232 protein-coding genes and 3 tRNA genes (1 of these 235 cut by a window edge) are annotated in these 219346 nt (G+C 64.7%); 136 read left to right on the top strand and 99 right to left on the bottom strand.

Translation table 11 applies throughout. The features are described 5' to 3' along the window. From ACSQ27_RS21300 to tatC, 24 genes are all read left to right on the top strand, one after another. Positions 1-299, top strand: partial view of an MlaA family lipoprotein gene (locus ACSQ27_RS21300; RefSeq protein ID WP_436157485.1) — the final stretch only. It extends 475 nt beyond the left edge of the window; 299 of the gene's 774 nt are visible here — the last part of the coding sequence; the start codon falls outside the window, past its left edge; it ends in the stop codon at positions 297-299. A gap of 203 nt (positions 300-502) precedes the next feature. Further along, entirely contained in the window at positions 503-1147 is a 645-nt protein-coding gene (locus ACSQ27_RS21295) for an MlaC/ttg2D family ABC transporter substrate-binding protein (protein WP_436157484.1), read from the top strand. Positions 1148-1162: 15 nt separating this feature from the next. After that, the gene (locus tag ACSQ27_RS21290; protein ID WP_436157483.1) at positions 1163-1435 is read left to right on the top strand and encodes an STAS domain-containing protein; all 273 of its coding nucleotides are present in this window, start codon (positions 1163-1165) and stop codon (positions 1433-1435) included. Between the two features lie 108 nt (positions 1436-1543). Then, positions 1544-2509 (top strand): ABC transporter ATP-binding protein, encoded by a 966-nt coding sequence (locus ACSQ27_RS21285; protein ID WP_436157482.1) that lies wholly within the window; start codon positions 1544-1546, stop codon positions 2507-2509. Beyond that, positions 2506-3261 (top strand): ABC transporter permease, encoded by a 756-nt coding sequence (locus tag ACSQ27_RS21280; protein ID WP_436157481.1) that lies wholly within the window; start codon positions 2506-2508, stop codon positions 3259-3261. The genes ACSQ27_RS21285 and ACSQ27_RS21280 overlap by 4 nt, the downstream gene beginning before the upstream one ends. Positions 3262-3396: 135 nt before the next feature. After that, a complete protein-coding gene (locus ACSQ27_RS21275) occupies positions 3397-3639 on the top strand; it encodes a BolA family protein (protein ID WP_436157480.1) in 243 nt (80 codons plus the stop codon). Between the two features lie 23 nt (positions 3640-3662). After that, the gene (gene murA / locus ACSQ27_RS21270; RefSeq protein WP_436157479.1) at positions 3663-4943 is read left to right on the top strand and encodes a UDP-N-acetylglucosamine 1-carboxyvinyltransferase; all 1281 of its coding nucleotides are present in this window, start codon (positions 3663-3665) and stop codon (positions 4941-4943) included. Further along, positions 4940-5590 carry an ATP phosphoribosyltransferase gene (gene hisG / locus ACSQ27_RS21265; RefSeq protein ID WP_436157478.1) on the top strand — a complete coding sequence of 217 codons (651 nt, stop codon included), beginning with the start codon at positions 4940-4942 and terminating at the stop codon, positions 5588-5590. Before murA ends, hisG begins: the two co-directional genes overlap by 4 nt. A 3-nt stretch (positions 5591-5593) precedes the next feature. Beyond that, on the top strand, positions 5594-6907 hold the full coding sequence (gene hisD, locus ACSQ27_RS21260; RefSeq protein ID WP_436157477.1) for a histidinol dehydrogenase: 1314 nt from the start codon (positions 5594-5596) through the stop codon (positions 6905-6907). Between the two features lie 34 nt (positions 6908-6941). Further along, a complete protein-coding gene (locus tag ACSQ27_RS21255; RefSeq protein WP_436157476.1) occupies positions 6942-8339 on the top strand; it encodes a hypothetical protein in 1398 nt (465 codons plus the stop codon). A gap of 45 nt (positions 8340-8384) precedes the next feature. Then, positions 8385-8618: a CopG family transcriptional regulator gene (locus tag ACSQ27_RS21250; protein ID WP_436157475.1), complete on the top strand. Its 234-nt coding sequence runs from the start codon at positions 8385-8387 to the stop codon at positions 8616-8618. Then, on the top strand, positions 8615-9073 hold the full coding sequence (locus tag ACSQ27_RS21245; RefSeq protein WP_436157474.1) for a PIN domain-containing protein: 459 nt from the start codon (positions 8615-8617) through the stop codon (positions 9071-9073). The genes ACSQ27_RS21250 and ACSQ27_RS21245 overlap by 4 nt, the downstream gene beginning before the upstream one ends. Then, complete coding sequence (gene hisC, locus ACSQ27_RS21240) at positions 9070-10164, top strand: histidinol-phosphate transaminase (RefSeq protein WP_436157473.1); 1095 nt, start codon at positions 9070-9072, stop codon at positions 10162-10164. The genes ACSQ27_RS21245 and hisC overlap by 4 nt, the downstream gene beginning before the upstream one ends. Beyond that, positions 10161-10787, top strand: coding sequence for an imidazoleglycerol-phosphate dehydratase HisB (gene hisB / locus ACSQ27_RS21235; RefSeq protein ID WP_436157472.1), 627 nt, complete (start codon positions 10161-10163; stop codon positions 10785-10787). Before hisC ends, hisB begins: the two co-directional genes overlap by 4 nt. Positions 10788-10897: 110 nt before the next feature. After that, positions 10898-11584, top strand: a complete 687-nt coding sequence (gene hisH / locus ACSQ27_RS21230) for an imidazole glycerol phosphate synthase subunit HisH (protein WP_436157471.1) — start codon at positions 10898-10900, stop codon at positions 11582-11584. A gap of 89 nt (positions 11585-11673) precedes the next feature. Continuing rightward, a complete protein-coding gene (gene hisA / locus ACSQ27_RS21225; RefSeq protein WP_332700223.1) occupies positions 11674-12414 on the top strand; it encodes a 1-(5-phosphoribosyl)-5-[(5-phosphoribosylamino)methylideneamino]imidazole-4-carboxamide isomerase in 741 nt (246 codons plus the stop codon). Between the two features lie 187 nt (positions 12415-12601). Beyond that, the gene (gene hisF / locus ACSQ27_RS21220) at positions 12602-13405 is read left to right on the top strand and encodes an imidazole glycerol phosphate synthase subunit HisF (protein ID WP_436157470.1); all 804 of its coding nucleotides are present in this window, start codon (positions 12602-12604) and stop codon (positions 13403-13405) included. 190 nt (positions 13406-13595) lie between these two features. After that, positions 13596-14012: a phosphoribosyl-AMP cyclohydrolase gene (hisI, locus tag ACSQ27_RS21215; protein WP_436157469.1), complete on the top strand. Its 417-nt coding sequence runs from the start codon at positions 13596-13598 to the stop codon at positions 14010-14012. Then, the gene (locus ACSQ27_RS21210; protein ID WP_436157468.1) at positions 13999-14394 is read left to right on the top strand and encodes a phosphoribosyl-ATP diphosphatase; all 396 of its coding nucleotides are present in this window, start codon (positions 13999-14001) and stop codon (positions 14392-14394) included. Before hisI ends, ACSQ27_RS21210 begins: the two co-directional genes overlap by 14 nt. A 53-nt stretch (positions 14395-14447) precedes the next feature. Then, a complete protein-coding gene (locus ACSQ27_RS21205; protein ID WP_436157467.1) occupies positions 14448-14798 on the top strand; it encodes a DUF4870 family protein in 351 nt (116 codons plus the stop codon). A 23-nt stretch (positions 14799-14821) separates the two neighbouring features. Next, complete coding sequence (locus ACSQ27_RS21200) at positions 14822-15181, top strand: histidine triad nucleotide-binding protein (RefSeq protein ID WP_436157466.1); 360 nt, start codon at positions 14822-14824, stop codon at positions 15179-15181. Between the two features lie 172 nt (positions 15182-15353). After that, a complete protein-coding gene (gene tatA / locus ACSQ27_RS21195; protein ID WP_436157465.1) occupies positions 15354-15596 on the top strand; it encodes a Sec-independent protein translocase subunit TatA in 243 nt (80 codons plus the stop codon). 17 nt (positions 15597-15613) lie between these two features. Further along, positions 15614-16081, top strand: coding sequence for a Sec-independent protein translocase protein TatB (tatB, locus tag ACSQ27_RS21190; protein ID WP_436157464.1), 468 nt, complete (start codon positions 15614-15616; stop codon positions 16079-16081). Positions 16082-16148: 67 nt separating this feature from the next. Continuing rightward, the gene (gene tatC, locus ACSQ27_RS21185; RefSeq protein ID WP_436157463.1) at positions 16149-16949 is read left to right on the top strand and encodes a twin-arginine translocase subunit TatC; all 801 of its coding nucleotides are present in this window, start codon (positions 16149-16151) and stop codon (positions 16947-16949) included. Positions 16950-16965: 16 nt separating this feature from the next. Here the strand turns inward: tatC and ACSQ27_RS21180 are convergent, their stop codons facing one another. Then, on the bottom strand, positions 16966-18129 hold the full coding sequence (locus ACSQ27_RS21180; protein ID WP_436157462.1) for a S1C family serine protease: 1164 nt from the start codon (positions 18127-18129) through the stop codon (positions 16966-16968). 240 nt (positions 18130-18369) lie between these two features. Between ACSQ27_RS21180 and ACSQ27_RS21175 the strand changes: the two genes are divergently transcribed. Together ACSQ27_RS21175 and ACSQ27_RS21170 are read left to right on the top strand one after the other, a co-directional pair. Beyond that, complete coding sequence (locus tag ACSQ27_RS21175) at positions 18370-18975, top strand: chalcone isomerase family protein (RefSeq protein WP_436157461.1); 606 nt, start codon at positions 18370-18372, stop codon at positions 18973-18975. Between the two features lie 20 nt (positions 18976-18995). Further along, positions 18996-19757, top strand: a complete 762-nt coding sequence (locus ACSQ27_RS21170) for a Nif3-like dinuclear metal center hexameric protein (RefSeq protein ID WP_436157460.1) — start codon at positions 18996-18998, stop codon at positions 19755-19757. Positions 19758-19778: 21 nt separating this feature from the next. Here the strand turns inward: ACSQ27_RS21170 and ACSQ27_RS21165 are convergent, their stop codons facing one another. Continuing rightward, positions 19779-21143, bottom strand: a complete 1365-nt coding sequence (locus ACSQ27_RS21165) for a diguanylate cyclase domain-containing protein (RefSeq protein ID WP_436157459.1) — start codon at positions 21141-21143, stop codon at positions 19779-19781. Positions 21144-21361: 218 nt separating this feature from the next. On the opposite strand from ACSQ27_RS21165, the gene pdxA reads away from it, so the two are divergent. Further along, complete coding sequence (gene pdxA / locus ACSQ27_RS21160; protein ID WP_436157458.1) at positions 21362-22399, top strand: 4-hydroxythreonine-4-phosphate dehydrogenase PdxA; 1038 nt, start codon at positions 21362-21364, stop codon at positions 22397-22399. 12 nt (positions 22400-22411) lie between these two features. Here the strand turns inward: pdxA and mscL are convergent, their stop codons facing one another. Continuing rightward, positions 22412-22837, bottom strand: a complete 426-nt coding sequence (mscL, locus tag ACSQ27_RS21155; RefSeq protein ID WP_436157457.1) for a large conductance mechanosensitive channel protein MscL — start codon at positions 22835-22837, stop codon at positions 22412-22414. A gap of 250 nt (positions 22838-23087) precedes the next feature. Between mscL and petA the strand changes: the two genes are divergently transcribed. From petA to ACSQ27_RS21125, 6 genes are all read left to right on the top strand, one after another. Further along, positions 23088-23723 carry a ubiquinol-cytochrome c reductase iron-sulfur subunit gene (gene petA / locus ACSQ27_RS21150; protein ID WP_436157456.1) on the top strand — a complete coding sequence of 212 codons (636 nt, stop codon included), beginning with the start codon at positions 23088-23090 and terminating at the stop codon, positions 23721-23723. A 118-nt stretch (positions 23724-23841) separates the two neighbouring features. Beyond that, complete coding sequence (locus ACSQ27_RS21145; protein WP_436157455.1) at positions 23842-25251, top strand: cytochrome b; 1410 nt, start codon at positions 23842-23844, stop codon at positions 25249-25251. Between the two features lie 17 nt (positions 25252-25268). Beyond that, a complete protein-coding gene (locus tag ACSQ27_RS21140; protein ID WP_436157454.1) occupies positions 25269-26024 on the top strand; it encodes a cytochrome c1 in 756 nt (251 codons plus the stop codon). 88 nt (positions 26025-26112) lie between these two features. Beyond that, on the top strand, positions 26113-26724 hold the full coding sequence (locus ACSQ27_RS21135) for a glutathione S-transferase N-terminal domain-containing protein (RefSeq protein WP_007868077.1): 612 nt from the start codon (positions 26113-26115) through the stop codon (positions 26722-26724). Between the two features lie 41 nt (positions 26725-26765). Next, positions 26766-27323 carry a ClpXP protease specificity-enhancing factor gene (locus ACSQ27_RS21130; RefSeq protein WP_436157453.1) on the top strand — a complete coding sequence of 186 codons (558 nt, stop codon included), beginning with the start codon at positions 26766-26768 and terminating at the stop codon, positions 27321-27323. 11 nt (positions 27324-27334) lie between these two features. Continuing rightward, positions 27335-27410 (top strand) — tRNA-Thr (locus ACSQ27_RS21125). 122 nt (positions 27411-27532) lie between these two features. Here ACSQ27_RS21125 and ACSQ27_RS21120 read toward each other — a convergent pair. Then, entirely contained in the window at positions 27533-27850 is a 318-nt protein-coding gene (locus ACSQ27_RS21120) for a hypothetical protein (RefSeq protein WP_436157452.1), read from the bottom strand. A 50-nt stretch (positions 27851-27900) separates the two neighbouring features. Between ACSQ27_RS21120 and ACSQ27_RS21115 the strand changes: the two genes are divergently transcribed. From ACSQ27_RS21115 to ACSQ27_RS21095, 5 genes are all read left to right on the top strand, one after another. Beyond that, entirely contained in the window at positions 27901-28893 is a 993-nt protein-coding gene (locus ACSQ27_RS21115; RefSeq protein ID WP_436157451.1) for a M23 family metallopeptidase, read from the top strand. Between the two features lie 213 nt (positions 28894-29106). Then, positions 29107-31872 (top strand): preprotein translocase subunit SecA, encoded by a 2766-nt coding sequence (gene secA, locus ACSQ27_RS21110; RefSeq protein ID WP_436157450.1) that lies wholly within the window; start codon positions 29107-29109, stop codon positions 31870-31872. Positions 31873-31932: 60 nt separating this feature from the next. Continuing rightward, the gene (argJ, locus tag ACSQ27_RS21105) at positions 31933-33174 is read left to right on the top strand and encodes a bifunctional glutamate N-acetyltransferase/amino-acid acetyltransferase ArgJ (RefSeq protein ID WP_436157449.1); all 1242 of its coding nucleotides are present in this window, start codon (positions 31933-31935) and stop codon (positions 33172-33174) included. A 6-nt stretch (positions 33175-33180) separates the two neighbouring features. Continuing rightward, on the top strand, positions 33181-34155 hold the full coding sequence (locus tag ACSQ27_RS21100; protein WP_436157448.1) for an ATP-binding protein: 975 nt from the start codon (positions 33181-33183) through the stop codon (positions 34153-34155). Further along, on the top strand, positions 34152-34613 hold the full coding sequence (locus tag ACSQ27_RS21095) for an NUDIX domain-containing protein (protein ID WP_436157447.1): 462 nt from the start codon (positions 34152-34154) through the stop codon (positions 34611-34613). The genes ACSQ27_RS21100 and ACSQ27_RS21095 overlap by 4 nt, the downstream gene beginning before the upstream one ends. A gap of 7 nt (positions 34614-34620) precedes the next feature. On the opposite strand, the gene ACSQ27_RS21090 is transcribed toward ACSQ27_RS21095, so the two are convergent. Both ACSQ27_RS21090 and ACSQ27_RS21085 read right to left on the bottom strand, forming a co-directional pair. Next, the gene (locus ACSQ27_RS21090) at positions 34621-35274 is read right to left on the bottom strand and encodes a lytic transglycosylase domain-containing protein (protein ID WP_436157446.1); all 654 of its coding nucleotides are present in this window, start codon (positions 35272-35274) and stop codon (positions 34621-34623) included. Positions 35275-35305: 31 nt separating this feature from the next. Beyond that, on the bottom strand, positions 35306-37048 hold the full coding sequence (locus tag ACSQ27_RS21085; protein WP_436157445.1) for a proline--tRNA ligase: 1743 nt from the start codon (positions 37046-37048) through the stop codon (positions 35306-35308). 123 nt (positions 37049-37171) lie between these two features. On the opposite strand from ACSQ27_RS21085, the gene ACSQ27_RS21080 reads away from it, so the two are divergent. Then, entirely contained in the window at positions 37172-37873 is a 702-nt protein-coding gene (locus ACSQ27_RS21080; protein WP_436157444.1) for an RNA pyrophosphohydrolase, read from the top strand. Then, complete coding sequence (locus tag ACSQ27_RS21075; RefSeq protein ID WP_436157443.1) at positions 37870-38391, top strand: CNP1-like family protein; 522 nt, start codon at positions 37870-37872, stop codon at positions 38389-38391. Before ACSQ27_RS21080 ends, ACSQ27_RS21075 begins: the two co-directional genes overlap by 4 nt. A 33-nt stretch (positions 38392-38424) precedes the next feature. Here the strand turns inward: ACSQ27_RS21075 and proB are convergent, their stop codons facing one another. The 4 genes from proB to rplU all read right to left on the bottom strand — a co-directional run bounded on the left by proB (position 38425) and on the right by rplU (position 41478). Further along, positions 38425-39561, bottom strand: coding sequence for a glutamate 5-kinase (gene proB / locus ACSQ27_RS21070; RefSeq protein ID WP_436157442.1), 1137 nt, complete (start codon positions 39559-39561; stop codon positions 38425-38427). A gap of 115 nt (positions 39562-39676) precedes the next feature. Continuing rightward, positions 39677-40762 (bottom strand): Obg family GTPase CgtA, encoded by a 1086-nt coding sequence (cgtA, locus tag ACSQ27_RS21065; RefSeq protein WP_436157441.1) that lies wholly within the window; start codon positions 40760-40762, stop codon positions 39677-39679. Between the two features lie 119 nt (positions 40763-40881). Further along, complete coding sequence (gene rpmA, locus ACSQ27_RS21060) at positions 40882-41139, bottom strand: 50S ribosomal protein L27 (RefSeq protein WP_007868030.1); 258 nt, start codon at positions 41137-41139, stop codon at positions 40882-40884. Between the two features lie 27 nt (positions 41140-41166). Continuing rightward, positions 41167-41478: a 50S ribosomal protein L21 gene (gene rplU, locus ACSQ27_RS21055; RefSeq protein WP_122955355.1), complete on the bottom strand. Its 312-nt coding sequence runs from the start codon at positions 41476-41478 to the stop codon at positions 41167-41169. Between the two features lie 186 nt (positions 41479-41664). Here rplU and ACSQ27_RS21050 point away from each other — a divergent pair, with 186 nt between their 5' ends. The 9 genes from ACSQ27_RS21050 to ACSQ27_RS21010 all read left to right on the top strand — a co-directional run bounded on the left by ACSQ27_RS21050 (position 41665) and on the right by ACSQ27_RS21010 (position 48789). Beyond that, positions 41665-42648, top strand: a complete 984-nt coding sequence (locus ACSQ27_RS21050) for a polyprenyl synthetase family protein (RefSeq protein WP_436157440.1) — start codon at positions 41665-41667, stop codon at positions 42646-42648. Between the two features lie 15 nt (positions 42649-42663). After that, positions 42664-42740: transfer RNA gene (locus ACSQ27_RS21045), tRNA-Pro, on the top strand. Positions 42741-42869: 129 nt separating this feature from the next. Then, positions 42870-44603 (top strand): type IV-A pilus assembly ATPase PilB, encoded by a 1734-nt coding sequence (gene pilB / locus ACSQ27_RS21040; protein ID WP_436157439.1) that lies wholly within the window; start codon positions 42870-42872, stop codon positions 44601-44603. An 84-nt stretch (positions 44604-44687) separates the two neighbouring features. Then, entirely contained in the window at positions 44688-45905 is a 1218-nt protein-coding gene (locus tag ACSQ27_RS21035) for a type II secretion system F family protein (protein WP_436157438.1), read from the top strand. Beyond that, positions 45905-46756 carry a prepilin peptidase gene (locus tag ACSQ27_RS21030; protein WP_436157437.1) on the top strand — a complete coding sequence of 284 codons (852 nt, stop codon included), beginning with the start codon at positions 45905-45907 and terminating at the stop codon, positions 46754-46756. The genes ACSQ27_RS21035 and ACSQ27_RS21030 overlap by 1 nt, the downstream gene beginning before the upstream one ends. Before the next feature lie 4 nt (positions 46757-46760). Continuing rightward, positions 46761-47372, top strand: coding sequence for a dephospho-CoA kinase (gene coaE / locus ACSQ27_RS21025; RefSeq protein ID WP_436157436.1), 612 nt, complete (start codon positions 46761-46763; stop codon positions 47370-47372). 45 nt (positions 47373-47417) lie between these two features. After that, positions 47418-48173 (top strand): cell division protein ZapD, encoded by a 756-nt coding sequence (gene zapD / locus ACSQ27_RS21020; RefSeq protein ID WP_436157435.1) that lies wholly within the window; start codon positions 47418-47420, stop codon positions 48171-48173. Positions 48174-48231: 58 nt separating this feature from the next. Beyond that, positions 48232-48447 (top strand): DNA gyrase inhibitor YacG, encoded by a 216-nt coding sequence (locus tag ACSQ27_RS21015; protein ID WP_436157434.1) that lies wholly within the window; start codon positions 48232-48234, stop codon positions 48445-48447. Positions 48448-48525: 78 nt separating this feature from the next. After that, positions 48526-48789, top strand: a complete 264-nt coding sequence (locus ACSQ27_RS21010; protein ID WP_436157433.1) for a hypothetical protein — start codon at positions 48526-48528, stop codon at positions 48787-48789. 58 nt (positions 48790-48847) lie between these two features. Here the strand turns inward: ACSQ27_RS21010 and grxD are convergent, their stop codons facing one another. The 4 genes from grxD to hemA form a co-directional block, all read right to left on the bottom strand. Then, positions 48848-49177 carry a Grx4 family monothiol glutaredoxin gene (gene grxD, locus ACSQ27_RS21005; protein ID WP_436157432.1) on the bottom strand — a complete coding sequence of 110 codons (330 nt, stop codon included), beginning with the start codon at positions 49175-49177 and terminating at the stop codon, positions 48848-48850. Positions 49178-49323: 146 nt separating this feature from the next. Further along, positions 49324-50178, bottom strand: coding sequence for a peptide chain release factor N(5)-glutamine methyltransferase (prmC, locus tag ACSQ27_RS21000; protein ID WP_436157431.1), 855 nt, complete (start codon positions 50176-50178; stop codon positions 49324-49326). A gap of 8 nt (positions 50179-50186) precedes the next feature. Further along, entirely contained in the window at positions 50187-51308 is a 1122-nt protein-coding gene (gene prfA / locus ACSQ27_RS20995) for a peptide chain release factor 1 (RefSeq protein ID WP_436157430.1), read from the bottom strand. A 95-nt stretch (positions 51309-51403) separates the two neighbouring features. Beyond that, a complete protein-coding gene (gene hemA, locus ACSQ27_RS20990; protein WP_436157429.1) occupies positions 51404-52693 on the bottom strand; it encodes a glutamyl-tRNA reductase in 1290 nt (429 codons plus the stop codon). Positions 52694-52813: 120 nt separating this feature from the next. On the opposite strand from hemA, the gene ACSQ27_RS20985 reads away from it, so the two are divergent. After that, entirely contained in the window at positions 52814-53104 is a 291-nt protein-coding gene (locus ACSQ27_RS20985; protein WP_436157428.1) for a hypothetical protein, read from the top strand. A gap of 143 nt (positions 53105-53247) precedes the next feature. On the opposite strand, the gene ugpQ is transcribed toward ACSQ27_RS20985, so the two are convergent. The 5 genes from ugpQ to ugpB all read right to left on the bottom strand — a co-directional run bounded on the left by ugpQ (position 53248) and on the right by ugpB (position 58270). Next, positions 53248-54003, bottom strand: a complete 756-nt coding sequence (ugpQ, locus tag ACSQ27_RS20980; RefSeq protein WP_436157427.1) for a glycerophosphodiester phosphodiesterase — start codon at positions 54001-54003, stop codon at positions 53248-53250. A 7-nt stretch (positions 54004-54010) separates the two neighbouring features. Beyond that, positions 54011-55030 (bottom strand): sn-glycerol-3-phosphate import ATP-binding protein UgpC, encoded by a 1020-nt coding sequence (locus tag ACSQ27_RS20975; protein ID WP_436157426.1) that lies wholly within the window; start codon positions 55028-55030, stop codon positions 54011-54013. Positions 55031-55062: 32 nt separating this feature from the next. After that, positions 55063-55914: a sn-glycerol-3-phosphate ABC transporter permease UgpE gene (gene ugpE / locus ACSQ27_RS20970; protein ID WP_436157425.1), complete on the bottom strand. Its 852-nt coding sequence runs from the start codon at positions 55912-55914 to the stop codon at positions 55063-55065. Between the two features lie 30 nt (positions 55915-55944). After that, the gene (gene ugpA / locus ACSQ27_RS20965) at positions 55945-56826 is read right to left on the bottom strand and encodes a sn-glycerol-3-phosphate ABC transporter permease UgpA (protein ID WP_436157424.1); all 882 of its coding nucleotides are present in this window, start codon (positions 56824-56826) and stop codon (positions 55945-55947) included. 130 nt (positions 56827-56956) lie between these two features. Further along, the gene (gene ugpB / locus ACSQ27_RS20960) at positions 56957-58270 is read right to left on the bottom strand and encodes a sn-glycerol-3-phosphate ABC transporter substrate-binding protein UgpB (protein WP_436157423.1); all 1314 of its coding nucleotides are present in this window, start codon (positions 58268-58270) and stop codon (positions 56957-56959) included. A 232-nt stretch (positions 58271-58502) separates the two neighbouring features. Here ugpB and ACSQ27_RS20955 point away from each other — a divergent pair, with 232 nt between their 5' ends. From ACSQ27_RS20955 to ACSQ27_RS20880, 16 genes are all read left to right on the top strand, one after another. Then, on the top strand, positions 58503-62405 hold the full coding sequence (locus ACSQ27_RS20955) for a DUF3683 domain-containing protein (RefSeq protein WP_436157422.1): 3903 nt from the start codon (positions 58503-58505) through the stop codon (positions 62403-62405). 85 nt (positions 62406-62490) lie between these two features. Further along, on the top strand, positions 62491-62904 hold the full coding sequence (locus tag ACSQ27_RS20950) for a gamma-butyrobetaine hydroxylase-like domain-containing protein (RefSeq protein ID WP_436157421.1): 414 nt from the start codon (positions 62491-62493) through the stop codon (positions 62902-62904). Positions 62905-63049: 145 nt separating this feature from the next. Then, positions 63050-63781: a bifunctional demethylmenaquinone methyltransferase/2-methoxy-6-polyprenyl-1,4-benzoquinol methylase UbiE gene (gene ubiE, locus ACSQ27_RS20945; protein WP_436157420.1), complete on the top strand. Its 732-nt coding sequence runs from the start codon at positions 63050-63052 to the stop codon at positions 63779-63781. Positions 63782-63835: 54 nt separating this feature from the next. After that, positions 63836-64846, top strand: coding sequence for a Tim44 domain-containing protein (locus ACSQ27_RS20940; protein WP_436157419.1), 1011 nt, complete (start codon positions 63836-63838; stop codon positions 64844-64846). 148 nt (positions 64847-64994) lie between these two features. Further along, complete coding sequence (locus ACSQ27_RS20935) at positions 64995-65609, top strand: ubiquinone biosynthesis accessory factor UbiJ (RefSeq protein ID WP_436157418.1); 615 nt, start codon at positions 64995-64997, stop codon at positions 65607-65609. Beyond that, positions 65606-67165, top strand: a complete 1560-nt coding sequence (gene ubiB, locus ACSQ27_RS20930) for a ubiquinone biosynthesis regulatory protein kinase UbiB (RefSeq protein WP_436157417.1) — start codon at positions 65606-65608, stop codon at positions 67163-67165. Before ACSQ27_RS20935 ends, ubiB begins: the two co-directional genes overlap by 4 nt. 120 nt (positions 67166-67285) lie before the next feature. Then, positions 67286-67657, top strand: coding sequence for an FmdB family zinc ribbon protein (locus ACSQ27_RS20925; protein ID WP_436157416.1), 372 nt, complete (start codon positions 67286-67288; stop codon positions 67655-67657). Continuing rightward, positions 67657-68301: a DUF502 domain-containing protein gene (locus tag ACSQ27_RS20920; RefSeq protein ID WP_436157415.1), complete on the top strand. Its 645-nt coding sequence runs from the start codon at positions 67657-67659 to the stop codon at positions 68299-68301. Before ACSQ27_RS20925 ends, ACSQ27_RS20920 begins: the two co-directional genes overlap by 1 nt. A 44-nt stretch (positions 68302-68345) precedes the next feature. Then, positions 68346-70151 (top strand): aspartate--tRNA ligase, encoded by a 1806-nt coding sequence (gene aspS, locus ACSQ27_RS20915; protein ID WP_436157414.1) that lies wholly within the window; start codon positions 68346-68348, stop codon positions 70149-70151. A gap of 23 nt (positions 70152-70174) precedes the next feature. Further along, entirely contained in the window at positions 70175-70621 is a 447-nt protein-coding gene (gene nudB / locus ACSQ27_RS20910; protein ID WP_436157413.1) for a dihydroneopterin triphosphate diphosphatase, read from the top strand. Positions 70622-70754: 133 nt separating this feature from the next. Next, the gene (gene clsB, locus ACSQ27_RS20905; protein WP_436157412.1) at positions 70755-71984 is read left to right on the top strand and encodes a cardiolipin synthase ClsB; all 1230 of its coding nucleotides are present in this window, start codon (positions 70755-70757) and stop codon (positions 71982-71984) included. Positions 71985-72099: 115 nt separating this feature from the next. Then, positions 72100-72822 (top strand): GTP cyclohydrolase I, encoded by a 723-nt coding sequence (folE, locus tag ACSQ27_RS20900; RefSeq protein ID WP_436157411.1) that lies wholly within the window; start codon positions 72100-72102, stop codon positions 72820-72822. Between the two features lie 91 nt (positions 72823-72913). Continuing rightward, positions 72914-73336 (top strand): BLUF domain-containing protein, encoded by a 423-nt coding sequence (locus ACSQ27_RS20895; RefSeq protein WP_436157645.1) that lies wholly within the window; start codon positions 72914-72916, stop codon positions 73334-73336. A gap of 103 nt (positions 73337-73439) precedes the next feature. Next, positions 73440-74192: a DUF429 domain-containing protein gene (locus ACSQ27_RS20890; RefSeq protein ID WP_436157410.1), complete on the top strand. Its 753-nt coding sequence runs from the start codon at positions 73440-73442 to the stop codon at positions 74190-74192. 88 nt (positions 74193-74280) lie between these two features. Next, entirely contained in the window at positions 74281-74793 is a 513-nt protein-coding gene (locus tag ACSQ27_RS20885) for a thermonuclease family protein (protein WP_436157409.1), read from the top strand. Between the two features lie 157 nt (positions 74794-74950). After that, positions 74951-75457, top strand: coding sequence for a BON domain-containing protein (locus tag ACSQ27_RS20880; RefSeq protein WP_436157408.1), 507 nt, complete (start codon positions 74951-74953; stop codon positions 75455-75457). Positions 75458-75574: 117 nt separating this feature from the next. On the opposite strand, the gene ACSQ27_RS20875 is transcribed toward ACSQ27_RS20880, so the two are convergent. The 7 genes from ACSQ27_RS20875 to ACSQ27_RS20845 all read right to left on the bottom strand — a co-directional run bounded on the left by ACSQ27_RS20875 (position 75575) and on the right by ACSQ27_RS20845 (position 79601). Then, positions 75575-75889, bottom strand: coding sequence for a BON domain-containing protein (locus ACSQ27_RS20875; RefSeq protein WP_436157407.1), 315 nt, complete (start codon positions 75887-75889; stop codon positions 75575-75577). A 93-nt stretch (positions 75890-75982) separates the two neighbouring features. Then, positions 75983-76543, bottom strand: a complete 561-nt coding sequence (locus tag ACSQ27_RS20870) for a ferritin-like domain-containing protein (protein ID WP_436157406.1) — start codon at positions 76541-76543, stop codon at positions 75983-75985. Next, a complete protein-coding gene (locus ACSQ27_RS20865; protein ID WP_436157405.1) occupies positions 76540-76989 on the bottom strand; it encodes a hypothetical protein in 450 nt (149 codons plus the stop codon). Before ACSQ27_RS20865 ends, ACSQ27_RS20870 begins: the two co-directional genes overlap by 4 nt. 22 nt (positions 76990-77011) lie before the next feature. Beyond that, positions 77012-77377, bottom strand: a complete 366-nt coding sequence (locus ACSQ27_RS20860; protein ID WP_436157404.1) for a hypothetical protein — start codon at positions 77375-77377, stop codon at positions 77012-77014. A 31-nt stretch (positions 77378-77408) separates the two neighbouring features. Then, positions 77409-77792 (bottom strand): hypothetical protein, encoded by a 384-nt coding sequence (locus ACSQ27_RS20855; RefSeq protein ID WP_436157403.1) that lies wholly within the window; start codon positions 77790-77792, stop codon positions 77409-77411. Positions 77793-77916: 124 nt separating this feature from the next. Further along, on the bottom strand, positions 77917-78081 hold the full coding sequence (locus tag ACSQ27_RS20850) for a DUF1328 domain-containing protein (protein WP_007867921.1): 165 nt from the start codon (positions 78079-78081) through the stop codon (positions 77917-77919). Between the two features lie 203 nt (positions 78082-78284). Beyond that, on the bottom strand, positions 78285-79601 hold the full coding sequence (locus ACSQ27_RS20845) for a sensor histidine kinase (protein WP_436157644.1): 1317 nt from the start codon (positions 79599-79601) through the stop codon (positions 78285-78287). 156 nt (positions 79602-79757) lie between these two features. Here ACSQ27_RS20845 and ACSQ27_RS20840 point away from each other — a divergent pair, with 156 nt between their 5' ends. Next, positions 79758-80390 carry a response regulator gene (locus tag ACSQ27_RS20840; protein ID WP_007867910.1) on the top strand — a complete coding sequence of 211 codons (633 nt, stop codon included), beginning with the start codon at positions 79758-79760 and terminating at the stop codon, positions 80388-80390. A 2-nt stretch (positions 80391-80392) separates the two neighbouring features. Here ACSQ27_RS20840 and ACSQ27_RS20835 read toward each other — a convergent pair whose 3' ends face one another. Continuing rightward, positions 80393-80773: a response regulator gene (locus tag ACSQ27_RS20835; RefSeq protein ID WP_436157402.1), complete on the bottom strand. Its 381-nt coding sequence runs from the start codon at positions 80771-80773 to the stop codon at positions 80393-80395. A gap of 411 nt (positions 80774-81184) precedes the next feature. Between ACSQ27_RS20835 and ACSQ27_RS20830 the strand changes: the two genes are divergently transcribed. Continuing rightward, on the top strand, positions 81185-83200 hold the full coding sequence (locus ACSQ27_RS20830) for an AsmA family protein (RefSeq protein WP_436157401.1): 2016 nt from the start codon (positions 81185-81187) through the stop codon (positions 83198-83200). Positions 83201-83209: 9 nt separating this feature from the next. Here ACSQ27_RS20830 and ACSQ27_RS20825 read toward each other — a convergent pair whose 3' ends face one another. The 3 genes from ACSQ27_RS20825 to gpmA all read right to left on the bottom strand — a co-directional run bounded on the left by ACSQ27_RS20825 (position 83210) and on the right by gpmA (position 86455). After that, positions 83210-83965 (bottom strand): HesA/MoeB/ThiF family protein, encoded by a 756-nt coding sequence (locus ACSQ27_RS20825; RefSeq protein WP_436157400.1) that lies wholly within the window; start codon positions 83963-83965, stop codon positions 83210-83212. A gap of 121 nt (positions 83966-84086) precedes the next feature. Continuing rightward, entirely contained in the window at positions 84087-85526 is a 1440-nt protein-coding gene (locus ACSQ27_RS20820) for a S41 family peptidase (RefSeq protein ID WP_436157399.1), read from the bottom strand. A 185-nt stretch (positions 85527-85711) separates the two neighbouring features. Next, entirely contained in the window at positions 85712-86455 is a 744-nt protein-coding gene (gpmA, locus tag ACSQ27_RS20815) for a 2,3-diphosphoglycerate-dependent phosphoglycerate mutase (protein ID WP_436157398.1), read from the bottom strand. A gap of 133 nt (positions 86456-86588) precedes the next feature. Between gpmA and ACSQ27_RS20810 the strand changes: the two genes are divergently transcribed. The 4 genes from ACSQ27_RS20810 to ACSQ27_RS20795 all read left to right on the top strand — a co-directional run bounded on the left by ACSQ27_RS20810 (position 86589) and on the right by ACSQ27_RS20795 (position 89111). Then, positions 86589-86999, top strand: coding sequence for a rhodanese-like domain-containing protein (locus tag ACSQ27_RS20810; RefSeq protein ID WP_436157397.1), 411 nt, complete (start codon positions 86589-86591; stop codon positions 86997-86999). A gap of 107 nt (positions 87000-87106) precedes the next feature. Next, positions 87107-87364 carry a glutaredoxin 3 gene (gene grxC / locus ACSQ27_RS20805; protein ID WP_436157396.1) on the top strand — a complete coding sequence of 86 codons (258 nt, stop codon included), beginning with the start codon at positions 87107-87109 and terminating at the stop codon, positions 87362-87364. 216 nt (positions 87365-87580) lie between these two features. Further along, complete coding sequence (gene secB / locus ACSQ27_RS20800; protein WP_436157395.1) at positions 87581-88048, top strand: protein-export chaperone SecB; 468 nt, start codon at positions 87581-87583, stop codon at positions 88046-88048. A gap of 43 nt (positions 88049-88091) precedes the next feature. After that, positions 88092-89111 carry an NAD(P)H-dependent glycerol-3-phosphate dehydrogenase gene (locus ACSQ27_RS20795; RefSeq protein WP_436157394.1) on the top strand — a complete coding sequence of 340 codons (1020 nt, stop codon included), beginning with the start codon at positions 88092-88094 and terminating at the stop codon, positions 89109-89111. 20 nt (positions 89112-89131) lie between these two features. Here the strand turns inward: ACSQ27_RS20795 and ACSQ27_RS20790 are convergent, their stop codons facing one another. The 9 genes from ACSQ27_RS20790 to panD all read right to left on the bottom strand — a co-directional run bounded on the left by ACSQ27_RS20790 (position 89132) and on the right by panD (position 96651). After that, the gene (locus ACSQ27_RS20790; RefSeq protein WP_436157393.1) at positions 89132-89461 is read right to left on the bottom strand and encodes a cupin domain-containing protein; all 330 of its coding nucleotides are present in this window, start codon (positions 89459-89461) and stop codon (positions 89132-89134) included. A gap of 73 nt (positions 89462-89534) precedes the next feature. Next, complete coding sequence (locus ACSQ27_RS20785) at positions 89535-90014, bottom strand: N-acetyltransferase family protein (protein WP_436157392.1); 480 nt, start codon at positions 90012-90014, stop codon at positions 89535-89537. A gap of 13 nt (positions 90015-90027) precedes the next feature. Beyond that, positions 90028-90876 (bottom strand): pantoate--beta-alanine ligase, encoded by an 849-nt coding sequence (gene panC, locus ACSQ27_RS20780; RefSeq protein WP_436157643.1) that lies wholly within the window; start codon positions 90874-90876, stop codon positions 90028-90030. 37 nt (positions 90877-90913) lie between these two features. Next, positions 90914-91819, bottom strand: coding sequence for a 3-methyl-2-oxobutanoate hydroxymethyltransferase (panB, locus tag ACSQ27_RS20775; protein WP_436157391.1), 906 nt, complete (start codon positions 91817-91819; stop codon positions 90914-90916). Positions 91820-91906: 87 nt separating this feature from the next. Then, positions 91907-92926 carry a biotin synthase BioB gene (gene bioB / locus ACSQ27_RS20770; RefSeq protein ID WP_436157390.1) on the bottom strand — a complete coding sequence of 340 codons (1020 nt, stop codon included), beginning with the start codon at positions 92924-92926 and terminating at the stop codon, positions 91907-91909. Between the two features lie 68 nt (positions 92927-92994). Next, entirely contained in the window at positions 92995-94194 is a 1200-nt protein-coding gene (bioF, locus tag ACSQ27_RS20765) for an 8-amino-7-oxononanoate synthase (protein ID WP_436157642.1), read from the bottom strand. Continuing rightward, positions 94191-94883 carry a dethiobiotin synthase gene (bioD, locus tag ACSQ27_RS20760; RefSeq protein ID WP_436157389.1) on the bottom strand — a complete coding sequence of 231 codons (693 nt, stop codon included), beginning with the start codon at positions 94881-94883 and terminating at the stop codon, positions 94191-94193. The genes bioF and bioD overlap by 4 nt, the downstream gene beginning before the upstream one ends. After that, positions 94876-96207 carry an adenosylmethionine--8-amino-7-oxononanoate transaminase gene (gene bioA / locus ACSQ27_RS20755; protein WP_436157388.1) on the bottom strand — a complete coding sequence of 444 codons (1332 nt, stop codon included), beginning with the start codon at positions 96205-96207 and terminating at the stop codon, positions 94876-94878. The genes bioD and bioA overlap by 8 nt, the downstream gene beginning before the upstream one ends. 63 nt (positions 96208-96270) lie before the next feature. Then, positions 96271-96651, bottom strand: coding sequence for an aspartate 1-decarboxylase (gene panD / locus ACSQ27_RS20750; RefSeq protein ID WP_007867856.1), 381 nt, complete (start codon positions 96649-96651; stop codon positions 96271-96273). A 171-nt stretch (positions 96652-96822) separates the two neighbouring features. On the opposite strand from panD, the gene nadC reads away from it, so the two are divergent. From nadC to pabB, 3 genes are read left to right on the top strand one after another with little or no spacing between them, the layout of a single operon-like run. Further along, positions 96823-97692, top strand: coding sequence for a carboxylating nicotinate-nucleotide diphosphorylase (gene nadC, locus ACSQ27_RS20745; RefSeq protein WP_436157387.1), 870 nt, complete (start codon positions 96823-96825; stop codon positions 97690-97692). A gap of 2 nt (positions 97693-97694) precedes the next feature. Next, the gene (nadA, locus tag ACSQ27_RS20740; RefSeq protein WP_436157386.1) at positions 97695-98810 is read left to right on the top strand and encodes a quinolinate synthase NadA; all 1116 of its coding nucleotides are present in this window, start codon (positions 97695-97697) and stop codon (positions 98808-98810) included. Positions 98811-98816: 6 nt separating this feature from the next. Then, positions 98817-100565, top strand: a complete 1749-nt coding sequence (gene pabB, locus ACSQ27_RS20735) for an aminodeoxychorismate synthase component I (protein WP_436157385.1) — start codon at positions 98817-98819, stop codon at positions 100563-100565. Positions 100566-100577: 12 nt separating this feature from the next. On the opposite strand, the gene ACSQ27_RS20730 is transcribed toward pabB, so the two are convergent. The 4 genes from ACSQ27_RS20730 to ACSQ27_RS20715 are packed head-to-tail and all read right to left on the bottom strand — an operon-like array spanning position 100578 to position 103768. Then, positions 100578-100937 (bottom strand): 5-carboxymethyl-2-hydroxymuconate Delta-isomerase, encoded by a 360-nt coding sequence (locus ACSQ27_RS20730; RefSeq protein ID WP_436157384.1) that lies wholly within the window; start codon positions 100935-100937, stop codon positions 100578-100580. A 42-nt stretch (positions 100938-100979) separates the two neighbouring features. After that, positions 100980-102593, bottom strand: a complete 1614-nt coding sequence (gene nadB / locus ACSQ27_RS20725; RefSeq protein ID WP_436157383.1) for an L-aspartate oxidase — start codon at positions 102591-102593, stop codon at positions 100980-100982. A gap of 21 nt (positions 102594-102614) precedes the next feature. Further along, positions 102615-103496 (bottom strand): segregation and condensation protein A, encoded by an 882-nt coding sequence (locus tag ACSQ27_RS20720; RefSeq protein WP_436157382.1) that lies wholly within the window; start codon positions 103494-103496, stop codon positions 102615-102617. Between the two features lie 44 nt (positions 103497-103540). Continuing rightward, entirely contained in the window at positions 103541-103768 is a 228-nt protein-coding gene (locus tag ACSQ27_RS20715) for a DUF3460 family protein (protein WP_436157381.1), read from the bottom strand. Positions 103769-103907: 139 nt separating this feature from the next. Between ACSQ27_RS20715 and bamE the strand changes: the two genes are divergently transcribed. Next, the gene (gene bamE / locus ACSQ27_RS20710; protein WP_436157380.1) at positions 103908-104429 is read left to right on the top strand and encodes an outer membrane protein assembly factor BamE domain-containing protein; all 522 of its coding nucleotides are present in this window, start codon (positions 103908-103910) and stop codon (positions 104427-104429) included. On the opposite strand, the gene ACSQ27_RS20705 is transcribed toward bamE, so the two are convergent. Continuing rightward, a complete protein-coding gene (locus ACSQ27_RS20705; protein ID WP_436157379.1) occupies positions 104426-106096 on the bottom strand; it encodes a SulP family inorganic anion transporter in 1671 nt (556 codons plus the stop codon). The two genes, bamE and ACSQ27_RS20705, sit on opposite strands and share 4 nt — an antisense overlap. 208 nt (positions 106097-106304) lie before the next feature. Here ACSQ27_RS20705 and ACSQ27_RS20700 point away from each other — a divergent pair, with 208 nt between their 5' ends. After that, positions 106305-108113 (top strand): sensor domain-containing diguanylate cyclase, encoded by a 1809-nt coding sequence (locus tag ACSQ27_RS20700; protein ID WP_436157378.1) that lies wholly within the window; start codon positions 106305-106307, stop codon positions 108111-108113. A gap of 39 nt (positions 108114-108152) precedes the next feature. Here the strand turns inward: ACSQ27_RS20700 and metG are convergent, their stop codons facing one another. Further along, a complete protein-coding gene (gene metG / locus ACSQ27_RS20695) occupies positions 108153-110231 on the bottom strand; it encodes a methionine--tRNA ligase (protein ID WP_436157377.1) in 2079 nt (692 codons plus the stop codon). A gap of 155 nt (positions 110232-110386) precedes the next feature. Here metG and apbC point away from each other — a divergent pair, with 155 nt between their 5' ends. The 20 genes from apbC to ACSQ27_RS20595 all read left to right on the top strand — a co-directional run bounded on the left by apbC (position 110387) and on the right by ACSQ27_RS20595 (position 136363). Continuing rightward, positions 110387-111478 carry an iron-sulfur cluster carrier protein ApbC gene (apbC, locus tag ACSQ27_RS20690; RefSeq protein ID WP_436157376.1) on the top strand — a complete coding sequence of 364 codons (1092 nt, stop codon included), beginning with the start codon at positions 110387-110389 and terminating at the stop codon, positions 111476-111478. Positions 111479-111506: 28 nt separating this feature from the next. Continuing rightward, on the top strand, positions 111507-112448 hold the full coding sequence (locus tag ACSQ27_RS20685) for a LysR family transcriptional regulator (protein ID WP_436157375.1): 942 nt from the start codon (positions 111507-111509) through the stop codon (positions 112446-112448). 269 nt (positions 112449-112717) lie between these two features. Beyond that, positions 112718-114346: an OFA family MFS transporter gene (locus tag ACSQ27_RS20680; RefSeq protein WP_436157374.1), complete on the top strand. Its 1629-nt coding sequence runs from the start codon at positions 112718-112720 to the stop codon at positions 114344-114346. A gap of 96 nt (positions 114347-114442) precedes the next feature. Then, the gene (locus ACSQ27_RS20675; protein WP_436157373.1) at positions 114443-116260 is read left to right on the top strand and encodes an NADH-ubiquinone oxidoreductase-F iron-sulfur binding region domain-containing protein; all 1818 of its coding nucleotides are present in this window, start codon (positions 114443-114445) and stop codon (positions 116258-116260) included. Next, the gene (fdhF, locus tag ACSQ27_RS20670) at positions 116257-119127 is read left to right on the top strand and encodes a formate dehydrogenase subunit alpha (RefSeq protein WP_436157372.1); all 2871 of its coding nucleotides are present in this window, start codon (positions 116257-116259) and stop codon (positions 119125-119127) included. The genes ACSQ27_RS20675 and fdhF overlap by 4 nt, the downstream gene beginning before the upstream one ends. A 46-nt stretch (positions 119128-119173) precedes the next feature. After that, positions 119174-119761, top strand: coding sequence for a DUF3305 domain-containing protein (locus tag ACSQ27_RS20665; RefSeq protein WP_436157371.1), 588 nt, complete (start codon positions 119174-119176; stop codon positions 119759-119761). After that, the gene (locus ACSQ27_RS20660; RefSeq protein ID WP_436157370.1) at positions 119754-120446 is read left to right on the top strand and encodes a DUF3306 domain-containing protein; all 693 of its coding nucleotides are present in this window, start codon (positions 119754-119756) and stop codon (positions 120444-120446) included. Before ACSQ27_RS20665 ends, ACSQ27_RS20660 begins: the two co-directional genes overlap by 8 nt. Next, on the top strand, positions 120373-122514 hold the full coding sequence (locus ACSQ27_RS20655) for a 4Fe-4S dicluster domain-containing protein (RefSeq protein WP_436157369.1): 2142 nt from the start codon (positions 120373-120375) through the stop codon (positions 122512-122514). The genes ACSQ27_RS20660 and ACSQ27_RS20655 overlap by 74 nt, the downstream gene beginning before the upstream one ends. Before the next feature lie 29 nt (positions 122515-122543). Further along, the gene (locus ACSQ27_RS20650; protein WP_436157368.1) at positions 122544-123161 is read left to right on the top strand and encodes a TorD/DmsD family molecular chaperone; all 618 of its coding nucleotides are present in this window, start codon (positions 122544-122546) and stop codon (positions 123159-123161) included. Between the two features lie 198 nt (positions 123162-123359). Continuing rightward, positions 123360-123566, top strand: coding sequence for a formate dehydrogenase (locus tag ACSQ27_RS20645; RefSeq protein ID WP_436157367.1), 207 nt, complete (start codon positions 123360-123362; stop codon positions 123564-123566). 53 nt (positions 123567-123619) lie between these two features. Then, positions 123620-126592 carry a formate dehydrogenase subunit alpha gene (locus ACSQ27_RS20640; protein WP_436157366.1) on the top strand — a complete coding sequence of 991 codons (2973 nt, stop codon included), beginning with the start codon at positions 123620-123622 and terminating at the stop codon, positions 126590-126592. A 2-nt stretch (positions 126593-126594) separates the two neighbouring features. After that, entirely contained in the window at positions 126595-127215 is a 621-nt protein-coding gene (fdh3B, locus tag ACSQ27_RS20635) for a formate dehydrogenase FDH3 subunit beta (RefSeq protein ID WP_436157365.1), read from the top strand. Beyond that, a complete protein-coding gene (locus ACSQ27_RS20630) occupies positions 127212-127460 on the top strand; it encodes a hypothetical protein (protein WP_436157364.1) in 249 nt (82 codons plus the stop codon). The genes fdh3B and ACSQ27_RS20630 overlap by 4 nt, the downstream gene beginning before the upstream one ends. 14 nt (positions 127461-127474) lie before the next feature. After that, positions 127475-128680: a formate dehydrogenase subunit gamma gene (locus ACSQ27_RS20625; RefSeq protein ID WP_436157363.1), complete on the top strand. Its 1206-nt coding sequence runs from the start codon at positions 127475-127477 to the stop codon at positions 128678-128680. Positions 128681-128698: 18 nt separating this feature from the next. Next, on the top strand, positions 128699-129085 hold the full coding sequence (locus tag ACSQ27_RS20620) for a hypothetical protein (protein ID WP_436157362.1): 387 nt from the start codon (positions 128699-128701) through the stop codon (positions 129083-129085). Between the two features lie 64 nt (positions 129086-129149). Next, positions 129150-130133 (top strand): formate dehydrogenase accessory sulfurtransferase FdhD, encoded by a 984-nt coding sequence (locus tag ACSQ27_RS20615; protein ID WP_436157361.1) that lies wholly within the window; start codon positions 129150-129152, stop codon positions 130131-130133. Continuing rightward, entirely contained in the window at positions 130130-131665 is a 1536-nt protein-coding gene (locus ACSQ27_RS20610; RefSeq protein WP_436157360.1) for a C13 family peptidase, read from the top strand. Before ACSQ27_RS20615 ends, ACSQ27_RS20610 begins: the two co-directional genes overlap by 4 nt. A 69-nt stretch (positions 131666-131734) precedes the next feature. Beyond that, positions 131735-134296: an ABC transporter permease gene (locus ACSQ27_RS20605; RefSeq protein ID WP_436157359.1), complete on the top strand. Its 2562-nt coding sequence runs from the start codon at positions 131735-131737 to the stop codon at positions 134294-134296. Between the two features lie 695 nt (positions 134297-134991). Further along, positions 134992-135423, top strand: a complete 432-nt coding sequence (locus ACSQ27_RS20600; RefSeq protein ID WP_436157358.1) for a group II truncated hemoglobin — start codon at positions 134992-134994, stop codon at positions 135421-135423. A 76-nt stretch (positions 135424-135499) separates the two neighbouring features. After that, the gene (locus ACSQ27_RS20595; RefSeq protein WP_436157357.1) at positions 135500-136363 is read left to right on the top strand and encodes a DUF6933 domain-containing protein; all 864 of its coding nucleotides are present in this window, start codon (positions 135500-135502) and stop codon (positions 136361-136363) included. A gap of 25 nt (positions 136364-136388) precedes the next feature. Here the strand turns inward: ACSQ27_RS20595 and ACSQ27_RS20590 are convergent, their stop codons facing one another. Both ACSQ27_RS20590 and radC read right to left on the bottom strand, forming a co-directional pair. Continuing rightward, positions 136389-137045: a Smr/MutS family protein gene (locus ACSQ27_RS20590; protein ID WP_436157356.1), complete on the bottom strand. Its 657-nt coding sequence runs from the start codon at positions 137043-137045 to the stop codon at positions 136389-136391. Positions 137046-137054: 9 nt separating this feature from the next. Continuing rightward, positions 137055-137732 (bottom strand): RadC family protein, encoded by a 678-nt coding sequence (gene radC / locus ACSQ27_RS20585; protein WP_436157355.1) that lies wholly within the window; start codon positions 137730-137732, stop codon positions 137055-137057. Between the two features lie 167 nt (positions 137733-137899). Here radC and ACSQ27_RS20580 point away from each other — a divergent pair, with 167 nt between their 5' ends. The 5 genes from ACSQ27_RS20580 (at position 137900) to ACSQ27_RS20560 (ending at position 141948) form a co-directional block, all read left to right on the top strand. Continuing rightward, complete coding sequence (locus ACSQ27_RS20580) at positions 137900-138391, top strand: FKBP-type peptidyl-prolyl cis-trans isomerase (protein WP_436157354.1); 492 nt, start codon at positions 137900-137902, stop codon at positions 138389-138391. Then, entirely contained in the window at positions 138388-139389 is a 1002-nt protein-coding gene (gene ispH, locus ACSQ27_RS20575) for a 4-hydroxy-3-methylbut-2-enyl diphosphate reductase (protein ID WP_436157353.1), read from the top strand. Before ACSQ27_RS20580 ends, ispH begins: the two co-directional genes overlap by 4 nt. A gap of 13 nt (positions 139390-139402) precedes the next feature. Further along, entirely contained in the window at positions 139403-140344 is a 942-nt protein-coding gene (locus ACSQ27_RS20570) for a threonine/serine dehydratase (protein ID WP_436157352.1), read from the top strand. A 47-nt stretch (positions 140345-140391) separates the two neighbouring features. Continuing rightward, positions 140392-141732: a serine--tRNA ligase gene (gene serS / locus ACSQ27_RS20565; protein WP_436157351.1), complete on the top strand. Its 1341-nt coding sequence runs from the start codon at positions 140392-140394 to the stop codon at positions 141730-141732. 128 nt (positions 141733-141860) lie between these two features. Further along, positions 141861-141948: transfer RNA gene (locus ACSQ27_RS20560), tRNA-Ser, on the top strand. 83 nt (positions 141949-142031) lie between these two features. Here ACSQ27_RS20560 and ACSQ27_RS20555 read toward each other — a convergent pair. Beyond that, positions 142032-142391 carry an HNH endonuclease gene (locus ACSQ27_RS20555; protein ID WP_436157350.1) on the bottom strand — a complete coding sequence of 120 codons (360 nt, stop codon included), beginning with the start codon at positions 142389-142391 and terminating at the stop codon, positions 142032-142034. Between the two features lie 638 nt (positions 142392-143029). Here ACSQ27_RS20555 and ACSQ27_RS20550 point away from each other — a divergent pair. Continuing rightward, on the top strand, positions 143030-143425 hold the full coding sequence (locus ACSQ27_RS20550; RefSeq protein ID WP_436157641.1) for a YkvA family protein: 396 nt from the start codon (positions 143030-143032) through the stop codon (positions 143423-143425). Here ACSQ27_RS20550 and ACSQ27_RS20545 read toward each other — a convergent pair. Together ACSQ27_RS20545 and ACSQ27_RS20540 are read right to left on the bottom strand one after the other, a co-directional pair. Then, entirely contained in the window at positions 143410-144708 is a 1299-nt protein-coding gene (locus tag ACSQ27_RS20545; protein ID WP_436157349.1) for an O-antigen ligase family protein, read from the bottom strand. The genes ACSQ27_RS20550 and ACSQ27_RS20545 overlap by 16 nt on opposite strands. An 89-nt stretch (positions 144709-144797) precedes the next feature. Further along, a complete protein-coding gene (locus ACSQ27_RS20540) occupies positions 144798-145748 on the bottom strand; it encodes a LysR substrate-binding domain-containing protein (RefSeq protein ID WP_436157348.1) in 951 nt (316 codons plus the stop codon). Positions 145749-145876: 128 nt separating this feature from the next. Here ACSQ27_RS20540 and ACSQ27_RS20535 point away from each other — a divergent pair, with 128 nt between their 5' ends. From ACSQ27_RS20535 to ACSQ27_RS20515, 5 genes are all read left to right on the top strand, one after another. Further along, entirely contained in the window at positions 145877-146659 is a 783-nt protein-coding gene (locus ACSQ27_RS20535; protein ID WP_436157347.1) for a maleate cis-trans isomerase family protein, read from the top strand. An 82-nt stretch (positions 146660-146741) separates the two neighbouring features. After that, complete coding sequence (locus ACSQ27_RS20530; RefSeq protein ID WP_436157346.1) at positions 146742-147737, top strand: Bug family tripartite tricarboxylate transporter substrate binding protein; 996 nt, start codon at positions 146742-146744, stop codon at positions 147735-147737. A gap of 215 nt (positions 147738-147952) precedes the next feature. Further along, complete coding sequence (locus ACSQ27_RS20525) at positions 147953-148303, top strand: hypothetical protein (RefSeq protein ID WP_436157345.1); 351 nt, start codon at positions 147953-147955, stop codon at positions 148301-148303. A gap of 208 nt (positions 148304-148511) precedes the next feature. Further along, the gene (locus tag ACSQ27_RS20520) at positions 148512-148730 is read left to right on the top strand and encodes a hypothetical protein (RefSeq protein ID WP_436157344.1); all 219 of its coding nucleotides are present in this window, start codon (positions 148512-148514) and stop codon (positions 148728-148730) included. A 37-nt stretch (positions 148731-148767) separates the two neighbouring features. Next, a complete protein-coding gene (locus tag ACSQ27_RS20515) occupies positions 148768-148917 on the top strand; it encodes a hypothetical protein (RefSeq protein WP_436157343.1) in 150 nt (49 codons plus the stop codon). A 27-nt stretch (positions 148918-148944) separates the two neighbouring features. Here the strand turns inward: ACSQ27_RS20515 and ACSQ27_RS20510 are convergent, their stop codons facing one another. Further along, the gene (locus ACSQ27_RS20510; RefSeq protein ID WP_436157342.1) at positions 148945-149256 is read right to left on the bottom strand and encodes a helix-turn-helix domain-containing protein; all 312 of its coding nucleotides are present in this window, start codon (positions 149254-149256) and stop codon (positions 148945-148947) included. Positions 149257-149400: 144 nt separating this feature from the next. Between ACSQ27_RS20510 and ACSQ27_RS20505 the strand changes: the two genes are divergently transcribed. After that, positions 149401-150252: an XRE family transcriptional regulator gene (locus ACSQ27_RS20505; protein WP_436157341.1), complete on the top strand. Its 852-nt coding sequence runs from the start codon at positions 149401-149403 to the stop codon at positions 150250-150252. A gap of 114 nt (positions 150253-150366) precedes the next feature. Next, positions 150367-151731 carry a sensor histidine kinase gene (locus tag ACSQ27_RS20500; RefSeq protein WP_436157340.1) on the top strand — a complete coding sequence of 455 codons (1365 nt, stop codon included), beginning with the start codon at positions 150367-150369 and terminating at the stop codon, positions 151729-151731. Positions 151732-152442: 711 nt separating this feature from the next. On the opposite strand, the gene ACSQ27_RS20495 is transcribed toward ACSQ27_RS20500, so the two are convergent. The 12 genes from ACSQ27_RS20495 to ACSQ27_RS20440 all read right to left on the bottom strand — a co-directional run bounded on the left by ACSQ27_RS20495 (position 152443) and on the right by ACSQ27_RS20440 (position 163735). Beyond that, positions 152443-153027 carry a LuxR C-terminal-related transcriptional regulator gene (locus ACSQ27_RS20495; RefSeq protein ID WP_436157339.1) on the bottom strand — a complete coding sequence of 195 codons (585 nt, stop codon included), beginning with the start codon at positions 153025-153027 and terminating at the stop codon, positions 152443-152445. A 145-nt stretch (positions 153028-153172) separates the two neighbouring features. Further along, positions 153173-154501 (bottom strand): tryptophan--tRNA ligase, encoded by a 1329-nt coding sequence (locus tag ACSQ27_RS20490; protein ID WP_436157338.1) that lies wholly within the window; start codon positions 154499-154501, stop codon positions 153173-153175. Continuing rightward, on the bottom strand, positions 154498-155172 hold the full coding sequence (locus tag ACSQ27_RS20485; protein WP_436157337.1) for a site-2 protease family protein: 675 nt from the start codon (positions 155170-155172) through the stop codon (positions 154498-154500). The genes ACSQ27_RS20490 and ACSQ27_RS20485 overlap by 4 nt, the downstream gene beginning before the upstream one ends. Positions 155173-155307: 135 nt before the next feature. Further along, complete coding sequence (locus tag ACSQ27_RS20480; RefSeq protein ID WP_436157336.1) at positions 155308-155943, bottom strand: L-threonylcarbamoyladenylate synthase; 636 nt, start codon at positions 155941-155943, stop codon at positions 155308-155310. A 29-nt stretch (positions 155944-155972) separates the two neighbouring features. Then, positions 155973-156878 (bottom strand): DMT family transporter, encoded by a 906-nt coding sequence (locus tag ACSQ27_RS20475; protein ID WP_436157335.1) that lies wholly within the window; start codon positions 156876-156878, stop codon positions 155973-155975. Beyond that, positions 156878-157738, bottom strand: coding sequence for a 3',5'-nucleoside bisphosphate phosphatase (locus ACSQ27_RS20470; RefSeq protein WP_436157334.1), 861 nt, complete (start codon positions 157736-157738; stop codon positions 156878-156880). The genes ACSQ27_RS20475 and ACSQ27_RS20470 overlap by 1 nt, the downstream gene beginning before the upstream one ends. An 80-nt stretch (positions 157739-157818) precedes the next feature. Beyond that, complete coding sequence (locus ACSQ27_RS20465; protein WP_436157333.1) at positions 157819-158553, bottom strand: aspartate/glutamate racemase family protein; 735 nt, start codon at positions 158551-158553, stop codon at positions 157819-157821. A 13-nt stretch (positions 158554-158566) separates the two neighbouring features. Beyond that, positions 158567-159289: a GntR family transcriptional regulator gene (locus ACSQ27_RS20460; protein WP_436157332.1), complete on the bottom strand. Its 723-nt coding sequence runs from the start codon at positions 159287-159289 to the stop codon at positions 158567-158569. Next, complete coding sequence (locus ACSQ27_RS20455) at positions 159286-160167, bottom strand: ABC transporter permease (RefSeq protein ID WP_436157331.1); 882 nt, start codon at positions 160165-160167, stop codon at positions 159286-159288. Before ACSQ27_RS20455 ends, ACSQ27_RS20460 begins: the two co-directional genes overlap by 4 nt. Further along, positions 160167-161078: an ABC transporter permease gene (locus ACSQ27_RS20450; protein WP_436157330.1), complete on the bottom strand. Its 912-nt coding sequence runs from the start codon at positions 161076-161078 to the stop codon at positions 160167-160169. The genes ACSQ27_RS20455 and ACSQ27_RS20450 overlap by 1 nt, the downstream gene beginning before the upstream one ends. Before the next feature lie 118 nt (positions 161079-161196). Continuing rightward, positions 161197-162501 (bottom strand): ABC transporter substrate-binding protein, encoded by a 1305-nt coding sequence (locus ACSQ27_RS20445; protein ID WP_436157329.1) that lies wholly within the window; start codon positions 162499-162501, stop codon positions 161197-161199. Positions 162502-162691: 190 nt separating this feature from the next. Next, the gene (locus tag ACSQ27_RS20440) at positions 162692-163735 is read right to left on the bottom strand and encodes an ABC transporter ATP-binding protein (protein ID WP_436157328.1); all 1044 of its coding nucleotides are present in this window, start codon (positions 163733-163735) and stop codon (positions 162692-162694) included. Positions 163736-163940: 205 nt separating this feature from the next. On the opposite strand from ACSQ27_RS20440, the gene ACSQ27_RS20435 reads away from it, so the two are divergent. Continuing rightward, positions 163941-164609 (top strand): glutathione S-transferase, encoded by a 669-nt coding sequence (locus tag ACSQ27_RS20435; protein ID WP_436157327.1) that lies wholly within the window; start codon positions 163941-163943, stop codon positions 164607-164609. 42 nt (positions 164610-164651) lie between these two features. Here ACSQ27_RS20435 and ACSQ27_RS20430 read toward each other — a convergent pair whose 3' ends face one another. The 3 genes from ACSQ27_RS20430 to ACSQ27_RS20420 form a co-directional block, all read right to left on the bottom strand. Next, positions 164652-165224 carry a DUF2325 domain-containing protein gene (locus ACSQ27_RS20430; RefSeq protein ID WP_436157640.1) on the bottom strand — a complete coding sequence of 191 codons (573 nt, stop codon included), beginning with the start codon at positions 165222-165224 and terminating at the stop codon, positions 164652-164654. Positions 165225-165487: 263 nt separating this feature from the next. Beyond that, entirely contained in the window at positions 165488-167212 is a 1725-nt protein-coding gene (gene recJ, locus ACSQ27_RS20425) for a single-stranded-DNA-specific exonuclease RecJ (RefSeq protein ID WP_436157326.1), read from the bottom strand. Positions 167213-167274: 62 nt separating this feature from the next. Continuing rightward, on the bottom strand, positions 167275-168453 hold the full coding sequence (locus tag ACSQ27_RS20420; RefSeq protein WP_436157325.1) for a hypothetical protein: 1179 nt from the start codon (positions 168451-168453) through the stop codon (positions 167275-167277). A gap of 154 nt (positions 168454-168607) precedes the next feature. On the opposite strand from ACSQ27_RS20420, the gene ACSQ27_RS20415 reads away from it, so the two are divergent. Together ACSQ27_RS20415 and lolD are read left to right on the top strand one after the other, a co-directional pair. After that, entirely contained in the window at positions 168608-169861 is a 1254-nt protein-coding gene (locus tag ACSQ27_RS20415; RefSeq protein ID WP_436157324.1) for a lipoprotein-releasing ABC transporter permease subunit, read from the top strand. Between the two features lie 7 nt (positions 169862-169868). Continuing rightward, on the top strand, positions 169869-170630 hold the full coding sequence (gene lolD, locus ACSQ27_RS20410) for a lipoprotein-releasing ABC transporter ATP-binding protein LolD (RefSeq protein ID WP_436157323.1): 762 nt from the start codon (positions 169869-169871) through the stop codon (positions 170628-170630). Between the two features lie 124 nt (positions 170631-170754). Here lolD and ACSQ27_RS20405 read toward each other — a convergent pair whose 3' ends face one another. After that, a complete protein-coding gene (locus ACSQ27_RS20405; protein ID WP_436157322.1) occupies positions 170755-171156 on the bottom strand; it encodes a hypothetical protein in 402 nt (133 codons plus the stop codon). Positions 171157-171283: 127 nt separating this feature from the next. Next, entirely contained in the window at positions 171284-171841 is a 558-nt protein-coding gene (locus ACSQ27_RS20400) for a hypothetical protein (protein WP_436157321.1), read from the bottom strand. Between the two features lie 807 nt (positions 171842-172648). On the opposite strand from ACSQ27_RS20400, the gene ACSQ27_RS20395 reads away from it, so the two are divergent. The 4 genes from ACSQ27_RS20395 to ACSQ27_RS20380 are packed head-to-tail and all read left to right on the top strand — an operon-like array spanning position 172649 to position 175627. Beyond that, the gene (locus tag ACSQ27_RS20395; protein WP_436157320.1) at positions 172649-172924 is read left to right on the top strand and encodes a DnaJ domain-containing protein; all 276 of its coding nucleotides are present in this window, start codon (positions 172649-172651) and stop codon (positions 172922-172924) included. A 45-nt stretch (positions 172925-172969) separates the two neighbouring features. After that, positions 172970-173557, top strand: coding sequence for a hypothetical protein (locus ACSQ27_RS20390; RefSeq protein ID WP_436157319.1), 588 nt, complete (start codon positions 172970-172972; stop codon positions 173555-173557). 34 nt (positions 173558-173591) lie between these two features. Further along, complete coding sequence (locus ACSQ27_RS20385) at positions 173592-174353, top strand: hypothetical protein (protein WP_436157318.1); 762 nt, start codon at positions 173592-173594, stop codon at positions 174351-174353. 50 nt (positions 174354-174403) lie between these two features. Next, a complete protein-coding gene (locus ACSQ27_RS20380) occupies positions 174404-175627 on the top strand; it encodes a hypothetical protein (protein WP_436157317.1) in 1224 nt (407 codons plus the stop codon). Positions 175628-175879: 252 nt separating this feature from the next. On the opposite strand, the gene ACSQ27_RS20375 is transcribed toward ACSQ27_RS20380, so the two are convergent. The 9 genes from ACSQ27_RS20375 to ACSQ27_RS20335 form a co-directional block, all read right to left on the bottom strand. Then, positions 175880-176224, bottom strand: coding sequence for a hypothetical protein (locus ACSQ27_RS20375; RefSeq protein ID WP_436157316.1), 345 nt, complete (start codon positions 176222-176224; stop codon positions 175880-175882). Between the two features lie 18 nt (positions 176225-176242). Continuing rightward, the gene (locus ACSQ27_RS20370) at positions 176243-176668 is read right to left on the bottom strand and encodes a HEAT repeat domain-containing protein (protein ID WP_436157315.1); all 426 of its coding nucleotides are present in this window, start codon (positions 176666-176668) and stop codon (positions 176243-176245) included. A gap of 63 nt (positions 176669-176731) precedes the next feature. Continuing rightward, on the bottom strand, positions 176732-177031 hold the full coding sequence (locus tag ACSQ27_RS20365) for a hypothetical protein (protein ID WP_436157314.1): 300 nt from the start codon (positions 177029-177031) through the stop codon (positions 176732-176734). Beyond that, on the bottom strand, positions 177024-177401 hold the full coding sequence (locus ACSQ27_RS20360) for a VOC family protein (RefSeq protein WP_436157313.1): 378 nt from the start codon (positions 177399-177401) through the stop codon (positions 177024-177026). The genes ACSQ27_RS20365 and ACSQ27_RS20360 overlap by 8 nt, the downstream gene beginning before the upstream one ends. Before the next feature lie 79 nt (positions 177402-177480). Continuing rightward, entirely contained in the window at positions 177481-177909 is a 429-nt protein-coding gene (locus ACSQ27_RS20355; protein ID WP_436157312.1) for a hypothetical protein, read from the bottom strand. Between the two features lie 95 nt (positions 177910-178004). Then, positions 178005-178286, bottom strand: a complete 282-nt coding sequence (locus ACSQ27_RS20350; protein WP_436157311.1) for a hypothetical protein — start codon at positions 178284-178286, stop codon at positions 178005-178007. A 178-nt stretch (positions 178287-178464) separates the two neighbouring features. Then, positions 178465-178926, bottom strand: coding sequence for a tetratricopeptide repeat protein (locus ACSQ27_RS20345; RefSeq protein ID WP_436157310.1), 462 nt, complete (start codon positions 178924-178926; stop codon positions 178465-178467). 69 nt (positions 178927-178995) lie between these two features. Next, positions 178996-179349: a hypothetical protein gene (locus ACSQ27_RS20340; RefSeq protein ID WP_436157309.1), complete on the bottom strand. Its 354-nt coding sequence runs from the start codon at positions 179347-179349 to the stop codon at positions 178996-178998. Positions 179350-179354: 5 nt separating this feature from the next. Then, positions 179355-179768 carry a hypothetical protein gene (locus ACSQ27_RS20335; protein ID WP_436157308.1) on the bottom strand — a complete coding sequence of 138 codons (414 nt, stop codon included), beginning with the start codon at positions 179766-179768 and terminating at the stop codon, positions 179355-179357. Positions 179769-180142: 374 nt separating this feature from the next. Here ACSQ27_RS20335 and ACSQ27_RS20330 point away from each other — a divergent pair, with 374 nt between their 5' ends. The 4 genes from ACSQ27_RS20330 to ACSQ27_RS20315 all read left to right on the top strand — a co-directional run bounded on the left by ACSQ27_RS20330 (position 180143) and on the right by ACSQ27_RS20315 (position 182428). Further along, positions 180143-180634: a VOC family protein gene (locus ACSQ27_RS20330; RefSeq protein WP_436157307.1), complete on the top strand. Its 492-nt coding sequence runs from the start codon at positions 180143-180145 to the stop codon at positions 180632-180634. Positions 180635-180814: 180 nt separating this feature from the next. Beyond that, positions 180815-181114: a hypothetical protein gene (locus ACSQ27_RS20325; RefSeq protein WP_436157306.1), complete on the top strand. Its 300-nt coding sequence runs from the start codon at positions 180815-180817 to the stop codon at positions 181112-181114. 160 nt (positions 181115-181274) lie between these two features. After that, entirely contained in the window at positions 181275-181499 is a 225-nt protein-coding gene (locus ACSQ27_RS20320) for a glycine zipper 2TM domain-containing protein (RefSeq protein WP_436157305.1), read from the top strand. Between the two features lie 77 nt (positions 181500-181576). After that, complete coding sequence (locus ACSQ27_RS20315) at positions 181577-182428, top strand: alpha/beta fold hydrolase (protein ID WP_436157304.1); 852 nt, start codon at positions 181577-181579, stop codon at positions 182426-182428. 18 nt (positions 182429-182446) lie between these two features. Here ACSQ27_RS20315 and ACSQ27_RS20310 read toward each other — a convergent pair whose 3' ends face one another. The 3 genes from ACSQ27_RS20310 to ACSQ27_RS20300 form a co-directional block, all read right to left on the bottom strand. Beyond that, positions 182447-183151 (bottom strand): SDR family oxidoreductase, encoded by a 705-nt coding sequence (locus ACSQ27_RS20310; RefSeq protein ID WP_436157303.1) that lies wholly within the window; start codon positions 183149-183151, stop codon positions 182447-182449. A gap of 77 nt (positions 183152-183228) precedes the next feature. Next, positions 183229-184230, bottom strand: coding sequence for an NADP-dependent oxidoreductase (locus ACSQ27_RS20305; protein ID WP_436157302.1), 1002 nt, complete (start codon positions 184228-184230; stop codon positions 183229-183231). Between the two features lie 93 nt (positions 184231-184323). After that, the gene (locus ACSQ27_RS20300) at positions 184324-184938 is read right to left on the bottom strand and encodes a TetR/AcrR family transcriptional regulator (RefSeq protein ID WP_436157301.1); all 615 of its coding nucleotides are present in this window, start codon (positions 184936-184938) and stop codon (positions 184324-184326) included. Here ACSQ27_RS20300 and ACSQ27_RS20295 point away from each other — a divergent pair. After that, entirely contained in the window at positions 184930-185628 is a 699-nt protein-coding gene (locus ACSQ27_RS20295) for a nuclear transport factor 2 family protein (RefSeq protein WP_436157300.1), read from the top strand. The genes ACSQ27_RS20300 and ACSQ27_RS20295 overlap by 9 nt on opposite strands. A 66-nt stretch (positions 185629-185694) precedes the next feature. Here the strand turns inward: ACSQ27_RS20295 and ACSQ27_RS20290 are convergent, their stop codons facing one another. The 14 genes from ACSQ27_RS20290 to ACSQ27_RS20225 form a co-directional block, all read right to left on the bottom strand. After that, positions 185695-186186: a peptide chain release factor family protein gene (locus tag ACSQ27_RS20290; protein WP_436157299.1), complete on the bottom strand. Its 492-nt coding sequence runs from the start codon at positions 186184-186186 to the stop codon at positions 185695-185697. 14 nt (positions 186187-186200) lie between these two features. Further along, positions 186201-186698: a hypothetical protein gene (locus ACSQ27_RS20285; protein WP_436157298.1), complete on the bottom strand. Its 498-nt coding sequence runs from the start codon at positions 186696-186698 to the stop codon at positions 186201-186203. Next, entirely contained in the window at positions 186695-187162 is a 468-nt protein-coding gene (locus tag ACSQ27_RS20280; RefSeq protein ID WP_436157297.1) for an SRPBCC family protein, read from the bottom strand. The genes ACSQ27_RS20285 and ACSQ27_RS20280 overlap by 4 nt, the downstream gene beginning before the upstream one ends. A 69-nt stretch (positions 187163-187231) precedes the next feature. Then, positions 187232-187870 (bottom strand): hypothetical protein, encoded by a 639-nt coding sequence (locus tag ACSQ27_RS20275; RefSeq protein ID WP_436157296.1) that lies wholly within the window; start codon positions 187868-187870, stop codon positions 187232-187234. 114 nt (positions 187871-187984) lie between these two features. Then, complete coding sequence (locus tag ACSQ27_RS20270) at positions 187985-188356, bottom strand: hypothetical protein (protein WP_436157295.1); 372 nt, start codon at positions 188354-188356, stop codon at positions 187985-187987. A 138-nt stretch (positions 188357-188494) separates the two neighbouring features. Continuing rightward, the gene (locus tag ACSQ27_RS20265) at positions 188495-188980 is read right to left on the bottom strand and encodes a hypothetical protein (protein ID WP_436157294.1); all 486 of its coding nucleotides are present in this window, start codon (positions 188978-188980) and stop codon (positions 188495-188497) included. Positions 188981-189088: 108 nt separating this feature from the next. Continuing rightward, positions 189089-190189: a VWA domain-containing protein gene (locus ACSQ27_RS20260; protein WP_436157293.1), complete on the bottom strand. Its 1101-nt coding sequence runs from the start codon at positions 190187-190189 to the stop codon at positions 189089-189091. A 21-nt stretch (positions 190190-190210) separates the two neighbouring features. Continuing rightward, complete coding sequence (locus ACSQ27_RS20255; protein ID WP_436157292.1) at positions 190211-191173, bottom strand: DUF58 domain-containing protein; 963 nt, start codon at positions 191171-191173, stop codon at positions 190211-190213. Further along, positions 191154-192167: an AAA family ATPase gene (locus ACSQ27_RS20250; protein WP_436157291.1), complete on the bottom strand. Its 1014-nt coding sequence runs from the start codon at positions 192165-192167 to the stop codon at positions 191154-191156. Before ACSQ27_RS20250 ends, ACSQ27_RS20255 begins: the two co-directional genes overlap by 20 nt. A 56-nt stretch (positions 192168-192223) precedes the next feature. After that, positions 192224-193165, bottom strand: coding sequence for a S1C family serine protease (locus ACSQ27_RS20245; protein WP_436157290.1), 942 nt, complete (start codon positions 193163-193165; stop codon positions 192224-192226). Between the two features lie 340 nt (positions 193166-193505). Continuing rightward, positions 193506-194366: an ABC transporter permease gene (locus tag ACSQ27_RS20240; RefSeq protein WP_436157289.1), complete on the bottom strand. Its 861-nt coding sequence runs from the start codon at positions 194364-194366 to the stop codon at positions 193506-193508. 10 nt (positions 194367-194376) lie between these two features. Further along, on the bottom strand, positions 194377-195279 hold the full coding sequence (locus tag ACSQ27_RS20235) for an ABC transporter permease (protein WP_436157288.1): 903 nt from the start codon (positions 195277-195279) through the stop codon (positions 194377-194379). A gap of 7 nt (positions 195280-195286) precedes the next feature. Beyond that, positions 195287-196387, bottom strand: coding sequence for an ABC transporter ATP-binding protein (locus ACSQ27_RS20230; RefSeq protein ID WP_436157287.1), 1101 nt, complete (start codon positions 196385-196387; stop codon positions 195287-195289). A 156-nt stretch (positions 196388-196543) separates the two neighbouring features. Further along, positions 196544-197620 (bottom strand): extracellular solute-binding protein, encoded by a 1077-nt coding sequence (locus ACSQ27_RS20225; protein WP_436157286.1) that lies wholly within the window; start codon positions 197618-197620, stop codon positions 196544-196546. A gap of 231 nt (positions 197621-197851) precedes the next feature. On the opposite strand from ACSQ27_RS20225, the gene ACSQ27_RS20220 reads away from it, so the two are divergent. From ACSQ27_RS20220 to ACSQ27_RS20180, 9 genes are all read left to right on the top strand, one after another. Then, positions 197852-198697, top strand: coding sequence for a TatD family hydrolase (locus tag ACSQ27_RS20220; RefSeq protein ID WP_436157285.1), 846 nt, complete (start codon positions 197852-197854; stop codon positions 198695-198697). After that, a complete protein-coding gene (locus tag ACSQ27_RS20215; RefSeq protein ID WP_436157284.1) occupies positions 198694-199203 on the top strand; it encodes a DNA-deoxyinosine glycosylase in 510 nt (169 codons plus the stop codon). The genes ACSQ27_RS20220 and ACSQ27_RS20215 overlap by 4 nt, the downstream gene beginning before the upstream one ends. Then, a complete protein-coding gene (locus ACSQ27_RS20210) occupies positions 199203-199988 on the top strand; it encodes a spermidine synthase (RefSeq protein ID WP_436157283.1) in 786 nt (261 codons plus the stop codon). The genes ACSQ27_RS20215 and ACSQ27_RS20210 overlap by 1 nt, the downstream gene beginning before the upstream one ends. 267 nt (positions 199989-200255) lie before the next feature. Next, positions 200256-202058: a GspE/PulE family protein gene (locus ACSQ27_RS20205; RefSeq protein ID WP_436157282.1), complete on the top strand. Its 1803-nt coding sequence runs from the start codon at positions 200256-200258 to the stop codon at positions 202056-202058. 418 nt (positions 202059-202476) lie between these two features. Then, complete coding sequence (locus tag ACSQ27_RS20200; RefSeq protein WP_436157281.1) at positions 202477-202965, top strand: tripartite tricarboxylate transporter TctB family protein; 489 nt, start codon at positions 202477-202479, stop codon at positions 202963-202965. Positions 202966-202975: 10 nt separating this feature from the next. Beyond that, positions 202976-204487 carry a tripartite tricarboxylate transporter permease gene (locus ACSQ27_RS20195; protein ID WP_436157280.1) on the top strand — a complete coding sequence of 504 codons (1512 nt, stop codon included), beginning with the start codon at positions 202976-202978 and terminating at the stop codon, positions 204485-204487. Positions 204488-204597: 110 nt separating this feature from the next. Beyond that, the gene (locus ACSQ27_RS20190; protein WP_436157279.1) at positions 204598-205578 is read left to right on the top strand and encodes a Bug family tripartite tricarboxylate transporter substrate binding protein; all 981 of its coding nucleotides are present in this window, start codon (positions 204598-204600) and stop codon (positions 205576-205578) included. A gap of 94 nt (positions 205579-205672) precedes the next feature. Next, a complete protein-coding gene (locus ACSQ27_RS20185) occupies positions 205673-207283 on the top strand; it encodes a gamma-glutamyltransferase family protein (RefSeq protein WP_436157278.1) in 1611 nt (536 codons plus the stop codon). Beyond that, positions 207249-208220: a DMT family transporter gene (locus tag ACSQ27_RS20180; protein WP_436157277.1), complete on the top strand. Its 972-nt coding sequence runs from the start codon at positions 207249-207251 to the stop codon at positions 208218-208220. Before ACSQ27_RS20185 ends, ACSQ27_RS20180 begins: the two co-directional genes overlap by 35 nt. Before the next feature lie 97 nt (positions 208221-208317). Here ACSQ27_RS20180 and ACSQ27_RS20175 read toward each other — a convergent pair whose 3' ends face one another. Next, positions 208318-209370, bottom strand: coding sequence for a M48 family metalloprotease (locus tag ACSQ27_RS20175; protein ID WP_436157276.1), 1053 nt, complete (start codon positions 209368-209370; stop codon positions 208318-208320). A gap of 31 nt (positions 209371-209401) precedes the next feature. Beyond that, positions 209402-209977, bottom strand: coding sequence for an SH3 domain-containing protein (locus tag ACSQ27_RS20170; protein WP_436157275.1), 576 nt, complete (start codon positions 209975-209977; stop codon positions 209402-209404). 70 nt (positions 209978-210047) lie between these two features. On the opposite strand from ACSQ27_RS20170, the gene ACSQ27_RS20165 reads away from it, so the two are divergent. Both ACSQ27_RS20165 and ACSQ27_RS20160 read left to right on the top strand, forming a co-directional pair. Continuing rightward, complete coding sequence (locus tag ACSQ27_RS20165) at positions 210048-210842, top strand: SDR family oxidoreductase (RefSeq protein ID WP_436157274.1); 795 nt, start codon at positions 210048-210050, stop codon at positions 210840-210842. A 17-nt stretch (positions 210843-210859) separates the two neighbouring features. Beyond that, the gene (locus tag ACSQ27_RS20160; protein ID WP_436157273.1) at positions 210860-211234 is read left to right on the top strand and encodes a hypothetical protein; all 375 of its coding nucleotides are present in this window, start codon (positions 210860-210862) and stop codon (positions 211232-211234) included. Positions 211235-211357: 123 nt separating this feature from the next. On the opposite strand, the gene ACSQ27_RS20155 is transcribed toward ACSQ27_RS20160, so the two are convergent. The 3 genes from ACSQ27_RS20155 to ACSQ27_RS20145 form a co-directional block, all read right to left on the bottom strand. Further along, positions 211358-213358 carry an AAA family ATPase gene (locus tag ACSQ27_RS20155; protein WP_436157272.1) on the bottom strand — a complete coding sequence of 667 codons (2001 nt, stop codon included), beginning with the start codon at positions 213356-213358 and terminating at the stop codon, positions 211358-211360. Position 213359: 1 nt separating this feature from the next. Beyond that, a complete protein-coding gene (locus ACSQ27_RS20150) occupies positions 213360-213596 on the bottom strand; it encodes a hypothetical protein (protein ID WP_436157271.1) in 237 nt (78 codons plus the stop codon). 340 nt (positions 213597-213936) lie between these two features. Next, complete coding sequence (locus tag ACSQ27_RS20145) at positions 213937-214836, bottom strand: DMT family transporter (RefSeq protein ID WP_436157270.1); 900 nt, start codon at positions 214834-214836, stop codon at positions 213937-213939. Positions 214837-214973: 137 nt separating this feature from the next. Here ACSQ27_RS20145 and ACSQ27_RS20140 point away from each other — a divergent pair, with 137 nt between their 5' ends. The 3 genes from ACSQ27_RS20140 to ACSQ27_RS20130 all read left to right on the top strand — a co-directional run bounded on the left by ACSQ27_RS20140 (position 214974) and on the right by ACSQ27_RS20130 (position 218980). Next, entirely contained in the window at positions 214974-215969 is a 996-nt protein-coding gene (locus tag ACSQ27_RS20140; protein WP_436157269.1) for a quinone oxidoreductase family protein, read from the top strand. 84 nt (positions 215970-216053) lie between these two features. Next, entirely contained in the window at positions 216054-217496 is a 1443-nt protein-coding gene (locus ACSQ27_RS20135; protein ID WP_436157268.1) for a DUF1800 domain-containing protein, read from the top strand. Between the two features lie 122 nt (positions 217497-217618). Further along, the gene (locus tag ACSQ27_RS20130; RefSeq protein ID WP_436157267.1) at positions 217619-218980 is read left to right on the top strand and encodes a DUF1501 domain-containing protein; all 1362 of its coding nucleotides are present in this window, start codon (positions 217619-217621) and stop codon (positions 218978-218980) included. The last annotated feature ends 366 nt before the right edge of the window (positions 218981-219346 follow it).

Genomic DNA, 219346 nt, shown 5'->3' with positions numbered 1-219346 from the left:
CGGTGCGCGATACCGCCGGCCTGCTGGTGGACTCCCAGATGGACGCGGTCACCCAGGCCAGCAATGTCCGTGTCCGCAACACCCTGACGACGCTGCGCGTGGTCAACGTCCGTGCCAACCTGCTGGGCGCCAGTGAGGTGCTGGACCAGGCGGCGCTGGACAAATACAGTTTTACCCGTGATATCTACCAGCAGCGCCGCAACAGCCTGATCGGCAAGGGGACGGCGGAAAAGGAAGAGCGCTTTGACCTGCCTGAAGGCGCGCAGGCCACGCCCGCACCTGCGCCGGCAGCCAAGTAAGCAGGTGAAACAAGCTTGAACAGGGCCAAAACCAGGCCTTGAGAAGGTCTGGCAGCGCCAATATTTACAAGACTGCCGAATAACTTCATCCCCAGTCCGGAAACAATCCCGCAAAATACCCTCGAAACACCGGTTCTCAGCGCACCAAGCATCAACCCGATGCCCATGAAGCTGATACCCGGTTTCGACACCGAAGGAGCATCATGAAACGCAGAACCCTTGGCCACTTGTTGACCGCCACTCTTAGCCTGGCCCTGCTGGGCGCCGCGCCCTTTGTCCGCGCCCAACAGGTCGAGGCCCCTGACGCCTTGATCAAACGGGTGTCCGCAGAAGTGCTGGACAACATCAAGACCGACAAAGCCGTGAAGGCCGGCGACCTGACCAAAGTGCTGTCCCTGGTCGACAGCAAGATCATGCCCAACGTGAACTTCACGCGCATGACGGCAGCGGCTGTGGGCCGCAACTGGCGCCAGGCCACGCCCGAGCAGCAAAAGAAGCTGCAGGACGAGTTCAAGATCCTGCTGATCCGCACCTATTCCGGCGCGCTGTCGCAGGTCAGCGACCAGAGCGTCAACGTCAAGCCGCTGCGTGCGGACCCCACCGACACCGAAGTGGTGGTGCGCACCGAAGTGCTGGGCCGGGGTGATCCCGTCCAACTTGACTACCGTATGGAAAAAACCCCCACGGGCTGGAAGATCTATGACCTGAACGTGCTCGGCGTCTGGCTGGTGGAAACCTACCGCACCCAGTTCGCACAGGAAATCAGCACCAAGGGCGTGGACGGCCTGATCGCCTCGCTGGTACAGCGCAACCAGTCCAATAGCGGCGCAATCGCCAAGAAGTCCTGAGCGGACGCGCTGCCGGTGCTGACGCTCCCTCCCGTTCTTACGCATGCCGAAGCCGCAGGTTTTGCCCGCGGCCTGAAGCAGGCCGTGCTGTCCCAGCCGGCTGGGGTGGTGGCGGACGCCGGCGCGCTCAAGGAATTTGATTCCTCCGCCCTGGCCGTGCTGCTCGAGTGCCGGCGCGAAGCGCTGGCCGCCGGCAAGGATTTTTCGGTGGCGGGCCTGCCGCCCCGCCTGCGCCAGCTGGCCGGCCTGTATGGCGTGGCGGAGCTGATTCCGGCCGCCCAGGCCTGAGGCGCTTCACCGCAACGGGTCGCCACTGGCCGCCCGGGGCATCCCGCCAAGGGCATTGCACGGCGCGCCCGGTTGAAAAACAGCATCCGCCCTTAAAATGGCGGGCTCATGCCAGCGATCTCATTCCAGTCCGTCTCCAAAACCTACTCCTCCGCGCGAAATCAGACAGGTCCCGTCGTCAAGGCGCTTGACGACGTCAGTTTCGATATCCGGCAGGGCGAATTTTTTGGCTTGCTGGGCCCCAACGGCGCGGGGAAGACCTCCCTGATCAGCATACTGGCCGGCCTGTCGCGCGCCAGCAGCGGCAGCGTCAAGGTGCACGGCAGCGATGTGCTGACCGACTATGCGAACGCCAGGCGCAAGCTCGGCGTGGTGCCGCAGGAGCTGGTGTTCGACCCCTTTTTCTCGGTGCGCGAGGCGCTGCGCATCCAGTCCGGCTATTTCGGCATCAAGCACAACGACGACTGGATCGATGAACTGCTGGTCAGCCTGGGCCTGGCCGACAAAGCCAATGCCAATATGCGCCAGCTCTCGGGCGGCATGAAACGCCGCGTGCTGGTGGCGCAGGCCCTGGTACACAAGCCGCAGGTCATCGTGCTGGACGAGCCCACCGCCGGCGTTGACGTCGAACTGCGCCAGACCCTGTGGCAGTTCATCGCCAAACTCAACAAGCAGGGCAGCACCGTGTTGCTGACCACGCATTACCTCGAAGAAGCCGAGGCCCTGTGCAGCCGCATCGCCATGCTCAAGCAGGGCCGGGTGGTGGCGCTGGCGCAGACCTCCGAGCTGCTCAAGGCGGCGTCTTCCAACGTGCTGCGTTTCAAGATCGACAGCGAACTGCCCACGCACCTGGCCGTGCGGGCCCGCATCACCGGCCGCATCGTGCAGTTCCCGGCCCACAACGCGAACGAAATCGAACAATACCTGGCGGCCATCCGCGAGGCGGGCCTGGTGGCCGAAGACGTTGAAATCCGCAAAGCCGACCTGGAAGACGTCTTCCTCGACGTCATGAACAAGAAACCCGCCGGCGATAGTGCGGCCGTGGCGGTAGACCTCGCGAAAGTAGCAACATGACAGGCTGGCAAACACTGCTGTACAAGGAAACGCTGCGCTTCTGGAAGGTGGGTTTCCAGACGGTGGGCGCGCCGGTGCTGACCGCCGTGCTCTACATGCTGATCTTCGGCCACGTGCTGCAAGACCAGGTCAAGGTCTACAACCAGGTCAGCTACACCGCCTTCCTGGTGCCCGGCCTGGTAATGATGAGCGTGCTGCAGAACGCCTTCGCCAACAGCTCTTCCTCGCTGATCCAGAGCAAGATCATGGGCAGCCTGGTGTTTGTGCTGCTCACGCCGCTGTCGCACTGGCACTGGTTTTTCGCCTATGTGGGCTCTTCGGTCGCGCGCGGCCTGCTGGTGGGTATGGGCGTGTTCGCCGTCACCGTGTTTTTCGGCCAGCCGGCTTTTGTGGCGCCGCTGTGGATCGTGCTGTTCGCGGTGCTGGGTGCCGCCATGCTGGGCGCGCTGGGTGTGATCGCCGGCCTGTGGTCCGAGAAGTTCGACCAGATGGCGGCCTTCCAGAATTTCGTCATCATGCCCATGACCTTCCTGAGCGGCGTGTTTTACTCCATCCACTCGCTGCCGCCTTTCTGGCAGAAGGTCAGCCACCTGAACCCCTTCTTCTACATGATCGACGGCTTCCGCTACGGCTTTTTCGGCGTCAGCGACGTCTCTCCGTGGTTGAGCCTGGGCATCGTGGCGACGGCCCTGCTGGCCGTCAGCGCCGTCGCCGTCAACCTGCTGCGCACCGGCTACAAAATCAGACACTAAAAATATGGCCCCCACGTTCGCGCACTTCGTGTCGCTCTCTGCCCCCCGAGGGGGGCGCTGCGCCTGCGGCCTGGCAAAGCCAGTTCCGCGGCCCCTGCTTGCGAAGACACTCGTCTCGTGCCCAATAGGTAAGCTATGACAAGCGAAGAACTCCAATCCATCATCGCCGCGGGCCTGCCCTGCGAGCACCTCGAGCTGTCGGGCGACGGCCGCCACTGGTATGCCACTGTGGTCTCCAGCGCCTTTGAAGGCCAGCGCCTGATCCAGCGCCACCAGAAGGTCTACGCCACACTGGGCGGCCGCATGCAGACCGACGAGGTGCATGCGCTGTCGATGAAAACCTATACGCCGGCCGAATGGGCCAACAATCAACAATAACGGCAACGTGAACTGAACAAAACATGGACAAACTACTCATCAAGGGCGGCAAACCGCTGGCCGGTACGGTCGAAATTTCTGGCGCCAAGAATGCCGCGCTGCCCGAGCTGTGCGCCGCGCTGCTGACGGCCGACGACGTCACGCTGCGCAACGTGCCGCGCCTGCAGGACGTGGCCACCATGCTCAAGCTGATCCGCAACATGGGTGTCGAGGCCGAACGCAGCGACGACGGCACCGTGCGCATCAACGCCGGCAAGCTCAGCTCGCCCGAGGCGCCTTATGAACTGGTCAAGACCATGCGCGCCTCCGTGCTGGCCCTGGGCCCGCTGCTGGCGCGCTTCGGCGAAGCCACGGTGTCGCTGCCGGGCGGCTGCGCCATCGGCTCGCGCCCGGTGGACCAGCACATCAAGGGCCTGCAGGCCATGGGCGCCGAGATCGCCGTGGAGCACGGCTACATGCTGGCCAAGCTGCCGGCCGGCCCGAATGGCGAAAGAGGGCGCCTGAAGGGCACCAGCATCACCACCGACATGGTGACCGTCACTGGCACCGAAAACTTCCTGATGGCCGCCAGTCTGGCCGAGGGTGAAACCATCCTGGAAAACGCGGCCCAGGAACCGGAAATCGGCGACCTGGCTGAAATGCTCATCAAGATGGGCGCGAAGATCGAAGGCCACGGCACGCGCCGCATCCGCATCCAGGGCGTGGAGCGCCTGCACGGCTGCACCCACCAGGTGGTGGCCGACCGCATTGAAACCGGCACCTTTCTGTGTGCCGTGGCGGCCGCCGGTGGCGACGTGGTGCTCAAGCACGGCCGTGCCGACCACCTCGACGCCGTGATCGACAAGCTGCGCGAAGCCGGTGCCATCGTGACGGCGGGCGAGGGTTTTGTCCGTATCCAGGCCAGCGGCCGCATGAAGGCGCAATCCTTCCGCACCACCGAATACCCCGGTTTCCCGACCGACATGCAGGCCCAGTTCATGGCCCTCAACGCCATCGCGCTGGGCGGCAGCACGGTGACCGAGACGATTTTTGAGAACCGCTTCATGCACGTCAACGAGATGGTGCGCCTGGGCGCCAAGATCCAGATCGAGGGCAAGGTCGCGGTGATGGAGGGCGTTGAGAAACTTTCCGGCGCCACCGTCATGGCCACCGACCTGCGCGCCTCCGCCAGCCTGGTGATCGCCGGCCTGGTGGCCGAAGGCGAAACCCTGGTGGACCGCATCTACCATCTGGACCGCGGCTACGACCAGATGGAAGCCAAACTGCGCGGCATCGGCGCCGATATCGAACGGGTGAAAGCATGATCACCTTAGCGCTCTCCAAGGGCCGCATCTTCGACGACATCCTGCCGCTGCTGAAAACGGCCGGCATCGAGGTGCTGGACGACCCCGAAAAATCCCGTAAGCTGATCCTGGACACCAACCAGCCCGGCGTGCGCGTGGTGCTGGTGCGCGCCACCGACGTGCCCACCTATGTGCAGTACGGCGGCGCTGACATGGGTGTGGTCGGCAAGGACACCCTGCTCGAGTCCGGCAGCCAGGGCCTGTACCAGCCGCTCGATTTGCAGATCGCCAAATGCCGCATCAGCGTGGCCGTGCGCGAGGGTTTTGACTACGCCGCCGCCGTGCGCCAGGGATCGCGCCTCAAGGTCGCCACCAAGTACGTGGCGATCGCCCGCGACTTCTTCGCCACCAAGGGCGTGCACGTCGACCTGATCAAGCTCTACGGCAGCATGGAACTCGCGCCGCTCACGGGCCTGGCCGACGCCATCGTCGACCTGGTGTCCACCGGCAGCACCCTCAAGGCCAACCACCTGGTCGAAGTCGAGCGCATCATGGACATCAGCTCGCACCTGGTGGTGAACCAGACTGCGCTCAAGCTCAAGCAGGCGCCGATCCGCCAGCTTATCGATGCCCTTTCGGCCGCCACGGCCTCCTCGCGAAAATCCTGACCCATGAAGACCGCCGCACCCGCCCGCCTGTCCACCGTTTCCGCCACTTTCGAGGCTGAATTCAAGGCGCGCCTGCATTGGTCCGCCGACACCGACGCCGCCATCGAGCAGCGTGTGGCCGACATCCTGGCCGACGTGCAGCAACGCGGCGATGCGGCGGTGCTGGAATACACCGCGCGCTTTGACGGGCTGGACGCCGCCGCCATGGACCGGCTGGAACTCACGCAGGCTGAACTGAAGGCCGCGTTCGATGCGATCCCGGCGGCGCAGCGCGATGCGCTCGAAGCCGCCGCGCGCCGCGTGCGCAGCTACCACGAGGCCCAGAAGAGGGCCAGCGGCGAAAGCTGGAGCTACCGCGACGAAGACGGCACCCTGCTGGGTCAGAAGGTCACGCCGCTGGACCGCGTTGGCATCTATGTGCCCGGCGGCAAGGCCGCTTATCCCTCGTCGGTGCTGATGAATGCCATCCCGGCCCATGTGGCCGGCGTCGGCGAAATCATCATGGTCGTGCCCACGCCCAAAGGCGAGAAAAACGCCCTGGTGCTGGCCGCCGCCTATGTGGCCGGTGTCACCCGCGCTTTCACGATAGGCGGCGCGCAGGCCGTTGCCGCGCTGGCCTATGGCACGCAGACCGTGCCCAAGGTCGACAAGATCACCGGGCCCGGCAATGCCTATGTCGCCAGCGCCAAAAAGCGCGTTTTCGGCACGGTGGGCATAGACATGATCGCCGGCCCTTCGGAAATCCTGGTGCTGGCCGACGGCAGCACGCCGGCCGATTGGGTCGCCATGGACTTGTTCAGCCAGGCCGAGCACGACGAGCTCGCGCAAAGCATCCTGCTGTGCCCCGACGCCGCGTACATCGACGCCGTGCAGGCCGCCATAGACCGCCTGCTGCCCGACATGCCGCGCGCCGAGATCATCGCCAAGTCCCTGAGCGGCCGCGGTGCGCTGATCCACACGCGCAGCATGGAAGAGGCCTGCGCAATCAGCAACCGCATCGCGCCCGAACACCTGGAAGTCTCCAGCCGCGACCCGCACAAGTGGGAGCCGCTGCTCAAGCACGCAGGCGCCATCTTCCTGGGCGCCTACACCAGCGAATCCCTGGGCGACTACTGTGCCGGCCCGAACCACGTGCTGCCGACCAGCGGCACAGCGCGTTTCAGCTCACCGCTGGGCGTCTACGACTTCCAGAAACGCTCCAGCCTGATCGAAGTCAGCGAAGCCGGCGCCCAGGTGCTGGGCAAGATCGCCGCCGAACTGGCCTACGGTGAAGGCTTGCAGGCGCATGCGCGGGCGGCCGAGATGCGGCTGAAGTGAGTTTTCCACAACGGGCTGGCCGCGTCCTGAACCCATGCTGACTTTGGCCCGGCGAATCCTGGTGGCCCTGGGGCTGGCCCGGACGCAGGTGTGGCAGCCTGGGCACTATTTTTCCAGCGGCGACGAGTACCAACGCTGGCTTGAATCCGGCACTGCTCGAATCCGGGACATGGTCGACATGGAAGAGTTGCGCCTGCTGCTGGCCCACCGCAACGGCTACCTGCGCGAAGCGGCCCTGCGCCGCGCAGGTGAGCTGCACGCAACGGCCTTGTGGACCGAGGTGCTCGGGCTTTGCAACGACTGGGTAGCACCGATACGCGCGCGGGCAAAGCGAGTGTCGCTAGGCTGGCTGCGCGATGCGGATATCTCAACCCTTTTGCCGCACCTGCCGGCGCTTGCCGAATTGGCTTCAAGGCGACGCGAGGACCACGCCGCGTTCGTTGCGCAATTCGAGTCCCGGCTGATGGAAGACCAGAATCTGACCTCGCTGTTTGAAACGGCCGGCGCCAGTGATTCGCGCAAGCTCGCACGCTATTGTTTTGCGCTGCTGGAGCGATCAGCCTTTCCCCAAGCGCGCTTGATCGAACTGGGGCTGGCGAAGGCCGACGTGACCCTGCAGGGGAGGGCATTGCAGCTGATTCGCAGCCTGTCGGCCGGCGAGCAGGCCGGCTATGCGCTGTCGCTGTTGGCGAGCCGCCGGAACTACCTGCGCTGGTATGGTCTCGACATGCTGTGGCGCGCCGACCCTGCGGGGGCTCGTGAAGTCGCGCTGGGCCATCTCCTGTCGCCTTATGCCGCTCTGCGTGACAAGGCCTTCAAACTGTCGGGCTTGTCGCGGGAAGCCTTGCTGGCCTTGGCCGAGCAGCGCCTCCGGTCACCAGGCGCCGGCTCCAGCGATATCCGCGTCGGCCTGTTGCTGCTCGCCTCAGGCGGTAAAAAAGACTGTGCCGGGCTGGTGCATTCGATTTATCTCAAGCACCCGGCCCCGACGGTGCGGGGCGCCGCCTTGCTCACGCTGGCGCGCCTGTCACCCGAAGAGGCCGGACCGCTGCTCTTGCCCGCCGTGGTGAGCGAATTCTCCGCCGTGGGCCGTGCCGCCATGCTCGCCGCGCTGGCCCTGGAGTTGAAGCCTTCGCAGGCCCAATGGCGGGAATTGGCCGCACAGGCGAATTCCGCGACGGTGGCGCAACGCATGCACCGGTGGGCACATTCCATGGACAAATGGCTGGAACTGGCCGTGCTGCTGGAAATTGCCTGCTTGCACCCCCAGCACCGCCCGTTCTGCTTCGACGGCACCCGCCGCTGGACGGTGGCGTTCAATCGCTCCTGGGAAGCCCTGGATGCTGAGACCCGTGAGTGGATTTTTTCGAATCTGGCCCTCCTCGATGGCATGGGCATGAAGCTCGACGGACTGAAATTTTTCCTTGATTAATTACACGAATTTCGTGCAACACGAAATTCGTGTAAACTTTGAGCCATGAAGAACGTCACCATCACCGTCGACGATGCCGCCCTGGAGTGGGCGCGCATCGAGGCGGCGCGGCGCAATACCAGCGTCTCGCGCCTGGTGGGCGAGATGCTGGCCGAGAAGATGCAGCGCACCGACGCCTACCAGCGCGCCATGCACGACTGGCAAAACAAGGACCGGCTGTGGGTATCCGACGGCCAGCCTTATCCCAGGCGCGTCGACCTGGATGAGGCGGGCGCATGAGCGAGGCTTCGAACAACGTTTTTGTGGACGCCAGCATCCTGGTCTACAGCGAAGACGGCGCCGACCCGGCCCGGCAGCAAGCCGCGCTGGCCTGGCTGACCGTGTTGTGGCGGCGCGGCCTGGGCCGCACCAGCACGCAGGTGCTCAATGAGTTTTACCTGCTGGCCACACGCAAGATCCAGCCGCCCATGCCCGCGGGCGATGCGCGCGCCGAGGTGCGCCGCTACGAACTCTGGCAGCCCTGGCAGACCGACCACGCCACCGTCGAGTCCGCCTGGGCGGTGGAAAGCCGCTACGGCCTGGATTACCGGGACAGCCTGGTCGTTGCGGCGGCCCAGCACCTGGGTTGCCGTTACCTGCTCAGCGAAGACCTGGCGCATGAGCAGCACTACGGTGGTGTCCAGGTGATCAATCCTTTTAAAACCGGCGTTGAACTGTTGGAGCCCCTTGCATGACCCTGCCTGCCCCTCTGTTGGATAACAAGCTCAAAAAACTGATACGCCAGGACGTGCAGTCCATGCACGCCTACGCCATCCAGGACTCGGCCGGCATGGTCAAGCTTGACGCCATGGAGAATCCGCATCGCCTGCCCATGGCGCTGCAGGCCAAGCTGGGCCAGCGCCTGGGCGCGCTGGCGCTGAACCGCTATCCCGACGGCCGGGTCAACGACCTTCGCAAGGCATTGGCCGATTACGCGCGTATGCCCGAGGGCTTCGACATCATGCTGGGCAACGGCTCGGACGAACTGATTTCGCTGCTGGCCATGGCCTGCGACGTGGAGGGCGGCTCGATACTGGCGCCCCTGCCGGGCTTTGTGATGTACGGCATGAGCGCGCAGCTGCAGGGCCTGAAATTCATCGGCGTGCCGCTGACGGCCGACTTTGAGCTCGACGAAGCCGCCATGCTGGCCGCGATCCAGGAACACCAGCCTTCCATCATCTACCTGGCCTACCCCAACAACCCCACGGCCAACCTGTGGGACGACGCAGTGATCGAAAAGATCGTCGAAGCCGCGCCCGGGCTGGTCGTGATGGACGAGGCCTACCAGCCGTTCTCGAGCAAAAGTTACATCGACCGCATTGCCAGGCATGGCCACGTGCTGCTGATGCGCACCCTGAGCAAGTTCGGCCTGGCCGGCGTGCGCATAGGCTACATGATGGGCCCCAAGGCCTTGATTGCCGAGGTCGACAAGGTGCGCCCGCCCTACAACATCAGCGTGCTGAACTACGAATGCGCGCTGTTCGCGCTGGAGCACCAGGCCGAATTCGCCGCCCAGGCCGGCGAACTGGTGGCCCAGCGCGCCGTGCTGATGGACGCGCTGGCGGGTATGGCGGCCAAGGGCGTCAAAGCCTGGAAAAGCGACGCCAACATGATCCTGGTGCGGGTGCCCGATGCGGCCAAGGCCTTCGAAGGCATGAAATCCCACAAGGTGCTGGTTAAAAACGTTTCTAAAATGCATCCATTGCTGGCCAATTGTTTGCGCCTGACGGTCGGCACCGCGGACGAGAACGCGCAAATGCTGGCGGCGCTTGAAAAATCCCTATGACTACCCCCACACCTGTTTCCACCGCTCCCCTGGCGCCCAGGACGGCCGAAGTTTCGCGCAACACGGCGGAGACCCAGATCACCGTCAAGCTCAACCTGGACGGCACCGGCAAGGCCAGCCTGTCCACGGGCATAGGCTTTTTCGACCACATGCTGGACCAGATCGCCCGCCACGGGCTGATCGACCTGGACATCCAGGCCAAGGGCGACCTGCACATCGACGGCCACCACACGGTGGAAGACGTGGGCATCACGCTGGGCCAGGCCGTGGCCAAGGCCGTGGGCGACAAAAAAGGCCTGCGCCGCTACGGCCACGCCTATGTGCCGCTCGATGAGGCGCTGTCGCGCGTGGTGGTCGATTTTTCGGGCCGCCCGGGCCTTGAAATGCACGTGCCCTTCAAGAGCGGCATGATCGGCACCTTCGACAGCCAGCTGGCCTACGAGTTCTTTCAGGGTTTTGTGAACCATGCCTTCGTGACCCTGCACATCGACAACCTCAAGGGTGAAAACGCCCACCACCAGGCCGAAACCGTGTTCAAGGCCTTTGCCCGCGCGCTGCGCATGGCGCTGGAAATAGACCCGCGCGCGGTCGGTGTGATCCCCTCGACCAAGGGCTCGCTTTAAGCCATTTCCCTCAGCCGCCGCGCCGAACCCCTCCCTGTTTTTGGCATCGCCCCCTGACAATGGGCGACGGCAGCCCTTAAATTCAACAGCCAACCCTTCTTGAACCCCTGATGGCAAAACCCAAAACAGTGGCCGTGGTCGACTACGGCATGGGCAACCTGCATTCCGTCTCGCAGGCCGTGCGCCATGTGGCGGCGGGCAGCGGCTTTGAGGTGCTGGTCACCTCCAAAGCCGAAGACGTCATGAGCGCCGAGCGCATCGTGCTGCCCGGCCAGGGCGCCATTGCCGACTGCATGCGTGAACTCGCCGAGTCCGGCATGCTGGAGTCGGTGCTGCACGCAGCCGCCCACAAGCCGCTGTTCGGCGTCTGTGTGGGCATGCAGATGCTGCTGAGCCACAGCGACGAAGGCCAGCCCGGCGACGGCGGCGCCGGCACCGCCGGCCTGGGGCTGATTCCCGGCCAGGTCGTCAAGTTCGAACTGGCGGGCAGGACACAGCCGGACGGCAGCCGCTACAAGGTGCCGCAGATGGGCTGGAACCAGGTTTACCAAAATGGTGCGGGCGCGGCGCCCCATCCGGTCTGGGCCGGCGTGCCCGACGGCGCCTACTTTTACTTCGTGCACAGCTTTTATGCCCGCCCGTCGGATGCGCGCCACATCGCCGGCGAGGCCGATTACGGCGCGCGCTTTGCGGCCGCGATTGCACGCGATAATATTTTTGCCACCCAGTTCCACCCCGAGAAAAGCGCCGACCACGGGCTGGCCCTGTACCGCAATTTCCTGCACTGGAATCCCTGAATCCCTTGGGTCAGACCCGGGTATCGGGGCGCGCCGCTTTTTGTTACCCTGAGCACCCGTTTCTTTTTTTACCGTCTTTTTACCGCCACATGCTACTCATCCCCGCGATTGACCTGAAAGACGGTCACTGCGTCCGCCTCAAACAGGGCGACATGGATCAATCCACCATCTTCAGCGAAGACCCGGCCGCCATGGCGCGCAGCTGGGTCGACAAGGGCGCGCGGCGCCTGCACCTGGTGGACCTGAACGGCGCCTTCGCGGGCAAGCCCAAGAACGAGGCTGCCATCAAGCAGATCCTGGCCGAGGTGGGCAGCGAAATCGACGTGCAGCTGGGCGGCGGCATCCGCGACCTGGACACCATCGAGCGCTACCTCGACGCCGGCCTGCGCTACGTCATCATCGGCACGGCCGCCGTGAAGAACCCGGGTTTCCTGCAGGACGCCTGCACCGCCTTCGGCGGCCACATCATCGTCGGCCTGGACGCCAAGGACGGCAAGGTCGCCACCGACGGCTGGAGCAAGATGACCGGCCATGAGGTCATAGACCTGGGCAAAAAATTCCAGGACTACGGCGTCGAATCCATCATCTACACCGACATCGGCCGCGACGGCATGCTGACCGGCATCAACATCGATGCCACCGTCAAGCTGGCCCAGGCGCTGACGATTCCCGTGATCGCCTCCGGCGGCCTTTCGAACATGGCTGACATCGAAAAGTTGTGCGAAGTCGAGGAAGAGGGCGTGGAAGGGGTGATCTGCGGGCGCTCGATTTACAGCGGGGACCTTGATTTCGAAAAAGCTCAAGCGAGAGCAGACGAGTTGAATGGCTAGTCCATCATCGAGTGGGCGCAAAGTCCCGCTTTGGATCGTTTTCCTCTCGGCAGGATTTTGCATAGCGGCCGTACTGGGATATGTGGCGATTGAATACGGGTTCTCGGCCATACCAGGGTTTTTGCTCTTCTGTCTCGTGTTGGCGATAGCGCTTCCCCTTATCGTGTTGCTTTCCACCTCCTAACCCATGCTCGCCAAACGAATCATTCCCTGCCTTGACGTCACCGGCGGCCGCGTCGTGAAGGGCGTCAATTTCACCCAGCTGCGTGACGCAGGCGACCCGGTGGAAATCGCCGCGCGCTACAACGAGCAGGGTGCCGACGAACTGACCTTTCTGGACATCACCGCCACCAGCGACGGGCGCGACCTGATCCTGCCCATCATCGAGGCCGTGGCGTCGCAGGTCTTCATCCCGCTCACCGTGGGCGGCGGTGTGCGCACCGTCGAAGACGTGCGCCGCCTGCTGAATTCCGGGGCCGACAAGACCAGCTTCAATTCGGCCGCCATCGCCAACCCGCAGGTGATCGCGGACGCATCGGCCAAGTACGGCTCGCAGTGCATCGTGGTGGCGATTGACGCCAAGCGCCGCAACGCGCAAGACGAAAAACGCCTGACCCCCGCCGGCGAACCCGTGGGCCCGGGCTGGGACGTCTACAGCCACGGCGGGCGCAAGAACACCGGCCTGGACGCTGTGGCCTGGGCCACCGACATGGCGCGGCGCGGCGCCGGCGAAATTTTGCTGACCAGCATGGACCGTGACGGCACCAAGTCGGGCTTTGATTTGGCCCTGACCCGCGCGGTGAGCGACGCCGTCAGCGTGCCGGTGATCGCTTCGGGCGGCGTCGGCAACCTGGAACACCTGGCCGACGGCATTCAGACCGGTGGCGCCGACGCGGTGCTGGCCGCCAGCATCTTCCATTACGGTGAATACACCGTTCAGCAGGCCAAGCAGCACATGGCTTCGCGCGGCATCCCGGTGAGGATGACGTAACCCCCGTAGGACGCTCACTGCGTGTAGCGCCTTCCCCCCTGCTGGGGCGAAAAATGAGCAACCCCCGCAGGCTTCGCTGCGCTTCGCCTTCCCCCCTGCCGGGGCGATATCTGCGGTCCGGCAAAGCCGGTCCCGCGATATCCTTGGCCTGAACGTTTTTAAGCCTATCTAAATCCCGGACAATAGCCCCATGAACTGGTTAGATGAAGTCAGCTGGGACGACAAGGGCCTGATCCCCGTCATTGCACAGGAAGCCTCCAGCGGCGATGTGCTCATGTTCGCCTGGATGAACCGCGAGGCGCTGCAAAAAACCGCCGAGCTGGGCCAGGCGGTCTATTACAGCCGCTCGCGCGGGCGCCTCTGGCACAAGGGCGAGGAATCCGGCAATCAGCAAACGGTGCATGAAATTCGCCTGGATTGCGACAACGACGTGGTCCTGCTCAAGGTGACGCAGTTGGGCCACACGCCGGGCATTGCCTGCCACACGGGCCGCCACAGCTGCTTTTTCAGTGTGTATCAAGACGGCCGGTGGGTGGTGACCGAACCGGTCCTGAAAGACCCGACAAGCATGTACAAACAGACCCCCGGCAAACATGAGCACGAATGACTCCCTCCAGCGCCTGGCGCAAATCATCGAAAGCCGCAAAGCGGCCAACGGCGGCGACCCGGACAAAAGTTATGTGGCGCGCCTGCTGCACAAGGGCCCCGACGCCTTTTTGAAGAAAATCGGCGAGGAGGCCACCGAAACCGTGATGGCCGCCAAGGACATCGACTGCGCGCTGGCCCAGGGTGGCGCGGCGGCCGAGCTCAAGGGCAAGCTGGTCGGTGAAGTCGCCGACCTGTGGTTTCACAGCCTGATCGCGCTGGCGCACTACGACCTGAGCCCGGCCGACGTGATCGCCGAGCTGGAGCGCCGCGAAGGCACCAGCGGCATCGAGGAAAAAGCGCTGCGCAAGGCCCAGCACCGTGACGCGGCTGAAAAACCGTGAGCATGCCGGCCGCCGATTTCATTTTTGACTTCACCGTGACAGGAAGCTGACCCATGCAAACCGATCTGGCCGAATTCGAGGGCAAGAACCCCAACGACCGCGTTGTCATGCACGTGCTGTACGGCCTGCACACGCTGGCATGGTTCAGCGGCGGCGTGTTCGCGGTGATTGCCCTGATCGTCAATTACATCCGCCGCGCCGAAGAGTCCGACGCGCTCTACGTCGACCACCACAACTACATGATCCGCACCTTCTGGTGGACGCTGGGCTGGCTGGTGCTGCTGTCGCCGCTGTGGCTGCTGTTTCTGTTCCCGGGCTTTGTGGCCTACGGCGTGGTGTGGCTCTGGTACCTGTACCGCTGCGTGCGCGGCTGGATGCGCTTCAACAGCCATCGGCCCACTTAAGCCCCATTTGACCCGATAAAGCCATGAACCATTCCGACAACTGCATTTTCTGCAAGATCGCCGCGGGCACCATCCCCAGCCGCAAGGTCTATGAAGACGACGAACTGTTCGCTTTTCACGACATCAATCCCTGGGCACCGGTGCATTTCCTGCTCATCCCCAAGGAGCACATTCCGTCCATGGCGCAGGTGGGCCCCGAACACGCCGCACTGCTGGGCCGCATGATGGTGCTGGCCCCGAAACTGGCGCTGGAGCAGGGATGCAACCCGTACCCGGAAGGCGGCTACCGTATCGTGACAAATACCGGTACCGAAGGTGGGCAGGAGGTGCATCATTTGCACTTTCACGTCATAGGCGGCCCCCGCCCCTGGCTGAAAGGTTAGATCGAGGAGCAAAGGGAACCCCGGTGCCTGCAAGCACACTAACCCGGTAGGGCAATGTGTGTAATCGGCGTCCTGACAGGCCGGGCCTTTAGAATCAAGTCAGTTCCGTGCAAACCGGCAATTTCGCATTTACCTGCACTTACACATCTCAATTCCAGACTAGGAGTAAATCATGGGTGGACTTTCCATTTGGCACTGGTTGATCGTGCTGTTGATCGTGGTGATGGTTTTTGGCACCAAAAAGCTGAAAAACATGGGCAGCGACCTCGGTGGTGCCGTCAAGGGCTTCAAGGACGGCATGAAGGACGGCAACCAGCCTCCCGCCGATGTTCCCGTGCCACCTGCCAGCGTCACGACGAACGCCCAGGCCGCCGACAAGACGACCATCGACGTCGAAGCCCGTCAGAAGTCGTAATTCAGGCCTGACATTCAGTGATTGACCTCGGCATTTCCAAAATGGCGCTGATAGGCGCCGTGGCGCTGATCGTTATCGGCCCGGAAAAGCTGCCGCGCGTGGCGCGCACCGTGGGCACGCTGCTGGGCAAGGCCCAGCGTTATGTGGCCGACGTCAAGAATGAGGTCAACCGCTCCATGGAGCTGGACGAACTCAAGAAGATGAAGGAAACCGTCGAGGGCGCCGCCCGCGACGTCGAAAATTCCATCCAGACCAATGCCAGCGACTTCGAGAAGTCCTGGGCCGAGGCCACGGGCGAGTCGTCCTCAGGCGCCTTGCCGGGCATGGAAGTCTTCCCCGAGTACAAGCACCCGAAAAAGAAGTGGCGGCTCAAGCAGGGCGCGACACCCCAGTGGTACAAAGCCCGTTCCGGCGTGCGCACCCGCGCGCAGTCGGGGGCGGCCCGCGTGGCACGTTTCCGTCCGCAGCCGAGCCGCCTGCCTTGAGCCTTCCTGCCGACCTTCTGTTTTTTGCGCATCCCCCGGCGCCACCCACCCAGCGCAAACTTCCCTCATGAGCGATCCCAACACCGACAAGCCCGACGAACTCGCGGGCACTGAGCAGCCCTTTGTGCAGCACCTCATGGAGCTGCGTGACCGGATGATCAAGGCGGTGGTCGCCATCGGCATCGCCGCAGCCGTGCTGGCGTTTTTCCCCGGTGCCAGTGCCCTCTATGACCTGATGGCCGCGCCGCTGGTGGCAACCCTGCCCCAGGGCTCCAAGCTGATCGCCATCAGTGTGATCACCCCCTTTGTGGTGCCGATCAAGATTCTGTTCATGGCCGCCTTCATGATCGCGCTGCCGGTGGTGCTGTACCAGGTCTGGGCTTTCGTCGCGCCTGGCCTGTATTCGCACGAGAAAAAACTGGTCATGCCGCTGGTGATCTCCAGCACGCTGCTGTTTTTTGTCGGTGTGGCGTTTTGTTATTTCGTCGTGTTCGGGCAGGTGTTTCATTTCATCCAGAGTTTTGCGCCCAAGTCCATCATCGCCACGCCTGACATCGAGGAATACCTGAGCTTCGTGCTCGGCATGTTCCTGGCCTTCGGGTTGGCCTTTGAGGTGCCGATCGCGGTGATCCTGCTGGTGCGCATGGGCGTGCTCACCGTGGCCCAACTGCGCGAATACCGCGGCTACTTCTGGGTGGCCGCCGCCATCGGCACCGCGCTGGTCACGCCGCCGGACGCGGGCTCGATGATCATGCTGCTGGGCGTTGTCGGAGGCCTCTATGAAGTGGGCATCCTGGCCGCCCTGCTTTTCGTCAGGCACACCAAGCCGCCCGAAACCGACGGCGACGCCGAAGCCGCCAAACCTTGAAACGGCCGCCGGTAGCCTAGCGCTGCTGCTGTTGCGGCCTGGGCCGCTGGCGCTTGCCGGGCGTGACGGCGATTTCGGTCTGCTTGTCCTTGCGCAGCACCGTCAGCGGGGCCGGGGTGCCGGGCTTCAAAGCCGCCACGGCCGTCAGCAACTGGCTCACGTTGCGCACACCCTTGCCGTCCACCGCGGTGATCACGTCGCCCGGCTGTATGCCGGCCTGCGCGGCCGGGCCGTTTTGCAGCACGCCGGTGATGATGACGCCGCCGTCCCTGGCCGCCGCGGGCTTGAGGCCGAAGGTCTCGGCCAGCTCGGGGTTGAGGTCCTGCGGCTCCACGCCTATCCAGCCGCGCGTGACCTGGCCGTCCTTCACGATGCCCTCGAGCACCTGTTTGGCGGTGGACACCGGAATGGCGAAGCCTATGCCCATGGAGCCGCCCGAGCGCGAGTAGATCGCGGTGTTGATGCCCATCAGGTTGCCGTTCACGTCGACCAGCGCGCCGCCCGAGTTGCCGGGGTTGATGGCCGCGTCGGTCTGGATGAAGTTCTCAAAGGTGTTGATGCCCAGCTGGTTGCGTCCCAGCGCGCTCACGATGCCGCCGGTCACGGTCTGGCCCACGCCGAAGGGATTGCCGATGGCCATCACCGGGTCGCCTACCTGCAGCGCGTCCGAGTTGCCCAGCACGATGACGGGCAGCTTGTCCAGGTCGATCTTGAGGATGGCCAGGTCGGTGTCGGGGTCGGTGCCTATGACCTGGGCCTTGGCCTTGCGCGTGTCGTTGAGGATGACCTCGATGTCGTCGGCGCCCTCGACCACGTGGTTGTTGGTCAGGATGTAGCCGCTGGCGCTGATGATCACGCCGCTGCCCAGCCCGCCCTGTGGTTCGTTGGGACTCTGGTCGCCGAAGAAGAACTTGAACCACGGGTCTTCGGCGTGCGGGTTCCTGGCGGCGGCCTTGCTGGTGTTGATGCTGACGACGGCGGCGGAAGCGGTTCTGGCGGCGGAAGCGAAACCACCGGCAGCACCCGGGCTGCGCGGCGCGCTGCCGGCCGGCGCCTCGATCACGGAGACGCCGGGCGTGTTGCCGCGGTCCAGCCACTGCGGCTTGAGCGTGGCCACCACGAAGTAGGCCGCCAGCAGGACGGTCACCGTTTGGGAAAAAAGAAGCCAGGTACGTTTCATGAAGCGATGGGCGATGGGCGATGGGTGCGGTGCGGGATGCGGGAAACAATAGGGGTGAAGCCCCGGAGGCCTGGCCGGGCGGCCGGGTGATGAAGTTTATCGCTTTCGGGTCCCCGGCCGCTGTAAGCAAGCATGCCGCTTTGCTCCGGTACCATGTTTCCGGGCGGCCGCAGGGCCGTGCCGCTGGGGCGGGCCGGAACCGCCGCCCCGGGATCAACAACCATAACGGAGGCGACATTCATGCATCAATGTTCAAGGCGGACCTGGCTCGCGCGCGGCGCGATGGCAATGGCGGCGGGTTCGGCGGGGTTGGCGTCGCCGGTCCTGGCCGCGTCCACCACGACAAAGTTTCCGGCCAGCCTGGTGGTGCAGGGCACCGCGCTGCAGCTCAACGGCGCCGGCACACGCTTCAAGGCCATTTTCCAGGTCTACGACATGGCCATGTACACGAGCCGCAAGGTGGCATCGGCCGACGAGGCGATGAAGCTGGGCACGCCCATCCGCCTGGCGTTCGTGGCGTTGCGCGAAGTCTCCGGCACCGACCTCGGCCGGCTCTTCCTGCGCGGCATGGCCGACAACGCCAGCCGTGATGCGGTCAGCCGCCATTCGGTGTCGAGCAACCGGCTGATCGACATCTTCTCGGGCCGCAGCAAGCTGATGCCCGGCGATTCGTTCGCGATGGAATTCATGCCCGGCAAGGGAACCAGCTTTTTCATCGCCGAGCAGCCGCAGGGCGCGCCGGTCGGCGACGGGGAATTCTTCCGCATGGTGCTGGGCATCTGGCTGGGCACCGTGCCGGCCGACTTCATGCTGAAGGACGCACTGCTGGGCCTCGAGAAAAGCTGAGTGCCTGACACAATGGAGGCATGAGCACCACACGACAGGACTTGCTGCAGGCCTTCGACGCGCTTTTGCAGCCCGCGCGCTTCAAGGACTATGGGCCCAACGGCCTGCAGGTCGAGGGCCGGCCCGAAGTCCGCAAGATCGTCTCCGGCGTCACCGCCAGCCTGGCACTGATAGAGGCAGCGGTGGCCGCGCAGGCCGACGCCATTTTTGTGCACCACGGCCTGTTCTGGCGCGGGCAGGACGGCCGCGTCACGGGCTGGATGAAGCAGCGCCTGGCATTGCTGCTGGCGCACGACATCAACCTCTACGCCTATCACCTGCCGTTGGATGCGCATCCCGAACTGGGCAACAACGCGCAACTGGGCCTGCAGCTCGGGCTGGCCGCCAGCGGGCGCTTCGGCGAGCAGGACCTGGGCTTTATGGGTAGCCGCGCCGACGGCGGCCGTTTTGCCGACAGCAACGCGCTGGCGGTGCATGTGCAGCAGGTGCTGGGACGGACTGTGGTCCAGGCCGGGCCGGCGCAAAAAACCATCCGCCAGGTCGCCTGGTGCACGGGCGGCGCCCAGGGTTATTTCGAGGCGGCGATCGCTGCCGGCGCCGATGCCTTCATCACGGGTGAGATTTCCGAGCCGCAAGCGCATTACGCGCGCGAGATGGGCGTGGCCTTCATCGCCTGCGGCCACCACGCCTCCGAGCGGTATGGTGCGCCGGCGGTGGCGGGACAGGTCGCGGCGCAGCTGGGCCTGGCCCACCAGTTCATCGACATCGACAACCCGGCCTGAGCTCCGTCCGCAGCGGCCGGGTCAGGCCGGTTTGTGGCGCGGCCGGCCGGCCCGGGGTGGTTTGATGCCGGCGGCTTTCGTGCTTTTCGGGGTTTTCGTGGTGTGGGGCCGTGAAGCCGCCTTCGGTACGGCATCGCGCAGGGCGCGCCAGCTGGAGCCCAGTTCGGCATGTTCCACCGGAACGGCGTTGCGGCTTTCCGGGTCCAGCAGCGCCGCGCGGGAGCGCATCGCGCGTGCGGCTTCAGCGACCGATTGCGCTTCGTGCAGCAACTGGTCCACATCCTTGCCGGCGGCCGACAGGTGGACGATGCCGACGGCGATGTCCGGCGAGATCCGGATGTGCCGGCCGTCCAGCGAGGCCACGTCCAGGGGGCGGCGCAGGCTGGTGGCCACGCGCAGACCCAGCGTGCGTATCCAGCGCGGCGAGTGCATGGTCTCCAGCAGCACCACGAAGCAGCGGTCGTAGTAGCGGCCCGCCGGGTTCACGGTGCCGGTGTGGCGTTGCATGCGGCGCGCCAGTTGGATGTAAATGTCGTTGAGGCCTGCCTGGCCTATTTGCGGCAACAGGCGCTCGGGCTCGAACAGCAGCACGGCCATCAGGGCGCCGTCGCGCCGGGTGCGCTGGCGCCGGCGCTGCGCGCGTATGATTTTCTGCACCATGGCCACGCCGTCGTAGAGCTGCGTGATGGGGTCGCGCCGCGACACCTCGCCCTGCATCATCTGCCGGATTTGGTGGTTGCGCAGCCACAGCATCGCGGCGGTGATGAGCACGCTGAGCAGCGCCGCCAGGGCAACGCCGGCCTGCAGCAGCAGCGGCGGTCGGCTGGTATTCAGCGCCAGCCCGTAAAGGCCGATTTGCGCGGGCAGGGTCAGCAGGCAGCCGAGCGCCAGGCCCCAGGCCATCCGGTCGCCCAGCTGCGTGGCGCGCACCGACAGCCAGAGCACCACCGACAGGTTGGCGATCGCCAGCGCGCCGGAGACCGGCAGGCGCCATTCAGGCGCGAGCAGCAGGCACAGCGGCCCGCCCGCCAGGCAGACCAGGGTCATCGCCAGCAGGCTGACTTTCATCAGGTGGTCGCGCTGGTGGGCCGACAGCCACTGGCTGGCGCCGTAGCTGCCCATGGCCGCGCACAGCGGCCCGGCGAGGATTTGTGCCGTGGTCAGCGAATCTTGCGCGTCCGGCCAGATGGCGGCGGGCAGCCCGCTGAGCAGCGTCACCACCACCCAGCACAGGGCCAGGTAGGCCAGTGTCTGCGAGGCGGCGCGCGTGCGGCTGTAAAAGGTATCGGCCAAGGCCAGCAGGACCACCAGGCCGAGTGCGCCGGCGGCCGCGCTCCACAGCACCATGTCGGCGCCGGGCATCATGGGGTGGACGGCCGCATTCATGGCCGGCTCAGCGCTGCGTGCCGGGGCCTGCCGGCCGCTGCGCTGTGGTTTGCGCCAAAATACCCCAAGAATGCATCTGCCCGAACCCCTCGTGTTTTTTTGCCCGCCGCAGCGCCACGCCGCTCGCAGGCATACCCATTTTTTCGCGATTATGGTCCGTCCGGCCGCGGAATGCACCTTGCCGCTGGAATTTGCCGTAATGCGGCGAAGGGTACGTTGTGGCTAAGCCGCTGCTCATCACCATGGGTGACCCGGCCGGCATAGGCCCGGAAATCATCGCAAAAGCTTTTCGCGAGGCGCCCGCCGACCTCGCCGGCTGTGCCGTGGTGGGCGACGTGGCCACGCTGCGCCGCGCCGCTGAACTGAGCGCATCCCCGCTGGCCCTGCCGGTGGCGCAACTGGACAGCCTGGCCGGCCTGCCCGGCGTGCCGCCGCGCTGCATTCCCGTGCTGCAGCAGTGCGCACTGCCGGGCCTGGTTCCCTATGGGCAGGTCAGCGCCACGGCCGGCCAGGCCGCGGCCGATTGCATTGTCTGGGCGGCGCGCCGCGTACTGGCCGGCGAGGCCGCGGCGCTGGTGACCGCGCCCATCCACAAGGAGGCCTTGGCCGCCGCCGGTGGCTGGGCGGCCGGTTTTCCGGGTCACACCGAAATGCTGCAGGCCGAGGCGGCCGCGTTTCTGGGCAAAGCCGTGGGCGAGGTGCCGGTGCGCATGATGCTGGCCAATGACGAGCTGCGCACCGTGCTGGTCAGCATCCACATGTCGCTGAGGCAGGCCATCGAGGCGGTCACTTTCGATAATGTGCTGCAAACCCTGCGTATCACGCACAGCGCGGTGGGTGCCAGCCTGGGACACCCTCCGCGGATCGCGGTGGCCGGGCTCAACCCCCATGCCGGCGAAGGTGGGCTGTTCGGCCGTGAGGAGCAAACCATCATTGCCCCGGCCATTGCCGCCGCCCGCGCGGAAGGCCTGGATGTGAGCGGCCCCTTCGCCCCCGACACGGTGTTCATGCGGGCACGCCATGCCGCCGGCAAGCCCGGCGAGTTTGACGTGGTGGTCGCGATGTACCACGACCAGGGGTTGATCCCGGTCAAGTACCTGGGGGTGGAGCAGGGCGTCAACGTGACGCTGGGGCTGCCGCTGGTGCGCACCAGCCCCGACCACGGGACCGCCTTCGACATTGCGGGCAGCGGTCGTGCCGATGCCTCCAGCCTGCTGGCCGCCGTGCGCATGGCGCGGCGGCTTGCGGCTTGCTGACGCCTTGCCGGCCTACTTTTTCAGGCTGTCGCGGATCTCGCGCAGCAGCACGATGTCTTCTGGGGTTGCCGCCGGCGTTGGCGCGGCTTCGTGACTGCGCTTGAGCCGGTTGATCTGCTTGACCATCAGGAAAATGATGAAGGCCAGGATGACGAAGTTGACCGTCACGGTCAGGAAGTGGCCGTAGGCGAACACCGGCACGCCGGCCTTGCGCAGCGCGTCCAGCGACATGTCGGTGCCGGGCGGCACGGTGCCGAGCAGCACATACATACTGGAAAAATCCAGCTTGCCGAAGACCAGGCCCACCACCGGCATGATCAGGTCGCTCACCACGGCGTCGACGATCTTGCCGAAGGCCGCGCCGATGATCACGCCGACGGCCAGGTCGATCACGTTGCCCTTGACGGCAAATTCCTTGAATTCCTGCATCATTCCCATGAAGTCTCTCCTCTTGTTGGAAAAAACATTATCAAGGCTGGGCCTGCCGGCGCGGCCCGCGCGCGGGCCTGGCTTGAAACAAAGTATGTGCGGTCCAGGCGATGCCTAAAAAACAGGCAGACAGCAGCCCGCGGCGCGGCTTCGGGCCACCGGGATACGGCCGCTTGCCTTGAAAACCGGCATCGCGCTCCGCTACAATTGCGGGTTGACCCCACTATGCCTATTTCAAGCCAGTTCTTGAAGGACTCTCATGACCCAAGCAAGCGAAGCAAGCGTGAATGGTGTGCCGCACGGCGCTCCCGTAGACAAAGATAAAAGAAACTGGCTCGTGACCACCTGCGTGGTGGGCGGCGCAGGCGTCGCAGCCACCGCCGTTCCCTTCGTCAGCACATTCCAGCCCTCCGAAAAAGCCAAAGCCGCCGGCGCCGCCGTCGAAGTCGATATTTCCGACGTCAAGCCCGGTGAAAAAATCACGGTGGAATGGCGCGGCAAGCCGGTCTGGATCATCAAGCGCACCCCCGCGCAGCTCGCCGAACTGCCCAAGGTCGATGCCCTGCTGGCCGACCCCAAGTCCGAGCGCAAGCCCGACGAACTGACCCCTGAGTACGCCCGCAACGAAAATCGCTCCATCAAGCCCGAAACGCTGGTGGTGGTCGGCATCTGCTCGCACCTGGGTTGCTCTCCTTCCGACAAGTTCCAGCCCGGCGCCCAGCCTTCGCTGCCCGACGACTGGGCCGGCGGCTTCCTGTGCCCCTGCCACGGCTCGACCTTCGACATGGCCGGCCGCGTCTACAAGAACAAGCCCGCGCCCGACAACCTCGAGGTTCCCCCGCACATGTACCTCTCAGACACCCGCTTGCTGATTGGTGAAGACAAGAAGGCCTGAAGGCGCTTTGTTCCCCAAGCTCCTTCACAAGACCCTGTAGCCAGCGCCAGATAGCCGCCGACACCCAGACGCACCTATCCGGCGCTTGCCAAAGAACCCCACCGAACCAGGATCAGTTATGGCTGAATTCAAAGAAATTTCCCCCGATGCCCCGCTCGCCGCCAAGGCGATGAACTGGGTCGACAACCGGTTTCCCGCCAGCAAGCTCTACAAAGAGCACATGAGCGAGTACTACGCACCGAAGAACTTCAACTTCTGGTACATCTTCGGCTCGCTGGCCATGCTGGTGCTGGTCATCCAGATCGTGACCGGCATCTTCCTGACGATGAACTACAAGCCCGACGCCGCCCTGGCTTTCGGCTCGGTCGAATACATCATGCGCGACGTCCCCTGGGGCTGGCTGATCCGCTACATGCACTCGACGGGCGCTTCGGCCTTCTTCGTGGTGGTTTACCTGCACATGTTCCGCGGCCTGCTCTACGGCAGCTACCGCAAGCCGCGCGAGCTGGTCTGGATTTTCGGCTGCGCGATTTTCCTGTGCCTGATGGCCGAAGCCTTCATGGGCTACCTGCTGCCATGGGGCCAGATGAGCTACTGGGGCGCCCAGGTGATCGTCAACCTGTTCGCCGCGATTCCCTTCATCGGCCCCGACCTCGCGCTGCTGATCCGCGGCGACTACGTGGTGGGCGACGCCACGCTGAACCGCTTCTTTGCGTTCCACGTGATCGCCGTGCCGCTGGTGCTGCTGGGCCTGGTGGCCGCGCACATCATCGCGCTGCATGAAGTCGGCTCCAACAATCCCGACGGCGTCGAGATCAAGGGCCCGAACGCGCCCAAGGACGCGCAAGGCCATCCGCTGGACGGCATTCCTTTCCACCCCTATTACACGGTGCACGACATCTTCGGCGTGAGCGTCTTCCTGATGATCTTCTCGGCGATCATCTTCTTCGCGCCCGAATTCGGCGGCTACTTCCTCGAATACAACAACTTCATTCCGGCCGACCCGCTGAAGACGCCGGCGCACATCGCCCCGGTCTGGTACTTCACGCCTTACTACTCGATGCTGCGCGCTATTACCAGCGAGATGCTGTATGCGCTGGTGCTGTGCGTGGTGGCTGCTGCTGGCTTCAGCGCCTGGAAATTCCGTATGCCGGTGCTGTTCAAGGCTGTCATCCTCGGTGCCGCCGTCGTGGGTGCCGCGCTGCTGCTGTCCATCGATGCGAAGTTCTGGGGCGTGGTCGTCATGGGCGGTGCCGTGGTCATCCTGTTCTTCCTGCCCTGGCTCGACCACAGCCCGGTCAAGTCGATCCGCTATCGCCCCGAGTGGCACAAATACCTCTACGGCATTTTTGTCGTCAACTTCCTGGTGCTGGGCTACCTCGGCGTGCAGCCGCCGTCGCCTATCGGCGAGCGCGTCTCCCAGGTCGGCACGCTGTTCTACTTCGGCTTCTTCATCCTGATGCCGTGGTGGAGCCGTGTGGGCACCCCCAAGACACCGCCGGACCGTCCTGTTTTCCACGGTCACTGAGAGCTGGAGATAAAACGATGAAAAAAATTATTTTTGCGCTGATTACCGCCTTCGGCCTCATGGCCGGCGTACAGGCTTCGGAAGGCGGCATCGCCTGGGACAAAGCCCCTGACAAGACCAACGACATGGGCGCCCTGCAAAACGGCGCCAGGCTGTTCGTCAACTATTGCCTGAACTGTCACTCCGCCGCCTTCATGCGATTCAACCGCCTGAAAGACATCAGCCTGACCGACAAGGAAATCAAGGACAACCTGCTGTTCACCACTGAAAAAGTGGGCGACACCATGAAGGCCGCGATCGACCCGAAACAGGCCAAGGACTGGTTCGGCGGCAACCCCCCCGACCTCACCGTGATCGCGCGTTCGCGCGCCGGCCACAACGGCACCGGCGCCGACTACCTCTACACCTACCTGCGCACCTACTACCGCGACGAGACCAAGGCCACGGGTTGGAACAACCTGGCTTTCCCCAGCGTTGCCATGCCGCATGTGCTTTGGGAGTTGCAGGGTGAGCGCGAACCGCAGTACGACTACAAGGAAGAGCACGGCCACAAAGTGGCGATCTTCAAAGGCTGGAAGCAGGTCACCCCCGGCTCCATGACACCGCTGCAGTACGACCAGGCCATGGGTGACCTCGTGAGCTACCTGCAATGGATGGGCGAGCCGGCCCAGAACACCCGCATCCGTGTCGGTGTCTGGGTGCTGCTTTTCCTTCTCGGCTTGACTTTCGTCGCCTGGCGCCTGAATGCGGCGTTCTGGAAAGACGTCAAGTAATTTTTTCGCCGGGGCCTCGTTCCCGGCACCTTCTGGAGTGGATGCTTTTTATATGTATCCACTCCTTTGTATTTAGGAGTTCCGCACCATGATGGTCCTTTATTCAGGCACAACCTGCCCCTTCTCGCACCGTTGCCGCTTTGTGTTGTTTGAAAAAGGCATGGACTTCGAAATCCGCGACGTCGACCTGTACAACAAGCCCGAAGACATCAACGTGATGAATCCCTACGGCCAGGTGCCCATCCTGGTCGAGCGCGACCTGATCCTGTATGAGTCGAACATCATCAACGAGTACATCGACGAGCGCTTTCCGCATCCGCAACTGATGCCCGGCGACCCGGTCGACCGTGCGCGCGTCCGCCTCTTTTTGCTGAACTTCGAGAAAGAGCTGTTCGTCCACGTCAGCACGCTGGAATCGCGCGCGTCCAAGGGCAACGAAAAGGCGCTGGAAAAGGCCCGTTCCCACATCCGCGACCGCCTGACGCAGCTGGCCCCGATCTTCCTGAAGAACAAGTTCATGCTGGGCGACAATTTCTCCATGCTGGACGTGGCCATCGCGCCCTTGCTGTGGCGCCTCGATTACTACGACATCGACCTGTCGAAGAATGCCGCGCCGCTGCTCAAATATGCCGAGCGCATCTTCTCGCGCCCGGCCTATATCGAAGCACTGACGCCGTCCGAAAAGGTCATGCGGAAGTAATTCCATCGCCCGATTTCCGGACAAGCAGTTTGGCTGAATTCATGAACGCCCTGGACGCCACGTCGACGCGACCTTACCTGATAAGGGCGCTGTACGACTGGTGCACCGACAACGGCTTCACGCCCTATGTGGCCGTGTCGGTGGATGACACCGTCCAGGTGCCGCGCGAGTACGTGAAGAACAATGAAATCGTGCTCAACATCAGTTTTGACGCGACCTCGTCGCTCAAGCTGGGTAATGATTTCATCGAGTTCAAGGCCCGTTTTGCCGGCAGTGCCCGGGAAATCATGGTCCCCATCAGCCATGTGATCGCCATCTATGCCCGTGAAAACGGGCAGGGCATGGCTTTTCCCATGGTGGTGCCCGCTGCCGCCGGCCCGGTTTCCGGTGCCGAGGCGGGGAGCGATGCCGGCTTGACGGCCCCTGCGGCTGCGCCGGCTTCCGCGCCGGCACAGCACAGTCCGGTGGCGGATGGACCCGAGGGCAAGATCATGCAATTGGTCCCGGACAGCGCACCCGATGCGCAAGACGGCGGCCCCGACAACCCTGAACCTCCCAAGCCGCCGCGCGCGCGGCCTTCGCTGAAACGGGTCAAGTAAAATAGCCTTGCGCCGCTTTAGCTCAGTTGGTAGAGCAACCGCCTTGTAAGCGGTAGGTCGTCAGTTCGATTCCGACAAGCGGCACCATTTCCCCACGATTCTTGCCTTCCCCATGCAACGTGGGTACCATACGCTACCAATTTTGTAGCGAGCCACCAGGCAGGGCTTTATCTTTCATATCAGCGTGCCGTTATTGCAGAAGCTGGCTACTACTTTTTCCTTATTAGGATTTTGAGTCGGATTGAGGTAACCTTCCAACCTTTGCCTATAAGGCGGGTCTGGATCAAGGGGAGTAGTTGGCGGATTTTGGCGGCGGCCGCGTTGCCGTTGACCAGCAGACACCAGGTTTCGCCGTCGATGGGCCCGGCTTGGACCGCCGGGCGCAAGGCTTCGGGCAGCAGCGGTTCAATCGCCTTGAGCCTGTCACTGGACTCCTGGACGAGTTCGGTCAGCCGTGCCAGGGAGGGCGAATTCCCGGCGGCCTGGTACACGGAGAGCGCCTGTGGAAGGCGCCGGTCGGAAGTCATGTGGATGAGTGCGCGGCTTGGTGAGCGCAAGCTTTTAAAGAGGTAGACAAGTGCATTTGATTATCACGGATGCGTGGCTGGCGAAAAGCCGGGCCATTTATTTAAGTGGGACAAAACTGGTGCTGGCGGGCTTTGTCGCCGCGCTGGCGCTCATGCTTGTGGCCGCGGGCCTCTACCACTGGGTGTTCCTCAAGGGCGCCCGCGAAGGCTGGCCGGTCATAGGCTCGCTGGTCAAGCTGATGGTCAAGGACGAATTTGACCAGCGCGACCGTTTCATGCGTGAAAACCTCGACGTGATGGCCAAGCGGGTCGGCGAAATGCAGGCCAAGATGATGCAGCTCGAGGCGCTTGGCGAACGGGTGTCCGGCCTGGCCGGCGTCAATCCCAATGACATCAAGGTCGTGCCCGGCCGCGGCGGTGCACTGGTGGCCGGTCCCTCGCTCACCATGGAAGAGCTGCAAGCCACGCTGGCGGACCTGGACAAACTCACCGACCAGCGCGTCGACCTGATGACGGTGATGGAGTCGCGCCTGTTTGACCAGAAGATCAAGAAAATGATGGTTCCCACCCAGGAGCCGGTGGCAGGAGGCAACCTCGGCTCGCCTTTCGGCTGGCGCATAGACCCGATGAACGGACGCTCGGCCTTGCACACCGGGCTGGATTTCCCGTCCGAACCGGGCACGGCCATCCTGGCTGCCGCGGGCGGCGTTGTGGTCACGCAGGAATACCACCCGGCCTACGGCAATATGGTCGAGGTCGACCACGGCAACGAACTCGTCACGCGTTATGCCCATGCCTCGCGCGTGCTGGTCAAAAAGGGCGACCTGGTCAAGCGCGGCCAGAAGATCGCCGAAGTCGGCACCACCGGCCGCTCCACCGGGCCGCACCTGCATTTCGAGGTGCTGGTCCAGGGTGTTTTCCAGGATCCGCAGAAATTCCTGACCGCGGGGCAGAAACTGCCCGGGCCCATGGTGGCGTCGGCCGCCGCGCGGCCTTCCGCCCCCGCGCCGGTACAGCCCGCGCAGCTGCCGCGCCCCCACTAGACAGGGCGCACCTGCCATGCGCATGTGCATGGCTTTTCGCCTCCGATGGCGGTTTTCTCCCGGATAGCCGTGCGCCTCCCATGTCAGAGTTAAAATCAGAGGTTTGGGCCCAGTTGAACTCACTGATGGCGCCCACACCTAGGTTCCGTACTCAATAAGGGATTTCGGCCGCATTGCCAGCTCATGGGGAGCGGTCAAGGCGGCCTCGCATTTATGGCTTCCAACATCCTGACCAAAATTTTCGGCAGCCGCAACGACAGGCTGCTCAAAACCTACCGCAAAACCGTAGAACGCATCAATGCGCTGGAGACCCAGTACGAAACGCTAGACGACGACCAGTTGCGCGCCAAAACCGAGGAGTTCAAAACCCGGGTAGCGGCCGGCGAGGAGCTCGATGCCATTCTTCCCGAGGCTTTCGCGGTGGTGCGGGAGGGCAGCAAGCGTGTCATGAAGATGCGCCACTTCGACGTGCAGATGCTGGGCGGCATGTCGCTGCACAACGGCAAGATTTCCGAAATGCGCACGGGTGAGGGCAAGACCCTGACCGCCACGCTGCCGGTCTACCTCAATGCCCTGACCGGCAAGGGCGTGCACGTGGTCACGGTCAACGACTACCTGGCCAGCCGCGACGCGCGCTGGATGGGCAAGCTCTACAACTTCCTGGGCCTGACGGTGGGCATCAACCTGCCGAATATGTCGCGCGAGGAAAAGCAGGCTGCCTATGGTTCCGACATCACCTACGGCACCAACAACGAGTACGGCTTCGACTACCTGCGCGACAACATGGTCTACGAAGTGGCGGACCGCGTGCAGCGCGGCCTGAACTACGCCATCGTCGACGAGGTGGACTCCATCCTGATCGACGAGGCGCGCACGCCGCTCATCATCAGCGGCCAGGCCGAAGACCACACCGAGATGTACCTGGCGATGAACAAGGTCGTCCCCCTGCTGACGCGCCAGGAGGGCGAAGCCGACCCGCGCACCGGCGAAGGCGTGACCAAGCCTGGCGATTTCACCATCGACGAAAAAACCCACCAGGTGTTCCTGACCGAGCAGGGCCATGAGAACGCCGAGCGCCTGCTGTTCAACCTGGGCCTGATTCCCGAAGGCGCCACGCTGTACGACCCGGCCAACATCTCGCTGATGCATCACCTGTATGCGGCCTTGCGCGCCAACTTGCTGTACCACCGCGACCAGCACTACGTGGTGCAAGAGGGTGAAGTCGTGATCGTTGACGAGTTCACCGGCCGCCTGATGTCGGGCCGCCGCTGGAGCGACGGGCTGCACCAGGCTGTCGAGGCCAAGGAAGGCGTGCAGATCCAGGCCGAGAACCAGACCCTGGCGTCCATCACCTTCCAGAACTATTTCCGCCTTTACACCAAGCTGTCCGGCATGACCGGGACCGCCGACACCGAAGCCTACGAGTTCCAGGAAATCTACGGCCTCGAAACCACGGTGATCCCGCCCAACCGCGTGAGCCGCCGCGACGATCAGCTGGACCGCGTCTACAAGACCACGCGCGAAAAGTACGAAGCCGCCATCAAGGACATCCGCGAATGCTACGAGCGAGGCCAGCCCGTGCTGGTCGGTACGACCTCGATTGAAAACTCCGAGATCATCGACCAACTGCTGATCAAGGAAGACCTGCCGCACCAGGTGCTCAACGCCAAGCAGCATGCCCGCGAAGCCGACATCATCGCCCAGGCAGGCCGCCCGAAAATGATCACCATCGCCACCAACATGGCGGGCCGCGGCACCGACATCGTGCTGGGCGGCAACGTTGAAAAGCTGATCGAAGCGGTCGAGGCCGACGAGGCGTTGGATGCTGCCGCGAAAGAGGCGGAAATCGCCCGCCTGCGCGCGGTCTGGAAGGAAGAACACGAACAGGTCACCTCGCTGGGCGGCCTGCGCATCATCGCGACCGAACGCCATGAGTCGCGCCGTATCGACAACCAGCTGCGCGGCCGTTCGGGCCGCCAGGGCGACCCCGGCTCCTCTCGCTTCTACCTGAGCCTGGACGACCCGCTGATGCGCATCTTCGCGGGCGACCGCGTCAAGGCCATCATGGAGCGGCTCAAGATGCCCGACGGCGAGGCGATCGAGGCGGGCATCGTCACCCGCAGCATCGAGTCGGCCCAGCGCAAGGTCGAGGCGCGCAACTTCGACATCCGCAAACAGCTGCTCGAATACGACGACGTCGCCAACGACCAGCGCAAGGTGATCTACCAGCAGCGCAACGACATCATGGACGCCGCCAGCCTGCAGGCGCAGATCGCCTCGCTGCGCGAAGGCTGCTTCACCGACCTGGCGCGGCAGTACGTGCCGGCGGAAAGCGTCGAAGAACAATGGGACGTGGCAGGCCTGGAGAACGTGCTGCGCGAAGAGTGGCAGATCGAACTGCCGCTGCGCCAGGAACTGGACGCCGCCACCGCCATCACCGATGAAGAAGTGGTTGAAAAGGTCATCGCGGCCGCCAATGCCGCCTTCGCCGACAAGGTCGAAAAAATCGGCGAGGAGAACTTCACGCAGTTCGAGCGCGTGGTCCTGCTGCAAAGCATAGACAGCCATTGGCGCGAACACCTGAGCGCCCTCGACTACCTGCGCCAGGGCATACACTTGCGCGGCTACGCCCAGAAGCAGCCCAAGCAGGAATACAAGCGCGAGGCTTTCGAGCTCTTCGGCCAGCTGCTCGACAGCGTGAAGAACGAAGTCACCAAGGTCCTGATGACGGTCAAGATCCAGTCGGGCGAACAGCTCGAGCAGGCGGCCGAGGAGATGGAGAACCGCGCCGAAAACATCGCCAACGTCACCTACACGGCGCCCACCGAAACCGGCGGCGTGGAAACGACGGTGGACGAGGAATCGCAGCGCCGTGCGCCGGCCGTGCCGGTCGGTGACGTGCCCCGTGTGGGCCGCAACGATCCCTGCCCTTGCGGTTCGGGTAAAAAATACAAGAACTGCCACGGCCAGCTGAACTGAGCGCCGGCCCGAACTGAACGTTTTTCAAGCATCCCCACACTGGTTTTCCGGAGTCAACACATGCCCGTCAATCTGGTCGCCACGCCCGCCGCGGACCTCTATCCTGTTCCCGGCGTGCGCTGGGGCATCACCGAAGCGGGCATACGCAAGGCCAATCGCAAGGACCTTTCCGTGCTGCTGCTCGACGAGGGTGCGTCGGTGGGGGCGGTCTTCACGCAGAACCGCTTTTGCGCGGCGCCCGTGCAGATCTGCCGTGAGCACCTCGCCAAAAACGGCGGCCTGACGGCGGGCATACGCGCCATGGTCATCAACACCGGCAATGCCAATGCCGGCACCGGCGACGACGGCCTGAGCCGCGCGCACGCCACTTGCATCGCGCTGGCGCGCCTGCTGGACCTCGCGCCCGAACAGGTGCTGCCGTTCTCCACCGGCGTGATCATGGAGTCGCTGCCCAACGACCGCATCGCGGCGGGCCTGCCGGCCGCGCTGGCCGACGCGAAGGAAAACAACTGGGGCAACGCGGCTGAAGCCATCATGACCACCGACACGGTCGCCAAGGCTTTTTCCAAACGCATCAAGCTTTCGGGCGTCGAAGTCACCATCACCGGCATCAGCAAGGGCGCCGGCATGATACGGCCCAATATGGCCACCATGCTGGGTTTCATGGCGACCGACGCCTGCGTGGCCCAGCCGCTCATGGCGCAGCTGGCCCGGGAGCTCGCGGAGGGCTCGTTCAACCGCGTGACGGTGGACGGCGACACCTCGACCAACGATTCCTTTGTGGTCGTGGCCAGCAACAAGGCCGCTCACGCGCCCGTGACCTCGCTGGACAGCGCCGACGGCAAGGCCTTGCGCGCCGCCATGATGGACATTGCCCGGCAGCTGGCGCAGGCCATCGTGCGCGATGGCGAAGGCGCCACCAAGTTCATGACCATCCAGGTCGAAGGCGGCAAGAGCGGCGAGGAATGCCGCAAGGTGGCTTACGCGATCGCTCATTCGCCGCTGGTGAAAACCGCATTCTTCGCCAGCGACCCCAACCTGGGCCGCATTCTCGCGGCGGTCGGTTATGCGGGTATTGAAGACCTGGACCAGACGAAGATTGATTTGTACCTGGACGAAGTACTGGTGGCCAAAAACGGCGGCCGGCACCCCGGCTATGTCGAAGCCGACGGCCAGCGCGTGATGAAGCAAAGCGAGATCACGGTGCGCGTGGTGCTGGGCCGCGGCACGGCGGCCGACACCGTCTGGACCTGCGATTTTTCCTACGACTACGTCAAGATCAACGCTGACTACCGAAGCTGAGCCCGCATGAATGAGCAGTTTGAGCGCCTGATCGCCCGCGTCGAATCCCTGATGGCGCGGATCGAATCCGTGCTGCCGCAGCCGCTGGCCGCGCCGGACTGGAGCGCCTCGATCGCCTACCGCTACCGCAAGCGCAGTTCCGGCCACGGCTCACTGGAGCCGGTGCGGCACATCGGCAACATGAGCCTCGGTGACCTCAAGGAAATCGAGGACCAGAAGGAAAAAATCAAGCGCAACACCGAGCAGTTCGTGCTCGGCAAGCCTGCCAACAACGTGCTGCTGACGGGCGCGCGCGGTACCGGCAAGTCTTCGCTGATCAAGGCCTGCCTGAACGAGTACTCGCCGCGCGGCCTGCGTTTGATTGAAGTCGACAAAGCCGACCTGACCGATCTGCCCGACATCGTCGACGTGGTGTCAGGCCTGCCCGAAAAATTCATCGTCTTTTGCGACGACCTGAGTTTTGAGGAGGGCGAGCCGGGCTACAAGGCGCTCAAATCCATCCTGGATGGCTCCGTCGCCGCCGCCACGCCCAATGTGCTGATCTACGCGACCAGCAACCGACGCCACCTGCTGCCCGAGTACATGACGGAAAACCTCACCTACACCCGCAGCGAAGACGGTGAAGTGCATCCAGGGGAAGTCGTTGAAGAGAAGATTTCGCTGTCCGAGCGCTTCGGCCTCTGGGTCAGTTTTTACCCTTTCAGCCAGGACGAATACCTGACCATCGTTGCGCAGTGGCTTTCGTCTTTCGGCGTGAGCCCGGATGCGATAGCGGCGGCCAAACCGGCCTCCCTGGTCTGGGCGCTGGAGCGCGGCTCGCGCAGCGGCCGTGTGGCCTACCAGTTTGCCCGCGACTATGCCGGCCGCGACAGCGCCAGCCGGCCCGTGGCGGCACCGGCCATTGCCGCCTACGAGCGGCCGGGTGCTTCCGTCGCCGCGTCACCCGACGCCAGTGACCAGGCCCCGGACCATTCGACATGAGCGTGCTGGTCGCCGATGGTGAGCGCCCGCGTGAGGGCGGTGTGGACCGCAAGGTGGTCGATGTCGCGGTCGGCGTTTTGATCCGCCCCGATGGCGACTTCCTGCTGACATCCCGTCCTCCCGGCAAGGTCTACGAAGGCTATTGGGAATTCCCGGGCGGCAAGCTCGAGCAAGGCGAAAGCGTTGAAGCCGCGCTGCGCCGCGAGCTTCAGGAAGAAATCGGCGTGACCATAGGCGCGGTCCATCCCTGGAAGGTCGAGATGGTCGACTACCCGCATGCGCTGGTGCGCCTGAATTTCTGCAAGGTGTTCGAGTGGACGGGTGAGCTGCAGATGCACGAGGGCCAGTCTTACGCCTGGCAGTCGCTGCCGGTCAGCGTGGAACCCGTCTTGCCGGGCACGGTGCCGGTGCTGGCCTGGTTTGCCGAAGAACGGGGTTTTGCCGGCGCGACCTGTTGATCCGCCGCTAGCCTGTAAACACCCAGTTCTTGCTCGCCCCCAGCACCGCATCGGGGTAGGGCGACTTCCCGCGTGAGCCGTTGTAGCGGCCCAGGCCCAGAAAGAGGTCGCCGCGCTCCCTGTCCAGGTAGTGGCGCAGGATCACGCAGCCGAAGCGCAGGTTGGTCTGCATGTGGAACAGCTTGCCGGGGTCGCCGTCCCCGATCACGCGCGTCCAGAAGGGCATGACCTGCATGTAGCCGCGTGCGCCGACATTGCTGACCGCGAACTTGCGGAAGTTGCTTTCGACCTGGATCAGTCCCAGCACCAGCGTGGTGTCCAGCCCGGCGCGTTTGCTTTCATACCAGACGGTTTGCAAAAACTCCTTGCGGATCTGCCACTCGGGTTTTTTCTTCTTGAGGCGGTCGCTCATGGCACCCAGCCAGCGCAGGTAGGTCAGGCGGCTTTCAGTGTCCCTGAACTCAGGCACGGGCGGGGCCTGGTTGGCGATGGCCGAGCTCAGCGCGGTGCGCACCGAATCGATCAAGGGCTCTTCGATCTGCGCACCGGCGTGCGCCTGGCCCGCCAGCAGCAGCGGGCTGCAGGCGAAGGGCAAGGCCTGCAGGCAGCTTCGGCGGGAGAGGCCCTGCGCCTTGGCCGGGGCGGTACCGGATGCGGACATGGTCAATGAGCGCACGGAAACCATGGAAACGTCAAAGCGCCAGCTTTCCCTTGAGGAAGTCAAAGGCGCCGGCAACGTCTATCTTGCTGGAGGCCGCGTCGCGGCGGTGCTGGTATTCGAGTTGCCCGTCTTTCAGGCCGCGGTCGCCGATGGTGACGCGGTGCGGCACGCCTATCAGTTCCCAGTCGGCGAACATGGCACCGGGCCGCTCGCCCCGGTCGTCCAGGATCACGTCCACGCCGGCCGCGAGCAGTTCCGCGTAAAGTTTGTTGGCGGCCGCTTCGACTTCGGGAAAACGGTCGGGGCTGATGGGGCACAGCACCACGGTGAAGGGCGCAATGGCATCGGGCCAGATGATGCCGCGCTCGTCGTGGTTCTGCTCGATGGCCGCGGCCGGCAGGCGCGTGATGCCGATGCCATAGCAACCCATCTCCATGAATTGCGGCTTGCCGTTCTCGCCCAGAAAGGTGGCGTTCATGGCCCGGCTGTATTTGGTGCCGAGGTAAAAGACATGGCCGACTTCGATGCCGCGCTCGATCACCAGCGCGCCTTTGCCGTCCGGCGACGGGTCGCCCGCCACCGCGTTGCGGATGTCGGCCACCAGCTCGGGCTCGGGCAGGTCGCGGCCCCAGTTGACGCCCGTCATGTGGAAATCGGCTTCGTTCGCGCCGCACACCCAGTCGGCCATGGCGGCGACTTCGCGGTCGACCACCAGCTTGACGGGTTTCTTCAAATTCAGCGGGCCGAGGTAGCCTGGTTTGCAACCAAAGTGGTCTTCAATCTCGGGCAAGGTCGCGAAGCGGAAATCAGCCAGGCCCGGCACCTTGCCGACCTTGACTTCGTTCATCTCGTGGTCGCCGCGCAGCAGCAGCAGCCAGACCTGCGATTTCACGACTTTGCCGGTCTCGTCAAGTTCGTCGGTGGCCATCACCAGCGACTTCACGGTGGTGTTCAGCGGGATGCCCAGCAGTTCGGCCACGTCGGCGCAGGTGGCCTTGCCGGGGGTGGGTGTTTTGGTCATGGCCTGTGATGCCGGCTTGCGCGCGCCCTGGGGCGGCAGCGCCTCGGCCTTTTCCATGTTGGCGGCGTAGTCGCTGCCGGGGCAGTAGACGATGGCGTCTTCGCCGGTGGCGGCGATCACCTGGAATTCCTCGCTGAGGTCGCCGCCTATGGCGCCGCTGTCGGCGGCTACTGCGCGGTAGGTCAGGCCGAAGCGGTCAAAAATCTTGCGGTAGGCGGCCGCCATGACCTGGTAGCTGGCTTTGGCGCCAGCCTGGTCGCGGTCGAAGCTGTAGGCATCCTTCATGATGAACTCGCGCCCGCGCATCAGGCCAAAGCGCGGACGCCGCTCGTCGCGGAACTTGGTCTGGATCTGGTACAGGTTTTTCGGCAGCTGCTTGTAGCTCTTGATGTCCTGGCGCATCACGTCTGTGACGACTTCCTCGCTGGTCGGCTGGACGATGAAGTCGCGGCCGTGGCGGTCCTTGATGCGCAGCAGCTCGGGGCCCATTTTTTCAAAGCGGCCGGTCTCCTGCCAGAGTTCGGCGGGCTGGATCACCGGCATGGTCATCTCCACGGCGCCGGCACGGTTCATTTCCTCGCGCACGATGGCTTCGACCTTGCGGATCACGCGCAGGCCCATGGGCATGTAGTTGTAAACGCCGGCGCCCAGTTTCTTGATCATGCCGGCCCGCATCATGAGCTGGTGGCTGACGACTTCCGCGTCGGCAGGGGCTTCCTTGAGGGTGGAAATGAAGAACTGGGAGGCTTTCATGGGCGGTTTTCTGGGATTCCGGGTGGGAAAATTGGGGAAAAGGTGCTGCAGCCCGCCGTGCGCTTGGCGCTGGGGCCTTCGCTGTGCATAATGGACTCAGTTTAAAAAATTTGAGGTTTGATTATGCTTGACCGGGACGGCTTTAGGCCCAACGTCGGCATCATCTTGCTCAACCAGAGAAGTCAGGTATTTTGGGGCAAACGTATCCGTACCCACTCGTGGCAATTTCCGCAGGGTGGCATTGATCGGGGCGAAAATCCCGAGCAGGCCATGTACCGCGAGTTGCATGAAGAAGTGGGGCTGTTGCCGCAGCATGTGAATGTGCTGGCCCGAACCCGAGACTGGTTGCGCTATGAGGTGCCTGACCGGTTCATCCGCCGCGATGCGCGCGGACATTACAAAGGCCAGAAACAAATCTGGTTTCTCCTTCAGCTGGTCGGCCACGACTGGGACCTGAACCTGCGCGCCACCGACCATCCCGAGTTCGATGCATGGCGCTGGAACGACTACTGGGTGCCGCTGGACGTGGTGGTCGAGTTCAAGCGCGGCGTCTATGAAATGGCGCTGACCGAGCTCTCAAGGTTTGTCCCGCGCGTGGACAACCGGGCTGAGCCGCGACCCGACCATCGCAACCGCTACCTGCGCGGCGGCCTGCACCAGCGCGACCATGCGGGCCCGGCCGGCGAGGGCGGATTCCATGCCGCCGGCGAGTCTTTTCACGCCCAGATCAGGCCGGGTGCCTCTTTTGAGTTGCCGCCCGGCGCCACCTTTGAACCTGATCCGCAAACCAGCCTGGGTGCGGATCCCATTCTCCCAAAATCATGAAATTCACATCGGCCTTTCTGGCCTCGCTCTTCCTGATGGCGCTGAACGTCGCCGGCTCGGCACAGGCCCAATCCTATGTCCTGGAGGACCCCGCCGACTGGAAGGAAATCGAGACGCCGCCGCCGCCGGCGTTTGACGTCAAGAAACTGATCACGTTTGAGGTCTCGCCCAATTCCCAGCTGGTGTACGGCGTGGACCCGGCGGCCATCAGCATTTCCCAGAAGGACGGGATCGTGCGTTATGTCATGGTGGCGTCCAATGCCAGCGGCGCCCGCAATGTGATGTATGAAGGCATACGCTGCACGACCGGCGAATTCAAAACCTATGCGCGCCAATCGTCGGACGGGAAGTGGACTCACGTGAGCAATCCGGAGTGGCGTTCGCTGTTTGAGAACATGCCGTCCAAGCATGCCTTGCGCTTTGCCCGTGCCGGCGCCTGCGACAGCGCGGCGCCCGCGACCTCGGTCAACGTGCTGGTCAGCCGCTTGAAAAACCCGAATTTCCGGATGGCCGACTAACACCAGCCGGCTCGTCGGGCGCCTGCGCAGGGGCTAGCGGGTCAATACGAGGTTGGTGCGGTGGACCATTTCGGGCTCGCCCGTGTAGCCCAGCAGCCTCTCGAATTCCGAGGATGCCTTGCGGCAGATCAGCCGGGCTTCGGCGCTGGAATAGTTGGCCAGGCCGCGTGCGATCTCCGTACCCTCGGGACTGCGGATGGCAATGACGTCGCCGCGTGAAAAATCGCCCTGAACCGCCGTCATGCCGATGGGCAGCAGGCTTTTGCCCTCACCCTGCACCTTGACCACCGCGCCCGTGTCCACGGTGACCGAGCCGCGCATCTGCAGGTGATCGGCCATCCATTGCTTGCGTGCCTGCATCTTCTGGGTCTGCGCCACCAGCAGCGTGCCTATGGGCTCGCCCTGCGTCAGCCGGATCAGCGCCTGCGGTTCACGGCCCCAGGCGATCACGGTGGATGCGCCCGATCCGGCTGCGCGTTTGGCGGCCAGGATCTTGGTGATCATGCCGCCTTTGCCGATGCTGGAGCCCGCGCCGCCGGCCATGGCTTCCAGCGCCGGATCGCCGGCTTTGGCTTCGTGCACAAACTGCGCCGCCGGGTCCTTGCGCGGGTCTGCGGTGTACAGGCCTTTCTGGTCTGTGAGGATGACCAGCGCATCGGCTTCCACCAGGTTGGCGACCAGCGCGCCCAGCGTGTCGTTGTCGCCGAACTTAATCTCGTCGTTGACCACCGTGTCGTTTTCGTTGATGACGGGGACGACGCCGAGCTGCAACAGGGCCAGCAGGGTGGAGCGGGCGTTGATGTAGCGCTCGCGGTCGGCCAGGTCGGCATGTGTGAGCAGGACCTGGGCGCTGCCGATGCCGTTTTCACGCAGTTTGGTCTCGTAGACCTGGACCAGGCCCATCTGGCCTACCGCGGCGGCGGCCTGCAGCTCGTGGATGGCCTTGGGACGCACGCTCCAGTTCAGGCGCTTCATGCCCTCGGCAATGGCGCCGCTGCTCACCATGATCACCTCGCGCCCGTCCTTGACGAGGGCTGCCAGCTGTTCACACCATTGGCCGATGGCCACCGCATCCAGCCCGCGGCCCTCATTGGTGACCAGGCTGGAACCCACCTTGACCACAATGCGTCTGGCGTTGCGCAGGATGGGGGAGCCCGGTTTGTCTTGCATGTTCAGTACTTCTCAGGCTGCATTCCCGTCGGTACGGGCATCGGCAGCGGTTGTGTGGAGTGGGGCAGATGCAGCCCTGCACCTGCCTGCGGCTGGGGTGCCGAAAACAAGGATGTCAGGAGGGTTCCGGCGATTCAGGGGGCAGCGGGGCGAAGCGCGGGTCGATTTCTTCCACCGGCTGTTCGCTTTTCTGCACCTGCTTGACGTGCTGGTAGATGGTCTTGATCAGGTGTTCGCAACCTTCGCGCGTCAGGGCCGAAATCTCGAACACCGGGCCCTTGAATTTGAAACGCTTGACGAAATCCTTGACGATGGCCGCGCGCTTGTCGCTGTCCACCATGTCGAGCTTGTTCAGAACCAGCCAGCGCGGTTTCTCATAGAGCGATTCATCGTATTTCTTGAGTTCGCCCACGATGGCCTTGGCCTGTGCCACGGGGTCCACGCCTTCGTCGAATGGCGCCAGGTCCACGATGTGCAGCAGCAGGCGGGTACGCTGCAGGTGCCGCAGGAACAGATGGCCCAGGCCGGCGCCTTCGGAAGCACCCTCGATCAGGCCGGGCAGGTCAGCCACCACAAAACTTTGTTCGGGGCCTACCCGGACCACGCCCAAGTTGGGGTGAAGCGTGGTGAAGGGGTAGTCCGCGATGCGGGGGCGTGCATTGGAGACCGCCGAGATGAAAGTGGATTTGCCGGCGTTGGGCATGCCGAGCAGCCCGACGTCGGCCAGCACCTTGAGCTCCAGCTTGAGGCTTTTGCGCTCACCGGGCCAGCCCGGCGTCTTGCTGCGCGGCGCGCGGTTGGTCGAGCTTTTGAAGCGCAGGTTTCCGAAGCCGCCGTCGCCGCCCTTGGCGATCAGCACCTGTTCGCCGGGCACCAGCAACTCAAACATCACTTCGCCGGTCTCGGCATCGGTCAGGATGGTGCCCACCGGCATCTTCAGGATGATGTCGTCGCCCTTGGCGCCGAACATGTCCGAACCCATGCCGTGCTGGCCGTTGCGGGCCTCGTGGCGGCGCGAAAACCGGAAATCCACCAGGGTGTTCAGGTTGATGTCGGCGACCGCGTACACATGGCCGCCGCGCCCGCCGTCGCCGCCGTTGGGGCCGCCGAATTCCTTGTACTTCTCGTGGCTGAAGGAGACGCAGCCACTCCCGCCATCGCCTGCGGCAATGTCAATAAAGGCTTCGTCAACAAATTTCATGATGGAGTACTGCGGTTAAACCTGGGCCAGTCGGAGCCGAAGATCAAGTTTACAAACAAAAAAGCCCCGACAGGTCGGGGCTTCGTTTCAGTCGAAGTGACTTTATCGAAGTGATCAGCTTACGCCGGGGTCACATCCACGGTGTGCTTGTTCAGCGCGCCTTTGACGGAAAACGAGACCGAACCGTCAACCAGTGCAAACAGGGTGTGGTCCTTGCCGATGCCGACATTGACGCCTGGATGGAACTTGGTGCCGCGCTGGCGCACGATGATGCTGCCTGCGTTGATGACTTCGCCGCCAAATTTCTTGACGCCCAGCATTTTGGGCTGTGAGTCACGCCCGTTTCGCGTAGAGCCGCCGCCTTTTTTCTGTGCCATTTTTCGTTACTCCTGGTACGTCCCTGCTCAGCCGGCGATGGCGCCGATTTGCAGTTCCGTGTAGTTTTGCCGGTGGCCCTGGCGCTTTTGGTAGTGCTTGCGACGGCGCATTTTGAAAATGCGAACCTTGTCGTGCCTACCTTGCGAAAGGACAGTGACTGTAACAGTAGCGCCGGACACCAAGGGCGTACCAACCGTGATCGTGCTGCCGGTGCCGACAGCCAAGACCTGGTCAATAACGATCTCTTGGCCTACGTCCGCAGCAATCTGTTCTACTTTAATTTTTTCTCCAGTAGCAACCTTGTATTGTTTGCCACCGGTTTTTATGACCGCGTACATGTAAGACCTCGTAAATTGAGTTCTGCAGACGGATTTCCGCAGAGCCCAATATTCTAGCATGGCAGGCCGGAATTGGCCAGAAGGGCAGTTTTGGAGGGTGTTGAGGCCGCTTTCCAGGGGCGGACGGGCCGGAGCCGGCAGGGCAGCTTCCTATAATCGGCCCACACTTAACGTCTGGATCGCCTTTTGTCTGCCAATTCTTCAAGTACCGCCGCAGCCCTCGCACTGATTGCCGACGACATGCGCGGGATGGACGCGGTGATCGAGCGTCGCCTGAAGTCCGAAGTGCCCCTGGTCAGCCAGGTTTCGGGTTACATCGTGGCGGCCGGCGGAAAACGGTTGCGCCCGGCCCTTTTGCTGCTCATGTGCGGCGCCCTGGGGTACCGCGGCGACCAGCGTTACAACCTTGCCGCCGTCGTGGAGTTCATCCACACCGCGACCCTGCTGCATGACGACGTCGTGGACGAGTCCACCCTGCGCCGCGGCCGTGCCACCGCCAACGAGGCTTTCGGCAACCCGGCCAGCGTGCTGGTCGGTGATTTCCTGTATTCCCGGGCTTTCCAGATGATGGTGGAGGCCGGTGACATGCGCGTCATGCAAACCCTGGCCGAAGCCACCAATGTGATCGCCGAAGGGGAGGTGCTGCAGCTCATGAATATGCACGACGCGGCATTGTCCGAGGAGGGCTATCTCAGGGTGATTCGCTCCAAGACGGCCAAGCTGTTCGAGGCAAGCGCCCGCCTGGCGGCCTTGCTGGCGAAGTCGCCTCCGGCCGTCGAGGAAAGCTGCGCCGACTACGGGCAGGCGCTGGGCACGGCATTCCAGGTGATCGACGACGTGCTCGATTACGACGGTGACGTCTCGGAAATGGGGAAAAACCTGGGAGATGACCTGCGGGAAGGAAAGGCTACCCTTCCCTTGATCATCGCGATGCAGCGCGGCAGCGAGGCGGAACGGTCGACCATCCGGCAGGCCATTGAAACCGGCGGCACCGACCAGATGGCGCAGATCATCGCGATCGTGCACCAGACGGGCGCATTGCGGGCAACCCGGGATGCCGCCGCCCTGGAGGCCCAGCGTGCGCTGAATGCCTTGCGGATGTTGCCGCAAAACATTTACAGTGATGCCTTGACGCAACTGGCCTCCCAATTGCTGGAGAGGCGCTCCTGACTGGTTGTGTGACGGCGGGGTGTAGCTTAGCCTGGTAGAGCGCTACGTTCGGGACGTAGAGGCCGGAGGTTCGAATCCTCTCACCCCGACCAAGCCTGGTTTTTTCTTAAGTGTGCGTTTCTTCGCATACTTCCAACGCCGCTCGGGGCGGTGGGGGTGTTTTCGATTTACACCTGGGAATCTATAGGCGATGATACCTATTTGAGCTAAATCCCAGAACCATGGCCGCTGTCGACACTGCAATCAACCAACCGCCTTCCATGGCCCTGCCCGGCCTGGGACGGGCCCTGGTGGTGGCGGGAAAACTGGGTCAAAAGGCCGCCGAAGACATTTTCCGCAAGGCCCAAAGCGGGCGAACCAGCTTTATTGCCGAGCTGACGGGGTCCGGCGCGGTATCCGCGTTCGACCTGGCCCACACCATGTCCACGGCCTTTGCCGCGCCCTTGCTGGACCTGGAGGCCATTGACTCCCAGCGTTTGCCCAAGGGCCTGCTTGACTCCAAGATCTGTACAACCTACCGCATTGTTGTCCTGAGCAAGCGCAACAACCGCCTGATCGTGGCGACGGCGGACCCCTCCGACCAGGAGGCGGCGGAAAAAATCAAGTTCTCCACCCAGATGGGTGTGGACTGGGTGATCGCCGAATACGACAAGCTTTCCAAGCTGGTAGAGGCGTCCAACACCTCCGCGGCCGAGGCAATGGAAAGCATCATCGGTGACGATTTCGAGTTCGACGAATCCAGCACCGACGCGACGGCTGAGGACAGCGAGGCCACCGTCTCGGAGGTCGAGGATGCGCCGGTCGTCAAATTTCTGCAGAAAATGCTGCTCGATGCCTTCAGCATGCGCGCTTCCGACCTGCACTTCGAACCGTTCGAGCACACCTACCGCGTGCGTTTCCGTGTTGACGGCGAATTGCGCGAAATCGCCTCGCCACCGGTGGCCATCAAGGAAAAGCTGGCCGCGCGCATCAAGGTCATTTCAAAGCTCGACATCTCCGAAAAACGCGTGCCGCAAGACGGCAAGATGAAGCTCAAGATCGGACCGGACCGGGTTATTGACTTCCGGGTCAGTACCTTGCCCACCATGTATGGCGAAAAAATCGTCATCCGTATCCTGGACCCGAGCAGCGCCAAGCTGGGCATTGACGCCCTGGGCTATGAGGCCGTTGAAAAAGAGCGTTTGCTGTCCGCCATCCAGCGGCCCTACGGCATGGTGCTCGTGACCGGCCCCACCGGTTCGGGGAAGACCGTCTCCCTGTATACCTGCCTGAACATCCTCAACAAGCCCGGCGTCAACATCGCGACGGCCGAAGATCCTGCTGAAATCACCTTGCCGGGGGTTAACCAGGTCAGCATGAACGACAAAGCGGGCATGACCTTTTCGGTTGCGCTCAAGGCCTTCCTGCGCCAGGATCCCGACATCATCATGGTCGGTGAGATCCGGGACCTCGAAACCGCCGATATCGCGATCAAGGCCGCACAGACCGGCCACATGGTCATGTCGACGCTGCATACCAACGATGCCCCGACCACACTGACGCGTATGCGCAACATGGGCATCGCACCCTTCAACATCGCCTCCAGTGTGATCCTGATCACTGCCCAGCGGCTGGCCAGACGCCTGTGCCCCAATTGCAAAGCCCCAGCGGATATCCCGCGGGAGACCTTGCTGGATGCAGGTTTCAAGGAAGAAGATGTGGACGGATCCTGGACGCCATATCGCCCGGTGGGCTGCTCCATGTGTACGAATGGTTACAAAGGCCGCGTCGGTGTTTATCAGGTTATGCCCATTTCCGAGGAGATTCAGCGTATCGTCCTCCGCGACGGCAGCGCCCTGGAAATTGCTGCCCAGGCAGAGCTGGAGGGAGTCAAAAGCTTGCGCGTGTCGGGGCTGTCCAAGGTCAAGCTCGGCATGACTTCGCTGGAAGAAATTCTGGGCTGCACCAATGTTTAAACAGCCGCGTTCAACGGCCGCCACATGGCGGCATGAGCGTGGCGACAAGACGGTTTGAGACTGTCGATACAACGAGAAGGCATCATGGCAACAGCAGTATCCAAGGGCATCAAGGAATTTGTTTTCGAGTGGGAGGGCAAGGACCGGGGCGGCAAGCAGGTTCGCGGTGAAATCCGCGCCGCCGGCGAGAACCAGGTCAAATCCTCCCTGCGCCGCCAGGGCGTCCTGCCCACCAAAATCAAGAAGCGCCGGATGCGCTCCGGCAAGTCGATTGGGCCGAAAGATATTGCCATTTTTACCCGCCAGCTGGCCACCATGATGAAGGCCGGCGTGCCGTTGCTGCAATCCTTCGACATCGTGGGCCGCGGCAACCCCAACGCCAGCGTGACCAAGCTGCTCAATGACGTGCGAACCGACGTTGAGACCGGCACCTCCCTGAGCGCCGCGTTTCGCAAATATCCCTTGTATTTCAATGCGCTCTATTGCAACCTGGTCGAAGCCGGCGAGGCCGCCGGTATCCTGGAGTCCCTGCTGGACCGCCTGGCGACCTATATGGAGAAGACCGAAGCCATCAAGTCCAAGATCAAGTCGGCCCTGATGTACCCGATTTCGGTGGTGGTGGTCGCTTTTGTGGTGGTGGCCGTGATCATGATTTTTGTGATCCCGGCGTTCAAAACCGTGTTTTCCTCATTCGGCGCGGACCTGCCGGCGCCCACGCTGATCGTCATTGCGATCAGCGAGTTTTTTGTGTCCTACTGGTGGCTGATTTTCGGCGGCATAGGCGGCGGACTCTACTTCTTCTTCCAGGCCTGGAAGCGCAACGAGAAGATGCAGAAGTTCATGGACAGGGTCTTGCTCAAGATACCCGTGTTCGGCGCCCTGATCGAAAAATCCTGCATCGCCCGCTGGACCCGCACGCTTTCGACCATGTTCGCCGCAGGCGTGCCGCTGGTCGAGGCGCTGGATTCCGTGGGCGGCGCTTCCGGCAATTCGCTGTATGCCGATGCCACCGAGAAAATCCAGCAGGAAGTTTCCACCGGTACCAGCCTGACGGCGGCCATGAGCAATGCCAATCTGTTCCCTACCATGGTGCTGCAGATGTGCGCGATCGGCGAGGAATCCGGCTCCATCGACCACATGCTGGGTAAAGCTGCCGACTTTTATGAGGCGGAAGTCGATGAAATGGTGGCCGGCCTTTCCAGCCTGATGGAGCCCATCATCATCGTGTTCCTGGGCACGTTGATCGGCGGAATCGTGGTCTCCATGTACCTGCCTATTTTCAAGCTGGGTCAAGTCGTTTGATGGGGACCGGTCTGGGGCCGGCTTTCGAGGGCTTGCTGGCCGGTTTCATAGGCCTGCTCATCGGCAGTTTCCTTAACGTTGTTATTTACCGCCTGCCCAAGATCATGGAGCGGCAGTGGGCGCAGGAATGCGCCGAACTGACCGGGGCTGCGCAGGAACCCGCCGAAAAATTCAACTTGCTGGTACCGCGTTCGCGCTGCTCCAGCTGCGGCCACGTCATACGCTGGTATGAAAACATCCCGGTGGCCAGCTACCTGTTTCTCCGGGGCAAGTGTTCCGTGTGCGGCACCCCCTACGGTCTGCGTTACCCGATGGTGGAAGCGGTAACCGGGGCTTTGTTCTTCTTTTGCGCGTGGCGCTGGGGCTTGTCTCTGACCGCGCTGGCCTGGTGCGGTTTTTCCGCGGCGCTGCTGGCCCTGGCGGTGATCGACTGGGACACGACCTTGCTGCCCGACGACATCACCTTGCCCTTGTTATGGGCCGGCCTGATCGTCGCCGCCCTCCAATGGAATCCTCTGGTCAGCCTGGGGACGGCCTTGTGGGGCGCGGTCGCCGGCTACCTTTCCCTGTGGCTGGTGTACTGGGCTTTCAAATTGGCGACCGGCAAGGAGGGCATGGGCTACGGCGACTTCAAGCTGTTCGCCGCGCTCGGCGCCTGGTTCGGCTGGCCGGCGCTGGTGCCCATGATCCTGATGGCCTCCGTGATCGGCGCCGTCGTCGGCATCGCGATGAAGTTCTCCAGCGGATTACGTGAAGGCGGCTACGTGCCTTTCGGGCCATTCCTGGCCGGGGCGGGCTTTACCGCCATGGTCTTCGGGCCTCAATCCATCCTGCGGTTTATCGGCCTGTGATGCCATGCGCCGTGCAGCTTTGCGCATCGGACTGACGGGCGGCATAGGCAGCGGCAAAAGCACGGTCGCCGGCACCCTGGTGGCCTGCGGCGCGGTGCTGGTGGATGCCGATGCGATCTCCCGCGCGGTCACGGCGGCCGGCGGTGCTGCCGTGAAAGAAATCGCCGTGCAGTTCGGCGGCCAGATGATCACGGCCGACGGCGCCATGGACCGGGACCGGATGCGGCAGCTGGCCTTTGACGATGCATCCGCCAGGCGGCGGCTGGAGTCCATTGTTCACCCCCTGGTCAGCCGGGAGACCTTGCGGCAGTACGAGCAGGCCGCTGCGGCCGGTTGCGCCTGTGTGGTGTTTGACGTTCCCTTGCTGGTGGAGTCGGGGCGCTGGCGGCAGCAGCTGGACCAGGTGCTGGTCGTGGACTGCGGCGAAGCCACCCAGGTTAGCCGCGTGATGGCCCGCAATGGCTGGCCCCGGGAGGCGGTGGAGAAAATCATCGCCGGGCAGGCCAGCCGTGCGCAGCGGCTGTCGGCCGCCGATATATGCTTGCACAATGACGGTTTGCCGCTGGAGGCCCTGGACGCCGAGGTGCGGCGGCTTGCCGCGCGCTTCGGGCTATGATGCGCAAACAAACCTCCTCATTGAAGTCGACGAAAATATAGCGCTGTGATCCTTTACGAGTATCCTTTTCACGAACGCATACGCACGTATTTGCGACTTGAACACCTGTTCCGCCGCCTTGGCGAACTGGTGGAGCGGGAGAGCCCGACGGATCACCACTACGCCATCACGACGATCTTTGAAATCATGGACGTGGGCGCCCGCGCCGACCTCAAGACCGACGTCCTCAAGGACCTTGAGAAACAGAAACACGTCCTCAACGGTTACCGCGGCAACCCGGCCATTTCAGAGGCGGTCCTGGACGAGGTGACCGGCCAGCTCGAAAGCTGCTTTTCGGCTCTGAACAGCCTGCCCGGAAAGGCCGGCCAGTCCCTGACCGAAAACGACTGGCTCATGAGCATCCGCAGCCGCGTCGGCATCCCGGGTGGAACCTGCGAATTCGACCTGCCGGCCTATTACGCCTGGCAGCACCTGCAGACCGGTGTGCGCAAACAAGACTTGCAGCGCTGGATCACGCCCCTGGTTCCGCTCGCCGAGTCCATACGTGTGCTCTTGACCCTGCTGCGCGACTCCGGCGCGCCGCAGAAAGTGGTGGCGCCGGCCGGCCAATACCAGCAGACGCTGCCGCAGGGGCGAACTTTCCAGCTGTTGCGCCTGCGGATAGACCCCGCCCTGGGGCTGATCCCGGAAATCAGCGGTAACCGGCTGATCGTGTCCGTGCGCCTCATGCGCCACGGCGAGGACGACAGGCTGCATGCCAGCACCGACGATTCGGCGTTTGAACTGACGCTCTGTTCCTGATCCGCGGGCTCGCCAAGCACCGGCCTTCCCCCCGATTCCCTCAGACCTGTCCTGAAACATGCCTGTGACAAAAAAAGACTCCCCCTCCGTCAAGCTGGTTGTGTGCCCGGGCTGCGGCGGCGAAAGCGTTTACGCGCCCAGCAACCCGTTTCGCCCGTTTTGCAGCGAGCGCTGCAAAAACATCGACCTGGGCGCCTGGGCCAGCGAAGGCTTCCGCCTGCCAGCGGACACCCCGCCCGACGACGAGGTTTTCGGCGATCCCAAGCTGCAATAGAATTTGCCGAGGCGCGCGGTGTCAGCCGCGTTTGATAAAAGCAAAAAAAGAGAGGGAGCAAAAATGCACATCAAGTCCTTGATGAGACCCGTCCTGGCCGCGCTCGTGGCGGCCGCCCTGGGAGCAAGCCATGCCCAGGCGCAGACCCAGCCGGCACCGGAGGGCGGCAAGCCCGCCAAGTCCAAATCCAAAAAAGCGGCCAAATCCGGTAGCGCCGCTTCGGGCGGCAAAGCTAAATTCATTCAAGGATCGGGTGAAACGGCTGCCCAGCGCACTGCGCGCCTCAAGCGCGAATGCAAGGGCGCCGTGGACGCGGGCGCCTGCTCGGGCTACACGCGCTGAGCGATACCTAAAAGGAAAAGGCGCGGCGCGCAGACGCCGCGCCTTGAGCGCCGGCCGCTCAGGCGGCGGGTGTGCCCAGCACCTGCTGGAGTTCGCCGCTTTGGTACATCTCCATCATGATGTCCGAACCGCCGATGAATTCACCCTTCACATACAGCTGGGGGATGGTGGGCCAATTGCTGAATTCCTTGATGCCGTGGCGGATGTCCTCGTCCTCCAGCACGTTCACGGTGGCCGGTTTGTTCACGCCGCAGGCCTTCAGGACCTGGATGGCGCGACCGGAGAAGCCGCACATGGGGAACTGGGCCGTGCCCTTCATGAAAAGGACCACGTCGCTGGATTTGACGATTTCGGCAATGCGTTGCTGGGTGGGGTCTGTGGTGCTCATGGTGAAATCCTTTGCGAATCCGTGGGGGTAGGGGCTTGTGCCCCGCGCCAGCCCGTATCGGGGCAAGCGACTTCAGTTAGATGGAATCTGGGAAGCAGAATTCAACTGGTCGATTATCCCGCCGTTTGGCATCCCGCGTGGCCGCCTCACGCGCCCACCCACAGCCCACCCGAACAGCGCGCGATGCCGGCCAGGTCCAGCCGGCTCTGGACTTGCGCAAAGCCCGCCTGGGCCAGCAGGGCGCATACCGCCTCGGCCTGGTCGTAGCCATGCTCCAGCAGCAGCCAGCCGCCCGACAGCAAGTGGCCGGGAGCTTGCCGCACGATGTCGCGGATGTCGTCCAGCCCGTCGGTGCCGGCAGCCAGGGCGGACAGGGGTTCATAAGCCAGGGCCTCCAGATGGGGATCGGCGCTGGCGATGTATGGCGGGTTGCTAACGATCAGGTGAAAGTGTCCGCTAACTTTCTCAAGCCAGTGGCTCTGGATGAAATCCAGGGCCAGCCCCAGGCGCGAGGCGTTGCCCCGGGCCACTTCCAGCGCATCCGCGCTTGCGTCCACGGCCACCACCTTGGCTTGGCGGCCCTCGGTTTGAAGGCTATGTGCGATGGCCAGCGCAATCGCGCCGCTGCCCGTGCCCAGGTCGAGCACCGCCGGTACCGGCGGCATGCCGGAAGCGCCCAGCCGCTCAAGCGACCAGTCCGCCAGGGTTTCGGTGTCGGGCCGCGGTATCAGCACGCGGGCGTCCACCTGCAGTGTGAGGCCGAAAAACTCCTTGTGGCCGACGATGTAGGCCACAGGCTCCCCGGCGGCCCGGCGCAGGCACATGGCCCGGAAATCTTCAGCGGCCCGGTCCTGCAGGATATCGGTGTCGTGTGCCAGCAACCAGGCCCGCGCGTCGCCGGGCTTGCCCAGCGCATGCAGCAGCAGGAGCTGGGCGTCCAGCCGCTCCAGTCCCAGCGTCTGGGCGGCGGCCAGCGCTTGCGCGCAGTTTGGCGGGTTCACGGGGTACCTCAGAGCCCGCTGTTGGCGGTTTCCAGTTCGGCGAGTTGCTCGGCACCGCGCGCCACCTGCAGCGCGGTGATCACGTCGCCCAGGTCACCCTCCATGATGGCCAGCAGCTTGTACAGCGTCAGGTTGATGCGGTGGTCGGTGAGGCGCCCCTGCGGGAAGTTGTAGGTGCGGATGCGGTCGCTGCGGTCACCCGTGCCGACCAGGCCTTTACGCAGGGCCGCGTCCTTGGCGGCGCGCTCGGCACGGTCTTTTTCATGGATGCGGGCGGTCAATACCTTGAGCGCCTGGGCTTTGTTGCTGTGCTGGCTGCGGCCTTCCTGGCATTCGGCGACGATGCCGGTCGGGATGTGCGTGATGCGCACGGCCGAGTCGGTTTTGTTGATGTGCTGGCCGCCGGCGCCGCTGGCGCGGTAAGTGTCTATGCGCAGGTCGGCCGGGTTGATCTGTATCGCTACCGCTTCGTCAGGCTCGGGCATCACGGCCACGGTACAGGCGCTGGTGTGGATGCGGCCCTGGGTTTCGGTGGCCGGTACGCGCTGCACGCGGTGACCGCCCGACTCGAAACGCAGCTTGCCGTAAACGCCCACGCCCATGGCGTCGGCGGCGCCTTCGATGCGCAGTACCACCTCCTTGTAGCCGCCGAGTTCGCTGGGCGACTCGCTGATGATCTCGACCTGCCAGCGATTGCGCTCGGCAAAACGCGTGTACATGCGGAACAGGTCGCCGGCAAACAGCGCCGACTCGTCGCCGCCGGTGCCGGCGCGGATTTCGACAAAGGCCGGCCGCAGGTCGTCCGGGTCCTTGGGGATCAGCATCAGCTGCAGCGCTTCGTCGATGGCGGCGATGTCGGCCTTGGCCGCGTCAATCTCTTCCTCGGCCATGGCGGCCATCTCGGGGTCGTCCTTGGCTTCGGCCAGCATGCTTTCGGCGCCGGCCAGGTCGGCCTCGCGGCCGGTCAGCCGCGTGTACTGCTCGGCGATCACGCTGGCTTCAGCGTGCTCCCGGGTCAGCGCGCGAAAACGGTCCAGGTCGCTGACCACGTCGCTGGCGGACAGCAGCGAGTCCAGCTCGTGCAGCCGCAGAAGCTGGCGGTCCAGGGTTTGGCGAAGAAAGGGTTTCATGGAAAAAGGAGCCGGAAAAGCCGAAAGAGGTGCCGCAAGGCCGTCAACAAGGGGCCGGCTGGCGCCGGCGCGAGAAATCAGCGCAGGGGAGGGCGCTAACGCTCTTTGCCGTCGGGCTTGATTTTGGGCAGCTGGCCGCGCAAAAACAACCGGGAGACGGTCTGCGCCGTGGCTTCGCGGCTGCTGGCATCGCCGGCATGCAATTCGGCCAGTGTGCCGTGCAGCATCTTCTGGGTCAGGCCGCGGGTCAGCGCGTCCAGCACGGTGTCTATGGGCTCGCCTCGGGCGAGCAGCTTCTTGGCCCGCACGATTTCGGCGGCGCGCCATTCATCGGTCTGCGCGTTGAGCTGCTGGATCAGCGGCACGCTGCGGCGCTGGCCCAGCCAGTGCATGAAGTTCTGCACGCCGGCGTCGATGATGACCTCGGCCTGGGCCACGGCGGCCTTGCGGCTGTCCTTGCCGGTCTGCACCACGTGCGCCAGGTCGTCCACCGTGTAGAGGTAGATGTCGGGCAGGGCCTTGACTTCGGGTTCGATGTCGCGCGGCACGGCCAGGTCGACCATGAACATGGGGCGGTGCTTGCGCAGCTTGACGGCGCGCTCGACCGCGCCCAGGCCGATGATGGGCAGCGTGCTGGCGGTGCAGCTGATCACCGCGTCGAATTCGTGCAGGCGGCTGGGCAGGTCGGCCAGGCGCATGACCTCGGCGCCGAAGCGGCCGGCCAGCTTTTCGCCGCGCTCCAGCGTGCGGTTGGCAATCGCCATGGCTTTGGGGTTTTTGGCGGCGAAGTGGGTGGCCGCGAGGTCTATCATCTCGCCGGCGCCGACAAACAGCACCTTGATGTCGCTCAAATTCTCAAACAGCTGGCCGGCCAGGCGCACGCTGGCCGCCGCCATGCTGATGCTGTGCGCGCCGATTTCGGTGCTGCTGCGCACCTCCTTGGCCACGGCAAAGGAGCGCTGGAACAGCTGGTGCAGCGTGGTGCCCATGGCGCCGGCGTCTTCGGCGGCGCGCACCGCGTCTTTCATCTGGCCCAGGATTTGCGGTTCGCCCAGAACCATGGAGTCCAGGCCGCTGGCCACGCGAAAGGCGTGGCGGGCGACCTGGTCACCCTGCAGCGTATAGGCATGCGAGCGCAGCAGGGCCGGCGAGACGCCGCCGTTGTGCGCCAGCCACTCCAGCGTGTGGTCCAGGTCGGTGTTGTCGCCGGCGCAGTAGATTTCGGTGCGGTTACAGGTAGAGAGAAGGGTCGCCTCGGGCTGGCGCGCCAGCGAGGCGCGCAGGCCGCGCAAGGTGGGCTCGACCTGGTCCAGGGCGTAGGCAAATCGCCCGCGCAAATCGAGCGGTGCGGTGTTATGGTTTAGCCCAAGGGCCCAGACTGACATCCTCCGATTATAAAATTGAAGCGGCCAGCCCGGCTGGAAGCCCTGACAATTGCCTTGATAGCCCTTTTTTCAGGCTTTTTGGGATGCTTCCCGGCGATTCTTCAACCGTCCCCCAAGCGCATGACCTTTTACCTGCTGGCCAATCACCTGTTCAATCTTGTCCTGCCGGCCGCCGCGGTCGCCGTGCTGTTGGTGCTGTCCAGCCGTGTCTTTGGCGGAGTTTTTAGGCCTAAAAACCCCGTGGCCGCCAGCTGGTGGGCGCAGGCGGCGATTGTTTTTGCCGTGAATGTGCTGGTACTGGTCGGCGGCCTGGTGTTTTTCGGCCATGACGGGAAGATGCTGACCTATGCCGCGATGGTGGTTGTTGCCGCAACCTGCCAGTGGGTGCTTCTGGGTGCCTGGAAAGCCTGAGGGACTTCATAAATCCAATTCCCGGGCGCATGGCGGCGTTGCGCGGAATCCTCATGCACCGCAAGTGCATTCCGGTTCCTGCGCTCCGGGCGCCTTGCCCTGCATCCCGGCAATTGAATTTCTAAAGCCCCTCAAATATCCGGCTACAAGTCGGGCTTGAAGACGTTCACGGCGTCTGTGATGATGCCGTCGGTGCCCAGCGCCAGCAGCCTCTGCACATTGGCCTCGTCGTTCACCGTGTAGCTCAGCAGCCTGAAACCGGCTTTCTTGGCCTGTGCCACCGTGTCGGCATTCCACAGTTTGTGGTTGCAGACAATCGCCACACAGCCCAGCCCGGCCGCGGTTTCCAGCCAGCTGGCGGGCAGTTCGTCGAGCAGCAGGCCGCGCGGCAATTGGGGCTGCGCGGCGCGGGCGGCTTCCAGCGACAGCGGCTGGAAGGACGTCAGCAGCGGTGGAGTCGCCGTGCCCTGCCAGAGCCGGGCCGCCTCGTTGGCCACGACGGTGCCGGTGCGGCTCTCGATACCCGGCGTGGGCTTGATCTCGATGTTCAGGAAATAACCCTTGTCCAGGCAAAAGCGGGCGATGTGCTCAAAGCTGGCCAGGCCTTCGGCGGCAAAGGCCGGCGAATGCCAGCCGCCCGCGTCCAGCTTTGCCAGCGCCTCCCAGCTCAGTTCGCCGGCGACGCCTTTGCCGTTGCTGGTGCGCTCCAGCGTGGCATCGTGCAGCAAAAACGGGATGCCGTCGGCGCTGAGTTTCACGTCGCACTCAAACATGCGGTAGCCATGGCTGGCGCCCAGCATGAAAGAGGCCAGGGTGTTTTCAGGCGCCAGCTTGCCGGCGCCGCGGTGTGCCACCCAGCGGGGATAGGGCCAGTTGGCTGCGGTCACGGGATTCGTCATGGCGGAATTACAGCCGTTTGCCCGTTTCGGCGTCAAACCAGTGCAGACGGTCCGCGCGCGGCGTGACGTGGATGGTCGCGCCGATCTCTGGCGCTATTGACAGGCTTTCGTCGGTGCGCACGATGATGGCTTCGCTGCCCATGCGGCAGTACAGCAGGCGCTCGGCGCCCAGCATTTCAATCGTGTCGACCTGCACCGCCCAGCCGGAGGTGCCCACCTGCAGGTGCTCGGGCCGTATGCCCAGGATGGCGCCGGGCTTGCCGCCGAAGTCGGCGTTCGGCGCCTGCTTGAGCAGGTTCATGGGCGGTGAGCCCATAAAACTGGCCACAAAGGTGGTGGCGGGGCGGTTGTAGACCTCTTCAGGCGTGCCGAACTGCTCCATGCGGCCGGCGTTCATCACCATCATGCGCTGCGCCAGCGTCATGGCTTCGACCTGGTCGTGCGTGACGAAGAGCGAGGTGATGCCGAGTTCGCGGTGCAGCTTCTGGATTTCCAGGCGCGTCTGCACGCGCAGCTTGGCGTCCAGGTTGGACAGCGGCTCGTCGAACAGGAATACCTGCGGCTGGCGCACGATGGCGCGGCCCATGGCCACGCGCTGGCGCTGGCCGCCCGAGAGGGCGCGAGGCTTGCGGTCCAGCAGGTGGCCCAGTTCGAGGATCTTCGCGGCCTTGTCGACGCGCGTCTTGATCTCGTCCTTGGGCACCTTGGCGATCTTCAGGCCGTAGGCCATGTTGTCGAACACGCTCATGTGCGGGTAGAGCGCGTAGTTCTGGAACACCATGGCGATATCGCGCTCGGACGGCTCCAGTTCGTTGACGACCTTGCCGCCGATGGAGATTTGCCCGTCGCTGACTTCCTCGAGGCCGGCCACCATGCGCAGCAGGGTGGATTTGCCGCAGCCCGAGGGCCCGACGATGACGATGAATTCGTGATCCTTGATTTCGGCGTTCACGCCGTGCAGTACCTGCAGCGCGTCCTTGCCGGTGCCGTAACGCTTGACGATGTTGTTGAATGAAAGGGATGCCATAGTTGTGTTCCGTCTTGTCTTGCGTGTTTCTTTTATTTCTCGGTATCGACCAGGCCCTTGACGAACCATTTCTGCATCAGCACCACCACCAGGGCGGGCGGCAGCATCGCCAAAATGGCGGTCGCCATGACCACGTTCCATTCGTTCTGGCCGTCGCCGCCGGCGATCATGCGCTTGATGCCCACGACGACCGGGTACATGTCTTCGCTGGTCGTGGCCAACAGCGGCCAGAGGTACTGGTTCCAGCCGTAGATGAACTGGATCACGAAGAGCGCGGCGATCGAAGTCTTGGACAGCGGCAGCAGCACGTCGAAGAAAAAGCGCATGGGGCTGGCGCCGTCCATGCGCGAGGCCTCGGTCAGCTCTTCGGGTACCGTCAGGAAGAACTGGCGGAACAGAAAGGTCGCCGTGGCCGAAGCGATCAGCGGCACGGTGAGGCCCGCATAGGTGTTGAGCATGTTCAGGTCCGACAGCACCTTGTAGGTCGGCAGTATGCGCACCTCGACCGGCAGCATCAGCGTGATGAAGATGGCCCAGAAGCAGGTCTTCTTGAAGGGAAAGCGGAAGTACACGATGGCAAAGGCCGACAGCAGCGAGATGGTGATCTTGCCGATGGCGATCACCATCGCCGTGACGAAGCTGACCCACATCATGTGCGCCACCGGCGCGTTGGAGCCGGCCGCAGATTCGCGCCCGAACAGCGCAGCCTTGTAGCTGTCGAGCATGTTCGTGCCCGGCAGCATTGGCATGGGCGCCTGCACGATTTCCTGCGCCGTGTGGGTCGAGGCCACGAAGGCCAGGTAGAGAGGGAAGGCGACGATGAAGACGCCCAGCATCACCACCACGTGGGCGAGGATGCCTTGTGTTCCGCGTTTTTCAACCATGGTGGCCCCCCGTTTTATTGTTTGGTTTCATCAGTACTGGACCTTTTTCTCGACATAGCGGAACTGGATGACCGTCAGCGCGACCACGATCACCATCAGGACGACGGATTGCGCGGCCGAGCCGCCCAGGTCCATGGCCTTGAAGCCGTCGTAATACACCTTGTAGACCAGGATGGCCGTGTCCTTGCCCGGCCCGCCCTGGGTGGCGGCGTCGACGATCGCGAAGGTGTCGAAGAAGGCGTAGACCACGTTGATGACCAGCAGGAAGAAGGTGGTGGGCGACAGCAGCGGGAACTGGATGGTCCAGAAGCGGCGCCACGGCCGGGCACCGTCGATCGCGGCGGCTTCGATCAGCGACTTGGGGATCGACTGCAGTCCCGCCAGGAAGAACAGGAAGTTGTAGGAGATCTGCTTCCAGACCGACGCCATCACGATCAGCGTCATGGCGTGGCCGGAGTCCAGCAGGTGGTTCCAGTTGATGCCTATCTTGCCCAGGGCATAGGCCACCACACCCAGCGAGGGCGAAAACATGAAGACCCACAGCACGGCGGCCACTGCGGGCGCGACGGCGTAGGGCAACACCAGCATGGTCTTGTAGAACATGCCGCCGCGCGTGATGCGGTCGGCGAAAACCGCCAGCACCAGCGACAGGCTGATGCCGATGCCGGCCACCATCACCGAGAAAAACGCGGTGGTCTTGAAGGATTCCACATAGCTCGGGTCGTCCAGCAGCTGCCTGAAATTGGCCAGGCCGACGAACTCGATGGAGGTGCCGAAGGGGTCCTGCTGCTGCAGCGACTGCAGCAGGGCCTGCGCCGCCGGCCAGAAGAAGAACACCAAAATAACCGCCATTTGCGGCAGCAGCAGCAGCCAGGGCAGCCAGCTGGATCGAAAGACAACGCGTTTTTCCATAGGGCCTTCAGTGGGCGGTAGCTTGGGGGCGCTTAAACATAAAACCCGCCTGGCTTTCTTTTGTCAAGAAGAGCGTGTCAGGCGGGCCGAGTGTAGCCCGGCTGGCGGGCTTGCTCCGTCGCTTGCGTGATCAGCCTTTGTTGGCTTTCTGGAAGCGCTCAAGCTGCTCGTTGCCGCGCTTGACGATGGAGTCCAGGGCTTCCTTGGCCGTCTTCTTGCCGTTCCAGACCTGTTCGAGTTCCTCGTCCTCGATTGCACGCACCTGCACGTAGTTGCCCAGGCGAATGCCGCGGCTCTTGTCGGTCACCTTGCGGATCATCTGCGTCACGGCGACATCGGTGCCCGGGTTCTGCGTGTAGAAGCCCGACTTTTCGGTCAGCTGGTAAGCGGCGGTGGTCACCGGCAGGTAGCCCGTGCGCTTGTGGCTGGCCGACTGCACTTCAGGCGTGGAGATGAAGCTGAAGAACTTGGCAACACCCTTGTATTCGGCGGGCTTCTTGCCCGACATGACCCAGAGGCTGGCGCCGCCGATCACGGTGTTCTGTGGCGCACCGGGGACGTCCTGGTAGTAAGGCAGCGGAGCCAGGCCGTAGGCGAACTTGGCGTTCTTGGCCACGTTGCCGTAGAAGCCCGAAGAGGTGTTGATCATGGCGCACTCGCCCGACACAAAGCTGGCTTCCGGCACGTTGCCGCGGCCTTTGTAGACAAAAAGGCCTTGCTTGGCCATGTTGGCCAGGTTTTCGATGTGGCGCACGTGCAGCGGCGAGTTGATCTTCATGCGCGCGTCGAGCCCGGCCAGGCCGTTGCTCTTGGTCGCGAACTCGACGTTGTGCCAGGCCGAGAAGCTTTCCAGCTGCGTCCAGCCCTGCCATGCGGTCGTGAAGGGGCACTTGTGGCCCGATGCCTTGAGCTTGGCGGCGGCGTTGACCACCTCGGGCCAGGTCACGGGCGCCTTGTCGGTGGGCAGACCGGCAGCCTTGAAGGCGTCCTTGTTGAAGTAAAAGATGGTGGTCGAGCTGTTGAAGGGGAAGCTCAGCATCTGGCCGTTGGGCGCCGTGTAATAACCGGCCACAGCACCAATGTAGGCGTTGGGATCGAACTTCTCGCCCGCGTCTTTCATGACCTGGCCGACTGGAATGACGGCGCCCTTGCTGGCCATCATGGTGGCGGTGCCGACTTCGAACACTTGCAGGATGTGGGGCGCGTTGCCGGCGCGGAAGGCCGCGATGGAAGCGGTCATGGATTCGTCGTAGGTGCCCTTGAAGGTAGGCACCACCTTGTATTCCTTCTGGCTTTCGTTGAACTGCTTGGCCAGGTCATTGACCCATTCGCCGTTGACGGCCGTCATGGAGTGCCACCACTGGATCTCGGTCTGCGCCTGGCCGGCCAAAGGCAGGCAAAGGCCTAGGGCCGCAAAAGCGAACGCGGAAAGACGGTTTTTCATCAAAACTCCTGGGAATTGGGCGCGCACAAGGGGCGCCAAGTTAAACGGGACAGTCTAGAAACTGTTTATGACACGTGGATTTAAGCGATTTCGAGAGCCTCCGACAAGCGGGATTTCCATAAGACAACTTAGGACTCTTCCCCCAGGCGGTGTGGTACGGCTTCGGATGTTGCGCTGCGGTAATATAGGGCAACAGCGCTGGACACGGGTCTGAGGCCGCTGGCTTTTCACGATGAACGCCCCTACCACACTCCAAGAACTCCACGTCTTTGCCGGTGACGCAAAGGCCGGCGAAGCCCGCATCCGCGAGATTCCCTACAACTACACCTCGTTTTCCGACCGCGAGGTGGTCATCCGCCTGCTCGGCGAACGGGCCTGGGACCTGCTGAACCGCCTTCGCGACGAGCGCCGCACCGGCCGCTCCGCGCGCATGCTCTACGAAGTGCTGGGCGACGTTTGGGTGGTGCAGCGCAACCCCTACCTGCAGGATGACCTGCTCGACAACCCCAAGCGGCGCAAGCTGCTGGTCGACGCCCTGCACCACCGCCTGACCGAGGTGGAGAAACGCCGCACGCCGGACGCGGACCCGCAGCGCGACGCCATCGTCGGCGAACTGCTGGACGCCGCCCGCGGCGCCGTCGCCCGCTTCTATACCTCCTTCAGCGAGATGTACGACCTGCGCCGCCTGACGGAACGCAAGCTGCGCAAGCTGACCCTCAAGGACAACATCAAGTTCGACGGCCTCTCGCGCGTCTCGCACGTCACCGACGCGACCGACTGGCGCGTCGAATACCCCTTTGTGGTCCTCACGCCCGACACCGAAGTTGAAATGGCCGGCCTGGTCAAGGCCTGCATCGAACTGGGCCTGACCATCGTCCCGCGCGGCGGCGGCACCGGCTACACCGGCGGGGCGATCCCGCTGACCTGGAAGTCGGCCGTCATCAACACCGAAAAACTCGAAGCCATGACCGAGGTCGAAATGGTCTCGCTGCCCGGCCTTGAACAGCCGGTCGCCACCATCTGGACCGAAGCCGGCGTGGTCACCCAGCGCGTGGCCGACGCGGCCGAGCGCGGCGGCTTTGTGTTCGCGGTCGATCCGACCTCGGCCGAAGCCTCTTGCATAGGCGGCAACATCGCGATGAACGCGGGCGGTAAAAAAGCCGTGCTGTGGGGCACTGCGCTGGATAACCTCGCCTCCTGGCGCATGGTCACGCCCCAGGCTCAGTGGCTGGAAGTCACGCGCGTGGGCCACAACCTCGGCAAGATCCATGACGCCGAGATGGCCAGCTTCGAGCTGCAATACTTCGAGGCCGACGGCAAAACCCCCATTCGCACCGAGCGGCTGGATATTCCCGGAAAAACCTTCCGCAAGGAAGGCCTGGGCAAAGACGTTACCGACAAGTTCCTGAGCGGCCTGCCTGGTATCCAGAAGGAAGGCTGCGACGGCCTCATCACCAGCGCACGCTGGATCGTGCACCGTATGCCGGCGCACACGCGCACCGTGTGCCTGGAGTTCTTCGGCAATGCCAAGGACGCAGTGCCCAGCATCGTCGAGATCAAGGACTTCATGTTCGCCGAGCAAAAGCGCGGCGGCGCCATCCTGGCGGGGCTTGAGCATCTGGATGATCGCTACCTGAAGGCGGTCGGCTACGCCACCAAATCGAAAAAGCATGGCGGCTTGCCGAAGATGGTGCTGTTTGGCGACATTGCCGGTGACGATGCCGATGTCGTGGCGCGTGCCACGTCGGAAGTCGTGCGCATCGCCAACTCGCGCCACGGCGAAGGTTTTATCGCCATCAGCCCCGACGCCCGCAAGAAATTCTGGTTGGACCGCAAGCGTACCGCCGCGATCTCCAAGCATACAAACGCCTTCAAGATCAATGAAGACGTGGTGATCCCGCTGCCCCGTATGGCGGAGTACACCGATGGGATCGAGCAGATCAATATCGAGCTCAGCCTGGCCAACAAGATCAAGCTGTGCGACGAACTCGAGGCTTTTTTCCTCAAGGGCAACCTGCCCCTGGGCAAATCCGACGATGCCAACGACATTCCATCGGCAGAGCTGCTGGAAGACCGTGTGGCCCAGGCGCTTGCGCTGGTGGCCGAAGTGCGGGCTCGCTGGTCCGGCTGGCTGGCAGGCGTGGCCACTTTGTTCCCGCAACTGCAAGACCATTCGCTGCGCGCCAGCTGGAAAACCGATATTCGCGCCCAGCTCCAGGCGATCTTCGCGGGTGGCGCGTTTTCGCCGATTCTGGAGGAGTGCACCGCCATCCACAAGCGCGTACTCAAGGGCCGTGTCTGGGCGGCGCTGCACATGCACGCCGGCGACGGCAACGTGCACACCAACCTGCCCGTCAACAGCGACGACTACGAGATGCTGCAGACCGCGCATGAGGCCGTGGCGCGCATCATGGTGCTGGCCCGCTCGCTGGATGGCGTGATTTCCGGCGAGCACGGCATCGGCATCACCAAGCTGGAATTCCTGACCGACGAGGAGCTGCGGCCCTTCACCGAATACAAGCAGAAGGTCGACCCGGAAGGGCGCTTCAACAAGGGCAAGCTGCTGCGAAACCAGGGACACCTTGGCAAAGAAGGGCAAAGTCTTCAAGCCGATTTGACCAACGCCTACACGCCCAGCTTCGGCCTCATGGGGCACGAGTCGCTGATCATGCAGCAGTCCGACATAGGCGCCATCGCCGACAGCGTGAAGGACTGCCTGCGCTGCGGCAAATGCAAGCCGGTCTGCGCCACCCACGTGCCGCGCGCCAACCTGCTGTACAGCCCGCGCAACAAGATCCTGGCGACCTCGCTGCTGGTGGAAGCCTTCCTGTACGAAGAGCAGACCCGGCGCGGCGTGAGCATCAAGCACTGGGAAGAGTTCGAAGACGTGGCCGACCACTGCACGGTCTGCCACAAGTGCCTGACCCCTTGCCCGGTGGACATCGACTTCGGCGAAGTCTCGATGAACATGCGCAACCTGCTGCGCAAGATGGGGCAAAAGTCCTTCCGGCCCGGCAACGCCGCCGCCATGATCTTCCTGAACGCGACCAGCCCGCAGACCATCAAGTTCATGCGCGGCGCCATGGTCGACGTGGGCTTCAAGGCCCAGCGCCTGGCCAACGACCTGCTGCGCCGGCTGGCGCGCAAGCAGACGGCGCTGCCGCCGGCCACGGTCGGCAAGGCGCCCGTGAAAGAGCAGGTGATCCACTTCATCAACAAGAAGATGCCGGGCGGCCTGCCCAAAAAGACCGCGCGCGCGCTGCTGGACATCGAGGACAAGGACTACGTCCCGATCATCCGCAACCCGAAAAGCACCACGTCGGAAACCGAGGCCGTGTTCTATTTCCCCGGCTGCGGCTCCGAGCGCCTGTTCAGCCAGGTCGGCCTGGCGACGCAGGCCATGCTGTGGCATGCGGGCGTGCAGACCGTGTTGCCGCCGGGCTATTTGTGCTGCGGCTATCCGCAGCGCGGCAGCGGCCAGTTCGACAAGGCCGAAAAAATCATCACCGACAACCGGGTGCTGTTCCACCGCGTGGCCAACACGCTGAACTACCTGGATATCAAGACCGTGGTGGTCAGCTGCGGCACCTGCTACGACCAGTTGCAGGGCTATGAGTTCGAGAAGATATTCCCGGGCTGCCGCATCATCGACATCCACGAGTACCTGCTGGAAAAAGGCATCACCCTGCGCACCGACCAAGCCGGTGCGGGCTACCTTTACCACGACCCCTGCCACAGCCCCATGAAGCTGCAGGAGCCCATGAAGACCGTCAAGGCCCTGATGGGCGACAACGTGCTCAAGAACGACCGCTGCTGCGGCGAATCCGGCACGCTGGGCGTCACCCGCCCCGACATCTCGACGCAGATCCGCTTTCGCAAGGAAGAAGAGCTGCGCAAGGGTGAAGCCGCCCTGCGGGCGTCCGGCGCCGTCGCCGAAAGCGGCAGCGTCAAGATCCTCACCAGCTGCCCGAGCTGCCTGCAAGGGCTTTCGCGCTACGGCGACGACCTGCAGAACGGCCTGCTCGAGGCCGACTACATCGTCGTGGAAATGGCCAACCAGATCCTGGGCAAGGAATGGCTGCCGACCTATGTGGAAGCGGTCAACCACGGCGGCATCGAGCGGGTGCTGGTCTAGGCCGGCTTCGGCGTCAATGGGCTTATTGCCAAAACCATGATGGCCGGATGCGTCCGGCCATTTCCTCTCAGAAAGCGATCACTCCATGGCAGGCCTTCAACCCGGCTCCCCGACGCCCACGGCGCTGACGGTCCACAGCCAGTCGCGCGTCCTTGAAATCGCTTTTTCCGACGGCGCCGAGTTCCGGATTCCGTTTGAACTCATGCGCATCTACTCGCCGTCGGCCGAGGTCCAGGGCCACGGCCCGGGCCAGGAAATCCTGCAGACCGGCAAGCGCGAGGTGAACCTGGTCGAGCTCGAGCCCATCGGCAACTACGCGGTCAAGCCGGTGTTTTCCGACGGCCACGAGAGCGGGATTTTTTCCTGGGACTACCTCTACCACCTGGGCGCCGAGCAGAGCCGCCTCTGGGACGACTACCAGCGGCGCCTGCAGGCGGCCGGCGTGGACCGCGACGCGCCCATGCCGCAAGCCGGCGGCCACGACTGCGCAAGCCACTGACCACGCAGGCCGCGCGAGCGCGGCGAAAGCCGGCTTTGCGGCACTGTTGTTTTTCCAGCATAAAAGCCGGCAATAAGGCCGCAATGCCCCGCGTCATCCCAGGGTTGTCGCGGTCATTCCGGGCATTGCCCTCTAGCATTGATGCATGAGCAGTACCCATTTCGGTTTTGAATCCGTCGACGAGCAGGACAAGGCGCGCCGCGTGCGCGGCGTTTTCGATTCCGTGGCGCCCAAATACGACGTGATGAACGACCTGATGTCCATGGGCCTGCACCGCGCCTGGAAGGCCTACACGGTGCTGGTGGCCAATGTCAAAGAGGGTTCCCAAGTGCTGGACATCGCCGGCGGCACCGGCGACCTGGCGCTGGCCTTTGCCCCCAAGGTGGGCAGCACCGGGCGTGTGGTGCACACCGACATCAACGAGGCCATGCTGCGCGAAGGCCGCAACCGCCTGCTGGACGCCGGCGTGAACCTGCCGACGCTGGTCTGCGACGCGGAGCACCTGCCTTTCCCCGATGCGAGCTTTGACGTGGTGACCGTGGCTTTCGGCCTGCGCAACATGACGCACAAGGAAGACGCGCTGCGCGAGATGAACCGCGTGCTCAAGCCCGGCGGCAAGCTGCTGGTGCTCGAATTCTCCAAAGTGGCCAAGCCGCTGGAAAAAATTTACGACTGGTATTCCTTCAAGGTCCTGCCCCGGCTGGGCAAGCTGGTGGCCAACGACGACTCAAGTTACCAGTACCTCGCCGAGTCCATCCGCATGCATCCGGGCCAGGAAGAACTTAAAGCCCTGATGCGCAAAGGTGGTTTCGGCCATGTGGACTATCACAACATGTCGGGCGGTGTGGTGGCATTGCATGTTGGAATCAAGTGCTGAGGCATTGAACCGCTGAATTGAAATTGAAGTGTTGAGTGTGATTTAGGAGACGATATGAAAACGAAAATCTGGTCCGCAATTCTTTCCGCCGTGCTGGTCACGGCCATGGCCCTGGCCGGCACGTCGGCCGAGGCCAAGCGCCTGGGTGGCGGCAAGTCGTTCGGCAAACAGTCGTCCAACGTCACGCAACGCGAGGCGGCGCCGGGTGGCGCCAGTTCGGCCACCAATTCCGCCGCCAAACCGGCAACGCCCGCCGCAACGCCCGCGCAGGCGCCCAAGCGCCCCTGGGGCGCCATGCTCGGCGGCCTGGCCGCGGGCCTGGGCCTGGCCTGGCTGGCTTCGTCGCTGGGCCTGGGTGGCGCCTTCGGTCAGATCATCATGTTCGCCCTGCTGGCGCTGGTGGTCATGGTGGTGATCGGTTTTGTCATGCGCAGGCTCAAGGGCGGGGCCGCCGCCGCATCCGGCGCGGCGTCCGGCCAGGCGCCGTTCGCCTTCCAGGGTGCAGGCAATGCCACCACCCCCAAGAACTACAGCCCCGAGAACGTGGGCAACGATGCCTCCGCGCGCCCCTGGGAGCGCAGCAGCATGGCTTTCGACGCCAACAAATACGACGCGGCTGCACCTGCCGCGGGCGGCTCCATGATCGGCTCGGCCCTGCTGGGTTCGCAGTCCTGGGGCGTGCCGGCCGGCTTTGACGCCGAAGGCTTCCTCAAGGCCAGCAAGGCCAACTTCGTGACGCTGCAGGATGCCTGGGACCGCTCCGACATCCAGAGCCTGCGCGCCATGATGACCGACGACATGCTTGAGCAGATCAAGACCCAGCTCGCCGACCGCGAATCGCACACCGGCGGCCAGGTCAACAAGACCGAAGTCGTGATGCTGGACGCCCAACTGCTCGGTATCGAGGAGCTCAGCGACGTCTACATGGCCAGCGTGGAGTTCTCCGGCATGATCCGCGAAGACGCCTCCGCAGGCGCCAGCCCCTTCCGTGAAGTCTGGAACATGACCAAGCCGCGCAGCGGCGGCAGCGGCTGGTTAGTCGCTGGCGTTCAGGCATTGCAATAAGCCCCCACGCTTTTCACTTCGTGTACTGCGCTGCCCCCCGAGGGGGCGCTGCGCCTGCGGCCCGGCAAAGCCGGTTCCGCGGCCCCGGCTGGCAGATAAATAGGCTACTTGCCTTGTCAGGCGTTTTATCCTGCAAAATCGGGGGCGTATGAATACCTCGCCCACGTCACCTTTTTCATTTCTGGAATCCATTGCCACCCGCTTTCAGCCGCCCGCCTGGGTGGTCGATGAGGGGCAGCAACGGCTGGTGCTCTTTCTGAACCACGTCCTGATGCAGGAGAAGCAGGCGCAAGACCGCCTGCTGCGGCAAAAGGGGCGGGTGGTGCACCTGCGCTGGGGCCTGTTTTCGATCGATCTGGTGGTCACGCCGGCGGGCCTGGTGGACCGGGCGGCGCCCGGCGCCACGCCGGACCTCACGCTGGCCGTTGCCACCGAATCACCCCTGACGGTCATGCAATCCGTGCTGTCCGGCAAGCCGCCGCCAGTGAAGATCGAAGGCGACGTGCAACTGGCCGCGGAACTGGGCTGGCTGGCGGAGAACCTGCGCTGGGATGCCGAAGAAGACCTGTCGCGCCTGATCGGCGACGCACCCGCCCATGCGGTGGCCGATGCCGGGCGCCGCCTGTTTGAAGGGCTCAAGCAGTTCCTGGCCAGGACGCCGCTGTCCCCGGCCCCCGTGTCATCCGGCGTCGCCACCCCGGCGGCCCCCGCAAGCCCCGCGGCGGCAGGCGAGGGCGCCCCGGCCGCGAAGGCTGCTGCGTGACCCGGCTTTTCCGCGGCATCTTCATCGTCTGGACCGTGCTGCGGTTCGGGCTGGACGAGCTGGTGCTCTCCAGTTTCGAGCGTCCCTGGATACGCCTGCTGACGCGCATTGTTTCGGTCGGCCGCAACCTGAAGGCGCCGCGCGGCGAGCGCCTGCGCGAAGCGCTCGAAAGCCTGGGTCCCATCTTCGTCAAGTTCGGCCAGGTGATGTCCACCCGCCGCGACCTGCTGCCGCCCGACATCGCCGACGAACTGGCCCGCCTGCAGGACCGGGTGCCGCCCTTTGAATCCGCCGTGGCCGTGGCCATCATCGAAAAAGCCTTCGGCCGGCCGCTGGACCGGATTTTTGCGAGCTTTGAGCAAACGCCGGTGGCCAGCGCCTCGATCGCCCAGGTGCACTTCGCCACCCTGCCGAACGGCCGCGAAGTGGCCGTCAAGGTGCTGCGGCCCAATATGCTGCCCGCCATCGAAAAAGACCTGGCGCTGATGCACATGATGGCCGGCTGGATAGAAAGTGCTTCGGCCGACGGCAAGCGCCTCAAGCCCCGCGAGGTGGTCGGCGAATTCGACAAATACCTGCACGACGAGCTCGACCTGCTGCGCGAGGCGGCCAATGCGGCCCAACTGCGCCGCAACATGCAGGACCTTGACCTGGTCATGATCCCCGAGATGGTCTGGGATTTCTGCATGCCCGACGTGATGGTCATGGAGCGCATGAAAGGCGTTCCCATCAGCCAGGCCCAGCGCCTGCGCGATGCCGGTGTGGACATGAAAAAACTGGCGCGCGACGGCGTCACCATCTTTTTCACCCAGGTGTTCCGTGACGGCTTCTTCCATGCCGACATGCACCCGGGCAATATCCAGGTCAGTCTGGCACCCGAAACCTTCGGCCGTTACATCTCGCTGGACTTCGGGATCGTGGGCACGCTGACCGAGGTCGACAAGGAATACCTGGCGCAGAACTTCAGCGCCTTTTTCCAGCGCGACTACAAACGGGTGGCCGAGCTGCACCTCGAGTCCGGCTGGGTGCCCCCCGAAACGCGGGTCGACGAACTGGAGGCCGCCATCCGCGCCTGCTGCGAACCCTATTTCGACCGGCCTTTGCGGGAAATCTCGCTGGGACTGGTGCTGATGCGGCTGTTCCAGACCTCGCGGCGCTTTCATGTTGAAATCCAGCCCCAGCTGGTGCTGCTGCAGAAAACCCTGCTCAACATCGAAGGCCTGGGGCGGGAGCTGGACCCCGACCTGGACCTCTGGAGCACCGCCAAGCCTTTTCTCGAAAAATGGATGCTGGAACAGGTGGGCCCCGAGAAACTGCTGGCACAGCTCAAGGCCGAGGCGCCGGCCTATGCCAAGCTGCTGCCGGGCCTGCCGCGCCTGCTGTCGCAATACCTCAAATCCCCGCCCGGGCTGCACCGCCGGGAGATCGAGGAACTGCTGTACGAGCAAAAACGCACCAACAAGCTGCTGCAAAGCGTGATTTACGGCGGCCTGGGCTTTGTTTTGGCGCTGGTCACCATGCAACTGGTGCAGGTGCTGCGGTTCCGCTTGTTCTGAGCTTGACGGGGCCCCCAACGGCCTATAATTGAAGGCTTTGCATCTGGGTGCCTTTTTCAGGCAATCCAGGCAAATTTCCCCGGGTATTCCTCGGAACACCCCCTCAAAGCCTTAAGCACTATGCCAATCTACGCCTATAAATGCGAGTCCTGTGGGCATGCCAAGGACGTTCTGCAAAAAATCTCCGATGCGCCGCTGACGGTGTGTCCGCAATGCGGCGCGCCCGCGTTCAAAAAGCAGGTCACGGCCGCGGGTTTCCAGCTCAAGGGCTCGGGCTGGTACGTGACAGACTTCCGCGGCGGCAACAGCACGGCCGGCGCGCCCGCGCCCAAGGCTGACGGCGGCGAAGCGGGCAAGGGCAGCGGCGCCGACAGCAAGCCGGCCGATTCCGGTGCAGCCGCGCCGGCCAGCAGCGCCGCGGCCCCGGCTCCCGCGCCGGCTGCGCCCGCCAAGGCCCCGGCCGGCGATTCTTCCTCCAAATCGTCTTCGTGATGGCCTCAATCCGCCGATGGCTTCTGGCCGGACTGCTGGTGCTGGTTCCCCTGGCGATCACGCTGTGGGTGCTCGACTGGATCGTCGGCACGCTGGACCAGACCCTGCTCATCCTGCCCGGTTCCTGGCACCCCGACAAGCTGCTGGGTTTCCATATCCCGGGCTTCGGCGTGCTGCTCATGCTGCTGATCGTGCTGCTGATGGGCGCCTTTGCGAGCAATTTCTTCGGCAAAAAGCTGGTGCGCTGGGGCAATTCCTTCCTGAGCCGCATTCCCATCGTGCGCTCCATCTATTCCAGTGTGAAGCAGGTTTCCGACACGGTGTTCTCGGAAAACGGCAACGCTTTCCGCAAGGCCCTGCTGGTGCAATGGCCGCGTGAAGGCGTCTGGACGATCGGCTTTCTCACCGGCACGCCCGGCGGCGACGTGGTCAACCACCTGCAGGGCGACTACCTGAGCGTTTACGTCCCGACCACGCCCAACCCCACCGGCGGCTACTTCGTGATGCTGAAAAAAAGCGACTGCATCGAACTCAAGATGAGCGTCGATGAAGCCCTGACCTATGTGATTTCCATGGGTGTCGTGGTGCCCGCAGCAAAACCTGCGCCGCTGCCCGCGACCCTGCCCCTGACCCCTCCCCTTTAAACGGCGAAAACTGCCCCAAAGGCGCTGAAAGTTCGAGTATTTTTATGGCCATCGTTTCCCAAATGCGTTCCAACTATTGCGGTCTGGTGACCGAGAGCCTCATGGGCCAGACCGTGAGCCTGTGCGGCTGGGTGAATCGCCGACGCGACCACGGCGGCGTGATCTTCATCGACCTGCGCGACCGCGAAGGCTACGTGCAAGTGGTCTGCGACCCGGACCGCGCCGACATGTTCAAGACCGCCGAAGGCGTGCGCAACGAATTCTGCGTGCGGGTCTTGGGCGTGGTGCGGGCCCGCCCTGAAGGCACGACCAACGACAACCTCAAGAGCGGCAAGGTCGAGGTGCTGTGCCACGAGCTGATCGTGCTGAACCCGAGCGTGACGCCACCCTTCCAGCTCGACGACGACAACCTGTCGGAGACGACGCGCCTCACGCACCGCGTGCTGGACCTGCGCCGCCCCTACATGCAGAACAACCTGATGCTGCGCTACCGCGTGTCCATGGAAACACGCAAATTCCTCGACGCCAACGGCTTCATCGATATCGAAACCCCGATGCTGACCAAGAGCACGCCCGAGGGCGCGCGCGACTACCTGGTGCCCAGCCGCGTCAACGAAGGCATGTTCTTCGCGCTGCCGCAAAGCCCGCAGCTGTTCAAGCAGCTGCTCATGGTGGCCGGCTTCGACCGCTACTACCAGATCACCAAATGCTTCCGCGACGAAGACCTGCGCGCCGACCGCCAGCCCGAATTCACGCAGATCGATATCGAAACCTCCTTCATGGGCGAGCAGGACATCCGCGACCTGTTCCAGGGCATGATCAGCAACATCTTCAAGACCGTGCTGGCCACCGACCTGGGCGAGTTCCCCGTCATGGCCTATGCCGACGCCATGCACCGCTTCGGCTCCGACAAGCCCGACCTGCGCGTGAACCTGGAATTCACCGAGCTGACCGACGTCATGGCCGACGTGGACTTCAAGGTCTTCAGCGCACCGGCGACGGCCGTGGGCGGCCGCGTGGTGGCCCTGCGCGTGCCAGGCGGCTCCGAGATGAGCCGCGGCGAGATCGACGGCTACACCGAGTTCGTGAAGATCTACGGCGCCAAGGGCTTGGCGTGGATCAAGGTCAACGACGTCAGCAAGGGTCGCGATGGCCTGCAAAGCCCCATCGTCAAGAACCTGCATGACGCGGCCATCGCTGAAATCTTGAAGCGCACCGGCGCGCAGAACAACGACATCCTGTTCTTCGGCGCCGACAAGGCCAAGATCGTCAACGACAGCATTGGCGCGCTGCGCCTGAAGGTCGGCCACAGCGACTTCGGCAAGAAGACCGGCCTTTTCACCAAGGGCTGGAAGCCGCTGTGGGTGGTGGACTTCCCGATGTTCGAATTCGACGAGGACGGCCAGCGCTGGAGCGCCGTGCACCACCCCTTCACCGCGCCCAAGGACGGGCACGAGGACTGGATGGACACCGACCCGGGCCGCTGCATCGCCAAGGCTTACGACATGGTGCTCAACGGCTGGGAACTGGGCGGCGGTTCGGTCCGTATCCACCGCGCCGAAGTGCAGAGCAAGGTGTTCAGCGCGCTGAAGATCGGCCCTGAGGAAGCGCAGCAGAAGTTCGGTTTCCTGCTGGACGCGCTGCAGTACGGCGCGCCGCCGCACGGCGGCCTGGCTTTCGGCCTGGACCGCATCGTCACCATGATGACGGGCGCCGAGTCGATCCGCGACGTGATTGCTTTCCCGAAAACCCAGCGCGCGCAGGACCTGCTCACGCACGCGCCCAGCCCGGTGGACGAAAAACAATTGCGCGAACTGCACATCCGCCTGCGCAATCCTCAGCCCGTCTGAAGTGCCAACCGGGAGGGGATGCCTTGAAGCCGTTCAAGATCCCCGAATCGGTGCTGGTGGTCATCCACACACCGCAACGCGAGGTGCTGCTGATAGAGCGCGCCGACAATCCCGGCTTCTGGCAAAGCGTCACGGGGTCCAAAGACACGGTCGATGAAGCCCTGCTGGAAACGGCGATGCGCGAAGTGTTCGAGGAAACCGGCATTGCAGCCGCAGCCGGGCAATTCCGCGACTGGGGCTTGTCCAATGTGTACGAGATCTATCCGGTTTGGCGGCACAGGTACGCAGCCGGTGTCACCCGCAACACCGAGCATGTCTTCAGCCTGTGCGTACCGGAGGCCTGCGAGGTGAGGCTCAACCCCCAGGAGCACACCGCCTGGCGTTGGCTGCCGCACCACGAGGCCGCCGACCTGTGCTTTTCACCCTCCAACGCCGAAGCGGTGCTGCTGCTGCCCACATTCATGGCGTGAGCCGCGCGGCGCGCCAAGCGCAACACTTGTGAGTCGGCGTTTCACGGGATTGGCAAATACCGGCTGCTCGGTTTAAATGAGCTGGACTCCACGCCCACCTCCGCCCACTCGCAAGGGACGACCGCCACCGGCCATGCTGTACCCATTTCACAAGACCGGCGAGCTGCAGCTGCTGCAAGGCGGGCGGGAATATTTTCCCGCCTTGGTTCGGGCGCTGGACTCGGCGCAGACCTGGATACAGCTGGAAACCTACATTTTCGATTTCCACGGCGCCGGGGCCGAGGTGGCCGAAGCGCTGGTGCGCGCGGCCGGCCGCGGTGTGACGGTGCAGGTGCTGGTGGACGGCATAGGCACCAACCCCTTGCCGCCGCAGTGGCGGGAAAAATTCGCGCAGGCCAAAGTCGAGTGGTTTGTGTACTCGCCCCTGGGGACGGGGCTGCGCGGCCTGGGCCTGCTGGTTCCCGAGCGCTGGCGCAGGCTGCACCGCAAGCTCTGCGTGGTGGACCAGCACACGGTTTTCTGCGGCGGCATCAATGTGCTCGACGATTTTTACGACCCCAACCACGGTGAGCTCCAGGCGCCGCGCGTCGACTTCGCCGTGTCCGCCACCGGGCTGCTGGCGCTGGAAGCCGCCGATGCCATGGCACTGCTGTGGTGGCGCGTGCAGGCGGGCTATAGCGCGCGGCAGCGGCACATGAACGCGGCGTGGGAAACATTCAAGGCGGCGGGCTACGGCGGGCGCACCCGCGCCGAGCCGCCCGCCACGGGCCACGGGGCCGGCCCCACCGGCCTCCGGGCGGCGCTGGTGCTGCGCGACAACCTGCGCAACCGCAGCAGCATAGAGCGCTCCTACCGCAAGGCCATCGGCAAGGCGCACCGCGAGATCATCATCGCCAACGCCTACTTCCTGCCGGGCGGCAAGCTGCGGCGCGCCCTGATCGGTGCCGCGCGGCGCGGCGTGCGCGTGACGCTGCTGCTGCAGGGGCGCTACGAATACTTCATGCAGTACCACGCGGCCCGGCCCGTCTACGGTGCCCTGCTCGAGGCTGGCGTGGAAATCCATGAATACGAGGCCGGCTTCCTGCATGCCAAGGTTGCCGTGGTGGACGGGCACTGGGCCACGGTGGGTTCGTCCAACCTCGATCCGCTGAGCTTGCTGTTGGCCCGCGAAGCCAATGTGGTGGTCGAGGACAAGGCCTTTGCCGAAGGCCTGGCGGCCATCCTGCGCGAAGCCATGCTGACCCAGGGGCGGCGCATGGAGCCGTCCGCCCACAGCCACCGCCCGCTGGGCCAGCGCCTGCGGGGCTGGGTGGCTTATGCGCTGGTGCGGCTGGCGCTGCTGGTGGCCGGCCAGCGCTATTGAAGCCGATAAGCTACCAAATTGATAGCTGCTTGTGCCCACACGGAAAGGGCAAGATGCCAAAGACCCTGTCAAATTCCGGACAAGACGGCACCGGGGCGGGCTGGTAATATCTGGCATGCTTATGAAATCCGACACGCCCCCCCAGGACGCGACCGACGAGGGTACGCCTGTCTCCGTCAAGATCCGTGAACGGCTGGCCTTGGCGCGCAAGCGCTTTCACGCCAATGACAACATCGCCCACTTCATCCAGCCCGGAGAACTCGAAAAGCTGCTGGACGAGGTCGAGGTCAAGATGCAGGGCGTGCTCGACAGCCTGGTGATAGACACCGCCGGCGACCACAACACCCACAACACGGCGCGCCGCGTGGCCAAGATGTACCTCAACGAGGTCTTCAAGGGCCGCTATGTGCAGCCGCCCACCATCACCGAATTCCCCAATGCCGAGCACCTCAATGAGCTGATGATCGTCGGGCCCATCACGGTGCGCAGCGCCTGCTCCCACCACTTCTGCCCGGTCATCGGCAAGATCTGGATAGGCGTGCTGCCCAATGAACACACCAACGTGATCGGCCTCTCAAAATACGCGCGCCTGGCCGAATGGGTCATGGGCCGCCCGCAAATCCAGGAAGAAGCCGTGGTGCAGCTGGCCGACCTCATCATGGAAAAAACCCAGCCCGACGGCCTGGCCATCGTGATGGAAGCCAGCCATTACTGCATGGCCTGGCGCGGCGTGAAAGACATGGACAGCAAGATGATCAACTCGGTGATGCGCGGCGTGTTCCTCAAGGACTCGACCTTGCGCCGCGAATTCCTCGCACTGATTCCGCAGAAGGGCTAAATATGACGTTCCCCCACATTTGCGGCTTCGCCGCTTCATTGCCCCCTGAGGGGGCCCATGCCCGCCTAGGGGCGGCCCGTCGGGAGGCATGATGTTGGTACGTTTACTTTATGCAAGCCGCGCGGTCGACACCAGCCCCGAAGCCATCGAGGGCATCCTGTCGCAGTCGCGCCAGCACAACCCGGCCACCGGCATCACCGGCATCCTCTGCTACGGCGGCGGCATCTTCCTGCAGGCCATCGAAGGCGGGCGCATGGCGGTCAGCGACCTGTTCGGCCACATCCAGCACGACGCCCGCCACAAGGACGTGGTGCTGCTGCACTTCGAGGAAATCTCCGAGCGGCGTTTCGGCGGCTGGACCATGGGGCAGGTCAACCTCTCCAAGCTCAACCATTCCATCCTGCTGAAGTATTCCGAGAAAGCCGAGCTCGACCCCTATTCCGTCTCCGGCAAGGTTTCGTATGCCTTGCTCGAAGATCTGATGGCCACCGCCTCCATCTGCGGGCGCGTTTGAGCCTGGCGGCAGCGCCGGTGAGGGGGCGCGCGTGGTGCCGGTGATCGGCCTGCTTCTGGGCTGCGATTTTTCGAGCAGCCCGAGCCGCCGAAAACCCATCGTGATGGCCACCGGCTCCGCAGCCGGCGGCCGCGTGTTGCTCGCGGGCCTGGAGCGCATCGAGTCGCTGGACGGCTTCGAGCAATGGCTGCGCCGCGAACCCGCCTGGCTGGGCGCCTTCGATTTCCCTTTCGGCCTGCCGCGCGAACTGGTCGAGCAGCTCGGCTGGCCCGGCCAATGGCCGGAGCTGATGCTGCACTATGCGGCCCTGAGCCGGCCCGACATCCGCACCGCCTTTGCCGCCTTTTGCGACGCGCGTCCCGCCGGGCGGAAATTTGCCCACCGCGCGGCCGACGGGCCGGCCGGTTCCAGCCCGTCGATGAAATGGGTCAACCCGCCGGTCGCCTACATGCTGCACGCCGGCGTGCCCCGGCTGCTGGCGGCCGGGGTGCACCTGCCCGGCCTGCACGAGGGTGACCCGAGCCGCGTCGCGCTGGAGGGCTACCCCGGCCTGCTGGCGCGCGAGGTGCTGGGCAGCCGCTCCTACAAAAGCGACGACAAGGCCAAACAGACGCCGGAACGGCTGATCGCGCGCAAGGACCTGATCACCGCGCTGGAAAACGGGCAAACCCGGCTGGGCCTGCGCCTCAAGGTCAGCCATGCCCAGCGCGATGCGCTGGCCGACGACGCCAGCGGCGACAGCCTGGACGCCGTGCTGTGCCTGATGCAGGCGGCCTGGGCCTTGCAGCAGGGCGCACCGCGCTACGGCTTGCCGCTCGAGATGGACCCGCTCGAAGGCTGGATCGTCACGGCCTGAGCCCTGCGCGAAAGCGGGCGGCAGGGCTGTGTGTTTGTCCAGTATATTCAGGGTCCTTCCCTCTGCGCTTCACGGCTTCTCCGGACAAATGCCTTCCCTTTCACGCACCCTCGCCATGGCCGCATTGCTGGGCGCCTGGCTTCCGGCCCAGGCCGCCAAGCCCTCGGTGCCGGCCTGGTCCGGTGTGGTCAGCTATGTGGTTGACGGCGACACCGTCAGGGTACGGCCGCCCGGCGGCGGTAAGCCCGTCAGCGTTCGCATCAATGGCATCGACGCGCCGGAAATCTGCCAGGCCGGCGGCACCACATCCCGCGACGCGCTGATGCGCAAGCTGCTGGGCCAGCGCGTGGCGGTGCACGGCCGGCGCCATGACGACTATGGCCGCCTGCTGGCGAAGATCACGTTCAAGGGTGAGGACGCGGGCGGGTGGATGGTGGCGCAGGGCCTGGCCTGGTCTTACCGCAGCCGCGGCAGCGCCGGCCCTTATGCCGCGCAGCAGCGGCGCGCCAGGGGCGCGGGGCTGGGGATTTTTTCACCGTCGCACGCCGTGCCGCCTGTGTATCCCGCGCAGTTTCGCAAGCGGCACGGAAGCTGCCGCTAGCCGCGCGCTGTCCCTTGTCCTACGGCTGTTTCAGCCGGCACCGATGTGCGGGAGCGGGCCCGCTGGCTAGAGTGAATGTGCGCGGACTTTGCTTCGCCACTCCCCTGCATCCGACCGGTCAAGCCGGGCCGGCGCACATTCCCAACAAGGAGCCATCATGATTCCCAAGATTCCCAACCCCTCGCGTGCGGGCCATGCCCTTCGTCCCCTGGCTGTCCTCGGTGCGCTGTCCGTCGCGCTGGCTTTGTCGGCCTGCAACAAGCAGGACGATGGAAAAACCGCCGGCCAGCAGCTTGATTCGGCGATTGCGAAAACCGAAGAGGCGGCCGCCCAGGCCAAGGCCAAAGCGGCAAGCGAAATGGCCAGCGCCGGCACCGCGATGAAAAACGCGACCCAAAGCGCCGAAGCCTCCGGCAAGGACATGGCCGCCAAAGCCGGTGAAAAAATCGACGACCTCACGATCACCACCACCGTCACCGCCGGGTTCGCCAAGGACCCCGACCTGAGCGTGCTCAAGATCAACGTGGACACCCGCAACGGCGCCGTGACCCTCAATGGCTCCGCACCCACGGCGGCCGCCCGCGACAAGGCCGGCACCCTGGCCAAGGAGGTCAAAGGCGTCAACTCGGTGGACAACAAACTCGTGGTGAAAGCCGCAGGCTAGGCGCGGGAGCCGGCTTGAGGGCCGGCCTTGTCCGCCGGACACAAAAAAAGCAGGCATGGGAAATCCATGCCTGCCTTTCTGCAGCCGCCTCGCGGGCGGCCGGCCTTGCAAAAACGTTTACGGACGAACGACGATGTCGTTGCGCACGGCCTTGACGTTCTTCACGTTGCGGGCAATGTTTTCAGCCTGGGCTTTTTCCGCACTGGATTTGGCGAAGCCGGACAGCTGGACCGTTCCGTTAAGCGTTTCCACCTTGATGGAGGAAGCAGCCACGGTTTTGTCTTCGATGAACTTGGCCTTCACGGAAGTCGTGATGGCGGCGTCATCGACATACTCACCAGCGGTCGACTGGCCACGCCCAACAGCGCAGCCGCTGCCGATGATGGTGATGCCTGCCAGGGCGGCGAATGCAATTGCGCGAGCGTATTTCATATTGTTTTCCTCTTGAGTTGATGTCATTGGTTTGGTGCAAGTTTAAAAAAGCCTGCCGGTGGGCGGCACCACGCCCACCGGCCTGCGGTAACGCTATTTCTCCAGCCAGTCCTTGAGTTCGTCGGCATGTTCTTCCTCGTCGGCAAGAACGTCTTCGAGCATGCGCCGCGTCGTGGGGTCCTTGTCGCCGATCAGCGCGATCATCTGGCGGTAGGTCTCCACCGCGATGCGCTCGGCGACCAGGTTGACGCGCACCATGGTCTTCAGGTCGTTGGATTCGTCGTAGTCCGCGTGGCTGCGCTGCAGCAGCGTTCCGGGCGAGAAATCGGGTTCACCGCCCAGCTGCACGATGCGCCTGGCGATGCGGTCCGCATGCCCGGATTCTTCATTGGCGTGCACCAGGAATTCGTCGGCGATGGGAGGCGACGACACGCCGCTGGCCATGAAGTAGTGGCGCTTGTAGCGCAGCACGCAGACCAGCTCCGTCGCGAGCGCGTCATTGAGCAGCTTGACGATGGCGTCGCGGTGCGGCCCGTAGGCCGGCGTGATGGCGCCGTCGGCCAGGCTGTTGCGGGCCGCCTCCAGGCCGGTCTCGTCCAGCACCAGTTCGCCGGAAGCCGCTGTGGGGAGTTTGGAAATGACGGAGGCGTTCATGGGCGTGTCCTTTGTGTCTGTTCGCTGCTTTGCTCGGGGCTGGAGAGCATGGACAGCAAGGCGCCGGAGATCTCCGACGACTTGAGCGCCGCCAGCAGCACGCTGCCCAGGGACACCAGCCGCCAGGGCTTGAATGCCACGGCCGCGGCGCCCGCCACGGCGGCGATGCCCAGCAGCTGAAAGGGTTTTTCCCTGGCGTACTTGCCGAGCACCGGCTGCGCCAGGCTGAACGCGGCGCTCACGGGGTGGTGCTGCCACCAGGCGCCCAGTGCATGTTTGATGAAGCCCCAGCTTCCGCTCCCGGCGTGTTCCGGGCCTTCTTCACCGTGCCGCCCGGACTGCTCCTGCTCATCGTGGGACAGCTTGTCGCGGCTCATGTGCCGGACGATGGCCTTGCGGCTGCTGGCCAGTCTTTCCTGCGGTGTGGGCTGGGTGAGCGATGTCATGGCGCGGTCTTCGGTACGGTGGTCACGCGGCCATGCGCAAGGCGCGGGCGTCGCTGTCGATCTGCGCCTTCAGCTCGGGAAAGCGCTCCGTGGCGAAAGGCTTGCGCGCCCGCAGCATGGCCACCACAAGAATCGCCAGCGCGACGCCAGGCACCACCACCAGCGCCCAGTGGAACTGGTTGTGCAGCATCCCCAGCATCACGGCCGTGCCGGCCAGGCCGAGGAACACGGCGGCCGCCACCACGGCCACGGCCCAGGCCACCACGCGCGTCACCAATTCGGAGCCGGCCTCGGAAGCCTCTTCCTGGAACAGTGCCGCGTAGGCCGACAAATGGTCCACGACCAGGTCGGGCCGCTGCACGATGGTGGAGAAAAGTGGGTGGAGCATGGGGCTGGATGGTGTTGATCGCGACAGTGGCTCAATAACGGTCGTGGTTGCGATGGCGTGCCGAGGAAATCAGCAGCGCGACACCTGCACCCACCGCCGCGGCGATCAGCACGGAGCGCAGCGGCTGGTCGGCGACGTAGCGCGAGGTGGCACCCGCGGCATTGGACAGCGAGCGCTGTGCGCGCTCCTTGGCTTCGGCGGCGAGGTCCAGGCTCTGGCGGGCCAGGTGCTGGGCCTTGGAGGCCAGCATGTCGACCACGGGGTCGACGCTGCCGCGCAGGTCGCGCACCTTGTGTTCGGCCTTGTCGAGCGCTTCGTTGGCATAGCTGCGGGTGGTGCCCACGGCCTTCTCGGCGGTCTGCAGCAATTCATCGGTGGTTTGTCGTGCGGTGTTGGCGGCGGTCTGGGTGTTCATGGCAGGTCCTTGGCGGTTGAGTGAAGTGAAGGGGGAGGGGTTGAAAAGAAGAGGGGAAAACAAAAGCCGGGTCACCGGGTGACACGGCTCATGCGGGGAAGCTCCGGTGAAAAACGCGGAGCCGTCAGTTCTTGCGCAGAAGGCTGATGACAAAACTCACAACGGCCATCACGGCGAAGATGAAGAACAGGATCTTGGCGATCTCGACCGCGCCGGCTGCGATGCCGCCGAAACCGAAGACGGCGGCGATCAGCGCGATGACGAGGAAAACGACGGAATAGTGCAGCATCTTGGGCTCCTTGGCTGTGGGTGTGCGGCCTGTGTTTCGTTTGAAACGGCCTTGAGCCAAGCTTAGTGAGCGCCCCTGCTTTGCCTCATCGGCTGCCAGCGTGTGCCTGTGTCAGTTCGAATGGCCATGCCCTGTAGGAGGGGGCCGACATTTTGTTACGCGGCTTGCGCGCACTGCATGCGCGCCGCCGCGTCAAGCACGGGTCAAAGCGTCTTCGGCAGCACGGCGGAAATCTTGGTGCCTTCGCCTTCGGCGCTGGTGACCGTCAGGCGCCCGCCGGCGGCTTCCACACGGTGCCGCATGCCGGCCAGGCCGTGGCTGCCGGCACTCACGCTGCCGACCTTGAAGCCCTTGCCGTTGTCCTTGACCTCGACGGTGATGTAGCTGTCGAAGTTGTGCAGGCTGATCTCGGCCTGTTTGGCTTCCGCGTATTTGCCGATGTTGGTCAGCGACTCCTGCACCAGGCGGTAGACCGTCAGTTGCGCGGAGCCGCCGAGTTCGACGGCTTCCAGGTCGGTGGCGATGGACAGGCCCGAGCGTTCCTCGAACTCGCGCGCCAGGATCTCCAGCGATGCCACCAGACCCAGGTGCGACAGCGAGGACGGCCGCAGGTCTTCCACGATGCGGCGTTTGAGCGCGATGCCGCTGTTGAGCGTGTTGGTCAGGTGCGTCAGCCGTTCCGCGGCTTCCGGCAGGTTGCCCGCCAGGCGCGACTTCAAACGGGCCACGTCGAGTTTGGCCGCCGTCAGCAGCGCGCCCAGTTCATCGTGCAGTTCGCGCGCCAGGTGGCCGCGCTCGTCCTCACGCACGTTCTGCAGGTGGGTGGCCAGCTCGGCCAGGTTGGCGGTCCGCTCCCTGACCTGCACCTCCAGGAAGTCGCGCTCGCGCTGCAGCGACTCCTGTTCGCGGCGGCCGGAGGCCAGCAAGGCCTTGGTCTGCAGCAGGTACATGTAGAAGGCCAGCAGGCCCGCCAGCGCCATGGTGGCCACGCCGATGCGCGACAGCTGCAGCGTCTGCCGGATCTGCTCCTGCCCCTGTTCCATTTTGCTGACGCTGGTGGCGGCCAGCTTGGCGGACTGTTCGCGGATGGCCTCCATGTGCTCTTTGCCGACGTCGGTGGTCAGCACGAACTTCCAGGCGTCTTCGTTGCCCTCCTTGCGCATGCGCACGCTCAGGTCCATTTCGGCCAGCTTGCGCGAGACATGCCGCGACATCAGGCCGAATTCGGCGAGCTGTTCCCGGTAGGGCGTGAACAGCTGGCGCAGCGAGTCCAGGTTATGGTCGATATCGGCCAGGGCGGCGTTGTAGGGCTCCAGGTAGCGCGCGTCTCCCGTCAGCAGGTAGCCCCGCTGGCCGGTTTCCGCGTCCAGCATGTGCTGCAGAAGTTTGTTGATGGCGCCGCGGGTCAGCTGGGCCTCCTCAATGCTGGCGGCCGCCTCGGTAGACTTGCGAAAACTCGCCTCATTGATGAAGATGAGGAAGGCGGCAGCCAGCACTGCCAAGGGCAGGCTGATGGCCATTCTGGGTATCGCAAATGGTTTCACGGCAAACTCCGTTTGGTACTTCGGTGAAGAATTCGTCAATAATGGATGCTGAAAATTAAAGCAGGTGCCGTTTCCGGCATCTCTTTTTTACGGCACCGCCGGCTTGTGCAGGCTTTATAGGAAGACAGCGACATGATCAAAATTGGAATTGTGGACGACCACGCCATTGTGCGTTCGGGGCTCAAGCAGTTTTTCTCGGACCAGGTCGACTTGCGCGTCGTCGGCGAGGCCGGCAGCGGCCGCGAGGCCATTGACCTGGTTCGCAACGTCGAACTCGACATCCTCGTCATGGATTTGTCCATGCCCGGGCAAAGCGGCATTGATGCACTGGCCATGATCCGCGCGAAGGCGCCCGACGTCGGCATTCTGATCCTGAGCGGGTATCCCGAGGAGCACTACGCGGTCAACCTGATTCGCCAGGGCGCCAGCGGCTACCTCAACAAGGAGTGCGATCCCTCCGAAATCGTCGACGCCATCCGCGTGATCTCGCTGGGAAAACGCTACATCACCCCGGCGGTGGCCGAGTTGCTGGCTCAGCAGCTGAACCGGCCCAACGACGTGGCCTCGCACGAGCAGCTGTCCGAGCGGGAGTTCCAGGTGTTCCTGAAACTGGCCAAGGGCGAAACGGCGGGCGACATTGCCAAGGCGCTGTCGCTGAGCGTGAAGACGGTGAGCACCTACCGCACGCGCGTGATGGAAAAAATGAGTCTTTCCTCCAACAGCGACCTGACTTACTACGCCCTCAAGAACAAGCTGATCGACTGAGTTCAATCGATGGCGGCGCTCTGCTGGATGCAATAGTCCACCAGGGCGTCGATCTCGTTGGATTTGTCGAACACCGCGTCGACACCCAGCTGGGTGCAACGCTGGCGGATGTCGGCCGTGGCGTAGTTGCTCAGGACCACGACTTTCTGCCGCGAAGGGCGATCCCTGCAGGCGGCCAGCACACCCAGGCCGCTTCCCTGTTTGAGAAACAGGTCAACAATCGCCAGATCCCAGTCCCCGCTGTTTTCCGTCAGCCAGGCCTTGCCTTCGTTCTCGGTTTCTGCGGTTCCCACGGCATCAATGCGTGCCAACTCCTCAAGTGTCCCGATCAGGTTTTCACGAATCGTGGGATTGTCTTCTACGATGTACGTTTTCAGTCTCACTGCTCAGGTCCAGGTAGGAGGCGGGTGTGCTCTCGAAGTATTACGAAAGTGCAAAGAATTCGAGAGTCCCTTGTTTCCTAATGTATCTTTTCATCAGGGCCCATTCTGCCAGCGGCCAAGGCCAGCACTTGTAGGAGGTCTCCTACGCTCTGATCTGCACACGCAGCAGGGGCTCGTTTGGGAGCTGTAGGCACATGCCCACAATGTGTCGTCGCGCCTGCCGACTGTTCCACCGCATGATTCCGGTCGATAGTAAGGCCATAGAAAAACAGAGCCCTGCGCCGTTCCCGACGCGGACATCACACCCACCAACGCAGGGAGGCAACGCATGTCCGGCAGTGTTTCCAACGTCTTTCCCGGCCACTGCATGGCAAGCCTCACGCCTTCCTTTTGATGCAGGCTTGAGCCTCCATGCCACTCATGAACGACACACAGCCCCACCCGGTCCTTTGGCGAAGATGGCTTGCCGGTATTGCCGCGGTGCTGGCCATCCTTGTCCTGGTGCTGGTGTTTTTCCCCTGGGATGTGCTGCGCGGCCCCATCAACCGCCATGTCTCCGACCAGCTGGGCCGGCGCTTTGAAATCACACGGCACCTGTCGGTGCACCTGGGGCGCACCGTCACGGTCAGGGCCGACGGCGTGGAGTTCGCCAACCCCGAATGGGCCAGCAAGCCTTACCTGGTCAAGGCGCAGGCCGCCGAATTCGACATCAAGCTGCTGCCGCTGCTGCTGGGCAAGGTCGTGTTGCCACGCATCGCGCTGACGGCGCCGGAGATCGGCCTGCAGATGGAGCCCGACGGGCGCAGGACCTGGGCGCTGTCGCGCGACACCTCCGATGAAGGCTCCGTCCCGCGCATCGATGCCCTGCTGATCGATGGCGGCAGCGTCGATTACCAGGCGGCGGCGCAGGGTGCGAACATCCATGTGGATTTCTCGCTCGCCCAGGAAGCCGCCGGACAGCTGCCGCTGAGCTACAAGGCGAAGGGCAAATGGCAAAACGAGGCTTTTAGCGCCAGCGGCCGCACCGGCGGCGTGCTGCAGCTGAGCAAGGATATCGAAGCGCCTTTCCCCATCGAGGTGAACGCGGTGGCCGGCAAGACCAGCCTGAAGGCCAAGGGGACCATTGCCAACCTCGCGGAGCTCGCGGGGGTGGATGCCAGCTTCGACCTGCAGGGCCGCAACCTGGAAGAGCTCTATAAATTGCTGGGTGTGGTGCTGCCGTCCACGCCCCCTTACAAGCTGCGCGGCAAGCTGGCCAAGCACGGCAAGGTCTGGGCCGCCAGCCAGATCCAGGGCACCCTGGGTAGCTCGGACCTCAGCGGCGCGCTCAGTTTCGACCAATCCGCGGCGGTGCCGCTGCTGACCGGCAAGGTGCAGTCCAAGCTGCTGGACTTCGCCGACCTGGCGCCGGTGATCGGCTTGCCTCCGCCTGCCGGGCCCACGCCCGTAAAAGCGGCGGCGGCCAAGGCCGGGGATGAACCCGTCCCGGCGAAAAGAAACACGGCCGGCGTTGCATCGCGCAAAGTCCTGCCCGTCGCGACGCTGGACGTCACCCGGCTCAAGGCCATGAATGCCGACGTCGTGTATTCCGCGTCCGACATCCGGCACGTGGAGGTCCTGCCGCTCGACAAAGGCAGCGTCCACGTCAAGCTGAACGCCGGCGTGCTGCAGCTGGAGCCGATCTCCCTGGGCATCGCGGGCGGCACGGTGGCCGGCAGCATACGCATCGATGCCAACGTGGTGCCCGCGAGCTTCGCGACGCGGCTGGACCTGCGCGCGGTGCAGCTCAACCAGCTTTTTCCCGCGGTGGAAACCAGCAAAAGCAGCCTCGGCAAAATCAGCGGCCAGTTCGACCTCAAGGGGCGGGGCAATTCGCTGGCGCAAATGCTGGGGACGTCTTCCGGCGATGTGGCCGTACTGATGGGCAAAGGCCAGATCAGCAACATCCTGCTTGAATTCATGGGCCTGGACGGCGGCGAAATCATCAAGTTCCTGGTGCGCGGCGACCGCAACGTGCAGCTGCGCTGCGCGGCCGCAGCGTTTGAGGTCAAGCAAGGCCTGATGAGCACCAAAACCATCGTGCTGGACACCACGGACACGGTGATCAACGGGCGCGGCACCATCAGCCTGGCCGATGAAACGCTGGACCTGATCCTGGACCCGGCGCCCAAGGACCGCAGCATCCTGAGCTTCAGGTCTCCCTTGAGGATAGGGGGCACTTTCGCGGCGCCGTCCGCGGGGCCGGACAAGAGCGCGCTGGCCGGCCGGGCCGGCATCGCGCTGGCGCTGGGTGTGATCAATCCCCTGCTGGCCTTGGCCGCCACCATCGAAACCGGGCCCGGCCAGGATGAAAATTGCGTGGCGATCCTGAAACAGGCCGCCGCCTCCAGCGCCGGCTCGCGCATGCCCGTGCCTGCCGTCAAATAAGGGCTGCGCTCAGTTGTGAACGCCGCCGCAAACCGCGCAGGCGGTGTTGCGCGACAGCTTCATTTCGCTCCACTCCATGCGTTTGCCTTCCAGCATCAGCAGGCGCCCGGTCAGCGGCTCGCCCACGCCGCAGAGCAGCTTCAGCGCCTCGGCGGCCTGCGTGCTGCCGATGATGCCGACCAGCGGCGCGAACACGCCCATGGTGGCGCACAGCGCTTCTTCCATCAGCTCCGATTCGGGGAATACACAGGCATAACAAGGCGATCGCGCATCGCGCGCGTCGAAGACCGCGACCTGGCCGTCGAAGCGGATGGCCGCGCCCGAGACCAGCGGCTTGCGCTGTTTCACGCAGGCACGGTTGATCGCATGGCGGGTGGCGAAGTTGTCGGTGCAGTCCAGCACCAGGTCGGCCTCGCCGACCAGGCGGTCGAGCAGCGCGCCCTCGGCCCGCTGCGTGACCGGCGTGACTACGACGTCGGGGTTGATCGCCGCGATGGCCTGCCGCGCGGACTCGGCCTTGAATTCGCCGACGCGGCCCAGGGTGTGGGCGACCTGCCGCTGCAGGTTGGTGGCATCGACCCGGTCATGGTCGGCAGTGGTGAGGTGGCCGACACCGGCGCTGCCCAGGTAAAGCGCCACCGGCGAGCCCAGGCCGCCGGCCCCGACGATCAGCACATGCGCCTTGAGGAGCTTGTCCTGGCCTTCGATGCCGATTTCGTCGAGCAGGATGTGCCGGGAATAGCGGAGCAGCTGGTCGTCGGTCATGGGATGAAGAGGCTACCCTGAGGGCAGGGCGGCCTGGTGGAAGAAGGAGCGGGAGCGCGAGAAACGAAACCGGGAAAGGCCGGCATTTCCAGCGCGATCCCGTCACTATGCCGTCACGGCCTTAGTTTTCTTTTTTCTCGTTTTTCGGTTCCACAACAGCCGTTTTGCTGACCAGCACAGGGCGGCCCTTGAGCTGGTTGATCGCCTGGGCCAGCTGGAAGTCCTTGTCGCTGCCCAGCTCGGGCGGGCGGCGCTGTTCCGGCGTCTTCTTGGCTTCTTCCTCGAGGCGTTTCATGGCTGCTTCGCGGGCCTTTTCACGGTTGGCATCCTTGACTTCGGCGCCCTGGCCGCTGTTGAGGTGTTTTTCCAGGTCGGCTTCGCGGGTGCGCAGGGCGGCAAACGGGCTGCCTTCGGCGGTGTCGTCCACCATCACGTCGGGCACGATGCCGCGCGCCTGGATGGATTTGCCGCTGGGGGTGTAGTAGCGGGCCGTGGTGAGTTTCAGGCCGGTGTCGGGGCCCAGCGGACGCACGGTCTGCACGGAGCCCTTGCCGAAGGTCTGGTTGCCCATGATGGTGGCACGCTTGTAGTCTTGCAGCGCACCGGCCACGATTTCGCTGGCCGAGGCTGAGCCTTCGTTGACCAGCACCACCAGCGGCACGGTCTTGAGCGCCGCGGGCAGGCGCTTGAGCGGGTCGGAGCCGTTGCGGCGCTGGTAGAACTCGGGCGAGGCCTTGTAGGTGAACTTGCTTTCGGCCAGCTGGCCGTTGGTGGACACCACGGTGACGTTTTCCGGCAGGAAGGCGGCCGACACCGCGACGGCGGCATCCAGCAGGCCGCCCGGGTCGTTGCGCAGGTCAAGCACCAGGCCCTTGAGGTTGGGTTCCTGCTTGTAGATCTGCTCGAGCTTGGTCACGAAGTCGTCGACCGTGCGTTCCTGGAACTGGCTCAGGCGTATCCAGGCGTAGCCGGGCTCCACCACCTTGCTGCGCACCGACTGGGTGCGGATTTCTTCCCGCGTGATGGTCACCGGGAAGGTGCGGTTTTCGTCCTTGCGGAAGATCGTCAGCAGCACCTTGGTCTTGGGTTCGCCGCGCATTTTCTTGACGGCTTCATTGAGCGTCAGGCCCTTGACGGCGGTGTCGTCGATGCGCGTGATCAGGTCGTTGGGCTTGAGGCCGGCGCGGTCGGCGGGCGAGCCTTCGATCGGCGAGACCACCTTAACCAGGCCGTCTTCCTGGCTGATCTCGATGCCGACGCCGACAAAGCGGCCGGTCGTGCCTTCACGGAATTCCTTGAAGGACTTCTTGTCGAAATAGACCGAGTGGGGATCCAGGCTGGCGACCATGCCGGAAATCGCGTCGGTGATGAGTTTTTTCTCGTCCACCGGCTCCACGTAATCGCTCTTGACCATGCCGAAAACGGCGGCCAGCTGCTGCAGCTCCTCGAGCGGCAGCGGGGCGATGCCCGCGCGGGCCACCGCCTGCAATTGCACCGTGGTGAGGGCCCCCGCCACGGCGCCGATTGAAATCCAGCCTGCTATCTTGAGCTTCTGACCCATAAAAATACCTTCGTTAGCCTGTTGGGGAACCCTTGTTCCCCCTGTGGGAAGCAATATACACCTTGGAGAAAGGCCGGGAGCCTCAGTTCCGCCCCCGGCGCGGCGCGGCGCGAAAAAAGACGCGAAACAGGCGGCTATTTACAGGACTTTTACAAAAATCGGGGCGGGCCGGCCTTCCGGAGGAATCAGGCCTTGCCCTGCGCGCCCACGGCCGCCGCCGCCTTGGCCGCGGCCTCGCTGTCGCCCAGGTAGTAGTGGCGCAGCGGTTTGAGTGCTGCGTCCAGTTCGTAGACCAGCGGAATGCCGTTGGGGATGTTGAGCCCCACGATGTCGCCGTCGGAGATGTTGTCCAGGTATTTCACCAGCGCGCGTATGGAATTGCCGTGGGCCGCCACCACGATGCGCTTGCCGGCCTTGATGGCCGGCGCCATCGATTCATTCCAGAAAGGCAGCACGCGGTCCACGGTGTCCTTGAGGCATTCGGTCAGCGGCACCTGGCCGGGCTGCAGCTTGGCATAGCGCGGGTCGTCGCGCTCGCTGCGCGGGTCGTTCGCCTCGAGGGGCGGCGGCGGTGTGTCGTAGCTGCGGCGCCAGACCAGCACCTGCTCGTCGCCGAATTTTTTCGCGGTTTCAGCCTTGTTCAGCCCCTGCAGGGCACCGTAATGCCGCTCGTTGAGGCGCCAGCTGTGCACCACGGGCAGCCAGGTGCGGTCCATTTCGTCCAGCGTGTGCCAGAGCGTGCGGGTCGCGCGCTTGAGCACGCTGGTGTAAGCCAGGTCGAAGTCATAACCTTCGTGTTTGAGCAGCTTGCCGGCGTTTTTGGCCTGCTCAATGCCGGTTTCCGTGAGGTCCACGTCGGTCCAGCCGGTAAAGCGATTTTCAAGGTTCCAGGTCGATTCGCCGTGGCGTATGAGCACGAGTTTGTACATGGTGGAAGGGATGAAGAGTGAAAAAAGGGGGAGAAAACAGGAAAAAAGGGGAATAGGGAGGGTGGCCGGCGGGGCCTTTTCTCCCTCCATTCTAAAATCACGGGTTAGCCGAAAAATACACAAAGGGTATACCGTGAAATTTCTGATCGATAACTGGATGCTGATTTCGATAGCGCTCGCCTCGGGCGGCATGCTGGTTTGGCCCATGGTTTCCGGCGCCATGAATGCCGGCGCGCTGACCGCCAGCGGCGCGGTGCAGCTGATCAACCGCGAAAAAGCGGTGGTCGTGGACGTCAGCGAAGCCGACGAATTCGCCGCCGGCCACGTCACGGGCGCCAAAAACGTGCCTTTCAGCGAGCTGGAAGACAAATTGCCCGCCACGGTCAAGAACAAGGGCCTTCCCCTGATCCTGGTATGCGCCACCGGCGCGCGCGCCGGCCGTGCCGTCGCCGTCGCCAAAAAGCTCGGCTATGAGCAGGCCCAATCGCTGGGCGGCGGGCTCAAAGCCTGGAAAGAAGCTAACCTTCCCCTCGAAAAGGCCTGAGTCAGGGTTGGCCAGGCCAGGGCGGGCATGAAACCTGCCTTACCCGGCCGGCCCCGCTTCATCCACTTTCCACCGCTGCGCTCACGCCGGCGCGACACGGAGAAACCATGCAAACCGTCAAGATCTACACCACCGGCACCTGCCCCTACTGCATCCAGGCCAAACAGCTGCTCAAGCAGCGCGGCGTCACCGAACTCGATGAAATCCGCGTCGACATGGTGCCCGGCGAACGCCAGAAGATGATGGACATCACGGGACGGCGCACGGTGCCGCAGATCTTTATCGGCGAGACCCACGTCGGCGGTTGCGACGACCTGATGGCCCTGGACGGCCGAGGCGGCCTGATGCCGCTTCTGAATAGATAAACACCCCCGTCCAGGCTCACTGCGTGTAGCCTGTTCCCCCCTCGAGGGGGCGGCGCCAGCGGCCCGGCAAAGCCGGTTCCGCGGCCCCTGCTGGTTTTACTTGCTGGCTATACAAAGTGTGCGACGGTGGGGGTTACACACCGGCTCCCTATAATCATCCGCTGGTTGCCGGCCTGCCGGCGCATCGATTCCCCTCCCAGCACCCGAAAGAACACCATGGCTGAAGCCAATCTTGACCCCGTATTCCAGATCCAGCGCGTTTACCTCAAGGACGTGTCGCTGGAGCAGCCTAATTCGCCCGAAATCCTGCTGAACCAGGAGCAACCCAGCGTGGACATCCAGCTGGGCGTGGGTGCCACCCCCATCGCCGAAGGCCTGTTCGAAGTCGCCGTGACGGCCACCGTGCAGACCAGGATCGCCGACAAGACCGTGTTCCTGGTGGAAGCCAAGCAGGCCGGCATCTTCGAAATCCGCAACGTGCCGCCCGAGCAGCTGGGTTCCATCCTGGGCATCGCCTGCCCGCAAATCGTTTATCCCTACCTGCGCGGCAACGTGGCCGACGTGATCCAGCGCGGCGGTTTCCCGCCCGTGCACATGGCGGAAATCAACTTCCAGGCCATGTACGAACAGCAGCAGGCCGAAGCCGCGGCCGCCGCACCGGCCGCTTCCCAGATCATCGTGTGATGGCCCGCCGGGATGAATCTCCCGGCTGCCTCATGATGTCCTCATGAAAATACTGGTCATTGGCGCGGGTGCCTGGGGCACGGCGCTGGCCGTCAGCAGCGCTTCGCGCCACCAGGTCACCCTGTGGGCGCGCGATGCGGCGCAACTCGCCGGCCTGCGGTCCGCGCGCACCAATGCCCGCTACCTGCCCGGCATTGCCTTGCCTGCTGCCCTGGCGCTGCAGGGCGGCGATACGCCGCTGGCCCAGGCCCTGGCCGGGCAAGACCTCATCATCCTGGCTACGCCGGTCTCGGCGGCGCGCGGCATGCTGCAAAGCCTGCGGCACGCCGGCGCACCCGTGGCCTGGCTCAGCAAGGGCTTTGAGGCGCCGGTGGCTGCCGCTGCTTCTTCGCCTTCGCCGTTCGGGTTGATGGTCCACGAAATCCGCGCCCAGGCTGCCCCCGATTTAAGGGCCGGCGTGCTCAGCGGCCCCAGCTTTGCGCTCGAAGTCGCGCGCGGCCAGCCCACGGCGCTGGTGGCCGCCAGCGAGCACGCCGAGGTGCGCGATGCGCTGGTCGCCGCTTTCCATGGTGCCACCCTGCGCGTCTACGCCAATGACGACGTCGTGGGAGTGGAAGTCGGCGGTGCCGTCAAGAACGTGCTGGCCATCGCCACAGGCCTGTGCGACGGCCTGCAACTGGGCCTGAATGCCCGTGCCGCCCTTATCACGCGCGGCCTGGCTGAAATGACGCGCCTGGGCGTGGCGCTGGGCGCCCGCGCCGAAACCTTCACCGGCTTGTCGGGCCTGGGCGACCTGGTGCTCACGGCCACCGGCGACCTGAGCCGCAACCGCAAGGTCGGCCTGCTGCTGGCTCAGGGCCAGACGCTGGCGCAGGCGGTGGCTTCGCTGGGGCATGTCGCAGAAGGTGTGTACTGCGCCCGCACTGTGGTGCAGCGCGCGGCCGGTCTAGGTGTCGAGATGCCGATTGCCCAGAGCGTGGTGGCCTTGCTGGACGGCAAGCTCCAGCCCGCCGAAGCGGTGGCGATGCTGATGGGCCGCGGGCCTACGGCCGAGCTGGCCTGAATCCCTGCACCGTGCCGGCACTATTTGCACAAATGCAGCGTCACCAGCAGTGAGGCATCCCGCACCGCCGTCAGGCCATGTGGTACGCCGCCCGCCAGCCAGAGCAACTGGCCGGCTTTCATGGGCTGGGTCTGGCCGCCCGCCGTGAAGGCCACTTCCCCCTCCAGGCACTGCACGGTGATTTCGCCCTTGACCTGATGCGAAGGCACGGTCTTGCCGGCCGGCACGATGAGGCGCATGACTTCCAGCTCTTCGCTTTTGAACAGCGCGAGTGTCCTGGCTTCCGAAAGTTTCCCCGCCAGCGGCTGGACGTTGATCAGTTGCCCGGAAGCGGCGTGGGGAATGGCCATGGTGGAACTCCTGCAGATGCCTGGGGACTTTATACCCCAAGGCCGGTGTCGTCCGTCCCCGCGTTTGACCTGATCAGGCCGCCACCATCGCCCCGGGAGTCGCCTTGTTGTAGTACAGGAAAACCTCGTCGCGCACCCAGTCCAAAGATTCGTACAAGGCCTGCGCCTGGTGGTTGGTCCTGGCGGTGCTGAGGTCCAGCCGCGCGAAGCCGTTCTGTCGGGCATGGCCGTCGGCCGCCTGCATCAGCGCGCGGCCGGCACCGGTCTGGCGTGCTGGGGGTGCCACATAGAGGTCGTAGAGCGTGAAAATCGGCTGGGCGATCACCGAGCAGAAGCTGGGGTAGAGCTGGCAAAACCCCACCAGCGATTGCGCAGCATCCGCGGCCTGGGCGACCAGGATCACCGACTCCTGGTTCCGCATGCGGTCGCCGATGAACTGCAAGGCCAGTCCGGCGTCGGCGGGCTGCTCGTAAAACTGCCGGTAGGCGTCGAACAGCGCGGCGACGGCCGGCAGGTCGGGCAGGGTCGCGAGGCGGATGGATACTGCGCTCATGCCGGCGTTGCCGCTAGATTTCCAGGTTGTCGATCAGCCGCGTGCTGCCCAGCTTGGCCGCACCCAGCACCACCAGCGGCTCGCCGGCCAGCGGGCCTTGCGGCGCCAGCAGGTCGGCGCGGCGGCGCACGGTGAGGTAGTCGGGCTTCCAGCCGCGGCGTGCCAGTGCCTGCATGGCCTGGGCTTCCAGCGCGGGCAGGTCGGGCGTGCCACTAGCGCGGGCAGCCTCGCCCAGCGCACGTATGGCCTTGGAGAGCTCCACGGCCTCGGCGCGCTCGGTCGCGCTCAGGTAGCCGTTGCGTGAGGACAGCGCCAGGCCGTCTTCGGCACGCTGGGTCTCGCCGGCCAGGATCTCGATGGGCAGCGCGAACTGCTGCACCATGCGGCGCACCACCATGACCTGCTGGTAGTCCTTCTTGCCGAAAGCGGCCACGCCCGTGGGCATGCCGGCGAATACGCAGCTGAACAGCTTGAGCACCACGGTACTCACGCCGATGAAAAAGCCGGGCCGGAAGTGGCCTTCCAGGATGTCGCTCAAGTCGGTGGCCGGGTGCACCTTGTAAGTCTGTGGCTCGGGGTACAGGTGTTTTTCCAGCGGCGCGAACAGCACGTTGCAGCCGGCGGCCTTCAGGCGCTCGGCGTCGGCGTCCAGGGTGCGCGGGTAGCTGTCGAAGTCTTCATGCGGCGCGAACTGCAGGCGGTTCACGAAGATGCTGGAGACGGTGACATCACCCAGCGGCTTGGCCTGCTTGACGAGGGCGATGTGGCCGTCATGCAGGTTGCCCATGGTGGGCACAAAGGCCGGGCGCTTGTAGGGGCTCAGGGCTTCGCGCAGCTCGGGGATGGTGTGGACGATCTGCATCATGTCTCCAGAAAAGAGGGGCGCAAGGGAGCGGGGCTCACCACGCGTGGGTGGCGTTCACCGGAAAGCTGCCGTCCTTGACGGCGTGCACATAGGCTTCCATGGCGCCGCGCACGCTGGCGCTTTTGTTGTCCGGGCCTTCCATGAAGTTGCGCACGAACTTCGGCATCTTGCCCAGGTTCATGCCCAGCATGTCGTGCAGCACCAGCACCTGGCCGGCCGTGCCGCTGCCCGCGCCTATGCCTATGGTGGCGCAGTGGGCGAGTTCTTTTGTCAGCTCGGCCGACAGGGCCGCGGGCACCATCTCCAGCACCATCATGGCGGCGCCGGCATCCTGCAACTCGCGGGCCTGCTGCTTGAGCGTGGCGGCGGCTTCCTCGCCCTTGCCCTGCACGCGGTAGCCGCCCAGCGCATGCACGGTCTGCGGCGTCAGGCCCAGGTGGGCGCAGACGGGAATGCCGCGCTCGACCAGGAAGCGCACGGTCTCGGCCGTCCAGCCTCCGCCTTCCAGCTTGACCATGTGGGCGCCGGCCTGCATGAGTACCACGGCGCTGCGCAAGGCCTGCTCCGGGGACTCGTGGTAGCTGCCGAAGGGCAGGTCGCCGATCAGCCAGGCCGTGGCCTGCGAGCGGCGCAGGCCGTTGGCCACGCATTCGGTGTGGTGGCGCATGGTCTCAAGCGTCACGCCGACGGTGCTGGTCAAGCCCTGGCAGACCATGCCCAGCGAATCGCCCACCAGGATGCATTCCACGCCCGCCGCATCGGCCACGGCCGCGAAGGTCGCGTCGTAGGCCGTCAGCATGGTGATTTTTTCGCCCTGCGCATGCATTTCGCGCAGGCGCGGCAGGCTCAGCGGCTTGCGCGCCGACGGCGTTGACGAAGGCGGCAGCGTGCCGTAAGGCGTTGCGCTGGTGTTGGCGGTGGTATTGGAAGCAGACGTCATGGGGCAGGTCCGGAATTTAGCGAGAGTCTAACCAGCTTCACCGTGCTTTTTTAGGCGCGGTTTAGAGAGCCCAGACAAGGCAGTGTCTTAACGAACTTCAGGCGCCGAGCGGCTCATGCCCAGGCGTTCCAGCAGCTTCACGTCGGCCTCGGTGTCGGGGTTGCCGGTGGTCAGCAGCTTGTCGCCGTAGAAGATCGAATTGGCGCCGGCCAGGAAACACAGGGCCTGCACGCCGTCACCCATCTGCTGGCGGCCGGCCGACAGGCGCACGCGCGCGGTCGGCATGGTGATGCGGGCCACGGCAATCGTGCGCACGAACTCAAACGGGTCCAGGTCGGCCTGGTTGGCCAGCGGCGTGCCTTCGACCTTCACCAGGTTGTTGATGGGCACGGACTCGGGGTAAGGCGTGAGATTGGCGAGCTCGGCCACCAGGCCGGCGCGCTGGCGGCGCGTCTCGCCCATGCCGACGATGCCGCCGCAGCAGACCTTGACGCCGGCGCTGCGCACGCGCGCCAGCGTGTCCAGGCGGTCCTGGTAGTCGCGTGTGGTGATGATGTCGCCGTAAAAATCAGGCGCGCTGTCCAGGTTGTGGTTGTAGTAGTCCAGGCCCGCGCTCTGCAGGGTTTGCGCATGGCCGTCTTCCAACATGCCCAGCGTGGCGCAGGTTTCCAGGCCCAGGGCTTTCACGGTGCGCACCAGCTCGGCGACTTTTTCGATGTCGCGGTCTTTGGGCGAACGCCAGGCCGCGCCCATGCAAAAACGTGTGGCGCCGGCGGCTTGCGCACGCTGCGCGGCGGCCAGCACCTCGGCGGGCTCCATGAGCTTGCTGGCCTCCACGCCGGTGTCGTAGCGCGCGGCCTGCGGGCAGTAGCCGCAGTCTTCGGCGCAGCCGCCGGTCTTGACCGACAGCAGGGTGGCGAACTCGACGCGTGTCGGATCGAAGTTTTCGCGGTGCACCGTCTGCGCGCGGTGCATCAGCTCAGGGAAGGGCAGGTTGAACAGCGCTTCGATCGCGTCAACGCTCCAGCGTGGGTCGCCGGCGGGGGCTGGCGCGGCTTTGGCGCGGGGGCGGTGCAGGGTGACGGTTTGTTCTGCGGTGTGGGACATGTGTTCTTCCTTCCGAAGCGTGGGTTTTGGAGTCTAGCTGAAGAGATGGGGGCAATGAGGTGTAACGATCAAGCGGCCTGCCGCGCCAGCGCGCCCAGGGCTTCAATCAACTGGTCGACGTCGGCTTCACTGTGCGCGGCCGACAGCGCGATGCGCAGCCGGGCCGTGCCCTCGGCCACGGTGGGCGGGCGAATCGCCGGCACCCAGATGCCGCGCATGCGCAAGCCATCCATCACGGCCAGAGCCTGGTCATTGGGACCTATCAGCAGCGGCTGGATCGCGGTTTGCGAGGCCGACAGCTGCCAGCCGCTGTCTTCAAGGCTCGCTGCCAGGCCGCTGCGCAGGCGCGCGATGAGGCGCTGCAGATGCGCGCGCCGCCACTCGTCCTGCTCAATCACTTGCAGGCTGGCGCGCAGGGCGCTCGCCAGCAGCGCGGGCGCGGCCGTGGCAAATATATAACTGCGGGTTTTCTGCAGCAGCCATTCGACCAGCGCTTCGTCGCCCGCCACAAAAGCGCCGGCCACACCGGCGGCCTTGCCCAGCGTGGCCATGTAGAGCACGCGGCGCGAGGCTTGCGCGCCATAGAGGCCGGCGGCGGCCAGGCTGCCGCGGCCCTGCGGGCCCAGCACGCCGAAGCCGTGGGCGTCGTCCAGCAGCAGCAGGGCGTCGTGGCGCTCGCACAGCGCCAGCAGCGCCGGGATGTCGGCGCTGTCGCCGTCCATGCTGAAGACGGCGTCGCTGATCACCAGCTTGCGCGGCGCGGTGCTGCGAGAAAGTTCGTTTTCGAGCGCGCCAAGGTCGGCATGCTCGTAGCGGTGAATTTGCGCGCGTGACAGCCGCGCGCCGTCGATCAGGCAGGCGTGGTTGAGCGCGTCCGAAAAAATCGCGTCGCCGGCACCCACCAGCGCCGGCACGATGCCGATGTTGGTGGCGTAGCCCGCGTAAAAATACAAGGCGCGCGGCAGGCCCACAAAAGCCGCGAGTTCGCGCTCCAGCGCCGCGTTGGCCGCGCTGTGGCCGCTGACCAGCGGCGAGGCGCCGGCCCCCACGCCATAAGCCTGCGCGCCTTCGCAGGCCGCCTGCACCAGGGCCGGGTGGGTGGCCAGGCCCAGGTAGTCGTTGCTGCAAAAGGCCAGCATGCTCTGGCCGTCCACCACCAGGCGCGCACCGCTCTCGGGCACGACCTCGCGGCGCCGGCGGCGCAGGTGCGCGCCGTCCAGTTCAGCCAGGCGGGCCGGGAATTCATCGAGCCAGGAAGCGGTCGTCATTGCCATGCGGGGGGAAGCTCAAAGATGACCGCGCGCGGGTCGGGCGCGGCCTGGTGGGGAATGGTGGCCAGCAGCGGCGCCTGCAGCTTCTGCCGCAGGAAGGCGATGTTGTCCTCTTGCGCCAGCATGGCGGCATCGACGTGGTTGGCGACCCAGCCCGCCAGCGTGAGGCCGCGCGCGCGTATGGCATCGGCCGTGAGCAGCGCGTGGTTCAGGCAGCCGAGCCGCAGGCCCACCACCAGCACCACGGGCAGGCCCAGCGCCTGGGCCAGGTCGGCGCCGGTCTCGGTGTCCGACAGCGGCACCTGGAAACCGCCCGCGCCTTCGACGACCACGGCGTCGGCCAGCTGCGCGAGCCTGCGCTGGCAGTCCACAAGTTTCGCGATGCGGATGGGCCGGCCAGCACGCGCTGCCGCGATGTGGGGTGATACTGGATCGGGCAGCAATACCGGGTTGTCAAGCTCGGGGGGCACACGGCAACTCGAGGCGGCGCGCAGCGCGACCACGTCTTCATTGACGTCTTCGCCATTGACCTGGACCGTGCCCGCCGCCACGGGCTTCATGCCCACGACGCGCACATGGTGGCGCGCCAGCGCATGCAGCAGCCCGGCGCTGGCCAGGGTCTTGCCCACGCCGGTGTCGGTGCCGGTCACGAATAGCGAAATTGGCCTGCGCGCGGCTTCAGCCATGGTCACCTTCTTCGGCCAGCGTGGCCTCCAGCGCCGCCAGCGCGCCGCGCGCCAGGTGCTGGGCGGCCTGCGCATCCATCACGTAAGGCGGCATGGCGTAAATCGTCTGGCCTATCGGGCGCAGCAGCACGCCGTTCGCCATGGCGTGCTGTGTGTAGCGGCGCGCGAAGTGGGGCCTGCTGCCAGGCTCCACGTCCCACGCCCAGATCATGCCCAGCCTGCGCGCATGCCGGATGGCCCGGTGTTGCGTCAGCGGCGCGAAGGCCGCATCCAGCACCTGCGCCGTTTCGGCGTTGCGCGCCAGCACATCGGTCTGCTCGAACAGCTCCAGCGTGGCCAGCGCGGCGCGGCAGGCCAGCGGGTTGCCGGTATACGAATGCGAATGCAGGAATCCGCGCGCGACCTCGTCGTCGTAAAAGGCTTCGTAGACCGCGTCGGTGGTCAGCACGGCCGACAGCGGCAGCGTGCCGCCGGTCAACCCTTTGGACAGGCAAATGAAGTCCGGCCGTATGCCGGCCTGCTGGTGCGCGAACATCGTGCCGGTGCGGCCGAAGCCGGTGGCGATCTCGTCGGCGATCAGGTGCACCTCGTAGCGGTCGCACAGCGCGCGGGCTTCGCGCAGGTAGGCTGCGTCGTGCATGGCCATGCCGGCGGCACATTGCACCAGGGGCTCGACGATGAGCGCGGCGGTCTCCGCGTGGTGCTGTTCCAGCCAGGCCTGCAGGCTGCTGGCGGCGCGGCGTGCTACGTCCGCCGCGCTTTCGCCGGCCTGGGCGCCGCGCGCGTCGGGGCTGGGCACGGTGGCAGCCAGGCGCACCAGCGGCGCATAGGCTTCGCGGAAGATCGCGATGTCGGTCACCGCCAGCGCACCCACGGTTTCGCCGTGGTAGCCGCCGGCCAGGCCTATGAAGCGGCTTTTTTCGGGCCGGCCGCTGTTGCGCCAGTAGTGGGCGCTCATCTTGAGCGCGATCTCGGTGGCGCTGGCGCCGTCGCTGCCGTAGAAGGCATGGCCCAGGCCGGTCAGCGCGCCCAGGCGCTCTGAGAGTTCCACCACCGGGGCGTGCGTGAAGCCGGCCAGCATCACGTGGTCCAGCGTGTCGAGCTGCTCACGCAGCGCCGCCTTGATGTGCGGATGGCCGTGGCCGAACAGGTTGACCCACCAGGAGCTCACGCCGTCCAGGTAGCGCCTGCCTTCAAAGTCGTGCAGCCACACGCCTTCGGCGCGCGCGATGGGCACGGGCGGCTGGGCCTCATGCAGCTTCATCTGGGTGCAGGGGTGCCACACATGGCGCAGGCTGCGCCGGATCATCGCTGCGTTGTCCATGAAGCCTTGTGTAAAGAGAGGGGAAAAGGCTGCGACCTCGGGCGTTTCCGAGGCCGCAAGGGCTCAGGGCTGCTGCACCGGGATGGTGGAGCGCTCTTCCTTGATGCGGTTGTCCGGGTTCACGAACACCAGCTTGGGGCTGAAGCCCGCGACGTGCTCTTCATGCACCTGGGCGAACGCGGCGATGATGACCAGGTCGCCCACGGCGGCGCGGCGCGCTGCGGAGCCGTTGACCGAGATGATGCGGCTGCCGCGTTCGGCGCGTATCGCATAGGTGATGAAGCGCTCCCCGTTGTTGATGTTCCAGATGTGGACCTGCTCGTTCTCGGCCAGGTTGGCGGCATCCAGCAGGTCTTCGTCGATGGCGCAGGAGCCTTCGTAGTTGAGTTCGCAATGCGTCACCGCAGCGCGGTGGATCTTGGATTTGAGCAGGGTTCTGAACATGGTGGGGGTCGATGAAAATGGGGCAAGAGGCAAAGCGCCACTGTGGAGCGCTTGAACGGGCGGATCGCGGTATACAGGCGCCTGGCCGGTCGCTGTAACATTTGCGACAGTTTTCGGCTCTATTTAATAGTTTAGTGCACGGTATGGCGTGCTCCCAATCTTAGATTGCTCATGAAAAAGTCATTTGATTTCACGGCCCAGGCGCTTGCCGCCCTGGCCCAGGCCGACGCGGCCCGCGCCCTCGCGGAAGACATAGGCGCGGGCGACCTGACGGCCGGCCTGATCGATCCGGCCCGCCAGGCGCGCGCGCAGGTTGTGGCACGCGAAAGCGCCGTCGTCTGTGGCGCCGCCTGGGTTGAGGCCACGGTGCGGCAGCTGGACCCGCAGGCCCAGCTGACCTGGCACGTGAAGGACGGCGAGCGCTGCGAAGCCGGCCAGGTGGTGTTCGAGGTGCGCGGCCAGGCCCGGGCCCTGCTGTCGGCCGAACGCACAGCGCTGAATTTTCTGCAACTGCTGAGCGCCGTGGCAACCAAAACGGCGGTTTACGCCGACATCGTCAAAGGCACAAAGACCGTCATCGTGGACACGCGAAAAACCCTGCCGGGCCTGCGCCTGGCGCAGAAATACGCGGTGGTCGCCGGCGGCGGCAGCAACCACCGGGTCGGTTTGTACGACGCGGTGCTGATCAAGGAAAACCACATCGCGGCGGCCGGCGGCATCGCCCAGGTGCTGGAGCGCGCGGCCGAGGTTGCCGCGCAGGCCGATTTTGTGCAGATCGAGGTCGAGAACCTCGACGAACTGGCCCAGGCCCTGAACGCCGGCGCACGCATGATCCTGCTGGACAACATGAGCCTGCCCGACCTGAAAGAGGCCGTGCGCATCAACGCCGGGCGTGCCGTGCTGGAGATTTCCGGCGGCGTCACGCTGGACGGCCTGCGCGCCCTGGCCGAAACCGGTGTGGACCGCATTTCCATCGGTACGCTCACCAAGGATGTCCGGGCGATTGATTTTTCCATGCGCTTTGATGCGCAGGTAGCCTGAGCATGCACGCGACCCTGCCGATTCGCGTCGAGTACGAGCAGCCCGAAGCTGCGGGCGCCTGCAGCACGCACCAGGCCTGGGCCCGCGTGCCGGCCGAGCCCACGCAGGCCGAGCGCGCGGCACTCAAAAGCCGCATCCGCGAGTTGCTCAAGGCGCGCAACGCCGTCATGGTCTCGCACTACTATGTGCACCCCGACCTGCAGGACTTGGCCGAAGAAACCGGCGGCCTGGTGTCGGACTCGCTGGAGATGGCGCGCTTCGGCCGTGACCATGCGGCGCAAACCCTGGTGGTCTCCGGCGTGCGTTTCATGGGCGAGACGGCCAAAATCCTGTCGCCCGAAAAACGCGTGCTCATGCCCGACCTCGACGCGACCTGTTCGCTGGACCTGGGCTGCCCGGTCGATGAATTCAGCGCCTTCTGCGACGCTCACCCGGACCGCACCGTGGTGGTCTACGCCAACACCAGTGCCGCCGTGAAGGCGCGCGCCGACTGGGTGGTCACCTCCAGCTGCGCGCTCGACATCGTGCGTGCGCTCAAGGCGCAGGGCCAGAAAATCCTCTGGGCGCCGGATCGTCACCTGGGCGGCTACATCCAGCGCGAGACCGGCGCCGACATGGTCTTCTGGAACGGCGCCTGCATCGTGCACGACGAGTTCAAGGCCTTTGAGCTGCAGGCGCTGAAAGCCGAACACCCCGGCGCGCGCGTGCTGGTGCACCCCGAATCGCCCGCCGACGTGGTGGCGCTGGCCGACGCTGTGGGTTCCACCTCCGGCATCCTGAAAGCCGCGCGCGAGATGGACGCCACGGAATTTATCGTCGCCACCGACAACGGCATGCTGCACAAGCTGCGCACGCTGAACCCCGGCAAGACCTTTATCGAAGCGCCCACCGCCGGCAACAGCGCCACCTGCAAAAGCTGTGCGCACTGCCCCTGGATGGCCATGAACGGCCTGGCCGGGCTGGCGCAGGTGCTGGAGACCGGCGAGAATGAGATCACCGTGGATGCGGCGCTCGGCCTGCGTGCCCGTTTGCCGATAGACCGCATGCTGGCGTTCACCGAGGCCCTCAAAGCGGGCCGGCCGGTGACAGGCCTGGTGCCGCATATCGGCGCGGCTTGACCTGACGTGACAGGCAGCCTCTCCGCCCTTATCGACTTCGCCGATCCCCAGCAGCCCGACGGGCGGCGCCTGCGCCAGGCCTTCGGCGCGCCGCGCGAAGTACTGGTGGCTCACCGGCCCGAAGAGGTGCGCGCCGTGCTCGATGCCGCGCAGGCTGGGGCGCAGCGCGGCGCCTGGTGCGTGGGCTACCTGCGTTACGAGGCCGCACCCGCTTTTGATGCCGCGCTGGTGGTGTACCCCGCAGAAGGACCGCTGGCCTGGTTTGCGGTGCATGAGCAGGCGCTGCCCTGGCCGCAGCCGACACAAGAGGCCTCGCCGCAGCTGCAATGGCAGGAAGCGATGGCACGCCCGGCCTTTGATGCCGCCCTCGCCGAAATGCAGCGCGCGATTGCCGCCGGCGAGTATTACCAGGTCAATTTCACGGCGCAGATGCGGGCTGTGTTGAACGGCGATACGGGCAGCGCGCTGGCGCTGTTCCAGGCCTTGCAGCGCGCCCAGCCGGGCGGTTATGCGGCTTTTCTGGACACGGGCGAGGAGCAACTGTTGTCGGTTTCGCCCGAACTGTTTTTTGATTGGCGCGAAGGCGTGCTGCTCACGCGGCCCATGAAGGGCACGGCGCCGCGCGGCATGAATCCCGAAGACGATGCCGCACAGGCTGAGGCGCTGCGCAGTTCAGCGAAAGAGCGCGCCGAGAATGTGATGATCGTGGACCTGCTGCGCAACGACCTGTCGCGCATCGCCGAGCCTTTCAGCGTACGTGTGCCGCGCCTGTTCCACACCGAGGCCTTGCCCGCGGTGTGGCAGATGACGTCCGACGTGGAGGCGCGCACGCGAGCCGGTTGCGGGCTGGCCGATGTGTTTGCCGCGCTGTTCCCCTGCGGCTCGGTCACCGGCGCGCCCAAGGTGCGGGCCATGCGGGCGATCCGCGAACTGGAACGCGGGCCGCGCGGTGTGTACTGCGGCGCCATCGGTGTGCTGCGGCCCGGCGGCGCGGCGACTTTTAACGTGCCCATCCGCACCGTGAGCCTGCGTGGCCAGGAAGCCCGTTGCGGTATCGGGAGCGGCATTACCTCGGGTTCCGTGGCGGAAGGTGAATGGCAGGAGTGGCGCCACAAGCGGGCGTTCCTGGAGCGCGCCAGCATGCCTTTTGAGATTCTCGAAACCCTGGCCCTGGAAACAGGAGAGTTGCGCCACGTCGATCACCATCTGGCTCGCATGGCGGTTTCTGCTGCCCACTTTGGTCGGCTATGGGATGCGGCGCAAGCCCACGCGAGTCTGCAGGCGTTGGTGCAGGCGCACCCGCAAGGCCTCTGGCGTGTCCGCCTGCTGCTGGCCGACGACGGAAAATTCAGTGCCCAGGCCTATGCCATGGAGGCGTCGCCGCCCCAGGTGCGCCTGCAATTGGCAGGGCGTCCGCTGGACGCGGCCCACGGTGAATTTGTGCGCTTCAAGACGACGAACCGCGCCCACTACGACGCCTTCACGCCGAGCGCACCTGGCGTGTTTGACAGCGTGCTGTGGAACGCGCGGGGCGAGATTACCGAATGCACACGCGGCAACATCGCGATGCGGGTGAACGGCCGCTGGGTCACGCCGCCGCTGGCCTGCGGGCTGCTGCCGGGCGTGGGCCGCGCGCTGGCCTTGCAGGAGGGCCGGCTGAGCGAAGCTGTCGTGCGGATGGACGAATTGGCAAGGGTCGAGGCCTGGGCCTTTGTGAACAGCCTCAGGGGCTGGATAGACGCGACCCTCGTCTGAACCCGCTTTGCCTTAAAGCTTTTCCTTGACGTAGGACGCGCGGTCCATGTCCACCATCTCCACGCTCAGCTGCACCGTCAAGCCGGCGGGCCGCGGGCTCAGGCGGCGCAGTACATCGGCGATGCGCGCACCCAGGTCTTTCTTGGCTTCAGGCGTACGGCCCGACAGCAGGCGCAACTGCGCATGCACAAACGCGCGTGAGGCCGGTGCGGTGCCGATCTCAAAATCGTCCAGCGCCACCACGCGGGTTTTCAGGTCGGATTCGTCCTGGATTTCAGGGCTGGCGGTAAGGGCCTGGTTCAGGGCCTTCAGCACTTCGGCCTTGGGGAAGCCGGCGAGGTTGCTGGAGTATTCAACGATCAGGTGAGGCATGTAAATTCCAGAGAGGGAAGTGGCAAAAAAAATCGGGAAGGATCAGCTTCCGGGCGGCACCAGCACGGTGGGAACCGCCTGCTCGGCGATGCCGGGGTAGTCGCGGCTGAAGTGCAGGCCGCGGCTTTCATGCCGGCCATGGGCCGAGCGCACGATCAGGTCGGCCACCTGCACCAGGTTGCGCAATTCCAGCAGGTCGCGCGTGACGCGGAAATTGGCGTAAAACTCCTGGATCTCGGCATCGAGCAGGGCGATGCGGTGCGCCGCGCGCTCCAGCCGTTTGGTGGTGCGCACAATGCCCACGTAATTCCACATGAAGCGGCGCAGCTCGTCCCAGTTGTGCGAGATCACCACGGCCTCGTCGGCGTCGGTGACCTGGCTTTCGTCCCAGGCGGGCAGGGCCGGCGTTTCGGCGGTGGCTTCGGCTTCAATCGCGGTCGCCGCTGCGCGCGCCAGCACCACACATTCGACCAGCGAGTTGCTGGCCAGGCGGTTCGCGCCGTGCAGGCCGGTGCAGGCGGTTTCGCCGATCGCATACAGGCCCGCCACGTCGCTGCGGCCCTGCAGGTCGGTCAGCACGCCGCCGCAGGTGTAGTGGGCAGCCGGCACCACCGGGATCGGCTGGCGCGTGATGTCTATGCCGAGTTCGAGGCAGCGCTTGAGGATGTTGGGGAAATGTTCCTGTAAAAACGCCGGGCTCTGGTGAGAGATGTCCAGGTAGACGCAGTCCAGGCCGTGCTTTTTCATCTCAAAGTCGATGGCGCGGGCGACCACGTCGCGCGGCGCCAGTTCGGCGCGTTCGTCATGCGCCGGCATGAAGCGCCCGCCGCCGGCCGAGGGCGGCAGCAGCAGCTTGCCGCCTTCGCCGCGCACGGCCTCGGTGATCAAAAACGATTTGGCCTCGGGGTGGTAGAGGCAGGTCGGGTGGAACTGGATGAACTCCATATTGCCCACGCGGCAGCCCGCGCGCCAGGCGGCGGCAATGCCGTCGCCGGTAGCGGTGTCGGGGTTGGTCGAATACAGGTAGACCTTGCCCGCGCCGCCTGTCGCCAGGATGGTCTGGCCGGCGCTGAAGGTCAGCACCTGGCCGCCGGCGGTATCCAGCACATAGGCGCCGTGGCAGCGCTTGCCTGGGCGCTTGAGCTGCCGGTCGGTGACCAGGTCCACCAGCATGTGGTGCTCGAACAGCGTGATGCCGGGTGTGGCGCGCACCCGCTCTATCAGCGTGCGCTGCACGGCTGCGCCGGTGGCGTCGGCCGCGTGCACGATGCGGCGCTGGCTGTGGCCGCCTTCACGGGTCAGGTGCAGCTCGCCCGGGTGCTCGCCGTCTTCCGAAAACGCCACGCCCAGCTGGCGCAGCCAGGCGATAGCCTCGGGCGCGCCCTGGACCACGGCCTGCGTGGCCGGCAGGTCGCACAGGCCGGCGCCGGCGACCAGGGTGTCTGCTACGTGCTGCGCCAGTGTGTCGCCCTCGGCCAGCACCGCGGCCATGCCGCCCTGGGCCCAGGCGCTGGAGCCGTCGTTGAGTTCGCGTTTGGTGACCACCGCCACGCGCCGCCCGGGTGCCAGCAGCAGCGCGGCGGCCAGGCCGGCCAGGCCGCTGCCGATGATGAGGACGTCAAAGGCGTGCTGCGGCGGGGCCGGCAAGCGTGTCATTGAAAGATGAAGGGTTGGGGCCTAAGCAGGCGTGTAGGCGAGGCGGACGTAAATTGGCGCGAAAGCCTCGGCCTGCGTGACTTCCAGCAGGCCTTCCTTGGACAGCTCAAGCAGCGCGATAAAGGTCACCACCAGCACCGGCATGCCGCGCGCGGCGTCGAACAGCTCTTCGAACTCCAGGAACTTGCGGCCCTGCAGCTTGCGCAGCACGATGCTCATGTGCTCGCGCACCGAGAGTTCTTCGCGGCTGATCACGTGGTGCTGGATCAGGCGGGCGCGTTTGACGATGTCGCGCCAGGCTTCCTGCAGGTCGACCACGTTGACGTCGGGAAAGCGCGGCTGCAGCGACTGCTCGACATAGACCTGCGCGCGCAGGAAATCGCGGCCGAACTGCGGCACCTCGTTGAGCTTGTGGGCGGCCAGCTTGATCTGCTCGTACTCGAGCAGGCGGCGCACCAGCTCGGCGCGCGGGTCTTCAGGCTCCTGGCCCTCGGCCACCTTCTTGGGCGGCAGCAGCATGCGCGACTTGATCTCGATCAGCATGGCCGCCATCAGCAGGTATTCGGCCGCCAGTTCGAGGTTGGTGGCGCGTATCTCATCGACATAGGTCAGGTACTGGCGCGTGACCGCCGCCATCGGGATGTCGAGAATGTTGAAGTTCTGCTTGCGGATCAGGTAGAGCAGCAAGTCCAGCGGGCCCTCGAAGGCCTCGAGGAAGACCTGCAGCGCATCCGGCGGGATGTACAGGTCGTGCGGCATCGCGAACAGCGGCTCGCCATAGAGGCGTGCCAGCGCGACCTGGTCTATCACCGCGGGCATGTCCGTGCCCGTTGCCTCAGGCTGCGCCTGGCCGGCGGGCGGCGGCAGTTCCTGGGGAGCGGGGGGGAAATGGGGCTGGGACATGAAAAAAGCAGCGGCTGCGGTCGTCGCGAAGGGCTGTGGCGCCCTTATTTGCCGTTGGGGTGGCTGCTGGTGCCGTAGACGTAGGGCTGCTGGGGCACGCGGGCCTCGCCGTATTCGGCCTGTTCGGTCCGGTCCAGGTTCTTGTCCCACAACAGGGCGCGCCCGGCGCGCTGTTCGGCCTCCAGCGTGGGCTTTTGGGCCTTGAGCTGGGCTATGAATTGCGTCGTGTCGGAGGTGTAGTCGGAGCGGCGGAAGATGTTGAGGAGGGCCATAGGGTCTAAACTGCCTGAAACGTATAGTGGGCTGATTTTACCGGGGTCTGCCATGCCTTCCTTGTTTTCGCCCTTTTCGCCCTCGTTACCAGCCCAAAAGGGCTTTGCCCCCGTTTTTTCGAAAAGGATGCTTGCCTGTATGGGTCTGCTGTCATTTGTCCTGGGCCTGGTGGGCTGCGACCCGCAGCGCATCGCCGAACTCGAAGAGGGCGTTGCCACCGAGGCCGACGTCCGCGCCCGCTTCGGCGAGCCCGAAAAAATCTGGAGCGCGGCCGACATGGCCGAGACGCCCCTGCCGGGCGCGGCCGCTGCGCCGGGTGCCCGCACCTTCGAATACAACCGCCAGCCGCAGGGCCAGGTCAACTACATGATCACCCTAGGCGCCGACGGCAAGATGAGCGCGCTCCGGCAGGTGCTGACGCCGCAGAACTTTGAGAAAGTGCTGCCCGGCATGCGCATGGAGCAGGTGCGCAAGATGCTGGGCAAGCCCATGAAGGTCACGCCCTACGCGCTCAAGCAGGAAACCCACTACGACTGGCGCTACCTGAACCCACCATCGACGGCGCGCATCTTCACCGTGGTGTTTGACGCCGACCTCAAGGTCAAGGGCACGGCGTCCACCGACGAGGAAAGCATCAGCCCCAGCGGCGGCACGCGCTAAACCGTCTCGATCTTTGCCAGGAAGCCGGAGCGCTCCATCACCGCCAGCGGCTGGGCGTTGAGCCCGGCGATCACCAGCCGGCCGCCGCGCAGCACGATGGCCTTGTGCAGTTGCTCGAGCACGTCCAGGCCCGAGGTGTCCAGCGACTGCAGCGACTGCACGTCGAGCCGCACGACCAGGCCCTTGGGTGCGCTTTCCACGACGTTGAGGATGGGGTCGAGTTTGGCCACCGCGCCGAAGAACAGCGAACCGTAGAGCTGGAAGCTGGCGGTGTCTGCGTCGCGCGAGACCTCGACCACCTGGAACAGGCTGCTCATGCGTTTGACGAAGAGCACGCAGGCCAGGATCAGCCCGACCTGCAGCGCCACCGTGAGGTCGAACACCACGGTCAGGAAAAACGTGCCCAGCATGATGAGCCGGTAGTGGCTGCTGGCCTGGGGCAGGCGGGCGAACTCGCGCCATTCACCCATGTTCCAGGCCACGTAAAGCAGGATGCCCGAGAGCACGGCCAGCGGCACGTGCACCGCCAGCGGCGCGGCCGCCAGCACGATCAGCGCCAGCGTGAACGCATGCACCAGGCCCGAGACCGGCGACGTGGCGCCGGAGCGCACATTGGTCACGGTGCGGGCAATTGTGCCGGTGGCCGGCATGCCGCCGAAAAAGGGCACGACGAAGTTGGCTATGCCCTGGGCCATCAGCTCCTGATTGGGGTCGTGGCGCGGCAGGCCCGAGACCTGGTCGGCCACGCGCGCGCACAGCAGCGACTCCACCGCGCCCAGCATCGCGATGGTGATGGTGGGCGCCACCAGCAGGCGCACGGTTTCCCACGAAAAATCAGGCAGCGCGAAGGAGGGCAGGGCGCGCGGGATGCCGCCGAAGCGCGTGCCTATGGTTTCGACCGGCAGCGACAGCGCGTAGCTGAAGGCCGTCAGCGTCACCAGCGCCACGATGGGGCCGGGCATGCGCGAGGCCATGCGTGTGGCGCGCTTGAGCTGCACACCCTCGACCGCCTGCACCATGCGGATCAGGCGCATGGTGAAGCCGCCGGCGCCGCGCGCCTGCGTGTCGAACAGCCGGGGCCAGATGAACAGGCCCAGCAGGCAGATGAGGCCCAGGCCCAGCGCATAAGGGTTGAAGCTGTCCAGGTGGCCGCCCAGGACCTTGATCTGCGAAAAAAAGTCGGCCGGCATCTTGGGCACCACCAGGCCCAGCAAGTCCTTGACCTGCGACAGCGCGATCAGCACCGCGATGCCGTTGGTGAAACCCACGACGATGCTGACCGGCACGTAGCGCACCAGCGTGCCCAGCTTGAGCAGGCCCAGCAGGAACAGCAGCACGCCGGCGCAGGCGGTGGCGATCAGCAGGTTGGCCAGGCCGTAGCGTTCGAGGATGCCGTAGACAATCACGATAAAGGCCCCGGCCGGGCCGCCGATCTGCACCGCCGAGCCGCCCAGCGCCGCGATCAGCGCGCCGGCGATGATGGCGGTCCAGATACCGGCTTCGGGCTTGAGGCCGGAGGCGATCGCAAAAGCCATGGCCAGCGGCAAGGCCACAATACCGACGGTGAGGCCGGCGCCGGCGTCCTTCAAAAACCGTTCCCGCGTGTAGCCCGCCAGCGCCGAGAACAGGCGAGGGCGAAAGGGCGCGAGGTAGGCGGACCAGTGCATGGGTCCCCGATTGTGGCGCTGCGGGCGGGTGGACGAAGTGTCCTTCGCGTGACTTTTTTCCATTGTTCGCAATGTAAAGATTAGTTACATTAAAGGTGCAAATTAGGCTTAATGGATTACTTTTTGGTGACTTCACTGCCCTAAAGATCGCCAGCTAGGTCAGGATACGCCTCGGCATGTTCGGCATGTTTTTCTTGGGGGGAAGTGATTGCCTTTTGTTGTTTCTTCGTTGCTGCTGCCGCGCCTGCCATCTCTTGCCGCTTTGCTGGCTGCTTTGCTGCTGGCCCACGCCATGGCGCTGGCGCAAGAAGTTCCTGTTTCCCCGGCAGCGGAGGCCGCCCCTGTTGAAATTTCCACCGCAACCCTCGCGGCTGGGGTGCCAGGCCCTTTCAAGGCCGGGCGCGGCGTCATGGGCGAGGGCCAGGTGCTGGTCGACAGCGCCGGAACCCTGACCTTCGAGCAGGTGCGCAGCAAGTTTGATGCCGGTGAAGGGCTGCCCGTCCAGTCCCGGGACATCATGCCCACCGGCGGCGGGGCGGCACTCTGGTATCGGCTGGCCTTGCCGGCGGTCGCCGCGCCCACGCCGCTCATGCTCACGGTTCCCCATCCCAATATGGACAGCGTGGACCTGTACCGGCCTGCGACTGCGGCTTCCGGCGCCGCCGCCTGGCAAGTCGAGCGTTCGGGCGATGCGGTGCCTGTTGCGGCCTGGCCGGTGCGCCATTTGACGCCGGCCTTCGAACTCCTGCTGCAGCCCGGCGAAATCCAGCCCACCTACCTGCGCGTAGCGCACAACTATCCCATCAGCGTGCCCTGGCAGCTGTCCGACCCCGACAGCTTCCACGAACAGTCCAAGGAGGCGCACCTGCTGCTTGGGGTGTACATCGGCCTGGTGCTGCTGATCGCGATGATGAGTGCGCTGCACGCCGTGTCCTGGCGCGACGGCATTCATCTTTTTTTCGCCGGTTATGTGCTGGTGGTGGCCGCGGGCCAGCTGGCGCTGACCGGGCTGGCCGGCGAATTCCTCTGGCCCGGCAGCGCCTGGTGGAACGACAGCGCGCCTGTGGCGATGACGCTGGCCACGGCCGCGCTGCTGCACCTCTTTTTGCGTCAGATGGTGGTCGACCGCGACGCGCCCTGGCTGTCGCGCGGCCTGCTGATGATGACGCTGCTAGGCGCGGGCATCCTGTCGGCTTTCCTGGTGATGGGCAACAAGTCCTCCTTCAACCTGGCCACGCCTTATTACCTGGGCAGCATGGCCGTCTACCTCAGCGTGGCCGGCTGGTATGTCTGGCGCCGGCCCATGGTCGGGATATGGGTGCTGGCCGCCATGGCCTGCCTGACGGTGGGTTCGGTGTTTCCCATCCTGCGCACCCAGGGCCTGCTGCCGCTGGGGGTCGCCACGCAATACGGCGCGCAGATAGGCGCGGCCTTCGAGATTTTGCTGCTGGTGGTGGCGCTGTACCTGCGCAGCCGCGAAAAGCGCGACAACCAGGCCCGCGTCGGCGCGCTGACGCGCGTGGACCCCTTGACCGGGCTGGGCAACCACCGCGTGCTGCTGCAGCGGCTGGACGCGCTGCTGGTGCGCCAGCGGCGCGACCCGGGTGCCGGTGCGGTGCTGCGCGTGCGGCTGGGCAATGCCATCGACATCCGCCAGGACTACGGCATGGAAGCGGCGCAAAGTGCGGTGGTGCAGGCCGGGGCTTGCGTGGCGGGCGTGGCCAGCGACGGTGACACCGTGGCGCGGCACCGCGACGGCGATTTCCTGCTGATCCTGCAGGGCCACCTCACGCGCGACGAACTCACGCAGATCGCGCAGCGCCTGATCGCGCGCGGCCTGGCCGACAGCCCCAGCCTGCCGCCCGGCACCATGATGCAGTTCAGGATCGCCGTGGCCGAGGCGCCGTTCAACCAACCCGATGCCGAGCAGTTGCTGCACGCCATGGGCGACGTGCTGAGGGAGCTGTCGGGCCGTTCCGGCACCGGCTTGCGCTTTATCAGCGCGGCGGCTGGCTGAGGCCGGGCGGCGCTGAGAGCGCTCGCCGCTGTCAGCGGCTTAGTGGATGCGCATGCCGGGGCTTGCGCCCGGCAGCGGTTCCAGCACATAAATGCCCGGCTGGGCTTTTTCATCGGCATGGCTGGCGGCCAGCACCATGCCTTCGCTGATGCCGAACTTCATTTTTCGCGGCGCCAGGTTGGCGACCAGCACCGTGAGCTTGCCGACCAGGTCTTCGGGTTTGTAGGCCGAGGCGATGCCGCTGAACACATTGCGCATGCGGCCCTCGCCGGCATCCAGCGTCAGGCGCAGCAGCTTGGTCGAACCTTCCACCGCTTCGCAGCTGACGATCTTTGCGATACGAAGATCGACTTTGGCGAAGTCATCAATCGTGATGGCGGGGGCGATCGCCTCGCCGCCCGGCAGGTCCGTGGGCGCGGCCGGTGCGGCTTCGGCCTGGGCCGGTGGCTCAAACAGCGCATCGAGCTGCTTGACGTCGACACGCTGCATCAGGTGTTTGTAGTCGCCGATCCCATGGCCCTTGCCCAGCGTGGCGCCGGCATCGGCAAAACCCAGCGGGCCGACCTTGAGGAAAGCTTCGACCTGCGCGGCCAGCGCGGGCAGCACCGGCTTGAGGTAAATCGTCAGCAGGCGGAAGGCTTCGATGCAGACCGTGCAGACGTCCTGCAGGCGCGCGTCCATGCCGTCCTGCTTGGCGAGTTCCCAAGGTTTGTTCTGGTCCACGTAGGCATTCACGCGGTCCGTCAGCAGCATGGTTTCGCGCAAGGCCTTGGCGAACTCGCGGCTTTCGTAGAGCGGCGTGATCACGTCCTTGGCCGCGCGCAGCGCATCCAGCAGCGCCGCGCCGTCGGCCGACACCTCGCCGAGCTGGCCCGCAAAACGCTTGCTGATGAAGCCCGCGGCGCGGCTCGCGATGTTGATGTACTTGCCCACCAGGTCGCTGTTGACGCGCGCCATGAAGTCGTCGGCGTTGAAGTCGATGTCCTCGTTGCGCGCATTGAGCTTGGCGGCCAGGTAGTAGCGCAGCCACTCGGGGTTCATGCCCAGGCTCAGGTACTTGAGCGGATCCAGGCCGGTGCCGCGGCTCTTGCTCATTTTCTCGCCGTTGTTCACCGTCAGGAAGCCGTGCACGAACACGTTGTCGGGCGTCTTGCGGCCGCTGAAGTGCAGCATGGCCGGCCAGAACAGGGTGTGGAAGGTGACGATGTCCTTGCCGATGAAGTGGTACTGCTCCAGGCCGGGCGTGGCCATGTAGGTGTCGTAGTTTTCGCCGCGTTTTTCGAGCAGGTTCTTGAGGGAGGCCAGGTAGCCGACCGGCGCGTCCAGCCAGACGTAGAAATACTTGCCCGGCGCGTCGGGGATTTCAATGCCGAAGTAGGGCGCGTCGCGGCTGATGTCCCAGTCGCCCAGGCCTTCGCTTTTTGTGCCGTCGGCGTTCTCGCGCACCGAGAACCACTCCTTGACCTTGTTGGCCACTTCAGGCTGCAGCTTGCCGTCCTGCGTCCATTTTTCGAGGAACTCCACGCAGCGCGGGTCGGACAGCGTGAAGAAAAAATGCTCCGAGCTCTTGAGCACCGGCTTGGCACCCGACAGGGCCGAGTAGGGGTTGATCAGGTCGGTGGGCGCGTAGACCGCGCCGCAGACCTCGCAGTTGTCGCCGTACTGGTCCTTGGAATGGCAGTTGGGGCACTCGCCCTTGATGAAGCGGTCCGGCAGGAACATGTTCTTCTCGGCGTCGAAGAACTGCTCTATGGTCTTGGTGGCGATCAGCCCGGCCTTTTTGAGGTCCAGGTAAATCTGCTGCGCGAGCTGGTGGTTTTCCGGGCCGTCGGTGGAATGCCAGTTGTCGAAGCTGATGTGGAAGCCGTCCAGGTAGGGCTTGCGGCCCGCGGCGATGTCGGCCACGAACTGCTGCGGCGTCTTGCCGGCCTTTTCGGCGGCGATCATGATGGGCGCGCCGTGGGCGTCGTCGGCGCCCACAAAATTCACCGCATGGCCCTGCATGCGCTGGAAGCGCACCCAGATGTCGGCCTGGATGTATTCCATGATGTGGCCGATATGGAAATTGCCGTTGGCGTAGGGCAGGGCGGTGGTGACGAACAGGCGGCGCTGGGACATGGTTATCTTTGTAGGCTTAATGAGGGCTAACCGGTGATTTTAAGTCGCTCAGGGGCCATGTCGCCCCGCCAAGCCCCCATGACCCCAGTGGGCGCCGCCACGGCGTTAGACTTCAGGCCACCCCCGCCACGTCAGATTCAACGGAGTATTTCCCCATGTCCCTGGACACACAGGCAGTCCTGAATGCCGCGCAGACCGTACTGGACCCGAATACCGGCAAGGATTTTGTCAGCACCAAGGCCTTGAAAAACCTGCAGCTCAGCGGCAGCGACGTGTCCTTTGATGTCGAGCTGGGCTACCCGGCCAAAAGCCAGGTCGCCGGCCTGCGCAAAAGCCTGATCGCCGCTGTCAAGGGCGTGCCGGGCGTCGGCAACGTCTCGGTTAACGTCACGGTGAAGATCGCCAGCCACAGCGTGCAGCGCGGCGTGCAGCTGCTGCCCAACGTCAAGAACATCATCGCGGTCGCTTCCGGCAAGGGCGGCGTCGGCAAAAGCACCACCGCCGTCAACCTGGCGCTGGCGCTGGCGGCCGAGGGCGCCAGCGTCGGCCTGCTCGACGCCGACATCTACGGCCCCAGCCAGCCCATGATGATGGGCATAGAAGGCCGGCCCGAGAGCGTGGACGGCAAGAACATGGAGCCCATGGAGAACTACGGCATCCAGGTGATGTCCATCGGTTTCCTGGTCGCCCAGGACGAGGCCATGATCTGGCGCGGCCCCATGGCCACCCAGGCGCTGGAGCAGCTGCTGCGCCAGACCAACTGGAAAGACCTGGACTACCTGATCGTCGACATGCCGCCCGGCACCGGCGACATCCAGCTCACGCTGTCGCAGCGTGTGCCCATGACGGGCGCCGTCATCGTCACCACGCCGCAGGACATCGCGCTGCTGGACGCGAAGAAGGGCATCAAGATGTTCGAGAAGGTCGGCGTGCCCATCCTCGGCATCGTCGAGAACATGGCGGTGCACATCTGCAGCAACTGCGGCCATGCCGAGCACATCTTCGGCGAGGGCGGCGGCAAGAAGATGGCGGCCGACTACAAGATGGACTACCTGGGCGCGCTGCCGCTGGACATGCAGATCCGCCTGCAGGCCGATAACGGCCGGCCCACCGTGGTGGCCGACCCGGACGGCGAGGTCGCCGGCATCTACAAAGCCGTGGCGCGCAAGATGGCCGTCACCGTGGCGGCCAAGTCCAAGGACTTCTCCGCCAAGTTCCCGACCATCACCATCAGCAAGAACACCTGAAGCGCACCAGGCGGCGAGGCGCACCCCCATGAACCTGCTGGCATCCCTGCGCTACCTGGCCGCGCTCGACGAGCACAAACATTTCGGCCGCGCGGCGCAGGCCTGCCACATCACGCAGCCGGCGCTGTCCAATGCGCTGCGCGCGCTGGAGCGCGAGTTCGGCACCGTCATCGTGCGGCGCGGGCGCAACTTCGAAGGTCTCACACCCGAAGGCGAGCGTGTGCTGCTCAGCGCCCAGCGCATGTTGCATGAGCGCGAGCTGCTGCAGCAGGAACTCGACAGCGGCATCGGCAAGCCGCAGGGCAGCCTGAGCATAGGCGCCGTGCCCACCGCCATGCCGGTCGCCGCGCGGTTTTGCGCGCTGTTGCAGGCGCGCTACCCCGGCATCTCGCCGACGGTGCGCTCCATGAGCTCCAACGAGCTGGAGGCCGGCCTGGAAAGCCTGTCCCTGGACATGGGCCTGGGCTACACCGACCGGTTGCGCGCCAACGGGCCCAGCCTGCGCCAGATCAAGCAGTACACCGAGCACTACTTTTTCGTCCGCCGCGCCGCCAAGGCGAGCAAAGACCTGATGCAGATAGGCCCCAAGATCACCTGGGCCGAGGCCGCGAAATATCCCCTGTGCCTGCTCACCCGCGAGATGCACAACCGCACCATCGTCGACAAGGCTTTCCAGGAAGCCGGCGAGGCCTGCGAACCCGTGATCCAGACCAACTCCATCCTCACGCTGGCGCTGTCGGTGGCCGAGGGCAATGTCTGCACCGTGATGCCCGGCGCGCTGGTCGGCGCGGTGCGCGGCTACCGCGAACTCGAAGCCCTGCCCCTGGTCAGCCCCGAGGTGCGCACCAGCATAGGCTTCATGGCCCAGGGCGGCGACCCCTCCCGCACCCTCGAAGCGGCACTGGCCCTGGCCCAGGACGCAGGCTGGCTGCGCCATGCAGCAGCCCACAGCGGCCTGCTGAGCATTTAAGCCCCCACGGTCGCTCACTGCGTGTAGCTCCCTGCCCCCCGAGGGGGCCGCTGCGCCTGCGGCCCGGCAAAGCCGGTTCCGCGGCCCCGGCTTGGTTTGGACACACCTACTGGGGTATACGGGGATCGCGCCCGTGGGGGCGTACTTACCCTGCATTTAGTTTTTGAATCAACATATGTCTCGATTCAATTTGACCGTGTTGCCGTGTGGCCGCGACACTTCGCGCACCTCGATGAGGGCGAACTACACCAATAACACGGAGACAAGACATGTCAGGATTCCTCGACAAAGAGCGCATCATTGCCGGCCCCGGCTTCAACCGCTGGCTGGTTCCCCCCGCCGCACTGGCGATTCACCTTTGCATAGGCATGGCCTACGGTTTTTCGGTGTTCTGGCTGCCGCTGTCCAGGGCGCTGGGCATCAAGGAGTCCATCAAGTGCGGCCCTGAAGTCGGCTTTATCGCCGAGCTCTTCACCACCAGCTGCGACTGGAAGATCTCCACGCTGGGCTGGATGTACACCCTGTTCTTCGTGCTGCTGGGCATTTCGGCGGCCACCTGGGGCGGCTGGCTCGAACGCGCCGGCCCGCGCAAGGCCGGCGTGGTGTCGGCCGTCTGCTGGTGCGGCGGCATGCTGATCTCGGCGCTGGGCATTTACCTGCACCAGTTCTGGCTCATGATCCTCGGCTCGGGCGTCATCGGCGGCATAGGCCTGGGGCTGGGCTACATCTCGCCGGTCTCCACGCTGATCAAATGGTTCCCGGACCGCCGCGGCATGGCCACCGGCATGGCCATCATGGGCTTCGGCGGCGGCGCGATGATAGGTTCGCCGCTGGCGGCCGACCTGATGAAGTACTTCGCGACGCCCACCAGCGTGGGTGTGATGGAAACCTTCGTCGTCATGGCGCTGGGCTATTTCGTCTTCATGATGGCCGGCGCTTTCGGCTACCGCGTGCCTGAAACCGGCTGGAAGCCCGAAGGCTGGACGCCGCCGCCCGCCAGCAACAACACCATGATCACCCAGCGCCACGTGCACGTGAAAAAAGTCTGGGGCATTCCCCAGTTCTGGCTGATCTGGATGGTGCTGTGCATGAACGTGAGCGCCGGCATCGGCGTGATCGGCATGGCCTCGCCCATGCTGCAGGAAGTCTTCGGCGGCTCGCTGATCGGCGTCGCCAAGAAATTCGGCGAACTCGACAAGACCCAGCTGGCCGCCATTGCCGGCGTCGCCGCGGGCTTTACCGCGCTGCTGAGCCTGTTCAACATCGGCGGCCGTTTCTTCTGGGCCAGCCTGTCCGACAAGCTGGGCCGCAAGATGACCTACGTGGTGTTCTTTGTGCTGGGCGGCGTGCTGTATTTCAGCGTGCCGGGCAGCGCGGCGGCCGGCAGCATTTTGCTGTTCGTCGGTGCCTTCTGCATCATTTTGAGCATGTACGGCGGCGGTTTTGCCACCGTGCCGGCCTACCTCGCCGACATCTTCGGTACCCAGATGGTGGGCGCCATCCACGGCCGCCTGCTGACGGCCTGGGCCACGGCCGGCATTCTGGGCCCGGTGGTGGTGAACTACATGCGCGAATACCAGCTCGGCCTTGGCATCCCGCGTGAACAGGTCTATAACCAGACCATGTACATCCTGGTGGGCATGCTGGTGATAGGCCTCATCTGCAACCTGCTGGTGCGCCCGCTGAACCCCAAGTGGTTCATGACGGACAGCGAACTCGCGGAAGAAAAACGCCTGGCGCACGAAAAAGCCGTGGCCTCCGAAGTGCACCGCGCAAACGGGGGCAATGGCGGCACGGTCAGCCCCGCGGTAGTGGTGCTGGCCTGGCTCGCGGTGGGCATTCCCCTGGCCTGGGGCATCTACCGCACGCTGCAAAGCGTGGCCAAGTTTTTTGCCTGAGCATTCCTTTCATTCCTTTATCGATTGATCGACGATTTTTAGTTTCAAGCCAAGCCGTCCCCGCGCCCCCGCGCGGGGACGTCGGCCCAGCCAACAATGAACCATCCTGGTCGCAGTCCCGAAGTCAAAGCCGTCGCCGTCGCCACGGTCGACGAAATGCGCGAGCGCATACGCCGCAAGAGCAAACTCAAGGGGCGCCAGGCGGACGACCAATCCCTGGACGAGGTGCGAGCGCTGTTAGGCGCGCGGCCCCAGGCCGGCCACAGGCGCGACCTGCTGATCGAGCACCTGCACACGCTCAATGACGCCTACCGCTGCCTGCACGACAGGCACCTGGTGGCGCTGGCCAAGGAGATGAACATCCCGATGGCCGAGGTCTACGAGGTCGCCACGTTTTATCACCACTTCGAGGTGGTGCGCGGCGACGGCCAGGCCCCGGGCCTGACGGTGCGGGTCTGCGACGGCCTGGCCTGCGAGCTGGCCGGCGCGCAGGATTTGCTGGCGCGCCTGCCGGCGCTGCTGGGCAATCAGGACGTGCGTGTGATCGCTGCGCCCTGCATAGGCCGCTGCGAGCAGGCGCCCGCCGTGGCGGTGCACCAGCAGGCTGTGCCCTTCGCGACGCTCGAGGTCGTGGTTGCCGCGGTCGGGCAGGCGCCGGCGTCAGCAAGCGTTGCGCAGGCTACCGTTCCTTTTGCCGCCGCCGATTTCGCTGAACACAGCGTGACCGGTACCGGCGCGGTGGACGCCATGCCTGGGTACACCGGCTACGCGCTGTACCGCGCGAACGGCGGTTATGCGCTGGCCGCCGCCGTGGTCAACGGCGAGGAAGACGCTGAACGCATCATCAAGGCCATGGAGGATTCGGGCCTGCGCGGCCTGGGCGGTGCGGGTTTTCCGGCCGGCCGCAAATGGCGCATCGTGCGCGAGCAGCCGGCACCGCGCCTGATGGCGGTCAATATCGACGAGGGCGAACCCGGCACCTTCAAGGACCGGACCTACCTGGAGCGCGACCCGCACCGCTTCCTCGAGGGCCTGCTCATCGCGGCCCAGGTGGTGGGTGTGGAGGCCTGCTACATCTACCTGCGCGACGAATACCATGACTGCCGCGCCATTCTGCAGGCCGAGCTGGACAAACTGCGCGCGGACCCGCCCTGCGAGCTGCCGCTGATCGAGCTGCGGCGCGGCGCGGGCGCCTATATCTGCGGCGAAGAGTCCGCGATGATCGAAAGCATAGAAGGCAAACGAGGCGAACCGCGCATGCGCCCGCCCTACATCGCGCAGGTGGGCCTGTTCGGCCGGCCCACGCTGGAGCACAACTTCGAGACCCTGTACTGGGTGCGCGACATCGTCGAAAAAGGCCCGCAGTGGTTTAGCGGCTTCGGCCGCAACGGCCGCAAGGGCCTGCGCAGCTTCAGCGTAAGCGGCCGCGTGAAACACCCCGGCGTCAAGCTGGCGCCGGCCGGCATCACTGTGCGGGAGTTGATTGACGAATACTGCGGCGGCATGGCCGAGGGCCACGACTTCTACGCCTACCTGCCCGGCGGCGCCTCGGGCGGCATCCTGCCGGCCTCCCTGGGCGACATTCCGCTGGACTTCGACACGCTGCAGCCTTATGGTTGTTTCATTGGTTCGGCCGCCGTCATGGTGCTGGGCCACCAGGACCGCGCGCGCGACGCCGCCCTCAACATGATGAAGTTTTTCGAGCATGAAAGCTGCGGCCAGTGCACGCCCTGCCGCGTCGGCACGGCCAAAGCCGCGAAGCTCATGCAGGCCGAGCGCTGGGACGGCGACACGCTGGAAGACCTCAACCTCGTGATGACCGACGCTTCCATCTGCGGCCTGGGCCAGGCCGCGCCCAACCCGGTGCGCAGTATCCAGAAATATTTCCCGCACGAGATTGGAGCCACGGCATGAACGCGCCCGCCAAACTGGTTGAAGTGACGCCGCAAACCGTCGAGTTCAAGCTCGACGGCAAGACCGTGCACGCCTACGAAGGCGAGACCATCTTCAAGGCCGCCGCGCGCCACGGCGTGGACATTCCCCACCTCTGCTACAAGGACGGCCTGCGGCCCGACGGCAACTGCCGCGCCTGCGTGGTCGAGGTCAAGGGTGAGCGCACGCTGGCGCCCAGCTGCTGCCGCAACGCCACGGCCGGCATGGAGGTGCAGGCGCAGAGCGAGCGCGCGCTCAAGAGCCAGAAGATGGTGCTGGAGATGCTGCTGTCGGACATGCCTGGCGCAGGCTACAAATGGAATGAAAAAGACGAGTCGCTGCAGCACGGCGAACTCAGCGAATGGGCGGCCCGCATGGAGGTGCAGGTGCGCCCCGAATTCAAGGCCCTGCGCCGCGAGCAGCCAAAGGCCGATATCTCGCATCCCGCCATGGCGGTGAACCTCGACGCCTGCATCCAGTGCAACCGCTGCGTGCGCGCCTGCCGCGAAGAGCAGGTCAACGACGTGATCGGCTACGCCATGCGCGGCTCGCACAGCGAAATCGTGTTCGACCTTAACGACCCCATGGGCGACAGCACCTGTGTGGCCTGCGGCGAATGTGTGCAGGCCTGCCCCACGGGCGCGCTCATGCCCAAATCGCAGGTCGGCTCGCAAGTGGTCGATAAAAAGGTCGACTCGGTCTGTCCCTTCTGCGGCGTCGGCTGCCTGCTGACCTACAACGTCAAGGACAACAAGATCGTCAGCGTGGACGGGCGCGACGGCCCGGCCAACCATTCACGGCTTTGCGTCAAGGGCCGTTTCGGCTTCGACTATGCCCACAGTCCGCAGCGCCTGACAGTGCCGCTGATCCGCAAGGCCGGCGTCGCCAAGGACCCCGAGGCGCTGCAGCACCTTAACCGCGACAGCGCCGACTGGTCCGAGGTGTTCCGCGAAGCGAGCTGGGAAGAGGCGCTGGCACTTTCCGCCGGAAGCCTCAGGGGCCTGCGCGACACGCACGGCAAAAAAGCGCTGGCCGGTTTCGGCTCGGCCAAGGGCAGCAACGAAGAGGCTTATTTGTTCCAGAAGCTGGTGCGCACCGGCTTCGGCTCCAATAACGTGGATCACTGCACGCGGCTGTGCCATGCCTCCAGTGTCGCGGCCCTGCTCGAAGGTGTGGGCTCGGGCGCGGTGAGCAACCAGGTCAACGACGTGGAGCACTCCGACCTGATCTTCGTGATCGGCTCCAACCCCACCGCCAACCACCCGGTGGCCGCCACCTGGATGAAAAACGCGGCGAAGAACGGCGCCAAAATCGTGCTGGCTGACCCGCGCATCACCGACATCGGCAAACACGCCTGGCGCACCCTGCAGTTCAAGGCCGACACCGACGTGGCCATGCTCAACGCGCTGATCCACACCGTGATCGACGAAGGCCTGGCCGACCAGGACTTCATCAGCAAACGCGCGAGCAACTACGAGGCGCTGAAAGAAAACGTCAAGGGCTACAGCCCCGAGGCCATGGAGCCCATCTGCGGCATTCCGGCGCAAACCCTGCGCGAGGTGGCGCGTGAATTCGCCAAGGCCAAGGGCGCGATGATCCTCTGGGGCATGGGCATCAGCCAGCACGTGCACGGCACCGACAACGCGCGCTGCCTGATCGCGCTGGTCACGGTGACCGGCCAGATCGGCAAGCCCGGCTCCGGCCTGCACCCGCTGCGCGGCCAGAACAACGTGCAGGGCGCCAGCGACGCGGGCCTGATCCCCATGATGTTCCCCAACTACCAGCGCGTGGACAACGCCGGCGCGCACGCCTGGTTCGAGAAATTCTGGGACACCCCGCTGGACGAAAAGCCCGGCTACACCGTGGTCGAGATCATGCACAAGGCGCTTGCGCCCGACAGCGACCCGCACAAGATACGCGGCATGTACATCATGGGCGAGAACCCGGCCATGAGCGACCCCGACCTCAACCACGCGCGCCACGCGCTGGCCAGCCTGCAGCACCTGGTGGTGCAGGACATCTTCATGACCGAAACCGCCTGGCTCGCCGACGTCGTGCTGCCGGCCACCGCCTGGCCCGAAAAAACCGGCACCGTCAGCAACACCGACCGCATGGTGCAACTGGGCAAGCAGGCGGTCACGCCGCCCGGCGAGGCCAAACCCGACCTCTGGATCATCCAGCAGATCGCCCAGCGCATGGGGCTCAACTGGAACTATGCGGGCGAGCATTCGGGCGTCGCGGCCGTCTACGAAGAAATGCGCCAGGCCATGCACGCGGCCATCTCGGGCATCACCTGGGAGCGCCTGGAGCGCGAGTCCAGCGTGACCTATCCTTGCCTCACCGAAGACGACCCCGGCGCGCCCACCGTCTTCATAGACCGCTTCGCCACCAACGACGGCCGGGTGCACCTGGTGCCCGCCGACATCATCCCGGCCGACGAGCGGCCTGACGCGGACTACCCCTTTGTGCTGATCACCGGGCGGCAGCTCGAGCACTGGCACACCGGCAGCATGACGCGCCGCGCCACCGTGCTCGATGCGATCGAACCCATGGCCACGGCCTCGCTGTGCGGCGACGACCTGGCGGAGCTTGGATTGCAGGCCGGCGACGTGATCACCGTGCAGTCGCGCCGCGGCCAGGTCGCCATCCACGTGCGGCGCGACGACGGCACGCCGCACGGCGCCATCTTCATCCCCTTTGCCTATTACGAGGCGGCCGCCAACCTGATGACCAACGCCGCGCTGGACCCCTTCGGCAAGATCCCGGAGTTCAAGTACTGCGCGGTCGCGATACGCCGCGGCGGCCAGGTGTCGGCCACCCAGGGTTATGGCGAAGGGGTTGCCCGCTAGAGGGTCTTTGCCGGCTTCGGGGCATACCCCGCCGTACACTGCGGGCATGCCTGACTTCCAGCTGCGCTCTCCCGAAACAGACGCCGCCGTGCCCCGGCCCTGCACGGCGGTGGCCGTCGTCATGCGCCGCGAGCGCATAGACAACCGCTGGCAGCCCTGGCGCTGGGTGCTGGCCGACGTCGTGCCCCATGAAGACGGTTTCGGCGCCGCGCCGCGGCTGCTGCTGAAAGACGAACGTGAAGAGCGCTGGCTGCACCCGGGCTTCGGGGTCGAGCTGTTCACCGACGACGCCGAAGGTTATTACCTCAACGCCAGTACCGCGCAGCCCTGCTTCTGGGTGGTGTGGCGCATGGAAGAAGAAGCGCGGCTGGCCGATGAGCCCGTTGCCATTCCCCAGACCGTCACCCTGAGCTACCACGATGCCGGCCGCTGGCTGGACGCGCAGGAAACCGTGGAGCAGGTGCCCGCGCCGCCCGAGGTCGTGCAGTGGCTGCAGGCATTCGTCGACAAACATCACGTGCTGGAGCCCAAGCGCCGGCAGCGGCCGCAAAGCTTCAAGCCGCTGAGCGACCGCTTCGGCAACCCGGCCAGCGTGAGCACCGGCAAAAAAACCGGCGGGGGCGGCCATGGCTGAGGACGCCGGTTTCCTGGGCCGCTGGGCACGCCGCAAAGAGGACGCGCGCCAGGGCAAGGCTTTGGAGGAGCCGGCCGCTGCCGTTCCAGCCACCCCGGTCGACCCCGCTGCACCCCCAACTGTGGCGCAGACCGCAAGCCCGGCGCCTGACCCTGCCGCTACGCCCGATGCAGCGCCTCCCAAAGTGCTGACACTCGACGACGCCCGGCTGCTGACCAAAGATTCCGATTTCAAGCCCTTCATGGCCGGCGGCGTGAGTCCCGAGGTGCGTAATGCGGCCATGAAAAAGCTCTTCGCGGATCCGCACTTCAACGTGATGGACGGCCTGGACACGTATATCGACGATTACTCCAAATTTGAGCCGATTCCCGAGTCCATGCTGCGGCAGATGGTCAGCGCGAAGTTTTTGAAACTGTTTGGCGACGAGGATGAGGACAAGAAAGATGGCGCGCAGGACGACGCGGTCCCGCCGCGGGAAAGCGCCAATAACCCCACGGCTGAAACCGTGGCACAGTCCTCCTATGAAAACCCGGACATAGCTCCCGCTGAGCCGTCCGGTCCGCCAGAGACCAGCCAACCCGTGCCTCCCGTGGCCGGTAGCCAACAAGACCATGCCCACACTGATTTGCGACTGCAACCAGACCATGCCGCTCCAGCCCCAGGCGCTGGGCGCGGCGCTCAATGAGAGCCTGACGCTGCATTCGGCGCTGTGCCGGCGCGAGGCCGGTGCCTTCCAGAAGGCCGTGCAATCGGGCGACGACGTGGTGGTCGCCTGCACCCAGGAAAAGCGCCTGTTCGCTGAGGTCGGTGCGCAGACCCAAGGTGCCACGTCGGTCGTGAAGTTCGTCAATATCCGCGAGACCGGCGGCTGGAGCAAGGATGCCGCCGCAGCAGGCCCCAAGATCGCGGCGCTGCTGGCCGCGGCCCAGCTGCCCGACGCCGAGCCCGTGGCCACCGTCACTTACAAGAGCGCCGGCCGCCTGCTGATCGTCGGCGCGCTGGACCAGGCCGAGCAGGTGGCGGCGCTGCTGGCCGACACGCTGGAGGTGACGATCTTTGCGCAGGGCGTTTCCGCTTCGGCGCAAGCCGGCATTTCAGCCAGCCTTCCCGCGCAGGAGCGCAAATACCCCGTGGTCAGCGGCGAGCGGCTCGCGCTCAGCGGCTGGCTGGGCGCTTTCAAGGCCAGCTGGGACAAGACCAATCCGATTGACCTGGACCTGTGCACGCGCTGCAATGCCTGCGTGGCCGTGTGCCCCGAAGGCGCGATCGACCTGAGCTACCAGGTGGACGCCGGCAAGTGCACATCCCACCGTGACTGCGTGGCCGTCTGCAAGGTGGCGGGTGCGATCGACTTCAACCGCGAGCCGCAAACGCTTACCGAAGCGTTTGACCTGGTGCTCGACCTGGGCGCCACGCCGCTGATCACCTTGCATGCGCCGCCGCAAGGCTACTTTGCCCTCAACGCCTCAGCCGGCCTGGCCTCGCCCGGCCTGCTGGCCACCGTGGTCAAGCTGCGCGACATGGTGGGCGAGTTCGAGAAGCCCAAGTTTTTTGCCTACAAACAAAAGCTCTGCGCCCACAGCCGCAACGAGACCGTGGGCTGCAATGCCTGCATAGACATCTGCTCGGCCGGCGCCGTCAGCAGCGAGAAAAAGCGCCAGCAGATCGTCGTCAACCCCAACCTCTGCGTGGGCTGCGGCGCCTGCACCACGGTGTGCCCGACGGGTGCGCTCACTTACGCCTATCCGCGCGCGAGCGAACAGGGCGTGCGCTTCAAGACCTTGCTGTCGACTTATGCCAAGGCTGGCGGCACGCAGCCCGTGCTGCTCTTGCACAGCCAGGAAGGCGGCCAGCAGGCCGTCGAGGCCCTGGGCCGCGCCGCGCGCCTGCAAAAAACCGTGCGCGGCGTGCCCGCCAACGTGATCCCGCAGGCGCTCTGGCACACGGCCAGCCTGGGCCTGGACCTCTGGCTCAGTGCCGTCGCTTTCGGTGCCGCGCAGGTCGCCGTGCTGGTGACGGATGAGGAAGCGCCGGCTTACCTCGAAGGCCTCACGCAGCAGATGCGCGTGGCGCAAACACTCATGAACGGCCTGGGCTATGCGGGTGTTCACTTTCACTTGCTGCGCGCCCAAGCCGGCGACATTGCCGGCCTGGACGCCGGCCTGCAGGCGCTGGCCCGCAACCGGCCCGCCGTGCCCGCGGCCCCCGCGCGTTTTGCCGTTGCGCAGGAAAAGCGCAGCACGCTGGACATGGCGCTGGACCACCTGATGGCGCAGGCGCCCGCAGCCCTGCCTGAAGCGATCGCGCTGCCGGCCCAGGGCTCGCCCTTCGGCAGCCTGGTGGTCAATGCCGACAGCTGCACGCTGTGCCTGAGCTGCGTGAGCGCCTGCCCGGCCAGCGCGCTGCAGGACAACCCGGATCGCCCGCAGCTCAAGTTCATCGAGAAAAACTGCGTGCAGTGCGGCTTGTGCGCCACCACCTGCCCCGAGGACGCGATCACCTTGCAACCACGCCTGCTGCTGACGCCGCAGCGCAAGGAGGCGAGGGTGCTCAACGAAAGCGCGCCTTATCACTGCATACGCTGCGCCAAGCCCTTCGGCACGCTCAAGGCCATCGAGTCCATGCTTGGCAAGCTGGCCGGCCACGCGATGTTCCAGGGCGCCGCGGCCGACCGCCTCAAGATGTGCGGCGACTGCCGCGTCATCGACCTGTATTCCGCCGAGAACGAAGTCAAGATCACCGACATCCGCTGAGTGCCTGATCACCAGAACAAGACGCCGCCATGACACCCGCCTCCCTGACCGCCTCCACCCTGGACGAAGAAACTGCGCGCGCCGAGGTCTACGGCCTGCTGGCCGCGCTGTACTACGCCGCGCCATCGGCCGAGCTTTATGAAAACCTGCGTGTCGCCGTGACGGCCGCGCCCGCCGAGGGCGCGCTGCTGGAAAGCCCCTGGGGCGAGCTGGTGGCCGCGGCGCGCGCGCAAAGCCTGGAGGCCGTGGCCCAGGAGCACGATGCGCTGTTCGGCGGCGTGGGCAGGCCCGAGCTATACCTCTTTGGTTCTCATTACCTCAGCGGCTTCCTCAACGAAAAACCGCTGGCCGCACTGCGCACCGAGCTTGCGGCGCTGGGCCTGGCGCGCGACGAGGCCATGCCCGAAACCGAAGACCACGTGGCCTACCTCTGCGAAGTCATGCGCTACCTGATCGCCGGCGACGACGTGGCTGTGGCCAACCTCACGCGGCAGCGCGAGTTTTTCGCGCGGCACCTGCAGCCCTGGCTGCCCTTGATGTGCGAGGCCATTGCGCAACACCCCAAGGCGCGCTTTTACGCGGCGCTGGCGGCTTTCACGCAAGCCTTCATCAGCGTCGAGGCGCAGGGCTTCGACATGCTGGCTTGAGGGGCGGGCGAAGTTTTCTCAAATTGAGACCGCCTGCGGCAGGCCGCGCCGCGCGGGCGCTCGGTGATCGTAAGAGGGCCTATCGTTTTCCCTAGCCCTACCGATTGAGTGGGACAAGCCATTGTGGCGCGGCCCCCTCTGACGTACAGTACTATGCAAACGGTTGCATACCGAGCAAGCCTTCCCCTGGAGAACACCATGCAGGACAGCCAGCCAAAACCCTCGCGACGGGGATTCTTTTTCGGCGCCGCCGCCACCGGTGCGGCCGCAGCGGCCGTCGTGGCCCTGCCCGGTGCGCCTGCCCTCCAGGCCGAACTCCCCGTGCCCAAGCCCGCTCCTGAAAAAGGCGGCGGCTACAGCCTCTCGGAACACGTCAAGCGCTACTACAAGACCACCCGCGTCTAGCTCATCCGCCCTTCCGCGCCCGGCCCCGCTTTCACTTTTCCACGGAGAGCTTCATGCTGCTCACGAAAAAATCTTCCGAAGTCCATCCCGCGCACCGCGCCGGTTCCGCGCGTTTTGTGCAGAGCCTGTCGCGGGGCCTGTCCAATGCATTGCCCACCATGGACCGCCGCGCTTTCCTGCGCCGCTCCGGCCTGGGCGTCGGCGTCGGCCTGGCCGCGACGCAGCTGACCCTGGTCAAAAAAGCCGAGGCCGCCGCGCCCGGCGCCACGGCCGACGGCACCGGCAAGATCGAGGTCAAGCGCACGGTCTGCGGCCATTGCTCGGTCGGCTGCGCGGTTGATGCCGTGGTGGAAAACGGCGTCTGGGTGCGCCAGGAGCCGGTGTTCGATTCGCCCATCAACCTGGGCGCGCACTGCGCCAAGGGCGCCGCATTGCGCGAGCACGGCCACGGCGAATACCGCCTGCGCTACCCGATGAAGCTGGTCAACGGCAAGTACGAGCGCATCAGCTGGGACACGGCCCTCAATGAAATCAGCGCCAGGCTGCTGGAGTTGCGCAAGGACAGCGGCCCCGATTCGGTGTACTGGGTGGGCTCCTCCAAGCACAGCAACGAGCAGGCCTACCTGATGCGCAAGTTCGTGAGCTTCTGGGGCAGCAACAACTGCGACCACCAGGCCCGCATCTGCCACTCGACCACGGTGGCCGGCGTCGCCAACACCTGGGGCTACGGCGCCATGACCAATTCCTACAACGACATGCAGAACAGCAAGTGCGCGTTGTACATAGGCTCGAATGCCGCCGAGGCCCATCCGGTCAGCATGCTGCACATGCTGCACGCCAAGGAAACCGGCTGCAAGCTGATCGTGGTCGACCCGCGCTTCACGCGGACGGCCGCCAAGGCCGACGAGTACGTGCGCATCCGTTCGGGCTCCGACATTCCCTTCCTCTTCGGCGTGCTGTACCACATCTTCAAGAACGGCTGGGAAGACAAAAAATACATCAACGACCGTGTCTACGGCATGGACAAGGTCAAGGCCGACGTGATGGCCAAGTGGACGCCCGACAAGGTGCTGGAAGCCTGCGGCGTGGACGAAGCCACCACGCTCAAGGTGGCCACCATGATGAGCCAGAACCGTCCCAGCACGATTGTCTGGTGCATGGGCCAGACGCAGCACACCACCGGCAACGCCATCGTGCGCGCATCCTGCATCCTGCAATTGGCGCTGGGCAATATCGGCAAGTCCGGCGGCGGCGCGAACATCTTCCGCGGCCATGACAATGTGCAGGGCGCGACCGACGTCGGCCCCAACCCCGATTCGCTGCCCGGCTACTACGGCCTGGCCGAAGGCTCGTGGAAACATTTCGCCAAGACCTGGGGCGTGGACTTCGATTGGATCAAGGGCCGCTATGCCTCGGCCGCCATGATGGGCAAGCCCGGCATCACGGTCTCGCGCTGGATAGACGGCGTGCTCGAGAAAAACGAACTCATAGACCAGGATTCCAACCTGCGCGGCGTGTTCTTCTGGGGCCATGCGCCCAACTCGCAGACGCGCGGCCTCGAAATGAAGCGGGCCATGGACAAGCTGGACCTGCTGGTGGTCGTCGACCCTTATCCCTCGGCCACCGCCGCCATGGCCGCCATGCCCGGCAAGGCCGAAGACCAGAACCCCAAACGTGCGGTGTATCTGCTGCCGGCGGCGACCCAGTTTGAAACCAGCGGCTCCGTCACGGCGTCGAACCGCTCCATCCAGTGGCGTGAAAAAGTCATAGAGCCGCTGTGGGAAAGCCGCAGTGACCACATGATCATGCACCAGTTCGCCGAAAAGCTCGGCTTCGCCAAGGAGCTGTCGAAGAACTACAAGATGCAGAAGGTCAAGGGCATGGACGAGCCCGTGCCGGACGACATCCTGCGCGAGATCAACAAGTGCGTCTGGACCATTGGCTACACCGGCCAGAGCCCCGAGCGCCTGCAGGCGCACATGCGCAACATGCACCTGTTCGACGTCAAGACCCTCAAGTCCAAAGGCGGCAAGGACAAGGCCACCGGCTACGACACCACGGGTGACTATTTCGGCCTGCCCTGGCCTTGCTGGGGCAACCCGGAACTCAAGCATCCGGGCTCGCCCAACCTTTATGACACCTCCAAGCACGTGATGGACGGCGGCGGCAACTTCCGCGCCAATTTCGGCGTCGAAAAGGACGGCGTCAACCTGCTGGCCGAAGACGGTTCGTATTCGCTGGGCTCCGACATCACCACCGGCTACCCCGAATTCGACCACCTGCTGCTCAAGAAGCTCGGCTGGTGGGACGACCTGACCGATACCGAAAAAACCGCGGCCGAGGGCAAGAACTGGAAGACCGATGCCTCCGGCGGCATCATCCGGGTCACCATGAAGCTTCATGGCTGCCATGTGTTCGGCAACGCCAAGGCCCGCGCGGTGGTCTGGAACTTCCCCGATGCGATTCCGCAGCACCGTGAGCCGCTGTACGGCAACCGCGCCGACCTGCAGGCCAAATACCCCACACATGACGACAAGAAAGCCTTCTGGCGCATGCCCACGCTGTACAAGACCATCCAGCAGAAAAACATCGCCGACAAGGTGCATGAGAAGTTCCCGCTGGTCATGACATCGGGCCGCCTCGTCGAGTACGAAGGCGGCGGCGAGGAAACCCGCTCCAACCCCTGGCTGGCCGAGCTGCAGCAGGAGATGTTCATCGAGATCAATCCCAAGGTGGCCGCCGAAAAAGGCATACGCAACGGCGAACGCGCCTGGGTCAGCACCCCCACGGGCGCGCGCCTGAATGTGCAGGCCCTGGTGACCGAGCGCGTGGGCCCGGACACGGTGTTCATGCCCTTCCACTTCTCGGGCCGCTGGCAGGGCGCCGACATGCTGGCCTATTACCCCAACGGCGCGGCGCCTGTGGTGCGCGGCGAGGCCATCAACACCGCGACGACCTACGGGTACGACAGCGTGACGATGATGCAAGAAACTAAAACGACGGTCTGCAACGTCGAAAGGGCATAGTTATGGCACGCATGAAATTTGTCTGTGACGCCGAGCGCTGCATCGAATGCAACGGCTGCGTCACCGCCTGCAAGAACGAGAACGAAGTCCCCTGGGGCGTCAACCGCCGCCGTGTGGTGACGCTCAATGACGGCGTTCCCGGCGAGAAATCGATTTCGGTGGCCTGCATGCACTGCAGCGACGCGCCCTGCATGGCCGTCTGCCCCGTCAACTGCTTTTACCGCACCGACGAAGGCGTGGTGCTGCACGACAAGGACGTCTGCATAGGCTGCGGCTACTGCTCCTATGCCTGCCCCTTCGGCGCGCCGCAGTTCCCGGCGGCCGGCACTTTCGGCGTGCGCGGCAAGATGGACAAGTGCACTTTCTGCGCCGGCGGCCCCGAGGCCAACGGCAGCCAGGCCGAGTTTGAAAAATACGGCCGCAACCGCCTGGCCGAAGGCAAGCTGCCGGCCTGCGCCGAGATGTGTTCCACCAAGGCCCTGCTGGCCGGCGACGGCGACGTGGTCGCCGACATCTTCCGCAACCGCGTGGTGCAGCGCGGCAAGGGCGCCGAAGTCTGGGGCTGGGGCACGGCTTACGGATCCAAACAAGCGGGCCAGCCGCCCGCGGGAGCCAAATCATGAAGCGCCTCGCGATGCTGGTTTCCGTGGCGGCCGCGCTGGCCGCCTCCACCGCCTTGACCGCCTGCGGCGAAAAACCGCAGACCCTGGGCGGCGTGAAAAGCGACGCCGCTCCTTTCCAGGGCACCGACAACGCCTTCGCGGCCCCCGGCTGGACCAAAGGCGACAAGGCCAGCTGGGAGCAGGGCCTCAAGGCCCGCGCGCAGAACAGCCAGAACGAATACACCAGGACGGGTACGTCGAAATAGCGACCGGAGGCCTTATGTTGTTTGCCCGATCCGTTCTCTTTCTGCTGGCAGCCGGCCTTGTCGGGCTGGCGGGCGCGCAGGCGCCTGCGCCCCAGCCGGCGGCGCCGCCGCAGTCCTCCGGCGCCGTGACACCTGCGCCCGCCGCGCCGGCCGCCGCTGGCGGCATCCAGGGCCAGAATATCTTTGAGGTCAAGCCCGACGCCAGCGCCGACCCCAACTACGCAAAGCAGTCCAACGGCGAACGCGCCAAGGTGCAGCCCGGCAACAACGCGCCGATGTGGCGCCAGGTGGGCGAGGGCGTTACCGGCTACAGCAGCCTGCCCAAAAGCGAAGCGCCCGAAGCCGGCAACCTGATCCAGCCCTTTGTGCAATACCCCGGCTCACGCCTGACCAACGCCGGCGAAGCCTGGCGCCAGGTGCGCAACAACTGGATCATTCCCTACGGCGGTTCGCTGTTCCTGATCGTGCTGCTGGCGATCGCGATTTTTTACTTCAGCAAGGGCTCGATCAAAACCCACGGCGCCGACACCGGCCGCAAGATAGAGCGCTTCACGCCCTTTGAGCGCGCCGCGCACTGGTCCAACGCGATCGCGTTCTCCATCCTGGCCATTTCCGGCCTGGTGATGGCCTTCGGCAAGTTCTTCCTGCTGCCTGTCATCGGCGGCGCGCTCTTCGGCTGGCTGACCTGGACGCTCAAAACCATGCACAACTTCGCCGGCCCGCTGTTCGCGGTCTCGCTGGTGATCGTGTTCTTTACTTTCCTGCGCGACAACTGGCCGCAAAAAGGCGACCTGCGCTGGCTGGCCAAGGGCGGCGGTCTGATCACGGGCGGCGAAGAGCCGCCTTCGAACCGTTTCAACGCGGGCGAAAAACTCATCTTCTGGGGCGGCGTGTTTTTCCTCGGCATCGTGGTCGTGTCCTCGGGTTTTGTGCTCGACAAGCTGCTGCCCGGCCTGGTCTACGAGCGCGCCACCATGCAGGTCGCGCACATGGTGCATGCCGTGGCCACCGTGCTCATGATGTGCATGTTCCTGGGCCACATCTACCTGGGCACCATCGGCATGCAAGGCGCCTACAAGGCCATGCGGACCGGCTACGTCGACGAGACCTGGGCCCGGGAACACCACGAATACTGGTACGACGAGGTCAAGGCCGGCAACATCCCGGCCCAGCGCAGCACACCGCCGGCGGATCCGCCCGGGCAGATCGCACAAGCCTGAACACGTAGTGAGGACACCATGAAAAAACTCCTGATCCTGGCCATGCTGGCCGCCGCATCGGCCACGGTGCTGGCCAAGCTGCCGCCGCTGAGCGACGAGGCCAAGGCCAAAGCCGCCGAAGCCGCCGCCAAAACCGCGTGGACCGGCAAGGCCGAGGCCTACCAGCTGTGCAAGTCGCAGGACAAGGTAGCCGCCGCCTATTACAAGTCCGCCAAGGCCGCCGGCAAGGAAACCAAGCCGCCTGCGCCGGCGCCTGCCTGCGCCGATCCCGGTCCTTTTGCCTACACGCCGCCGGAAGCCAAACCGCTGGAAGCCGCGGGCGCGCATTCGCCGGCCGGCACCGCCACCAGCCCGCCCAGCACCAGGCAGCCCGACGCGGTCGGCAACCCCGCCAAGAAATCCTGAGACTTCCCGCCTTTCCAAAAGCCGACTCCGCAAGGGGCCGGCTTTTTTGTTGTAGTCTTGCCGCATGCCCGCTTCGACACCTTCCCTGCCGCGCCTGACCCATGCCCAGGCGCCCCTGACCTGCGAGGTGGAGGCCGTCAACGAATATGGGGAAACGCAGCGCATCTCCATCCCGGCCGAGCGCGCGCTCACGGTGTACGTCGACAAGCGTGAACTGGTGACGCTGATGACCTTGGGCGCGCACCCCGAGCTGCTGGTGCTGGGCTATCTGCGCAACCAGCGCCTGGTCAAGGATGCGGCCGACATAGACTCCATCACCGTGGACTGGGACGTCGGCGCCGCCGCCGTCAAGACGCGCCACGGCATTGAGGACATCGAAGAAAAAACCGCGCGCCGCGTGGTCACCACCGGCTGCGGCCAGGGCAGCGTGTTCGGCGGCCTGATGGACGAGGTGGAGGGCATCGTGCTGCCCCGCGATGCGCGCATCAGCCAGGGCCAGCTTTATGCCCTGGTCAACACCATCAGGCTCAAGGAAACGACGTACAAATCCGCCGGCTCGGTGCACGCCTGCGCGCTGTTCGCGATGACGGACGGTGATCCCGAAATGCTGTTGTTCGTAGAAGACGTGGGCCGCCACAACGCAATAGACACCATAGCCGGCTGGATGTGGATGCAGAATGTAGCCCCCACGCTTGTCGCTTCGCGTACTGCGCTGCCCCCCGAGGGGGCGCTGCGCCTGCGGCCCGGCGAAGCCGGTTCCGCGGCCCCGGCTGGTGAAGAGGGAGGCTTCGGAGGGCTTGTGTTTTACACCACCGGCCGCCTCACCAGCGAAATGGTCATCAAGTCCGCGCAGATGGGTGTGCCCATCGTGGTTTCACGCAGCGGCATCACGCAGATGGGCCACCAGGTGGCGCAGGCCGTGGGCCTGTGCGCCATAGGCCGCGCCACGAACAAGCGCTTCGTCTGCTACGCCAACCCGCAGCGGCTCACGCTGCAGCCCGAACTCGCCGGCGCCAGGCCGGCCTCTTTTTCCACCGCGCCGACATGACAGCTATCGATACCGACGTCCAGCCCACGCTTCCCGGAATTCCCGAAGCCTTGCCGCAGCGCGGCAAACCGGGCAAGCACCTGCCCCTGCTGCGCTGGGTCGGCGAGGGCCTGCGTGCGGGGGTGTTCCTGAAACCTCGCGCGGCGGGGCGCGTGCCCACGCCGCTGCAGGTGCTGCTCCTGACGGTACTGGTACTGGGCCTTGAACTGGCCCTGTCCCGTCTGGAGGTGGCCGGCCCTGCGCGCCTGGACCTGCAGGCCTGGCTGTCGGGCTGGTGGACCGCCGGCCTGTTCCTGGGCCTGGCCTGGTGGGCGCTTCCTCCGCTGGACGCCGCGCCGGCGGCCGGCCCGGATGAGCCCGCCGGCGAGGGCTTGAAGGGCATCGCCGCCTGCTTTGTCCTGTGGCTGCTTTCATCGCTTCCGGCGACGCTGGTGTACCAGGGGATGATCGCCGCCTTCGCCCAGGGCTGGATCAGGAGTTCGGTGTTTTCGTCGCCCTGGGTTTACTGGGGCTTTTACGGCCTGTTTCTCGCCTGGGGCGTGGGCACGGCGGTCTTGCTGGTCTGGCGTTTTGCCGGCCTGACGTGGCGCGCGGGGGTGTTCGCATTGGCGCTGCTGGCCTCCACCGGCCTCATGCTCTGGCAGTTCGAGGCCCGCACCTGGCAGCAAGACTATGCCGCGCGCGGCGACGATGACAGGTCCCGGCTGCAGCTGAGCCAGCAAACGTTTGAAGCGCAGCAGGCGCTCTGGGAAAAGACCATGGCCGCCATTGCGCATGAGCGACCCGGCGTCACCGACGTCTACGCCCTGGTGTTCGCACCCTATGCCGCGGAAGACGTGTTCCTGCGCGAAAGCACCCTGGTCAGCCGCGTGCTGGCCGAGCGTTTCGACGCCGAGGGCCGCGTGGTGCACCTGGTCAACCACGCCAGCACCGCGCAAACCCATCTGTGGGCCACCGCGCTGAACCTGGAGCGTGCCATCGACGCGATTGCCCAGCGCATGGACCGCGACAAGGACGTGCTGGTGGTCTACATGACTTCGCACGGCGCCAGCGACTTCAAGCTCGCCACGTCCCACTGGCCGCTCGAGGTGCCGCCCGTGAGCCCCGGCGAGCTGCGCGAGGCGCTCGACAGGTCGGGCGTGCGCAACCGTGTGATCGCGATTTCGGCCTGCTATTCCGGCGGCTGGGTCGACCCGCTGGCCGGCGACACCACCCTGGTCATGACGGCGGCCGACGCCACCCATACTTCCTATGGCTGCGGGAGCCGCTCCGATCTCACCTTTTTCGGCCGCGCCATGTTTGACGAACAGCTGCGCAAGACGCGTTCCTTCGAGCAGGCCTTTGCCCGCGCGGTGCCGCTGATCAAGCAGCGCGAGATCGACGCCGGCAAGGAAGACGGCTTTTCCAACCCGCAGATCCGGGTGGGCGCCGGCATTGCGCCGGTGCTGCGCGCGCTGGAAAAACGCCTGGATGCGCTCCCGTCGGCCGCCGCTGCCTCGCCCGTGGCCGCCGCCAGCGCCGCCCGCCCATAACACCGGCATAACCCGGCTGCGAACCCGGCCATCGCTCAAGGGCCGCGGACTTTGCGTTATGGTCGGCGCATGAACACCCTTTTCCTCAAGCTCGGCTGGAAAACCATGCTGCGCGACCTGCGCGCGGGCGAGTTGCGCCTGCTCATCGTGGCCGTCACCCTGGCCGTCGCGGCCCTGACCGCCGTCGGCTTTTTTGCCGACCGCCTCAAGGGCGGCCTGCAGCGCGACGCACGCCAGCTGCTGGGCGGCGATGCCGTGGTCCGCAGCGACGGCCAGACGCCGGCCGCGTTTATCGCCAAAGCGCAGGCGCTGGGCCTCAAGGGTATTTCCACCGTCACCTTTCCGACCATGGGCCGCGCCCCCGACGCCGACGGCGGCGCCAGCAAGCTGGTGGCCTTCAAGGCCGTGCCCGAAGGCTATCCCCTGCGCGGCAGCGTGAAGGTGGCCGGCAGCCCCGAAGAGGCCGGCGCCGACACACGCGAAGTGCCCGCCCCCGGCACCGCCTGGGCCGATGCCTCGCTGCTCGATTCGCTGGGCCTCAAGCTCGGCCAGACGCTGCTCATGGGCGACGCCGGTTTCAAGCTCACGCGCATCATCGTGCAGGAACCGGACCGCGGTGCCGGTTTCATCAGCTTTTCCCCGCGCGTGATGATCAACCAGGCCGACGTGGCGGCGACCAACCTGATCCAGCCCGCCAGCCGCACCAACTACCGTTTTGCCGTCGCCGGCGACGACAAGGCGGTGAAGGCGTATGTGAAATGGGCCGAGGAAGAAATCAAGAAACCGTTTGAGCAATCGGGCGTGCGCGGCGTGCGCTTGGAGTCGCTCGAATCGGGCAGCCCCGAGATGCGCCAGACGCTGGACCGTGCCGAAAAATTCCTCAACCTCGTGGCGCTGCTCGCGGCCCTGCTGAGCGCGGTGGCGGTGGCCATCGTGGCGCGCGGTTTTGCCGCCAAACACCTGGACGACTGCGCCATGCTGCGCGTGCTGGGCCAGCCGCAGCGCACCATCGCGCTGGCCTACACGTTTGAGTTCGTGCTGGCGGGCCTGTTTGCCAGCGCATTGGGCGTGGTCCTGGGTTTTGCCGTGCATTACGGTTTTGTGCTGCTGCTCGCCGGCCTGGTCGAAACCGCACTGCCGGCCGCCACCTTCTGGCCCGTGCTCTTCGGCATGGGCATGGGCCTCACGCTGCTGCTGGCTTTCGGCCTGCCGCCCGTGCTGCAGCTGGCCCAGGTGCCGCCGCTGCGTGTGATCCGCCGCGACGTCGGCAACCTCAAGCCCGCCTCGCTGGCCGTGCTGGGTGTGGGCATGGCCGGTTTCGCGGCCCTGCTGGTGGCCGCCAGCAGCGACCTGAAGCTGGGCCTGATCGCCGTGGGCGGTTTTGCCGGCGCCGTGCTGGTGTTCGCCGCGGCGAGTTTTGCCGCCGTCAAGCTGCTGCGCGCCAGCGTGCATGAGGCAACCGCGCCGCGCTGGCTGGTGCTGGCCACGCGCCAGCTTTCGGCCCGGCCGGTGTACGCCGTGGTGCAGACCAGCGCGCTGGCCGTCGGCCTGCTGGCGCTGATGCTGCTGGTGCTGCTGCGCACCGACCTCATCAGCAGCTGGCGCAAAGCCACGCCGCCCGACGCACCCAACCGTTTTGTCATCAACGTGCAGCCCGAGCAGGGCGAGGCCTTCCTGCAGGCGCTGCGCGACGGCGGCGTGAAAAAATTTGATTGGTACCCCATGATCCGAGGCCGCCTGGTCGCGGTCAACGGCAAGCCCGTCACGCCCGACGATTTTGAAGACGACCGTGCCAAGCGCCTGGTCGACCGCGAGTTCAACCTCTCCAACAGCGCCGAGATGCCCTCGCACAACCAGTCCAGCGGCGGGCGCTGGACAGCCGGCGAGAAAGACGCCGTCAGCGTCGAGGACGGCCTGGCCAAGACCCTGGGCCTCAAGCTGGGAGATACCCTGCGCTTTGACATAGGCGGGCAGGTGAGTGAAGCCAGAATCACCAGCCTGCGCAAGGTCGACTGGGGCTCGATGCGCGTCAACTTTTTTGTGATGTACACGGTCGCGAAATTGCCGGCCGACGTGCCCGTGTCTTTTATCAGCGCCTTCCGCGCGCCCGAGCCGGCTGTGACGGCGCCCGGCCAGCCGCGCCCGCAGAGTTTTGACAACACTTTGGTCAAGGCCTTCCCCAACATCACCAACGTCGACATGAGCAGCACCCTGGCCCAGGTGCAGCGCGTGCTGGACCAGGTGATACGCGCGGTGGAGTTTTTGTTCGGCTTCACGTTGGCTGCCGGCCTGGTCGTGCTGTTTGCCGCCATCACCGCGACCCGCGAAGAGCGCGCCCGCGAATTCGCCATCATGCGGGCGGTGGGGGCGCGGGCCTCGCTGCTGCGGCAGGTGCAGCGGGCGGAGTTGGCCGGCGTTGGATTGCTCGCCGGCTTCCTGGCCTCTGTCGTCGCGCTGGCGGTGGGATGGGGATTGGCGCGGTTTGTGTTTGATTTCAATTGGACCGGGTCTTGGACTGTGCCTTTGCTGGGTAGCCTGGCGGGGGCTGTGTTGGCGTTGGCTGCGGGGTGGTGGGGGTTGAGGTCGGTTTTGAATACGCCTGTTGTGGAGACTTTGCGGAAGGCTCAATAGGGCCGGTTCTTGCTTCGGCTTGCGCGCTCTCTGCTGAGGGTAGCTGGCCGGGGGTAGCCCGGCGGCTACTCACTTTTCTTTTGCTTCGCCAAAAGAAAAGTAAGCAAAAGAAAAGGCGACCCTGGTTGCTGCGTCCCTCCGCTTCGCTGCGGGCAACCTGCGGTGCTCGGTCCAGGCGGGGTCTCGCTCGAACTCGCTACGTTGCACTTCGCTCAGACAATCGCGATCCCTGATCCGCCTGGCCCTGCGCTCCTCGGCGCATCCACAAGGGGTGGGGGAGGAATACCAAACAGCCGAAGATAAGAAACCGAATACTGAAAACAACAAGGACTCGCCACGGCGAGTCCTTGTTTGTCTTGGTTGATTCTTTGTCTTCTGTCCCCGCTCCCGATTGCCCCGTCCTGGCTGGGCCGAGGAGCGCAGACGTAGGCGGATCAGGGATCGCGCTTGTTTGAGCCGCAGGCGAGTTTGCGCGAGACCCCGCCGTAGTCGAGCACCGCAGGTTGCCCGAAGCGAAGCGTAGGGACCCAGACTGCGGGTCGCCTTTTCTTTGGTGACTTTCTTTTGGCGAAGCAAAAGAAAGTTACTGGCCGCCGGGCCACTCCCGGCCAGCAAGCCTCAACAAAAAGCGTACTCAAAAAACAAGAACATCCTTACCAACCACCCCCCAACCCTCAACATTCGATAATCCCCAAATGCAGATAGAAGAACGCCCCCCCGGAACCCCCCCATTCGAAACCCCCTTCGCCTGGATAGGCGGCGAGGACCGCGTCAAGGCCCTGGTTGAGCGGTTTTACGATTTGATGGACCTGGAACCGGGCTACAAAGCCCTGCGCGCCGCGCACGGCAGCACCTTGGACAATGCCCGGCAACGCCTGTTCTGGTTTCTGTGCGGCTGGCTGGGCGGGCCGCAGTATTACACCGACCGCTTCGGCCATCCGCGCCTGCGCATGCGCCACATGCCGCAATCCACCGGCGGAGGCTCCATCGGGATTGCCGAGCGCGACCAGTGGCTGGCGTGCATGGACCAGGCCATGCGTGAGACCGGGGTGGATGAAGGCCTGCGCACGCGGCTCAATGCCTCGTTTTTCCAGACGGCCGACTGGATGCGCAATCGGGGCGAATGACTATGGCCGCAAAGCTCGATCCGGTGAGCTGGCAGCTTGATCGCCGCCCATCGCCGCCCATTGCCGGTCTGACGCCATGGTCACGCTACATGTCACCCGGGAACTGGCAGGCGCCCTCAAGCTGCCGGCCAAACTCGCTGTTGATTCGACTGCGCCTGGCAGCACTTTGGGCCCCTGGTCTTTGGGTCTGGTGCATTGCCGGCCGGCCAAACTTGTGGTGGCGGTGAGTGCATCCACGCGCTGGGCGATGGCGCTGCATGCCGCACCCTTGGCCACGCTGCGAGAACGCTTCGGCCCTGCCTTGCTGCTGAACCTGCTGGCACTGGGCGTGCCACCTGACCATGCCCGTGCCGAGGTGGATGCCCATGTGCCGGTCCTGTGGGCGCTGGGCCATGATCGCGGCGTGCTGGCGCACCTGAACCAGTGCGCTGCTGATGTCCTGTGGGCGGCCAACGATGGCCTGTCACTGCCCTCGGTCAATCAGCGCCTGGCCGAGCGCATCGTCATGAAGCCACAGACAGGAACGCCTTCCACCGAAGTGCTGCGCTTGCTTGGTGGCGATCCCAACAGCCTGTCTGCCCGCATGCGCGCGGAGGGGGCAGAGTGGCATGACATGTATGCGCTAATGCAGGCGCAAGCCGGCCAGGAGGTAGTGACGCTGCCCGTGCTGCGCCTGTTGGGGACCGAGCAGTTGGAGGCGCGCCACCAAGCCATCATCCTGATGGACAGGCTGCCAGTGGACCAGCGGCGCAGCCTGCCCTCAGGGCGGCCGCCCCGCTGGGTTCCGCGCGAACTGGTGTTGGACCTGCAGGGTATTGAGGCGGCGGGCCCGGCGTTTGCCGCCGCACTCCATGCCGAGGCTCTGGCGCTGGGTTTGCGGCAGATCACCTTGCGCAATGCACTCGAGGAAGTGGCCGCTCAGTTGCTGCAGATTCAGTAGGGGCTCACGCCGGCTGGTATGGGCCTTAGCCCTGCGCCAGCAAGACCACGAGCGCCCCGGCCCCGCCCTCGGCCGGCCTGGCCTGCACAAAGGCCAGCACTTCCTGTTTCTGGATCAGCCAGCTCTGCACCTTGCCCTTGAGTACCGGCGTCTTGCCCGGTGAACCCAGGCCCTTGCCGTGCACCACGCGCACGCAGCGCCAGCCCACCTTGTGGGCGTCCTTGATGAAAAGCGCCAGCGCTTCGCGCGCGTCCTCGCGGCGCAGGCCATGTAAATCGAGTTGCCCCTGGATGCTCCAGCCGCCGCGGCGCAGCTTGCGCACCACGTCGGGCCCCATGCCGGGCCGGCGGAAGCTCAGCGCCTCGTCGGTGTCCAGCAGGGTCTCGACGTCGAACTCGTCGGAGATCGCCTCGCGCATCACCGCGAGCTCGTCGCGCTGCTGCTGCACCGGGATGGGTGCGGCCTGCTGCAGCGGCAGCGCAGCCTTGTGGCCGGGAAGGTGTTTGGCGGGCAGGGCCTTGACGGCGCCGACGGCGCGCGAGAACAACTCTTTTTCGGCCCTGGCTTTGGCCGCCGCGGCGGCTTTGGCGGCGGCGGCTTCTTTTTCAAGCCGGGCCCGGGTTTCGATCTCGCGCTTGACGGCCTTGAGGTCCTGCAGACTTTTGAGGGCGGGCGGTTTCATGGCTCAACCTTACAGCAACCCCAGCTCGGCCATGGACACCGCCTGGGTGCTGGTCACCACGAAGTGGTCCAGCACGCGGATGTCCACCAGCGCCAGCGCCGACTTGAGGTTGCGCGTGAGCGCCTCGTCGGCGCGCGAAGGCTGGGCCGAGCCGCTGGGGTGGTTGTGCGCCAGCACCACGCTGGCGGCATTCAGGGCCAGGGCGCGGATGACGACCTCGCGCGGGTAGACCGAGGTCTGCGTCAGCGTGCCGCGGAACAGTTCTTCGAGCGCGATCAGGCGGTTCTGGCTGTCCAGGAACAGCATGGCGAACACCTCGTGCGGCCGGCTGCCCAGCTGCAGCTGAAGGTAGTCGCGCACCGCCTGGGGTGTGTCGAACACGGTTTTCCGGCTGAGGTTTTCGGCCAGCGCGCGGCGGGCCAGTTCCAGCACCGCGACCAGCTGCGCCCGCTTGGCCCCGCCACCCAGGCCCTTGATGCGTTTGAGGCTTTCGGCCGTGGTGTGTAGCAGGCCGGCCACGCCGCCGAAGGTGTCCAGCAGCTCCTGGCCCATCTGCAGCACGTTTTTGCCGGGGATGCCGGTGCGCAGCAGCAGGGCCAGCAGTTCGGCGTCGCTGAGGGCGCCGGGGCCGCGGGCCAGCAGTTTTTCGCGGGGGCGGCTGTCTAGGGGCAGGTCTTTCAGGATCATGGATCGATCTCTTCTTCTTATGGGTTGGCGGGAGGGAGCCAGGGGGACTCTTCCCGCAAAAAAGGCCAAAAAACCGGGTTTGGCCCGGCCGGGCCGTCCTTTCTACAATAGAGGCAGTTTACAAACACTGGCCCGCCGCTCCGGCCGGCCCCGAAAGCCTTCGCCTTATGCCCACCACCGTGGAACTCTCCGCCCCTCCTTTGGTCCAGCCGGGCTCTTTCCTGACCCTGCACTATCGCATGGCCGGGCCTGCCGTGAACGGGAAACCGGGCGCCGACATCATCAACACCTTTGAGGGCAAGCCCGCCACGCTGAGCTTGGGCACCGGCGAACTGTCGCCGGCCCTCGAACAGCGCCTGCTGGGCCTGCCCGAGGGCACGCGCGCCACCTTCGAGCTGCCGGCCGGCGAGGCCTTCGGTGAGCGCAACCCCGAGCTGGTGCAATGGGTGGCGCGCAAGCTGCTCAATGAACTGGGCGACCCCGACGAGCAGTACAAGGTCGGCGACGTGGTGCAGTTTCCCACGCCCGACGGCATGGGCCAGTATGCCGGCGCGGTGCAGCAGGTCAAACCCGGTGGTGACGCGGTGCAGTTCGACTTCAACCACCCGCTGGCCGGCCAGCCGGTCGTGTTTGAAGTGCAAGTGATTGGGGTGTTATGACTGAATCGAAACTGCTTCCCCAGGAAATCCTGCTCGCGGAACCGCGCGGCTTTTGCGCCGGCGTCGACCGCGCGATCGAGATCGTCGAGCGCGCCCTGACCAAATTCGGCGCGCCGATTTACGTGCGCCACGAGATCGTGCACAACACCTACGTTGTCAACGACCTCAAGCAAAAAGGCGCGATCTTCATTGAAGAGCTCGACGACGTTCCGCCGGGCGCCACGCTGGTGTTCAGCGCCCACGGCGTGAGCCAGGCCATCCAGAAAGAGGCCGAGCGCCGCGGCTTCCAGATTTTCGACGCCACCTGCCCGCTGGTCACCAAGGTGCACGTCGAAGTCGCCAAACTGCACAAAGAGGGCTACGAATTCATCATGATCGGCCACAAGGGCCACCCCGAAGTCGAAGGCACCATGGGCCAGCTCGACAGCGGCATCCACCTGGTGGAAGACGTGGCCGACGTCTGGCGCATCAGCCCCGGCCAGACGGAGCGCCTGGCGGTGGTCACGCAGACCACGCTGAGCGTGGACGACGCGGCCGAGATCAGCGCCGCCGTGAAGCAGCGCTTTCCGCAGGTGCGCGAGCCCAAGCAGCAGGACATCTGCTACGCCACGCAGAACCGGCAGGACGCCGTCAAGGTGCTGAGCCCGCAGGTCGACATCCTCATCGTGGTCGGCAGCCCGACCAGCTCCAACAGCAACCGCCTGCGCGAACTCGCCGCCAAGCTGGGCACCGAGGCCTATATGGTCGACGACGCCAGCGAGCTCAAGGAGTCGTGGTTCGAGGGCAAGGGCCGGGTCGGCCTGACGGCCGGTGCCTCGGCCCCCGAGATCCTCGTCAAGCAGGTGATAGACCGCATCAAGGCGCTGGGCGCGGTGTCGGTGCGCAAGATGGACGGCATCGAGGAAACCATCAAGTTCCCGCTGCCCAAAGGCCTGAAGCTCGACGCGCAAGGCCACATGCTGGAAGTCAACGACAGCCAGCTTCACCAACTCACCTGATTCCCCCTCGTTCATGACCGATCGCGACAACATCGAGCGCTGCCTGCGCACGTTCCAGGCCGGCTACGGCCATTTCATCCACCAGACCCCGCTGTGGCAATTGCCCGGCAGGGCACTGGGCGTGGACTGCGCCGAGGTCTGGCTCAAGCTCGAGCACCTGCAGACCGGCGGCAGCTTCAAGGCGCGCGGCATGCTCAATCGCCTGCTGTCCAACCCCATTCCCGCCAGCGGCGTGATCGTCGCCTCGGGCGGCAATGCCGGCATCGCCACCGCGGCGGCAGCCCGTGAACTGGGCGTGCGCTGCGAGGTGTTTGTGCCCGAGGTCTCCACCCCCGCCAAGCGCGCCAAGCTCGCCGCACTGGGCGCCGAGGTCGTGGTGACGGGCGCGGCCTATGCCGACGCGCTGAAAGCATGCCTGGCGCGCCAGCAGGAAACCGGCGCGCTGCTCACGCATGCCTACGACCAGCCCGAAGTGCTGGCCGGTGCCGGCACCCTGGCCGCGGAGATCGAGCAGCAGGGCGGTTTGCCCGACTCGGTACTGGTCAGCGTGGGCGGGGGCGGCCTGATAGGCGGCGTGGCCGGCTGGTTCGGGCAGCGCAGCCGCGTGGTCGCACTCGAGCCCGAACTCGCGCCCACCCTGTACAAGGCCCGCGAGGCCGGCGAACCGGTGGACGTGGCCGTCGGTGGCATCGCCGCCGATTCGCTGGGCGCCAAACGCATAGGCGGCCTTTCCTGGGACGTCACCCAGGCCCATGTGCGCGACGCGCTGCTGCTGACCGATGAGTCGATACGCGCGGCCCAGCTCTGGCTCTGGAAAGAGCTCAAGCTGGCCGTCGAGCCCGCCGCAGCCCTGCCGCTGGCCGCGCTGCAAAGCGGCCGCTACCGCCCGCGCGCCGACGAAAAAGTCTGCCTCATCCTCTGCGGCGCCAACCTGGACCCGGCCAGCCTGAACTGAGCCGAACGGCCCATGGCTGCCACCCCCGCACAAAATACAATGGCCCCATGCTAGACATCAACCTGCTCCGCAAAGACCTGCCCTCGGCCATCGCCCGGCTGGAAACCCGCAAAACCCCGCAAGCCTTCCTCAACGTGGAGGCCTTCCAGGGCCTGGAGGCCGAGCGCAAGGCCCTGCAGATCCGCACCGAGGAGCTGCAGAACCAGCGCAACACCCTGTCCAAGCAGATAGGCCAACTCAAATCCAAGGGTGAAGACGCCAGCGCCGTCATGGCGCAGGTCAGCGCTTCCAAGGCCGAACTCGAAACCTCGGCCGCCCGGCTGGAGCAGATCCAGGCCGACATGCAGGCCCTGCTGCTGGCCGTGCCCAACCTGCCGCACGAGAGCGTGCCCCAGGGCATCGGCGAGGCCGGCAACGTCGAAGTGCGCAAATGGAGCCCGATTGAAGGCCCCGGCGGCGAACCCGCGGCCTTTGCCTTCGAAGTGAAGGACCACGTCGACGTCGGCCAGCCCCTGGGCCTGGACTTCGAACTCGGCACCAAGCTGACCGGCTCGCGTTTCACCGTCATGAAGGGCCCGCTGGCCCGCCTGCACCGCGCGCTCGCGCAGTTCATGCTCGACGTGCAGACCCAGGAGCACGGCTATACCGAGTGCTACACGCCCTACATCGTCAACGGCGATTCGCTGCGCGGCACCGGCCAGCTGCCCAAGTTCGAGGAAGACCTGTTCGCCGCGAAAAAGGGCGGGCAAGAGGGCGCAGCCGAAGCCGAAAGCACGGCGCTTTACCTGATCCCCACCTCGGAAGTGCCGCTGACCAACTTCGTGCGCGACGAGATCGTTGCCGAAGCCGACCTGCCGCTGCAGTTCACCGCCCACACGCCCTGCTTCCGCTCGGAAGCCGGCAGCTACGGCCGCGACACGCGCGGCATGATCCGCCAGCACCAGTTCGACAAGGTCGAGATGGTGCAGATTACGCACCCCGACAAAAGCTACGAAGCGCTGGAAGCCATGACCGGCCACGCCGAAGTCATTTTGCAAAAGCTCGGCCTGCCGTACCGCGTCATGCTGCTGTGCACCGGCGACATGGGCTTCGGCGCCGCCAAGACCTATGACCTCGAAGTCTGGCTGCCCGCGCAGAACACCTACCGCGAAATCAGCTCGGTCTCCAACTGCGAAGCCTTCCAGGCGCGCCGCCTGCAGGCCCGTTTCAAGAACGCCCAGGGCAAGAACGAATTCGTCCACACCCTCAACGGCTCCGGCCTGGCCGTAGGCCGCACCCTGGTGGCCGTGCTCGAGAACTACCAGCTCGCCGACGGCTCCGTCACCGTGCCGGAAGTGCTGCAGCCTTATATGGGCGGGATCAAGGTGCTGGCACCCTCAGAAAAATAGGGTAGGTCTTAACCCAGCAGGGGCCGCGGAACCGGCTTTGCCGGGCCGCAGGCGCAGCGCCCCCTCGGGGGGCAGCGAACCACACGAAGTGGGGAGCGTGGGGGCTGATAGAATATCGGCTCCACACTGGAGAGGTGGCAGAGTGGCCGAATGTACCTGACTCGAAATCAGGCGTACCGCAAGGTACCGTGGGTTCGAATCCCACCCTCTCCGCCAAAATTGCATCCAGAGAAATCCAGGTTGATCTGAGAAATGCCTTGAAAGCCCCGCTAGTCGGGGCTTTTTCGTTGGTGGCTGCCTTATTGACGCCTGAATTTCGCTGCCAGGCCGCCAGGATGCCATTTGCCAGCAGCCACGCGTTTGGCGACGCGGCATTTATAAGTCAGGTGGTCTGGTGCTTTATGCGGTCGGCCGGCATGGCGCCGGCTGTTGCACCAGGCGCAGGCAGCGACGATATTGCCGGGCGTGACCTGCCCGCCGTCCTGCGCGGCAAGAAGATGCTCGGCGGTGCTTCTCAGCTGTGTTGCCTCGGCAACTGAAATGCCATGCTTGGCGGCGAATGGCTTGACCGCGCCCTTACACATTGGGAGACCGCAGTAAAAGCACTGCCAGTTCTGTTGAGCAGCGGCGAGAAGACAAAGTTGTTTTTTACGATTCATCGGGAAATCCACTTGGTTTAACAAGCAATCTCCCGGTGACGCATTGCGCGTCATTCGGGCACCGGCGGTTATCCGTATCGGCGATGCCTAGGCTCAGCCTAGGGCGGTCAGGGGCTGCATATCCTGAACGGTTGCAGTCTACAAAATTTGCCGCCGCGCGTCCATCTTTGCAATCAACTGGGCCGCGTGACCGAGCAATCCCTGTATCTATCCTTACCCATCATCACGTCGGCCTCATAGTCGCCGCGGATGTGATCTTTGTACCAAGCCCAGCAGGTCCAAGCCACCGATCCAATAACGACCGCAAATGCCACGAGATAACCCCAGGCTGGGATCAATCCCGGGCACTCAACATTGGCCGGCATCATTGAGCACTCGTCAACAAAGCTGATGAAATAGGCGCCTCCGCCGGCAAAGAAGCCTGGCAATAGATTCACAAGCGATCTGAGATAGTTCGGCTTTCGGCGTCGTGGCATAGGTGCTCCCTGTCCTTTGATCGTAGCGGAACCCCGCGTCCAATGGATCGAGTTCGCAATGCTCGTCACTTGATTCCGCCACCCTGCAAAAGGGCCTGCTCTGAACTACGGCGCGAAGTCTTCCAAAAAGCATTGCGCAAGCGCTGTGGCATGCTTGCCGCCATGGCCGTCGGCGACAAACTCAAGAACTGGGCGAAGCGCATCAAGCGCGACGCGGTGACGCTCTGGTTTGCCGGCAAACACCCGGCAACGCCCTGGTATGCGAAGGCGCTTGGCGTCTTTGTGGTGGCTTATGCGCTCAGTCCCATCGACCTCGTCCCGGATTTCATCCCGGTGCTTGGCTACGTGGACGATGTCCTGCTTCTGCCTGCGCTGATCTGGCTGGCCATCAGGCTTTTGCCGCCCGAGGTTGTCGCCGATTGCCGCAAGCAGGCCGATGCCTGGATGGAGACGCAGGGCGCCAAGCCGAGCAGCCGGGTCGGCGCATTCGTGATCGTGCTGCTTTGGATAGCAGCCGGTGCGGCCCTCTGGGTCTGGCTTGTTCAACCCCGGCTATAGCCATCGGCAGACGGCCTTCCCGCCCCAGCGGCCTTGGGGCTGGGTGCGCTGCCCGCTTCGGGCCCGGCCTCGCCGTCGCCCCGCAAATGCGCCAACAGCAAGCCCCACAGAAAATAAGCGAATATGGCGGGATAGGGCTGCCTGAGCGTCACTTTGAAATTGCTGTCGACCAGCACCATGAAGGCCGTCAGGCCCGCCAGCCACCAGATTTCGGTGGGCAGGGATTGCCGTTGTTGCCAGACCTTGCGCAGGGTAAAGCCTATGAGTGCCACCACGGGCAGCAGTCCCACCAGCCCAAAGTTGTAGACGAGGTCGAGATACCAGTTGTGCGCACTGGTGATGACCTCCCGTGGAGGGGGCTTGGTATGGCCGAATAACAAGCTGCGTGGGCTTTGCGCTATCCAGCCGCCGTACAGCTTCCAGTCGCTGACGCGCTGGGCCAGGTTGCCCGGCAGCTTGCCCTCGGCCACATCCCGGAACTTTTGCACGTAGGCATTGGCGTTACCGAATCTGTCGGTGTCTCCCTTGACGTTGCCGTAGTACAGGCTGCCCAGGAACAGCGCCGCTGCAATGCCGGCCGCGATGGACAGAAGGCCCATCGCATGGCCGTGGGAGCGCTTCAATATCGCCATGCCGAAAAACAGCAGCACGGCTCCCGCGTAGAGGCCAATGGCCAGAAAGGCGCCGCTGGCGAGCACATAGATTCCCACGATGACCGTCAGGACGAGCATGGCGGCCTTCTGGTTGTCCCACTGGTGCACCATGACGAAGCCGAATGCCACGGCAAGAACGATGGGCACAAACTGAATGTGCTGGTAAATGCTGAACACATACAGGTAGTTCGTCAGCATCAAGCCGCCTTGAATCCACCCGGCAAGTAATTGAAGGGGCAAGAGCACCAGCAGCACCCAGAAAAAGGCCTTCGCAACCGTTCTGCGCTGCGCGCCCAGAAGCAACCCGAGCATGAAGCCCGTGGTGGGCAGCAGGGTTTGCGCGGCGTACAGCAGCTTTGCTGTTTGGCCATCCGGCGCCTCCCCCGCGAAGGCGAACGATAGTGCCATGGCCGCCATGAAGGCGGCGATAAAGCCCAGTGCCGGCTTTGCCGGGCCCAAGCGGCGTGCATGCGCCAAGATGCCCACCAGGCAGGCCGCGATGGAAATCGGCAAGGGCAGCGACCCCAGGAGTCCGCGCGAGTCGTAAATCGGGTCCAGGTCTCGATAGATGCCGCGGGAAAGCTGGACAAACAGCGGAAACAAAACCGCTGCTGCGACCAGCCAGGTCAAGGCGGGAGATGTTTTTCGGATCATGGCCTATTGTTGCAGTACGTCGCGGCCCTGCTTGGTGGCATCGGCCCGCGTCCTCTGGCGCTCCATCAACGCCCCACCCAGGCCGGCAAACCGCCCGCCCAGTCCACCAGCAGCTTGGTGAACTCCGCCACAGCCGGCGCGGCGTCGCCGGTGCGCCAGAGCGCGTAGACATCGCCGTTGATGTCGGGCGCCTTGGCCTGGCGGGCCTGCGATGCTTTGTCGCCGGCCCGCGCTGCGGGGCCAAGCCGGCAAATGCCGACGGCGTCGGCTCTCAGCTGCGCCATGGAGGCGGGCACCAGCGCCACGCCCAGGCCGGCGGCGACCAGGTTCAGCGCTGCCGGCACTTCGACGACCTGCTGCGCAATCTTGGGCGCAAAGCCCGCCCACAGGCAGGCTTCAAACAGGCGGGCGGCAAAAGGCGAGGAGTCCAGCCGCAAAAACACAAAATCCTCGTCGCGCAGGTCGGCCAGGCGGAGCTGGCGTCGCTGCGCCAGCCTGTGGCCGGGCGGCAGGGCCACGACCACCGGGTCGCGCCACAGCAGCGCGGCGCTGAGCTGGCTGTCGTTGAGCGGGTTGCGCGAGACGCAGAGGTCCAGCCGCCCGTCGCGCAAGGCCTGCAGATGGTCGGACGGCTTCATCTCGTGCAGCACGAGCTCGACGGCCGGCCGCTGCAAACGGAACTGCTGGATGAACTGGGGAAAAGGCCCGAGAAAATGCGAGCCGGCCAGCCCCACCTGCACGCGCCCCTGCAGGCCGCTGGCGACGCGGGTCACGTGGCTGCGCGCTTCCTCCAGCCGCGCCAGCACGGCTTGGGCATGGGGCAAAAAGGCCTTGCCGGCTTCGCTGAGCACCACGCTGCGGCTGGTGCGGTGAAACAGCCTGGCCCCGAGTTCGGCTTCCAGGGCGGCGATCTGGAAACTCAGGGGCGGCTGCGACACGTGCAGGCGACGGGCCGCGCGGGTAAAGCTCAACTCGTCGGCGAGTGCGATGAAGTAACGGATCTGGCGCAGTTCCACGGGTGGCCTTTGCGGTGAGGGGGCTATCTATCTGGTTTCGGTATTGATCTATCCTGATTATGTATTTGTTTGTATGGATAAGAGCGCGAAGAATCGGGGCCTGAACCCTCACCAGGAAACCAACACCCATGCAAGCCGCTGAAGGCCAGGCGCCAGACAATTCCCGCAACTACCGGGTCGGGCTGATCGTGCCCAGCTCCAACACCACCATGGAAACGGAGATCCCGGCCATGCTGCGCGCGCGCGAGCAGGTGCTGCCCGAGCGCTTCAGCTTCCACTCCAGCCGCATGCGCATGAAGTCGGTCACGCGCGAAGAACTGGCGGCGATGGACCGCGATTCCGACCGCTGCGCGCTGGAGCTGTCGGATGCGCGCGTGGACGCCATGGGCTACGCCTGCCTGGTCGCCATCATGAGCATGGGCCTGGGCTACCACCGCGAGTCGCAGCGCCGCCTGCACGAGGTCACGGTGGGCAACGGCCTGCCGGCGCCGGTCATCACCAGCGCCGGTGCGCTGGTCGAAGGCCTGCAGGCCCTGGGGGCCAAACGCGTGTCCATCATCGCGCCCTATATGAAACCGCTGACGCGCATGGTGATCGACTACATCGAGAACGAAGGCATTGAAGTGATAGACAGCGTTTCGCTCGAGATCCACGACAACCTGGCCGTGGGCGCGCGCGACCCCAAGGCGCCGGCCGAGTTGTGGAAGCAGCTCAACACCAAAGGCGCGGACGCCATCGTCGCTTCGGCCTGCGTGCAGATGCCTTCGCTGGCCTCGGTGCCGCTGATCGAGGCGGCCAGCGGCCTGCCGGTGGTGTCCAGCGCGGTTTGCACCACCTACGCGCTGCTCAAAAGCCTGGGGCTTGAGCGGCGCGCGCCCAATGCAGGTACGCTGCTGTCGGGCCGCTATTAATGATTGTGGGTGACTGGCCGTTAGTCATTCACCATTCATTGCTATTCATCGATATCCAACCATCACAACAAGGAGGCCGACCATGAACGCTTTTCTCCCAACATCCACCCTTCGCCGGCTGCTTGCCGGCACCAGTGCCGCGCTGCTCGCGGGCCTTGTGAGCGGCGCCGCGATGGCCCAGGCCTATCCCAGCAAGCCGATCACGCTGGTGGTGCCCAACCCGCCGGGCGGGTTTGTCGACGCCTCGGCGCGCATCCTTTCGGACTCGCTGGCCAAGGTCACCAGCCAGCCCGTGGTGGTGGACAACCGCGGCGGCGGCAGCGGCAACGTGGCCTATCAGTACGTGGCGCGCGCCAACCCCGACGGCTACACGCTGCTCAATTCCTACTCGGCCTACCACGTCGGCAACCCGGCCCTCACACCCAAGCTGCCATGGGCGCAAAAGGACTTCGTGCCGGTGGCGCTGATCACGGTGGCCACCAATGTGATCACGGTCCACCCGTCCATCCCGGTGAACAACCTGGGCGAGTTCATCACCTACCTGAAGGCCAATCCCGGCAAGCTCAGCTATGCGAGCCAGGGCAACGGCTCGCTCTCGCACATCGGCACCGAAATGTTCAAGCTGCAGACGCAGACCAGCATGGTGCACATTCCCTACCGCGGCTCCGGCCCGGCGCTGCAGGACGTGCTGTCGGGCCAGGTGCAGGTCTTCATCACCACGCCGCCTTCGGTGATGGGCCATGTGCAGACGGGCAAGCTCAAGGGCCTGGCCGTGGCCGGCAAAACCCGCCACCCCAGCCTGCCCGCCGTGCCGACCGCCACCGAAGCCGGCCTGAAAGGCTTCGAGCTGGAAGCCTGGGTCGGCATCTTTGCCCCCGCGGGAACACCCACCGACGTGGTGGCCAAACTCAGCGGCCAGATCAAGGCCGCCCTGGAACTGCCTGAAACCAAGACCCGCGCCGACGGCGCCGGCGTCGAACTGCGCTACCAGTCGCCCGCCGCGCTGGATGCCCTGGTCAAAAAGGAAACGGCCTTCTGGGCCAAGACCATCAAGACGGCGGGCATCAAGGCCGAGTGAGTTGCGGCCGCGCCCTGGAGGGCGGCTTCTGGAAGAACCGGGCTGAGCCCGGTTTTTTTTCGCCAGGCTTTTCTCCCTCCGCGCGCCCAAAAAAAAGCCCGGGACAAACCGGGCGTGGAAGCTGGCAAGGCCAGCAAGGGAGGGAGCGGCTCATGACAAGCCGCGATATGAATATAGCTTTTCATTTCTTCGGGCCTTGTAGGAGAATGCCGAAAATGCATCCCTTGATGGTGTCCAATCCCAACTCGGTGGTCGATGAACTGATAGAACGCATCGCGGCCATCGTGATGCGGACCTATGAGGTGGAGCAGTTGCTGCCGAAGGGCAGCATCGAGCGGCTTTCGCTGGCGGCCCATGAACTTATCAGCGCCATCTCGACGGACACCGGGCGCATTGATTTTTCGTGTGAACTGACGCTGGAAGCCGCCGAGCGCCGCAGCTCCTTTCTGGTCAAAGTGCAGGGCCAGGCCGCTTATGAAAGCCCGGTCTGGCGCATCAACGAGATCTATGACGTGGTGGTGGACCCGCTGGACCGGGGACCGACCGGCTTTGGCGCCCTGCAATAGGAAACCGGCGTGCGGCGAACCGCTGGCTTGTGCCGCCAATAGGTCTTAAGTACCAGCTTTCTTCCTGCTTTCTCCCTGTGGTGTGTATCGGATAGGCCAAAGAAGGTGTTTTCCTACATGGCTTGCCGGGACCCAAGGTCTAAAGTGGTCGCATAGGCACTGGCGTCCTCGCAACGGCGAGGTGAGCCGGGGCCACCAAGGAGGAAAAATGCTCGCACTGCTTAAAGTGAAGCTTCAGCCATCGGGTGAATACATCCTCAAGGAAGCGGGTCAGGACATGACCTTTAACCAGACCATAGGCCCCGTTTCGGATGCGGGCCAGTTTTACAAGCGCGTCGCGTCGCGCCTTGCCGAACTCTCGCGCGCCGGCATGCAGATCAAATACATAGACCATTCCGAGGAGGATTCGGGGCCCGGCGCGCTCTGAGTCCTTGCCGGCCCGGCCGTGCCTGGGCCAGGTCGAAATGCAGCAGCTTGACGGGATGCAGCTGCTCTTCGGTGAAGTTGGCCTTGCCCATGGCAGCTTTTTCGAGGTCTTCGCGTCCCAGCTCCACCCGAACCACCTCGTTGTCGTGGGTGCGCAGGTAGACGCGCAGCGTGATGTCCTTGCCTGACAGCAGCTTGGGGGTGTCCCGGCGCTCTCAAGGCCTGCGGGAGCGGCCGCCGGCCGCGACCGGCATGGTCACGGCGATTTTCCGGGTTTGCCGGAAAGCCAGGGCGCGTGCCGCCGGGTCGCGGTAGCGCGAGGGCCACAGGGCCTCGGGCTTGGTGTCCAGGGCCCTGGCCACCATCTGCTCGGCCGCCAGCCAGGGGCTGGTGAGCACGCGCTGGATGTGGCTGTAGCCGTTTTCGTGGGCAATCTTGCGAAGGCTGGTGCCACGCTTGCGCAAGGCAGCAATGACGTCCGCGGGGTGCATATCTTCCTGTGAGGTTGTTGCTTTATTTGTGCTCATGGCCACCATTTTGAGCTTGAAAACCGTCAAGTCAAGCCTGTTTCTGCCCATAGATATGAGTGTTGCTTATATTTCTATGCAGATTTGGCACAACTACGGGATTCCGGTTTGCATGATTGTGTCCATTGACACAAAATAGTGTTCATGAGCACAAAAGAGACGGCCCAGACCGTGCAGGACCCCCACCAGCCCTATCCCCTCGCCTCGGTGTCGCCGGTGAAAGCCGACGAGCCGGTGGCCTGGTACCGCTACCACGCTGCGGCGGCCGCGGACAAGGCCGAGGTGAAAACCGTGCGCACCGAGGCGCGCACGGTGTTCATGCAGCAATTTGGCCAGCGCTGCCGGGCCGCGCGCGGCGTGCGCGAGATCAACGACGTGGCGGCCGCGGTCGGCGTGCACCGCAACACCATCTGGAACGTGGAGCGCGGCGACAGCCTGCCGGACGCGTTCGAGCTCGAGGTGCTGGCCCGCGAATACAACACCACGCCGACGCAGTTGCTGGGCGGCGAGAGCCTGGACGCGGCCCGCTCCACGGCGGTGCCGCGCGGCGTGCGCGCGGTGCAGGCTGATGAACTGATCTACGTCCCGCTCTTCGACCTGCGCGAGCAGGCCGAGGGCGCGGCCTTCACCGACGCCGACTCGGTGCTGGCCATGCGGCCCTTCGACGCACAGTTCATCCGCTACGACCTGGGCATTGCGCACGACGACCTGGCGATGTTCGGCGTGGTGGGCACCTCCATGGAGCCGTGGCTGCATGCCAGGGATTCGGTGCTGGCGGACCTGCGCGACCGCGACGCGCTGACCGAGGGCGTGCACCTGATACGCCTGGACGGCGCGCTGCTGATGAAAAAACTGCAGCGCCTGCCGGGAAAAATCCTGCGGGTCAGCAGCTACAACGCCGCCTACGAGCCCTTCGACATCCAGGGCCACGAGTCGGCCGACCGCGACTTCGCGGTGCTGGGCCGGGTGCGCTGGGCCGGCGTGACCTTCAACTGATCCTCTTTGCCCTTGATGGAAAGAGGGCACCGCGCCGCGCGCAGTGTTGCGCCTTTGCCGCGCCGGGCGCCGCCTGGCGCGGCGGGTCCGGCCGGCAGGCCCTAAACTTGGTCCATGGACTCTCCCTCCTCAACGACACGGCCGGCCCAGAGCGTCGCCGACCTCTCGCGCGAGGAGTGGGTGGAGATGCGGCTGATCCACACCCTCATGCGCTATGCGCGGCCGGCGCTGCATTCGGCGCTGGTGCTGGTCGTGGTCATGGTGGCCGTTCTTTACGGCCACGTGGACACGCTGGCCCTGGGCCTCTGGGCGGCGGCGACGGTGGCCGTGACCGCGGTGCGCTACGGCGTCATCGGCATCTACCACCGCAGCCTGGCGGGCGTCAGCGGCCCGCGCCTGCGTGCCTTCATGGCGCGCTACGGCTGGACCTGGTCGGCCAGCGCCCTGGTCTGGGGCGCGTCCATGTTCGTCTATTTCCTCAAGGCGCCGGTGTACGACCAGTTCCTCTGCATGGTGGTGCTGGTGGGCATGGCCGGTTTCGCGGTGGGCACGTTTTCGTCCTGGCTGCCCTGTTTCAGGAGTTATGTGAACGGCCTGGGCATCGCTGTCGTGGCCGCGCTGCTTTACGAACTGCTGATGGAGCGCGGGCTGCCCTCCACCTTCAACACCTACGGCATGCTGGCGCTGGTGCTGATCTACTGGGCCGTGATCCGCATCTCGGGCCAGCGCTTTCACGAGGTGCAGCGCGTCAACCTCGAACTGCAGTACGACAACTCCTCCCTGATCAGGTCGCTGACCGAGCAGAGCCGGGCGGCCCTGGAAGCGGTGGAAATCAAGAACCGCTTCATCGCCAGCGCCGCCCACGACCTGCGCCAGCCCGTGCACGCGTTGGACCTGTACGCCGGCTGGCTGGCCGCCGAGCCCGAATTCGTCGAGCAGATCACGCCCAAGATCGTGCGCTCGACCAAGGCCGTGACGGATCTGTTCAATTCCCTGTTCGACCTGGCCGGGCTGGAAACCGACCCGCTCAGGGTCAACCTGCAGGAGGTGGACCTGGCGGGCCTGCTGCAGGACCTGGAGGCGCAGTACGCGCCTTTCGCCCGCGAGCGCGGTCTGCGCCTCAGGATACGCGCGGCGCCGGGCAAGGTGAAGTCGGACCCGGTGCTGCTGCAGCGCCTGGTCGGCAACCTGCTGTCCAACGCGCTGCGCAACACGCACCGCGGCGGTGTGCTGATGGCGGTGCGCCGTCGCGGCGGCGTGCCGCGCATCGAGATCTGGGACACCGGCGTGGGCATCGCCGCCGAACACCAGCAGGCGATCTTCCAGGAGTTCTATCGCATTCCCTTGCAGGGGACGGAGGAGGGCTTTGGGTTGGGGTTGGCTATTGTTTCGCGGCTCAGCGAGGCGCTGGGCCATCCTGTTGGGTTGGCTTCCCGGGCTGGGAGGGGGAGTGTTTTTTGGGTTGAGTTGAAGGGGTAGGGCCTGCGCGCCCTCTGCTGAGGGTTGCTGGCCGGGGGTAGCCCGGCAGCTACTTACTTTTATCGAAACCCGCAAAGCGGGTTTTCTTTTGTTCGCCAAAAGGCGCGCTACGCGCGCGGGGTTTGCTCACTTCGCGAAGCGAAGTTACGCAAACACCAAAAGTAAGCAAAAGAAAAGGCGACCCTGGTTGCTGCGTCCCTTCGCTGCGCTACGGGCAACCTGCGGTGCTCGGTCCAGACGGGGTCTCGCTAAACTCGCTACGCTGCGCTTCGCTCAGACAACGCGATCCCTGATCCGTCTGGCCCTGCGCTCCTCGGCGCATCCACAAGGGGTGGGGAAGGAATACCAATACCGAAGACAGAAGAAACAAGGACTCGCCGTGGCGAGTCCTTGTTTGTATTGGTTTGTTCTTTGTATTTCTGTCTTCTGTTCCCGCTTCCGATCCCGATTGCCCCGTCCTGGCTGGGCCGAGGAGCGGAGAGACAAGCGGATCAGGGCCGGCGTTGTCTGAGCGAAGCGAGTTTAGCCGGACCCCGCTTGGCTCGAGCACCGCAGGTTGCCCGAAGCGAAGCGTAGGGACCCAGACTGCGGGTCGCCTTTTCTTTGGTGACTTTCTTTTGGCGAAGCAAAAGAAAGTTACTTGCTGCCGGGCAACCCCCGGCCAGCAGGACCAAGCGAAGTTAGCCGGCCGGCCAGGCGGCCATGAGTCTGTTAGAGCAAGCCCTGTGTGCGAGCCAGGTGGCTAGCCTGCGACCGGCTCTTGACGTTGAGCCGCCGGAAGAGCCGCCACAAATGAACCTTCACTGTGTGCTCACTGATCTGCAGTTCTTCGGCGATGTCGCGGTTGCTCATGCCCTTGTCGAGCATCACCAGCAGCTGCTTTTGCCGCTTGGAGAGCTTTTCGGTCGGAGTGGAGGGTTCCGGGTCCAGGTCTTCGCTGAGGAAGACGCGCAGCACGTTGGAGATTTCGGTGGCCCCTGCCGACTTCTGGATGTAGGCGTCTGCGCCCGCCTCGATGGAGAGGTCCTCATAGTCCTGGGCCGGCGCGGCCGACAGAACCACCAGGGGCACGCCGGGGAATTGCTGCTTGAGCTCACGCACGCCGGAAACACCGTTGGTGTCGGGCAGGCGCAAGTCCAGGCAGATCAGTTCGGGAATGCCCTGTTCCTGCACGGCGGGCATAACGGCGGCGAGCCGGTCCAGCTCGGTCACGGTGGCCTTGCTGCTCAGGCGGCGGATCAACATAACAACCGCTTCGCGCATGAGCGGGTGGTCATCTATTACGAAAATACTCATTAATCAGGTCTAAAGTATTGGTCCTATTAGCCATCGAGCATAACTGCTGTGTGTCAACTTTGGGGCATAAATAAACGGGCAATTGCGGTATTTTTTCAGAACGCTGATCCAAAAAAACAACAAGAACCAGGCCGTGACGCGTTTCCTAGGAGGCCGCCGCCTCCGCAAAAAACCGCAGGGCCGCTGTCACATCCGCGTCACTGGCGCCCGGCAAGGCCTGGACCAGGCCCTGCTCCAGCAGCCCCGCCAGGGCCGCCTGGCCGTCTTGCTGCAATGCGGCAATCATCTGCGCGGCATCCCGCGGCGACTCAAAGCCACGGCTTTGCAGCAGCACCCGGGCCTCGGCATCCTGCAGCTTGAAATAAAACAGGCCGTCTTTTTCGCGGTACTGCTTGAAGGCAGGCGCGGCGCTCTTCGCTGTTTTTGCCGCCTTGGCCCCGGCCGGCGCGGCCGGGCGGGTGCCGAGGTTGCGCAGGCCCACGGCGCGGCGCAGCTCGCCCATGAAGGGTGTGGCCTCGGCGCGGGCCTTTTGCGCACCGGCCTGCAGGATGGCTTCGATCTTGCCGGGGTCGGCCATCAGGGCGTGGTAGCGCTCGCGCATGGGCGCGACTTCGCGGTCTATGCGTTCGAACAGCAGCTGCTTGGCGTCGCCCCAGGCGATGCCTGCGGCGTAAGCCTTGCGTAACGCTTCAGTCTCCTCGGCACTGGCGAAGGCCTGGTAGATCTGGAACAGCGCCGAACCCTCGACGTCCTTGGGCTCGCCGGGCGCGCGCGAATCGGTGACGATGCCGGCGATCAGCTTGCGCATCTGCTCGCGCGGTATGAACAGCGGAATCGTGTTGTCGTAGCTCTTGCTCATCTTGCGCCCGTCCAGGCCGGGCAGCAGGGCGACCGATTCCTCGATCACCGCCTCGGGCAGCACCAGGTGCTCGCCGTAGAGGTGGTTGTAGCGCTGGGCCATGTCGCGCGCCATTTCGATGTGCTGGATCTGGTCGCGCCCCACCGGCACCTTGTGCGTCTTGAACAGCAGGATGTCCGCGCCCATCAGCACCGGGTACATGAAAAGCCCGGCGGTGACGTCGGCGTCCGGGTCGTTGCCGGCGGCCTCGTTCTTGTCGACCGAGGCCTTGTAGGCATGGGCGCGGTTCAGCACGCCCTTGCCGGTGACGCAGGTCAGCAGCCAGGTCAGCTCTGGGATCTCGGGGATGTCGGACTGGCGGTAGAAGGTCACGCGTTCCGGGTCCAGGCCGGCGGCCAGCCAGCTCGCCGCGATCTCGAGTGTGGACTGCTGGATGCGCGCCGGCTCGTCGCACTTGATCAGCGCGTGGTAGTCGGCCAGGAAATAAAAGCTGCGCACGTCGGCACGGAAGCTGGCCTGCACCGAGGGCCGGATGGAACCGACAAAATTGCCCAGGTGGGGCGTGCCGGTAGTGGTGATACCGGTCAGGAAGCGGGTGGGGGACGGTGAGCTCATAGCAGTCTTGGTGGCAGGGAGATGGTGAGATTGAGCAGGTCCAGCAGGCCGTAGCCGAGCACGACCAGTGGCCAGAGCCAGTAGGCGCTGACGACGCCGAGGAGGACGAGCCCCATGACGACGAAAAAGCCCCAGGGCTCGAGGCGCGCGAGAAACTGCGCCTGCTTCCACGGCAACAGGCCCATCAGGATGCGCCCGCCGTCAAGCGGCGGAAACGGAAACAGGTTGAAGGCCCACATCACGAGGTTGACGAGCACGCCGGCCTGGCACATCACGAGGAAGAAAGGCTCCGAGATGCCGGCCCCGACGAGCAGTGCGTACAGCATGGCCCATATGATCACCTGGATGAAGTTGGCGGCGGGGCCGGCCAGCGCCACCCAGATCATGTCGCGCTTGGGCTTGCGCAGGTTGCCGAACTGCACCGGCACCGGCTTGGCATAACCGAACAGGAAAGTGCCCGAGGTCGCGAAGTACAGCAGCAGCGGCATCAGGATGGTGCCCACGGGGTCTATGTGCTTGATGGGGTTGAGCGTTACGCGGCCCATCATCCAGGCCGTGTTGTCGCCGAGGTAGCGGGCCACATAGCCGTGCGCGGCCTCATGCACCGTGATGGCGAACAGCACCGGCAGCGCATAGATGGCGACGGTTTGAATCAGATTGGCGATATCCATCTCGGGATTGTCTCATTGGACGGTATGCCCCCACGTTCGCTCGCTGCGCGTAGCTCTCTGCCCCCCGAGGGGGCGCTGCGCCTGCGGCCCGGCAAAGCCGGTTCCGCGGCCCCTGCTTGAAGGGGAGTCCGCTCGCTAAAGGCCCAGCGCCGAAAGTTCGCCTCGTCCCTGGCGCACCACGACGGGCTCGCCGCCTTCACCCATGGGCGTCAGGTCTATCACCGTGGTGGCTTCCTGGTGGCAGGCGCCGGCGTCTATCACGGCGGCCAGTTCATGCTCGAGCAATTCGCGTATCTCGTGCGCGTCGTTGAGCGGCTCGGTGCCGCCGCGTGGGATCAGGGTGGTGGCCAGCAGCGGCGTGCCGTGCAGTTCGAGCAGCGCCTGCAGCACCTTGTGTTCGGGCACGCGCAGGCCTATGGTCTTGCGCGAAGGGTGGCTCACGCGGCGCGGCACTTCCTTGCTGGCCTCGAGGATGAAGGTGTAGGGCCCCGGCGTGGCAGCTTTCAGCAGGCGGAACTGCTTGTTGTCGACGCGCGCGTAATTGGCCAGCTCGCTCAGGTCGCGGCACAGCAGGGTCAGGTGGTGTTTGTCGTCCACGCCACGTATGCGGCGCAGGCTGTCGGCCGCGGCCTTGTCGTCGAGGTGGCACACCAGGGCGTAGCTTGAATCGGTCGGCACGGCCGCGACGCCGCCGCGCTCCAGCAATGCCACCGCCTGCTTGAGCAGCCGGGTATGCGGGTTGTCGGGGTGGACTTCAAAAAACTGGGCCATAGCTTCAGATGGTTTTCAAAGCGGTGGATTCAAGACTCGACGGGCTCTATCGGCACGCGGCTTTGGCGCACCGCCAGCCAGGCGCCCACCGCGCCGCAGACGGCGATCATTCCCATGCCGAGCATCGACCAGCGGTCCGGCACGTGCGAAAACGCGATCCAGCCGCCCAGCATGGCAAAGCCGATCTGCGCATAAAGAAAAGGCGTGAGCGTGGACACCGGCGCGCGGCCGTAGGCCAGGATCATCATGAAATGGCCGACCGTGCCCATCAGGCCCATCAGCGCCAGGCTGGCCCACAGCGTCCAGGAATCCAGCGTCGTCCAGACAAAAGGCAGGGCCAGCGAGGCGGCCAGCGTGCCCACCCAGCCGGTGTAGAAATGCATGGTGAAAGGGTCTTCGGTGCGCGCCAGCCGGCTGGTCAGGATCTGGAACCAGGCATTGCAGATCACCAGGCCTATCGGCAACAGCATGGCCCAGTTGAAGTCGTCGCCGTCGGGCCGGATGATGATGATGGTGCCCGCGAAGCCGCCCACCACCAGCGCCCAGCGCAGCCAGGACACGCGCTCGCCCAGCGTCAGGGAAGCCAGCAGGGTGATGACCAGCGGCGTGATCATCACGATGGCGGTGAACTCACCCACCGGCATGTGCCTCAGGCTGTAGAACGCAAAAAGGCTGGTGAACAGCAGCAGCAGGCCGCGCAGCAACTGGTATTTTGGGTGCGCTGTGCGCAGCACCGAAAGGCCGCGCGACGGCAGCACCGCCAGGGTGGTCGCCACCGCCTGGAAGGCATAACGGAACCACAGCGCCATCAGCAGCGGCACGCTGTGCGAAATGACCTTGGTGGTGGTGTCCAGCACCGCGAAACAGCCGACCGCACCTATCAGGAGCGCAATGCCGGTCGGGGCGTGGGAGGTGTTTTTTGCGGAACCGGCCATCACTGGATGCGGTCCGCCAGCAGTTCCCACACCGGTGTCAGTTCGCCCGGCAGGAAGGGCAAGGTGCCCAGATCGGTATGGCTTTCGTCGGGGCTGTGGAAGTCGCTGCCGCGCGAGGCGGCCAGGCCGAATTCTTTCGCCGTTTCGGCGTATTTGACATATTCCTGGGGCGTGTGGCTGCCCGTGACCACCTCCACCCCGCGCCCGCCGTGGGACTTGAACTCGGTGAACAAGGCGTATTCCTCGTTCGGGGTGAACTTGTAACGGCCCGGGTGGGCAATCACCGCGACGCCCTGGGCCTGGGTGATCCAGGTCACGGCGTCACGCAGCGTGGCCCAGCGGTGCGGCACGTAGCCGGGTTTGCCTTCGGTCAGGTATTTGCGGAAGACTTCGTTGGTTTCACGGCACACGCCGGTCTCGACCAGGAAGCGCGCGAAGTGGGTGCGCGAGATCAGTTCGGGGTTGCCGACGAACTTCAGCGCGCCTTCGTAGGCGCCCTTGATGCCGGCCTTGGCCAGCGAGTCCGACATTTCCATGGCGCGCTGCTCGCGCCCGCCGCGCGTGTTGCGCAGGCCTTGCACAATGTCCGGGTTCCCTGCGTCAAAGCCCAGGCCCACGATGTGCACGGTCTGCCCGGCGAAGGTGACGGAGACTTCGGTGCCCGTCAGGTAATGCATGCCCTGGGCCTTGGCGGCCGCCGCGGCGCGTTGCTGGCCGCCGATTTCGTCGTGGTCGGTCAGGGCCCAGAGTTCCACCCCGTTGGCCTTGGCCCGTTCGGCGAGCGCCTCGGGTGTCAGCGTGCCGTCCGACACCACAGAGTGGCAATGCAGGTCGGCATTCAGGATGTTTTTGGGAATCACTGAGCCATTTTAGGCTTTATGACTGCCAGCTGCAGTGCGCGCTCACATATCCCCGGGAAGCGGCTTGTCCGCCCGCTCGGTTACAGGCCCAAGGCGCTCAGTTCCGGGGAGAGGTTTTCCCAGGGCACGTCGAAGCCCGGCGTGCCGCGCTGCGGCGGCGGCGCATGGCTGCGCAGGGCCCACTGGGCGCCGGCCAGCACGCTGTCGATGAGCGGCACGCCGACCCCGGGCTGCAGGGAAGCGGCCATGCCGGCCAGGCCCGCGCCACCCAGGATCACCGCCTGCGCGCCCAGCTGCCGCACCGCATCGCGGCAGGCCTGGGCCAGCAGGGTGCGCGCGGCGGCCGGGTCGGCGGCGAGTTGCGCGCCGGTCGGCGCGACGGTGTGGATGCCGGCCAGTGAAGGCGCATGGCCCAGCGCCTGGGCCAGCCGCTGCAGCATGGGCCCCCAGCGCTCGCCCCCGGTGACGATGGCAAAGCGGCCATGGCGCGCCGCCTCGATGAAAGCCGCCTCGGCCAGGCCGGTGACCGGCACCGGGCTGCTTTCGCGCAGCGCCAGCAGCCCGGGGTCGCCAAAGCAGCCTATCAGCACCGCGTCGGGCGCTTCCTGGGCGCCGGCCAGGGCCGCCGCCCAGGTGTCCAGCGTGGCATGCGCGGCCACCGCGTAACTGGCTTCGTCCGAAATATAGGGCGCGCCGAAACGCGCGGTCACCGTGCTGACCTGCACGTGCAGCCCGGCGGCCGCCTGCACATGGGTTTGCAGCAGTGCGCTGACCGAGGTCGAAGTGTTCGGATTAATAACCAGCAGTCTGCGCATGTGGGAGTAAGTCCTAGACCGTGCCTGAAAAGAGGCTGGCCAGATCCGGCGCCTCGCCCGCCGGCGGCGTGAACTGCAGCTGCGACTCCAGGCGCGTCAGGTGCTCACGCATGCGGTGCGCGGCTTCGCGCGCGTCGCGCAGGCGGATGGCGTCCAGCAGCACGCGGTGTTCGCGGCAGCCGCAGGCGGCGGCCTCGTTGCGGCTGTCCTTGTGGCCCGTGCTGTAGGTCATCAGGATCAGCGAGGTGCGCGAGGTCAGTTCGCGCAGGATGCGGCCCAGCGTCTGGTGGCCGGCGCACTCGGCGATCTGCAGGTGGAAGTCGCCCGACAGCCGGATCGCGCGGTGCATGTCGCCGGCCAGCCGCGCGGCTTCCTCGTCGTCGATGCAGCGCTTGAGCTGCCGCATGTCGGCCTCGTTGGCCCTGGCGATGAACAGCTCCACCAGCGTGGGTTCTATCAGCCGGCGCACCTCGAAGACCTCGCGCGCTTCCTGTTCGGTCGGCTGGGCCACGGTGGCGCCGCGATTCGGGATCAGGGTGACCACCTGCTCATTGGCCAGGCGCACCAGCACCGGTCGGATCCGCGTGCGCGACACGCCGAAGGCGCCGGCCAGCTTGTCTTCCCCCAGCCGGGTACCCGGCGGCAGGCGGTGGTCGAGGATGGCCGAGACCACGCGCTCATACATCTCGCTGTCGGTCAGGGGCGTTGCGGGGGCTGCCGTCTTCGTGGGGCTCATCGATGTCCTTTTTTCTGCCGCCTGCCCAGCCACCAGGCCAGGCCCATGGCCAGGGTCATCACCCCCAGCGACACCACGGTGGTGACGGTGCCCAGTGCATAGATGGACGGCGTGGTGACGGTGGTCGTCAGGCCCTGCAGTTCCAGCGGCAGGGTGTTGACGTCGCCGATGGCCTGCGAGGTGCGGGCGATTTCATCCCAGCTCAGGGTAAAGCCGAACATGCCTATGCCCACTACCGAGGGCGCGATCAGCGGCAGCACCACGTGGCGAAAGCCCTGCCACGGCGTGGCGCCCAGGTCGCGCGCGGCTTCTTCGTAAGCCGGGTTGAAGCGGTTGAACACGGCGAACATGATGAGCAGGCCGAAGGGCAGCGTCCAGGTCAGGTGCGCGCCCAGCGCCGAGGTGAACAGGCCCAGCGCCGTGCCATAGTCTTCCAGCGCGCCGGACATGCCGAACAGCTCCAGCGCCTTCTTGATGCCGTTGTCCAGCAGCCGGAACTCCAGGCCTATGCCCAGTGACACGATGATGGACGGCATGATCAGGCTGGCCACCACCACAAAAAACAGGGTGTTGCCGCCCGCGAGCTTTTTGCGGAAGGCCAGGCCGGCCAGCACCGACAGCACCACCGTGAACGCCGTCACCGCCAGGCCCAGGCCCAGCGAGCGTTTCAGCGCCGCGCCGATATCGACCACGCCCAGCCCCTCGGCCAGCTTGTGGAACCAGTGCAGCGAGACACCGCGCAGGGGAAAGGTCAGCCCGCCTTCCGGGCCCTGGAAGCTCAGCAGCACGATGACGAACATCGGGCCGTACAGGAACAGTACAAAAAGCGCAAAAAATGCGGCGAGGAACCAGAAACCGGCGCTGCGTTTGTCGTTCATCACAATTCTTTCCGGATGTCGACCAGCCGGGTCAAGGCCCAGATGATCATCAGCACCAGCGCCAGCAGGATCACCGCATTGGCCGCCGCCAGCGGGAACTGCAGATAGGAGGTCTGCACCTGGATCACCTTGCCGATGGAGGCGATCTGCTGGCCGCCCATCACGCCTATGGTCACGAAATCGCCCATCACGATGGTGATGACGAAGATGGAGCCGATGATGATGCCCGTGCGCGACAGCGGCACGATGACGTTCCACAGCGTCTGCCAGGCCGAGGCGCCGCTGTCGTTGGCTGCCTCGATCAGGCTGCGGTCTATGCGCATCATCGAGTTGAAGATGGGCACGATCATGAACATCGTGTAGAGATGCACAAAGGCCAGCACCACCGAAAAATCCGAGAACAGCAGCCACTCCACCGGCTGGTTCACCACGCCCAGGCCCGTGAGGCTCTGGTTGACCAGGCCGTTGCGGCCCAGCAGCGGTACCCACGAGATCATGCGGATCACGTTGGACGTCCAGAACGGGATGGTGCACAGCACGAAGAGCAGCGTCTGCACCCCTTGCGAGCGCACGTGAAAGGCCAGGAAGTAGGACACCGTGAAACCCGTCACCAGCGTGATCAGCCACACCAGAAAGCTGAACTTGAAGGTCGACAAATAGGTCTTGAAGGTCACGCACAGCTCGGCGGTGTTGCCGCAGCCGTCGAAGATGGCCAAGTAGTTTTTCAGCGTGAAGCCCGGCAGCAACTCGTATTCATTGAAGTCCCAGAAGCTCACCGCCAGCACCAGCGCCAGCGGGACCAGGAAGAACAGCACAAACACCGCCGTCAGCGGCATGGCCTGCCACCAGGCGGCAAGGCTGCGGCCCGGTGCGCGCGCGGGGGAAGGCAAAGAGGCGGTAGGTGTGCTCATGGTCTGGTTCTTGTTCCCTCTCCCCCTGGGAGAGGGTTAGGGTGAGGGCCGGCGGCGCTCGCAGCTGCCCTCACCCCCGCCCTCTCCCAGGGGGAGAGGGAGTAAGAAGGCAATGCGGTCAAGCCGCGACGAATTCATTCCATTTTTGAACCATGTAGTTGTTCTCATCCATCACAGCATTCCAGCAGGCAATCCCGCCCATGCGCGCCTCGTAGCTGCCGCCGTCGCGCACCGCGCCGGCCTTGGCCAGCACGTCGCCGGTGGGGCTCTTGATGTCTTGCGACGCCGGTTTGCCTTCCATCCAGTAGGCCCACTCATAGGCTTCCATCTTGGCCTTGGCGGTTTCCAGCACGGCGCTGTAATAGCCCTGGCGGTTCAGGTAGGCGCCGGCCCAGCCGTCGAGGAACCAGTTGATGAATTCATAAGCGCCGTCCAGCTTCTTGCCCGAGAGCGTGGCGGGCAGGCCGAAGCCGGCGGCCCAGGCGCGGTAGCCCTCTTTCAGCGGCTGGAAGTTGCAGGCGATGCCCTTGGTGCGCACGGCCGTCACGGCGGGGCTCCACATCGACTGGATCACCACCTCGCCCGACGCCATCAGGTTGACCGACTCGTTGAAGTCCTTCCACAGCGCGCGGAACTGGCCGGCCTTCTTGGCCTCGATCAGCGTGGCGATCGTCAGGTCGATCTCCTTCTTGGTCATGTTGCCCTTGTCCGGGTATTTGTAGATGCCCTTGGCCTCCACCACCATGGCCGCGTCCATGATGCCGATGGACGGGATGTTCAGGATCGCGGCCTTGCCCTTGAACTCGGGGTTCAGCAGCTCGGCCCAGGAACTGATGGGGCGCTTGATCAGGTCGGGGCGTATGCCCAGCGTGTCGGCGTTGTAGACCGTGGGGATCAGCGACATGAACTGCGTCGGGCTCTTGGCGAAGACCTTGCTCTTTTCGCCTTCGAGGTAAATCACCTTCTTGGGCGCCGTGCCCTGGTCGCCCACGGCCTTGCCGGCCACGGTGCCGGTGGTGAACAGCGTGGTGATCTTGTCGGCGTTCTTGATCTTCTTCGTGTCTATGCCCTTGAGGTTGCCGGTGGGCACGATCTTCTTGAGCGAGAAGTACTCGGTGTCTATCAGGTCAAAGCTGTTGGGCGCGGTCACCGCGCGTTTGGTCACGTCGTCGGTGGTGACGGCCACGTACTGGATGGTGATGCCGGTGTCGGCCTTGAATTTTTCGGCAATCGCCTTGTCCTGGTTCACCGCGGTGCCCAGGTAGCGCAGCACGATTTTTTCCTGCGCATGCACGGCCGGGAACATGCCCGTGGCCAGGATGCCGGCCGTGCCCTTGAGCAGGGAACGGCGGGCTACGCCGCCAGCCGGGGTGTCGGCGGCGATGTCTTGGGGAGCTTGTTGATCAGGAAGAGCGTCGGACATGGTGAAAACTCCTGGTGAAGCGGTTGAGGGAAAGTGATTTTTGGTATTGCCCCTCTCCCTTTGGGAGAGGGTAGGGTGAGGGCCGGCGGCCTGTAAATAAGCTTGCCGTGTGCCCAGGCTGCAAACCCTCACCCCAGCCCTCTCCCAGAGGGCGAGGGAGCAAGAAATGAAGGCGGATCGCAGTCATTGATCAGGCCGCCAGCGTGTGCGCCGCTTCGGGTGCCCACGACAGCTGCACGCTGTCGCCGGGCGCATAAGGCCGGGCCGCGAATGCCGCTTCCGGCACCATCACCGACAGCTCGGCCGTGCTGCTGGCGCTCAGCGACACGCCGGGGTTTTGCAGGCCCAGCAGCACGTAGGTGCCCTGGTACTCGACGTCGGTGACCACGGCGCGCCGGTTGTGCGCCGCGTCGGGCGCCGCCTGGCCGGCCGGGGTGATCTGCATGTGGTCGGTGCGCACGCCTATGCGGCCGGCCGGCGTGTCCAGCACGTTGTGCCCGCCCATGAAGCGCGCGACGAATTCGCTCGCGGGGCGGTTGTAGATTTCGTGGGGCGAGCCGACCTGCTCGATCAGCCCGTGGTTCATCACCACCATGGTGTCGGCCAGCGCCATCGCTTCTTCCTGCGAATGCGTGACGTGGATGAAGGTCAGGCCCAGCTCCTTCTGCCAACGCCGCAGCTCGGCACGCATCTGGATGCGCAAAAACGGGTCCAGCGCCGACAGCGGCTCGTCCAGCAGCAGCACGCGCGGCTGCGTGATCAGCGCGCGCGCCAGCGCCACGCGCTGCTGCTGCCCGCCCGACAGTTCGGCCGGCTTGCGTTCGGCCAGGTGGCCCATGGCCACGCGCTCAAGCAGGGCTCCGGCCTGTTGGCGCCGCGCCGCCTTGTCCACGCCTTTCATCTTGAGGCTGAAGGCCACGTTGTCGAGTGCCGAGAGGTGCGGGAACAGCGCGAAGCTCTGGAACATCATGGCCGTGCCGCGGCCGGCGGCTGGCAGGTTGGTGATGTTGCGGTTGTCCAGCAGGATGTCCCCGCTGGTGACGGACTCATGGCCCGCCATCATGCGCAGCGTCGTGCTCTTGCCGCAGCCCGACGGCCCCAGCAGGCAGCAGTAGCTGCCGCTGGCGATGCGCAGGTTGATGCCGTCCACCGCCGGCCGGTCCTGCGGCGCATACCGTTTGGTCAGCGCGACGGCTTCAATGGCGGCGGGCGTGGGGCTGGCAAGGGCGTTCATGTCAGCCTGGAGTGCAAGGCTTGTGCCAGGTTTTGTATGCGATCAGCGGCAGGATTGTGTACAAAATGCCTGCTTGTGGTGCCCATTCGCCCCTGTCGGGTGCAAAAGCCCCCGGCCACGGTGCGCGCCGCCTACGCTGTCGCCGCAGCGGCTTCACGCCGGCCAGGGATGGCCTACCATGGCAGCCACCTTTTCCGGAATCCCCATGATCACCCTGCACCACCTCAACAACTCCCGCTCGCAGCGCATCCTCTGGCTCATGGAGGAGCTGGGCCTGCCCTATGAAATCCAGCGCTACCAGCGCGACCCCAAAACCATGCTGGCGCCGCCCTCGCTGCGCGCCGTGCACCCGCTGGGCAAGTCCCCGGTCATTACCGACGGCGAACTCACGCTGGCCGAATCGGGCGCCATCATCGACTACCTGGTGGGGCGCTACGGCGCCGGCCGGCTGGCCCCCGCGGCCGGCACGCCCGAGCACCTGCGCTACACCTACTGGCTGCACTACGCCGAAGGTTCGGCCATGCCGCCGCTCTTGCTCAAGCTGGTGTTCGACAAGATCGAGAACTCGCCCATGCCGTTTTTTGTGAAGCCGATCGCGCGCGGCATCGCCGGCAAGGTCAAGAAGACTTTTATCGAGCCGCAGCTGCGCCAGCACCTGGACTTCCTGGAAATGTCGCTGCCCCAGGGCGGCTGGTTCGCCGGCGCCGAGTTCAGCGGCGCCGACATCCAGATGAGCTTCCCGCTGGAAGCCGCCGCCGCGCGCGGTGGGCTCAACGAAAGCCGCCCGCGCCTGATGGACTTCCTGGCGCGCATCCACGCCCGGCCCGCCTACCAGCGCGCGATAGAGCGCGGCGGTGAGTTCGCGTTGCAGTGATGCTGCGGTTTTCTCCTTCCCCCGCTGGGGGAAGGAGCGGTTTTAAAGCGCTGAAGCCGGATCTGCTTTGACGTGTTCGGTTGCGGGGGCCAAGACCTCCCGGCTGCGCACAAACTGCAGGGCCTGCGGCTGCTCCACCAGCACGCATTGTTTGCCGGTGCGCCGGCAGTGGTCCTGCACACGCCAGTAGGCGTCGTGGCTCACGCAGCCGGTCTGGCAGATCACCAGGTCGGCTGCCACCAGGCTGGCTTCCAGGGCCGGGCCGTCCTGCCCGTCTTCGCCGCCGTGGTGCAAAAAGCGGCCGCCGGCCATTTCAATCACGCGCCTGGCCACGCTGGCGCTCGCGCCGGGTTCGCCCACACACAGCACGGATTTTTCGTGAAGGTCCGCCGGGACGGGTATCTCCGCTGAGGGCAGCGCCGGGGCTTTGGGCCGGATGAGCCGCTCACGCAGGGCCTGCTGCAAATCGTGCACACGGCCCACCAGCCATTCGACGCGGCGCGCCAGCGTCAGGCGCTTGGGCAGGCCGGGGATGGCGGCCTCCACGGCCTGCCTGTCCTCGCGCTCCCAGGCGAGCGCGGTGTCGCACAGCAGGGCCGCCGCGCGCAGGCGCACGGCCTGGGCCTGCAGGCGCGCGATTTCCGCGGCCTGCGCCGCGATCACGCGGCTGCAGCGCTGCTGGATTTCGCCGTACTGGGCGAGCAGGGCGTGGTGCTCGCGGTCCAGGCCGGGCAGGGGATGGAGAGCTGCTTTCATCTCGGGCTCCGGAAGTTGGATGCCCTGCAGAATGGGGCAAAACCCATCTTAAATGAGAATTGCTCTCATTTGATGTAAAGTTATGCAGCGCCCCGGCAAGCCCGGTAAACCCCCCGGAAAATTCAGATTTCCGCACCCTCGACCAGGAAGCGCACGCGCTTCACGCCCTGCCATTCATCGGCATCGAGCCGGAAAGCCAGCTTGACCCGCGCCGGCAGCGCCTCGGTATGGCCGAACCAGATGCCGTCCACCGGCTGGCCCTGGTGCTTGAGCTTGAGCGCCAGGTGTTTTTCCCCGACCAGGCGCTGCGACACCACTTCCACCACCTCGCTAAAGGTCGGCGCGGCAAACCCCTGGCCCCAGACTTCCTTGTGCAGCGTGTCGACCAGGTCGGCGCGCCGGTATTCGGGCGCCAGCGGGCCGTCGGTGTCCATGCGCCGCGTCAGCGTGGCCGCGTCCAGCCATTCATGGGCCACCTGCTGCAGCGCCTGCTCAAAAAGCTCGAAATTTTCCTCGGCGATGGTGCAGCCCGCCGCCATCGCGTGGCCGCCGAAGCGCAGCATCACGCCCGGGTGGCGCTTGGTCATCAGGTCCAGCGCATCGCGCAAATGAAAACCCGGGATGGACCGGCCGGATCCCTTGAGCTCATGCTCCTTGCCCGGCGCCTGGCTCGCGGCAAACACAAAGGTCGGCCGGTGCAGCTTGTCTTTCACGCGCGAGGCGACGATGCCGACCACGCCCTCGTGGAATTCCGGGTCGAAAATCGCGATGGCCGGCGGCGGCTCCTCGTCCTCGTCGATCATCGCGTCGGCCGCCAGCTGGGCCTGCTCGCGCATGCCGGCCTCGATGTCGCGGCGTTCGCGGTTGATGCCGTCCAGCGTTTTCGCGAGTTCTTCACCGCGCGCCGCGTCGTCGGTCAGCAGGCATTCAATGCCCAGCGTCATGTCGCTGAGCCGGCCCGCCGCATTGATGCGCGGGCCCAGCGCGAAGGCAAAGTCAAAGGTCGTGGCCACCGCCGCCTGCCGGCCCGCCGCGCTGAACAGACCCGCCAGGCCGGCCGGCAAATGGCCCGTGCGTATGCGCTTGAGGCCTTGCGCCACCAGGCGGCGGTTGTTGGCGTCCAGCTTCACCACGTCGGCCACGGTGCCCAGCGCCACCAGCGGCAGCAGCGCATCGAGCTTGGGTTGGCTGGCCGCGTCAAATGCCCCGCGCGTGCGCAACTCGGCCCGCAGCGCCAGCAGCACGTAAAACATCACGCCGACACCGGCGATCGATTTGCTTTCGAAGCCGCAGTCCGGATGGTTGGGGTTCACGATCACGTCGGCCTCGGGCAGCACCACCACGCCGTCTTTGAGCGCCGGCAGGTGGTGGTCGGTCACCAGCACCCGCATGCCGAGTTCGCGCGCGCGCGCCACGCCGTCCATGCTCGCGATGCCGTTGTCCACCGTCACCAGCAGGTCGGCGCCGCCGGCCTTCACACGTTCGGCAATCGGCGCCGTCAGGCCGTAGCCGTCGGTCACGCGATCCGGCACCAGGTAGCCCACATGCGGCGCGCCCAGCAGCTTGAGGCCGCGCAGCGCCACGGCGCAGGCCGTCGCGCCGTCGCAGTCGTAATCGGCCACGATGCAGATCTTCTGGCCGGCGGCCATCACGTCGGCCAGCAGTTTTGCCGCTTCCAGTGCACCGCGCAGCGATGAAGGCGGCAGCAGCCGGCCCACGCCGTCGTCGAGTTCGTCAACCGAATGCACGCCCCGCGCCGCATACAGCTGCGCCAGCAGCGGGTGGATGCCGGCCTGCTGCAGCGCCCAGACGCTGCGCGGCGGGACTTCGCGTACCTGGATTTTCATGGGGGGTTTAAAACTCTCTATATATATGAGGGGAGGGCTGGGGCGCAGGGAACGCTGGGCGTTTACAGCCGTTCCAGCACGGTCAACAAAGGCGTGGGGGACAGGGCGCCGGCGATTTTGGCAAAGAAACCCTGGCTGGCCGTTTCAAAAGTCGTCGCGCCGCGCTCGCCGCACAGCGTCAGCCGCACGGCCTCGCCCGCACGCTGGCGTGCCAGCAGGGCGGCGATCTCGTTCGCGTCGAGTGCCGCCCAGGCCTGGGCATAGGCCGCCCAGTCGTCGGCGAACACGGCTTGCGCCAGGCTGCGCGGCACAGTGACTTGCTCTCCCTTCGACAGGCTGCGTGGCGCTGAAACTTGCTCCCTCTCCCTCTGGGAGAGGGCAGGGGTGAGGGCTGGCGGCGTGTGCACCTGTCCAGGCGGCTGAGTCGGGGCAGTGTCGACAGGCCGCAAATGGATTGACGGCCGCTGGCCCTCACCCCCGCCCTCTCCCAGGGGGAGAGGGAGGAAATCCAGCGCACCCGTGCCGCTAAGCCAGAAAGAATTGACCGGCAACTGGCGCCGCGCCGCGCGCTCGTCGTTCAGCGCATGCGTGTACAGCAGCATCTGCATCTCGTTTTGCAGCAGCTTGATCTTGCGCGCCGTGCTGTGGGCGTCATTCTTGTCCTGCTTGGGCAGCCAGGGATCCACATTGCGGCCCAGCACCCGGTCCAGCGAAGCGGTCGGCAGCTGGCGAAACAGCTCGCCTTCGGCCAGCCAGCGCGACGGCCCCAGCGCGGGAATGTAATGCAGCGTGATGCCGTCGTCGAGGAAATAAGGTTGCATGGCCGCCAGCAGGGCGCGCGATTCACCTTCCTGCAGGCCCAGCGCGGCCGGGTCCGTCAGCGTGGCATGCTCGCGGCCCATGGCCCAGTGGCAAGGCGTGATCCAGGCCCAGGCTTTGCCGCCGGCGCCTGGCATGTGTTGCGCCGCATCACGCGCCGCCCAGGGAATCAGCCCGTCCGGCGTGCCGGCATCCGCCAGGCCCAGCGCCAGCGCCAAAGCCCGCTCATGCGGCGGCGACAGCGTGTGGGCATCCGCCTCATCAGTGTGCACTGACTTCATGCCCTTGAGCAGTTGGGCCAGATTGCGCGTGCTCCCGGCCGGCAAGGCCTTCATCGCCGGCAGCCAGGCCTCCGCGCTGCAGGCCGCGAAGGGAAGCAGCAGCTGCGGCCCTGTGAAAGGGGTGGGGGAATTGGCTGACATGGGGCTATTGTCCGGGATGCCACAATTGGGCGTCCAAATCGCAGCCGCCGCAGCAGGCGGGTCCGGCGGTCCGGTTTTGAAGGCGAGAACACATCCATGTACAAAAATCCGTCCGGGTTGGCCGCAAGGGCCGGCAAGGACCACCAGGTTGAGTATGCAAATCCCTTATGAGTTGATCCTCGGCTGGCGCTACACCCGCGCCGGCCGCGCCACCCGGCGCAACGGTTTTATCTCTTTTATCTCGGGTGTCTCCATGCTGGGCATCGCGCTCGGCGTCGCAGCCCTGATCATCGTGCTCAGCGTGATGAACGGCTTCCAGAAGGAAGTGCGCGACCGCATGCTGGGCGTGATCTCCCACATCGAGGTCTTCGCCCCGGGCGGCGTCGCGCTGCCCGACCCGGCCAAAACCCTGGCCGAAATCAAGGCCAACCCGCAAGTCACCGGCGCCGCCACCTTTATCGCGGCCCAGGCCCTGCTGGCCCGCGGTGAAGACATGAAGGGCACCATCGTGCGTGGCATAGACCCGGCGCTGGAAGGCCAGGTCACCGATCTCGCCGTGACCTCGGCGCCCACGCTGGCCAAGCTGGTGCCCGGCAATTTCGGCGTGGTGCTCGGCGGCGAGCTCGCCCGCGCCATGGGCGTGCGCGAGGGCGACACCGTCACCCTGATCGCGCCCAGCGGCCAGGTCACCCCGGCCGGCGTGGTGCCGCGCCTGAAGCAGATGACGGTGGTCGGCACCTTTGATTCCGGCCACTACGAATACGACTCGGCTTTGGTCATGATGCACCAGGAAGACGCCGCGAAAATCTTCCGCCTCGAAGGCCCGACCGGCATACGCATACGCCTGAAGGATTTGCACGAGGCGCGCGAAGTGGCGCTGCAACTGTCGCGCACGCTGAGCGGCGACCTGCTGATTCGCGACTGGACACGGCAGAACAAGACCTGGTTCGCCGCCGTGCAGCTCGAAAAACGCATGATGTTCATCATCCTCACGCTCATCGTCGCGGTCGCCGCCTTCAACCTCGTGAGCACCCTGGTCATGACGGTCACCGACAAGCGCGCCGACATCGCCATCCTGCGCACCCTGGGTTCCAGCCCGAAAAGCATCATGAAAATCTTCATGGTCCAGGGCGCGCTGGTCGGCGTCATCGGCACGCTCTCCGGCCTGCTGCTGGGCCTGGGCATCGCCTTCAACATCGACGTCATCGTGCCGGCCATCGAGCGCGCGCTCAACGCCAGCTTTTTGCCCAAAGACATTTACCTGATCAGCCGCATGCCCAGTGAACCGCAATACGCCGACATCATGCCCATCGTGGTCATCTCCCTGGTGCTGTCCTTCCTGGCCACCATCTACCCCAGCTGGCGCGCCAGCCGCGTCAACCCCGCGGAGGCTCTCCGCTATGAATGATCAAACCATGAGCTCAGCTTCCCCTTCTTCACTCCCTCTCCCCCTGGGAGAGGGCAGGGGTGAGGGCCAGCGGCCTCAACTCAACAACGGCGAAGTCGTCCTCAAAGCCAGCGCGCTCACCAAACGCTTCCACGAGGGCATGATCGATTTGACGGTCCTGCACGGCGTCGACCTGCAAGTCCACGCCGGCGAAACTTTAGCCATCGTCGGCGCCTCGGGTTCCGGCAAAAGCACGCTGCTGCATTTGATGGGCGGCCTCGACGCGCCCACCAGCGGCCAGGTTGAATTGAAGGGCCAGACGCTCTCGGCCCTGTCGCCCCAGCAGCAAGGCGATTTGCGCAACAAACACCTGGGTTTTGTCTACCAGTTCCACCACCTGCTGCCGGAGTTCAGCGCCCTCGACAACGTCGCCATGCCCCTGTGGATACGCCGCGAGTCGCCGGCTGAATGCGCACGCATCGCCACCAAAATGCTGGCAGCCGTCGGCCTTAAAGACCGCATACACCACCGCCCCGCGGAGCTCTCAGGCGGTGAACGCCAGCGCGTCGCGATTGCACGCGCGCTGGTCACCCAGCCAGCCTGTGTGCTGGCCGACGAACCCACCGGCAATTTGGACCGCAGCACGGCAGACGGCGTGTTTGAACTGATGCTGCAACTGGCGCGCGATTTCGGCACGGCCTTTGTGCTGGTCACGCATGACGAGACGCTGGCGGCGCGTTGCGGGCGGCGGTTCAGGTTGGTGTCGGGGCGCTTGTCGGAGTGGGGTTGAGCGAAGGCAGGGTCATAGAAGGTCCTCCGCAGCATCCGCATCTACCGCAGTGTGCGGTGAAACTTGCAGATGATTCCAGGCGTATGACGTGCTAGTCACCTCCTGCACACCTTCCTTATCGTTTTCATGGCAAAACTGCGTGTCCCAAAACCTCTTCGTTCGTGAGCACGTAAAGCGTATTTTTCGGTTCCAAGCGGCCAACTATCTTCACATTGACCGCCCGATTACATTCGCAATTTGAACTGGTACGAGGTGAGTTGATGACCAGGGTTGCCCGGCCATCCTTCTCCAAAGTTAAGTAAGGCTGGGAGATTTCTGCGCCACAAGTGAAGAAGCCCTGGGCTGTTACCAAATAATCCGAAGAGATTTTCTTCACAGCCATGCTCTGCTGCGTGCTATTCACGCATTCATTCGCTTCAACAATTGAAACGCCCGTTGCCAAGGTCCATGTTTTGCTATCAGCTTCCGGCTTTGAGCATGACACTGTTGCTGCTACGGCAAAAAATAAAAACCATAACCGACGCATACAAACGCCTCACTTGTTCTTGTCATTGAAAGTCACGGCTATCTCCAGGTCGCGTAAGGTTTGAAAAATCACTTGCTGCGGAACCACCGCCAACCAATCCAAATCGCCGCGATAGTCGAGTTAGAGCTCATTCCATGCCCTTCGGTGGAGTGAATCTCGCAGAAGAGGGCCGTTCGTCAGCAGGTATACCCATCTCCCTCATGATCTCTTCGCGGCGCATGACATTTAGCTCTAGCTGCCGGAGCAAAGGCAGAAGTGTCGGGTCATCTTTCGCCAACCGCCCCAGCGTTTCGAGCTTCCAGCGCTCCTCGTTCCGGATTTCTTCGACCTGCGGTTCAAGCCTTTTTCTCAAAAGATTACCTAAGAACAACGCACGTAGCTTCAGCAAGCCAACACCCGCAGAACAACCTAGTGAAAGTCCCAAGAAGACAGGGGCAAACTCACGCAATGCTCTGGCCTTGTACGAGCCTGACCATGGCCACGAAACATTGGCATCAGTCAACCAAACGAGCGTGGTGTCCACAACTGCCACGCCCAGCAGCGACAAACCAAACAGAGCAAGCGCGAACAGAAAGCTCTGCAATGGCCTGCCCATCAACGCCAAGCCCACGTACACGGCCAGGAACAAGGGAATGAAGATCCAGAAACCGGGAATCTCGGGGAGGCGAGACAGTACTTCCGACATGAGCTCTAACGTGCGTGTGGCCGGCACCCTTGGGAGTCCGTGTCGACTAGCGTATTAGCGCTCGCGCTCAGGCGTGACATGGCGACCGTAGGCATGTTATTTCCTCGGCGCACTTGCTTTGCTTTCAGCCCGTTGCGCCTTTCCCATGCGCTGAGTTCCGAAGCCAAAGGTGAAAGTGCCCATCAGCAGGAAAGCTCCACCAATGTAGAACGCTCGGATGAGTGACATAAAGCCCTGCTGGTACAAGACAAAAAGCAACGGCTCTGCAACGGCCAAGCACAAGCACCCAATATTCATTGAGGTTCGCCACGATGTACGCCGTCCCATGTAACCGAGCACCGAGCCAGCCCCAAAGAAGAGCAAGACGACGGCGAGAAACGTACCGAAGCCAGGGAGTCCGCTCATAGAGCGCTAACGTAATGTATACCGCAAGGTCTGCGGCATAACAGCGCGCCTGCGGTATAACCTGGCCGCCAAAAACCAGCCAAGTGCTTGTTATTAAAAGACTTATTGTCCATTGTGAGTTTCGTTCAGGTCGATAAAAAGAATACCCAAGCCCGCAAACGATTCTAGGCGGGCATGGTGGTTACCGCCTCCTCAATATGGACGAGCGCAGCTGTACCTGCGGCCGACCTGCGGGCGGCAAGTACGGCACAAGGTCAATTACCGTCTACCAGCCTGCACATCGCCAGACAGGCATAATCCTTGATCCCTCCGCCGCGCGCGCAGGCGTATCCCCCTCACTTCGTGAGTCTTTCAACATGCCGTGCAGTTCCCTGCCTCCGGTCCAGGACACAGCACCTTCGCATGACTGATCACTACACCGCCCTCGGGCTCGACAGCGCAGCAACGCTGGCCGATGTCAAAAAAGCCTTTCGACTGAAGGCCTCCTTCTGGCACCCGGACAAAAATGCCGACCCCGAGGCGCCCGGGCGTTTCAGGGCGGTGCAGCAGGCCTATGAGGTGCTGTCGGATGCGGACAAGCGCCAGGCCTATGACGACAACCGCCGCCGCAACCTGCTCGACAGCCCGATAGACACGGCGCGTGCCATCTGGACCGATTATTTCAACCCGCTGCTGTGACCCCGGCTGACCCAAAGAAGAACACCCCATGAAAAACCCGGCTGCATGAGCGTCTCACCCTATTTCCTCGACCTGCGCTCGGCTTACCAGTCCGAGATGGATGACCTGCGATTCGACTCCGAGGGGCGCGACGTGTTGCACCAGCGCCTGGCCGGCAAACGCCAGGAGATGGCCTTCCTGGTCCAGATGATGGACACCAGCCCCGAGATGGTGGCGGTGGTGTTTCACCAGGGGTTTGATTTCACGGGAAAAGCCGTGATGGAACACCTGCTCACCCACGATGTTGATGTCGATGGCTTTCCGGCCTGGGGCAGCCTGGCGGATGGCTTTGTGCTGGCGCCCTGGGCCCAGGACCTGGCGCACATCGTCCTGCAGGCGCCCGGCGGGGAAAAATTCCTGACGCTGACGGCGGGGCTGGAATACATGGCGGGCCTGCCGGTGGCCGCGTCTATCGTGAGCGCCGAAGAAGACGACGACGGCGATGACGACGAAGACAGTGATGAGAACGGCGACACAAACGCCCCGGTGATGTTTGAGGGCGATGACGAGCGTGAGCAAAGCGGCGATGCCCGGGCACGCCACGAGGCAGGTTCCGACTGGCTGGTCCAGCAGGGCTTTGACGCCAAAGACTGAGGCAAGCAAGCATGAACTGGAAGGTAAAACACAGATGACAACGCATCTCGCCCTGATAGCAAAAACCCAAAGCCTGATTGCGGCCGGCGACATCGTCGGCGCCGAGGCTGCGCTGGTCGGGCTGGCCGACGCCGAAGGTGACGCAGCGCTGATGGTGGTGCTGGAGCAACTGCCGCCCAAGGACGTCCTGGCCGTCATTCGCGAGTACGACAATTCCAAGGCGTCGGTGGTCGGCCTGCTGGTCACGCCCGCGCAGTTTGCCCGCGCCGTGGTGATTGAAAAGCTCTACAAGGACCTGACCCGCACGCACCTGCGCGGCATGGTCAATGCGGTGATCTTCCGGGAGGACGCGGACCCGCTGGAATTTCTCACCGCGATCGGCGACCTGGAAGGTGGCAGCGAAGCCCTCGCCGATTATTTTTCCGACCAGTGGAGCCGTGTCGAGGGCTTTGCGCGCAGCGGCGGCTTTGAGCCGGCCGACGAGTACGGCAAGATGCTGTCCCAGTCCGCCCTGCTGGCCTCGGCCTACGAAAGACCGCGTGTCCAGCAGGAGGAGATCGCCGACCAGGACTGGATGCAACTCGCCTGGCTGCTGCGTTACGAACTGCCGGACCTGTTCATTGAAATGCTGATGGTGCTGCGCGCCAAGGGCAGTGCCCACAAGGCAGTTTCCGATGAAGAGGACGAGAACGACGACGATGCGCAGGACGACGACGGCAAGGTCGAGACCGGCGACACCGATCGCGGCAAGGCCACGCCGACGGCGCGCGAGTCCGACGAAGAATCGGCGATCTGAGCCTTCGCGGCCATCTCCCTGCCCACTTTACTCAGACCAGCCCCGTACCCATGTCGTCGCCTTCCGCCATCTCGCTCTACGATACGCGCCACTTTTTTGAGAAGGCGCTGCAGTACGGCGTGCAGCACGGCATCATCCCTGCCGAAAAAATCGAAGCCATGCGGGTCGAAGGCCCCAAGGGCATGGTGCAGATCGCGCGTTATTTCGGCAATGAGTTTCTGCGCCCGGACCTTGAAAAAGCCCGCGATCGCATGGTGAACCTGGTCAGCCTGTACCTCGAACATTCCTGCCACGGCGACCTCCCTCAGGCGGCTGAATCGCTGCGCGATTTCTCGCTGCTGTCGCGCTCCAAGGGTGGCTCGGACATGCTCAAGGCCCTGATCGCCATGCCGCAAAACAGCCACTTCGGCATGAATGAAAGCGGCGGCTTCTCCGACGCGCACATTCCGCTGCTGGCCAAATGGTCGCTGCGCAGCCTGGCCGACTACCAGGCCGAACTTGCCCGGCGCAGCCAGGTGGCGCAGGTGATCGATGCGGCCGTCTGGCTTGCCGGCGAGCTGGGCATGGACGCCGATGAACTCGAAGAAGCGGGCAAGGATGCCGAAGCGGTGATTCGCACCGCCTTGCTGGTGCCGGCGACGGGCCGCACCGAGATGCCCGACTGGGTCGCGTTCGAGAAGATGATCACCGCCTTGCGCAAAAAACACGGGGCCGTTCCGCCTGCGGTTGCGGCTGCGCTGCCCCTCGCCGTTCCGAAAAAGCTGCCTGCCCATTTGTGGGACGTGGTGGAGGCGGTGCGGCAGTCCGTGATGGCCGACACGCCCAAAATACTCGATCCGGCCTTGCCGCCGCGCCAGCTGTTTGACCGCAGCCCGGCTTTCATGGGCCGGTATTTCTGGGTGGAGGACGGCCTGAACGAAGTCGATCACCATGACCGTCAGGCATCCGCCGTGTGGAGCAAGGTGACCGGCGGCAATGCGGACGATGGTTCGCTGTTGACCCTGTTCCTGTGCGTGGCCGCCGGTTCCGCGCCCAAGACCGTGCTGACCGAAAAAAGCGCCGCGACCCTGCTGCGCAAAATCCGCAAATCCGGTTTCAATCCCGCACTGGCCCACCAGTACCTCCTGGACCACGCACCGGTGCAGCACCAGGACGCCTACGCCAGCTTGTGGGATGAGTTTGTGGAAGAGGCGCAGGCCACGCTGCAAAGCGATGCCGTTCACGCGCTCCACGACGCGCTGGCCTTGCTGCGGCGGGAATGCCATGTGCAATAGACGGCTTTTGCCTGCGGTGGCGGGAACGCGGGTTTTATAGGTTTTCTTCGGTTTATGCGAATTCTCAATCCCGCTCCCCGGGATTTCACTCCCTCTCCCTCTGGGAGAGGGCAGGGGTGAGGGCCAGCGGCCGCAACCAACCTTGATGCTGCGACTCGTGCGTGATTTCGGTACGGCGTTTGTGCTGGTCTCGCATGACGAGACGCCGGCCTTGCGGCATGGGCAATGGTCAGACGGCTCTTGACGTGTTTCTCAAATCATGCGCTCCTGCGGCGGACCGAGCGAGCCGTCTTCGTTCACCCGATGAAAGCCCAACTCGGACAGCTTCCAGGACTGTGGGGCAGGCTTGACCATCTCCTCGGGCACAAAACCTGTGCCGCAGGCCTCGCAATAGAAGCCGGCCACAAACTGTTGAAGCGGCCCTTCGACCACGAGTTCAGGCTTCAGCCCGTCGACACTGAGCCCACCTTCGCACGCGCAGGAAGAGCGCTCGTCGGGGTGGTGTTTCAGGTGTTCGGCGTTGAGCTTGTCGATCAAGAGCACCTTCTCGCGCACATTCTTGCTTGATCCGCAAGTTGGACATTCGGTTGACAGCATTGTTTTGTCCATAGGTGCTTATTCGCCGCGATCACTGCGTGGCTGGTCGTCCTTTTCACAGAACTCCAGCAGCCACAGCGCATGGTCCCTCAGGGTTTGTTCAGCCGTCTGGGAAAACCCGGCAATGGCGCGCGTGGCCTCCGGGCCAAAGAGTGCCGGAATTTCCAGCAAGGCTGCGGAGAAGCCGTCGTTGTCATGCCCTTCATCGAAGCCGCGTTGGTACGCTTTCAGCAGCTGTGGCAGGGCGGCAGGCCCCGCCAGCGTCGCGAGAGGCCCGGCGGCCGCCTCCCTCACAAAAAAATCATCGCTGTCCAGAAGCGACAGCAGCCGCGGAATGTCTTCCGGTGTCGCGTCGGTATAAAGCTTTGATGCCGCAGCCACGCAGGTGGGCACATCCGGATTGCTGAGCCCTGACACGATTTCATTCCAGGCATTGAGGTTCATATGGCGTCCAAGATCAGAGGTATCGGCTCAGCAGGTGCCGGCCATGCTTGACCTGCTTGCAGCTTATCCAAAGTAACGCCGCCAGATTCCGATCACAACAAACCACAGAACTGCGATGCCCAGGAGTTGAAGGATTCCCTTGGCACTCAAGGACATCGGGCCACGCCTTTTCGCGGCGGCTTCTTTCTTGAAGTCGGTGAACGAGGCGATGAAGTCCTCTTCAAACTTGATCTGGCTGCTGAGCTGCTCGTACGCTTCCGGCTGGCTTGCGGCATCCAGCAATGCCCGCTCCCGCAGGAGCTGGTCTCTGCGCTTGTGGGCATCCGACAGGGGGTCGACCCACAATGAACGGAGCTTAGCCATGCGCCGGCACCTGGCGATGCGCCCGGCTTGAAACACTCACCGAATTCTTGTCCGGGTCCTTGGCGTTGGCGAATGAATAGCCGTTGGCCTCATGGATCGCCCCGAACTTGAGGCCACGCGCCGCCGCTTCGGCCACATAGGCCGTGACGTCCTTCACATGGAACACCAGCTTCACGCCCACCTGCCCGAGCTTTACCGATTTGGCGGCCTGGTGGACCAGTATCCCGGCACCGGCTTGGGGCGCGCGCAGCTCGATGAGCCCTTCACTGACTTCGCCGGTGGTGATGAAACCAAAATGCCGGGCGTAGAAGTCCGCGGACTTCTTCATGTCGCGTGCGTAGAGGATGACGGTGCCTAGCGGTGATTCCATGGCAGGTGTCCAGCGAGTGGGTTGTGGGGTGGGCGATAGCGGTCTGGGGGCCTCAGGCGATTCCAGTGAGGTGGCCCGGTCAGCCGCCTTCGTGGACAGCCAGCTCGATTTTCTTGCCGTTGAACTGGTACTGCAAAGTGCTGCCCCTCGGTGCGCCAAGCTCGATGAGTTTCTTGCGCAAGAAGGGAACTCCCTTGGCGACGTCGGTAATTTCAACGTCGATACCAACCCACTCGATCCTCTTGTCTTTAGACAGGGAACTTCCACCACCCGTGACTTCGCCAAGTCTGGCCCCCCTGAGAGCCGTGTCGAGCGGGTCGTCGTACTTGCTTCCTCTGGCGACCGGCTGAATGGACTCCGTCACTTTCACGAAGACGAATGTGTTTGTCTGCTGTGCCCATAAGGAGCCAGCGAACAGCAAGGAGCAAAGAAACAGGAACGAGCGCTTCATCGGGATAGCCTGGCTGAGAGTCCGCTGGTGCTTGTTATTCAAAGATTCATCGTTCATTTTCAGTGCCCTTTATTCTCGAAGTGCGACGCTTCGGTCGACCAACACTCAAGCCTCAACATAAAAATAGCGGTCCGCATTCTCGTTGAAGCCGCTTATGCGCCCAGCATCCTGCTGAAGGAGCCGAATCGGTAAAAGGCAAAGCCGGCCATCAAGAGCAGGAACAGCATGAAGACGATAAATGTTTTCCGGTTCTCGCGGCGCGCACGCTGCAAGGCGTCGGCACTCGAGGCCTGCCACTCGCCGGCCTGCTCCATCGCCAGAAGATTTCGGCCCGCGGCTTCGACGTTCATGGCTTTGATGTCGGCGATGAGCGTGTTCTGCTCTTTCAGCAGGTCACGGATTTCGGATAGCAGTGAGGTCTGGTTGTTGTCCATGTGTTCTTCCTCCTTTTTTGAGTTTTTGCCGGCCAGGTGCGAATCTTCGGATGTTAGCAATGGATCGCAAACAGGCGCCCGTCGATCTGCTTGACGGTGAAGCCGTGGAATGACTCTTCTCGCAGTGAGACAGGTATTGCCATCTGGGACCACAGGTTTCCACATGGCGCAGCTATCGTCACTTCCAGAACTGCCAGGGTTTTTTCGGTGGACTCACGCCTTTGGCCTTTGTCTGGAGGAAGCGAAGGTACTTCGGATCCTGGCCTTCAAACACCTTGCCGCCGTCACCCATATAGGCCCGCATGAGTTCGTCCACCGCGCGGTCCGACGCGCCAAGTTCGAACTGGCATTGGCCCAGCCTCAGATGCAGAAAGGGATTGCCAACAGCGTCGGGGCAATGCATTGCCTTGCTCAGGTTGTCCCGCCCGGCCTCGTAGTCGCCGGCAAGAAAGTTCGCGTCACCAACGGCCGCGAGGATCCAGGTGGCGGCTTCCCATTGTGTTTTTGGTTCAGGCAGGAGATCCCAAGCGGCCCAATAGAGTGGCAACGCCTCCGCAAATTGAGAGGCTGCGGCCCGCTGGTCACCGGCGGCGGACAGGCGCTGGATTTCCGTGTGGGTCTCTTCGGGCAGTTCGTGCATGGTTAAACCTCTCTTTTCCCTCTAAGTAGATGTGGCGGCAAACCCGGAAATGATTCTAGGCGAGCGACGCTAGCGCTCGTACCTGGCCTCCACGTCGATCCAGTTGTTGGCCTGCAGCACCTTGTTCGCAGCGGCCATGACGTCGAGCCAGACCGGTGATTCAAGCATCTCGGAAAGCCGGTCCGGAAGTTGCGAAACCCGCACATCGTAGAACTCGTTGAATTCGGCCAGGGCCTCAAGCTCGCGCGGCGAAAATTCGGCATCAAATTTCGCATCACCCGGATGGTAGAAGTCGTCAAACCATTGGTTGACCAGTTCCGTCGCCACGTTGATGCCCGGCGCGTGCTGTTGATATTCAAGCTGCTCTGACGGCGCTGCGATCAGCTGCAGCGTGTTGATGATGTTGACGCGATGGGGTCCCATGAGCCTTAAGTGACATTGGCAGGGCGGGCACTCTCTCGTGCCTTCAGTGCATGGCGGATGCCCGCGAGATGAATGAGCATGCTCAGAGCCTCGGAAATGAGGAAGACAAAGACGACCGAATCGCCAACAAGGAAATAGCAGATGGCGCAAACAATGCAATGCACCGCCAGGGAGAGTTGCCACGTGAGAAGCCTCCGCTTGGCCGGGTGCCTGCCAATGGTGCTTAGGTAGTGAGCCTGGATCAGGTAGGCCGCTAAGGTGGCAGCGGCCGCTGATGCCGCCAGCCACATGCCGAGACTGGATGCGACCACAAAGAAGAAAAAAACGCCAAGCAAGACGACGGACCCCGACAGGCCGGCCGCCGCCAAACGGCCTAGCCTTGCCTCCTGGGGCGCAACGATCGGGGCGGAGAACCGCATGGTGGTGGGAGCCTGAGCTTGAAAGTAATTGGAGATCTTTTACAACATCAAGTCGTCCAGCGGATGCTCGAGGATTTCCAGTTCGTTTCTGGATGCACCGCTCCATCACTGTGAGATATCCCGCTGATGGCGGAGTAAGGCGGCAACCGGAAGCTGCAAAGGTTTTTGGGAGGCATAAGCAAGCCATATTAGCCGGTGTCTTGCCGCCCGCCGGACACAGGATTAAGCTCGACACCCGCCGCGAAAGCATGCGGCATAGGCACCCCCCTACAAAGGCGTCAGCCGCCTCCGACAGACCGGGCCCGCGCCATGAGTACGATGAACCTGTTTTGACGGTGATAAGCCTGCATTCCCAACCCTTCAGGAGACACACAATGGCCAGCAAAAAAGTCAGCAAGAACACCATCTGCCTCTGGTACGAGCGCGACGCCCTTGAGGCCGCGAACTTCTATGCCAAGACATTTCCCGACAGCAAGGTCGGGGACATATTTCACGCGCCGGGCGACTACCCCGACGGCAAGCAGGGCGACGTGCTGACGGTTGAGTTCACCGTGGCCGGTATCCCCTGCATAGGCCTCAACGGCGGCCCGACCTTCAAGCAGAGTGAGGCCTTCTCTTTCCAGATCGCGACCGACGACCAGGCCGAAACCGACCGCCTGTGGAACGCGGTCGTCGGCAATGGCGGGCAGGAGAGCCAGTGCGGCTGGTGCAAGGACAAATGGGGCCTGTCATGGCAGATCACCCCGCGCGCCCTCACCGATGCGATCGCCGACCCTGATCGCAAGGCCGCCAAGCGCGCCTTTGACGCCATGATGGAGATGCAGAAGATCGACATCGCCAAGATAGAGGCGGCACGGCGGGGCTGAAAGGGCGCCGCCGCCATGGCCTTTGTGCAAAGCGCAAGTGTCTTACGTCAAACCGCCCCATATCCCTACCGGTGGCTTCTTGTAGACCGGCTGTAATAGATTTAACCGCTTGTCGGCTGTGTGACAGCCCCCGTCGAGCCCGTGGCGAACGCCACTCATTTGTCTCGAAGGGGAATCAGCATGTCTACAAGCGAGCGCAAGGAATGGCGCAGAAGTTTCACGGAAACCATCATGGCATTGGCGGTGGGCAAGCTGGACGTGCTGGATGCAGCCCATTGGGCCCTGCAGGCGCAGCACGCGCACGGCCATCGGGATCCGGTGGAGGCCGCGCGCGAACAGTTCAGGGACGACAAGCCACCCCCTCCGGTCAATATCGGTATTCCCGAACAGGCGCTCCAACAGGCGCCCCAACTGCCGGCGCATCTGGAATTTCTCTTGCCCAAGCCCGGCCAAAGTGGCGTTGATGCCGGGACTTCGTAGAACTGTCCTGCAGTAGCGGCCCCGCTGTTCGGGCCGCGCGGAATTCGCCCTCCTGATGGTCGGACTCGGTCCTCAGGGATACGGGCCACCGTCCTACACCCGTGGCGGCACCGCGTTCTAGCATGAAATCACCTTCATCAACTTCTCAAGGAGACTGAAAATGATCACCATCCAACGAAGCGCAGTGTGCGCGATGGCAGCGGCCGCTTTCATGGGCCTTGCAGGCTGCAGCGGCATGACGACGCAAGACAGGAACACCGCGATCGGCGCCGGTGTGGGCGGTGTGGCCGGTGCGGCCCTCACCGGCGGTAGCGCCTTGGGTACGGTAGGCGGCGCCGCAGTCGGCGGCGTGATCGGCCACGAAGTCACCAAACCGAAACGCTAAGCCTTAGCCTGGAAGCCGGGTTCGTTCGCGCATGAAGCGCCAGTCAGGCGCTGCATGCGAGCGGACCCGCATGCTTTATGCGCACCGACACCATGGCCCATGAGGGCTTGACCCTGGGCCTGATCGCGGCCGGCGATCCCGCCAGGCCCGCCATCGTGCTGTTGCACGGCTGGCCGCACTCCAAGGACCTCTACGCCCCGGTGGTCGACACGCTCGCCACCGGGCATTTTGTGCTTGCCTTCGATTTACCCGATATTGGCGACTCACGCGGTGCTCCGCCTTCCGCGGAGAAGACCGTCCTTGCCGACATCGTGATAGGCGCGGCGGAACGCGCCGGTGCGCGTTCACCCGTCATTGCCGGCCTTGATGTGGGCGGCATGGTCGCCTACGCGGCCGCGCGCGACCACGGCGAGCGCATCGCGGGCGCCGTGGTCATGAACACCGTGATCCCCGGCATTGATCCCTGGGACAAAATTCTGGCCGATCCCCGCATCTGGCACTTCGCCTTCCATGCCCTGCCTGAGCTGCCTGAGCTTCTGGTCACGGGCCACCAGCGCGCTTACTTTGATTTTTTCACCGACTTCCTGGCCGGCAAGAAAGAGGCGGTGACGGAGGCGCATAGAGCCGCTTTCGCGCAAGCCTACGAGCGAGCGGAGGCGCTCAAGGCCGGCTTTGACTGGTACCGTGCGCTGCAGGCCGATGCCAAACACAACAGCCGGCACAAGAACATCGAGACGCCCATGCTCTACCTGCGCGGCGACGCCGATGGTCGTTCGCCCGACGACTACCTTCCCGCCCTGAAAGCCGCGGGTGCGAAGCGCCTCACGGGTGAGGTGCTGGGGGGCAGCGGCGAGTTCGCGCCGCTGGAGGTTCCCAAGGCTTTTACGCGGGCGCTGGCCGCCTTCGCGAAAGAATGCCAGGCCGGCTGATCCGGCCGTGCCGTTTTTTCAGGCGGCTTGCGGCAGGTAGCTGGGCCTTGCCGCCGTCAGCCCGGCCTTGACATGCTGGGTCAGTTCATCGGCCAGCACCTCGTCGGCGCCCGCTTCCAGGCCGTCAAGCGCACGCTTGACGATGTCCTCGGGGCTGGACTTCTGCACGTCGAACTCGCGTATGAGATCGGTATCCACATAACCCATGTGCAGTCCCAGCACTTGCGTCTTTTGCGCCGCCAGTTCATGGCGCAGCGAGTTGGTGAGCGACCAGGCCGCCGACTTGCTGGCCGCATAGGCCGCCAGTTCGCCGCCGTTGACCCACGAGACGATGGACAGCACATTGAGCAGGCCGCCGCCGCCGTTGGCTTTGAGGACAGGCGCGAAAGCCTTGCTCATGCGCAGCACGCCGTAGAAATTGGTCTCCAGCATGTGGCGGGACGTCTCTTCGCTGTCGGCCGCGAGAAAGCCCCCGGGCTTGCCGACACCGGCATTGTTGATCACCAGCGTGACGTCCGACGCCAGCGCCGCGGCGGCTGCCACTTCGTCCGGTTTGGTCACGTCAAGCTTCAGGGCCTGTACGCCGGGCAGGGTGACGGTGGCCGGGTCGCGCGCGGCCGCATAGACCTTGCGGGCGCCGCGTGCCAGCAGCTCGCGCGCAAAAGCCAGGCCTATGCCGCGATTGGCGCCGGTGACGAGGACAACGGAATCTTTGATCTTCATAAACATCTCCAAAAATTAAAAGTGGGGAACAAAAAAATTCGGCTGCCGATTTCCACCCGAACCGGCACGAACAGAACTCAGCGAACCTTGATCACGACCTTGCCTTTGGCGCGCCCTTGCGCAAGATAGTCAAGCGCTTCCTTGGCCTGCTCAAACGGAAACACCTTGTCGATCACCGGCCGGATGCGCTCCGTCTGGAGCAGCTCGCCGATCTGCGCGAGCTGGGCGCCATCGGGGTGCGCGAAGAGAAATGAGTAGCTGACCTCGTGCTGTTTTGCGAGGCGCATGATCTTGCGGCTCATCATCCCGAACACAAAGGTCAGGAAGAAATCCAGACCCCGGGCGCGGGCAAATGCCGCGTCCAGCGGTCCGACCAGGGAAACCATGGCGGCGCCCGGCTTGAGGATGCCGACTGCTTTCTCCATCGCGTCGCCCCTGACGGTGCCCAGCACCGCGTCGTAGCCGCGCAGCACCTTCTCGAATTCCTGTTTTTTGTAGTCGACGATCTCGTCCGCACCCAGGCTGCGCACCAGCTCGACATTGCCCGTGCTGGTGGTCGTTCCCACCCTGGCGCCCAGGTGTTTGGCCAGCTGGATCGCGAAGGTGCCTATGCCGCCGGAGCCCGCGGGGATAAACACCTTCTGGCCGGGCCGGAGCTTCATGCGCTCCTTGAGTGCCTGCCACGAGGTCAGCCCGACCATGGGGATAGACGCCGCCTGCACAAAGTCCAGCTTGTCCGGCTTCAGCGCGGCCGCGCTTTCCGGCACCACCGCGAACTCGGCGATCGCGCCCGTGCCGATGCCGAAGATGCTCGCAAAAACGGCATCACCGGGTTTGAAGCGGGTCACGCGGCTGCCGACCTCCGTCACCACACCGGCCAGGTCGCTGCCCATCACCGCCGGCAACTGCAACTTCACCACCGCCTTGAAGAGCCCGGTCGGGATCATGTTGTCGATAGGGTTCACAGCCGCGGCATGGACTTCAACCAGCAGTTCGTCGGGCTTCAGCGTGGGACGTGGAACCTCGGCGAAGCCGATATCCGGAGTTTTGCCATAGCGTTTGAAGGTCAGGGCTTTCATGTTGTTGTCCTGGACTGGCGGTTGAAGTGGATTTGGCATGATGGACGTCATATATAAGAGCGAAGAAGAAAGCAGGCGTGGCTCAAAAAAGATTCAGTGGGAGACCGGCACCAGCTGCTTCACCGCAGCCTCGCACAGGCTGTCCGCCAGCGCGGGTTCGTCGACCGCGCGTGCCAGCAGCAGGGTGCCGACCATGGTCGAGAGGGTCACCAGCGCGCGTTCGTGGGCGCCGGGCTGCCCCCAGTCAGGCGACTGCCGGGCCACAAGGTCAATCATTTCCTTGATGTGCCGCGTGGTCGCACGGCGCACTTCGGGCGCCTGGCGCGGCGTTTCCGAGCCCAGCGCGGCCAGCGGGCAGCCCATTTCCGCCTGCTCCACATGCTCCCGCGACAGGTAGCCGCGGACCATGAACGCCAAGGCCTGCTCGGAGGGCACGCCGGCCAGGCCGCCGGCCACCAGGGCGGCCGATTCGCTGCAGGCCCGGGTCGCGGCTTCGGCCAGCATGGCCTCGCGCGAGGCGAAGTGCGCGTAAAACGCGCCGTGCGTGAGGCCGGCCTCTTTCATGATGTCGGCCACGCCCGTGCCGTCGTAACCGCTGCGCCGTATCGCCCGCGCGGCCACCGACACAATGCGTTCGTGGGAGGCTTCTTTGGCGGCGGAGCGGGTGTTGATTTTGGGGGGCTTTGCGTTTCGCATGACATGCATCATACGTTATTTGGCCGAAACATGCACTTTTGGGGATTTTTGGGCGTGGCGCGGGGCCCTGCCACCCTTCATCAGGCCAGCGCAAGAACCAGCCAGAGCAACCCAAAACAGTCCACCAGCTGGCCGAAGCGCGGCCCAGGCCACCCGCGTGAGCGGCACCGCGACTTCGCCGCCTTTGGCCAGGGCTTCAAGGATGCGCGCGGCCTCCGCGACGCTCTGGGCATTGGTCCGCACCCACGAAAGTCTGTCGCCTACGTGCTGCGCGACCCGTGGCTGACAAAGCCCTGTGTTGGTGCGCGATCAGACTCTGGAATCCATCCCATTGAAACAGGAGATTTCTCGATGCCAGAGAGCCACAAAGAGATTTTGCAGAAGGCCAACGCGGCCATCATGAAAGGCGACTACGAAGGATTCCTGAAGTTTTGTACCGAGGACACGAAATGGACTTTCGTGGGGGACAAGACGCTGAAGGGAAAGGACGCCGTCCGCGAATGGATGGCGAGTGAGTACAAGGAGCCGCCCAGGTTTGAGGTCCACCAGATGATCGCCGACGGGGATTTTGTTGCGGCGCTTGGGGAGATCACTTTGAAGGATGGCACGGGGAAGGATGTCCGCCATGCCTACTGCGATGTCTGGCGGTTTCGGGATGGGAGGATGGCTGGGCTGCGGGCTTTTGTGATGGAGGCAGGTTGAAGGGGGCACGGCCCCCAAGAGATAGCCTGGACATAGAAGGTCGCCGCGTGAAACTCTTCCTCAACACTAGCGGCTGCTTCGAGCCGCCAGCAAAGACTGCATAAGAGCGAGTGCTTCCTTGTAGTTGGCCGCTCGGGAACGATGCCAGGTACTGCGTGCCACGAGGCCTGTTGCTGAGTGGGTAAGCTTTGCACAGTTGTCTCCATGAACCACGAACTTGCTGTCCACTGCCCGTTCTTTTCGGAAGTACGCCACCTGAAGCTCCGAGAGATTCACTTCAGCATCTACGGTTTCATTGACCAGCTGAACGGTGACCAACCCGGGATGATCATCCTGAAGCTTTGGCATCAGTGGCCGCAATGTTTCATACGCGACTGGGCCTGACGCTTTCAATGCAAAGCCTGTCAAATCCGCGGTGTGCTCGCGGAACTGTTCGTCGATGATTTCTGCCGAAAGAGACGCTTCCTGTATTGTGAGCAAGCACTGTCTCAGCATGCTCTGCACTTCAGAAGAAGCGTCCTTGAAACCGGGCCTCATCACAATATACGCATTAGACATCTAGGTCCTCTTGGTTAGCGCTCACCTCGGTGCACGTTCACCTCGGCATGGGGGAAAGTGCCCTGGGCATCATTGACAAGTGCCTCCATATCGGCGAGCCCCTCCACGGACACCTCGCACCTCGCGCCCGCGATCACGACACGCTGGATGACGTTCAACCGGTCCCGATAGACATCAACCGACTGAACCAGCCGCACGCCGAGCAAAAGAGAGCGCTTGCGCCCTGCCTCTTTCCACACGCCATGCCGGTCAATTTCGAGCCGCATTCCTTCGAGATACTTTTTGGATGGCCTTAGCAGCCGCCTGACCATCACCACGAGAAGCCCAATCAAAGCGGCCGGTACGAGGACGATGCCGAATATCACCGCATCGCGAAATTCCCAGAACGGCATTTTCCAGATTGCGTACGGCACTATCAGACAAGCAGCAATGGCGGCGCCCCAAAGTCGGCCCGTGTGGGAGAACGGGCGCGCCTGGTAGGCGATCTGGTCTTCCGATAGGTGGTGCTTCATGCGAACCTAGCCTCAGCCCCCACCAGCTTTGCCAGCTTGGCGAGTGACATACGCCATCCGGCTTCGTTGTCCTCCGGCGCAACGCCTGGCGGTACACCCTCATGCAGCGCGACAAGCCGGGTTCCGCCGTCCTCATCTGAGAGCGCGATGGTGGACGTCATCTCGCCCTGCATCTCGGGCTTGGAGCTTTCGAATTCCATCACCTCGACCACCTTTTCGTTCAGCACCAGTTCCCTGAAATAGCCGTGATAGGTGTCGGTGTGCGCGGACGTCTTGCCGGTGGCGCCCGGCTCTTCATAAGTCAGTGAGATCCGGTAGCGGCCGCCTTCACGCGCTTCAAATTCATACACCACCAGGGTCATGCCGTCGGGGACTTTCCATTGGGCGATGGCGGCGTCTATCAGTGCGGCATACACGCGTGGGCGTGGGGCGTCTATGTGGAGGGAGATCCGGGTTGAACTCATGGGAAAAGCTTAGTGCCGGTCGAATACGAGATCAAGCGCGGTATTGATATCAACTTACGGCCGGAGGGGTCAGGTTCCACTTGGTGTTTTGCCGCCAGCCCAGGCCTTCTTGGTGAACTGCATGCGCAGCTTCCAGTACATGGTAGCGGCCTCACAGCTCATGGGTCCTTTAGAGCGATTAGAAAAATAGCTTGCGGAGAGCAAGACTTTCTGCGTTCGTTGGTCTGAAAGGCGATAGCTAACCCATTGCACGCCGAATGCGCGGTCTACGACGCTGTTGTATTCCAGTAGGTCAGGGGCCACATTCGCTTCCCAGCCGCCATCGCGGCGTTGCGACTGTGATCGGATTGAAGAGCTTGGAACCGATGGCGACCAGTCCTCGCTACGAACATCGGCCTGCACTGCGGCTTCGTTGCGGCACAAGGAGTTGAGGTAAATGGTTGATATGGCTGGTTCAGCGACGAAGTACAACATCGGCGCGGCGAAGGCTACTGCAATGACACGGCGGCGTATGCTCGGTTGCTTGTTTTCATTAGCCGTAAAGCCGATCGCAAGAACTACGACAGCTGCCGAAAAAAATAGGAAACGAACGATGATCCCGAGCGCGGGAAAGAACTCGAATATACCTACGCCATCTACGGCGTAAGCAATCATCGGAAGCGTGAACAGCAGGGAAAATACCAATGAGCGAAACAGGTTTTTGTACATATGGAAACTGGCGTCTGAAGCAGAAGGCCGCAGGGGATGGTCAGGGCAGGGGCCTCATTCGCGGTAGCTTGTCGGGTCGATCCTCACAGGATAGAGATATCTAACCAGTCGCGCTCAGTTCTTTGGCTCCACTGCCCACGACGAGCCTTCACCAAAAGAGGCGCGGCATCCCGGACACTCCGGCGAATCGGTCGGAATGGCTTTTTGGCAGTTCGGGCAGGTTCCGGGAGGGCCAACGGGGACATAGGCCTGGGTCGACGACGGAGACTCTTTCCTTGCCGGTGCCGGCACCACAGGCTTGGGCTCGGGAAAAGAAATATATGCCGCAATCCCCATGAACACGAGAAGCGCCCAAAAGCTATACACAAGCATAAGGATGCCCAGGAATGAGGGGATGCTCAACAGCGCAATGCCCAACATCACCCACAGCGCGGTCACCATCCACGCTACAAGCAGGGCTGCAAAGGTGCGAAGACGAAACAGCATGGTCAGTCCAAGGACGACGGCGCAAATCAGCGGAAGCTGTACGAGGGCTGAGAACTCTTGGGCGGATGGGCCGAACATTGATTTTCAGTATAAAAACTTGCGCGCTATTGGGCTGGCCCTTGAGCGGTGGATTCGCGGCTAAACAATCAGCTGTCGCCGGACAAGAAATTCGGCATGAGGTGCCGCGAGGCGAAGCTCAGCGATGAAAGCGTCATTCTGCTCCAGCGGGGGTAGCGCGATCAGGTGGCTCTCAACCTGCAATCCAGTGCAATAGATGCCCGGTGAAAAGTAGGTGCGATACATCAGGACCTTTAAAACCTGGGCAGCGCTGAAGACGTGACGCGCGCCTGGTGTTTCGAGTGCGATTCCTTCACTGGTGGTCTCGACGATCAGCGATTCCAGCTCCGTGGTGGTCTTCGACATGCGCCGCGACTGAAAAAAGCCGATAGCGCCGGCTACTGTGATGGCGAACAATGCCCCGAAAGGCGAAGTGTTGTCTGGATGATTCCGCTGCGAGAACGCGAGAAGGGCAAACAAGGCAAGCACAGACGACATCATGATGAACAGGCGGCGGGGCCCACCACGGCGCATGGCAATGTACTTCTCGGAAACCTTGTGACGCATGTGTGAGTGAATGGGTGTTCAGGAATCCAGCTAATGTATATCGCAACACCAGTGGCAAGAGGCTCGCCGGCAACTCTTGGTCGCCCACCCAGGGAGGGCTTCCGGCCCTCAAAGAATCCGGTTAAACCAAAGCAACGACAAGCTAGCCGACACCAAAGCCAGCGCTGCCGCGAGCAAGGCTAGCAGCCCGGAAATCTCGGTCTCCTTCTTCTCAATTGCGAGCCGAGAACTGAGCGTCTCATACACCTTCTTCAAGTCCGCCGCGGTCCCCGCATAGAAGTACTCCGCCTGCGTGGTGCGGGCAATCCCCTTCAAGGTTTCCTCGTCCAGCTTGACGCGCATGGACCAGCCTTCAAAACCAATCGTTTCCCCATCCACCGTGCCCACGCCGACGGTGTAGACGCGCACGCCGCGGTCGGCGGCGGCTTTGGCGGCGTCCAGCGAGTCGACGCCTGTGGTGCGCTGGCCGTCGGTCAGCAGGATGATGGCGCCTGAGGTGTAGGAGCCGGGGGCTACGGGTACGAATTCCTTCTTCGCGCCCTTGTCGGGGGCCAGGGCCTGGTCTATGGAGGTGCCGCGGGGTTTTTCGCGGCCGTATTGCATGGACGCTAAATCAATGCCGGCGTCGGGGAAGAGTTCTGCCAGCGAGACGACGATGCCGTTGCCTATCGCGGTGCCGCGCTGCAGCTGGAACTTGTCGATGGCGACGACCAGGTCTTCGCGGCTTAGCGTGGGTTGCTGCACCACCGAGGCCGTGCCGGCAAAGGCGACGATGCCTACGCGCACATTGCGCGGCAGGTCGGCCAGGAAAGCTTTCGCGGCGTTCTGCGCGGCGACCAGGCGGTTCGGCAGCACGTCGGCGGCGCGCATGCTGCCGGAGACGTCCATGGCCAGGATGATGGTTTCGCGTTGCGAGGGCAGGCTGATGACGGCGAAGGGGCGCGAGGCTGCGACCAGCATGGCGGCGATGGAGAGCAAAAACAGGATGGGCGGTACATGGCGGCGGAAGCTCTGGCCGCGGCCCATGGCTTCGCGCACGATGGAGAGACTGGCATAACGCAAGGCCATTTTTTTCTTGCGGCGCAGCAGCCAGATGTAGAGCAGCACCAGCAGCGGGATGGCCAGCAGCAGCCACAAAAATTCCGGCCACAAAAAAGTCGGCAAAGGCAGTTTGGACATGAAGGAGGTGAGCCAGCTGGGGGAGTTCATGGTGAGGTGTCCTTGGCAGCCTCAGGCGGCGTGCTTCAGGTGGGCCGGTAAAGCGCCGCCCGATGCGCGGCTGCGGCGCTTGCGCAGCTCGGTGAAGCGCATGATGGCGTCAACCAGGTTGTCGTCGGTGGAGAGTTCCAGCGCGTCGACGCCGGCGCGTGCCAGCGCCTGCCTTAAATCGGCCTCGCGCTGGGCCGCGATGCGCGCAAAACGTTTGCGGAAGCCGGCGTCGTGGGTGTCGACCAGCAGCTGTTCGCCGGTTTCGACGTCGCGTATCGGGATCAGGCCCAGGTCGGGCAGGTCCAGTTCCAGCGGGTCGAGCAGGCGCACGGCCACCACTTCATGGCGGCGGGCCAGCTGGCCCAGGGGTTTCTCCCAGCCGGGTTCGGTGATGAAGTCGGACACCACAAACACGGTGGAGCGGCGGCGCACCAGGTTGGCGGCGGATTCGAGCAGCTCGTGCAGGCGCGTCGGGCCCAGGTGGGTCGTTTCAGGCCTGGCCTGCAGCGTGTGCAGCAAATGCAGCACATGGTGGCGGCCGCCGCGCGCGGGGATCACGGCGTCGACGCCGGAGCCATACAGCATGGCACCGACGCGGTTGCCGTGGCGGGTCAGCATGCGGGCCAGCACGGCGACAAACTCGGCCGAGACATTGCGCTTGCGCTGCTCGCTGGAGCCGAAGTCCATGGAGGGGCTCAGGTCCAGCAGAAACCAGGCGCTCATTTCGCGGTCTTCGGTGAAGACGCGCACATGGGGTTGTTCGAGGCGGGCGGTGACGTTCCAGTCGATGTGGCGCACGTCGTCATGGTGCTGGTATTCGCGCAGGTCGGCCAGGTCCATGCCGGTGCCGCGCAGCAGCGTGCGGTAGTCGCCCTGCAGCAGGCCGTCGAGGCGGCGCAGCACCGTCCACTCGAGCCGGCGCAGCAGTTGCTCCGCGCCGGCTGAAGCGGGTTTGGCTGAAGGTTCAGGCGGCGAGTTTTTCATGTTCCAGCGGCTTCGCGGGCTGAGGAATCTTGGCCATGATTTTTGCGACCAGGCCGTCGGCGGTCAGCCCTTCTGACAGCGCCTCATACGACAGCACCAGCCGATGCCGCAGCACGTCGGGCACCAGGTCGGTCATGTCTTCGGGCAGGGCGTAGCTGCGGCCGCGCAGCAGGGCCAGGGCGCGTGCGCCTTCGGTCAGGTTGATGGTGGCGCGGGGGCTGGCGCCGAAGGTGATGAAGCGCTGCAAATCTTTCAGCCCATGCTTGATGGGCGTGCGGGTGGCCGAGACCAGGCGCACGGCGTACTGCACCAGCGAGGGGTCGACATAGATGCGCCGGCACTCGGCCTGCAGCGCGGCGAGTTGCTCGGTGGTGGCGACGGCGCTCACGGCGACGGCCGGGCCGGTGACGCGCTGGACGATGACAAACTCTTCTTCATCGGTGGGGTAGTCGACCAGCACCTTCATCATGAAGCGGTCGACCTGGGCCTCGGGCAGCGGGTAGGTGCCTTCGGTTTCGATCGGGTTTTGCGTGGCCATGACCAAAAAGGGCTCGGGCACTTTGTGGGTGGTGCCGGCAATCGTGACCTGGCGCTCCTGCATCACTTCCAGCAGCGCGCTTTGCACCTTGGCGGGCGCGCGGTTGATTTCGTCGGCCAGCAGCAGGTTGGTGAAAACCGGGCCCAGCGAGGTGCTGAATTCGCCGGTTTTCTGGTTGTAGATGCGGGTGCCGACCAGGTCGGCGGGCACCAGGTCGGGCGTGAACTGGATGCGCTTGAACTGGCCCTGCACGGTGTTGGCCAGGGTCTTGATGGTCAGGGTCTTGGCCAGGCCGGGCACGCCTTCGACCAGCAGGTGGCCCTGGGCCAGGATGGCGACCATGACGCGCTCGAGGAAGCGGTCCTGCCCGACGACCACGCGCTTGACCTCGTAAAGAATCTGCTCCATGAGCTGGGCGGTGTCGTGGTTGGCGTTTTGCGGAGTGGTCTGTTCCATGCGGCGGGGTCCTTGGGGCTGGGGTCAGGAGGTGTGTGGAAGGTGTCGGAAGGTGTTCAGAAGGGCGGCATGCCGGCGGCCGAGGCGGCGTTCTCGATGGGCACGGCAAAGCCTATGCCGACAAAGGTGCGCTGCTGGTTGGGGTTGAAGATGGCGGTGACGATGCCGATGACCTCGCCGTCCATGGTGACCAGCGGGCCGCCGGAGTTGCCGGGGTTGGCGGCGGCGTCGAACTGGATCAGGTTGCTCATCATCTGCTTGCCTTCGGGCGAGCGGAAGTTGCGCTTGAGCCCGGAGATCACGCCCTGCGAGGCCGAGGGGCCTATGCCGAAGGGGTAGCCGACGGCCATGACCTGGTCGCCGGGGGCCAGGTCGGCGGTGGAGCGCATGGTGGCGGCGATCAGGTCGTCGGGGATTTTGTGGGCCTGCAGCACGGCGAGGTCGTTCTCGGGCTGCACGCCGGTGATGCTGGCGGTGGATTCCAGGCCGTCGGCAAAGGTGACCTTGATGATCTGGGCGTTCTGCACCACGTGCAGGTTGGTCAGGATGATGCCCTTGTCGACGATGACCACGCCGGTGCCGACGCTGCGCTCGCCGTCTTCCTTGCCGTCCTTGTCCTTGCCCAGGCCGACGATGCGCACGACCGAAGGAATGATGGTGTCATAGGCTTTGGTACCGGGCGAGGGCAGGACGGTGGTTTCCAGGGTTTTGAGGACGGCCGCGTTGATGTCTTCCTGGGTCAGCTTGCGCACGGGGTTGCGCAGTGGCGAGGCAAAGCTGAAGGCCAGCAGCAGCGCCAGCAGGCCGACGACGGACCACAGCAGGTAGAGCTGGTGGCGCGCCAGGCGGTTGGCGAGGCGGGCAATGCGGGGAAAGCGGGAGGGAGGGGTGGAGGGGACGGCGTCCGCGGTGGCGGCCTCGCCGGGCGGCTGCGCCTGGGCCTCACCCGCGCCCTGCGCCGGACGGTTTGAACTGCTGTAAAGGGCTGGCCTGCGCATCCGTTCACCTGTGAGTCAAAGTCTCAAAACCGGGCTGATACGGGGCGAAAAGCGGTTTTCAGGCCCTGTATTTACAGATGCACCGTATCACGATTTGTGCATCCATGCACGCGATTTGGGTATGGGATGGAAGGGCTTTGTAAAGCGCTCCGGGTGCTAGCAGCCTTCAAAAAAACTCTTGGCGTTGTTGCACAGGTCTTGCTCCCTCTCCCTCTGGGAGAGGGCGGGGGTGAGGGCCGCGGCCGGTGCACAAAAGGGGGCGTATTGACCGCCGCTGGCCCTCACCCCTACCCTCTCCCAGAGGGAGAGGGGGCTAAAACCAGGGTTTTGTGAGAGGCTGTTAGCGTCCGGGAGTGTCAGGTGGGCTGCGCAGCAGGGTCAGCGCCAGCGCAGCCGAGGCCAGCATCAGGAACAGGCTCACCGCATTGAGCACCGGCGTCGCGCCTTCGCGCATGCGGCCGTACATCATGACGGTGAGCGGCGAGTCCGAGCCGACCAGCATCAGCGTGGTGTTGAAGTTCTCGAAGGACATCAAAAACGAGATGGCGGCGGCGCCGATCAGCGCGGGTTTCAGGTAGGGCAGGGTGATGGTGGTGAAGACCGCGGCGCGGGAGGCGCCCAGGTTGTAGGCGGCTTCTTCCAAAGTGATGTCGAAACGTTTCAGGCGCGCGGTGATGACCAGGGTGGCGATGGAGACGATGTAGGAGAACTGGCCTATCACCACCAGCGGCAGGCCGGGGCGCAAAAAGTCGAGTTCCAGGCCCCACCAGTCGTCGGCCAGCTGGGCCATCCGGCTGGCGAAGGCCAGGATGGAAATGCCCAGGATGACGCCGGGGATCACCAGCGGCGCCAGCATCAGGAAAGACAGGGCTTGCTTGCCGGGAAAGCGCGCGCGTTCGATCAAAAAGGCATTGGTGGTGCCGACCAGCACGGCCAGCACGGTGACCCAGGCGGCCACCACCACGCTGGTCCAGAGGCTGGCCAGCATGGGCCCATCGGCGAACAGGCCGGTGCGGCCGGACTTGCTGCCGAAAAACCAGTCGAGCGTGAAACCGCGCCAGGGCGGTGCCGGGTAGGGGGCGTCGTTGAAGGCGAACACCGCGACCACCACCAGCGGCAGGAACAAAAAGGCGAAAAACGCCAGGGCATAGGCCCAGGTGCCGGCGCGCAGCCAGGCGGGGCGGGGCAGGGAGGCGATCATGCTGTGTCCTTCATGAACGCCGCATCACTTCGCCGAACTTCTGGCCGGTTAACTTGAGTCCGAGCCAGACGATGGCCGTGGACAAACCCAGCAGCAAAAAGCCGAACGCAGCCCCCTGTTCCCAGTTAAAGCGCGTGATGAACTGGGTGTAGATCTGCTCGGTGAACCACAGCGAGTTCTTGCCGCCCAGCAGCGTGGGCGTGAGGTAGTTGCCCAGGGTCAGCATAAAGACCACGATGCAGCCGGCCAGGATGCCGGGCGCGGCGTGCGGGATGACGATCTGGCGCAGGATGGACGGGCCGTTGCCGCCCAGGTCGTAGGCGGCTTCAATCAGCGTGTCGTCCAGGCTTTCGAGCGCGCTGATCAGCGGCACCACCATAAAAAGCATGGAGGTGTAGACCAGGCCGACCAGGATGGTGGCGTCGCGGTAGAGCAGCTCCACCGGCGCGCCGGTGATGCCCAGCTGCACCAGCACGGCGGGCAGCACGCCGGATTCGCGCAGCAAAATCATCCAGCCCAGGGTGCGCACGGTTTCGCTGACCCAGAAGGGGATCAGGCACATCACCAGCAACAGCGACTTGGCGCGCCCGCGCACCAGCTTGGCAATCGTCCAGGCGATGGGGAAGGCCAGCAGCAGCGTGATGGCTGTGGCCAGGATGGACATCAGCGCCGTGCGCACAAAGGTGTGCCAGTACAGCGGCTCCTCGACAAAGGTGCGGTACTGCGCAAAGCTGGGCGCGTACTGGCGCGGCGCGATGCGCTCACGCAGCGACAGCACGGCCAGGTCTATGTGCGGCAGCACGATCAGGCCGATAAGCCAGACCAGGGCCGGCGCCAGCAGCAGCAACAGGATCAGCCGGGCCTGCGACTGCCCGGAACTACCAGTGGAGGGCAGGACGGCCGCGGCTTGCATGGCGGGCCTAGCTGTTGCCGAAGCAGACGGCCTGCTCGGGGTCGAAGCTGAAGGCGACCGTCTCGCCTATGCGCAGGTCGGCGAAGCGCCCGGTCTGCGGCAGGGCGATGCGGAATTCGGTGCGGCTGGCGGTCTCGCGCAGCAGCACGGCGGAGTTGGCGCCGTCGAACAGCAGGCTTTCGACCTGGCCGGCATAGACCGTGTGGTTGGCCGGCAACTCGGTCGCGTCGCGCGCCAGGTTGATGGCCTCGGGCCGCACAAAGGCCTGCACCGCCTGCTCGGGCTGCAGCCGGCCGGCCGCGCGGGCGCGCAGGGCCAGGCCTTCACTGGTGGTGAGCTTGACCACGCTGCCGGCCTCCGCGCCGGCGGCGCCGGTGCTGGCGGCCAGCTTGTTGTTGGCGCCCACAAAACCGGCGACAAACGGGGTTTGCGGCTGGTAATACAGCTGCTGCGGCGTGCCCACCTGCTCAAAGCTGCCGGCGTTCATCACGGCGACGTGGTCGGACAGCACCAGGGCTTCGGATTGGTCGTGCGTGATGTAGACAAAGGTGGTGCCGAAGGCGGCCTGCAGCTGCTTGAGTTCCACCTTCATGTGCTCGCGCAGCTTGAGGTCGAGCGCGCCCAGCGGCTCGTCGAGCAGCAGCAGCGTGGGCTCCAGCACCAGGCTGCGTGCGATGGCCACACGCTGGCGCTGCCCGCCGGAGAGCTGGTCAACGCGCTTGTCCTGCATACCGGGCAGGCTCACGCGCTCCAGCATGGCGCCGACCTTGGCCGCGATGTCGGTGCGCGACAGGCCGCGCCGCGCCAGGCCGTAGCCGACGTTCTCGCCGACCGACATCATGGGGAACAGCGCCAGGTGCTGGAACACCATGTTGACGGGCCGCTGGTTGGGCGGCACGCCGTTCATGGGCTTGCCGCCGATGTGGATCTGGCCCGCGTCGGGCGACAGAAAGCCGGCGATCATGCGCAGCAGCGTGGTTTTGCCGCAGCCCGAGGGGCCGAGGATGGAGAAGAAGCTGCCGCGCTCCACCGTGAAGGACAAATCCTTCACGGCGGGCTGGCCGGCGTAGGTTTTACCGACGTGCTCGGCTTGCAAATCCGCGTGCATGGGTGGGCGTGCCTGCTTTAGTTATCTACCGCGCGCGCCAGCGGACGGGTGCTTGCACACAAAGAGCGAAAGGCCAGTGAGAGCGCGGAACCGGCTTTGCCGGGCCGCAGCTTTCGTCCCCCTGGGGGGAAGGCGCGAAGCGACTCAGGGGGCTACTCAATTAGCTGCCTTGATGCGGTCGAGTACTCGGCCTTCGATGTCTTCGATGCCGGCGGGCACTGCGGGATACCACTTGACGTTCTTCAGCGCGGCTTCAGGGAAGCTGGCGGCGAACTGGGCCTTGAGCTTGGGGTCGGCCAGCTGGTCGGCACCCTTGGAGGCGGTGAAGTTGCCGGCCGTGCCCGCGACCTTGGCGGCGATTTCAGGGCGCATGTTGAAGTTGATCCAGGCGTAGGCGGCGGCATCGTTGCGGCCCTTGGCGGGGATGGCGAAGGTGTCTATCCAGCCGAGGGCGCCGGACTTGGGCGCGATGAACTGGATCTCGGGCTTCTCGGCGTTGAGTTTCCAGCCGCCGGTGTCCCACATCATGGCGCCCACGACTTCGCCGGCGCGCATGCCGTTGAGCAGCTGGTCCTTGTTGTCCCAGTAGAACTTGATGTTGCCCTTGCAGGCGATCATGGTCTTGCCGACTTCGTCCATCAGCGCGCCATAGGCTTTCGGGTCCTTGTACAGCGCGAAGGGGTCTTTGCCGGAGGCGAAGGCGAAGGCCAGCAGCGTGGGGCGCTTCAGGCGCACGGCGGTCTTGCCCTTGAACTCGGCCTTGCAGAGGTCGGGGTAGTCGGCCATCTTGGCCAGCTTGGTGTTAACGACCAGGCCGTCGGTGCCCCAGATGTGCGGCAGGCCGTAGACCTTGCCGTCCAGCGTGGTGTTCTTTTTGGTGGCCTCGAGCATGGAGGGGATGAAGAGATCGGACTTGATCTTGCTGAGGTCCATAGGCTTGTAGATGCCGAACTCCTGCTGCGGGCCGGTGATGCGGTCCTGCGAGGGCTGGGCCAGGTCGAAGCCGGCGCCGCCTGTGGCGCGCAGCTTGGAGATCATTTCTTCATTGTTCGAGAGCGTCAGCTCGACGTCGATGCCGGTTTCCTTCTTGAACTGCGCCACGACGTCGGCGGGGACGTAGTCGGCCCAGGTGATCAGCCGCAGCTTCTGGTCTTGCGCCCAGGCGGTGCCGGCGAGGCTGGAAGCAACAAGGCCGGCGCCGAGAATCTGGCTCATCAGGCGGGATAATTTCATTTGGCTTTCCTTTGTTATGTCGAGTTGGACGGGTTGACGTAGGGAGATCAGCTGAAAAGAAACCGGGGCGAAAACCGGAACCCGTGAAGGGGTGTTCCGCCTGAAAAAAGCATAGGGTGTCCCGATTTCATTTCTGTGTCAACATCTTTGGCGACTAGTCCTGCTCCGTTGTTTTTTCTTCCATCTTCCACTTATCTTCTACTTGCCTTCTCCTTATCTTCCTCTTACCGCATGACTTTCTGGATAGACACCCATTGCCACCTGGACGCCGGGGAGCTGGCCGCCGACGTCGCCGAGGTGCGTGCGCGGGCGGCCGCAAACGGCGTGGCGCATTGCGTGCTGCCGGCGGTGGGGGTCTTTAACTTCGAGGCGGTGCGCCTGTTGGCGCACCGGTTTTCGGACAGCTATGCCTTGGGCATACACCCGCTGTGCGTTCCGCAGGCGCGGGACGAGGACCTGCAGGCGCTGGACGCTGAACTCGCACTCAGGCGTGAGGACCCGCGGCTGGTGGCGGTCGGTGAGATCGGCCTGGACTACTTTGTGCCGGCGCTCATACAAAGCCCCCAGCGCGAGCGGCAGGAGCACTTCTACCGCGAGCAGCTCAAGCTGGCGCGCAAGCACGGCCTGCCGGTGATCCTGCATGTGCGGCGCTCGGCCGACAAGCTGCTCAAGCACCTGCGCGATCTGGCGCCCGAAGGCGGCTGGCACGGCATAGGCCATGCGTTCAACGGCAGCGCGCAGCAGGCGGAGGAATTCCTCAAGCTGGGTTTCAAGCTCGGTTTCGGCGGCGCCGTGACCTTCGAGCCGGCGCTGCAGCTCAGGCGCCTGGCAACCGAGCTGCCGCTGGAATCCCTCGTGATGGAAACCGATTCGCCCGACATCCCGCCGCACTGGATCTATACGACCGCGGCCGAGCGCGAGGCCGGCAAGCCGCAAGGCCGCAACGAGCCGGGCGAGCTGCCGCGCATCGCGCAGCAGGTGGCGGGGCTGCGGGGCATCAGCACGGACGCGCTGGCGGCGGCCACCACGGCGAATGCGCGGCACGCCCTGCCCAAACTTGGGGCGCTGCTCGCATGAAGGCGGTGCCTCTGGAAGGCCTGGCACCGCTGGTCTCCAGCACTACGCGGCTGCTGGTGCTGGGAAGCTTCCCGGGTGCGGCCTCGCTGGCGGCGCAGCAGTACTACGGCCACCCGCAAAACCATTTCTGGAAAATCCTCAAGGCACTCTGGCCTCCCGGTCCCGCCGACGCAGGACCCGACGGCTACCAGACGCGCAGCGAATGGCTGCTGTCCAAAGGCCTGGGCCTGTGGGACGTGTACGCGGCCTGCGAGCGCGAGGGCAGCCTGGACAGCGCTATCCGCAACGCCGAAGTGAACGACCTCGCGGGCCTGCGCCGGCTGTGCCCGGCGCTGGAAGCGATTGCCCACAACGGCGGTGAAAGCTTCAAGCATTCAAAGCACACACTGGCGCTGGGATTGCCGGTTTACAAGTTACCCTCGACCAGCCCGGCGAACGCCTCCTGGAGTTTTGAGCGCAAACTCGCGGCCTGGCGGGAAGTTTTTGAAAAACACGGACTGGTTTGATGCAGAAAAAAGAAACGGCCAAAGCGATGGCCAAAGAGAGCGCGGCAATAGAGTTGCCCGAGGTCAATTTTTCGGACTACGGCGACGTGCGTTTTCTGCACCTGGGCACCGAATGGGTGCAGGGCTCCATGCTGCGCGACGCGCCTTACGACATCGAACTCGAATATGTGCAGCGCATGATGGCGGGCCTGCTGTTCATGGACGCCGCGGCCATGCCGAAAAAACACGCCATGCAGCTGGGCCTGGGCTCGGCCGCGCTGACCAAGTTCTGCTACAAAAAGCTGCGCATGAAGGTGACGGCGATCGAGATCAACCCGCAGGTGGTCACGGCCTGCCGGGTCTGGTTCAAGCTGCCGCGCGACGACCTGCGGCTGCACGTCATCGAGGCCGATGCCGCCGCCGAGATCAAGAAGCCGGCCCACCACGGGACGGTGGACCTGCTGCATGTGGACCTCTACGACCACGAGGCGGCGGCGCCGGTGCTGGACAGCGCCGACTTCTACGCCGACTGCCGCGCGCTGCTGGCCGAGGACGGCGTGATGACGGTGAACCTCTTCGGCCGCGATTCCAGCTACCTGCAGTCGCTGACCAAGATCGCCGAAGCCTTCGGCCCCGAGGCGGTCTGGGCCTTCACGCCGACGCGCGAAGGCAACACCGTGGTGCTGGCGCAGCGAGAGCCCACGCGGCCCGAGCGCGCCGCGCTGCTGCTGCAGGCCGGCGTGATCGAGTCGCGCTGGGACCTGCCGGCCAAAAAGTGGCTGCGGCTGTTCAAGCCGGTGGCCTGAATCCGGATTTTTATCCGCAGATTACGCAGATTTGCGCAGATAAAGAAATCGTGATGTGAAGCTTTGTGTTCGGGGCATATAGACGTATAGGGATGGCGCTGAAAATCAAATTCAATCCTGAATACAAATGTCTCGTCTTCCATCTGCGTAAATCTGCGAAACCTGCGGATGAATCTTTTATCCACACAATGTCCCGTCTTCAATCTGTGTAAACCTGCGTCATCTGCGGATGACAGAATCCCCGGTGAATGGGGTACAGTGCCACCCATGAGCGCCGTGACCCACCCCAAGCCCCACCGTGATGCGCATGCCAAAAAAGTCCATGCCGGCCCCCTGGACTGGCGCATCCTGGTGGAGTGGCTCAGCGACGACGGCGTGATCAGCGCCACCGAAGCGCAGCGCACCATCGCGCGCTGCTCGCAGGTGCAGAGCGCGCAGCCGCCGCTGATGCGGCTGGCCAGTGTCGGCATGACGCGGCTGGCCGACGGCAAGCCGCTGGACATCGAGACCATGTCGCAGTGGCTGGCGGGCCGGGCGAACCTGGCCTACCTGCGCATAGACCCGCTCAAGGTGGACGTGGGCAAGGTGGCCGACACCATGTCGGCCATGTATGCCGAGCGCCACAAGGTGCTGCCGGTGCAGGTGACGCCCAGCGAGGTGGTGATCGCCACCTCCGAACCCTTCATCACCGACTGGGTGCAGGAAGTCGAGCGCCAGGCCAAGCGCAGCGTGCGCCTGGTGGTGGCCAGCCCGCAGGAGATCACCAAGTTCACGGCCGAATTTTTCGCGCTGGCCAAATCGGTCAAGGCCGCGGTCAAGTCGGGCAACGCATCGGGCTCGGCGAGTTTTGAGCAGCTGGTGGAGCTCAACAAGAGCAACAAGCAGCTGGACGCCAACGACCAGGGCGTGGTGCAGGTGGTGGACTGGCTCTGGCAGTACGCCTTCGACCAGCGCGCCAGCGACATCCACCTGGAGCCGCGCCGCGAGCAGGGCGTGATCCGTTTCCGCATCGACGGCGTGCTGCACCCGGTCTACCAGCTGCCGATGGGCGTGCACAACGCGATGACGGCGCGCATCAAGCTGCTGGGCCGCATGGACGTGGTGGAAAAACGCCGCCCGCAGGACGGCCGCATCAAGACGCGCAACCCGCGCGGCGACGAAATCGAAATGCGCCTGTCGACGCTGCCCACGGCCTTCGGCGAAAAAATGGTGATGCGGATTTTCGACCCGGACACCACGGTCAAGAACCTTGACGCGCTGGGCTTTTCACAGCACGACGCGGACCGCTGGGAAAGCCTGGTCAAGCGACCGCACGGCATCATCCTGGTCACCGGGCCGACCGGCTCGGGCAAGACCACCACGCTGTATTCGACGCTCAAGCGCCTGGCGACCGAAGAGGTCAACGTCAGCACCATCGAAGACCCGATCGAGATGATCGAGGCCTCCTTCAACCAGACACAGGTGCAGGCGCACCTGGACTTTGATTTCCCCGAAGGCCTGCGCGCGCTGATGCGGCAGGACCCGGACATCATCATGGTGGGCGAGATCCGCGACCTGCAGACCGCCGAGATGGCGGTGCAGGCGGCGCTCACCGGCCACCTGGTGTTCAGCACGCTGCACACCAACGACGCGCCGTCGGCGGTTTCGCGCATGATGGAGCTCGGCGTTCCTTCCTACCTGATCAACGCCACCATGCTGGGCGTGCTGGCCCAGCGGCTGGTGCGCACCCTGTGCCCCAGCTGCCGCGAGCCCGACGAGAGCGCCGCGCGCGAGACCCTGGCCGAACTGGTCAAGCCCTGGCAGATCAGCGGCGGCTACCGGCCCTACAAACCGGTGGGCTGCGTGGACTGCCGCATGACGGGGTTCCGGGGCCGCATGGGCCTGTATGAATTGCTGACCGTCACCGAGGGCTTCAAGGAAAAGGTTTCCAAGGAGCCGAACATTGACGCGCTGCGCCGCCAGGCGGTCAGCGAAGGCATGCGCCCGCTCCGGCTGGCGGGCGCGCTGAAAGTGGCCGAGGGGCTCACGACGATCGAAGAAATTCTGGCCTCCACCCCGCCTCTATCCTGAGCGCCGCTCAAAAAACCCTCTGGCGTTGTTGCGCAGGTCTTGCTCCCTCTCCCTTTGGGAGAGGGCGGGGGTGAGGGCTGCGGCCCGTGCACGAAAGGGGGGCGTATTGACCGCCGCTGGCCCTCACCCCAACCCTCTCCCAGAGGGAGAGGGGGTTAAAACCAGGGATCGCTGCGCTGGGTTTTGTGAACGGCTCTTGGAAATTGTTCAAGGCCTCAATACAGTGCCTGTTCTGGCCGTAAACAGGTGTGAGACTGCGGGTTTTCACGGATTTTCAGCACTCTTTCAGGGCACCCGGTTTTTATGTAAGTGAGGGGTAAGCGAAAGATTGATGAAAGGTAAGTGAAAGCCACATGTCGGTCCTGGGGGATTGAATGCACAATCCAGCGATTCTTTCTTTTATATTGAGGAGACAGCCGTGAATATTAAAAGTCAAAAGGACTTTTTCTGCGGCCTCATGTTCATGGGTGTCGGCACGGCATTCGCATGGGGTGCAACCACCTACAACGTCGGCGAGGGCGCCCGCATGGGTCCCGGTTATTTCCCGCTGATGCTGGGCATACTGCTGGCCGTGATCGGCATGGCGGTCACCTTCGTCTCCCTGGTGGTTGAAACCGCGGACGGCGCCAAGATCGGCAAGTGGGCCTGGAAGCCGCTGTTCTTCATCATCGCGGGCAATGTGGTCTTCGGCATCCTGCTCGCCGGCCTGCCCACCCTGGGCGTTCCCGCCATGGGCATGGTCCTGGCCATCTACGCCCTGACCTTCATCACCAGCATGGCCGAAGCCGGCTGGAAGTTCCGAACCACTTTTATTCTCGCAACCGTGCTCGCGGCCGGCAGCTATGCGGCCTTCGTGGTTGCGCTGAAGCTGCAGTTCCCCGTGTGGCCTGCGTTCATCACAGGCTAAGGAAGAAAAAATGGATCTCATTTCAAACTTGTCCCTGGGTTTCGGCGTCGCGTTCACGCCCATCAACCTGCTGTATGCCTTTATCGGTTGCGTGCTGGGCACGCTGATCGGCGTGCTGCCCGGCATCGGCCCGGTTGCCACCATCGCCATGCTGCTGCCGGCCACCTATGCCCTGCCGCCGGTGTCGGCGCTGATCATGCTGGCCGGTATCTACTACGGCGCCCAGTACGGCGGCTCCACCACCGCCATCCTGGTGAACCTGCCGGGAGAATCCTCTTCGGTGGTCACCTGTATCGACGGCTACCAGATGGCCAGAAAAGGGCGAGCGGGACCGGCCCTGGCCGCCGCCGGCCTGGGCTCGTTCTTCGCGGGCTGCGTCGGCACCCTGATCATCGCGGCCTTTGCGCCTCCTTTGACGGAACTCGCCTTCAAGTTCGGCCCGGCCGAATACTTCGCGCTGATGGTGCTGGGCCTGATCGGCGCCGTGGTGCTGGCTTCGGGCTCGCTGCTCAAGGCCATCGGCATGATCGTGCTGGGCCTGCTGCTGGGCCTTGTCGGCACCGACGTGAACTCGGGTGTCGCGCGCTTCAGCTTCGACGTTCCTGAATTGACCGACGGCATCGGCTTTACCGTGATCGCCATGGGCGTGTTCGGCTACGGCGAAATCATCAGCAACCTGGCACAGCCCGAGCATGAGCGCGAGGTGTTCACCGCCAAGGTTTCCGGCCTGTTCCCGACCAAGCAGGATTTCAAGGACATGGCTCCGGCCGTGCTGCGCGGCACCGCGCTGGGCTCCGCCCTGGGCATTCTGCCGGGCGGCGGCGCCTTGCTGTCGGCCTTCGCAGCCTACACGCTCGAGAAGAAGATGAAGGGCCGTCCCGGTGAAGTGCCGTTCGGCCAGGGCAACATCCGCGGTGTGGCCGCGCCCGAATCGGCCAACAACGCCGGCTCGCAGACTTCCTTCATCCCGCTGCTGACGCTGGGCATTCCGCCCAATGCCGTGATGGCCCTGATGGTGGGTGCCATGACGATCCACAACATCCAGCCCGGCCCGCAGGTCATGACCAGCAACCCCGAGCTGTTCTGGGGCCTGATCGCCTCGATGTGGATCGGCAACGCGATGCTGGTGATCCTGAACCTGCCGCTGATCGGCATCTGGATCAAGCTGCTGACGATTCCCTACCGCCTGCTGTTCCCGGCGATCGTGCTGTTCTGCGCCATCGGCGTGTACTCGACGAACAACAACACCTGGGACATCTGGATGGTGGCGATTTTCGGGTGCATCGGCTACCTGTTCATCAAGCTGGGCGCGGAACCCGCTCCCCTGCTGCTGGGCTTCATCCTGGGCCCCATGATGGAAGAAAACCTGCGCCGGGCCCTGCTGCTCTCGCGCGGCGACTGGAGCGTGTTCGTCACGCGTCCGCTGTCGGCCGGCCTGCTGGGCGCCGCCTTGCTGATGCTGATCATCGTGCTGCTGCCGTCCGTCAAGAACAAGCGCGAGGAAGCCTTCGTCGAAGACTGATCGCGAACCCCGGGCTTCGGCCCCGTTCCACGCAAAAGGCACCTTCGGGTGCCTTTTGTTTTGCCTGTTCGCCGCCTAATCAGGTTTCAAAACCGGTGCAAAATGACCAGATGAAACGTAAACATATCATTCAGCTGGCCGCCGCCTCCGCCGCGGTCTTTGCCTCAGCGTTCGCGGCGCCCGCCATGGCGCAGGCCTATCCCTCCAGGCCTATCCGCATGATCGTGCCCTTCCCGGCGGGCGGCGCGACCGACATCCTGGCGCGCGCGCTGTCGCAAAAACTGGGCGAAAAAATCGGCCAGCCGGTGGTCGTCGACAACCGCCCGGGCGCGGGCGGCACCATAGGCGCCGATGCGGCTTCCAAGTCGCCGGCCGACGGCTACACCTTGCTGCTGGCGACCTCGAGCACGCACAGCATAGGCCCGGCGATCAACCCGAAAATCCCCTACAACGCCGACACCGACTTCACGCCCATCGCCTATGTGGCGAGCTCGCCCAACGTGGTGCTGGTGCCCAATTCCTCGCCGTCCAGGACGATGAAGGAGTTCATAGACCACGCGCGCAAGAACCCGGGGCGCCTGAACTACGCCTCCAGCGGCAACGGCACCATCGTCCATCTGACGAGCGAATACTTCAAGGCGCAGTCGGGCACCTTCATCCTGCACATTCCCTACCGCGGCACGGCGCTGGCCATGCCGGACCTGATCAGCGGCAAGGTCGACGTGCTCTTCGATTCCTTTGTGACCGGCATGCCGCACGTGCGGGACGGCAAGCTGCGGGCCCTCGCGGTCACCACGCTCAAGCGCACCTCGCTGGCGCCCGACATGCCGACGGTATCGGAAACGCTGCCGGGCTTCGAGTCGGTCACCTGGTTCGGCGTGTACGGCCCCAAGGGCCTGCCGCAGGACCTGGCGGCCAAGGTCAACCAGGCCGTCAATGCCGCGCTGGCCGACGCCGACGTGAAGGACCGTTTTGCCCGGCTGGGCGCGGAGCCCACGGGCGGCAGCCCGGCGGCCTTCGCGGCCATGGTCAAGGCGGATACCGCCAAATGGAAAAAAATCATCGCCGAGCGGAAAATCACGGCTGATTGATGCCCTTGCGCGCGCCGGGCCGGCGCGCCTTCGCTTTTCAGGCCGGCGGCGTTCGGCCGCCTTTTTTGCCTTGCCCTCATCAGGTGATCCCATCATGAACTTCAACTACAGCAACCCCTACACCTCCACCCGCCTGCCGCTGTTCGCGCGCAATGTCGTCTCGACCTCGCACCCGCTGGGCGCGCAGGCCGGCCTGCGCATGCTGCTCAAGGGCGGCAACGCGGTGGACGCCGCGATCGCGGCCGCGGCCGCCATGACCATCGTCGAACCCGTGAGCAACGGCCTGGGCAGCGACGCCTTCTGCCTGCTGTGGGACGGCAAGGAACTGCACGGCCTCAATGCCTCGGGCCGTGCGCCGCAGAGCTGGACGCCGGACTACTTCAGCCGCAAGTACGGCGCGGATGCGGCCACGCCGCCCAAGCGCGGCATGGATTCGGTCACCGTGCCGGGCGCGGTCGGCAGCTGGATGGCGCTGAGCGAACGCTTCGGCAAGCTGCCCTTTGCCGACCTCATGGAGCCGGCCATCGAGATCGCTGAACGCGGCTACCTGCTGCCGACCGTGGTGCAGCAGAAGTGGGCGGCGGCCACGGCCGAACTGAAATCGCAGCCCGGTTTCGCGCAGTCCTTCCTGCCCTGGGGGCGCGCGCCGAACGTCGGCGAGCTGTTCCAGTTCAAGGCGGCGGCCAAGGCCTTGCGCGCCATCGCCGAGAGCAAGGGCGCCGCGTATTACGGCGGCGCGATTGCCCAGGCGATTGAAAAATTCTCCGCGCAGAACGGCGGCAGCATCACGGCGAAAGATTTTGAAAGCTACAAACCCGAATGGGTCAAGCCGATCGGCAAGGACTACCGCGGCTACACGCTGCACGAGATCCCACCCAACGGCCAGGGCATTGCCGCGCTGATCGCGCTGGGCATCCTGGACAAATTCGACGTGGCGGGTATGCCGGTGGACGGTGTGGATTCCCAGCATTTGCAGATCGAAGCCATGAAGCTGGCCTTTGCAGACACTTACAAGTATGTGGCCGAGCCTTCGTCAATGGCGGTGACGGCCGAGCAAATGCTCGATGACGCCTACCTCGCATCCCGTGCCAAACTCATCAACATGAAAAAGGCACAGGACTTTGGCGCGGGCAACCCCGTCAAGGGCGGCACGATTTACCTCACGGCGGCCGACGAGAACGGCATGATGGTGAGCTTCATCCAGAGCAACTACATGGGCTTCGGCTCGGGCTGCGTGGAGCCGGAGTTCGGCATCAGCCTGCAGAATCGCGGCCACGGCTTCAGCCTGCAGCCGGGCGCCAACCAGGTCGCGCCGGGCAAGCGGCCCTTCCACACCATCATCCCGGCCTTCCTGAGCAAGGACGGCCAGCCGGTGATGAGCTACGGCGTGATGGGCGCCAACATGCAGCCGCAGGGCCATATGCAGACGCTGGTGCGCATGCTGGACTACGGCCAGAACCCGCAAGCCGCCTGCGACGCCCCGCGCTGGCGCTACAACGCCGGCATGGAGATCAACGTCGAAGCCGCGATGGACGCGCGCACCGTGCAGGGCCTGACGGAACGCGGCCACCGTGTGGAAGTCATCAACGATTCCTACCAGGATTTCGGCGCGGGCCAGTTCATCTGGCGCGCCGGCAACCCCCAGACCGAAGGCTATGTGGCGGCCAGCGATGCGCGGCGCGACGGCCAGGCCGTGGGTTTTTAAGCGGGCGATTTTGAGTTCTTCCCCCGACGCTCCCTCTGCCCAGGCACCCCCGGCCGTCCCCAAAAGCCTCGCGCCCGGCCTGCTGCTGGCGACCTTCGGCGCCATCGCCTTCAGCGGCAAGGCCATCATCGTCAAGCTGGCCTACCGCTACGGCGTGGACGCGGTCACACTGATCATGTACCGCATGCTGTTCGCGCTGCCGATCTTCGCGGTGATGGCCTGGTGGGCCAGCCGCGGCAAGGCGCCGCTCACGCGCAAGGACTGGCTGGGCGTGCTGTGGCTGGGCTTCACCGGCTACTACCTCGCCAGCTTCCTGGACTTCGCGGGGCTGGCCTTCATCAGCGCCTCGCTGGAACGCCTGATCCTGTACCTGAACCCGACGCTGGTGCTGCTGCTGGGCCTGGTGATGTACAAGCGCCGCGTCAGCCCGCCGCAGATCATCGGCATGGCCATCAGCTACTGCGGCGTGGTGCTGGTGTTCGGCCACGAGATCACGCTGCAGGGCGCGGACGCGGCCTGGGGCGCGCTGCTGGTGTTCCTGAGCGCGGTCAGCTATGCGCTCTACCTGGTCTACAGCGGCGAGATGGTCAGGCGCCTGGGCGCGCTGCGCCTGGTGGGGCTGGCGACGACGGTGGCCTGCCTGTGCTGCCTGCTGCAGTTCGTGCTGCTGCGGCCGCTGAGCGCGGCCGCCGTCGCGCCCGAGGTGATCTGGTTGTCCCTGCTTAATGCCACCTTGTGCACCGCCGTGCCGGTGCTCATGGTGATGATGGCCATCGAACGCATAGGCGCCAGCATGGCCGCGCAGACCGGCATGGTGGGGCCGATGTCCACCATCCTGATGGGCGTGCTGATCCTGGGTGAGCCGTTCACGGCCTGGGTGGCGGCGGGGACCGTTTTAGTGATCGCCGGGATCTTCGTTTTTACCCGAACTAGATAGGAACTCCCTCCCCCACTGGGGGAGGGCAGGGGTGGGGGCCAGCTGCGCGCGCTGCGGCCCCCATCCCAGCCTTCCCCCAGCGGGGGAAGGAGCAATATCAGTTGGTTTTCTTGGCGGGCGGGCGCGTTGGCGCAGGCGCTTGCGCCGTAGGACGGCGATTGGCGTTGCTCAAGCGCTGCGCCACCGTGACGGCAGGCTGCCCCGCATAAGCATCCAGCCGAGTGCCCATGGCCTGCTCGAGCTGGTTCAAGCGCGTTTGTGCGGGCGGGTGCGTGCTCAGCGACAGGGCGAACAGCGCGTCGTCGGGCGCGGCGGTGCGCAGCTGCTGCAGCACGCCCACCAGGCCGTAGGGGTCGAAGCCGGCGCGCGTGGCCAGGGCCACGCCGGTGCGGTCGGCGTCGAATTCATCCTGCTGGTCCAGGCCCTTGGTGTACATATTGCGGCCCAGCGCCAGCAGCTGCGAGGACACCATGCCGCCCAGGTCGTTCTTGAGCTGCGAGCTGATCACCTGCGTCAGCAGGCCGGCGCGCGCGGTCTTGTTCATCGCGATCAGGTGGTGTTTGGCCGTGACGTGGGTGATCTCATGGGCCAGGATGCCGGCCAGCTCGCCTTCGTCGGCCACGCGGTCCATCAGGCCTTTGGTGACGAAGACATAACCGCCCGGCGTGGCGAAGGCATTGAAGCCGGGGTCGTCGAGGATGGCGAAGGTCCAGGGCAGGTCGGGGCGCGTGGACTGCAGGCTGATCCAGCGGCCCAGCTGGTTGAGGTAGCGCTGCATGGCCACGTCGGGATACAGCGGCTTGCTGCCCAGCAGCACGGCGGCCAGCTGCTGGCCGATCTGGATTTCACGCGGTTCGTCGATCTGGTCCAGCGACTGCGACAGCAGCTTGAACAGGTCGCCGCCCTGGGCCGCCTGCTGCCCGCCCGGCGAGAGGCTGGCACCCAGCAGTGCGCCGGCCAGGCCGGCCGCCGAGTTGGGCTGTGCCTGGGCCGGCTGCGCGGGCTGGTTGGGGCGTGTCAGCGACTGGAACAGGCTGCCCAGCGCCTTGCCCGCATCCTGGGCGTGGGCGCCCAGGGGGAGCAGGCCGGCCAGCAGGGCCAGGGTACAGGCCGCGTGGCGTGCGGGTTTGGGGATGTGGTGAAGATTCATGGCGTGGCCTCTTGTTGTCTCTTGTGGCGGCTCAGCGGCCGTACTGCTCGGCCGGGGCGCCGCTGGGCGCCGCGGCCGGCGGGGCGGGCGTGGGCAGGGGCTCGACCTGCCGGCTGTTCAGCGAGGCGCCGCCGGCGAACTGCCGGGCCTGCGCGGCGTTCGCGCGGTTGGCGTCGGCCTGCGCCACGGCCGCCATATTCGGCTGCGCATTGGCCAGGTCTTCGGCGCCCAGGCCGCGTATGCCGACGGTGGAGGTGGAGACCGTGCTGGAAGGCGACTGCGCGCTGCCCTTGTTGAAAAAGCTCGAGAGGCTGCGCAGCGCGCCGCCGGCGGCGCCGCCGGAAGGCGCGCTGGCCGAGGTGATGTCGAACATGTGGACCCAGCCGCTGGTGCCGTCGGCCATGCGCACCTTGATCCAGGCGCCCTGGCGTTCGGCCAGGCGCGTCACGGAGGTCTGCACGGGAAGCGGCGCGAGGCTGCGGGCCGAGTCGCCGGGCGCGTCGCGCAGTTGCGCTTCGCGCTTGATCAGCACCGCTTCGCCTTGCGCTTGGGCCTGAGCCGGGGCGCTGAAAACCAGCAGTGATGTGAGCAGGGGCGCGATAACCATCCCCGCCTGTGTTTTGTATTTACTCAGTATCATGAGCCGCTCTCCCCCGTGGTTGTAATGAGGAATTATTATGGATTTGGGTATTGCAGGCAAATGGGCGCTGGTCTGCGGCGCCAGCAAAGGTTTGGGCCTGGGTTGCGCCGAGGCGCTGGTGCGCGAAGGCGTCAATGTGCTGATCGTGGCGCGCGGCGAGGAAACGCTGAAGGCCGCGGCTGAAAAACTGAAGGCGGACAAGGGCAAACCCGCAGGCGCAAGCGTCCAGTACGTCGCCGCCGACATCACCACCCCCGAAGGCCGCGCCGCGGTGTTCGCGCTGCGCAAGGACTTCGACATCGTGGTGACCAATGCCGGCGGCCCGCCGCCCGGCGACTTCCGCGACTGGGACCGCGACGCCTGGCTCAAGGCGGTGGACGCCAACATGCTGACCCCGATCGAGCTGATCAAGGCCACGGTAGACGGCATGGCGGCACGCGGCTTCGGACGCATCGTCAACATCACCTCCAGCTCGGTCAAGTCGCCCATCGACATCCTGGGCCTGTCCAATGGCGCGCGCAGCGGCCTGACCGGCTTCGTGGCCGGCGTGGCACGCACCAAGCTCGCGGCGCAGGGCGTGACCATCAACAATCTGCTGCCGGGCGCTTTCGACACCGACCGCCTGCGCGGCACCATGAGCGGCGCGGCGCAAAAAACCGGGCAACCGCTCGAGGCCATCATGGATGCGCGCCGCAAGAACATCCCGGCCCAGCGCTTCGGCACGCCCGAGGAGTTCGGCGCTATCTGCGCCTTCCTGTGCAGCACGCACGCCGCCTACATGACGGGACAGAACGTGCTGGCCGACGGCGGGGCCTATCCGGGCACCTACTGAGCATTGAGCACGCGCCCTTGAGCCTGGACTACCTCCACTTCGACTACGCGGAAGGCAGCGACGGCACGGGTACGCTGGAAGCGGTGGCCTCCACTTGGCCGGAACTCGTGCCGGCCGTCCATGCGGAGGTCGTGCGGGTGCTGGATTGGGCCCACGCGGAATTCGCCGGGCGGCGCGGCCCGCTTGAAGAAGGCTTTGACTGGGACTACGACCTGCACGGCATGCAGGAACTGACGGCACCCGAGGCCTTGCTTTATGACGAGGCAGCGCATCGCCTCAAGGTGGAAGCCGGCCCGCCCGGCAAGCCGCGGCACACGCTCACCCTGTCCTTCAGCGGCACCGCGGAGTTTTGCGAGGCCTTCAGGCGGCACTTCGGCCTGGACCTGGATTGAGAGTAAGAGTAGACCAGGAGGGTTTTTGAGTGCGTCCAGCCTCTAAAGATTTCCGTTGGTGGAAATTGGGCACGGAAACAGCATGGGCTGTCTCCGTGCTTTTTTTACCCGAGTCCAGGTGGATCATTCCAGCGCTGGCTCCAGCGATGGCGCCGTAGCGCTGACCCGCTGCATCAGCCCATGCTGCAGGCTGAAGACCTGGAGCTGCTCGGCATAAGGCATGAGCATCTTCTCCTCCGTCGCAATGCCCACGCCCAGCAGGCCGGCCATTTTTTCCTTGCTCACCTGGCCGTGCGCCAGCAGCTCATCCACGATGCGCAGCAGCAGGGCGGAATCGGCCTTGAGCAGCGCCTGGGCGCGTGCATAGGCCTGTGCGAGCAGGGCCTCGATTTCGGCATTGGTCGGCTCAACATCCGTGTTGAGGTTTTCGTCCGTGCTGTCGGTCACGTCGGTGCGGCTCAGCCGGTTGCCGAAGCCGAAGTGGCGTACAAAGCGGGCGGCCAGCGCGGTGGCGTTCTTGAAGTCGCTTTCGCTGCCGGTGGTGCTGGCGTCTTCACCGAACACCAGGGCCTCGGCGGCGCGGCCCGCCAGGCCCACGCAGAGGCGGTCCAGGCAGCTTTGGCGCGACTCGGCTTTCAGGCGCACATAGCTGTTGTAGCCGCCCTCGAAGGAGGCCACGTTGATCTTCACCTCCTGCGGCGCGTGGCCGAACAGGCGGCCGTAGGCCAGCCCGTGGCCGGCCTCGTGCACGGCCAGCAGGGCACGGAAGTCCGGGCTGGCGCGCTGCTTGAGCTGGTTCAGGTCCAGCGGCACCGGGTAGGCGATGCCGGGACCGCTGGCCTCGCCAAGGTCGATGCGCAGCGATTGTGTCGCGGTGTCCAGGCTGACGTGCAGCGTGGCGCTATCGGGCACGCCGTGCTCGAAAGCCCACAGCACGGCATTGACCAGCGGCGCGCTCAGGATGGCGTGGATGGACGAGAACAGCGGGCGCGTGCCCTGGGCCGGAAAAACCGCGTTGGCATAAATGCCCTGGTACACCGACTCGTGCAGCTCAAACGACAGCCCCGAGCTGGCCTGCATTTCGCCGGCATAACGCGCGCAGGTGCTGCGGATCAGCCGCTCGTAGGTGGCCTGGCTCAGCGAAGGGTAGATCACATGGTTGTTGCCAAGCCGCGCGATCTGCTCGGGCTTGAAGCGCTCTCCCAGTGCCTTCTTGACGTCGATCACCGACAGCTTTTTCGTCAGCTCGTGGAAGATGTCGGCGTCGGTGTCGCAGTCCTCCACGCGGCTGGCCGTGCCTTCATACATTTCGTCGAGGTTGCCCGAGACGATGATGAGCAGGCGGCTGTAGTCCGTCTCCCAGGAATCGGTTGAGGCCTTGAACGCCAGCATGCGCTCCTGCAGCTGCTGCGGCGTCCAGGTCATCACCTCCTGCAGCGGTTCCTTGAGCTTCAGGCTTTGCCGGAATTCCTGCGCCTGGTAGGGCGAGAGGGCGAACTTCAGTTTTTTGGGGACGGTGCCGTCCGCGGCGGGCTTGGCCTCCACCTTCTCCTCGCGTTCATGGTCGTACAGCGAAAAAGCCAGCGACGATTCGAGCTCCTGCAGGAAAGACAGCGAGGGCGGCAGGCGCCCGTCGGACAGCAGCTGCCACACGTCCTGGTAGCGTTTGACGGCGGCGTCCTTGCCTTTCTCGTCGACGGTGCGAAAGCGCTGGAACTCGTCGAGCACCAGCATGCCGGGCTCGCTTTCGGCGATGCCCGATTCGGCCAGCATGGCGCTGAGGGAATCGGCGCTGCGCCAGCTGGTGCCGTGGCTGAAGCCGTCCATCTGCACTTCGACGAAGCGGTCGTAAAAGCCCAGCTTTTGCGCCAGGCGGCGCGTGAGCTGGGTCTTGCCGGTGCCTGTCAGGCCCCAGAGGCAGACGATCACCGGGCGGCGAATGATGTGCGGCAGCACATACCAGGCGCGTACCGACTCGATCACCCGGTCGATGATGTCGTCGATGCCGAACAGTTCGGTCTTCAGTTCGGCGGCGACCAGCGCCAGGTGGGCGCTGCGCTCGCGCATGAGTTCGGGCGGCACGCGGGCTGCGGCCGCCGTGTTCGTGATGAGGTCGTTCTTCATGTCAGTCAGTCAAATTTTTGAGGGCTTTTTGCAAAGCCACGGTTTCAGCCCGGCGATGGGCGCCGGTGCTGCGAATATGTTTTCCCGCGCCGGACGTGATGGCACGCTGGGCGAGGGCCCGCACCACGGGGTTGCGCGGGGCGGGCAGTTGCAATGTCAAGGCAAGCGGCTGCTTCATGCGCCGCAAATGCTTGACCTTGCCGTCGGCAAAGTCACGGGAAAAAGTTTTGGCACTCATGTGCGCGCTCCAGAAAGCAAAAAACCCCGGCGAAAAAATCAGCCTGGGGTTCGCGGAGCGCGCTTCACACGTGAAGGCACGGCACCGACTGCCCGCAGGGCTGGGTATGGTGGGCACCACATCCAGCCGGGGGCAGTGGAGGGTGCGTCAGGTGTGAGTGAACAAGGTCATGGTGTTTAAGGGCTTCAAGGTTTTTACCGCGCAAGGTTATTCGTTACGCGGCGGCTCAAAGCAAGGAACGGATTCTGAAGAGGCCGCGCGGGCTTGGCAAGTTTTATGCGATGGTTTTTTGCAATGTGTTGTGAAAATCAAACCACTGCCGCGGCGCTCGCCGTTCACTTCAGCGCCGGGACGACACCACAATCCCGCCCACGATCAGCACAAAGGCCAGCGCGTGGTACAGGTGCGGCAGCTCGCCGAGGAAGGCCGCCGAGAGCAGCGCGGCGAACAGCGGCGTGAGGTTGGAAAAGAAGCCGGCGATGGCCGGCCCGACGCGCTGCACGCCCATGCCCCAGCAGCGATAGGCGATCACCGCGGGCCCGATGGCCACGTATACCAGGGCCGCGGCCAGCGGCCAGCCCCATTGGATGTGCGCGTCCGTCACGGCCCATTCGCCGGCTGCGAATGCCCCCGACCAGGCCAGGCCGAAGACGATTTGCGCCAGCAGGAAAGCCGCCCAGTCCCGGCGGATTTCCGCAGGCTCTTTCGGCTGCGACAGCAGCCAGCTGTAAAACGCCCAGGCCAGCGTGGCCAGCAGCACATAGAGGTCGCCGGGCACCAGCTGCACCTGCATCAGGAGCTCCCACCGGCCGCGCGAGAGCACCACCAGCACGCCGGCAATCGACAGCACGGCACCGGCGACCTGGCGCCGCGACACGGCCTGGCCGAAGCACAGCGCACCGACCACCAGCATCCAGATCGGCACGCTGGAAGCCACCAGTGTGACGTTGAGCGGGGTCGAGGTTTTGAGCGCCAGGTATTGCAGCGCGTTGTAGCAGCCTACGCCCAGCAGGCCCAGCACCGCGAAGCGCTTCCAGTGGGGCCACAGGCTGCTGTCGGGTTTAAGCAGGCGCCAGGCCAGCGGCAGGAGGATCACAAAGGCCAGGGCCCAGCGCAGGAAATTGAGCGTCATGGGCGGCACCAGGCCGGTGACCAGCCGGCCGACCACGGCATTGCCGGCCCAGAGCATGGGGGGAATCACCAGCAGCGAGGCGGTGGCGGGCGTCAGGCGTTGCGTCATGCGGTCGACTTTACCAAGCGCCACCTTTTGCCGCGTACGGGCCGGCCTTAGTCCCTGCGGCTTCTTTGGATTCATGGCACCATGGCGGCCACGCTTTTTGCTTTTGTTTTATCTCCCCTCTGCAAGGAACTTCCCCCATGGCCTCCTATCCCTCCAAAGCCGTACGCATCAACCAGCACGGCGGCCCCGAAGAACTCACGCTGGTGGACGTGACGGTGGGCGAGCCCGGCCCGGGCGAAATACGCATACGCCACAAGGCCGTGGGCCTGAACTACATCGACGTCTACCAGCGCAGCGGCGTCTATCCTTTTGCCATGCCGCTGCAACTTGGCATGGAGGCCTCGGGTGTCGTCGAGGCCGTGGGCGAAGGTGTCACCCACCTCAAGGCCGGCGACCGCGCGGCTTACGCCAGCCAGCCGCCCGGCAGCTATTGCGAGCTGCGCGTGATGCCCGCCAAATGCGTGTGCAAGCTGCCCGATGCGATTTCCTTCGAGACCGGCGCGGCCATGATGCTCAAGGGCCTGACCACGCAGTACCTGCTGCGCCGCACGCAGCCGCAGGGCGGCCTGCAGGCCGGCGACCACGTGCTGTTCCATGCGGCGGCGGGCGGTGTGGGCCTGATCGCCTGCCAGTGGGCCAGGGCCATGGGCCTGCAGCTGATAGGCACGGCCGGCTCCGACGAAAAATGCGCGCTGGCCCTGTCGCAGGGCGCGGCCTTCGCCATCAACTATGCCAAGGAAGACTTCGTGGCCCGCGTCAAGGAGATCACCGGCGGCAAGGGCGTGAAGGTGGTGTACGACTCGGTCGGCAAGGACACCTTCCTCAAGTCGCTGGACTGCCTGCGCCCCTTCGGCCTGCTGGCCAACTTCGGCAATGCCTCGGGCAAGACGCCGCCGCTGGACATAGGCCTGCTGGCCGCCAAGGGATCGCTGTATGTGTCCAGGCCCACGCTGTTCACCCACATCGCGACCCGCGAGACCACGCAGGAAATGGCCGACGAACTCTTCGCCATGGTCAGCAGCGGCAAGGTCCAGATCCCGATCGACCAGCGTTTTGCCCTGGCAGACGTGGCCGAAGCGCACCGCGCGCTGGAAGCCCGCAAGACCACGGGCTGCACCATCCTGACGCTGTAAGCCGTAAAAAACCTGTGTAAAGCCAAGGGCCGCGTTCAACGCAAGCCACGGTGCATGCGTTACAAAGGGCTGCAGGAGAACACCATGCCCATAGCGAAACCCCTGGCCGGCCTGATCGCGGCCTTGCTGGCTGGCCTGGCCGGTCCCGCGGCGCAGGCCGAAGGACAGGACTATGCCCCACCTTCGACGGCCAGGCTTGCCGACACCTGGCGCGCCGCCTCGCGCCTGGGCTATGCGCCCACGCCGGATTCCGCGCAGGCCGCCGCGGCCTCGCCCCGCGCCTGGGCGCTTCGGCAACTGGATGCGGCCTATGCCGCGAGCAAACGCCCGCCAACGCTTCCCGCCGAACTCGCCGGCATCAACGCACCGCTGGGCGACGTCGCGCGCAGCTTCCGGGCTGAGCAAGAGGCGCGCAGGATGATGCGCGAAAAAGCCGCCAAGCCCGGCGCAGCTGCCGCGATGGGTGCGGGTGATGAAAGATTCAGCCGCGAGATGGCCCAGGATGCCGCCGCCTGGCGCCTGATGTCCTGCAGCGACCCTTCACTCGAAAACCCGCTGCTCGCGCGCATGACCGAGTTCTGGTTCAACCACCTCAACGTGTTTGTCGGCAAGGGCCCGGTGCGCCCCTTTGTCGGCCATTACGAGATCAACGCGATACGCGCCAATGCCCTGGGCCGCTTTGAAGACCTGCTGCTGGCCAGCGCCAAACACCCGGCCATGCTGTTCTACCTGGACCAGGCGCAGAGCAACAGCCGCGGCCTCAACGAAAACTATGCGCGCGAACTGATGGAGCTGCACACCCTGGGCGTGAACAGCGGCTACACGCAAAAAGACGTGCGTGAGTTGGCGCGCATCCTGACCGGCTGGACGGTCAACCTCAAGGACGGCGAGGGCTTCCGTTTTGCCGAGCGCCTGCACGACAAGGAAGGCAAGGTCCTGCTGGGCCGCACCTTCGGCAATGAGAGTGTGGCCGAGGGCGAAGAGGCCATACGCTACCTGGCACGCCGGCCCGAGACCGCGCGGCGCGTTTCCACGCGGCTGGCCAGCTTTTTTGTGGCCGACAAACCCCCGGCCGCGCTGGTCGACAAACTGGCCGCCATTTTCACGGACACCCAGGGCGACATCCGCCTGGTGATGCGCGCGCTGATCGAGTCGCCGGAGTTCTGGGCCAAAGGCAACCAGCTGTTCAAGACTCCGCTGGACTTCGCCTGCTCGGCGCTCACCGCGGCCGGCGGCGTGAAGGAGCGCCGTGACGTCGTGCAGACCCTGGGCTTTCTCGCGCAGGCCGGCCAGCCCATGCACGGCTGGCAAACGCCCGACGGCTACAAGACGGACGCGAACACCTGGCTTGCACCCGAAGCGCTGACGCGGCGCGCCGACTACGCCATGGGCCTGGGCCAGCGCATGGCCGAGCCGGCATACCTCAATGCATTTTTCAGCGTCGCGACGCGCGAACGCATCGCGCAGGAGCCTGCTCAGATGCGCACGGGCCTGATGCTAGCGAGTCCTGATTTCATGCGTAAATAATTCCATGTCCAAATCAAACGTGCACTTTGTCGGCCCGCCTTGCCGTGCTGTAGCACTGTCTGCGGCGGGCCTTCGCGTTCACGCTTGATTTGGAAATGGAATATGCCGTAACGAGGATTTCTATGAATTTCACTTCTTCTTTACCGCTGGATATGTTGCAGCGCCGCCGGCTGCTCGGTATGGGTGCCTTGTCCGCACTGTCTCTGGCCGCGCCCGGCGTGTGGGCGCAAGCCGTGCCCGGTAGCCTGAACAACGGGCGCCTCATCGTCGTCTTTCTGCGCGGCGCTTATGACGGCCTCTCGGCCTTTGTGCCTTATGCCGACAAGGACTACTACGCCCTGCGTCCCAATATCGCGATTGCGGCGCCCGACGGCACGGTGCAGACCGCCATCAAGCTTGACAAAACTTTTGCCCTGCATCCCGCACTGGCCCCGCTGCTGCCGCTGTGGCAACAAGGCGTGCTGGGCTTTGTGCCCGCGGCCGGCCTGCCCGCACCGAACCGTTCGCACTTTGACGCGCAGTACCAGATGGAAATCGCGCAAGGCGGCAAGACCAGCGGCGCACCCGGCTGGCTCAACACCACGGCGGGTGTTGAAAAAACCGCCGCACCGGGTGCGGTGGCGCTGGGTGTGGGAGAGGCCAATCCCGCCATCCTGGCCGGTCAGGCGGCCGCTGTCAGGCTGATCCCGCGCGGCCAGTCGGCCGAACGCACCGGCGTGCTGGCCAACGACAAGACCCGGCAGGCGCTGATGGATTTGTACGCCGGCGACGACAAGCTCAGCGAGGCCTTCCGCCAGGGCGCGGGCAGCCGCATGCAGAGCGCGCAGGAGCTCACCGAGCAAAGAAGCGCCAGGGTCGAAAAGATGGCGCAGGACGCCAAACGCATGGCCGACAGAAACCTGGACCGCGACGGCACGCCCGCCAACCTGCAGGCCCTCAATGCCCAGATGCTCGCAGCCAGCAACGGCGCAGCCGACCCGGTGGGCCTGCAGCTGGACGCGCAGCATCTGGGCACCTTGATGCGCAACGACCGCAAACTGCGCCTCGGTTTTTTATCAGCCGGCGGCTGGGACACCCACGCCAACCAGGGCGCGGCCACCGGCCAGCTGGCCAACAACTTAGGCAACCTGGCCCGCGGCATCGCGCAGCTGCGGCAGGATTTTTCCGAACCCGGCGACGTGGTCGTGGTGATGAGCGAGTTCGGCCGCACCAGTGGGGAGAACGGTACGCGTGGTACCGACCACGGGTTTGGGAATGCGATGTGGCTGATGGGGAATCGGGTGGCTGGTGGGCGGTGGCATGGGGTGTGGACGGGTCTCGGCCAACTTAACGAAGGCCGCGACCTTCCTGCTCACCATGACTATCGGGCTGTGTTGGCCCAGGTCCTTCGAGGGACCTTTGCGTTTGGGGATTCGCAGATGGGGGATGTGTTGCCTGGTGCGAAATGGGATAAGCGGTTGGATGGATTATTTAGTAAGGCTTGATGGGGATTGGGATGAGTGCTCTTCGCTGAGGGCGGTTGGCCGGGGGTTGCCCGGCAGCAACTCACTTTTCTTTTGCTTCGCCAAAAGAAAAGTAAGCAAAGAAAAGGCGACCCGCAGTCTGGGTCCCTACGCTTCGCTACGGGCAACCTGCGGTGCTCGACTACGGCGGGGTCTCGCTAAACTCGCTACGCTGCGCTTCGCTCAAACAACGCGATCCCTGATCCGCCTACGTCTGCGCTCCTCGGCCCAGCCAGGACGGGGCAATCGGGATCGGGGACAAAAGACAAAGCAAACCAAATACAACAAGGACTCGCCACGGCGAGTCCTTGTTTCTTCAGGTATTCGGTATTTGGATTTGGTATTCAC

The organism is Polaromonas sp. LjRoot131 (genome assembly GCF_964252805.1).
In the GTDB taxonomy this organism is placed as follows: Bacteria; Pseudomonadota; Gammaproteobacteria; order Burkholderiales; family Burkholderiaceae_C; genus Polaromonas.
The sequence above is the reverse complement of the archived record's forward strand: the minus strand, read 5'-3'. Positions and strand labels throughout refer to the sequence as shown.

What these genes read in the sequence shown, in the direction of transcription:
- ACSQ27_RS21295 (WP_436157484.1), top strand. Translation starts at nt 503, where the DNA reads ATGAAACGCAGAACCCTTGGCCACTTGTTGACCGCCACTCTTAGCCTG.
- ACSQ27_RS21285 (WP_436157482.1), top strand. Translation starts at nt 1,544, where the DNA reads ATGCCAGCGATCTCATTCCAGTCCGTCTCCAAAACCTACTCCTCCGCG.
- ACSQ27_RS21280 (WP_436157481.1), top strand. Translation starts at nt 2,506, where the DNA reads ATGACAGGCTGGCAAACACTGCTGTACAAGGAAACGCTGCGCTTCTGG.
- ACSQ27_RS21275 (WP_436157480.1), top strand. Translation starts at nt 3,397, where the DNA reads ATGACAAGCGAAGAACTCCAATCCATCATCGCCGCGGGCCTGCCCTGC.
- murA (WP_436157479.1), top strand. Translation starts at nt 3,663, where the DNA reads ATGGACAAACTACTCATCAAGGGCGGCAAACCGCTGGCCGGTACGGTC.
- hisG (WP_436157478.1), top strand. Translation starts at nt 4,940, where the DNA reads ATGATCACCTTAGCGCTCTCCAAGGGCCGCATCTTCGACGACATCCTG.
- hisD (WP_436157477.1), top strand. Translation starts at nt 5,594, where the DNA reads ATGAAGACCGCCGCACCCGCCCGCCTGTCCACCGTTTCCGCCACTTTC.
- ACSQ27_RS21255 (WP_436157476.1), top strand. Translation starts at nt 6,942, where the DNA reads ATGCTGACTTTGGCCCGGCGAATCCTGGTGGCCCTGGGGCTGGCCCGG.
- ACSQ27_RS21250 (WP_436157475.1), top strand. Translation starts at nt 8,385, where the DNA reads ATGAAGAACGTCACCATCACCGTCGACGATGCCGCCCTGGAGTGGGCG.
- ACSQ27_RS21245 (WP_436157474.1), top strand. Translation starts at nt 8,615, where the DNA reads ATGAGCGAGGCTTCGAACAACGTTTTTGTGGACGCCAGCATCCTGGTC.
- hisC (WP_436157473.1), top strand. Translation starts at nt 9,070, where the DNA reads ATGACCCTGCCTGCCCCTCTGTTGGATAACAAGCTCAAAAAACTGATA.
- hisB (WP_436157472.1), top strand. Translation starts at nt 10,161, where the DNA reads ATGACTACCCCCACACCTGTTTCCACCGCTCCCCTGGCGCCCAGGACG.
- hisH (WP_436157471.1), top strand. Translation starts at nt 10,898, where the DNA reads ATGGCAAAACCCAAAACAGTGGCCGTGGTCGACTACGGCATGGGCAAC.
- hisA (WP_332700223.1), top strand. Translation starts at nt 11,674, where the DNA reads ATGCTACTCATCCCCGCGATTGACCTGAAAGACGGTCACTGCGTCCGC.
- hisF (WP_436157470.1), top strand. Translation starts at nt 12,602, where the DNA reads ATGCTCGCCAAACGAATCATTCCCTGCCTTGACGTCACCGGCGGCCGC.
- hisI (WP_436157469.1), top strand. Translation starts at nt 13,596, where the DNA reads ATGAACTGGTTAGATGAAGTCAGCTGGGACGACAAGGGCCTGATCCCC.
- ACSQ27_RS21210 (WP_436157468.1), top strand. Translation starts at nt 13,999, where the DNA reads ATGAGCACGAATGACTCCCTCCAGCGCCTGGCGCAAATCATCGAAAGC.
- ACSQ27_RS21205 (WP_436157467.1), top strand. Translation starts at nt 14,448, where the DNA reads ATGCAAACCGATCTGGCCGAATTCGAGGGCAAGAACCCCAACGACCGC.
- ACSQ27_RS21200 (WP_436157466.1), top strand. Translation starts at nt 14,822, where the DNA reads ATGAACCATTCCGACAACTGCATTTTCTGCAAGATCGCCGCGGGCACC.
- tatA (WP_436157465.1), top strand. Translation starts at nt 15,354, where the DNA reads ATGGGTGGACTTTCCATTTGGCACTGGTTGATCGTGCTGTTGATCGTG.
- tatC (WP_436157463.1), top strand. Translation starts at nt 16,149, where the DNA reads ATGAGCGATCCCAACACCGACAAGCCCGACGAACTCGCGGGCACTGAG.
- ACSQ27_RS21180 (WP_436157462.1), bottom strand. Translation starts at nt 18,129, where the DNA reads ATGAAACGTACCTGGCTTCTTTTTTCCCAAACGGTGACCGTCCTGCTG.
- ACSQ27_RS21175 (WP_436157461.1), top strand. Translation starts at nt 18,370, where the DNA reads ATGCATCAATGTTCAAGGCGGACCTGGCTCGCGCGCGGCGCGATGGCA.
- ACSQ27_RS21170 (WP_436157460.1), top strand. Translation starts at nt 18,996, where the DNA reads ATGAGCACCACACGACAGGACTTGCTGCAGGCCTTCGACGCGCTTTTG.
- ACSQ27_RS21165 (WP_436157459.1), bottom strand. Translation starts at nt 21,143, where the DNA reads ATGAATGCGGCCGTCCACCCCATGATGCCCGGCGCCGACATGGTGCTG.
- mscL (WP_436157457.1), bottom strand. Translation starts at nt 22,837, where the DNA reads ATGGGAATGATGCAGGAATTCAAGGAATTTGCCGTCAAGGGCAACGTG.
- petA (WP_436157456.1), top strand. Translation starts at nt 23,088, where the DNA reads ATGACCCAAGCAAGCGAAGCAAGCGTGAATGGTGTGCCGCACGGCGCT.
- ACSQ27_RS21145 (WP_436157455.1), top strand. Translation starts at nt 23,842, where the DNA reads ATGGCTGAATTCAAAGAAATTTCCCCCGATGCCCCGCTCGCCGCCAAG.
- ACSQ27_RS21140 (WP_436157454.1), top strand. Translation starts at nt 25,269, where the DNA reads ATGAAAAAAATTATTTTTGCGCTGATTACCGCCTTCGGCCTCATGGCC.
- ACSQ27_RS21135 (WP_007868077.1), top strand. Translation starts at nt 26,113, where the DNA reads ATGATGGTCCTTTATTCAGGCACAACCTGCCCCTTCTCGCACCGTTGC.
- ACSQ27_RS21130 (WP_436157453.1), top strand. Translation starts at nt 26,766, where the DNA reads ATGAACGCCCTGGACGCCACGTCGACGCGACCTTACCTGATAAGGGCG.
- ACSQ27_RS21120 (WP_436157452.1), bottom strand. Translation starts at nt 27,850, where the DNA reads ATGACTTCCGACCGGCGCCTTCCACAGGCGCTCTCCGTGTACCAGGCC.
- secA (WP_436157450.1), top strand. Translation starts at nt 29,107, where the DNA reads ATGGCTTCCAACATCCTGACCAAAATTTTCGGCAGCCGCAACGACAGG.
- argJ (WP_436157449.1), top strand. Translation starts at nt 31,933, where the DNA reads ATGCCCGTCAATCTGGTCGCCACGCCCGCCGCGGACCTCTATCCTGTT.
- ACSQ27_RS21100 (WP_436157448.1), top strand. Translation starts at nt 33,181, where the DNA reads ATGAATGAGCAGTTTGAGCGCCTGATCGCCCGCGTCGAATCCCTGATG.
- ACSQ27_RS21095 (WP_436157447.1), top strand. Translation starts at nt 34,152, where the DNA reads ATGAGCGTGCTGGTCGCCGATGGTGAGCGCCCGCGTGAGGGCGGTGTG.
- ACSQ27_RS21090 (WP_436157446.1), bottom strand. Translation starts at nt 35,274, where the DNA reads ATGTCCGCATCCGGTACCGCCCCGGCCAAGGCGCAGGGCCTCTCCCGC.
- ACSQ27_RS21085 (WP_436157445.1), bottom strand. Translation starts at nt 37,048, where the DNA reads ATGAAAGCCTCCCAGTTCTTCATTTCCACCCTCAAGGAAGCCCCTGCC.
- ACSQ27_RS21080 (WP_436157444.1), top strand. Translation starts at nt 37,172, where the DNA reads ATGCTTGACCGGGACGGCTTTAGGCCCAACGTCGGCATCATCTTGCTC.
- ACSQ27_RS21075 (WP_436157443.1), top strand. Translation starts at nt 37,870, where the DNA reads ATGAAATTCACATCGGCCTTTCTGGCCTCGCTCTTCCTGATGGCGCTG.
- proB (WP_436157442.1), bottom strand. Translation starts at nt 39,561, where the DNA reads ATGCAAGACAAACCGGGCTCCCCCATCCTGCGCAACGCCAGACGCATT.
- cgtA (WP_436157441.1), bottom strand. Translation starts at nt 40,762, where the DNA reads ATGAAATTTGTTGACGAAGCCTTTATTGACATTGCCGCAGGCGATGGC.
- rpmA (WP_007868030.1), bottom strand. Translation starts at nt 41,139, where the DNA reads ATGGCACAGAAAAAAGGCGGCGGCTCTACGCGAAACGGGCGTGACTCA.
- rplU (WP_122955355.1), bottom strand. Translation starts at nt 41,478, where the DNA reads ATGTACGCGGTCATAAAAACCGGTGGCAAACAATACAAGGTTGCTACT.
- pilB (WP_436157439.1), top strand. Translation starts at nt 42,870, where the DNA reads ATGGCCGCTGTCGACACTGCAATCAACCAACCGCCTTCCATGGCCCTG.
- ACSQ27_RS21035 (WP_436157438.1), top strand. Translation starts at nt 44,688, where the DNA reads ATGGCAACAGCAGTATCCAAGGGCATCAAGGAATTTGTTTTCGAGTGG.
- ACSQ27_RS21030 (WP_436157437.1), top strand. Translation starts at nt 45,905, where the DNA reads ATGGGGACCGGTCTGGGGCCGGCTTTCGAGGGCTTGCTGGCCGGTTTC.
- coaE (WP_436157436.1), top strand. Translation starts at nt 46,761, where the DNA reads ATGCGCCGTGCAGCTTTGCGCATCGGACTGACGGGCGGCATAGGCAGC.
- ACSQ27_RS21015 (WP_436157434.1), top strand. Translation starts at nt 48,232, where the DNA reads ATGCCTGTGACAAAAAAAGACTCCCCCTCCGTCAAGCTGGTTGTGTGC.
- grxD (WP_436157432.1), bottom strand. Translation starts at nt 49,177, where the DNA reads ATGAGCACCACAGACCCCACCCAGCAACGCATTGCCGAAATCGTCAAA.
- prfA (WP_436157430.1), bottom strand. Translation starts at nt 51,308, where the DNA reads ATGAAACCCTTTCTTCGCCAAACCCTGGACCGCCAGCTTCTGCGGCTG.
- hemA (WP_436157429.1), bottom strand. Translation starts at nt 52,693, where the DNA reads ATGTCAGTCTGGGCCCTTGGGCTAAACCATAACACCGCACCGCTCGAT.
- ACSQ27_RS20985 (WP_436157428.1), top strand. Translation starts at nt 52,814, where the DNA reads ATGACCTTTTACCTGCTGGCCAATCACCTGTTCAATCTTGTCCTGCCG.
- ugpQ (WP_436157427.1), bottom strand. Translation starts at nt 54,003, where the DNA reads ATGACGAATCCCGTGACCGCAGCCAACTGGCCCTATCCCCGCTGGGTG.
- ACSQ27_RS20975 (WP_436157426.1), bottom strand. Translation starts at nt 55,030, where the DNA reads ATGGCATCCCTTTCATTCAACAACATCGTCAAGCGTTACGGCACCGGC.
- ugpE (WP_436157425.1), bottom strand. Translation starts at nt 55,914, where the DNA reads ATGGTTGAAAAACGCGGAACACAAGGCATCCTCGCCCACGTGGTGGTG.
- ugpA (WP_436157424.1), bottom strand. Translation starts at nt 56,826, where the DNA reads ATGGAAAAACGCGTTGTCTTTCGATCCAGCTGGCTGCCCTGGCTGCTG.
- ugpB (WP_436157423.1), bottom strand. Translation starts at nt 58,270, where the DNA reads ATGAAAAACCGTCTTTCCGCGTTCGCTTTTGCGGCCCTAGGCCTTTGC.
- ACSQ27_RS20955 (WP_436157422.1), top strand. Translation starts at nt 58,503, where the DNA reads ATGAACGCCCCTACCACACTCCAAGAACTCCACGTCTTTGCCGGTGAC.
- ACSQ27_RS20950 (WP_436157421.1), top strand. Translation starts at nt 62,491, where the DNA reads ATGGCAGGCCTTCAACCCGGCTCCCCGACGCCCACGGCGCTGACGGTC.
- ubiE (WP_436157420.1), top strand. Translation starts at nt 63,050, where the DNA reads ATGAGCAGTACCCATTTCGGTTTTGAATCCGTCGACGAGCAGGACAAG.
- ACSQ27_RS20940 (WP_436157419.1), top strand. Translation starts at nt 63,836, where the DNA reads ATGAAAACGAAAATCTGGTCCGCAATTCTTTCCGCCGTGCTGGTCACG.
- ACSQ27_RS20935 (WP_436157418.1), top strand. Translation starts at nt 64,995, where the DNA reads ATGAATACCTCGCCCACGTCACCTTTTTCATTTCTGGAATCCATTGCC.
- ACSQ27_RS20925 (WP_436157416.1), top strand. Translation starts at nt 67,286, where the DNA reads ATGCCAATCTACGCCTATAAATGCGAGTCCTGTGGGCATGCCAAGGAC.
- ACSQ27_RS20920 (WP_436157415.1), top strand. Translation starts at nt 67,657, where the DNA reads ATGGCCTCAATCCGCCGATGGCTTCTGGCCGGACTGCTGGTGCTGGTT.
- aspS (WP_436157414.1), top strand. Translation starts at nt 68,346, where the DNA reads ATGGCCATCGTTTCCCAAATGCGTTCCAACTATTGCGGTCTGGTGACC.
- clsB (WP_436157412.1), top strand. Translation starts at nt 70,755, where the DNA reads ATGCTGTACCCATTTCACAAGACCGGCGAGCTGCAGCTGCTGCAAGGC.
- folE (WP_436157411.1), top strand. Translation starts at nt 72,100, where the DNA reads ATGCTTATGAAATCCGACACGCCCCCCCAGGACGCGACCGACGAGGGT.
- ACSQ27_RS20895 (WP_436157645.1), top strand. Translation starts at nt 72,914, where the DNA reads ATGTTGGTACGTTTACTTTATGCAAGCCGCGCGGTCGACACCAGCCCC.
- ACSQ27_RS20890 (WP_436157410.1), top strand. Translation starts at nt 73,440, where the DNA reads ATGGCCACCGGCTCCGCAGCCGGCGGCCGCGTGTTGCTCGCGGGCCTG.
- ACSQ27_RS20885 (WP_436157409.1), top strand. Translation starts at nt 74,281, where the DNA reads ATGCCTTCCCTTTCACGCACCCTCGCCATGGCCGCATTGCTGGGCGCC.
- ACSQ27_RS20880 (WP_436157408.1), top strand. Translation starts at nt 74,951, where the DNA reads ATGATTCCCAAGATTCCCAACCCCTCGCGTGCGGGCCATGCCCTTCGT.
- ACSQ27_RS20875 (WP_436157407.1), bottom strand. Translation starts at nt 75,889, where the DNA reads ATGAAATACGCTCGCGCAATTGCATTCGCCGCCCTGGCAGGCATCACC.
- ACSQ27_RS20870 (WP_436157406.1), bottom strand. Translation starts at nt 76,543, where the DNA reads ATGAACGCCTCCGTCATTTCCAAACTCCCCACAGCGGCTTCCGGCGAA.
- ACSQ27_RS20865 (WP_436157405.1), bottom strand. Translation starts at nt 76,989, where the DNA reads ATGACATCGCTCACCCAGCCCACACCGCAGGAAAGACTGGCCAGCAGC.
- ACSQ27_RS20860 (WP_436157404.1), bottom strand. Translation starts at nt 77,377, where the DNA reads ATGCTCCACCCACTTTTCTCCACCATCGTGCAGCGGCCCGACCTGGTC.
- ACSQ27_RS20855 (WP_436157403.1), bottom strand. Translation starts at nt 77,792, where the DNA reads ATGAACACCCAGACCGCCGCCAACACCGCACGACAAACCACCGATGAA.
- ACSQ27_RS20850 (WP_007867921.1), bottom strand. Translation starts at nt 78,081, where the DNA reads ATGCTGCACTATTCCGTCGTTTTCCTCGTCATCGCGCTGATCGCCGCC.
- ACSQ27_RS20845 (WP_436157644.1), bottom strand. Translation starts at nt 79,601, where the DNA reads ATGGCCATCAGCCTGCCCTTGGCAGTGCTGGCTGCCGCCTTCCTCATC.
- ACSQ27_RS20840 (WP_007867910.1), top strand. Translation starts at nt 79,758, where the DNA reads ATGATCAAAATTGGAATTGTGGACGACCACGCCATTGTGCGTTCGGGG.
- ACSQ27_RS20830 (WP_436157401.1), top strand. Translation starts at nt 81,185, where the DNA reads ATGCCACTCATGAACGACACACAGCCCCACCCGGTCCTTTGGCGAAGA.
- ACSQ27_RS20825 (WP_436157400.1), bottom strand. Translation starts at nt 83,965, where the DNA reads ATGACCGACGACCAGCTGCTCCGCTATTCCCGGCACATCCTGCTCGAC.
- ACSQ27_RS20820 (WP_436157399.1), bottom strand. Translation starts at nt 85,526, where the DNA reads ATGGGTCAGAAGCTCAAGATAGCAGGCTGGATTTCAATCGGCGCCGTG.
- gpmA (WP_436157398.1), bottom strand. Translation starts at nt 86,455, where the DNA reads ATGTACAAACTCGTGCTCATACGCCACGGCGAATCGACCTGGAACCTT.
- grxC (WP_436157396.1), top strand. Translation starts at nt 87,107, where the DNA reads ATGCAAACCGTCAAGATCTACACCACCGGCACCTGCCCCTACTGCATC.
- secB (WP_436157395.1), top strand. Translation starts at nt 87,581, where the DNA reads ATGGCTGAAGCCAATCTTGACCCCGTATTCCAGATCCAGCGCGTTTAC.
- ACSQ27_RS20795 (WP_436157394.1), top strand. Translation starts at nt 88,092, where the DNA reads ATGAAAATACTGGTCATTGGCGCGGGTGCCTGGGGCACGGCGCTGGCC.
- ACSQ27_RS20790 (WP_436157393.1), bottom strand. Translation starts at nt 89,461, where the DNA reads ATGGCCATTCCCCACGCCGCTTCCGGGCAACTGATCAACGTCCAGCCG.
- ACSQ27_RS20785 (WP_436157392.1), bottom strand. Translation starts at nt 90,014, where the DNA reads ATGAGCGCAGTATCCATCCGCCTCGCGACCCTGCCCGACCTGCCGGCC.
- panC (WP_436157643.1), bottom strand. Translation starts at nt 90,876, where the DNA reads ATGCAGATCGTCCACACCATCCCCGAGCTGCGCGAAGCCCTGAGCCCC.
- panB (WP_436157391.1), bottom strand. Translation starts at nt 91,819, where the DNA reads ATGACGTCTGCTTCCAATACCACCGCCAACACCAGCGCAACGCCTTAC.
- bioB (WP_436157390.1), bottom strand. Translation starts at nt 92,926, where the DNA reads ATGTCCCACACCGCAGAACAAACCGTCACCCTGCACCGCCCCCGCGCC.
- bioF (WP_436157642.1), bottom strand. Translation starts at nt 94,194, where the DNA reads ATGACGACCGCTTCCTGGCTCGATGAATTCCCGGCCCGCCTGGCTGAA.
- bioD (WP_436157389.1), bottom strand. Translation starts at nt 94,883, where the DNA reads ATGGCTGAAGCCGCGCGCAGGCCAATTTCGCTATTCGTGACCGGCACC.
- bioA (WP_436157388.1), bottom strand. Translation starts at nt 96,207, where the DNA reads ATGGACAACGCAGCGATGATCCGGCGCAGCCTGCGCCATGTGTGGCAC.
- panD (WP_007867856.1), bottom strand. Translation starts at nt 96,651, where the DNA reads ATGTTCAGAACCCTGCTCAAATCCAAGATCCACCGCGCTGCGGTGACG.
- nadC (WP_436157387.1), top strand. Translation starts at nt 96,823, where the DNA reads ATGAAAAAGTCATTTGATTTCACGGCCCAGGCGCTTGCCGCCCTGGCC.
- nadA (WP_436157386.1), top strand. Translation starts at nt 97,695, where the DNA reads ATGCACGCGACCCTGCCGATTCGCGTCGAGTACGAGCAGCCCGAAGCT.
- ACSQ27_RS20730 (WP_436157384.1), bottom strand. Translation starts at nt 100,937, where the DNA reads ATGCCTCACCTGATCGTTGAATACTCCAGCAACCTCGCCGGCTTCCCC.
- nadB (WP_436157383.1), bottom strand. Translation starts at nt 102,593, where the DNA reads ATGACACGCTTGCCGGCCCCGCCGCAGCACGCCTTTGACGTCCTCATC.
- ACSQ27_RS20720 (WP_436157382.1), bottom strand. Translation starts at nt 103,496, where the DNA reads ATGTCCCAGCCCCATTTCCCCCCCGCTCCCCAGGAACTGCCGCCGCCC.
- ACSQ27_RS20715 (WP_436157381.1), bottom strand. Translation starts at nt 103,768, where the DNA reads ATGGCCCTCCTCAACATCTTCCGCCGCTCCGACTACACCTCCGACACG.
- bamE (WP_436157380.1), top strand. Translation starts at nt 103,908, where the DNA reads ATGGGTCTGCTGTCATTTGTCCTGGGCCTGGTGGGCTGCGACCCGCAG.
- ACSQ27_RS20705 (WP_436157379.1), bottom strand. Translation starts at nt 106,096, where the DNA reads ATGCACTGGTCCGCCTACCTCGCGCCCTTTCGCCCTCGCCTGTTCTCG.
- metG (WP_436157377.1), bottom strand. Translation starts at nt 110,231, where the DNA reads ATGTCCCAGCGCCGCCTGTTCGTCACCACCGCCCTGCCCTACGCCAAC.
- apbC (WP_436157376.1), top strand. Translation starts at nt 110,387, where the DNA reads ATGTCCCTGGACACACAGGCAGTCCTGAATGCCGCGCAGACCGTACTG.
- ACSQ27_RS20685 (WP_436157375.1), top strand. Translation starts at nt 111,507, where the DNA reads ATGAACCTGCTGGCATCCCTGCGCTACCTGGCCGCGCTCGACGAGCAC.
- ACSQ27_RS20680 (WP_436157374.1), top strand. Translation starts at nt 112,718, where the DNA reads ATGTCAGGATTCCTCGACAAAGAGCGCATCATTGCCGGCCCCGGCTTC.
- ACSQ27_RS20675 (WP_436157373.1), top strand. Translation starts at nt 114,443, where the DNA reads ATGAACCATCCTGGTCGCAGTCCCGAAGTCAAAGCCGTCGCCGTCGCC.
- fdhF (WP_436157372.1), top strand. Translation starts at nt 116,257, where the DNA reads ATGAACGCGCCCGCCAAACTGGTTGAAGTGACGCCGCAAACCGTCGAG.
- ACSQ27_RS20665 (WP_436157371.1), top strand. Translation starts at nt 119,174, where the DNA reads ATGCCTGACTTCCAGCTGCGCTCTCCCGAAACAGACGCCGCCGTGCCC.
- ACSQ27_RS20660 (WP_436157370.1), top strand. Translation starts at nt 119,754, where the DNA reads ATGGCTGAGGACGCCGGTTTCCTGGGCCGCTGGGCACGCCGCAAAGAG.
- ACSQ27_RS20655 (WP_436157369.1), top strand. Translation starts at nt 120,373, where the DNA reads ATGCCCACACTGATTTGCGACTGCAACCAGACCATGCCGCTCCAGCCC.
- ACSQ27_RS20650 (WP_436157368.1), top strand. Translation starts at nt 122,544, where the DNA reads ATGACACCCGCCTCCCTGACCGCCTCCACCCTGGACGAAGAAACTGCG.
- ACSQ27_RS20645 (WP_436157367.1), top strand. Translation starts at nt 123,360, where the DNA reads ATGCAGGACAGCCAGCCAAAACCCTCGCGACGGGGATTCTTTTTCGGC.
- ACSQ27_RS20640 (WP_436157366.1), top strand. Translation starts at nt 123,620, where the DNA reads ATGCTGCTCACGAAAAAATCTTCCGAAGTCCATCCCGCGCACCGCGCC.
- fdh3B (WP_436157365.1), top strand. Translation starts at nt 126,595, where the DNA reads ATGGCACGCATGAAATTTGTCTGTGACGCCGAGCGCTGCATCGAATGC.
- ACSQ27_RS20630 (WP_436157364.1), top strand. Translation starts at nt 127,212, where the DNA reads ATGAAGCGCCTCGCGATGCTGGTTTCCGTGGCGGCCGCGCTGGCCGCC.
- ACSQ27_RS20625 (WP_436157363.1), top strand. Translation starts at nt 127,475, where the DNA reads ATGTTGTTTGCCCGATCCGTTCTCTTTCTGCTGGCAGCCGGCCTTGTC.
- ACSQ27_RS20620 (WP_436157362.1), top strand. Translation starts at nt 128,699, where the DNA reads ATGAAAAAACTCCTGATCCTGGCCATGCTGGCCGCCGCATCGGCCACG.
- ACSQ27_RS20615 (WP_436157361.1), top strand. Translation starts at nt 129,150, where the DNA reads ATGCCCGCTTCGACACCTTCCCTGCCGCGCCTGACCCATGCCCAGGCG.
- ACSQ27_RS20610 (WP_436157360.1), top strand. Translation starts at nt 130,130, where the DNA reads ATGACAGCTATCGATACCGACGTCCAGCCCACGCTTCCCGGAATTCCC.
- ACSQ27_RS20605 (WP_436157359.1), top strand. Translation starts at nt 131,735, where the DNA reads ATGAACACCCTTTTCCTCAAGCTCGGCTGGAAAACCATGCTGCGCGAC.
- ACSQ27_RS20600 (WP_436157358.1), top strand. Translation starts at nt 134,992, where the DNA reads ATGCAGATAGAAGAACGCCCCCCCGGAACCCCCCCATTCGAAACCCCC.
- ACSQ27_RS20595 (WP_436157357.1), top strand. Translation starts at nt 135,500, where the DNA reads ATGGTCACGCTACATGTCACCCGGGAACTGGCAGGCGCCCTCAAGCTG.
- ACSQ27_RS20590 (WP_436157356.1), bottom strand. Translation starts at nt 137,045, where the DNA reads ATGAAACCGCCCGCCCTCAAAAGTCTGCAGGACCTCAAGGCCGTCAAG.
- radC (WP_436157355.1), bottom strand. Translation starts at nt 137,732, where the DNA reads ATGATCCTGAAAGACCTGCCCCTAGACAGCCGCCCCCGCGAAAAACTG.
- ACSQ27_RS20580 (WP_436157354.1), top strand. Translation starts at nt 137,900, where the DNA reads ATGCCCACCACCGTGGAACTCTCCGCCCCTCCTTTGGTCCAGCCGGGC.
- ispH (WP_436157353.1), top strand. Translation starts at nt 138,388, where the DNA reads ATGACTGAATCGAAACTGCTTCCCCAGGAAATCCTGCTCGCGGAACCG.
- ACSQ27_RS20570 (WP_436157352.1), top strand. Translation starts at nt 139,403, where the DNA reads ATGACCGATCGCGACAACATCGAGCGCTGCCTGCGCACGTTCCAGGCC.
- serS (WP_436157351.1), top strand. Translation starts at nt 140,392, where the DNA reads ATGCTAGACATCAACCTGCTCCGCAAAGACCTGCCCTCGGCCATCGCC.
- ACSQ27_RS20555 (WP_436157350.1), bottom strand. Translation starts at nt 142,391, where the DNA reads ATGAATCGTAAAAAACAACTTTGTCTTCTCGCCGCTGCTCAACAGAAC.
- ACSQ27_RS20550 (WP_436157641.1), top strand. Translation starts at nt 143,030, where the DNA reads ATGGCCGTCGGCGACAAACTCAAGAACTGGGCGAAGCGCATCAAGCGC.
- ACSQ27_RS20535 (WP_436157347.1), top strand. Translation starts at nt 145,877, where the DNA reads ATGCAAGCCGCTGAAGGCCAGGCGCCAGACAATTCCCGCAACTACCGG.
- ACSQ27_RS20530 (WP_436157346.1), top strand. Translation starts at nt 146,742, where the DNA reads ATGAACGCTTTTCTCCCAACATCCACCCTTCGCCGGCTGCTTGCCGGC.
- ACSQ27_RS20525 (WP_436157345.1), top strand. Translation starts at nt 147,953, where the DNA reads ATGCATCCCTTGATGGTGTCCAATCCCAACTCGGTGGTCGATGAACTG.
- ACSQ27_RS20520 (WP_436157344.1), top strand. Translation starts at nt 148,512, where the DNA reads ATGCTCGCACTGCTTAAAGTGAAGCTTCAGCCATCGGGTGAATACATC.
- ACSQ27_RS20515 (WP_436157343.1), top strand. Translation starts at nt 148,768, where the DNA reads ATGCAGCAGCTTGACGGGATGCAGCTGCTCTTCGGTGAAGTTGGCCTT.
- ACSQ27_RS20510 (WP_436157342.1), bottom strand. Translation starts at nt 149,256, where the DNA reads ATGAGCACAAATAAAGCAACAACCTCACAGGAAGATATGCACCCCGCG.
- ACSQ27_RS20505 (WP_436157341.1), top strand. Translation starts at nt 149,401, where the DNA reads ATGAGCACAAAAGAGACGGCCCAGACCGTGCAGGACCCCCACCAGCCC.
- ACSQ27_RS20500 (WP_436157340.1), top strand. Translation starts at nt 150,367, where the DNA reads ATGGACTCTCCCTCCTCAACGACACGGCCGGCCCAGAGCGTCGCCGAC.
- ACSQ27_RS20495 (WP_436157339.1), bottom strand. Translation starts at nt 153,027, where the DNA reads ATGAGTATTTTCGTAATAGATGACCACCCGCTCATGCGCGAAGCGGTT.
- ACSQ27_RS20490 (WP_436157338.1), bottom strand. Translation starts at nt 154,501, where the DNA reads ATGAGCTCACCGTCCCCCACCCGCTTCCTGACCGGTATCACCACTACC.
- ACSQ27_RS20485 (WP_436157337.1), bottom strand. Translation starts at nt 155,172, where the DNA reads ATGGATATCGCCAATCTGATTCAAACCGTCGCCATCTATGCGCTGCCG.
- ACSQ27_RS20480 (WP_436157336.1), bottom strand. Translation starts at nt 155,943, where the DNA reads ATGGCCCAGTTTTTTGAAGTCCACCCCGACAACCCGCATACCCGGCTG.
- ACSQ27_RS20475 (WP_436157335.1), bottom strand. Translation starts at nt 156,878, where the DNA reads ATGGCCGGTTCCGCAAAAAACACCTCCCACGCCCCGACCGGCATTGCG.
- ACSQ27_RS20465 (WP_436157333.1), bottom strand. Translation starts at nt 158,553, where the DNA reads ATGCGCAGACTGCTGGTTATTAATCCGAACACTTCGACCTCGGTCAGC.
- ACSQ27_RS20460 (WP_436157332.1), bottom strand. Translation starts at nt 159,289, where the DNA reads ATGAGCCCCACGAAGACGGCAGCCCCCGCAACGCCCCTGACCGACAGC.
- ACSQ27_RS20455 (WP_436157331.1), bottom strand. Translation starts at nt 160,167, where the DNA reads ATGAACGACAAACGCAGCGCCGGTTTCTGGTTCCTCGCCGCATTTTTT.
- ACSQ27_RS20450 (WP_436157330.1), bottom strand. Translation starts at nt 161,078, where the DNA reads ATGAGCACACCTACCGCCTCTTTGCCTTCCCCCGCGCGCGCACCGGGC.
- ACSQ27_RS20445 (WP_436157329.1), bottom strand. Translation starts at nt 162,501, where the DNA reads ATGTCCGACGCTCTTCCTGATCAACAAGCTCCCCAAGACATCGCCGCC.
- ACSQ27_RS20440 (WP_436157328.1), bottom strand. Translation starts at nt 163,735, where the DNA reads ATGAACGCCCTTGCCAGCCCCACGCCCGCCGCCATTGAAGCCGTCGCG.
- ACSQ27_RS20435 (WP_436157327.1), top strand. Translation starts at nt 163,941, where the DNA reads ATGATCACCCTGCACCACCTCAACAACTCCCGCTCGCAGCGCATCCTC.
- recJ (WP_436157326.1), bottom strand. Translation starts at nt 167,212, where the DNA reads ATGAAAATCCAGGTACGCGAAGTCCCGCCGCGCAGCGTCTGGGCGCTG.
- ACSQ27_RS20420 (WP_436157325.1), bottom strand. Translation starts at nt 168,453, where the DNA reads ATGTCAGCCAATTCCCCCACCCCTTTCACAGGGCCGCAGCTGCTGCTT.
- ACSQ27_RS20415 (WP_436157324.1), top strand. Translation starts at nt 168,608, where the DNA reads ATGCAAATCCCTTATGAGTTGATCCTCGGCTGGCGCTACACCCGCGCC.
- lolD (WP_436157323.1), top strand. Translation starts at nt 169,869, where the DNA reads ATGAGCTCAGCTTCCCCTTCTTCACTCCCTCTCCCCCTGGGAGAGGGC.
- ACSQ27_RS20405 (WP_436157322.1), bottom strand. Translation starts at nt 171,156, where the DNA reads ATGCGTCGGTTATGGTTTTTATTTTTTGCCGTAGCAGCAACAGTGTCA.
- ACSQ27_RS20400 (WP_436157321.1), bottom strand. Translation starts at nt 171,841, where the DNA reads ATGTCGGAAGTACTGTCTCGCCTCCCCGAGATTCCCGGTTTCTGGATC.
- ACSQ27_RS20395 (WP_436157320.1), top strand. Translation starts at nt 172,649, where the DNA reads ATGACTGATCACTACACCGCCCTCGGGCTCGACAGCGCAGCAACGCTG.
- ACSQ27_RS20390 (WP_436157319.1), top strand. Translation starts at nt 172,970, where the DNA reads ATGAGCGTCTCACCCTATTTCCTCGACCTGCGCTCGGCTTACCAGTCC.
- ACSQ27_RS20385 (WP_436157318.1), top strand. Translation starts at nt 173,592, where the DNA reads ATGACAACGCATCTCGCCCTGATAGCAAAAACCCAAAGCCTGATTGCG.
- ACSQ27_RS20380 (WP_436157317.1), top strand. Translation starts at nt 174,404, where the DNA reads ATGTCGTCGCCTTCCGCCATCTCGCTCTACGATACGCGCCACTTTTTT.
- ACSQ27_RS20375 (WP_436157316.1), bottom strand. Translation starts at nt 176,224, where the DNA reads ATGCTGTCAACCGAATGTCCAACTTGCGGATCAAGCAAGAATGTGCGC.
- ACSQ27_RS20370 (WP_436157315.1), bottom strand. Translation starts at nt 176,668, where the DNA reads ATGAACCTCAATGCCTGGAATGAAATCGTGTCAGGGCTCAGCAATCCG.
- ACSQ27_RS20365 (WP_436157314.1), bottom strand. Translation starts at nt 177,031, where the DNA reads ATGGCTAAGCTCCGTTCATTGTGGGTCGACCCCCTGTCGGATGCCCAC.
- ACSQ27_RS20360 (WP_436157313.1), bottom strand. Translation starts at nt 177,401, where the DNA reads ATGGAATCACCGCTAGGCACCGTCATCCTCTACGCACGCGACATGAAG.
- ACSQ27_RS20355 (WP_436157312.1), bottom strand. Translation starts at nt 177,909, where the DNA reads ATGAACGATGAATCTTTGAATAACAAGCACCAGCGGACTCTCAGCCAG.
- ACSQ27_RS20350 (WP_436157311.1), bottom strand. Translation starts at nt 178,286, where the DNA reads ATGGACAACAACCAGACCTCACTGCTATCCGAAATCCGTGACCTGCTG.
- ACSQ27_RS20345 (WP_436157310.1), bottom strand. Translation starts at nt 178,926, where the DNA reads ATGCACGAACTGCCCGAAGAGACCCACACGGAAATCCAGCGCCTGTCC.
- ACSQ27_RS20340 (WP_436157309.1), bottom strand. Translation starts at nt 179,349, where the DNA reads ATGGGACCCCATCGCGTCAACATCATCAACACGCTGCAGCTGATCGCA.
- ACSQ27_RS20335 (WP_436157308.1), bottom strand. Translation starts at nt 179,768, where the DNA reads ATGCGGTTCTCCGCCCCGATCGTTGCGCCCCAGGAGGCAAGGCTAGGC.
- ACSQ27_RS20330 (WP_436157307.1), top strand. Translation starts at nt 180,143, where the DNA reads ATGGCCAGCAAAAAAGTCAGCAAGAACACCATCTGCCTCTGGTACGAG.
- ACSQ27_RS20325 (WP_436157306.1), top strand. Translation starts at nt 180,815, where the DNA reads ATGTCTACAAGCGAGCGCAAGGAATGGCGCAGAAGTTTCACGGAAACC.
- ACSQ27_RS20320 (WP_436157305.1), top strand. Translation starts at nt 181,275, where the DNA reads ATGATCACCATCCAACGAAGCGCAGTGTGCGCGATGGCAGCGGCCGCT.
- ACSQ27_RS20315 (WP_436157304.1), top strand. Translation starts at nt 181,577, where the DNA reads ATGCGCACCGACACCATGGCCCATGAGGGCTTGACCCTGGGCCTGATC.
- ACSQ27_RS20310 (WP_436157303.1), bottom strand. Translation starts at nt 183,151, where the DNA reads ATGAAGATCAAAGATTCCGTTGTCCTCGTCACCGGCGCCAATCGCGGC.
- ACSQ27_RS20305 (WP_436157302.1), bottom strand. Translation starts at nt 184,230, where the DNA reads ATGAAAGCCCTGACCTTCAAACGCTATGGCAAAACTCCGGATATCGGC.
- ACSQ27_RS20295 (WP_436157300.1), top strand. Translation starts at nt 184,930, where the DNA reads ATGCATCATACGTTATTTGGCCGAAACATGCACTTTTGGGGATTTTTG.
- ACSQ27_RS20300 (WP_436157301.1), bottom strand. Translation starts at nt 184,938, where the DNA reads ATGATGCATGTCATGCGAAACGCAAAGCCCCCCAAAATCAACACCCGC.
- ACSQ27_RS20290 (WP_436157299.1), bottom strand. Translation starts at nt 186,186, where the DNA reads ATGTCTAATGCGTATATTGTGATGAGGCCCGGTTTCAAGGACGCTTCT.
- ACSQ27_RS20285 (WP_436157298.1), bottom strand. Translation starts at nt 186,698, where the DNA reads ATGAAGCACCACCTATCGGAAGACCAGATCGCCTACCAGGCGCGCCCG.
- ACSQ27_RS20280 (WP_436157297.1), bottom strand. Translation starts at nt 187,162, where the DNA reads ATGAGTTCAACCCGGATCTCCCTCCACATAGACGCCCCACGCCCACGC.
- ACSQ27_RS20275 (WP_436157296.1), bottom strand. Translation starts at nt 187,870, where the DNA reads ATGTACAAAAACCTGTTTCGCTCATTGGTATTTTCCCTGCTGTTCACG.
- ACSQ27_RS20270 (WP_436157295.1), bottom strand. Translation starts at nt 188,356, where the DNA reads ATGCTGTTTCGTCTTCGCACCTTTGCAGCCCTGCTTGTAGCGTGGATG.
- ACSQ27_RS20265 (WP_436157294.1), bottom strand. Translation starts at nt 188,980, where the DNA reads ATGCGTCACAAGGTTTCCGAGAAGTACATTGCCATGCGCCGTGGTGGG.
- ACSQ27_RS20260 (WP_436157293.1), bottom strand. Translation starts at nt 190,189, where the DNA reads ATGAACTCCCCCAGCTGGCTCACCTCCTTCATGTCCAAACTGCCTTTG.
- ACSQ27_RS20255 (WP_436157292.1), bottom strand. Translation starts at nt 191,173, where the DNA reads ATGAAAAACTCGCCGCCTGAACCTTCAGCCAAACCCGCTTCAGCCGGC.
- ACSQ27_RS20250 (WP_436157291.1), bottom strand. Translation starts at nt 192,167, where the DNA reads ATGGAACAGACCACTCCGCAAAACGCCAACCACGACACCGCCCAGCTC.
- ACSQ27_RS20245 (WP_436157290.1), bottom strand. Translation starts at nt 193,165, where the DNA reads ATGCGCAGGCCAGCCCTTTACAGCAGTTCAAACCGTCCGGCGCAGGGC.
- ACSQ27_RS20240 (WP_436157289.1), bottom strand. Translation starts at nt 194,366, where the DNA reads ATGATCGCCTCCCTGCCCCGCCCCGCCTGGCTGCGCGCCGGCACCTGG.
- ACSQ27_RS20235 (WP_436157288.1), bottom strand. Translation starts at nt 195,279, where the DNA reads ATGCAAGCCGCGGCCGTCCTGCCCTCCACTGGTAGTTCCGGGCAGTCG.
- ACSQ27_RS20230 (WP_436157287.1), bottom strand. Translation starts at nt 196,387, where the DNA reads ATGCACGCGGATTTGCAAGCCGAGCACGTCGGTAAAACCTACGCCGGC.
- ACSQ27_RS20225 (WP_436157286.1), bottom strand. Translation starts at nt 197,620, where the DNA reads ATGAAATTATCCCGCCTGATGAGCCAGATTCTCGGCGCCGGCCTTGTT.
- ACSQ27_RS20220 (WP_436157285.1), top strand. Translation starts at nt 197,852, where the DNA reads ATGACTTTCTGGATAGACACCCATTGCCACCTGGACGCCGGGGAGCTG.
- ACSQ27_RS20215 (WP_436157284.1), top strand. Translation starts at nt 198,694, where the DNA reads ATGAAGGCGGTGCCTCTGGAAGGCCTGGCACCGCTGGTCTCCAGCACT.
- ACSQ27_RS20210 (WP_436157283.1), top strand. Translation starts at nt 199,203, where the DNA reads ATGCAGAAAAAAGAAACGGCCAAAGCGATGGCCAAAGAGAGCGCGGCA.
- ACSQ27_RS20205 (WP_436157282.1), top strand. Translation starts at nt 200,256, where the DNA reads ATGAGCGCCGTGACCCACCCCAAGCCCCACCGTGATGCGCATGCCAAA.
- ACSQ27_RS20195 (WP_436157280.1), top strand. Translation starts at nt 202,976, where the DNA reads ATGGATCTCATTTCAAACTTGTCCCTGGGTTTCGGCGTCGCGTTCACG.
- ACSQ27_RS20190 (WP_436157279.1), top strand. Translation starts at nt 204,598, where the DNA reads ATGAAACGTAAACATATCATTCAGCTGGCCGCCGCCTCCGCCGCGGTC.
- ACSQ27_RS20185 (WP_436157278.1), top strand. Translation starts at nt 205,673, where the DNA reads ATGAACTTCAACTACAGCAACCCCTACACCTCCACCCGCCTGCCGCTG.
- ACSQ27_RS20180 (WP_436157277.1), top strand. Translation starts at nt 207,249, where the DNA reads ATGCGCGGCGCGACGGCCAGGCCGTGGGTTTTTAAGCGGGCGATTTTG.
- ACSQ27_RS20175 (WP_436157276.1), bottom strand. Translation starts at nt 209,370, where the DNA reads ATGAATCTTCACCACATCCCCAAACCCGCACGCCACGCGGCCTGTACC.
- ACSQ27_RS20170 (WP_436157275.1), bottom strand. Translation starts at nt 209,977, where the DNA reads ATGGTTATCGCGCCCCTGCTCACATCACTGCTGGTTTTCAGCGCCCCG.
- ACSQ27_RS20165 (WP_436157274.1), top strand. Translation starts at nt 210,048, where the DNA reads ATGGATTTGGGTATTGCAGGCAAATGGGCGCTGGTCTGCGGCGCCAGC.
- ACSQ27_RS20155 (WP_436157272.1), bottom strand. Translation starts at nt 213,358, where the DNA reads ATGAAGAACGACCTCATCACGAACACGGCGGCCGCAGCCCGCGTGCCG.
- ACSQ27_RS20150 (WP_436157271.1), bottom strand. Translation starts at nt 213,596, where the DNA reads ATGAGTGCCAAAACTTTTTCCCGTGACTTTGCCGACGGCAAGGTCAAG.
- ACSQ27_RS20145 (WP_436157270.1), bottom strand. Translation starts at nt 214,836, where the DNA reads ATGACGCAACGCCTGACGCCCGCCACCGCCTCGCTGCTGGTGATTCCC.
- ACSQ27_RS20140 (WP_436157269.1), top strand. Translation starts at nt 214,974, where the DNA reads ATGGCCTCCTATCCCTCCAAAGCCGTACGCATCAACCAGCACGGCGGC.
- ACSQ27_RS20135 (WP_436157268.1), top strand. Translation starts at nt 216,054, where the DNA reads ATGCCCATAGCGAAACCCCTGGCCGGCCTGATCGCGGCCTTGCTGGCT.
- ACSQ27_RS20130 (WP_436157267.1), top strand. Translation starts at nt 217,619, where the DNA reads ATGAATTTCACTTCTTCTTTACCGCTGGATATGTTGCAGCGCCGCCGG.